Here is a 213,051-nt window from a genome sequence, read left to right as displayed (position 1 = left end):
CGATATGCAAACGTCCGATCCATCGAAACGAACCAAACCGCCCGCATATCCCTTCATACACCAAATTTTCAAAAAGCAGAGGACAAAAATTCCAGCGGCGCTTCCAGAGGTTTCCGGCTGCGCTGCCGTTCTTTGCTGTCCTGTCCGTGTCTTCCGGGTCTGTTTCCAGCGTCCCTTCCGGCGCGTCCCTCAGCGTCTCCGCTTCGGTGAGGCGGTATCTAGGGGTATCCGCCGATAGCCGCAAGAGGAAAAAACGCGCTTCGACAAAAATTCGTCACACCAAACGGCGATCTGTGAATAACCAGTTGAAAGTTAACGTTTCTTTTTCAGAAAGGTCAGAAGCGCCCCCCGTTTTTCAGCGTTTTGTGGTTCTTCCGGCGCCAACCACGACATGCTGAGGGGGTCCTCGCGGACCCCCTCTCTTGCCCTGTTCAGGACCGTATCGCGCGCGCCGAAATGGCCAGGCAAAGCTGTGCAGCAAGGGCCATATCCTGCGCCGAGATCCATTCCAGCGGCCCGTGGATGTTCTGCATGCCCGTGAAGAGATTCGGGCAGGGAATCCCCATCTCCGTGAGTCGAGACCCGTCGGTGCCGCCTCGAATCGGAATCGACACCGGCTCGAGTCCGATATCGCGGGCCGACTCGCGGGCCAGCTCGACCGGGGTCATGTCGTCTTCCAGCCAGTAGCGCATGTTCCGGTACTGGGGCGTGATCTCGCAGGTGATGCTGGCGCGCGGTTCGGTTGCCGCGACCGCTTCGCAGACCTTGCGCAGAATCGCCCCCTTCTGTTCCAGCCCCTCTCGTTCGAAATCGCGGATGATGAGCTTGAGGCGCATCTCGGACGCGCCGCCCTCCATATCCGTGGCATGGATGAAGCCCTCGCGCCCCGCCGTCGTCTCGGGCGTCATCGTCGCCTGCGGCAGCGTTTCGATGATCCGCGCCGCCAGGTGAATCGCGTTCACCAGTTTCCCGGTGGCATAGCCCGGATGAATCGACACCCCCCTGATCGTCACCACCGCCCCGTCGGCCGAAAAGGTCTCGTCCTCGATCTCGCCGACGCGACCGCCATCGAAGGTATAGGCGAAGTCCGCGCCCAGGTCCGCAGGCAGCCGCGCATCCACCCCGCGCCCGATCTCCTCGTCCGGGGTAAAGGCCAGCCGCAGGGTGGGACGGGGAATCGACAGATCGGCCAGCATCCGCCGCGCGGCGCTCATCAGGATCGCCACACCGGCCTTGTCGTCGGCGCCCAGCAGGGTCAGCCCCGAAGCGGTGACGATGTCATGACCTCGCTTCTCGCCCAGGTACGGGAAGGCGTCGGGCGTCAGGCTCAGCGACGGGTCGTCGGGATAGGTGATCGCCCCGCCATTGTAACCCCGGATGACGCGCGGCTTCACGCCGGTCGCGTTGAATTGCGGCGCGGTATCGACATGGGCCAGGAACCCCACCACCGGTCCCTCGGCCGTCCCGGGAATCGTCGCCAGCACCGCGCCGTAATCGGTCAGGGTGACGTCCTGAGCCCCCATCGCCGTCAACTCGTCCACCAGGAGCCGCTGCATGTCGAGCTGGATCGCGGTCGAGGGGGAACTGGGACTGTCGGCATCCGACTGGCTGTCGATCGCGCAATAGCGGACCAGCCGCTCGATCAGTTCCTCGGTGAGATCGGTCATGTCAGCGCCTCCGGTTTGCCGCCGATCAGGCCCGCCGGCGCGAGGCAAGTCAAGGATCCGCCCGACCCGGCACGCGACAGAGCCTCATCTTTGTTCCGGAAATATCCCGGGGGGTCCGGGGGGCAGCGCCCCCCGGCCGGTCGCCCGAGGGGCCGTCTGCCGCAGGCAGGCGGGTCCGAGGGCGAAACCCCCTCCTATACGTCCCAGGCGACCGGCATCCGAAGCGGGCCACGAAAGGCCCAGCCGCCGAACGGCACCGCGCCGTCCAGACGCAGGCCCGGCAGACGGTCGAAGATCATCGGCAGCGCCACCTCGGCAACAAGGCAGCGCGCGCCCCAGGCGCCGGCGCAGAAATGCGGACCGGCCCCGAAGGCGATCGCCGGTCCGCAATCGCGCGACAGGTCGAAACACTCAGGATTGTGGAACACGTGCTCGTCGCGATTGGCCGAGCCGAACATGAAGAACAGCCGGTCCCCGGGCTGCAGCGCAATGCCCTCCACCACATGCGCGCGCGCGACGCGGCGGGGCGACATGCCGATGGGCGAGATCCAGCGGGTATATTCGTCGAAGACCTGCTGCCACGCCACCTCTCCCGTGCGAACGCGGCGAAGCTGGTCGGGATGCGTCAGCAGCGCCCAGACCGCGCCACCGATCACGTCGCGCGGTTCGTTCTGGCCACCCGAGATCGCCAGTTTCACATTGGCGCGGATCTGCGCGTCGGACAGGCCCGCCTGCATCTGTACCGACAGCAAGGACGCGTCGGGCTGCGCCTGCAACGCGGGGATGCGTTCGTCGATATAGCGGTCGATCGCGGCGGTGCAGTCGTGGCAGCGGGCCTCGACCTCAGGGTCGCCGGCGTAATTGGCGATGCCGTCCATCATGCCCTGGCTCACGCGGTCCATCTCGGCCCAGCCGATCTGCGTCAGGCCGGTGATGCATTTGAGCGCCTCGCCCGAGATCGGCATGGCGATATCGGTCACCATATTGGCACGGCCCAGTGGGCGGACGCGGTCGAGCACCGCCTCGGTGGCGCGTTCGAACTGCGCTTTCCAGACATCGCGCACCGTCCGGGGCGAGACGGTGGGAAAGATCGCCGTGCGCTCGGCCTTATGCGCCGCGCCGTCCTTGCGCATCATGTTCTGGCCCATCAGCTGCGTCATCAGCCCGTCGGGCTGATCGGACGAGAAGATGTCGGTCTTCTTTTCATTGACAAAGATGTCGTCACGCCGAGTCATCAGCACGGCGCCCAGCTGCGGCACGAAGGCGACGGGCGCCTCATCCCGCAGGCGCCTGAGAGCGGGGTACGGATCGTGCCAGAAGGCCTCGGGGTCGATCTCGAAAACGGGGGCCGGGCGGGCATCGGCGGTCAAGGTCTGGGACATGGCGGAACGGGCCTCCTCTCCCGCGGGACGGGGTCATGAGAGACGAGCGGCGCTGCGCTGTCAACGACCCGCGGGACGGGGAGTCGGTGCTGCGTCGGCTGAGAACGGGGCGGTGCGTGGAATCACGCACCCTACGCCCGCGCCCATGCGAAAGGGCGCGCCCGGCCGGACGCGCCCTTTCATCGTTCCTTGTGCCGTGGCTCAGGCCAGCGACGAGTCGATGCTCTTGCAGGCTTCAACGAGGCCCTTCACCGCGCTGACCGACTTGTCGAACATTTCCTGCTCGGCATCGTTCAGCTTGATGTCGACCACGCGCTCGATACCGCCGGCGCCGATGATCGTGGGCACACCCACATACATGCCGTCGAGACCCAGCGCGCCGTCCACATAGGCCGCGCAGGGCAGCAGGCGCTTCTGGTCCTTCAGATAGGCTTCGGCCATTTCGATGGCCGAGGTGGCGGGCGCGTAGAAGGCCGAGCCGGTTTTCAGCAGGCCGACGATCTCGGCGCCGCCGTCACGGGTGCGCTGCACGATGGCGTCCAGGCGCTCCTGCGTGGTCCAGCCCATGTCGATCAGGTCGGGCAGCGGGATGCCGGCGACGGTCGAGTACCGGGTCAGCGGCACCATCGTGTCGCCGTGGCCGCCCAGCACGAAGGCGGTCACGTCGCGCATCGAGACGTTGAACTCGGTCGCCAGGAAGTGGCGGAAGCGCGCCGAATCCAGCACGCCGGCCATGCCCACGACTTTCTCGGCCGGCAGGCCCGAGAATTGCTGCAGCGCCCAGACCATCGCGTCGAGCGGGTTGGTGATGCAGATGACGAACGCGTCGGGCGCATGGGCCGCGATGCCCTCGCCCACGGATTTCATGACCTTCAGGTTGATGCCCAGAAGATCGTCGCGCGACATGCCGGGCTTGCGCGGCACACCGGCGGTCACGATGCACACATCGGCGCCGGCAATGTCGGCGTAATCGTTGGTGCCCTTGAAGATGCCGTCGAAGCCTTCGGACGGGCCCGACTCGGCGATGTCGAGCGCCTTGCCCTGCGGGATGCCCTCGGCGATGTCGAACATGACGACGTCGCCAAGTTCCTTGATCGCGGCGAGATGGGCAAGGGTGCCGCCGATCTGGCCCGCGCCGATCAGAGCGATTTTGGGTCTGGCCATGGGTATCTCCGGTCAGGTTGTGTCACTTGGCGACCTGACTAAGACCCTCGGGGCCGCCGCGCAAGCCTCGGCACGGGGCGGGGCCCGGGAATATGGGGCTGTTAACGCTGTCAGCCCCGGAATCGCGTCCTGCGGCCAGGTTTTGTGATCACGTTGGGTTTCCGCGCGCGGGCTGCAACTCGGGCTCGGCCCGGAAATTCCCGCCATTGGCCAGAAGGCAGCTCCGTCCGTCGGGCAGATTGAGCAGGAGCGTCCAGCCACCCCCGGGACCGGCGAACAGCTCGATCGTCGCATTGCCGCGCGCCTCGCCGGTCGCCAGGCGGGTCTCGCCGCGCTGATCCATGACGAATTCCAGCACACGCTCGCGCGGGGCACAGGGAAGCTGCTGCGAGAAGGCCGGAAAGGGCAGCGCGAGCAGGACAGGCAGGAGAAAGCGCATGGTCGGGACCTTTCGATAAGACCCGTCAAGCGTCGCCGAACAGGGAAAAACAGCCGTGAAGGCACCGCGCCCTCTGCGCTGCAGAATTTTAACTCTTGCCTGATGTGTCCGAATCTGGTGGGTTGCGCGCAAGATTGTTTCAAAGAGACCCGGAGACCGCCATGGACAGCCGCCCGTTCCGTTCCGTCCTTTACATCCCCGGCTCGAAAGAGCGGGCGCTGGAAAAGGCGCGCGGTCTTGCCGCCGACGCGATCATCTTCGATCTGGAAGACGCGGTCGCGGTCGAGGAAAAGGCGAAAGCCCGTACCCTGCTGGCCGAAACGCTGGCCGGTACCGATTACGGGCCGCGCGCCAAGCTGGTGCGGGTGAACGGGATGGATACCGAATGGGGGCTCGCCGATCTGGACGCGCTGGCGGCCGCGCGCCCCGAAGCGGTGCTGCTGCCCAAGGTGAACGCGCCCGAGGATGTGGAAGCGGTGGCGACGATCCTCGATGCCCGGGCCGAAACCGCCGACACCACGATCTGGGCGATGATGGAGACGCCCGCGGGCGTGCTGAATGCCGGCGCGATCGCGCGCGCGCCGCGCATGGCGGGCTTCGTCATGGGAACCAACGATCTGGCGAAAGAGTTGGGCTGCCGGTTCCGGGCCGACCGGCTGCCGATGCAATACGCGCTTCAGACTTGCCTGATGGCGGCGCGGGCGGCGGGAATCGTCGCGGTCGACGGCGTCTATAATGCCTTCAAGGACGAGGCGGGGCTGCGCAAGGAATGCGAACAGGGGCGCGATCTGGGCTTTGACGGCAAGACGCTGATCCATCCCGCGCAGCTGGAGATCGCAAATGCGGTCTTCGCCCCCGACGAGGCCGCCATCGAACTGGCCCGCCGCCATATCGCGGCCTTCGACGAGGCCACGGCGCGCGGTGAAGGGGTTGCGGTCGTGGATGGCAAGATCGTCGAGAACCTGCATATTGTTACCGCCCGGCAGGTGCTGTCGCGTGCCGAGGCGATCGAACAATTGCAGAAGGCTATGGGCTGATGGGATATACGCTACTGATACTGGGTCTTCTGGCCTGGTCGGGCAGCCATTTGTGGAAACGGGTGGCCCCAGCGAGCCGCGCGAAGGCCGGGGATGCCGGGCGCGGCATGGTCGCCCTGGTCTCGCTGATCGGCATCGTGCTGATGGTGCTGGGCTATCGCTGGGCGCCCTATGACCAGGTCTGGCCGGAATCGCGCAGCCTGGTGCATCTCAACAACCTGCTGATGCTGCTGTCCTTCTACCTGTTCGCGGCGTCGGGGATGAAGACCAACGCCACCAAGATCGTGCGCCATCCGCAGCTTTGGGGCGTGCGGCTCTGGGCGATCGCGCATCTCATGGTGAATGGCGATCTGGCCAGCCTGATCCTGTTCGGCGGCCTGTTCGTCTGGGCGCAGGTCGAGGTGTCCTTCATCAACCGGCAGGAGCCGGTTTGGGTGAAATCCACCGCCCCCACCAACAAGGGCAAGGAAATCGGCGCCATCGTCGGTGCGGTGCTGCTGACCGGCGTGGTCGGCTATATCCACATCCTGCTGGGCTACCAGCCCTGGGGCTGAGAAAGGCGTGACATGAAGCTTTACCGATTGCTGACCGAGGACGATACCTCGGCCTTCTGCCACAAGGTGACGGCGGCTTTGAACAAGGGGTGGGAGCTGCATGGCTCGCCCTCTTACGCCTTCGACGCTCAGCGCGGCGTGATGCGCTGTGCGCAGGCGGTGGTGAAGGACGCACCGGGGACCTACACGCCCGACACGAAGCTGGGCGAGCAGTGACAAGGGCGGGACCGGGGGTTTCACACCCCCGGACCCCCGTGGAGTATTTGAGGCAAAGTGAAGGGGCGCGGGCGGTGAAGACCAATCCGGGACGGTTTTTCGAGGATTATTCGGTCGGCCAGGTGATCCGCCATGCCGTGCCGCGGACGCTGTCGGGAGGCGAGCGGGCGCTGTACCACGCGCTTTACCCCGCGCGCGGGGCGCTTTATTCCTCGGACGATTTCGCCCGGTCCTGCGGTCTGCCGCAAGGCCCGCTGGATGACCTGATCGTTTTCCACACCGTGTTCGGCAAGTCCGTGCCCGACATCAGCCTGAATGCGGTGGCCAATCTGGGCTATGCCGAGGGACGGTTCCTGAAGCCGGTCTATCCCGGCGACACGCTGTGTTCGTCCTCGGAAGTGATCGGGCTGAAGCAGAATTCCAACGGCAAGTCGGGCGTGGTTTATGTGCGCACGACCGGCACGAACCAGCACGGCGAGCCGGTGCTGGAGTATGTGCGCTGGGTGATGGTGCGAAAGCGCGACTTGGACGCGCCGGCGCCCGAGACATCGGTGCCCGAGCTGGCCGAAGCGGTGGCGCCCGGGGACCTGATCGTGCCCGAAGGGCTGCGCTTTGACGAGTATGACACCGAACTGGCGGGCGAGCCCTATCGGCTGGGCGATTACGCATTGGGCGAGGTGATCGAGCATGTCGACGGCGTTACCGTCGAAGAGGCCGAGCACATGCTGGCCACGCGGCTGTGGCAGAACACCGCGAAGGTGCATTTCGACGCCACCCATCGCGAGGACGGCAAGCGCCTGATCTATGGCGGCCATGTCATCAGCCTGGCGCGGGCTTTGTCCTTCAACGGGCTGGCCAATGCGCAGATGATCGTCGCGATCAACGGGGGCGCGCATGCCAATCCCTGTTTCAGCGGCATGACGGTCCGCGCCTGGTCCGAGGTTCTGGACAAGGCCGAGACCGCCGTGCCGGGGGTGGGCGCGATCCGGCTGCGGCTGGTGGCGAGTGCCGGTCGCGGGACGGAGCTGCGCGGCGCGGATGGCAAATATGCGCCGGATGTGTTGCTGGACCTCGATTACTGGGCGCTCATCCCGGCCTGACGTGATACCGTTATCATGTGATCACAGCATTTCCCCGCGTGATCACAATGCCCGGAATTTTACCCTGAAGGACCGGATTCCTGCGGCATTGCAGCAAATGGCTGCGTGACTTGGGCGAAAAATCCGCTATTGAAGGCGAGAGCCAGCCGGCCCTTGGCGGAGTGCGCCGAGGCCGGGCGCGCCAAGAGAGAGGGATTCCCATGGCTGACGTGAACCGGGGCAACCGGCCGCTTTCCCCGCACCTGCAGATCTATCGTCTTCCGCTGGTGGCAAAGATTTCCATCATGACCCGCATCACCGGCGTCGCCCTTGGCGGTGCGCTGTTGCTGATCGTCTGGTGGTTCGTCGCGGGCGCCTACTCGCCCGAGTATTTCGCAACCGCCGACTGGCTGTTGTCGAGCTGGGTGGGCATCGTGGTGATGGTCGCGGCCTTGTGGACGCTGTGGTTCCACCTCGCCAACGGCATCCGCCACTTCGTCTTCGATCTGGGCAAGGGGTTCGAGCTGAGCAGCGTCGCGCGGTCGAACTGGTACGTGATCGGCGCCTCGGTCGTGCTGACGATCCTGACGCTGCTGATCGTCATTCTGTGAGGGGGTCGGAGATGAGCTACAAGACCGATTACAACCGCGTTCAGGGCCTGGGCCGCGCCGGTGAGGGCGTGGGCCATTTCTGGATCCAGCGCGTCACCGCGATGGCGCTGGTGCCGCTGGCCATCCTGTTCCTGATCCCCTTCGCCAATGCGCTGGGCGGCGGCTACGAAGCGCTGGTCGCGACGTATAGCCAGTTCGGCAACGCGCTGACCGCCGCGCTGTTCATTCTGGTGGCGAGCTGGCACTTCTCGATCGGCATTCAGGTGGTGATCGAAGATTACACCCAAGGTGGCACCCGGCTGGTGCTGATCGTGCTGAGCAAATTCTTCAGCTTCGTGCTGGGCGCCGCGGGCGTTCTGGCCGTCGCGAAAATCCTGTTCAGCGCCTGAGGACGACCCAATGTCTGCATACGAAATCGAACAACATACTTATGACGTGGTGGTCGTGGGCGCCGGCGGGGCCGGTCTGCGCGCGACGCTGGGCATGGCCGAGCAGGGGCTGAAAACGGCCTGCATCACCAAGGTTTTCCCCACCCGCTCGCACACGGTGGCCGCCCAGGGCGGGATCGCCGCCAGCCTTAGCAACATGGGCCCCGACAACTGGCAATGGCACATGTACGACACCGTGAAGGGGTCGGACTGGCTGGGCGACACGGATGCGATGGAGTACCTCGCCCGCTCGGCCCCCGATGCGGTCTATGAGCTGGAACATTACGGCGTGCCCTTCTCGCGCACCGAAGAGGGCAAGATCTATCAGCGCCCGTTCGGCGGCCACACGACCGAGTTCGGCGAAGGCCCGCCCGTGCAGCGCACCTGCGCCGCGGCGGACCGGACGGGCCATGCGATCCTGCACACGCTTTATGGCCGCTCGCTGAAAGAGAAAGCGCAGTTCTACATCGAGTATTTCGCCATCGACCTGCTGATGTCGGAAGACGGCGAATGCACCGGCGTTCTGGCGTGGAAACTGGATGACGGCACGCTGCACCAGTTCAACGCGAAGATGACGGTGCTGGCAACGGGCGGCTATGGCCGGGCCTATTTCAGCGCGACCTCGGCGCATACCTGCACCGGCGACGGCAACGGCATGGTGGCGCGCGCCGGACTGCCGCTGCAGGACATGGAATTCGTGCAGTTCCACCCGACGGGGATCTACGGCTCGGGCTGCCTGATCACCGAAGGCGCGCGCGGCGAGGGGGGCTACCTGACCAACTCGGAAGGCGAGCGCTTCATGGAGCGGTACGCGCCGACCTACAAGGACCTTGCGTCGCGCGATGTGGTGTCGCGCTGCATGACGATGGAGATCCGCGAAGGCCGCGGCGTCGGCCCGAACAAGGATCACATCCACCTGCACCTCAACCACCTGCCGCCCGAGACGCTGGCGCTTCGGCTGCCCGGCATCTCGGAATCGGCGCGGATCTTCGCGGGCGTCGACCTGACGAAAGAGCCGATCCCGGTTCTTCCGACCGTTCACTACAATATGGGCGGCATCCCCACGAATTACTGGGGCGAAGTGCTGAATGCAGATGCCGAGAATCCCAACCGCGTGGCACCCGGCCTGATGGCGGTGGGCGAGGCGGGCTGCGCCTCGGTCCACGGGGCGAACCGGCTCGGGTCGAACTCGCTGATCGACCTCGTGGTCTTCGGCCGCGCGGCGGCGATTCGCGCGGGCGAGATCGTCGACCCGGCCTCGGCCAACCGCGACTCGTCGAAGGCCTCGGTCGACAAGGCACTCGCGCGGTTCGACCGTTTGCGCAACGCCAAGGGCTCGATCCCCACGGCCGAGCTGCGTCTCGAGATGCAGAAGACCATGCAGCAGGACGCCGCCGTCTTCCGGACCGACAAGACGCTGGCCGAAGGCGTCGAGAAGATGAAGGTCGTCGCCGGCAAGATGGCCGACATTCAGGTCACCGACCGCTCGCTCGTGTGGAACAGCGACCTGATGGAAACGCTCGAGCTGGAAAACCTCATGCCCTGCGCGATGGCCACCATCACCGGCGCCGAGGCCCGCAAGGAATCGCGCGGCGCCCATGCGCACGAGGATTATCCCAACCGCGACGACGAGAACTGGCGCAAGCACACGCTGTCCTGGGTCGACGGGGCGGATGTGAAGCTGGATTACCGTCCGGTCGTCGTGGATCCGCTGACCCCGCAGGATCAGGGCGGGATCGAACTCAAGAAAATCGCGCCCAAAGCGCGCGTGTACTGAGAAGGGACGCAGACATGGTACAGCTCACGCTTCCCAAGAATTCGAAAATCCGCACCGGCAAGACCTGGCCGAAGCCCGAAGGCGCGAAGAACCTGCGCACCTTCCGCATCTACCGCTGGTCCCCGGATGATGGCGAAAACCCCCGTGTCGACACCTATTTCGTCGACATGGACAGCTGCGGCCCGATGGTCCTGGACGCGCTGATCAAGATCAAGAACGAGATCGACCCGACCCTGACCTTCCGCCGGTCCTGCCGCGAGGGGATCTGCGGCTCGTGCGCGATGAATATCGACGGGACGAACACGCTGGCCTGCATTTTCGGCATGGACGAGATCAAGGGCGACGTGAAGATCTACCCGCTGCCGCACATGCCGGTGGTCAAGGATCTGGTGCCGGACCTGACGCATTTCTACGCCCAGCACGAATCGATCATGCCGTGGCTGGAAACCAAGTCGAACACCCCGGCAAAGGAATGGCGGCAATCGATCGAGGATCGCGAAAAGCTCGACGGTCTGTATGAATGCGTGATGTGTGCCTGCTGCTCGACCTCGTGCCCCAGCTATTGGTGGAACGGTGACCGGTATCTGGGTCCGGCGGCGCTGCTGCACGCCTATCGCTGGATCATCGATTCGCGCGACGAGGCGACGGGCGAGCGGCTGGACGGGCTGCACGATCCGTTCAAACTGTATCGTTGCCACACGATCATGAACTGCAGCTCGACCTGCCCCAAGCATCTGAACCCGGCCAAGGCGATTGCCGAGATCAAGAAGATGATGGTCGAGCGGGTCGTCTGACCCTTTCGAATCAGCACTCCCAAAGGGCCGCGATCCGTCGCGGCCCTTTTTCTGTCCTCGCCCGGTCCCGGCAGCCCGCCCCAAGCGGCTGTTCGCGCGGCCTGCCTGACAGGATCCGCAGTGTTTGGTCCTGTCCGGCCAGGGGCCCTGTTCCTGCCAGTGTGAATACCCCGGCGGGTGGTTGGATGGACATAGCGCAAAGCGTCGATGAGCCACCCATTCCGATCGCCGCCCGGATGCTCCCGTCTGTCTCCCAGAGCCTTGTTTCGACGTTGTTTCAGAGCGTTGTCATCTCGCAGAGCTGGTATCCGCGGGCTTCGGGCGTCTGGCCTGCCCTTGGGTAACGCCGAATTCATCCCCGTGTGCGCCAAGCACCGGAACGTTCTCTGGCTTGGACGCTCCTCTTTTCCACGGGCAGGGGGAGGGGACTTGCGCGATTCGTGGCTGGCGATTCTGATCAAGGATCACTTGCAGGGGTCGGCTCCTTTGAGCCGCCGCGCCTTGATCGCAACCGGACAGCGTCCATTTGGCAGAACCCGATCTCGCGCCGCGCGTGTTTTATCGGCCAAGCATCGCCCGCAAGCTCGATTGTCCCTGTTGCAAGAGCGTCAAGGCGCCACTGCCCGCGACAGCCGCGGCGTTGATCTGCTGCACCTGTTCGCCCAGGAAAAACCGCCGAATCAGGGTTTCGACGGCCTCAGGATCGGCAAACTGTGCCACCTCGTCCGAACCGGTCAGTTTCTCCGTCCGGGTCTTCAAGATATCGACCTGCCGCTCCAGATCCAGAGTGCCGAAACTGCCGGGCAGCATGAAAGCCGTCTCGAAAACGCGGCGCATCGAGGGCGTGCCAAGGATCGTGTACCAGCGCGTCGCCTCGCTGCTGGGCTGTGCCGCAAGGTCGGCAAGATCGCGTTCAAGCGCCAGCGCGAGCCGCATCGAATCGTTCTGCGCACCGACCGCGATCTCGAACGAGCGGTCCCGATACGTGCTGAGCAGCGCATCGGCGAATCCTTCAAACTGGTTCCGGGGGACAATCGAATCGCCGAATCCAAAAGCCTGGTTCAGCTTGAGATAGCGTTTGTCCGACAGCCTGTTGACGAAACTTCGGTCATCCCGGTGAGAGCTCTCCAGGACCTTTTCAACGAAAGCCCGGTTGGGGAGGTCGTCCTGCAAGCCGAAGGCCGTCAGCGCAACCGACAGCAACCTTCGGTCAGCGACCAGCTCTCGCGCATTGGAAACAGCGGCGATGTTCGCGCGAAAATACGCCTGATCCCGCTGCGACTGGGTAGAAGCGGCGTGTGTTTCCTGCTGCCTGTCCAACGTGCGCTGAAGGAAGCGCCAGCCGACATATCCGTCGAGCGGAAGGATCGGCTGGAAACTCATTGCCGTGTCCCGGCGGCGAAAAGCCGCTCTTCGCGGGGAAGCAAAGCGCGAAGGTGGCGCATCGACGGGTAGAAATCGCGCGCAAGCACCGCTTGGGTCGCCCTCTCCAGCAAGGTGCGGCTGTCCGGATCGGTCAGCACCTGGCTGAGTTGTTCGATGCCGCGCAGCAATTGCGGCGCGGCATCTTCCGGGTCGGCATCGCCCGAAAGGACAAGCTGCGCGATATAGGCAACCCGGCGCACAGGCGTGCTGACTTCGCCGGGATGGATCGCGTCCCGCAGCCGCAGGATATTGGCATTGGGTGTGACGATCGACAGCCGGCTCCGGCGTTCGCCATTCTCGATGACGGCCCCGTTGATGAGGACCCGCTCGCGCGGTGCAAGTTTGAGGATGAGCCCGCTCATGGCTCGCCCCCCTGGCCCTTCAGGCCGCGCATGACCGAGGTGTTGATCTCGGCCAGGATATCGGCCTTGGCCAGGCCCGTCAGCACCTGAGCGGTATGTTTGAGTGTGAACTCCGCAAGGTAGAAAAGCTGCGCGCGCAGCGGTTGGGGGAACGCGTTGCTGGGATGGGCCAAGTCCGCCGCGAAGGCGGCCCAGAGCCGGCGGTTGTCATTCAATGCCAGAGTCAGCCGACCGTTCACCTGGCCAAGGTCGTGCGGAAGCTGAGATTGGATACGCCCGGTAATCTGGGCGAGGACATCGTATTCGATGTCACGGGGGGTTTTCAGCGCGCGGGCGTGGTGCCCGTAATGGGTGCGCGCATGGGCTGCAACGCTCATATCAAGGCCTCATGGTGCGAAATCATGGGTGGGATAGGCCGGGGGGTGACCCCCGGCCCGAGGCCTTAGCGGAACAGTGCCAGGATGTTCTGCGGCGCCTGGTTGGCGATCGACAGAGCCTGGATACCCAGCTGCTGCTGAACCTGAAGCGCCTGCAGACGCGCCGAGGTTTCTTCCATATTGGCGTCGACCAGCGACCCGATCCCCGATTTCAGTGAATCCATCAGGTTGGTGACGTAATCGCTCTGGATCTCGATCCGGCCCTGGACGGAGCCGAAATTGGCCGCGGCTTCGATCGCGGTCTGGGTCAGCCCCTCGATGGCCGAGAGGGCCGCCGCGGCGCCGTCCTTGGTCGAGACGTCGATGCTGGCCAGGATTTCCAGCCCGCCGCCTGCGGTACCGCCGGAATTCACCGTCGTGGTGGTGGTGATGCCGGCGGTGGTGCCGTTGCTGATGGTGATCGCTGCACCCGAGACCGTCGACGAGATGGCGATCCCCGACTTGTTCGCTTGGAAGTTCAGCATGTCGTTCAGCGCCGAGGCGATGTCATTCACCGTGTCACCGTCGCGGGCAACGTAGCGAACGGCGCCGGAAACCCCGGTCAGGCCGCCGATGGTGTAGGAATCGCCAGCCAGAACCCGATTGCCGCCGCGCGCTGCGGTACCGACATCCCCGACGATGGTGATCGTGCCAGTGGCCGCCGCGGCGATGGCGCCTGCGCCGGTCGCTGCCGTGGCCGCCAGATCGGTGCCGGCACCCTGGACCGCGACCTGGGTGCCCAGATCCGCCTTGGATGCCGAGATGGACGATGCCGCCACCGCCCCGCTGCTGCTGCGATCGAGCGAGGACAGGATGCTGACAGAACCCGAGCCGAGGATGCCCGCCCCGGTGCCGGTATTCGCGACGATATTGGCGACGGTCGCGCCGCTTTCGCGGTTCGACAGCAGGTTCAGACCGTTGAACTGCGCGGCCCCGACGATCGTGGAGATCTGGCTGCGCAGCGCGGACAGGTCGGTCTGGATCTTGTCGCGGTCGACATTCTCTTCCTGCGCCGCGACGATCTTGCCCTTGATGTCGGTCAGCAGATCGGTGATCGCCTCGGCGGCAGAGCGTGCCGTGGCGACGGTGGACGAGCCGAGGGCAAGCGAATCGGCGATGCCTTTGAAGCCTTTGACATCCGATTCCATGGTCTTGGAGATTGCCCAGACGGCCGAGTTCTGGCGGGCGGTCGCAACCGATTTGCCCGTCGAGATCTCGTTCTGGGTCTTCGCCATGTTGGCGTTGATGTTCTTCAGGGTCTGAAGAGCCACCATCGCGGTGTTGTTGGTCAGAATCGAGGACATGGATTTTCCCTTGAGTGAGAGGCGTGTTTTCACGCCGGTTCGTGCCGTGGGATCACGGCGACCAAGCCCTTTCTGGACCTGCGGCTGTCCGCTTTACGGATGTCGCGCCACCGCGTCGGAGCCGTCATGTCGGTTCCCGCCGAGTGCGAGGCCAATCTCGGATCATTCCCTTAACAACCTCTTAAGATCCGCCACCGCCACACCGTCTCGACCCATCGTATTACTTTTAATTTTCAAAGACTTGACCTTTACGAAAGTTAACCAGTTTTGCAGATTCTGTCCCCTTCGGAGCCGTTATCCGCCATCCTTTCACGCACGCCGGTGCAGGCTGCCCGCCGGCGGGTTCAGATCGGCCCGGACGCCGTCGCGCGCGTAGGTCTTGCCCGATCCTCCCGTTTTCGCGCGCCTGATCAAAGCGCGCGCGTCCTTGATGCCGGCGATCGCCGCTTCGAACAGGGACGCGTTGCGGTCCGCCGCCCGCTGGACGATCCGCGCGAGACCCGCATCGGCGCGCGCAAGCGCTCCCTGCGATCGCTCGACCCGGTCGAGAATCGCGACCTTGCGCAGGGCCAGGCTTTCCAGCCGGCCGATATCGCCTTGCACGAGCGCCCGTCGCTCCTGCGTGAGAATCGCCGCAAGCCGGCGCAGATCCTTGCGACTCATGCCCGCGTCTCCGTCGTGCCTGACGGTGCTTGCGGCGTCAGCCCCGCCCGCAACCGCAGGCTCGATTCGATGGCGTCGGCCAATCCGATCCCGCCACGCGCGACGATCGCGCGCGCCTGTTCGTCGGCAAGGAACGATGCGAAATGCTGCTCGCCCTCTCCGCCGCCGTCCAAAGCCTCGGTCGGGCGGAAAAGTCCGGCGCTTTTGAACATTTCGGCCAGGAAACTTGCCTCGAGCGCCTCGGCGCTGCGGCGAATCGCCGGATCGGGGCGGGTCGCTTCGGGCTGGGATCGGGGCGGCATCGCCGCGGACGCGACGGGGAGGGGGGTCAGGGGTTGCGTCATAGTCCTCTCCTTTGGATCGGCCCTCAGGATGCGGGCTGGCGGTAAAGAAGCGGTAACCACCGACTGCTATTGCTGGCTTACCCAAACCGGAGGCCAAGAATGCGCCAAGTCCCGTCTTTCGACCCTGTCTTCACCGCGATTCCCACGCCACGCGCCGCGCCGCCCTCTGCCACCGGCCTGCAGGAAACGCTGGGTTTCCGGACGGTTCTGGCCAATCTTCGCGGTTCCGCCTCGGATGTCGCGCCACAGCCCGCGGCGCGGACGGGCCCGGTGATTCGCGGCGGTGATACGGGCGCGGAGGACGGCTCGATCGCTGCCGAGCGCCCCGTTGTCGAGGCGCCTCCTCCCGCTGACGGGGCTGGTGAAGACGAGCGCCAATCGACCGGCATTCCCGCTTCGGGCGAGCTGAGCCCTGTCGACCTGACGGCCATTCCCGACGACATTCCGCCCGCCGCGCGCGAAATGCCGATGCCGGATCCCGACGCCGGGATCCCGATCGCGGCGGATACGACGCGAGCACAGAACGGGGTCGCGGATGCGCCGATCGACGCGCCGCGAGCGCCGGCACAGCCAGCGCCGGGCCTTCCGGCCACGAGCGCCGGCTGGTCCCCCGATCCCGATCCGGTGACCGAAGCCACGCTGCCCGACACGCCCGCGCGTGTCCCCCCTGCCGAGCCGGCGATGCCTTTGCCTACGGCGACCCGTGCCCCCGCAACCCTGATCAGTGCGGAAGCGTCGGCAAGCGCCGCGCTGCTGCGGGCACGATTCGCCTTGCAGGCGGCGCCGTTGGACACTGTTCCGCGCCGCGATGCGCCTCCCGGAATCGCGACGCCGCCCCGACCGATCGACGCGCCGCGGGAGGGCGGGCTGGTCGCGCTTTCCCCGGGCCAGGCCGGTGGCGTGGCCGAGGGGCGCGCCGTCAGCGGGGCCAGCCGCACGCCGGGCGTTCCCGCAACGCCGGGACTGGGTGGCGATGATGAAAGCCCCGCGCATCCAGCGGGGCGCGAACCCTTCAGCGCACCCATCGGCCAAACGGTGATGGGTGCGGCGAACCACGCCGGAATGAACAATCCGGCGGCGACGTCAAGTGATGAGCCCGTTCTCCGCGGAGATAGGGCCACGGCTGACGCCGACACGCCTGTCGCGACGGTGCCGGTGCAGCAGGCGTACATGGGCGCCGGGACAGCACCCCCTTCACCGGAATCCGCCAAGCCCGAGGCCCATGCGGGGATGACACCTGTCCTGCACGCAGGGTCGCACGTGACACCTCAAGCCGCCGAGACCGTTTCCGAAATCACCGCGCCGACCCCAAACCTGTCCGGACCACAGGCCCCCGCGCCGGCGCTGTCGCTTGCCCGGGTCTCAGAGCCCGTCATGCCGGCACGCGCCGTCGCGCGGTCCGAATTGCCATCTTCCGGCAGCACAGCGCCCGCCCTTTCGCGGGAAAGCCCGGCAGCCTTTGTACCCATGACCGACGCAGCGGCCGCGCGGGCAGCGGCTGACCTCCCCTTTACCGCCGAGCTACGGCAGACGGGGGGCGCCGCTCCGGTCATGCCCGCCGCTTCAGCGCCCGAAAGCAAGATGACCTTGCAGCTCTCTGCGTCCGCCGACGCGGCCGGCGCCCTCCCGCGTGCCGGGCAGCCGAACCCGGCGTCCGACATCCTTTATGCGGCTCCGATTGCGCCATCGAATGCGCCGGGACCGAATAAGCCCCGTCGGGACAGCACCCTGCCCGACCCGAGCCTTTCCCTTGCGCCTCTGGCGTCACGATCTTCTCGCCCCCAGCGCGCGCCCGAGCTGGCCGTCGCAATCCCGATGGCTGTTCCGCCGGAATCGCCGCGCGGGACTGGGACCGCCGTGCCCGCCTCGGGTCCCATCGCCGTCACGCCGGATCAGGTGCGCACCCTGACCTCCGCGCGCGTAACCGAAGCGCCGGTGTCGGCAACTTCCGGACCAACGCCCCCGATGGTCGCGACCGCGCATCCTGCATCACCGATCTTGGTCGCGCCAAAGCCCGCTCGCACCCCACATTCGGCGCCAGATCTCGCCCCCCGGCTGACGGCGTCGGAATCGCCTGCCCCCTACGCGCCGGAATCGGTCAAGCCAGAGCCGACCAGGCTTGCGGAGCCGCTCCGAACGATGGCGAACGCCGCGCCTCCTGCCGCCGGACCCTCCACCCCGTCACCAACCCTGTCTTCGCCGCCCGCCGCTTCCTCTTTGCCCGACGCTCCGGTCGATATCCTACCCGACAGGTTCGAGCCGTCCGCGCGTACCGAGACACCCGGTGACAGCCGGGCCGCGATCCCGCATGCGAGCCCTCAGACCGCGCCCTCCCTCGCACCCGTCGCGCAGGCCCAGCGGATCGGCCAGCAGATTGCGGCACAAATCCAGCATCCGGGCCTGTCCGGCCCCGGCGGCTTTTCCCTTACGCTCGACCCCGAAGAACTGGGCCACGTCCGGCTCACCCTCGTGAACCACGAGGCCGCAAGCGTGCTCATGGTGCATGCCGACCGGCCCGAAACGCTGGACCTGATGCGGCGCCACATCGCGCTTCTGGAACAGGATCTGCGATCCCTTGGCCATGACGCCCTGTCGCTGCATTTCTCTGGCGGTGACGCGGGTCACTTCCAGGATCGGCCCCCGCAATCGCAGCCGGACGATGCCGGGCCACGGGCTCTGGCGGAACCCGCGCCACCCGATCGGCCGACAACGGCTGCGGCACCGGCCCGGGCGCTGGATCACCTCGACCTTCGGCTCTGAGAGGACAGGATGGAAATCGATTCGAGCTTTGGAAACTTCGCCGGCAACGCGCAGGGAGGCAGCTCTCCCGGTCAATCCGACTTCGTCACCTTCCTGCAGATGCTGACCACGCAGATGCAGAACCAGGACCCGCTCAACCCGATGGAAGCGTCGGATTTCGCGGTCCAACTCGCCACCTTTGCCGGGGTCGAGCAACAGACCTATACCAACCAGCTTCTGGCGACGATGATCGGCCAGACCGGGTTGTCCGATCTCGGCGGCTGGGTGGGGATGGAAGCGCGGATCTACGGCGGCGCGCATTTCAGCGGCACGCCGATCGAACTTACCCCCGACCCGGCCCTGGGCGCGGACGAGGTGTTGCTGATCGTGCGCAACGACAATGACGAAATCGTCGACAGCCGCAGCATCGGCCCGGAAACACAGAGCTATCTCTGGGACGGACAGGATGCCCAGGGCAATACGCTGCCCGACGGAACCTATCGCTTCGAAATCGAATCGCGGCTCGATGGAGAAGAGCTCGATACCCAGCCCGTCGCCGCCTATATCCCGATTCTCGAAGCGCGTTATCAGGACGGGGTCACCATGCTGGTCTTGCCCGGGGGATTGTTCGTCGAAAGTGCGATGGTCACGGGCCTGCGCCGCCCGGCCGATCCATCTGAGGCCGAAATGCCATAGACCGGGCGCCGTTTGGCGGCACCTGCGCCCGGGCGCCATGTTGGCCGGGTTCAGGATAGGCCCGATCAGGGGTGTAGTCCCGTCCTCTTCAGCCTTTCTGCAGGCGAGGCAGGCGATCCGGTCTGCCGTGGCGATATCCCGATGCGCAACACCCGTGGTTGCTTGCCCCGCCCGAGTATCGGTTGGGGCAGACCTATGGGTGTTTAAGGAAGGTGTCACAACCCGGCCTCATGGCGAAACATCGCGGCCCCGCGGCAACGCCCCGCACGAAGACCCGGGCCACGCGACGGGCGAGACAACAGCGGGCATATCCGCCGGACCGTCGCCTTTCGCCGGATCAAGCCGCCGGCGGTTTCGCGCGCCGGGCGGTGCCGTCCCGATGCGCGCCGCGACAGCGGCGCGCCCGGTCGCGCGAGGGCCAGGTGGCGGAGACACCTTGCACGAGGGCGAAACACCCCCGTTTGCCGCGGCCATTCCCAAGCGGAAGGGCCGGCGCCACAGACCCCGAGGATCTCAGACCAGCAGCACGGTCACCAGAACCGCCCAGGTCACCGCCGCGCCGGCAATGAACCACGCGACAGGCGCGAGCGACAGCCGCGCCGGTGGCGGGGTCTGCGGCTGGCGGACGCGGATCAGCGCCGCTTCGACCGCCCCGGGCAGATGCGGGCCGAAGCGCGACAAGACCATCGCCGCGCGCCCCAGGTCGCGCATCAGCGCGGCCGGGCCCAGCGATTTGCGGATGTAATCCTCGACCACCGGCTGGGCCACGCGCCAGATATTGATCGACGGGTTGAGCGAGCGCGCGACGCCCTCGACCACGACCATGGTGCGCTGCAGGAGAATAAGCTCGGTGCGGGTTTCCATGCCGAAACGCTCGGTCACTTCGAACAGGTAATTGAGCAGCCGCGCCATCGAGATCCGGCTGGCCTCCATGCCGAAAATGGGCTCGCCGACCGAGCGCAGGGCGCGGGCGAATTCCTCGACATCGCGGTCGGCGGGGACATAGCCCGCCTCGAAATGCACCTCGGCGACGCGGCGATAATCCTTGCGGATGAAGCCGTAGAGGATCTCGGCATAGACCCGTCGGGTATACTCGTCGATCTGGCCCATGATACCGAAATCATAGGCGATGATCTCGCCCCCGGCGCCGACCTTCAGGTTGCCCTGATGCATGTCGGCGTGGAAATAGCCGTCGCGCAGCGCGTGTTTGAGGAACAGCTCGAGCACCCGCTCGCCCAGTTCGGTGCGGTCGACGCCCAGCGCGTCGATGGCGTCGTTGTCGCCCAGCGACACGCCCTCGGCCCAGCCCAGCGTCATCACCGAGCGGCCCGACAGGTCCCAGACCGGGCGCGGCACCCGAAAGCCCGCATCGTCTTCGGTATTGGCCGCGAACTCGGCGGCGGCGGCGGTTTCCAGCCGCAGGTCCAGCTCGCCCATGACCACGCCTTCGAAATGCGCGATCACGTCGGTCGGGCGCAGCCGGCGGGTCGAGGGCAGCAGACGCTCGATCATCCCGGCGGCGAAATAGAAGGCGTCGATATCCCGGCGGAAGGCTTTGACGATGCCCGGGCGCAGCACCTTGACCGCGACCTCTTCGCCGGTCTCGCGCACCCGCGCCCGGTGCACCTGCGCGATCGAGGCGGCGGCGACGGGGGCCGAGAATTCCGAGAACAGCGCATCGACCGGCTGTTCCAGCTCGGCCTCGACCGTGGCGCGGGCCTGTTCGGTGGGGAAGGGCGGCAGCTGATCCTGCAGATAGCGCAACTGGTTCGCCATTTCGAAGCCCACGATATCGGGGCGCGTCGACAGGATCTGACCGAACTTGATATAGGCCGGGCCCAGCGCGGTGATCGCGCGCGTCACCGGCGGCAGCGACGGATCGCCCTTGTGCCCCAGCCATGCAAAGGGCCAGCCCATCACGCGGGCGACAAAGCGCAGCCGCGGCGGCACGTTCATCGCTTCCAGCGCGCTGCGCATGGCCCCCGTGCGCTCGAACGTGGCGCCGGTGCGGATCAGGCGCCAGAGATTGTGCGGCCCCCTCACGTCAGATCTTCCACCCCGAATGCAGGGCGGCGATGCCCATCGTCAGGTTGCGGTATTTCACCTGCTCGAAGCCCGCGGCGCGGATCATCGCGGCAAAGGTCTCCTGATCCGGGAATTTGCGGATCGATTCGACAAGATACTGGTAGCTGTCGCGGTCGCCCGCCACCATCTGCCCCATGCGCGGAATCACGTTGAAGGAATAGAGGTCGTAGACCTTCTGCATCATTTCGTTGGGGATCTGACTGAATTCCAGCACCACCAGCCGCCCGCCGGGTTTCAGCACGCGGTGGGCTTCCTTCAGCGCATCGGGAATGCGGGTGACGTTCCGGATGCCGAAGCTGATCGTGTAGACGTCGAAACTGTTGGCTTCGAAGGGCAGCGCCATGGCGTCGCCCACGACCCAGTCGAGCCGGTCGGCCAGGCGTTCGGCCTCGGCGCGTTTGCGGCCCTCTTCGAGCATCGCCGCGGTCATGTCGAGCACGGTCGCCCGCGCGGTATCGCCCGCCCGGCCCAGGAAGCGAAACGCGACGTCGCCGGTGCCGCCCGCCACGTCCAGCAGGTGCTGGCCCGGCCGCGGCGCCAGCCAATCCATCAGCGCATCTTTCCAGACACGGTGGATGCCCATGCTCATCAGGTCGTTCATGACATCGTATTTCGACGCCACCGACGAGAAGACGCCATGCACCATGCCGGCCTTCTGATCCTCGTCCACGGTCTGGAAGCCGAAATGCGTCGTGCGGTTGTCCGGGCTCATGCGGGTCCCCTGATCCTGTGCGCCGATCTTGCGCCTGGCTCTTCCTTAGCCGAGGATGGCGGCCCTCACAATCCAAGCCCCCGCCCCAGCCCTGCGACCCGGAGTCACCATTGCCTGAACTGCCCGAGGTGGAAACCGTGCGTCGCGGCCTTGTTCCCGCGATGGAGAGAAAGCGCATCCTGCAGGCCGATGTGCGCCGGCCCGATCTGCGCTGGCCGCTGCCCGAACGCATGGCCGAGCGTCTGACCGGCGCGCGGGTCGAGCGTCTGCGGCGGCGGTCGAAATACATCCTCGCCGATCTCGACATTGGCGAGACGCTCATCATCCATCTGGGCATGAGCGGACGCATGACCGTGTCGGGACTGGCCGAAGCCTATGTGCCGGGCGAGTTTCACCACGCCCATCCCCTGACGCTGAAACACGATCATGTCGTCTTCGACATGGAGGGCGGCGCGCGGGTGACGTTCAACGATGCCCGGCGTTTCGGCGCGATGGACCTGATCGACACCGCGCGGGCCGAGGAACATCCGCTGCTGGCCGCGCTGGGCCCCGAACCGCTGGGCAACGCCTTCAACGCCGATCTTCTGGCCGCGCGTCTGAAGGGGCGCAAAGGTCCGATCAAGGCGCTGCTTCTGGATCAGAAGCTGGTGGCGGGGCTGGGCAATATCTATGTCTGCGAGGCCCTGCACCGCGCGGGCATTCATCCCGAACGCGCGGGCGGACGGATCGGCCGGGCGCGGATCGAGCTGCTGGCCGTGACAATCCGGCAGGTCCTGCAAGAGGCGATCGAAGCGGGCGGATCCAGCCTGCGCGACTACCGGCAGGCCGATGGCGAGCTGGGCTATTTCCAGCATACGTTCCGCGCCTATGACCGCGAGGGCGCGCCCTGCCCCACCGCCGGCTGCGACGGAACGATCCGGCGCATCGTGCAGGGCGGACGCTCGACATATTTCTGCCCGCGCTGTCAGCGTTAGGCCGGGCAGAGAGTCCTTGATCCCTCCCCAAGGGCTGGTAGACACGTCGGGAATACCGGCCGGGCCCCCCGGCCCCGGGACAATGTCAGGGACACCTCATGGCCTATGAAACGATTGTCGTCGAAGTCGCGCAGCATGTCGCGACGATCAAGCTGAACCGCCCCGAAGCGCTGAACGCCCTGAACTCGCAATTGCTGGGCGAACTGGCCGAGGCGCTGAAAGCCGCCGACAAGAACGAGAAAGTCCGCGCCATCGTGCTGACCGGGTCGGAGAAAGCCTTCGCCGCCGGTGCCGATATCAGCGAGATGGCGTCGAAAAGCTTCGTCGACATGTTCGAAAGCGATTTCTTCACGCCCGAAACCGAGATGCTGCTTTCGGTGCGCAAGCCGATCATCGCTGCGGTCGCGGGCTATGCGCTGGGCGGCGGCTGCGAACTGGCGATGATGTGCGACTTCATCATCGCCGCCGAGAATGCCAAGTTCGGCCAGCCCGAGATCAACCTGGGCGTCGTGGCCGGGATCGGCGGCACCCAGCGCCTGACGCGCTTCGTCGGCAAGTCCAAGGCGATGGACATGCACCTGACCGGCCGCTTCATGGATGCCGAAGAGGCCGAGCGGTCGGGGCTGGTCAGCCGCGTGGTGCCAACCAAGAAGCTTCTGGAGGAAGCGCAGGCGGCGGCGCAGAAGATCGCGTCGAAATCGGGCATTGCCACCAAGGTGGTGAAAGAGGCGGTGAACCGCAGCTACGAAACCACCCTGCGCGAAGGTCTGCTGTACGAACGCCGGGTGTTCCACGCGCTGTTCTCGACCGAGGATCAGAAAGAGGGCATGGATGCCTTCCTGGAAAAACGCGAGCCGCAATTCCGCGACAAGTGATCCGCCGCGTCGGTCAGGCGGGGGCGATTCGGGCTTTTCAACCGGCCGCTTTTGCCGTATGGCCTGCCCCCACATGCGCGTGGGCCCGCTTAAGGCAGGAATCGACCTGATCCCGAGACGATGTCTCAACGGATCGGTGGGTCTGGGCGCAACGATATTGTCACAGACCCGAAAGAGCCCGAACCCATGGCCAATACGCCCCAGTCCAAGAAGCGCGCCCGTCAGTCGGAAGTCCGCTTCGCCGTCAACAAAGCCCGCCGCTCGCGCATCCGCACCTACCTGCGCAAGGTCGAAGAAGCGATCGCCTCGGGCGATGCCGCTGCCGCCAAAGCCGCTCTGGATGCCGCCCAGCCCGAACTGATGCGCGGTGTCACCAAGGGCGTTCTGCACAAGAACACCGCCTCGCGCAAAATGTCGCGCCTGTCGTCGCGCGTGAAGGCCCTGAACGCCTGAGCCGACGCCCGGACCGGATTTAACATTTTGTAAATCCTTGAAAAAGCGCACCGGCCGGTGCGCTTTTTTGGTTCTGCTCCGGCGTGCGACAGACCAAGTGTGGCAGGAAAACTACGCCCAGCGCGATTCCTTCGGACCCGCTGCCTGTCAAGCCCGATCTAGTCCTTGTCCCCGCGCCCCGCGCCTTGCTAGCGTGCCCTTGCGATTCACAAAGCCCTGGGGGGGTTTTTCCTGAGCGCGCGTTCCGATGGCCGGGGCTGCCACCCGGCTGTCCAGACGCGCGTCAAAGGGTCGGGCTGCCACCTGACAGCATGTCCCCTTAGACCACCGACCTGCAGCGCGGGCCGGGCGGGACTTTTGTTTCGCGATCCGTCGACCGGAAATACCGGGCGATACAATAATGAAAAAAACGGCCACGCCCCGGGCGTGGAATGGGTCGGGACAGAATGACAAAGAACGCGTGGGGCAAAGTACGCAGTAAGCTTCGTGAGACGGTCGGCGACCACAATTTCATCACCTGGATCGCGCCGCTCGAGCTGGCCGATATCCGCGACGGCGTCGCCGTCATCGATGCGCCGACGAATTTCATCGCCAACTGGGTCGACCGGAATTTCGCAGATCATATCCAGCGGGCGCTGAACAGCGAAGGCGCCGGCCTGCACCGCGTGCAGATCCGCGTCGTGCCGAAAAGCCAGCGCGCCGCCCAGCCGCAGGCCGCGGACAGCGCCGAGGCGCCGGATACCGCACCGCACCCCGCGGCCAGCGCCGCTGCGAGCGCGGTTCCGGGCGATGAACTGCCCGGCGCGCCGCTCGATCAGCGCTATACCTTCGACAATTTCGTCGTCGGCAAGCCCAACGCGCTGGCCCATGCCGCCGCGCGCCGGGTGGCCGAAGGCGCCTCGGTCACGTTCAACCCGCTGTTCCTGTACGGCGGCGTGGGGCTGGGCAAGACCCACCTCATGCACGCGATCGCCTGGGAATTGCAGCAGCGCAACCCCGAGGCCCGCGTGCTGTATCTCAGCGCCGAGCAATTCATGTACCGCTTCGTGCAGGCCCTGCGCGAAAAGCAGATCATGGACTTCAAGTCGCTGTTCCGCTCGGTCGATATCCTGATGGTCGACGACGTGCAGTTCATCGCCGGCAAGGAATCGACGCAGGAAGAATTCTTCCACACGTTCAACGCGCTGATCGACCAGAACAAGCAGATCGTCATCTCGGCCGACCGCGCGCCGGGCGAGATCAAGGATCTCGAAGACCGCATCAAGAGCCGCCTGCAATCGGGGCTGGTCGTCGATCTGCACCCCACGGATTACGAGCTTCGGCTGGGTATCCTGCAGCAAAAGGCCGACCTGAACCGCGCCAATTACGGCGACGTGTCGATTGCGCCCGACGTGCTGGAATTCCTCGCCCACCGGATCACCACCAATGTGCGCGTGCTCGAAGGCGCGCTGACCCGGCTTTTCGCGCTGGCCTCGCTTCTGGGTCGCGAGATCACGCTCGACATGGCGCAGGACGCGCTGGCCGATATCCTGCGCACCTCGGATCGCAAGGTCACGGTCGAGGAAATCCAGCGCAAGGTGGCGGATCACTACAATATCCGCCTGTCCGACATGATCGGGCCGAAGCGGCTGCGCACCATCGCCCGCCCCCGGCAGATCGCGATGTATCTGGCCAAGCACATGACCACCCGCTCGCTGCCCGAGATCGGGCGCCGTTTTGGCGGTCGCGATCACACGACCATCCTGCACGGTGTGCGCAAGGTCGAGGAACTGCGCGGCACGGATTCGCAGCTGGCCGAGGATCTGGACCTTCTGCGCCGCCTGCTGGAAAGCTGAGCCCACGGGACCCAAGAACAGCGCGTGAACCTTGACCTTGCTGTCAAACCCACGCAAACAAACACACAAAGAGTAAAATGGCCGGACCGGCGCCTGCCGGGACCGGCCTGACGTGTCGGAGGGATCGACGATGAAGATCAGCATCGAACGCGCAACGCTGCTGAAGGCCGTGTCACAGGCCCAGTCGGTGGTCGAGCGTCGCAACACGATCCCGATCCTGGCCAATGTGCTGATCGAGGCCGAGGATGCGACGGTCAGCTTCCGCGCCACCGATCTGGATATCGAGGTGGTCGACCGCACCGCCGCCATGGTCGAGCGCGCGGGCGCGACGACGGTCTCGGCGGTGATGCTGCACGAGATCGTGCGCAAGCTGCCCGATGGCGCGCTGGTCTCGCTGACCGACGATCAGCGCACCGGGCGGCTGACGGTCGAAGCCGGGCGCTCGACCTTCTCGCTGGCGACCCTCCCGCGCGAGGATTTCCCGGTCATGGCCTCGTCGGAATACCAGACGAATTTCTCGGCCAAGGCGGGCGATCTGAAGCGGCTGTTCGAGAAATCGAAATTCGCCATCTCGACCGAAGAGACGCGCTATTACCTGAACGGCGTCTACATGCATGTGGCCGAAACCGAGAATGGCCGCGCCCTGCGCTGCGTGGCGACCGACGGCCACCGGCTGGCCCGTATCGACGCGGCGCTGCCCGAAGACGCGGCCGGCATGCCCGGCGTGATCGTGCCGCGCAAGACGGTGAACGAGCTGCGCAAGCTGCTCGACGACGACGAAGCCGACATCGCCATCTCGGTCAGCGAAACCAAGGTGCGCTTCGCTACGCCGGAAATCGCGCTGACCTCGAAGGTGATCGACGGCACCTTCCCCGATTATTCGCGCGTCATCCCGGCGGGCAACACCAAGCGGCTGGAAGTCGATGCCAGCGATTTCTCGAAAGCCGTGGACCGGGTGGCGACGGTGTCGTCCGAGCGGTCGCGCGCGGTGAAGCTGATCCTCGACGAGGACAAGCTCACGCTCAGCGTCAACGCTCCCGACAGCGGCACCGCCGAGGAAGAACTGGTCGTGGCTTATGGCGACGAGCATCTCGAGATCGGCTTCAACGCGAAATACCTGCTGGAAATCGCCAGCCAGATCGACCGCGAGAACGCGGTCTTCATGTTCAATTCCTCGGGCGAACCGGCGCTGGTGCGCGAGGGATCGGATACCTCGGCGGTCTATGTCGTGATGCCGATGCGCGTCTGACGCGCGCCGCACAGGATGGACGGGTTGAGAGGGGGCTGTCTGCCCCCCTCGGCCATTCGGCCTCACCCCCCGAGGATACTTGGAGAACAAAGACGCGGGCCTTGACCCTTCGTTAACCTCCGCCGTCTTTGTTCCTCAAATATCCCAGGGGGTCCGGGGGAGGATCCCCCGGGTGCCGGGGTTCCTTGCGGCGCCGGGGATTGTTCCGTAACCCTTTCGCATGTCCCTGCGCCTGACCCGCCTCACCCTGTCGCGCTTCCGTTCGCATCCGCGAACCGAGGTGGCGTTCGACGGGCGGCCCGTGGTTCTGTTCGGCGCGAACGGGGCGGGGAAGACCAATCTTCTGGAAGCCGTGTCGTTGTTGTCGCCCGGCCGGGGCCTGCGGCGCGCGTCGGGGGACGAGCTGGGCGCGCAACCTGCCGGTCTGGGCTGGAAGATCGAGGGCGAGATCGGGCGCGACGGCACCGCGCACGAGATCGAGACCGGCGCCGCGCCCGGGCAGCCGCGACAGGTCCGCATCGACGGCAAGGCGGCGCCGCAATCCGGTCTGGGCCGGCTGGTGCCGATGCTGTGGCTCACCCCTGCGATGGACCGGCTTTGGATCGAGGCGGCCGAGGGGCGGCGGCGGTTCCTGGACCGGCTGGTGCTGGGCTTCGTGCCCGATCATGCCGAGGTCGCGCTGGCCTATGAAAAGGCCATGCGGCAGCGCAACCGGCTGCTGCGCGACGGCGTCACCGATCCGCGCTGGTACGGGGCCTTGGAGGCGCGGATGGCCGAAGCGGGTGGCGCGATGCGCGACAATCGTCGCGCCGCGCTGGCGCGGCTGGCGGGCGCCGTGGATACGGACAGCCCCTTTCCGCAACCCGAGCTGACGCTGGCCGATGACAGTCCCGAAGACCTGGCCTCGGCGCTGGCCGAGGGGCGGCGGCGCGATATGGCGGCCGGGCGCAGCCTGATCGGGCCGCATCGCGCCGATCTGTCGGCGATCTGGGCCGCGCGGGGATGGCCCGCCGCGCAATGCTCGACCGGCGAGCAGAAGGCGCTGCTGATCTCGACCGTTCTGGCTCATGCGCGCGCGCTTCATGCCGAGGTCGGCCATGCCCCGCTTCTGCTGCTGGACGAGGTGGCCGCGCATCTCGATGACGCCCGGCGCGCGGCGCTTTACGACGCGATCTGCGCGCTTGGGGCGCAGGCATTCCTGACCGGGACCGGGCCGGAGCTTTTCACGCCGCTGGGCGCCCGCGCGCAGGTGTTCCGCGTGACCGAGGATCAGGGCAATTCCCGTCTGCACGAAGAGGAGCTGGCATGAAGGCGCAGCGCATCACCCTTGTCACGCTGGGCGTGGCGGATCTGGAGAGGGCCAAGGCGTTCTACGCTGCGCTGGGCTGGCAGCCGGAAGAGGACGCGCCGGGCGTGGTGTTCTACGATCTGGGCGGCATGAAGCTGGGATTGTTCGGACTGGAATCGCTGGCCGAGGATCAGGGCCGGCCGGGCGCCGCCCTTGGGACCGGCGCCGTGACACTGGCGCAGAATTTCGACAGCCGCGAGGCCGTGGATGCCGCTTATGCGCGGGCGCTGGATTGCGGCGCGACACCGCTGAAGGCCCCCGAGGCGGTGTTCTGGGGCGGGTATTCGGGCTATTACGCCGATCCCGACGGGCATGTCTGGGAGGTGGCGCATAACCCGTTCTGGCCGCTCGATTCCGACGGGGCGCTTGCCTGAATACCGACCGGATGGTATGGTCACGCCATGCCCCGGCCCACAAGACAATCCCCCGAGCGCGGCGCCGCCCGTCTTCGCATCCTTGAGGCCGCGCGCGACGTGATCCGCGCCAAGGGTTATGCCGCGACCAGCGTTGACGAGATCTGCGTCCGCGCAGGCGTGACCAAAGGCGCGTTCTTTCACCATTTCGCCAGCAAGGAAGCGCTGGGCGTGGCCGCGGCCGAGTTCTGGGGCCGTTCCACGGGCGCGCTGTTTGCCTCGGCGCCGTATCACGCGCCCGAGGATCCGCTGGACCGCGTCTTCGCCTATCTGGCCTTTCGCCGCGCGCTGATCGGTGGCGCGCTCTGGGAATGGACCTGTCTGGCCGGCACCATGGCCGAGGAAGTGCACGCCACCCACCCCGCCATCGCCGACGCCTGCGGCGCCGCGATCTTCGGCCATGCCGCGACGCTGGAGGCCGATATCGCTGCCGCGATGGCCGCGGGCGGGATCAATGCGCCCGATGCGCCCAGCCTTGCGCGGCATACGCAGGCGGTCCTGCAGGGCGCCTTCGTCATGGCCAAGGCCGGCGGCGGCGAGGCGGCGGCGCGCGAGGCGATCGACCATCTGACCCGCTATGTCGCGCTGATTTTCGGGAGAGAGACATGAGCACGATCACCTGCCGCTGCGGCGACACCGCGCTGGAACTGACCGGCGGCCCGATCATGACCGCCACCTGCCATTGCACCTCGTGCCGTACAGCCGGGGCCGAGCTGGCGGCGTTGCCCGGGGCGGTGCCCGTCGCGGATGCCCATGGCGGCACGCCTTACGTGATGTGGCGAAAGGACCGGGTGACGGTTCTTCGCGGGGCCGGGCATCTGCGCGAACACCGGCTCTCACCCAAGGGGTCGCGGCGGGTGGTGGCCGTGTGCTGCAACAGCCCGCTATACCTGAACTTTCCCGGCGGGCACTGGCTGTCGCTTTATGCTGCGCGCTTCGACGCCCCGCCTCCGCCCGAATTGCGGACGATGCTGATGGACGTCGATGGCCCGCTGCCCGATGACGGCATTCCCGGCGCGAAACGGCAGACGGCGCGGTTCATGGGGAAATTGCTGCTGTCCTGGGCAGCGACCGGGTTCCGGCGCTTTCCGCTCGAACCGATGCCCCCCTTGGAGGTTACCCAATGAACGAGAAGATCGAGGTCGAGAACGTCAATTCCCCGGGCCGCACCACGCGGGTCGACCGCGCGAAATACGAGGCTGCGCGCGCGGCGCTGATGGCGGTTCTGCCTGACAGCGCGCCCGGCATGACCCCGCGCGAGGCACAGGCGGCCATGGTCGCGCACCTGCCCGGGGATCTGTTTCCCGGCGGCGAGAAAGTCGGCTGGTGGATGAAATGCGTCCAGCTGGATCTGGAAGCCAAGCGGCTGATCACACGCGCCCCGAAAGCGCCCGTGCGGCTGTGGCGCGCTTGACGCAGACGGGGCCCCGCGTCAGCATGGCGCTCTGATCCCCACCCCCGCCGGAGCCTTTCGATGCGCGCCCTTCTTGCCCTTCTGTTGCTCGCCGCCGCGCCCCTGAGCGCGCAGACCATCCCTACGGACCTGCAGGGACAATGGAGCGGCGAGGGATCGCAACGCGGAGGGACGGCATGGCGGATCGATATCGATCTGGACGCGGACAGCGGCGTAGCCTTCTATCCCGGCGAGGCCCCCTGCACCGCGCGCTGGCGCTTCCAGACGGGGCTTGAACCCTTCGCGTTTTTCTCCGCCGCCGGGCATGAACAGATCGTCACCGGGCACGAGCATTGCATCGACGGGCTGGGGCTGTTTCTGCGCATGGGCACCGACGGCGCGCTGGTGGTGGAGTGGCGCGGCGAGGACGGGGTGCCGATGGCGATCGCGCGGTTGGCGCGCGGATAGGGCAGGACCCGCTCAAACCGCGCTAAATCTTGTGTCCGAAGCGTGACAATACCCCCGGAATCCGCTATCGACGGGGGGCAACAAGGACGGACACACTCCATGACCGCACAAGCCGCTCCGCGCGAGGAATATGGCGCCGATTCCATCAAGGTTCTCAAGGGCCTGGATGCCGTGCGCAAACGCCCGGGGATGTATATCGGTGACACGGACGACGGCTCGGGCCTGCACCACATGGTGTACGAGGTCGTCGATAACGGCATCGACGAAGCGCTGGCAGGGCATGCGACCTCGGTCCATGTGAAGATTCACGCCGATTCCAGCGTCTCGGTGCGCGATAACGGGCGCGGCATTCCCACCGATATCCACGCGGAAGAGGGCGTCTCGGCGGCCGAGGTCATCATGACCCAGCTGCACGCAGGAGGGAAGTTCGACCAAAACAGCTACAAGGTGTCGGGCGGTCTGCACGGCGTCGGCGTGTCGGTGGTGAACGCGCTCAGCGACTGGCTGGAACTGCGCATCTGGCGCGGCGGCAAGGAATGGAAAGCGCGGTTCGAAAACGGCGAAACGGTCGAACACCTGACCGAGATGGGACCGGCGAAAGAGGGCGAGAAGGGCACCGAGGTGCGCTTCCTGGCCTCGGCCAAGACGCACCGCCCGGACGGCACGTTCAGCAATCTGGACTACGTGTTCAAGACGCTGGAAAACCGCCTGCGCGAGCTCGCCTTTCTCAACAGCGGCGTGCATATCGTGCTGGAAGACGAGCGCCCCGCGGAACCGCTGAAAACCGAGTTCTGCTATGAAGGCGGCGTGCGGGAATTCGTGCGTTTCCTCGACCGCTCGAAACAGCCGGTCATGCCCGAGCCGATCTTCATCGACGGCGAGAAGGACGGCATTGGCGTCGAAGTGGCGATGTGGTGGAACGACAGCTACCACGAAAACGTGCTGCCCTTCACCAACAACATCCCGCAGCGCGACGGCGGCACCCACATGGCGGGTTTCCGCGGCGCGCTGACCCGCACGATCACCCGCTACGCGCAGGAAAGCGGCATCGCCAAGAAGGAAAAGATCGCCTTTTCCGGCGACGACGCGCGCGAAGGGCTGACCTGCGTGCTGTCGGTGAAAGTGCCCGATCCGAAATTCAGCTCGCAGACCAAGGACAAGCTGGTCTCGTCCGAGGTGCGTCCGGCAGTCGAGAATCTGGTCAACGAAAAGCTGTCGGAATGGTTTGAAGAAAACCCCGGTCCCGCGCGGCAGATCGTCGGCAAGATCATCGAGGCGGCCTTGGCGCGCGAAGCGGCCCGCAAGGCCCGCGACCTGACGCGGCGCAAGACAGCGCTGGACGTGGCGTCGCTGCCCGGCAAGCTGGCCGATTGCCAGGAACGCGATCCGTCGAAATCCGAGTTGTTCCTTGTCGAGGGTGACTCGGCCGGCGGTTCGGCCAAGCAGGGTCGCTCGCGCCAGAACCAGGCGGTGCTGCCCCTGCGCGGCAAGATCCTGAACGTGGAACGCGCGCGCTTCGACCGGATGCTCAGCAGCCAGGAGATCGGTACGCTGATCACCGCGATGGGCACCGGGATCGGCCGCGACGAGTTCGACCTGAACAAGCTGCGCTACCACAAGATCGTCATCATGACCGACGCCGATGTCGACGGCGCGCATATCCGCACGCTGTTGCTGACGTTCTTCTTCCGGCAGATGCCGCAGCTGATCGAGGCGGGGCACCTCTATATCGCCCAGCCGCCGCTCTACAAAGTGTCGCGCGGCAAGTCCGAGGTCTATCTGAAGGACGTGCCGGCGCTGGAAGATTACCTGATCCAGCAGGGCATCGACGGCGCCGTGCTGCGGCTGAAATCGGGCGAAGAGCTGGCCGGGCAGGACCTGTACCGCGTGGTCGAGGCCGCGCGCGCCTTCAAGCGCGTGCTCGACGCCTTCCCCACGCATTACCCGCGCAACATCCTGGAACAGGCAGCGATTGCCGGCGCCTTCGATCCGGGCAAGGTCGATGCCGACCTGCAGGCCGTGGCCGACAATGTCGCCGCGCGGCTGGACATGGTGGCCAAGGAATACGAACGCGGCTGGACCGGGCGCATCACGCAGGATCACGGCATCAAGCTGTCGCGGATCCTGCGCGGGGTCGAAGAGATCCGCACGCTGGACGGTGCTGTCCTGCGCTCGGGCGAGGCGCGGCGCCTGGCCCGCGTGTCCGAGGACACGCGCGGCGTCTACACCAATGCCTCGTCGCTGGTCCGGCGCGAACGTCACCAGACGATCTATGGCCCGACCGACCTGCTGAACGCGATGCTGGAAGAGGGCGAGCGCGGGCTGTCGCTGCAGCGCTACAAGGGTCTGGGCGAAATGAACCCCAACCAGCTTTGGGAAACCACGCTGGACCCCGAGGCGCGCACGCTGTTGCAGGTCAAGATCGACGATGTGGCCGAAGCCGATGACATCTTCTCGAAGCTGATGGGCGACATCGTCGAACCGCGGCGCGAATTCATCCAGAAAAACGCGCTGAGCGTCGAGAATCTCGACGCCTGATCCGACCTCGACACCTGATCCGAAAAGGGTTCGCGCATAGCACTGCGCGAACCCTTTTTTTCCTGCACGGTCGGAAGCCCCGCGCCAAAACGCGTGCCGCCCCGGATCTGGCCCGGGTAGCCCCGCCCAGAACGAAGTTCAGATTGATCGGCACAAGGGTGCCGAGAGCATAGGGTCGACCGCGACGGGAACAAAGCGAACGAGCTTTTTCGGCGTCTCAAGGTCGACACCGTTCTTCGTGTGAAGCTGACCGGGCGCAGCGGCTACGAGGTTGTCCGATCGTTGCGAAGGCGGGCAGGCGATGCCGGCAACACTTTCAGCGCCGGTTCGCTGATCAGCGACCGGGCCACGAAACGCGCCATGATCGGTGACCGCGAAAGACAGATGTGCACGCGAAGTGCAGTTGCTGGAGATCCTGATCCGCAACATGGGCCGGGTACTGACCAAGGAAGATGTCGCCGCGTCCCGACGGGCGCCCGGAATGCGGATCTGGCGGCCGCGTTCATCGGCTTCCTTCTGTCCCGCGAAGGCCAAGGCATCCTTGCCGATCGGACGCCGTTGCTGCCGCTGATCCCGACACGCGCGCCAGGGACCCAGATCGAGCGTCAGGTCCGCAACCATATCGGAACCTTTCTTCCGGTCCGGCTGACACCCGGCCTGTTGACCTATCTCGACGAGATCAAACGCCGCGATTTCCTCTACGCCTGGGAAACGGCACTTGGCCGATAGGGAAGGGCTTCGGCGCCCCGAAACGGTGGGCGGCGATGCCGTGGCGCCGGGTCGTCGGGTCGCCGGACGGGACTCCCAACGCGGGGGACGGGGAACAGCGACTCACCCGTCGCGCAGCAGGTCCAGAAAGGCGGACGCGGCACGGCTGCGGTGGCGGGCGCGGTGCGTGACCGCGTGGAACAGCCGTCGGGGAAAGGCCAGCGACGCCGCGCGGACATGGCCGCGCTCCAGGTGCGGCGCGGCAGCCAGCGCCGACAGCACGGTCGCGCCATGCCCGGTTTCCACCGCCGCGATGCAGGCCTCGTTCGACGGCAATTCCAGCACCGGAAGGATCGCCACGCCCAGCGCCTGCATCTCGGCGTCGAATTGCGCGCGCGTGCCCGATCCCGGCTCGCGCAGGACCCAGTCGCCCTGCGCCAGATCGGCAGGCCCCGGCGCGCGGTGCTGCCACGGGTGATCGGGCGCCGTCAGCAAGAGCAGCCGGTCCTCGCCGATCACCTCGGTTTCGAATTCGGCGCCGTCGATCCGACCTTCGACCAGCCCCAGATCGGCCTCGCCCGCGCGCAATGCAGCCAGAACCTGCGCCGTATTGCCCTGCCGGAAGCTCAGCGCGATGCCGGGGTGACGGGCACGGAACCGCATCAGGTGGCGCGGCAGGGCGTAGCTGGCGACGGTCTGGCTGGCCTGCAGACGCAGGGTCCCGGTTTCGCCCCCGCGCAGATCGGCAAGCCAGCGCCTCGCCTCTTCGGCGCGGCGCAGAACTTCGGCCGCGCGGGGCAGGAAACCCCGCCCGGCCTCGTTCAGCGCGATACCCCGCCCGACGCGATCGAACAGTGCCACGCCATGCTGCGCTTCCAGCGCGGCAAGCGCCGCGCTGACCGCCGATTGCGTCAGGTTGAGCTGCTTCGCGGCGCGGGTGACATGCTCGTGCCGGGCCACGGCCAGGAAGATGCGCAATTGTTCAAGGGTCACGGGATGGGCCAATTGATCGATCAATCCGATCATTTCATGAAAAACATTCGGTTGGAATGATTTTTCGGTCCGCTCTATCTTCCCTTCGACGCGCCCGACCGAGGAATCCGGATGTCTGCCGCCCTGCCCCATATCCCCCGCAAGAGCCTGCTGCCTCTGGCGCCCGGGCTGGCCCTGGTCGCCGGGGTGACGGCGCTGGCCTTCGCGCTGCGCCTGTTGCCGGGCCTGCACGCCCTGAGCCCGGTGATCGTGGCGATCCTTCTGGGCATGGCGCTGGCCAATCTGCGCGCGCCGTCCGACGCGGCGCAGCCCGGTATCGCCTTTGCGGGCAAAGGGCTGATGCGCGGCGCGGTGGCGCTTCTGGGTGCGCAGATCACGCTTGGGGATCTGGGCGCCTTCGGGATCGGCGGCGGCGTGGCGATCCTGACCGCCGTGGCGCTGACCTTGCCCGCAAGCCATGCCATCGGCCGCCGTCTGGGCGTGGCCCCGGACCTGTCGCTGCTGATCGCCACCGGCAGCGCGGTTTGCGGCGCCTCGGCCATCGCCGGGGCCAATGGCGTGATCCGCGCGCGGGTCGAGGTCGTCAGCTATGCCGTGGCAACGATCACGCTGTGGGGAACGCTGGGCCTGTTCGCGATCCCGCTGGCCGCCGGCCTGCTGGGCCTGACGCCGGTTCAGGCGGGCCTGTGGGCCGGGCTGTCGCTGCACGAGGTCGCGCAGGCCGTCGGCGCGGGCTTTGCAGGGGGCGAGACGTCGGGCCAGGCCGCGCTGGCGATGAAGCTGGGCCGGGTGCTGATGCTGGCAGGGGTGATCGCGGTCCTGGCCCGAAGCCACGGCGCGGTCGCAAAGGGGCCCGCAGGGGAAAAAGGCCCGGGTGTGCCGGGATTCCTGTGGGTCTTCATCGCGCTGGTGCTTCTGAACTCGGCCGGTCTGCTGCCCCTGCCCTTGCGCGAGACCACGGCGCTGATCACCCCGGTTTTGCTGTCGGCGGCGCTGGCCGGGCTGGGACTGACCACCCGCTTCGACCGGCTGCGCTCGCTGGGGCTGGCGCCGCTGGCGCAGGGCGGCGCGGCTTTTGGCCTGATCGCCGCGCTGGGTCTGGCCGCCGCCTTGTGGATCGGCTGACCTGCCCGCTTCCCCGACGCTTGCAAAAGACCAGAGTTCGGGGCAGTTCAGGGGCGCGTTGCGCTGGCGGCGGGGACGAGGCAGGGATCGAGGGATGGACCGGCGAAAGCAGGCAGCACAGGCCGCGCGATGATCGAGCTGCGCGACGTCACCCACCGCTATGGCGAGCGCGTGGTGCTGCAGGATCTGTCCCTGCGGCTGGAAGAACGGCGCGTGGCGGTGATCGGCGGCAACGGGTCAGGCAAATCCTCTTTCGCGCGGCTGCTGAACGGTTTGCAACTGCCCAGCGAGGGACAGGTGCTGATCGACGGTCTGGATACCCGGACCGAGGGCAAGGCCGTGCGGCGCCGCGTGGGATTCGTGTTCCAGAACCCCGACAACCAGATCGTCTTTCCCGTGGTCGAGGAAGACCTCGCCTTCGGGCTGAAAAACCTGCGCCTGCCGCGCGACGAGATCCGCGCGCGGGTCGAGTCGGCACTGGCGCGCTATGACCTGACCGAGCTTCGCGAGCATCCCGCGCATCTGTTGTCGGGCGGGCAGAAGCAGCTTCTGGCGCTTGCCGGGGTGATGGCGATGGCGCCCGCGCATATCGTTTTCGACGAACCCACCACGCTTCTGGACCTGCGCAACAAGCGCCGCGTCGCCCGCGCCATCGCCGAGCTGCCGCAGAACGTGGTGATGATCTCGCACGATCTGGAATTGCTGCGCGATTTCGACCGCGTCATCGTGCTGGACGAAGGCCGCATCGTCGCCGATGACCGGCCCGGTCCGGCGATCGATTTCTATGAAAGGCGCATGGCGTGATCCTGTCGGATTACATCCCCGGCACCGGGCTGTTGTGGCGCCTGCCGCCCGGCAGCAAGCTGCTGGCGCTGGCCGCGCTGGGCACGCTTCTTCTGGCCGTGCCAAGGCTGGATCTGGCCGCTCTCACCTTCGCCGCCGTGATCGCGCTGTATCTGGGCTCGGGTCTTGGCTGGCGGGTGATCTGGCGCATCCTGCGGCCCATGCTTGTGATCCTGGCCGTCATCGCGGGCGCGCAATGGTGGCTGTTCGACGCGCTCTCGGCGGCGATGGTGGCGCTGAGGCTGGCGGCGCTGCTGCTGTTCGCCTCGCTGGTGACCCTGACGACGCGAGCCTCGGACATGATCGCGGCCTTCGAGCGCGCGCTGTTCTGGCTCAGACCGCTGGGCGTGAACCCGGCCAAGGTCAGCCTTGCGCTGTCGCTTGCCCTGCGCTTCATCCCGGTGCTGGGCGCGATCACCGCCGAGGTGCGCGAAGCCCAGCGCGCCCGGGGGCTGGAACGCAGCGTGATCGCCACCGCCGTTCCGGTCATCGTGCGGCTGCTGAAAATGGCCGACGACATTGCCGACGCCATCGAGGCGCGCGGCTATGATCCCGCCCCACAATCCCCCCGTCCGACAGGAGACACCCGTCCATGAGCACCCGTGACATCGTCCATATCGCGCTGTTCGCCGCGCTGACCGCCGCGCTGGGGCTGTTCCCCCCGCTCACCCTGCCCGCGGTGGGCGTCGCCATCACCGCGCAAAGCATGGGGCCGATGCTGGCCGGGGCGCTGGTCGGCGCGAAACGCGGCGGGCTGGCGCTGGCGCTGTTCTATGTGCTGGTCGCGGTGGGCATGCCGCTGCTGGCCGGCGGGCGCGGCGGCATGGGCGTTCTGTTGGGCGCTTCGGGCGGGTTCGTCCTGGCCTGGCCCATCGCGGCCTTCGCCATCGGCTGGGCCTATCAGCGAGCGCGGTTCAATCCCGGTCTGCCCGGCGAACTGGCGATCCTTGCCGTGTTCGGCATCGGGCTGGTCTACCTGATCGGCGTGCCGTGGATCTCGGCCGTGGCGGGGCTGAGCCTGTCGCAGGCCTTCATCGGCTCTCTCGGTTTCATTCCCGGCGACCTGATCAAGATCGCCGTGGTGATCGCCGTGACCCGGACCGTGCGGCGTGCCTATCCCGCCCTGTCGCAGGGCCGGTAAAACAAGCCGGTAACGAAGGGCTGGTTTGCGCCGGGTCGGGCTCTATCTGTAAGGCGGGCGAGGTTTTGTCCCCGCCCTTCCCCTGCCAAACGGGTTCCAGATGAAGCGTCGCACCCTTCTTCGTACCGCTGCCGGACTCGCGGGTGTGACCGCTGCCGGCGGCGCGGCCACCGCCGTTCGGCGCGGGCGCAACCGCTATTACGACGGCCCGGTCAGCGACCATTTCGACGGCGTGCGGTTCTTCAACCCCGGCGGCTCGGCGCCCAAAGGGTTCAGCGACCTGATGCGCTGGCGCTTCGGCCCGAAGCCCACGGAATGGCCCGCCTCGATCCCGATGATCCGCCCGGCCCGTCCAGCCGAACGGGTGCAGGACCTGACCATCACCATGGTCGGCCATGCAACGCTGCTGATCCAGATGCAGGGGCTGAACATCCTGACCGATCCGGTCTGGTCCGAGCGTGTCTCGCCCGTCTCGTTCGCGGGACCACGGCGCGTCATCGCCCCCGGCATCGCCTTTACCGACCTGCCGCCCATCGACCTGATCCTGCTGTCGCATTGCCATTACGACCATCTGGACCTGCCCACGCTGCAGCGCCTGAAAGCGGCGCATGATCCGCAGGTGATCACGCCCCTGGGCAACGATGCGATCATCGCCGGAACCGGGCTGCGGACCGAGGTGATGGATTGGGGGGACGACATCCCTTTCGGCCCCTTGGGCGTGCATTGCCTGCCCTGCCATCACTGGAGCGCGCGCGGCGTGACCGATCGCTCCATGGCGCTGTGGGCGGCCTTCATGCTGACCGCGCCGGGCGGGGCCGTGCATTTCATCGGCGATACCGGCTTCGATCAGGGCCGCCCCTATCAGGGGCTCGGGCGGTTCGGCCCGATCCGCGCCGCGATCCTGCCGATCGGCGCCTATGATCCGCGCTGGTTCATGGCCGATCAACATCAAAACCCGGACGAGGCCGTGCAGGGATTCCTTGCCTCGGGCGCGGCGCATGGGGTGGGGCATCACTGGGGCACGATCCAGCTGACGAACGAGGGCCGCGACGAGCCTCGCGACCGGCTGGCCGAGATGCTGGACCGCCACTCGGTCGACCTGTCCCGCTTCCGCGCGATGGAGCCCGCCGAGGTCTGGCAAATCCCGGCGCTCTGAGCGCGACTTAGGGTAGCCATGCCAACGGTTTTCAGGAACACTCCCTCTGCTGATCGTTGTCCAGAGGGAGGAATGGATGTCGAGACTCACACGAATCGCGGTGGCGTCGCTCGCCGCGCTCGCGGCGCTGCCCGCGCAGGCGCAAGAGACCGAGGCCGAAGCGCGCTGTACCGCCGCCATGGATCTTGCCGTCGAGGGCGTGCGGCTGACCGAAGCCAGTTATAGCCCGGCGGGCGACGATTCGCCCGCCGATCACTGCATCCTGCGCGGCGTGATGGCCGAACGCACCGGGGCCGATGGCCAACCCTATGCGCTGCGCTTCGAATTGCGGCTGCCTGACGACTGGTCGGGACGGTTCCTGCACCAGTTCAACGGCGGCGCGGATGGCGAGGTCGTGCCGGCCCTTGGTGGCGGCGCGGGTATCGGCGACGTTCCGGCGCTGGGACGCGGCTTTGCCGTGGTCAGCTCGGATGCCGGCCATGACGGTGCGGCCCGGCCGGATCGCGGACTGGCGGGCGGCACCGCCTTCGGCCATGATTTCGAAGCCCGGCGGATGTATGGCTATGGCGCGGTTGAGACGCTGCAACCCGCCGCCATGGCGCTGACCGAAGCCTATTACGGCGAGGCGCCGCATCACGTTTATGGCTATGGGCGTTCGAATGGCGGGCGTCACGGTCTGGTTCAGGCCGAGCGGATGCCGGGAGCTTTCGACGGCATTCTGGCAGGCTTTCCCGGCTTCAACCTGCCGCGCACCGGGCTGCAGAGCGCGCTGGACATCCAGCTTTTCCTGTCGCTGGGCGGCACGCTGGCCGACGCCTTCAGCCGCGAGGATCTGACGGTGGTCGCGCAGTCGATCCTGAATGCCTGCGACGCGCTCGACGGGCTGGAAGACGGCGTCGTCAATGCGATGATGGAATGCCAGCAGGAATTCGACCCGCAGGTCATGGTCTGCACCGACGGCCAGAACAGCGACTGTCTGACCGCCGAGCAGGTCGATGTGCTTGTGGCGCGCCATGCCGGGCCCGTGAGCGCCGGCGGCGAGCTGCTTTACAACAGCTGGTACTGGGATCCGGGCATTGCCTCGGGCAACTGGCGGTTCTGGAACCTGGAAAGTCCGATTCCGCCATGGGACCACAACCCGCTGATCGCCACCATGGCGGCGGGCGCCACCGCGCAGATCTTCTCGACGCCGCCGGTCGAGGTGGGCGGCTCTCCGCAAGAGCTGCTCGATTTCATGGCCGGTTTCGATATCGAGGCGGGCAGCCAGGCGATCTTTGCCCGGACCGGCGACTTCCCCGAAAGCGCCATGTCGCTGATCGCCGTGCCGAATGTGGATGACCCTACGCTCGAGGCCTTCGAGGCTGAAGAGGGGCGGCTGATCATCTTCCATGGCGCGGCGGACCCGGTCTTTTCGGTCAAGGACACGATCGATTACGTCGAGCGCGTTCAGGCGAACAATCCCGAGGCCGACGATTTCCTGCGGCTCTACCTGGTGCCCGGGATGCCGCACGGGCCGGGCGGAAACTCGGCCAGCCAGTTCGATCTGCTCGACGCGCTGGTCGCCTGGGTCGAAGACGGCGAGGCGCCCGGCACGGTTGAGGCGGCTTTCCCCGAAGGGGACGCGGAATCGGCGGCGAATGCGGGGCACACCCGGCCGCTCTGCGTCTATCCGCAGGTCGCACAGTATGCGGGCGACGATCCCGCCGTCGCGGCCAGTTTCGACTGCCGCTGAGCGCGTCCGAGGATGACCAGGATCAGGCGCCCCATTGAGGGGCGCCTGCGTCGTTTCAGGACCGCGTCAGGCTACCGAGCCCAGCACATCGCCCCGCCCGTGCGGCGTTTCGAAATCCAGAACCGGCCCGATGGGGACGATCCGGTGCGGATTGATCGTGTCGTGGCTGTAGTGATAGTGGCGGGTGATGTGGTCCATGAAGACCGTGTCCGCCACGCCCGGCACCTGATACAGCGCGCGCGTGTAATCCCACAGATTCGGATAATCGACGATGCGGCGGCGGTTGCACTTGAAGTGGCCGTGATAGACCGCATCGAACCGCACCAGCGTGGTGAACAGACGCCAGTCGGCCTCGGTCACGCGGTCGCCCATCAGGAAGCGCTTGTCCGACAGCCGCTCCTCCAGCCAGTCGAGCGAATCGAACAGCGGGTGGACGGCATCTTCGTAGGCTTCCTGCGAGGTGGCGAAACCGGATTTGTAGACGCCGTTATTCACAGAGTCATACACCCGCGCATTCACGGGCTCGATGGCCTCGCGCAGGTCTTCGGGCCAGAAATCCAGCGTGTTGCCGGTAATTTCGTTGAAAGCCGAATTAAACATCCGGATGATTTCCGAGCTTTCATTCGACACGATGGTCGCGCGTTCCTTGTCCCACAGGACCGGCACCGTGACGCGCCCGGTCATCAGCGGATCGGCGCGGGTATAGACCTGGTGCAGGAAGTCGAAATCGAACAGCCGGTCGCCCGTCGCGCCGGGGAAATCGTCGCGCAGTTCCCAGCCGTTCGACAGCATGTCGGGATGCACGACCGAGACGTCGATGTGATCCTCCAACCCCTTGAGAGACCGGAAAATAAGCGCGCGGTGCGCCCAGGGGCAGGCATAGGACACATACAGGTGGTAGCGCCCGCTTTCAGCCTTGAAACCACCCTCGCCCGAGGGTCCGGCCGAACCGTCCGCCGTGACCCAGTTGCGCCAGCTGGCTTCGCTGCGCTGGAATTTTCCGCCCGTGCTTTCGGTATCGTACCATTCGTCATGCCAGCGGCCGTCGACAAGTCTACCCATCACTCTATCTCCTTTTGCGTAAAGGTGGCTGTCCGGGCCGGATGGTCAATCAAACTTGGGAACTGAGACCTGCGCAGGCTCTGTGCAGGGCCACACAGCCGGAAAAAGATCCGGTCGCGACACAACGGTAACTTGTTTTCGCTAAGGTTGATGACAAGGATGCCCGCCAAGGGGAATCGGGAGGTCCGATCATGTTCGAATTTTTGCCAGAGGACGTGCTGAAGGGCCTGCATGCGGCGCAGGCGCGCGACATGCGCAAGGGGTCGCGGCTGTCGGTTCATGTCGGCGACGACGTCTATCCGATCCTGCGGCTGTGGGAGACGGGCTTTGCCGTCGATGCCACGCGCATTCCCGCGCTGCGGGGCTTCGTCGACATCTATAACGGCCCGCGCCATATCATTCAGGCGCTGATCATCGCGGTCGAGGATGAGCACGGCGAAATGCGCTATGAATTCAAGCGCGAAACCACGATCACCGACGCGCCGATCCGCGATTACGCCATCGACCGGCCGGAAAACAGCGGCTACCTGCCCAGCCCGACGTAACGGACGGCGATGCTGATTCGGACAAATCCGAATTAAAAAGGGCCCGTTTCAGGGCCCTTTCTGCTGCGCATCCGGCCCGCTTACTGCAGGTCGCCAAAGGCCGCGGCCAGACGTGACACGGCTTCCTGCACATGGGCGCGCGGCGTGGCGATGTTGAAGCGCATGAAGGTCTCGCCGCCGGTTCCGAAGGTCGAGCCGTGATTGACCGCGATCCGGGCCTCGGTTTCGATGCGGCGGATCACCTCGGCGCTGTCCATGCCGGTGCCCGAGAAATCGACCCAGGCCAGATAGGTCGCCTCGAGCGGCATCGAGCGCAGGCCGGGGATCCGGTTCACGGCCTCGTCGAACAGCTGCCGGTTGCCATCGAGATAGACCATCAGCTCATCGACCCAGGCCGCGCCCTCGGGGCTGTAAGCGGCGGTCTCCATGCGCAGGCCGAATGAGCCCGGCGACATGCCCAGCGCCATCATCGTCTCGCCGAAGGCTTCGCGCAGCGCGGGATCGGGAATGATGACGTTGCCGTTATGGGCGCCGGCAATGTTGAAGGTCTTGGTCGGCGCGGTCATCATCACCAGCCGGTCCAGCATGTCGGGCAAGGCGTTGATCGCGGGCACATGCGTCTGTCCGGGGAAGACGAGATCGCAGTGAATCTCGTCCGAGATCAGCAGGAGATCATGCGCCTTGCAGAACGCGCCCAGCGCCTTCAGCTCGGCATCGCTCCAGCAACGGCCACCGGGGTTATGCGGCGACGAGATCACCACCATCTTTTCATTGCCGGTGAGACGCTTGGCGGCGTCCTCGAAATCCATCTCGTAGCGGCCGTCGCGGAACGCCAGCGGGCATTCGGTGACGGTCCGGCCGGCGGCTTTGATGATCTTCGCGAAGACGTGGTAAACCGGCGTGAACAGCACCACCCCGTCGCCCTTCTGGCTCCAGGTGTGGATGCACAGGGCGGTGCCGTTCACCAGCCCGTGCGTGGTGAAGATCCATTCGGGTTCGACATGCCAGCCGTGACGCGTGCTCATCCACCAGTCGATCGCCGCCTTGTAAGCCGAATCGTCGCCGAAATAGCCGAAAACGCCGTGATCGATCATCGCCTGCAATTCGCGCGTGACCGATGCCGGCGGGCGGAAATCCATATCTGCAACCCACATCGGGATACCGTCGTCGGGAGAGACGCCGAACATCGGCTCCATCATGTCCCACTTGGCCGAATGCGTTCCGCGCCGGTCGATGAGTTCGTCGAAGTTCATCCGTGTCTCCTTAACATGTGTGGTAGAATGCCGCCGCAAACGGCAGGATCAACCCCACAAATGACAGCGGAACCGCCCAAAGCCCCCGGTTGTCGCGGGTTTGCGCGCTCGGCGCCGTTGCGCGGCGCCAAAGGATCGCCTAGATCAGCGAAATGAGCCTGAGATCCATCCTTCTGCACCCAGATCCCCGCCTGAAAAAGGTTTGCGACCCGATCGACAGCGTCACGCCCGAGATCGGCAAACTGGCCGAGGATATGCTGGAAACCATGTACGACGCGCCGGGCATCGGTCTGGCAGCGCCGCAGATCGGCGTCATGCAGCGCCTGTTCGTCATGGATTGCGTCAAGGACGAGGACACGGCGCAGCAGCCGATGGTTCTGATCAACCCGGAAATCCTGTGGGCCTCGGACGAACGCAAGAGCTACGAGGAAGGCTGCCTGTCGATCCCCGACCAGTTCGCCGAAGTCTCGCGCCCCGCCTCGGTGCGGATGCGCTGGCTGGGGCTCGATGGCAAGACGCATGAGGAAGAGTTCGATAAGCTCTGGGCGACCTGTGCGCAGCACGAGCTCGATCACCTGAACGGCAAGCTGTTCATCGATTATCTGGGCCCTATGAAACGGCAGATGATCACCCGCAAGATGGAAAAGCTGAAGCGCGACCGCGCGCGGGGCTGAACCGCAGCGACAAGACCGAGGACGCGATGATCCGACCCTGCCTGCCCTGGCCCGACCGCCGTCTGCGCAGCCCGGCCGAGCCGGTCGAGGCCATCACCGACGAGATCCGCGCGATCTGGGACGACATGATCGACACGATGGAGGCGATGCCCGGCGTGGGCCTTGCCGCCGTGCAGATCGGCGTGATGAAGCGGCTGGCGGTGGTCGATGCCTCGGAAGCGCGCGGACAGGCGGTGCGGATGGCCAATCCCGAGGTCCTGCATGCCTCGGTCCAGTTGCGCGCGCATGATGAGGCCAGCCCCAACCTGCCCGGCGTCCATGCGCGCATCGAACGGCCCCGCGCGGTGACGGTGCGGTTTCTCAACGCGGAGGGCGAGATCGAGGAGCGCGATTTCGTCGGGCTCTGGGCGACCTCGGTCCAGCATCAGATCGACCATCTGAACGGGCAAATGTATTTCGACCGGCTGAGCAAGGTGAAGCGCGACATGCTTTTGCGCAAGGCAAAGAAGGCGCAGGGCTGACGGCCCCGCCCGTTGCACCCCCGCCCGGTCTTTGTGTAGCTGATCCGCGAACCGGGCAATCCCGGCAAGGCAGCTCAGGAGGCATCGGATGCGCGTCATCTTCATGGGAACCCCGGATTTCTCGGTGCCGGTGCTGGAAGCGCTTCACGCCGAGCACGAGGTGATCTGCGTCTATTCCCAGCCGCCCCGCCGTGCCGGACGCGGCAAGCAGGAGCGCCCGACGCCCGTCCATGCCCGCGCGCTGGAGCTGGGGCTTGAGGTCCGCCACCCGGTCTCGCTGAAAGGCGCCGACGAACAGGCGGGTTTCGCCGCGCTCGGGGCCGATGTCGCGGTGGTCGTGGCCTATGGGCTGATCCTGCCCCAGCCTGTGCTGGATGCACCCAGGCAGGGCTGCCTGAACATCCACGCCTCGCTTCTGCCGCGCTGGCGCGGCGCGGCGCCGATCCACCGGGCGATCATGGCGGGCGATGCCGAGACGGGCGTGTGCATCATGCAGATGGAGGCGGGGCTCGATACCGGGCCCGTGTTGCTGCGTGAAGCGACGCCCATCGGCGCGGGCGAAACCACCGGGCAGCTGCATGACCGGCTCTCGGCGATGGGTGCGCGGCTGATCGGCGAGGCTCTCGCGCGGCTTGAGACCCTGACGCCCGAGCCGCAGCCCGAGGACGGCGTCACCTATGCCGCGAAGATCGACAAGGCCGAGGCGCGGATCGACTGGACCCGGCCCGCCGAGGCCGTGGCACGCAAGATCCGCGGCCTGTCGCCGTTTCCGGGCGCATGGTGCGAGACGCCGGGCGGGCGGCTGAAGCTGCTGGGGGCTGTGGCGGTGGAGGAAACCGGCGCGCCCGGCACATTGCTGCACGATCTGACCGTGGCCTGTGGCGACGGCGCCGTGGCCGTCGACCGCGCCCAGCGCGAGGGCAAGCGGGTGATGGACCCGGACGAGCTGCGGCGCGGGGCGGGCTGGCCGGACGGGGTGACGTTCACCTGAAGGCGGCGCCCGTGGATTCGGGCGCATGAGTATTTTTTGCAGAGTGAAAGCACAGGCGCGGGTCAGCCTGCCTGAGGGCAATTGGCCGGGCGTCAAACGGCATCGGCGGCCTTCGGGAGGCCGCCGGTGCGCGTTGTCGGGCCGGATTATCAAGTTGGGTCACTCGGCCGGGACGGCGGCCACGGCACGGGGGGCGCCGAAATGCCGGCGGTTCAGGGTGAAGACCAGCGCGATCATGGCGGCCTGCACGATCAGGGCGATGGCGATGAAGCCCCAGTAGGCGGGCGAGAACTTGTCCACCAGATGCGTGGCGACCAGCCCCTTGTGGATGAAGAACTGCATCAGCACCACGAAACCGACACCGGGACAGACCAGCGCGTAGCTCATGACCGAAGTTTCGCGGCCCCAGAGAAAGCGCTTGGCGTAATTGTGGCGGGCGAGGATCAGCCAGCCGAACAGCGCGAAGACAAGCTGGATCGAGATCATCCGCGCCAGGAAGGTGAAGGTCTGTGCTGCCGTGCTGTGGTCTTCAAAATGCACGCCCAGACCGTGCGACTGGCGCATCATCAGGATGCCGAGGATCGTCATCAGCGGGATCAGGATCATCAGCGTCGGTGCGGTTTCGGCATTCGTGCCGTGATCCAGCATCGAGCGGATGCCCAGGATCAGGGCCACGCCCGCGATCAACAGGACCGTCACCATCAGGAAGGTCGAGGCGAAGATCGACAGGCCGACCACGGCGGGACTGGTGCTCATCGCGGCAGGGGCGGCCATGCCGACGCCGATCATCGCGAAGGCGAAGGCGGGCAGGATCTGGCCGAAGCTGTTATTGGCGGCATGGTTGAACCCGCCCTCGACCTTGATGCGGGCGATGAAATGACCGTAGGTGCGGAACGCGAAGACGGCGATCGCGGTGAAGGCCGCCAGCGCCAGAGGGAACAGGTATTCGACCACACTCCACAGGCCCGGGACGAAGACGAGCCCGGCAATGAACAGCCCGTTGACGGACATGGCGAGCGCCAGCGGCATTGCCATGAGCTGGCTCTGCGCGTTGGTCTTCAGGAAGGCGCGGTAGGCGTCGGTCTGTGTCCAGGCGCGGAAATGCGTCAGGTTCCAGACCAGCGATTTCAGATTGAGGAAAACAAACAGCGCGATCCCGGCCCAGGCGCCCACGATCATCGCCTGCATCAGCGCGTCGCCGGACCGGAACGCCGCCATGATGTCTTCGAAGACCGGCACGGTCTTTCCAGGATGCGGCACCCAGAACATCAGCCACATGAAGAAGGTCACCGACAACCCCCCCGCGCCGAGCGAGGACAGGAAATACATCGGGGAATAGGTGTCGGAGGGGCGGGAAAGCGGCATGACTCGGCTCCATACATTCATTTTATGGAATTCATATAACATTCACTTTTTAGAATGTGAAGGGCCGGATTGTCGCAGGTGCAACGAAGCTTGATGGTTCAGAGGCGCCGCCGATAGGTGATCGAGGTGGGCCTGTCATAGCCCGGATGCGCCGTGCGGGCGATTTCCGCGAAGCCCATCGCCCGGAAGGCCGCGTGATTCGCCGTCAGCTCGACCCGCGTCTGCAACGTGACCGAGGGACGGCCCAGCGCCCGGGCGCGCGCGACGGCATGGTCGATCATGACGCGCGACACGCCCTGCCCCCGATGCGACGCCGCCACGGCCAGCTTGCCCAGATACAGCGTATCGCCCTTGTCCGTCAGGATCATGCAGGCGACGGGGCCGGGTTCCAGAACCCAGAGCTCGGACGCCTGCGCCTCGGCGGCCAGATCGGCGGGCGTCATCCGGCCCAGCGACGAGGGCGGGTCGATGATCCCGTCCATAGAGGCGAAGGCCGCCGTCAGCAGGGTATGAACGGGCGTCATATCCTCGTCCGGGCCCATCCGGCGCGGAACCGGCCTCACAGCGCAAGCCCCATGAACACCGAGGCGGGGCTTTCGCGGTAGTCGCCGAACGGGCCGCAACGCGTAAAGCCGTGGCCGGCATACAGCGCCAGTGCCTCGGTATTGCGCGGGCCGGTTTCCAGCTTGAGCGCGGGCAGACCCAGCGCGCGGCCTTCGCCGATCAGCCGGGCCATCAATGCCTTGGCGGCGCCATGGCCACGCGCGCCGGGGTCCACATACATCGACTTGATCTCGCCGTATCCCGCCCTGAGCGCCAGCGCCGCCGTGCCCACGGGCTTCCCGGCAAGCCGCGCGGTGAAGAAACGGATATCGGGCGCACAAAGCGCGTCGATGGACAGGAAATGATTATCCTCGGGGTCGTAGAGGCTTTGCAGATAGGCATGCGAGGCCTGCAGAAGCGCGCTTACCGCCGGGTCGCGCGGGGTATCGGGGGAAATCGAGACAGCCATCGGGAACCTCTTTTCGGGGTAGCCTAGATCGCCCGATGTGTGGCGACAATGCCCCAATATCTTGTGGATAACCGCCGGGCGCCAGCAAGATCCGGCGTGGTTTCTTGACACCGCGCCGGGCTGTGCAAAGACTGGCTGCCAGAGCAGAAACAGGACCCCGCCCTTGCATTTCACCCGCCTGCGCCTCAACGGGTTCAAGAGCTTCGTGGATCCCACCGAACTGGTGATCCGCGAGGGGCTGACCGGCGTGGTCGGGCCGAATGGCTGCGGCAAGTCCAACCTGCTGGAAGCGCTGCGCTGGGTGATGGGCGAAAACCGCCCCACGGCGATGCGCGGCTCGGGCATGGAAGACGTGGTTTTCGCCGGCACCAAGTCGCGCGGCGCCCGGGCTTTTGCCGAAGTGGCGCTCAGTCTCGACAATTCCGACCGGCTGGCGCCGGCGGGGTTCAACGATACCGACGCGCTGGAAGTGACGCGGCGGATCACCCGCGATGCGGGGTCGGCCTACAAGGTGAACGGCAAGGATGTGCGCGCGCGCGACGTGCAGATGCTGTTCGCCGATGCCTCGACCGGGGCGCATTCGCCCGCGCTGGTCCGGCAGGGGCAGATTTCGGAACTCATCAACGCCAAGCCCAAGGCGCGCCGGCGGGTCCTCGAAGAGGCCGCCGGCATCTCGGGGCTCTACCAGCGCCGGCACGAGGCCGAGCTGCGGCTCAATGCGACCGAGACCAATCTCGAACGCGTGGGCGATACGGTGGAACAGCTGGCACAGCAGCTGGCGGTGCTGAACCGGCAAGCCCGACAGGCCGCGCGCTATCGCGAGATCGCCACGGCGCTGCGCCGGAACGAAGGGATGATCCTGTACAAGCGCTGGCGCGAGGCCGCACAGGCCCGGGCCGAGGTGCAATCGGCGCTGGCCGAAGCCGTCACGCAGGCCGCCGCCGCCGAACGGGCCGCGCGCGAGGCCCGCGCCGAGCGCGAGGGCCGCGAAGACGCGCTGCCGCCGCTGCGCGAAGAGGAATCGATCGCCGGCGCCATCCTGCAGCGGCTGCATGTCCAGCGCGATACGCTCAGCGATCAGGAAACCCGCGCGCGCGAAGCGGTGCAGACGCTGATGGCGCGGATCGAACAGCTGCGGCTCGACGCCCAGCGCGAAGCCGGGCTGGCGGCGGATGCCGACGAGACCATCGAACGGTTGCAATGGGAAGAGGAACAGCTGGCCCGGGCCTCGGAAGGCTACGACGAGAAGCTGGCCGAGGCCGTCGAGGCCGCGCGCGAAGCCTCCGATGTGCTGGCCGATATCGAAGCGCATCTGACCGAAGCGACCGAGGATGTCGCCCGCCTGTCCGCCCGGCACCAGTCCCTGACCCGGCAGGCTGCCGAGGCCAACGCCGAAGGTGACAAGGCCGCTGCGGGCGCCCAGCGCGCCGCCGACGAAGCCGCGCAGGCCGAGGCCAATCTCGAAGCCGCCGAGGCCGAGCAGGACGCAACGCGCGAAGCGCTGGACGCCGCGCAGGACATGCTGGACGCCGCCGAAGAGGCCCTGGCCGAGGCCGAAGCCGCCCGCGCCGAAGCGCAGGCCGCCGAGGTCGAGGCCCGCGCCGCCCGCGCCGGGGCCGAGGGCGAGGTCTCGGCCCTGTCCGCCGAGCTGACCGCGCTGCAACGGCTCATCGACCGCGACAGGGATCAGGCGGGCGGTATCTTGGACCAGCTTCGCGTTGCGCCGGGATACGAGCACGCGCTGGGCGCCGCCTTGGGCGACGATCTGCGCGCGGCACCGGCCGAGGCGGGCTCGGGCTGGCGCACGCTGCCGGGCTATGACGACACGGCGCCGCTGCCCGCGGGTGTCGAACCGCTCGCCGCATGGGTCACGGCGCCCGCCGAACTGACCCGCCGCCTGTCACAGATCGGCCTTGCCGACGCCGCGCGCGCCGAGGCGCTGCATGCCGAGCTGCGCCCCGGTCAGCGGCTGGTGACCACGGATGGCGACCTGTGGCGCTGGGACGGGCTGATGCAGCGCGGCGAGGATGCGCCCTCGGCCGCCGCGATCCGCCTGACGCAGCGCAACCGGCTCGATGCCCTGCGCGCCGAACTGGACGAAGCCGAGGAACGTCAGGACACCGCGCGCGAGACTCATGAAGCGCTGCAATCCGCGCTGACGCAGCGGACCGAGGCCGACCGCATGGCGCGCGATGCCCGCCGCGCCGCCGAACAGCGCCTGACCGAAGCCACCCGAGCCCAGTCCCGCGCCGAGGCCGCCGCGAGCCTTGCACAATCGAAGCGCGAAAGCGCCGGGCTGACGCTGGACCGGATGCAGGCCGAAGCCGAGGACGCGCAGTCGCGCCGCGCCGAGGCGGAGGAGGCCCTGGCCGAGCTGGACGATATCGACGCCGCGCGCGGGGCGCTGGAAACCATCCGTACCCGGGTCGAGGCCGCGCGCGTGGCAATGCTGTCACGCCGCGCCGCGCAGGAAGAGATCCGTCGCGACGGCGCGGCGCGGCGCACCCGTTCGCAGGAAGTCGCGCGCGATATCCAGAGCTGGACCGCGCGCAAGACCAATGCCGCCGAGCGGATCGCCGATCTGGAGCGCCGCGCCGACGACGCGCAGGACGAACTGTCGGAAGCGAATGCCGCGCCCGAGGAAATCCTCGCCCGCCGGGCCGAGCTGTCCGAGGCGATCACCGAGGCCGAGGAACGCCGCACCGCCGCCGTCGAGGCGCTCTTGTCGGCCGAAAGCGCCCTGCGCGCCGCGCAAGAGACCGAGCGCAACGCCGAACGGGCGGCGGGCGAAGCGCGCGAGGCCCGCGCCCGCGCCGAAGCCCGGGTCGACGCGGCGGGCGAAGCGGTGACGCTGGCCGCCAACCGCATCGCCGACGAGCTGGACACGACGCCGCAGGGGCTGCTGAACCAGTTGGGCATCGCCGCCGACGAGATCCCCGATTCCACCACGCTGGAAACCGAGATCGCCCGCCTGCGCCGGGCCCGCGACGCCTTGGGCGCGGTCAACCTGCGCGCCGAGGAAGACGCGCGGCAGGTCGAAGAGGAACACGGCACGCTGGTAACGGAAAAGGCCGATCTGGAAGCCGCCGTGGCCAAGCTGCGCGGCGGGATCGCGGCGCTGAACCGCGAGGGGCGTGAGCGGCTGCTGGCCGCCTTCGATCAGGTCCACGCCAATTTCGCCACGCTGTTCACCCATCTGTTCAACGGCGGCGAGGCGCGGCTGGTGCTGGTCGAATCCGACGATCCGCTGGAAGCGGGGCTGGAAATCCTGTGCCAGCCGCCGGGCAAAAAGCTGGCCTCGCTGAGCCTCTTGTCGGGGGGCGAGCAGACGCTGACCGCGCTGGCCCTGATCTTTGGCGTGTTCCTGGCCAACCCGGCGCCGATCTGTGTGCTCGACGAGGTGGATGCACCGCTTGACGATGCCAACGTGGTGCGGTTCTGCGAGCTGCTGGACGAGATGACCCGCCGCACCGAGACGCGCTTCCTGATCATCACCCATAACGCGCTGACCATGGCGCGGATGGACCGGCTGTTCGGTGTGACCATGGCGGAACAGGGCGTGAGCCAGCTGGTGAGTGTGAACCTCAAGGACGCCGAATCGCTGGTGGCATAGCAGGTCCCGGGGGGCTGTCTGCCCCCCTCTTGGCCTATGGCCAATTCACCCCCCGAGGATATTTCCGGAACAAAGAGGGCGGGCGGCTCAGTCGCCGTCGGTCGGAATGCCGAGTTCAGAGGCGAGGAAGCGCTCGAAAGCGTCGAGATTGAGCGGCTCGAACTGGCCGAACGCCTGCATCCAGACCGAGGCGGCGCGCATCGCGTCGGGTTCGAGCTTGCACCATTTCACCCGGCCGCGCTTTTCCTGGCTGATGAGCCCGGCCTCGGCGAGGATCGACAGGTGTTTCGAGATCGCGGCGAGCGAGATCGGGAAGGGATCGGCGACATCGGTGACCGCCATGTCGTCTTCGAGCAGCATCGACAGGATCGCCCGGCGCGTGGGATCGGCCAGCGCCATGAAGACCGCGTCGAGGGTTTTGGCGTCGTTGACCGGGAGGCTCATGGCATCGGGCGTATCGGCGCCGCGTGGAGCGGTCAAGACATTCAACGGATCGGTTGAATATGACCGGGCGGCGCGGAGCCCGCTTTTCCGCCTGCGGCAGCGCGGCGCAGGATAATTTTATCATTCTATTTCATAAGCTTAGCTATCACGAATACTTGTTGACTCTGGCATCCCCCGACCCTAGGTTGCGCCCGACCGTCACCCCGACTGTCGCAGGGACCTTCGCCATGTCCGAACCGAACGATCTGGAGCGCCTGAAAGCGCTCGACGCGCGGCTCGCGAGTTTGAAGAAGGCGCAGGCGCCGAAGACGAACGGGGTGGCGCAGGGCCATGACATGGCGAATTACGCCTGGCGCATGGTCACCGAGCTGGTTGCCGGTCTTCTGATCGGTTTCGGCATCGGGTTCGGGCTGGATAAGGTGTTCGACACCATGCCGCTGTTCCTGGTGCTGTTCATATTTCTGGGCCTTGTCGCCGGGATCCGCACGATGATGCGGACCGCGCAGGAAGCCCAACGGAAGAGCACGCAGGCGGGGACAGCCGCCAAGAACGAAGGGGACTGACACGTGGCCGCAGAAGAGCATGGCGAAGGCCTGACCTTCCACCCGATGGATCAATTCATCGTCTCGCCGCTGTTCGGCGACGGTGACGTCGGCGTCTTCACCATCACCAATGCCACGCTCTGGATGGCGCTGAGCGTCCTGGCGGCCGCGCTTCTGTTCATCGCCGGCACCCGGGGCCGCGCCATCGTGCCGACGCGGATCCAGTCGGTTGCCGAGCTGGCCTATGGCTTCATCCACAAGATGGTCGAAGACGTTGCGGGCAAAGAGGCGCTGTCCTTCTTCCCCTATATCTTCACCGTGTTCCTGTTCATCGTCTTTTCGAACTTCCTGGGCCTGCTGCCCATGGCGTTCACGCCCACCTCGCATATCGCCGTGACCGCGATCCTGGCGATCGGCGTGTTCCTGACCGTGACCATCGTCGGTTTCGTCAAGAACGGCGCGGGGTTCCTGGGTCTGTTCTGGGTGTCGTCGGCGCCTCTGGCCCTGCGCCCGGTCCTGGCGCTGATCGAGGTCATCTCGTATTTCGTGCGCCCGGTCAGCCATTCCATTCGTCTTGCGGGCAACATGATGGCCGGTCACGCCGTGATCAAGGTGTTCGCCGCCTTCGCGCCGCTGATCCTGATCTCGGGGATCGGGGTTGCCGTGACGCCTTTGTCCATCATCGCCATCACCGCGATGTACGGGCTCGAAATTCTCGTGGCCTTCATCCAGGCCTACGTGTTCACCATCCTGACCTGCGTGTACCTGAAGGACGCGCTGCACCCGAGCCACTGACGGCCCGGCTGACTGGTCCCCGGATATCTCTCTATAGCCAATTCCAACCGTAAGGAGTGACGAATATGGAAGGCTCGATCGTTCAAATGGGTGCTTACATCGGCGCTGGCCTGGCCTGCATGGGCATGGGCGGGGCTGCTGTCGGTGTGGGCAACGTTGCCGGCAACTTCCTGTCGGGCGCGCTGCGCAACCCCTCGGCCGCTGCCGGCCAGACCGCGACGCTGTTCATCGGCATCGCCTTCGCCGAAGCGCTGGGGATCTTCTCGTTCCTCGTCGCTCTGCTGCTGATGTTCGCCGTCTGATCCTGACCTTCCCGTGATCCTTACGGCCGGGCGGGTCTGACGACCTGCCCGGCGGATACGGTCAATCAGGAGCATCCGATGGAAGAAACAGTTCTCGAGCACGGAGCCGAGCAAGCGGCCGAACACGGGGCTGCCGCCGCACATGGTGCCGAGGCGGCGTCGGGTGGCATGCCGCAGCTCGATTTTGCGACCTTCCCGAACCAGATCTTCTGGCTCGTGGTCGCGCTGGTCGTGCTCTATTTCATTCTCTCGCGCGTGGCGTTGCCGCGGATCGGTTCGGTTCTGGCCGAACGGACCGGGACCATCACCAACGATATCGCCGCCGCCGAGACCTACAAGCAACAGGCCGCCGAGGCCGAGGCCGCCTATCACAAGGCCCTCGACGACGCGCGCGCTGCGGCAGCCAAGGTGGTCGAGGAATCGCGCGCCGAGATCCAGAAGGAACTCGACGTGGCCATCGCCAAGGCGGATGCCGAAATCGCCGCCCGCACCGCGGAATCGGAAGCGCGGATCGCCGAGATCCGGGAAAGCGCCGCCGAAGCCGTGAGCGCGGTGGCCAAGGACACGACGCAGGAAATCCTGACCGCCTTTGGCGTGCAGGCCGATGCTGCCTCCGTCGGTTCGGCGGTCGACAAGCGCCTGAACGGGGGTGCCGCATGAGCCGCTTTCTGACCCTGATCACGGTCTTTGCCGCGTCGCCGGCTCTGGCCGCTACTGGTCCGTTCTTCTCGCTGCGCAACACCGACTTCGTCGTGTTGCTCGCGTTCCTCCTGTTCGTCGGGGTGCTGTTCTACTTCAAGGTTCCGTCGTTGATCGGCGGCCTTCTGGACAAGCGTGCCGCGACGATCCGCGCCGAGCTCGACGAAGCGCGCAAGCTGCGGGAAGAGGCCCAGGAACTGCGGGCGTCCTTCGAGCGCAAGAAGGCCGAGGTCAAGGACCAGGCCGAGCGTATCGTCGCGAAGGCCAAGGCGGATGCCGAGCTTGCCGCGAAACAGGCGCAAGCCGACCTGGAAGCCACGATCGCGCGTCGTCTGCGTGCGGCCGAGGATCAGATCGCGTCGGCCGAGGCGGGGGCGGTGAAAGCCGTGCGCGACCGTGCCATCGCGGTGTCGATCGCTGCCTCGCGCGAGCTGATCGCCAGCAACATGACGGCGGAAGACGCCAACAAGATGATCGAGAACTCGATCGCGACGGTCGACCAGCGTCTGCACTGACGCCTGTCCCCATCGCCCGAAAGGCCCCGCTTGCGCGGGGCCTTTTCGTTTGCGCGCCTCAGCGACGCTTCAGATTATCCTCGACCCGGAAGCCGTCGGGCACGGCGTCGTTTCCGTCCAGCAGCAGATCGGCCGCCAGTTCGCCCAGCTTGGGCGCCATGCCGAAGCCGATCTTGAACCCGCCGTTCAGAACGTAATGGCCGTGCCGCCCCGGCCATGGCCCCAGCATCGGCGCGCGCGACGGGCTGCGCGGGCGAAGGCCGGCCCAACGCTCGATCACCGGCGCCTGCGCCAGATCGGGGGACAGGGCGCGGACGCGGTCGATGATATCCTCAAGCTGGTGATCCACGCTGTCGGGCGCATCGAAGTCGCGCTCGGATGTCGAGCCGATGGCAACGGTTCCGTCAATGTGGGGCACGACATGCAGGCTATCGGCGAAAAGCTGCGGCGCGTCGCGGAAATCGGCCCTCAGCAGCGCGGCCTGACCCTTCACACCCGCGCCCATCGGCTGCCCCAGATCGGCCCCCAAAGCGGCGAGCCCCGCCGCGCCAGTAGCCCAGAGCACCACGCCACCAGGCGGTTCGCTGCCGGTCTCGACGCTCACGCCCTTCCTGGCCAGCGCCGCCACCAGCGCCTCGGCGGCACCGCGCGGGCGCATCCGGGCGCTGAGCGTGTCATGGATCACCAATCCGGTGGGCGAGGGCAGGCGCATCCCCGGAACGCTGCCCGCAGGGACCACGCGCCACTCGGCCCGCCCCTGCCACAGCGCGCGCGCGTTCTCGCCGCGCTCTATCGCCCGGGTGACGGCGGCCTCGTCGGCCAGCGGCTGGACCCGGCCCGTGCGCGCGTAACCCGGATCGCGACCGCCGGCCGCTGCCACGTCGCGCCAGAACGCCTCGGCCATGATCAGGCTGTCGAACTGGAAGGCCTTCTTGGTGTTCCAGTTCTCGGGGACATGCGGCGCCAGAGCGCCGACGATCCCGCCCGACGAGCCCGCACCGACGCGCCGCGCTTCGATCACCCGCACCGAGGCGCCGCGCCTTGCCATCGCCCAGGCCGCGCTCAGGCCCAGGATCCCGGCGCCCATGACGGTGATTTGTGCCATTGCCTTTCCCCCTCAGGCGCGTAAAGGTCGCCCGGTTTTAATTCTTCACACGCGCATGACCCATCCCGACCTGTCCTGGATCGACGGCGATACGCCGGTCGCCACCGCGTTCGACGATCCCTACTTTACCGGCGGGCTCGAGGAAACGCGTCATGTCTTCCTGCAGGGCAACGATCTGCCCGCGCGGCTGAAAGACGGCTTTCGCGTGGCCGAGCTGGGCTTCGGCACCGGGCTGAACCTGCTGGCGCTGGCGCAGGCCTGGGACGGGCCCGGCATCGTGCATTTCACTTCGTTCGAGGCTTTCCCGATGGCGCCCGCCGACATGGCCCGTGCGCTGAAACCCTTCGCGCAGCCGATGGCCGAGGCGCTGGTCGCGGGCTGGGCGGCGGCAGAGGGGTCCGTGCGGCGTTTCAGCCTGGGGCAGGTCGAAGCCGAGATCCGCATCGGCGACGCGCGACAAGTGCTGCCGGAATGGGTGGACAAGGCGGATGCTTGGTTCCTCGACGGCTTCGCGCCGGCCCGCAATCCCGAATTGTGGGACGACGGCCTGATGGCCGAGGTTGCGCGCCACACCCGCCCCGGTGGCACATTTGCCACCTATACCGCTGCCGGCCATGTGCGCCGCGCGCTGGAACAGGCGGGATTCGCCGTCAGCCGCGTGCCGGGCTTCGGGCGCAAGAAACACATGAGCATCGGCAGGATCCCGGCATGAGCGCAAAGCAGAACACCACGCTGGGCATCTGGCTGATGGTCGCCGTGACCTTCATCTTCGCGGTGCAGGACGGCATTTCGCGCTATCTGGCCGACGAATACAACGTCTTCATGATCGTGATGATCCGCTACTGGTTCTTTGCGCTGTTCGTGGTGACGCTGGCCAGCCGCATGGCGGGGGGCGTGCGCAATGCCGCGCGATCGGGGGTGACGAAGACACAGATCTTCCGCGCCGCCCTGCTGGCGCTGGAAATCTACGTCGCCATCATCTCGTTCGTCGTTCTGGGGCTGGTCGAGGCGCATGCCGTCTTCGCCACCTATCCACTGCTGATCGCCGCCCTGTCCGGGCCGGTCCTGGGCGAAAAGGTCGGCTGGCGGCGCTGGGTGGCGATCGGGATCGGTTTCGCGGGGGTCCTGGTGATCCTGGAACCCGGTTTCGGCGTGTTCCGCCCCGAGGCGCTGATCCCCCTGCTGGCGGCCTTCATGTTCGCGCTTTACGGGCTGGTGACGCGCTATGTCGCGCGCTTCGATTCCGCCGCTGTCAGTTTTTTCTGGACCGGCGTCATCGGCGCGCTGGTCACAAGCGCGGTCGGCATCTGGTATTGGGAGCCGATGAGCGGCCCGCACTGGATCTGGATGGGGACGCTGTGCCTGACCTCGGCCAGCAGCCATTTCCTGCTGATCCGCGCCTACGAGGTGGCCGAGGCCAGCGCGATCCAGCCTTTCGCCTATCTGCAGCTGGTATTCGCGGCTACCATCGGCCTGACGATCTTCGGCGAGACGCTGCGCCCCAATGTCGCCGTGGGCGCGGTGATCGTCGTCTGCGCCGGGCTGTTCACGCTGTGGCGCGCACGGCTGGCGGAAACGCGCGACTGATCTAAGGACAGTGGAACACAGCGAAAAAGGGGCGCGGATCCGCACCCCTTTCACGATCTGACTGACCGAAGAGAGCCCGCTTCAGCCGCACATCTGCTCGGCGCGGACGCCAAAGGCGCGGTAGCGCGCCCAGAATTCGTTATCGCGCGCCGTGGGCGACATGCGCACTTCCTGCGCCTCGTCGGGATTGGCGAAGAAACGCGCGGCGCGGCGCTGTTCGCTGCGCGTCAGCGTGTCGTCGGCGGCGGCATCGATGCACCGGCACAGCTGGCGCGAGGCGCCCGGGCGGTCCGAACGGTTGCAGGCGGATTCGATCGGTCCGGCGAAAGCGAGCGTCGGCGCCATGGCCGCGAGGACGAGCACGGACGCAGTGATAAGATGTTTCATTCTTGCCTCTGTCCAGGAAGGTGCGGTCTTTGGCGACCGTCTTAACAATGGTTTATAACCCGTTCGTAATCATAGCAAAAACCTGCCGCTTCGCCAACCGCTACGCTTGGTGTCGACAGGCCCGCCCGGCCCAACATACACGCATCATGACATACCCGTGATGGCCCTGTGAAATCACATCTTGGGGGTGCGGCCGATTGCGCGCGAATCGCCCCGCCGTTATCGTCATCCGCTGGTGGAGGAGACACCGGCATGGCGGACTGGGACTATATCATCGTCGGTGCGGGCAGCGCCGGCTCGCTGCTGGCCAACCGGCTGAGCCGCAAGCACCGGGTGCTGCTGCTCGAGGCGGGGGGTTCGGACAATTACATCTGGACGCATATCCCGGTCGGGTACCTGTATTGCATCGACAATCCGCGCGCCGACTGGCGGCTGCGGACCGCGCCCGAGCCGGGGCTCAACGGCCGCTCGCTGCTGTATCCGCGCGGCAAGATGCTGGGCGGGTGCTCGTCGATCAACGGCATGCTGTACCTGCGCGGGCAGGCGGCGGATTACGACCAGTGGCGGCAGATGGGCAATGCCGGCTGGGGCTGGGACGACGTGCTGCCGCTGTTCAAGAGCCACGAGGATTACGCAGCGGGCGATCCGGGCGACATGCACGGCACGGGCGGCGAATGGCGGGTCGAGAACCAGCGTCTGCGCTGGCAGGTGCTGGACGACTGGGCGCAGGCCGCGGCCGAAACCGGCATCCCCAGGGTCGAGGATTTCAACACCGGCGACAACGAGGGCGTGGCCTATTTCAAGGTGAACCAGCGCGCGGGGTGGCGCTGGAATACCGCCAAGGCCTTCCTGCGCCCCGCCCGCCGGTCCGGTAACCTGGAAATCCATACGCAGGCGCAGGCGACGGGGCTGATCATCGAAGAGGGGCGCTGCACCGGCGTGCGCTATCTGCGCGACGGCCACCCCGCCGAGGCGCGCGCGGCGGCCGAGGTGATCCTGTCCGCGGGCTCGGTCGGCTCGACACAGCTGCTGCAGCTGGCCGGGATCGGCCCGGCGGAGCGGCTGAAGGAGCTGGGTATCGTCCCGCTGCAGGATTGCGACGCGGGCGAGAATTTGCAGGACCATCTGCAATTGCGGCTGTGCTTCAAGATCACCGGCGGCAAGTCCCTGAATACGATGGCCAATTCTCTGATCGGGAAAGCGATGATCGGCGCCGAATACGCGCTGTTCCGGCGCGGGCCGATGTCGATGGCGCCGTCGCAGCTGGGCGCTTTCGCGCGGTCGTCGCAGGATGTCGAGCGCGCGGATCTGGAATACCATGTGCAGCCGCTGAGCCTCGACGCCTTCGGACAGCCTCCCCACCGCTTCCCGGCGATCACCGCCTCGGTCTGCCAGTTGCGCCCCGACAGCCGTGGCTCGATCCGCATCCACAGCGCGGACCCGCGCGAAGCGCCGGTCATCGCGCCCAATTACCTGAGCGCCGAGAGCGACAAACACGTCGCCGCCAACGCGATCCGCCTGACGCGGCGGATCATGCAGGCGCCGTCGATGGCGAAATACAAGCCCGAGGAGTTCAAGCCCGGCCCAGAGGCGCAGAGCGAAGACGCGCTCATTCGCGCCGCGGGCGATATAGGCACGACGATCTTCCATCCCGTCGGCACCTGCCGCATGGGCCCCGACCCGCGCGCGGTGGTGGGGCCCGACCTGCGCGTGAACGGGGTGCGGGGGCTGCGGGTGGCGGATGCCTCGATCATGCCGACCATCACCTCGGGCAACACCAATTCGCCGACGCTCATGATCGCCGAGAAAGCGGCGGCGATGATCCTGGGCGGTTAGCGGGCAGGGGGCTTTGCCCCCTCGGCCTTGCGGCCTCACCCCCAGGATATTTGCGGAACAAAGACACGCGCTCAGCGAAACCAGACCAAGGGGTCAGGGCCGATGATGACCGGATGCAGGCCGATCAGCGCGGCCCAGGCCAGGATCGCGGCGAGCGCGGGGGCGATGCGGGGAAAGCCGGGGCGCCAGCGTCCGGCGACAAGCGCCGAGAGCGGGACGAGCGATGTGTTGCGCGCAAGCGCGGGCCAGTCGCGCAGGGTACGGCGCTTGCGCCGGTCGATGGCCGCCATGCCCGCCAGCGCGAAAAGGCCCAGCGGCGCGAAAAGCGCGACATGGGCAAGATCGCCATTGGCGACCACATGCGCAATGGCCCAGAGCGCCAGTGCCAGCAGCACGGGATGGCGCGAGACGCCGGCGATTCCGGGCCGCGCGGGGTCGAAGGGTTCGGCGCGAGAGCCGAAGCTCAGCGGATTGGTGCCCGCCGCCGCATAGACGATGAGCAGGCAGGACGCGAGCATCAGCACGAGCGCCAGCGCGGCCTGCCAGGGGGCGGGGGCCCAGAGCGGCAGAAAGGGCGCGCGACCGGCAGCGGCGATGAGCCAGACCAGAAGCGCAAGCGACAGGGCGGAATAGAAAAGGGTAAAGCCCCGCGGACCGAGAGCCCGGACCAGCGGAGCCTTCAGCGCCGGGCGCACCGCCAGCACGTGCGAGGCGATGAAGAGGCCCATCGCCAGCGCGAATTCGCTCCATCCGGTCATCGGGTCTTCCTGTCGTTTCTGGTCCGGCATCTCGGGCCCGGCATTTCGTCTTCGGGGATGCATTGACGCCGGTCGGGTTTCGCCGACAATGCCCGGCAGGAAAAGCCGCAGCAACGGCGAAAGGATCAAGAGATGCAGACCGCGCCCGGCCCCGATGGCCTTCTTCGTTGTGGCTGGTGCCTGTCGACGCCGGATTACGTGGCCTATCACGACGAGGATTGGGGCTATCCGGTCACGGGCGACCGGGCGTTGTTCGAGAAACTCACGCTCGAAGCGTTCCAGTCCGGGTTGAGCTGGCGGACCATCCTGCAAAAGCGCGACAATTTCCGCGCGGCCTTTGCCGGGTTCGACCCCGAGCAGGTGGCAGCCTATTCCGAGGACGACGTGGCGCGGTTGCTGGCGGATCCGGGGATCGTGCGTCACCGGGGCAAGATCACGGCGACCATCACCAATGCCCGCGCGTTGCTGGCGATGCAGGCAGCGGGGCAGAGCCTGTCGGGGCTGGTCTGGTCTTACGAGCCCGATAGTCCGCCGGTCTACGGCGACACGACCTCGCCGCAATCGGTGGCCTTGTCGAAGGATCTGAAAAAGCGCGGCTGGGCATTCGTGGGTCCGACCACGATCTATGCCTTCATGCAGGCGGTGGGCCTGATCAACGACCACCACCCGGATTGCGCGCATCACGCAGCCGCCGAAGCGGCGCGGGCCGCGTTCGGGAGGCCCCGCGCGTGAGTCCTCCGGCCTATGAACCGCTGGTCGCGCCCGCCCGGCCAAGACGCCAGCTCTGGCGCACCGTGCTGGGGCTGTGCCTGATCGGCGGGGTGTATTTCCTGTGGATGGTGTTGACCGGCGTGGCGATCTGGCTGGTGCAAGGGCTCGACGGGTTCGAACAAAGCCTGCAGCGTATTTCGACCGGCGCCGATCCGTGGTCGCTGATCCTGCTTCTGTCGACCTTTCTGGGGGGCTGGCTGGGCGTGTGGATCGCGGTGCACCTGCTGCACCGGCGCGGGTTGCGCAGTCTTCTGGGCCGCGCGCCCAAGGTCTTGCGGGATTTCACGCTGGGCGTGGGCGCGATGATCCTGGTGGGCGGCGGCCTGACGCTGGCCGCTGCGCCGCTGTTGCCGCCGCTGGAGATGACACCCGATCCGGGTCGCTGGCTGATTTTCCTGCCGCTGGCCCTGCTGGGGATCCTGATCCAGACCGGGGCCGAGGAACTGGTGTTTCGCGGCTACCTGCAAAGCCAGCTTGCCGCGCGCTTCGGGGCGCCGGTGGTGTACCTGCTCGTGCCGTCGCTGCTGTTCGGCTTCGCGCATTTCAACGCCGCGACGCTGGGCGACACGGTCTGGTACGTCTTTGCCGCGACGGCCCTGTTCGGGCTGATCGCTTCGGACCTGACGCAGCGCAGCGGAGCCCTGGGGCTGGCATGGGGGCTGCATTTCGCCAACAACGTGATCGCCATCCTGATCGTCAGCGTGATGGGCGGGCTTGGCGGGCTGGCGCTGCTGCGCGCGCCGGGTGGCGCGCTGGCGGAGTCGGTGCTGCGGCCGATCCTGCTGGCCGATATGGTGCTCATGGTCATCGTCTGGGCCGTCTGCCGGTTGTGGATCCGGCGTCGGTGATGTTGCATTCCCGCAAAGCCCGGCCTATCTGGACCCAAGCGCAAGGGGAGACCCGATGAACTGGATCACGAACTACGTCCGCCCAACGATCAATTCGCTGTTTTCGCGCCGCGAGGTGCCCGAGAACCTGTGGTCCAAGTGCCCCGAATGCGGCACGATGCTGTTCCACCGCGAGCTGACCGATAACCTGCAGGTCTGCTCGAACTGCAATCACCACATGGCGATTTCGCCGCGCGAGCGGTTCAAGACGCTGTTCGATGCCGGAACCTTCAGCGAGGTCCCGGTCCCCGATCCGGTCGCCGACCCGCTGCAATTCCGCGATCAGAAGAAATATCCCGACCGTCTGAAAGGGGCCCAGAAGGCCACCGGCGAGAAGGAAGCGATGCTGGTCGCAGAGGGCGAGATCGGGCGCATGCCCGTGGTCTGCGCCGGGCAGGATTTCAGCTTCATGGCCGGGTCGATGGGGATGTATGTGGGCAATGCCTTCATCGCCGCCTGCGAGCGCGCGATCCAGCGCCGGGCGCCGCTGGTGGTGTTTGCCGCAGCCGGCGGGGCGCGGATGCAGGAAGGCATCCTGTCGCTGATGCAGATGCCGCGCACCACGGTCGCGATCCAGATGCTCAGGGATGCGGGCCTGCCCTATATCTGCGTGCTGACCCATCCGACGACCGGCGGCGTGACCGCATCCTATGCGATGCTGGGCGACGTTCAGATCGCCGAGCCCAACGCGCTGATCTGCTTCGCCGGCCCGCGCGTGATCGAGCAGACGATCCGCGAGAAACTGCCCGAGGGCTTCCAGCGCGCCGAGTACCTGCTGGATCACGGGATGCTGGACCGGGTGACCAACCGCAAGGACATGCGGACCGAGCTGATCACCATCCTGCGGATGCTGACGGGCCTGCCGCCGGCGACGATGGGCGATCTGCCCGCGCCCGAGGCCGATGTCGAAGCCGGTGCCGCCGCGCTTCCGCAACCGCCCGTGGCCGAACCCGCGCCGGTTCCCGCCAAGCCCGCCACCAAGGCCGCGGCCAAGCCGGCCACCAAGGGCGACGCCAAATCGTGAGCACCCCCTCGCCGAGCGCCCCGCGTTCCGACGTCATCCTTGAACGGATGATGGCGTTGCATCCGAAGATCATCGACCTGACGCTGGACCGCGTCTGGGCGCTGCTGGAAAAGCTGGGCAACCCGCAAAACGACCTGCCGCCGGTGATCCATATCGCCGGAACCAACGGCAAGGGCTCGACCCAGGCGATGATCCGCGCCGGGCTGGAAGCGGCGGGCAAGCGCGTTCATGCCTATACCTCGCCGCATCTGGCGCGGTTCCATGAACGCATCCGCATCGCCGGATCGCTGATCACCGAGGACGCGCTGACCGAGGTGCTCGACGAGTGCTACGCCGTCAATGGCGGCACGCCGATCACCTATTTCGAGATCACCACCGTCGCCGCCATCCTCGCGTTTTCGCGCGTGCCGGCGGATTTCCTGCTGCTCGAAGTGGGGCTGGGCGGGCGGCTCGATGCCACGAACGTGGTGGCGAAACCGGCGCTGACGATCATCACCCCGGTGTCGATCGACCATCAGCAGTTTCTGGGCGAGACGCTGGCGCAGATCGCCGGGGAAAAGGCCGGGATCATCAAGCGCGGCGTGCCCTGCGTGGTCGGCCCGCAGGAGGACGACGCGCTCGACGTGATCGAGGCCCGCGCAGCCGCGCTGGGTGCGCCGGTTCTGGCCTTCGGTCAGCATTGGCATTGCTTCGAAGACGCGGGCTCGCTGGTGTTCCAGGACGAGAACGGGCTTCTCGACCTTGCCCTTCCCAACTTGCCCGGCCCGCACCAGATCCAGAATGCGGGCGCCGCGCTGGCGGCCCTGCGTGCGCTGGGCTTCGATTCGGATGCCTGCGAGGCGGCGGTGACGCAGGCGCAATGGCCCGCGCGGATGCAGCGCCTGCGCGAAGGTCCCCTGCCCGACAGCGCGCCCGAGGCCGAGCTGTGGCTCGATGGCGGGCATAACCCGGCGGCGGGGGCGGCAATCGCGGCGACGCTGGACCGGTTGCCGCCGCGCCCCACATGGCTGATCTGCGGGATGCTCAACACCAAGGATATCGGCGGGTTCATGCGCCCGCTGGCCGGCCATGCCGAGGCGCTTTACGCGGTGTCGATCCCGGGGGAAACGGCAACCCTGCCCGCCGAGGCGACGGCGAAAGCCGCGACCGATGCCGGGCTGACGGCGCATGTGGCGGACAGCGTGCAGGCCGCGCTCGACGCGATCACGCGCGAGACGCCCCATGCCCGCGTGCTGATCTGCGGCTCGCTCTATCTGGCGGGCGGCATCCTGCGCGAGAACGGCTGAGCGTGCTCAGCCGTTCCCCTTTCGCGGCATTCACCGCCCGGTCAGCTTGCGGAACCAGCCCTTGTTCGGGGTGTCCTCGGCCGCCGCCTCCTCGGCGTCGGCCTCTTCCGGTTTCGGGCCTTCCACCGCGTCGGTGAACCGGTCGAAGAAATCGTCCGCCATCTTGCGCGCAAAGCCGTCGATGATCCGGCTGCCCAGCTGCGCCAGCTTGCCGCCGACCTTGGCGTCGACATCGTAGCTCAGCACCGTGCCCTCGGCCCCGCTGTCCAGCGTCACGGGTTCCAGCGTCACATGCGCCTCGCCCTTGGCAAAGCCCGCAGCGCCGCCCTTGCCCTCGCCGACCAGCGTCAGGCTCTGGCCTTCGACCACATCGGCGAAGCTGACCACGCCCTTGAACGTGGCTTTCACCGGGCCGACCTTCTGCACCACGGTCGCCTCGAAGCCGTCTTCGGGGTTGCCGGTCAACTCCTGGCAGCCGGAAACCGCGTCCTTCAGAACCTCGGGGCTCTGCAAGGCCGCCCAGACCACCGGAACCGGCGCTGCGATCGTGCGGGTATCTTTCATCTGCATGGCGTGTGCCTCCCTCTCGGCGCGCAGGATAGGGCAGCGATGCGCGGGACGAAAGCAGGCTTTGGTCTGTGAGACCTTGGTCGCAAGACCCGCGCGGGGCCCGCCACCTTGGTGCCGGTTCCGGCAGGCCGCCGGGCCTGTTATTCTGGGCCAGGAACACGGAGATCGCCATGGCCGCAGCCTCGCCAATCGCCCCGGACAATCCCGATGACCCGAACGGCCAGACCGCCGCGCGCGGCTTTGGCCGGGCGCTGATCGTCGACGACCACCCGCTTTTCTGCGACGCGCTGGCGCTGACCCTGCGCGCGGTGGCGGGCGTGATCGACATCGACACCGCGCATTCCCTGGCCGAGGCGCTTGCCCGGCTGGACACCGCGCCGCTGCCCGACCTGCTGCTGCTCGACCTGGACCTGCCCGATATCGACGGGCTCGGCGGTCTGCTGCGGCTGCGCGCCGCGCATCCCGACCTGCCGGTGCTGGTCGTGTCCTCGATGACCGAACCGCGGCTCGTCCGGGCCAGCGTAGCCGCCGGCGCGCGCGGTTTCGTCCCCAAGCATTCCGGCCGCGAGATTTTCCGCACCGCGCTCGATGCGCTCGCGCGGGGCGAAACCTGGCTGCCCGAAACCGCCCAGCAGGCCGCCGGGGACGAGGCCGACAGCGTCGCGCGCCTTGCCCAGCTTACCCGCCAGCAGGCGCGCATCCTCGACCTTCTGTGCCAGGGCCGGCTGAACAAGCAGATCGCCTTCGAGCTTTCGATCGCCGAGACCACGGTCAAGGCGCATGTCACCGCGATCATGCGCAAGCTGGGCGTGCAAAGCCGCACGCAGGCCGTGCTGATCGCGCAGCAGGCCCGGTTCACCAGCTTCCTCCCCGAAGGCTGACGCCTGCCCTCTTTGTTCCGGAAATATCCTCGGGGGGTGAATTGGCCAAAGGCCAAGAGGGGGGCAGACAGCCCCCCTTCCCTGTTTCAGCGCCGCATCCGTTCGAGCAGCGCGAGCGAGACATAGCCGTCGGGCGCCAGCCCGTTCTGCGCCTGCCAGTCGCGCACGGCGGCCAGCGTGCCCGATCCGACCCGCCCGTCGATATCGCCGTCGTAATGGCCCGCGCGCGCCAGATGCTGCTGCAGCTCCTCGCGCTCGGGGCGGCTGAGCGGCCGGTCGTCGCGCGGCCAGCTGGCCACGAAGCCCGGCCCGTCGCGCAGCCGGTCGGCCAGATGACCGATGGCGATAGCGTAGGCGTCGGCATTGTTGTAGCGCTTGATCACGCGGAAATTCCGGAAGGCCAGGATGGCGGGCCCGCGCGATCCGGCCGGAAACATCAGCGTCGCCTCGCCCGAGCGCGGCAACGACGCGCCGCGTTGCGGGCGCACGCCCAGCCGGGTCCATTCGCCGACATCGCGGCTGGTATTGGCGAGCCGGGGATTGAAGTTCGACGGGATCGTCACCTCGACCCCCCAGGGCTGACCGCGCTGCCAGCCGTGATCCGCCAGATAGGCCGCCGTCGAGGCCAGCGAGTCGGTGGGATCGTCCGACCAGATATCGCGCCGCCCGTCGCCGCGGAAATCGACCGCATAGGCCAGGTAGCTTGTCGGGATGAACTGGGTATGCCCCATCGCCCCCGCCCAGCTTCCGACCATGTGGCTGGCATCGACATCGCCCGCCTGGATGATCCGCAATGCGCCGATCAGCTGCTCTTCGTAGAAATCCGCGCGGCGCGAGGAAATCGCCAGCGTGGCCAGCGCCGGCAGGATCGGCGTGCGGCCGCGCAATTCGCCGAACGAGCTTTCCAGCCCCCAGACCGCGACCACGACCTCGCGCTCGACTCCGTAGCGCGCCTCGATCTCGCCCAGAAGGGTGCGGTAACGGCTCAGCGCGCGGCGGCCATTGTCGATGCGCGCCTGCGACACCGCGCTGTCGAGATAGGCCCAGATCGGGCGGCTGAATTCCGGCTGATGGGCCTCGCGTTGCAGGATCTCGTCATTGGGACGAATCCCCGCCATCGCGGTATCGAAAACCCGCGCGGTGATGCCTTCGCGCAGCGCGCGGGTGCGGAAATCGCGCAGCCAGGCATCGAACCGGGCATTCCCGCTGGCGCCCGGGACCGGCGCCGGGGTGGCGGGCCGCGCGGCCGCCCGCAGGCCTGCGGGCCGGGCATTGGGGCGCAGGCTGCTTGCCGGGGCCAGCAGCGCCAGAGCCGTGGCCCGCGCGCTGACCGTCGTCGCCTGCGGCGTGGCGGCACGGGTCGCAGGCTCGGGCGATTGCGGCGCGGGGGGAACCGCGGCCTGACGTTGGGCGTTCAGTTCAGGACGCGGCATCGGGCGCGGCGACACCTCGACCGAGGCAAGCGCCGTTCCGGCCACCGAGACCGACACAAAGGCCGTGAGCCAGAGGAATCCGGCACGAAAAGACATCTGAAGCCTGCTCTTTGCTTTGTTTTCCCGGATCATACCGCAAACTCGCCTTTTACGGAAGCGACGGGAACGGGTGTGAGCGGAACTACGCGATTCCACTGCTGCCATGTCTGCGCGGCGGGCTGAGCCGAAGCCGCCCTCAGGTCAAAGGCACGACGCAGTCGCAGATCCGCATGTTGACGCGCGTTCCATCGGGATGGTCCTGCCCGGGCCCCGAGATGACGACGAAGCAGGTTTCGTCCTTGCTCACCCAGTAGATCTGATCGTGACCGCGGAATTCGCGGCCGACGATCACCGCCGCCCCGTTCGGATCGGCTTCAAGCATGATCTGTTCGGGCCGCACGGCCAGCGAAACCGAGCCATTGGCCGCCCGCGTCATCGGCAGATCGCCAAAGGGCGTATGCACGTTCATCCCCTCGGCCCGGCCCGACACGATGTTCGATCGCCCGATGAAATTCGCCACGAATTCCGAGACCGGGTTGCGATAAATCTCGTCCGGGGTGCCTAGCTGCACGATGCGCCCGCCATCCATCACCGCGATACGGTCGGCCAGCGCCAGCGCCTCTTCCTGATCGTGGGTCACGAGGATCCCGGCAGAGCCCGTGGATTTCAGCAGTCGCCGGACCTCTTGCCGCGTTTCGATCCGCATTTTCGCGTCGAGATTCGAAAACGGCTCGTCCAGCAGGATCAGCTGCGGCGCCACCGCCAGCGCGCGGGCCAGCGCCACGCGCTGTTGCTGCCCGCCCGACAATTGATGCGGGCGCCGCCGGCCCAGATCGGACAGGCCGACCAGTTTCAGCATCTCCTCGGCCCGGCTTCTGGCCTGCGCGCGCGGCAATTTGCGCAGCCCGAAGCGGACATTGTCCAGCACCGACAGATGCGGGAACAGCGCGTAATCCTGGAACACGAAGCCGATGCCGCGCGCTTCGGGCGGCAGGCCGGTGATGTCGTGGCCGTCGAAGGTGATCGTGCCCTCGTCGGGCGTCTCGAAACCGCCGATCATCCGCAGCGTGGTGGTCTTGCCGCAACCCGACGGCCCCAGCAGCGCCAGCAACTCGCCCTCACCCAGCGCCAGCGAGACGCGCTCGACCGCGGCGGTCGAGGCATGGGGAAAGGATTTGCGCAACCGGTCGACCTCGAGCAACGGCTTGACGGGCCGCTGGCGAAAACCGAGGGGCGAGGCCTCGGCGGGCATTCTGAAATTGCGGGTCGCGGGCAGTTCGGTCATCCGAGCAGGCGCCTTTCAGCCAATTCCAACCGTTGCACTTGGGAATATGGGATTAGGCGCGGGGCGACGGGATGTCAATTTTCTTTGGTGTGAACGCCCGCAAGCGTAACAATCACAAGCGTTGGACCGGTGTCCGCGCAACGACGCCGCGTTTTTTGACCATCCGGTCAAGCCGGGATTGCAGGGGGGCGGGCTGTCGATCATACTTCTGTCTTTCATCGCTGCCGGAAGCCCCTCATGTCGCACGACCGTAACGCCGGACTGCCCCTGACGACCGACTGGTTCGACCGCATCCAGATCAACCGCCCCGCCGCCGAGCGCCGGGCGGCGAGCCTGCTGGCGCGGCGGTCGGTGAAGAAAGAGCATCAGGCGGCGTGGCTGGTGAATGCCATCCGTTGCATGGACCTGACGACGCTGGCCGGCGACGACACCGAGAACCGCGTGGCCCGGCTTTGCGCCAAGGCGCGCCGTCCCATCGCCGACCACATCGCCGAGGGGCTGGGCCTGACCGAGATGCCGAAAACCGGCGCGGTCTGCGTCTATCCGACGATGGTCGGCGCGGCCAAGCGGGCGCTGTCCAACAGCGGGATCCCGGTGGCCTCGGTCGCTACGGGGTTTCCCGCCGGGCTGATGCCCTTGGACCTGCGGCTGGCCGAAATCCGTTACGCGGTCGATCAGGGCGCCGACGAAATCGACATCGTCATCACCCGCGCGCATGTTTTCGACGGCAACTGGCAGGCGCTTTACGATGAGATCGCCACGATGCGCGAAGCCTGCGGCGACGCGCATATGAAGGCGATCCTTGCGACCGGCGATCTGGTCACGCTGTCGAACGTCTACAAGGCGTCGATGGTGGCGATGCAGGCAGGCGCGGATTTCATCAAGACCTCGACCGGGAAAGAAGGCGTCAACGCGACGATCCCCGTTTCGCTGACAATGGTGCGGGCGCTGCGCGACTATGGCGACCGGACGGGCGTAAAGATCGGCTTCAAGCCCGCGGGCGGGATGAAGACCGGCAAGGACGCGCTGTCCTGGCAGATCCTGATGAAGGAAGAGCTGGGCCGCGACTGGCTGGAACCCGACCTGTTCCGCTTCGGCGCTTCGTCCATGCTGGGCGATATCGAGCGTCAGCTCGAGCATTACGTCACCGGGCGCTATGCCGCCTCGCACCGCCACGCCATCGCCTGAGGAACCCATGCCCACTGTCACGGAAGCCCTGCAGATGATGGATTACGGCCCCGCCCCCGAGTCCGCGAGCATCGCGCAAGACTGGTTGAAGGACCGCAGCTTCGGTCACTTCATCAATGGTGCGTTCATCAAGCCTGGTGAGACCTTCGCGGTCACCAACCCCGCCACCGGCGGCGAGCTGGCGCATGTCGCGCAGGGCAGCGCCGAGGACGTGGCCGACGCGGTGAAGGCCGCGCGCGGTGCGGCGAAAGGCTGGGCGAAGCTCTCGGGCGGGCAGCGGGCGCGGCATCTCTACGCTTTGGCCCGGCTGATGCAGAAGCGCGAGCGGCTGTTTGCCGTGCTGGAATCGCTGGATAACGGCAAGCCAATCCGCGAATCGCGCGATATCGATGTGCCGCTGGCGGTGCGCCATTTCTATCACCATGCCGGCTGGGCCGAGCTTCTGGCCGATGAATTCCCGGGGATGCGCCCGCATGGCGTCTGCGGGCAGATCATCCCGTGGAACTTCCCGCTGCTGATGCTGGCGTGGAAGGTTGCGCCCGCGCTGGCCGCCGGCAACACGGTGGTGCTGAAACCCGCCGAATACACCCCGCTGACCGCGCTGCTGTTCGCTGAGCTCTGCATCGAAGCCGGGCTGCCCAAGGGCGTTGTCAACATCGTCACCGGCGACGGGCGCACCGGCGCCGCGCTGGTCGAGGCCGAGGTCGACAAGATCGCCTTCACCGGCTCGACCGAGGTCGGGCGCCTCATCCGGCAGGCGACGGCAGGCACTGGCAAAGCGCTGACGCTGGAGCTGGGTGGCAAGTCCCCGTTCATCGTCTTTGCCGAGGCCGATCTCGACGCCGCGGTCGAAGGCGTGGTCGACGCCATCTGGTTCAACCAGGGCGAAGTCTGCTGCGCAGGCTCGCGGATCCTGGTGCAGGAACAGGTGGCCGAGACCTTCACCAACCGGCTGAAAGCCCGCATGGCCAAGCTGCGCGTCGGCGATCCGCTCGACAAGTCCACGGATATCGGCGCGGTGGTGCACACAACCCAGCTGGAACGCATTCGCGGGCTGGTCGATCAGGCGGTGCAACAGGGCGCGGTACTGCATCAGGCGCCGGTGCCGAACGGGCCGGGCAGTTTCTGCGCGCCCATGCTGCTGACCGATCTGGGGGCCGCCAATATCGCCAATACCGAGGAAATCTTCGGCCCGGTCGTGACGCTGATGACTTTCCGCACGCCGGGCGAGGCGGTGGAACTGGCCAACAACACCCGCTACGGCCTTGCCGCGAGCCTGTGGACCGAGAACCTGACGACCGCGCTGGATATCGCGTCTCAGGTCAAGGCGGGCGTGGTCTGGATCAACGGCACCAACATGTTCGACGCCAATGCCCCGTTCGGCGGGATGCGCGAGTCTGGCTTCGGGCGCGAAGGCGCGCGCGAGGGGATGCTGGCCTACCTCACCTCGGACGAGGCCACGGGCAAGGAGCGCAAGGCGCCTGCCCCGCTGTCGGCCCTGCCCGCCTCGGCCTCGGGCGACGCGGTGGACCGCACGCGCAAGCTCTATATCGGCGGTGCGCAGAAGCGCCCCGATGGCGGCTATTCCTATGCCGTGGATGGCGCGCAGATTCCGCTGGGCGGGCGCAAGGACATCCGCAACGCGGTGGAAGCGGCGCACAAGGCGTCGGGCTGGTCCAGGGTCACTGGACACAACCGCGCGCAGGTGCTGTATTTCCTGGCCGAGAACCTGAACGCCCGCGCCCGCGACTTTGCTCCGAAGGACGAGGTCGCGCAGGCGGTCGAACGCGCCTTCTACTGGGCGGCCTGGGCGGACAAGTATGACGGCAAGGTCCATTCGACGACCGGCCCGAACGTCACGCTGGCGATTAAGGAACCCTTCGGCGTCATGGGCGTGATCTGCCCCGAGGAAGCGCCGCTTCTGGGCTTCGTCTCGACCGTGCTGCCCGCGATCGCCATGGGCAACCGGGTCGTGGCCGTGCCCTCGCAGGCGAACCCGGTGCCCGCGCTGGATCTGTACCAGGTGCTCGACACGTCGGACGTGCCGGGCGGCGTGGTCAACATCGTCACCGGCCCGCGCGCGGAACTGACCGACACGCTGGCCAAGCATGACGACGTCGCCGCGTTGTGGGTCTTTGCCGATGCCGAAACCTGCCTGAGCGCCGAGCGACACTCGGCAGGCAACCTGAAACCCGTCTGGGCCGAGAGCCGCGCGCGCGACTGGTCGGGTCCGGCCGGCCAATCGCGCGACTTCCTGCGCCGCGCGGTTCAGGTCAAGACGGTCTGGGTGCCCTACGGCGCCTGATTTTCCCAGATAACGCACGCGACCACGTGCCAATGATCCCGGTCGGGGGCCAACGCCCCTGTCCGGGCATTCCGGGTTGGGAAACACGGAAGGCAAAAGGGTCGGAGCGCGCGCCTTGACGGGCGGGCGTCCCGACCCTTTTCGCCAATATCCCGGCCATGCAATTTCAAACCCGGCGCCGTTTTCCCCGTCCTTGATTCAGCGCATTGCGCGACGCCCGCCGCGCGGTGATAGTCGTGGCATGCTCAGCGCCCTTGCCAACCCGGTCTATCGTCGCCTGTTCACCGCCCAGATCGTTGCGCTTCTGGGCACGGGCCTGCTGACCGTGGCGCTGGGGCTTCTGGCGCATGACCTTGCCGGGGCCGAGGCCGGGCGCGTTCTGGGCACCGCGCTGGCGATCAAGATGGTGGCCTATGTCGGTCTGTCGCCGCTCATGCAGGCGGTGATTACCCGGCTGCCGCGCAAGGCGGTGCTGGTCGCGCTGGATCTGGTCCGCGCCGCCGTCGCGCTGATGCTGCCCTTCATCGACGCGGTGTGGCAGATCTATGTCCTGATCTTCGTTCTGCAGGCGGCCTCGGCGGGGTTCACGCCGCTGTTCCAGGCCACGATCCCCGAGATCCTGAAGGACGAGGACACCTATACGCGCGCGCTGTCCCTCTCGCGGCTGGCCTATGACCTGGAAAGCCTGCTCTCACCGCTGCTGGCCGCCGCCTTGCTGACGGTGATGCCGTTCTCGTCGCTCTTTGCCGGCACGGCGGCGGGATTCGCTGTCTCGGCTGTTCTGGTGCTGGGCACGCGACTGCCGCCCCCGGCGCAAACCGCCAGGCGCGGGGTCTGGGAACGGACCACGCGCGGTATCCGGCTGTATCTGGCGACGCCCCGCCTGCGCGGCTTGTTGGCTGCCAACCTCTCCATCGCGGCCGCGGGGGCGATGGTGATCGTCAATACCGTGGTCATCGTGCAGACGGGCTTCGGCATGGATCAGAGCGCCGTCGCCATCGCCTTTGCCGCGTTCGGGGGCGGGTCGATGCTGGCCGCCCTGCTGCTGCCGCGCTTTCTGTCCACGCATCGGGACCGCCCGGTGATCCTGACCGGCGCCGCGCTGCTGGCCGTGGGAACAGCGCTGGGGCCCCTGGCGCTGAGTTTCGCTTTGCTCGCGATTCTGTGGCTGGTGATCGGCTTCGGCTACGGGCTGGCGCTGACCCCGGCGGGGCGCTTGCTGAACCGCTCGGCCCATCCCGAGGACCGGCCCGCCATCTTCGCCGCGCAATTCGCCCTGTCCCATGCCTGCTGGCTGATCACCTATCCGGCGGCGGGCTGGCTGGGTCCGGTGCTGGGCATGAACGCCACCTTCCTCGTTCTGGCCGCGATGGCGGCGCTGGGTGCGGTGCTGGCCTGGCGGCTGCTGCCGGTGGATGACGGGCAGGACGTGGTGCATCAGCATCCCGACCTGCCTCCCGATCATCCCCATCTCCGGGCCTATACCGATGCGCGGACCCACAGCCATCATCACCCGATCATCATCGACGACCTGCACCGCGACTGGCCGCGCGCAATGTGACAGCGCTCAGCCGTGGCGGGCGTGCAGCGCCGCGATATGCGCCGCACCGATGCCGCAACAGCCGCCGATCAGCGTGGCCCCGGCGGCAACCCAGCGGTCGGTCCAGCGGGTATAGCTGTCGGGCGTCAGGTCATCGCGGATCGCCGCCAGAACCTCGTTCGCCGCGCCATCCTCGCCGCGCGCGGTGAAGGCATTGGCATAGACGCCGACCGGGATGCGCGCGGGCAGGGCCGCGCGGGCCTCGGTCACGGCTTTTTCCATCACCTCGGGCATCGAGCAGTTGAATAGCACCGCCTCGGCGCCCTGCCCCATCGCCAGCGCGACGGCCTCGGCCACGCTTTCGCCCGAGCGCAGCGCCGGCGCGCGCCGATCATCGCCCGGATCGTCGCGCAGGCTGAACGAGATCCAGAGCGGCTTGTCCGAGCCCGCCACCGCCCGTGCCGTCACCCGCGCCTCGTCGAGGCTGCTCATCGTTTCGGCCAGCCACAGATCGACATGCGGCGTCAGGCCACGGACCAGCACCGACAAAATGCGCGCCCCGGCCACCGGGTCGAAATCGCGCGGCAGGTACGAGCCGCAGGCGGGCGGCAGCGAGCCGGCGACGCGCGCGCCGGAATGCTTGCGGGCCGCGTCGCGGGCAAGACGTCCGGCCAGATCGGCCAGCGCCTGCCCACGCTCGGCGAAACGCGCCGCGCCGATATGGTAGGGCACGACGGCATAGGTGTTGGTGGTGGCGATGCTGGAACCGGCGCGAAAGAACGCCTCGTGCGCGGCCTGCACCGCCTGCGGGTGGTCCATCAGCGCCCCGGCGGACCATTCGGGCTGGCGCAATTGCGCACCATAGGCCAGCAATTCGCGGCTCAGGCCGCCGTCGAGCAGGGTGATCGGGGACATGTCGGCCTTATACAAGCCGCCCTGGCAAAAGAAAACGGACCGGCGGGTTGCCCTGCCGGTCCGTTCGGATGCCCTGAACGCGGGATCAGTCGAGCGTGCGTTCGACCGTCGTGCGTTCGAAGATCTCGATGACGTCACCCTGGCGGATGTCTTCGTAATTCTCGAAGGCCATACCGCATTCCTGGCCGGACTGGACGTCCTTGACCTCGTCCTTGAAGCGCTTGAGCGTCTTCAGCGTGCCTTCGTGGATCACCACGTTGTCGCGCAGCAGGCGCACACCGGCCGAACGGCGGGCGACACCTTCGGTGACCAGACAACCGGCAACCTTGCCGACGCCCGACACCTTGAAGACTTCGCGAATCTCGGCGTAGCCGATGAAGTTCTCGCGCACTTCGTCTTTCAGCAGGCCCGAGGCCGCCGCCTTGATGTCGTCGATCAGGTCGTAGATGATCGAGTAATAGCGGATCTCGACGCCCTTCTGCTGGGCCGAGTTCCGCGCCATCGCATTGGCCCGGACGTTGAAGGCGATGATCGGCGCGCCCGAGGCTTCCGACAACCCGACATCCGAATCCGTGACCGCGCCGACACCGTAATGCAGCACGCGCACGCGGACCTCGTCGTTGCCGACTTTCTCCAGCGCCTGAACGATCGCCTCGGCAGAGCCCTGCACGTCGGCTTTCACCAGAACCGGCAATTCGGCCACGTCCTGATCGGCCTTGGCCTTGGCCATCATCTGTTCGAGCGTCGTCGCGGCACCAGCGGCAGCGCGCTTGTCTTTCGCGGCTTCCTCACGGTACTCGGCGATCTCACGCGCCTGCGCTTCGGTCTCGACCACGTTCAGGACGTCACCGGCTTCGGGCGTGCCGTTCAGGCCCAGCACCTCGACGGGAACCGAAGGCCCGGCTTCGTCGACGCGTTCGCCCTTGTCGTTGATCAGCGCGCGGACCTTGCCCCATTGCTCGCCCACGACGAAGATGTCGCCGCGCTTGAGCGTACCGTTCTGAACCAGAACGGTGGCAACCGGACCGCGACCCACATCGAGCTTGGCCTCGATGACCGCACCCTGCGCGGCACGCGCCGGGTTGGCCTTGAGTTCAAGGATCTCGGCCTGCAGCGCAATGGCTTCCAGCAGGCTGTCCAGACCCTGGCCGGTAATGGCCGAGACTTCGACATCCTGCACGTCGCCGCCCATCTTTTCGACGACGACTTCGTGCTGCAGCAATTCGGTGCGCACGCGGTTGGCATCGGCGGCCGGGCGGTCGATCTTGTTGATCGCCACGATCATCGGCACGCCCGCCGCTTTCGCGTGGTTGAGTGCTTCGATCGTTTGCGGCATGACCGAGTCGTCGGCCGCCACGACCAGAACCACCACGTCCGTCACCTGCGCGCCACGGGCCCGCATCGAGGTGAAGGCCGCGTGACCGGGCGTGTCGAGGAAGGACAGGACCGCCCCCGATTCCGTAGTCACCTGATAGGCGCCGATATGCTGCGTGATGCCGCCGGCTTCGCCGGAAACCACGTTGGTCTGGCGAATGGCGTCCAGAAGCGAGGTCTTGCCGTGGTCGACATGGCCCATGATGGTGATGATCGGCGGACGCGAGACGAGATCCTCGTCCTTGTCCTCGACCGTGTCGATGACCTGTTCGACATCGGCATCCGACACGCGGACCGCGCGGTGGCCGAATTCCTCGATCACCAGCTCGGCGGTATCGGCGTCGATGGGCTGATTCATCGCCACCATCATGCCCATTTTCATCAGCGACTTGACCACGTCGGCGGCGCGCTCGGCCATCCGGTTGGCAAGTTCCTGAACGACGATGGTTTCGGGCAGCTGGACGTCACGCGCCTGCTTTTCGGCGCGCTGACCCTGACCCATCGCCTTGGCGCGGGCCTTTTCCTGCTTGCGCTTCATCGCGGCGAGCGACCGCTGGCGGCCCCCCTCGTTGCCGCTGAGCGCCGCGTTGAGCGTCAGCTTGCCGGCACGACGGCCGCCGGCATCGCCGGCGCCCTTCTTGCCGCGCTGGTCGCGGTCGTCGCGTTCGCGGTCGGTCTTGCGCGGGGTCGGCGCACCGCCACCCCGGACCGGACCCCGGTCGGCCGCACCGCCGGGAGCGGCCCGGTCGGCAGGCTTCTCGGCAGCGGCGGGCGCAGCCTTGGCCGCGGCGGCATCGGCTTTCGCCTGCTCCGCTTCGGCGACCTTGCGCGCCTCTTCCTCTTCCTTGGCCTTGCGGGCCTCTTCGCGCTCGCGTTCCTCACGCTCGCGCTGCTCGGCTTCCTGCCGGCGCCGCTCGCGATCTTCCTCGCGCTGCTTTTCCTCTGCCGCGCGCTGCGCAGCTTCCTCCGACTCGCGGGCCTTGGCCGCGCGCACGGCAGCGAGGCGACGCTCCATTTCCGCGTCCGAGATCCCGGCGGGACGGCGGTTGCCGCCGCCACCCGAAGCCGGCTTGGAAGACGACGCATCGCCAGACGCCGCGGAGCCGGGTTTCGGCACCACCACGCGTTTGCGCTTCGTCTCAACCACAACCGCCTTGGTCCGCCCGTGGCTAAAGCTTTGCTTCACCTGACCGGGGGTCGAGCCGCCGCGCAGCCCAAGGGGTTTCTTGCCGTCTGTATCGCTCATGCGTCTCGTCAATCCTCTCCGGTGGCATCGGCACCACCGACTGTCCCGCGCATTCGCGCGAGTTTCGCCGCTTCCTCTACTACACGTGACGACAGACCGCCATAGGCAAGCGCGGCATGGATCACATGTTCACGGCCAAAAGCCGAACCCAGCTCTTCGGCGGTGAGGCAACCGATATAGCTGCCTCCCTCTGCCGGGGGTCTGAGCTTCGTCTTTCCCCGCTCGGATCCGTCCGAGGCCTGGATCAGCACCTCTGCCGTTTCCGTCGTCAACCAGTCGCGGACCTTTTCATAGCCCGCCACGGCCTGCCCCGCCTTGCGGCCCAGCGCGATCAATTCGATCACGCGCCGGGTCAGCAGGTCATGGACCAGGTCGTCCAGCCCGTCGGGCACCGTCACCGGCGCCCTTGCCGCCCGGGCGAACAGCTTGCGCTTGCCCGCCTGGGCGATGGCCGCCCTGTCGGCCGAGACATAGAGGCCCCGGCCCGGCAGCTTGCCCTCGATATCGGGCACGATCTGCGAGTCCGGGCCGACCACGAAGCGGATCAATCCGCCCCGGGGCTGCGTTTCGCCGGTGGCGATGCAGCGCCGCTCGGGCTCGTCGCGGTCCTTGATGCGCCCGCCCCGCGTCATGGTCAGGGCTCCTTACGCCTCTTCCTCGCCCTCGGCGATCTCTTCCTCGACTTCCTCGGATTCGAGGTCCGCCGGATCGACCCAGCCAAGCTGGATACGGGCCGTCATGATCAGGGTCTGAGCTTCTTCGAGGCTCATCTCGAAGGGCTCGAGAATACCGTCGTCTTTCGTCCGCTGGCCGTCGACCGTGGTCCAGCCACCGGCCAGTTCCCAGTCGGCGCAGGTGGCGAAGTCTTCGAGCGACTTCACGCCATCCTTGGCCAGTGCTTCAATCATCTGGGGTGTCAGACCCTCAAAGTCAATGAGGCTCTGCTCGACACCCAGAGCGCGGGCATTGTCCAGCGCCGCCTGATTGGCCGCTTCGATCTTGTCGCGGGCGCGGGCCTGCAGCTCGGTCGCGGTGTCTTCGTCGAAGCCGTCAATCGCCAGCAGCTCGTCGATTTCGACATAGGCCACTTCTTCCAGGTTGGTGAACCCTTCGGCCACCAGAAGCTGCGCCATCATCTCGTCGATATCCAGCGCTTCCATGAACAGGTTGGTACGCTCGGTGAATTCGGCCTGACGGCGGGCGGATTCGTCCGATTCCGTCATGATGTCGATGTCGAGACCCGTGAGCTGGCTGGCCAAGCGCACGTTCTGACCGCGACGGCCGATGGCCAGCGACAGCTGTTCATCAGGCACGACGACCTCGATGCGCGCGGCATCTTCGTCGATCACGACTTTCGAGACCTCGGCCGGCTGCAGCGCGTTCACAAGGAACGTCGCCTGATCTTCGTTCCACGGAATGATGTCGATCTTCTCGCCCTGCAATTCGTTCACCACGGCCTGCACGCGCGAGCCGCGCATACCGACGCAGGCGCCGACCGGGTCGATCGAACCGTCATAGCTGATCACGGCGATCTTCGCGCGCGAACCCGGATCGCGGGCCACGGCCTTGATCTCGATGATGCCGTCGTAGATTTCCGGCACTTCCATCTTGAACAGCGCGGCCATGAAATCGGGCGCGGTGCGCGACAGGAAGACCTGCGGGCCACGGGCCTCGCGGCGCACATCCTTGATGAAGCACCGGATGCGGTCGTTCGGGCGATAGCTTTCGCGACCGATCTTCTCGTTGCGGCGCAGGATGCCTTCGCCACGGCCGATATCGACGATGATGTTGCCGTATTCCTCGCGCTTGACGGTGCCGTTGATGATCGTGCCGGCGCGGTCCTTGAACTCGTCGTACTGGCGATCGCGCTCGGCCTCGCGGACCTTCTGCAGGATCACCTGCTTGGCCGATTGCGCGGCGATGCGGCCCAGCTCGACGGGGGGCACGTCATCTTTCAGCTCATCGCCGATCTGCGGGTCGGCCATGTATTGCCGGGCCTGCTCGACGGTGAGCTGCGCGTGGTGGTTTTCGAATTCCTCGTCCTCGACCACGGTGCGCACGCGGGTGAACTGCGCGCGGCCGGTCTTGCGGTCGATATGCACGCGGATGTCCATATCGGCGCCGTAACGCGATTTCGCGGCGCGGGCGAGGCTGTCTTCCATCGCCTGAACGACCAGTTCGGGGTCGATCAGTTTCTCGCGCGCGACCGCTTCGGCGGTTTGCAGCAGTTCAAGCTGGTTGGCGCTGGTAATGGCCATCTGTCACTCCTCCTCGGAAGCGCTGTCGGTTTCGATGGTGTCGAAGTCGGATTCGTTGATGACGCCCGCGGATTTCCGCGCGCGCAGGGTTTCCTCGATCAGCTCATCCGTGAGGATCAGCTTGGCATCGCTCAGCCACTCGAATTGCAGGCCGATGATCAGCGGCTCGCCGTGATCCTCGATCTCGATCAGGACCTCGTTGTCCTCGACGCCCTGAAGTGTGCCCTTGAAGCGGCGGCGGCCGTCGATAAGCTCGTTGGTTTCCAGCCGTGCCTCGTATCCCGACCAGGTGTCGAAATCCTTCAGCCGGGTCAGCGGGCGGTCGATGCCGGGGCTGGAGATTTCCAGCACATAAGCGTCTTCCAGCGGATCCTCGACATCCAGGACGGCGCCCACCAGCGTGGTGATCTCGCCCAGTTCGTCGATCTCGATCCCGCCTTCGGGCCGGTCCGCCATGATCTGCAGCGTGCGCGTCTTTCCCGCCATGAGGCGCAGGCGCACCAGTTCGAAACCGGCGGCTTCGATCGCGGGTTTGACGATGGCGGCAAGGCGCCGGTCGACAGCGGCACGGGCCACCAGATCGCCGATGTCTTCGGGTTGTGTCTGCTCGCTCATTGCGGCGAACTCCAGAAATAAAAAAACGGGCCGAAGCGGCCCGCGAATGTGTCCGGTGGGCTGAAGGTTTGGACCCCCCAGCACCGCTGTTGAAGGCGATATACGCCCGGGTCGCGCGAAATTCAAGCGATATATGCGTGTGACGCCCGGTGACGGATTCCCTCGTGCCCCGACGAGCGCTAGGATCGGCGCCGCCATGCGTTATTCCCGCCGCAACGTCTTGACCCTGGGCGCCGCCAGCGCCGCCACCGCTCTGCTGCCGGCAAGGGCGGCGCGCGCGCATATCGTTCAGCCCGACACGCTGCTGCGCTGGTCCGAACCGGGCGAGTTCTTCGGCGGCTTCTCGGGCCTCGAACTGAGCAGCGACCGCACGCGCGCGCTGTTTCTCAGCGACCGGGGCTTCGTGGTCCGCGCGCGGATGATCCGCGACGCGTCGGGCACCCTGACGGGGATCGAGCGGATCGAGCATTTCCGCCTGCGTGGCACTGCCGGTAACGCGCTGCGCGGCGGGCGCGGCGATTCCGAGGGGCTGGACCAGCGTCCCGACGGCACGCTCTATGTCTCGTTCGAGAACCGCCGCGGACGGATCTCGGTCTATGCCGACGAACGCGGACCGGCGACCGCGCTGCCGGTCGCGCAAAGCTGGGCACGCCTGCCGCAGAACGAAAGCCTTGAAAGCATCGCCGTCGACGATCAAGGCGCGGTCTATGTGCTGCCCGAGGCGCAGCTCGACGGCACCTTCCCGCTGTATCGCCTGCGCCAGAACTGGGAGATCCTGGCGCTGATCCCCGACCGCGACGGGTTCAAGCCGGTGGGGCTGGATTTCGGTCCGGACGGCAACCTGTACATGCTGGAGCGGAAATTCCGCCTGGCGTTTTTCGCAAGCCGCATCAGCCGCCTGCGCCCCGGCGCCTGGGGCCGGCCCGAAACGCTGGTCGAAACCGCGATGGGCGCGCTGGACAATCACGAGGGGATCTCGATCACCCGCGATGCGCAGGGGCATCTGTGGGCGACCACGGTGTCCGACGACAACCAGAACGCCCTGCAGCGCACCGAGATCGCCGAATACCGCCTGACCTAGGCGTCCAGAATCCCGGCGCTCTTGATCCCTTCCATCACCGCGACAAGTTCGCGGGTGATGCCGGGTTCGGACAGCGCATGGCCGGCCATCGGCACCAGCGACAGCGTGCTGCCCGACCATGCCCGGTGCAACCGCCAGGCGGTCACGGGCGGGCAGATCATGTCGAATTGGCCCTGCACGATGGTGCCGCGCACGCCGTTCAGCTTCCAGATATCCTCGAGCAACTGGCCGTCGCGCTCGAAGAAGCATTTATGCGTGAAATAGTGATTTTCGAGCCGCGCGAAGGCGCGGGCGTAATCCACCGGGGTCTCGTAGGGAAAGCGTGTCTCGACCGTGGCCAGCGCGTTCTCCCAGTCCGACCACAGGCGGGAATAGCGCGTTTCCTTGGCGAAGACGCCGGAGAACAGCCGCCGGTGATAGGCGGCGATCAGGTCGTGCTGTTCCTCGGGCGGGATCGCATCGGCAAAGCGCGACCACAGCTCGGGATAGAACCGCCCCGCGCCGCCGCCATAAAACCAGTCCAGCTCGGCCTGGGTGCCCATGAACACCCCGCGCAGCACCAGCCAGGCGGCACGGGCGGGATGCGCCTGCGCATAGGCCAGCGCCAACGTCGCGCCCCAGCTGCCGCCGAACACGATCCAGCGCCCGATTCCCAGCGTCTGGCGGATCCGCTCGATATCGGCGATCAGGTGCTGGGTGGTGTTCGCCTCGACACTGGCGTGAGGCCGCGAGCGTCCGCAGCCGCGCTGGTCGAACAGGACGATCCGGTAATGCCGGGGATCGAAAAAGCGCCGCATCATCGGGCTGCACCCGCCACCCGGCCCGCCATGCAGCACCACCACGGGCACACCGTCGGGATTGCCGCATTCCTCGACATACAGGCTGTGTCCGTCGCCCACCTCCAGCATCTGCCGGTTGTTGGGCTCGATCGGCGGATAGAGATGCGCGGCTGCGCTCTTTTGCTCGTGGGACTTGTCCATCATCCGGTCTATATACGGCTCGGCGGTGGCATTCCACGGGATGCGGACACAAAAGGCAAGGCGGAGCGCAGCATGAACAGCACCATCGACCCGGCAGAAGTCGCGAAATTCGAGGCCATGGCCGCCGATTGGTGGAATCCGCATGGCAAGTTCAAGCCGCTGCACATGCTCAATCCCTGCCGTCTGGATTACATCACCAGCCAGATCGCCGCCGAGTTCGACCGCGACCTGTCGCAGCCGCGCCCGTTCGACGGGCTGCGTCTGCTGGATATCGGTTGCGGCGGCGGGCTGTTGTCGGAACCCATGGCGCGTCTGGGCGCCGAGGTGGTCGGCGCCGACGCGGCCGAGCGCAACATTCCCGTAGCGCAGGTCCATGCGCAGCAATCGGGGCTCGACATCGACTATCGCCACACCACGGCCGAGGATCTGGCCGCGGCGGGCGAGCGGTTCGACGTGGTGCTGAACATGGAAGTGGTCGAGCATGTCTCGGACCCGCTGGCCTATCTGACCGCCTGTCACGACCTGCTGAAAACCGGCGGGCTGATGATCTGCTCGACCATCAACCGCAATCCGAAAAGCTATGCGATGGCGATCTTCGGCGCCGAGGTGGTGATGCGCTGGCTGCCGCGCGGCACGCATGAATGGTCGAAATTCATCACCCCCGACGAGCTTTACGCGCTGATCGGGCAGGCCGGGCTGGACCCGGTGGACCGCAAGGGGATGGTGTTCAACCCGATCCTGTGGAGCTGGTCCTTGTCCGAACGCGACCTGTCGGTGAACTATGTCACCGCCTCGATCCGCCGGGATTAGGGCGCGACCGGGCCGCTTGCGCAGAGCGGCGACACCCCGGCCTTGTCCCTTGCCCTGCGGCGGCGGTTCCGGTTTCTGTGAGGGCCGGATCGGAAGGATGCCGCGATGAAGACGGTGAACAAGGCGATGCGGCTGTTGCGCCAGTTCACGCTGGAACAGCCCGAGATCGGTCTCAGCGAGCTTGCGCGGGTGACCGGCGAGGACAAGGCGGTGACGCGCCGCCTGCTGGTCGCCTTGATGGAAAACGGGTTCATCGAGCAGAATCCCGAAACGCGGAAATACTTCCTGGGCTCGGGGTTCCTGTCGCTGGCGCGGCTGCGTGAGGCATCGGTGCCGATGGTCAGGGCGACGCAGATCGTCGCGCGCTGGCTGAGCGGGGTCAGCGACGAAACCGTCCATGTCAATGTGCCGGGACGCACCAGCATGACGACCGTCGCGTATCACCTGCCGCCGCGCGGAAATGTCATCAACCTGAAACCGGCGGAACGCTACCCCTATCACGCGGCGTCCTCGGGCCTGGCCTATCTGGCGCGCACGACCCCTGAGCGGCAGGCCGAGATTCTGGCCCTGCCGCGCGAGCGGCTTACCCCGGCCACCGTGATCGACGAGCCCACGCTGCGCGACCTTGTCGCGCAGGCCCGGGCGCAGGGCTATGCCGTCAGCCGCAACACCGTCGAACAGGGCGTGGCCGGCGTGGCGATGGCCTTTTTCCTCGAAAGCGCCACGGACCCCGCGGGGACGATCTCGATCACCGTTCCCGAGGCGGGCCTCACACCCGACCGCGAGACAGAGCTTGTCGCGCTGCTGCGGCGGGCGGTGCGCAATCTGGAAACCGCCCTGACGGGCCGCAGCCGCTCGTCGGTGCTATAATCGCACCGCTTCGGTGAATTCCTTTCCTGCAAGGCGTCCCGCTGGCAGTGTCCGCCGCAACAAGCCTGCCTGAACGGAACGTGCCCATGCCCCGCACCACGCAAACCCTGATCAGCGACCGCCGCCGGTATCTCGGCCCGAATGTCTCGACCTTTTACGACGAGCCCGTGCACGTCGTCCGGGGCGAGGACGTCTGGCTGTGGGATGCGGACGGGCGGAAATATCTCGATTGCTACAACAACGTGCCGCATGTGGGGCATTGCAACCCGCGCGTGGTCGAGGCGATCTGCCGGCAGGCATCGACGCTCAACACCCATACCCGTTACCTGCATGACGGCATTCTCGATTACGTCGCGCGCCTGACCGGGACGATGGATGACAGTCTGGACAGCGCGATCCTGACCTGCACCGGCTCGGAAGCCAACGACATCGCCCTGCGCATGGCCGAAGCGATGACGGGCAAGCGCGGGATCATCGCGACGGACGCCACCTATCACGGCAACACCGCGCTGGTCAGTCAGCTCAGCACCTCGAACCCGCCGAAAACGGGGTTCGGGCTGGGCCAGTATTTCCGTTTCGTCGAAGCCCCCGACAGCTATCGCCGGCCCGATCCCGACGGCACCCTTTTCGCCGAGGCCGTGGCCGAACAGATCGCCCGGCACGAGGCCGAGGGCACCGGCTTCGCCGCCCTGCTGATCTGTCCCTATTTCCTGAACGAAGGCTTCCCCGATCATCCTGATGGCTGGCTCAGGCCGGTGGCCGACGTCGTGCGCCGGGCCGGGGGTCTTCTGATCTGCGACGAGGTGCAATCCGGTTTCGGCCGCACCGGCACGCATCTGTGGGCGCACGAGAAAATGGGCGTGGTGCCCGATATCCTGACGCTGGGCAAACCGATGGGCAACGGCCATCCCGTCGGCGGCGTGGTCACGCGCTCGGAGATTTTGCAGCGTTTCCGCGAGGGCTATCGCTATTTCAACACTTTCGGCGGCAACCCGGTCTCTTGCGCCGCCGCGATGGCGGTGCTGGACGAGCTTGATGACCGCGATCTGGTCGCGCAGGCCGCGATCGTGGGGAACCACGCGCGTGCCCGCCTGCGCGCCCTCGGCGAACGCCACGCGGTCATCGGCGATGTGCGGGGTTCCGGTCTGGTCTTCGGCGCGGAATTCGTGCTGGACCGCGACAGCCGCGAACCCGCCGTGGCCTATACCGACCGCGTGGTGAATGCCCTGCGGCAGGAAGGGTTCCTGTTGTCGAAACTCGGCCGCCATCGCAATACGCTGAAGATCCGCCCGCCCATGCCTTTTACCACCGCGCATGCCGACAGCCTGATCGACGCGCTGGACGACGTGCTGTCGCGCCTGCCGGTGACGCCATGAGCGCGCCGGACGGGATGCTGGCCCGCTGGGGTCTGGACGGCGCCGCCACGCAATTGGTGGCCCAGCGCGAGAACAAGGTCTGGCGGGTCGAGCAAGGGGGCCGTGTCGTCGCCCTGCGGCTGCATCGCCCGGGCTATCGCACGCAGGCCGAGCTGGCCTCCGAGCTGGACTGGCTGCAGGCGCTGCATGAGGGGGGCCTCGGCGTTCCGCGCCCGGTCCCCGGCCTTGACGGTGCGATGCTTCAACCGCTGGAGAACGGCTATGCCAGCGTTCTGAACTGGCTTCCCGGTCGCCCGATGGGCGTGACGGGCACGCCGCTCGACCTGCCGGACCGCGCGGGATTGTTCCGCCAGCTGGGTCGCGACATGGCGCGGATGCATGACGTCAGCGATGCCTGGGCCCGTCCGGCGGGTTTTGCGCGCGCATCCTGGGACCGGGCGGGGCTGGTGGGCGAGGCGCCGCTCTGGGGGCGGTTCTGGGAGAACCCGATGCTCGACCCCCGGGACCGGGCGCTGTTCGAAGGGTTCCGGGCACGGGCCGATGCGCAGCTGGCCCAGATCGACGCAACCGCGGACAGGGGCCTGATCCATGCGGATCTGGTACGCGAGAACATCCTCATCGACGGCGCGCAGCTGCATTTCGTGGATTTCGATGATGGCGGTTTCGGCTACCGGCTGTTCGACCTTGCCACGACCCTGTTCAAGGCCCGTCCGGAACCGGATTATCCCGTTCTCAGAGATGCCTTGCTGGACGGGTACGGCGCCGTGCGCGCCATCGATACGCGCGCGCTCGACCTGTTCATCGCCTTGCGCGCGAGCAGCTATCTGGGATGGATCGTCCCGCGCCTGAGCGAGCCCGGCGCGTCGGAACGCAGCCAGCGGTTCCTCACCGCCGCGCGCGAGCTTGTCGCGCAGCAGGTAGCCTGAACCGGGCGGTGCAAGACCGCCACGGCAGGGCTTTCCGTCGCACCATCCCGGGTCCCCGTCGCGGCGCGTCCCGCGAGACGCCGGTGATCCGGCGCCCGCGTCACGCCCCCAAGGCTCAGAACGCGACCTTGTCGCCGCCCTTCAGATCGAGGATTTCGCGCGCTTCGTCCGGGGTGGCGACGGCGTGGCCGAGGTCTTCGATCAGCCGGCGGATCTTGGCGACCTGCTGGGCGTTCGATCCGGCCAGCTCGCCGCGGGTAATGAACAGGCTGTCCTCCAGCCCGACACGGACATGCCCGCCCATCTGCGACGCCGTCACCGCCATCGGGATCTGCGCGGCGCCCGCGGCCAGAACAGACCAGCGGTACTGATCGCCGAAGAGCTTGTCGGCAGTGCGTTTCATGAACACCAGGTTTTCCACGTCCGCGCCGATCCCGCCCAGGATCCCCAGCACGAATTGCAGGAAGATCGGCGCCTTGAAGTGTCCCTGATCCAGCATGAATTTCAGGTTATACAGGTGGCCGACATCGTAGATCTCGTGCTCGAACTTGATCTCGTGCGGGGCCAGCGTCTCGGCCGCTTCCTTGATGTCCTTGAAGGTATTGCGGAAAATGTTGCCCTCGGAGCCTTCGACATAGGATTTCTCCCAGTCGAATTTCCATTCGGCATAGCGGCTGGCCAGCCCGTGGAAGCTGAAATTGAGCGAGCCCATATTCATCGAGCACATCTCGGGCGAGAAGGTCTTGGCGGGGGCGATCCGCTCCTGGATCGAGGCCGTCAGCGACCCCCCGGTCGAGATGTTCACCACCGCATCCGTGGCCTGCTTGATGCGCGCGAGGAAGGGCGCGAAATCGCCGGGGTCGATCGAGGGCGCGCCGGTATCCGGGTTACGCGCATGCAGATGCAGGATCGAGGCGCCGGCCTCGGCCGCGGCGATCGCCTGCGTGGCGATCTGATCGTAGGTATAGGGCAGAGCGTCCGACATGGTGGGCGTATGAATCGCCCCCGTTACTGCGCAGGTGATGATGGTCTTCGGTTTGCGGGCCATGTCAGGCCTCCTTCTTGGCAAGGCCGCTCACCCGTCGGCTGAGCGGGAAAAGTTCAAGGCCCCAGCGATCACGCAGGAATCCCCACAGACCGCGCGGCGCGAACAGCATGATGACGATGGCGACGATGCCAAGCGCAATCAGATACAGCGTCCCCAGATCGGCGAGCGTCTCGCGCAGGGCGAAGAAGATCAGCGTTCCCAGGATCGGACCTTCGAGCGTGCCGATTCCACCGATCACGACGATGAAGATGACAAAGGCGGTCCAGTCATTGGCGCTGAAGGCGGCATCGGGCGAGATGCGCAGCTTTTGCAGGAAGATCAGCGCGCCGATGAGGGCCGTCAGGCCCGAAACCACGACATAGACGGTGAACTTGGTGCGCCAGATGTCGATCCCCAGCGACCGCGCCGCCAGTTCGTTGTCGCGGATCGCGGTCAGCGCCACGCCCTGGCGCGAGCGCAGGAGCCAGACCACGGTTCCCAGCACCAGCGCCGCCGCGCCAAGCGCCAGCCACCAGGCCACCGCCTCGCGCGCGTCGCGCCCGTCGGCCAGCGAACGGACGATGTCGGGCGCCAGCGACGTGCCCGAGCCGCCGCCGAGGCTGGAAATCTGGGCGAATGACAACCGGAAAACCTCGGCCACGACCCAGGTGCCGATGGCGAAATAGGCGCCCCGCAGCCGGAAGATCAGCACCGCGACCGGGGCCGAGATCACAAACCCCGCCAGCACGACCAGGGGCAGCGCGGCATAGGGATGCAGCCCGGCCAGCATGGTCAGCGCGAAGAACAGGTAACCGCCGAAGCCGACATAGGCCTGCTGGCCCACCGATACCAGACCGGCATAGCCCGCCAGCAGGTTCCACAGGATGGCCAGCGACATATAGAGCGCGATCTCGCCCATCAGCCGCAGGTCGGCGCGGCCCGCCCACCACGGAGCCGCGATCAGCAGCAGAACGATGGGCACCAGCAGGATCAGCCAGGTGGTCGAAAGGCGGGTGCGGCGTGTGACTGAAAGGGTCATCCGTCGATCCTCGGGAACAGGCCGCGCGGGCGCAGGGCCAGTATGATCAGGAAAACGACATGTCCGGCAAGGATCTGATAGCCCGGGTCGATCTTTGCCCCCACGGTCTGCGCAACACCCAGGATCACGCCGCCTGCCAGCGTCCCCCACAGATTGCCCAGCCCGCCGATGATCACCGCCTCGAAGCCGAAGATCAGCCGCGCGCCACCGGCGGCCGGGTCAAAGGCCGTGCGGATCCCGAGGAACACGCCCGCCAGCGCCGTCACCGCCAGCGACAGGGCCATGGCCAACCCGAAGACATGCGCCCGGTTCAGCCCCATCAGCTGCGCCACGTCCTGCCGGTCCGATGTCGCCCGGAACGCCCGCCCCAGGGCGGTGCGGTAGAACATCCATTGCAGCGCCGCGATGACCGCGACGGCGGTGGCGAAGACCATCACCGGCATCAACCCCACCGCCAGCGGCCCGAGCGTGACCGACGCCGTCTCGATCGCGCCCGCCTGCAGATTCTGCGGATCGGCGGAATAGCCCATGAGCAGCGCGTTCTGCAGGATCACCGACAGGCCGAACGTCACCAGAAGGGGCGGCAGGATATCCTCGCCCATCGTGCGATTCAGGATCAGACGTTGCAGGGCGTAGCCGATCAGCGCCATGGTCGGCACCACCAGCAGCAGCGCCACCAGCGGGTTCAGGCCCAGCGCGACGCCGAAGCTGAGCGCGATATAGGCCGACAGCACGATCAGGTCGCCATGCGCGATGTTGACCAGCCGCATGACCCCGAAGATCAGCGACAGACCCGCCGCGAACAGGGCGTAAAGCCCGCCCAGCAGCACTCCCTGAACAAGGGCGTTGAGCCAGTCCATGCGTCAGACTCCGAAATAGGCGCGGGTGATGTCTTCGCGCGGCACGGTTTGCGATTGGCCTTCCAGCGAGACGCGACCCTCCTGCAGGCAATAGACCCGCTGCGAGACCGACAGCGCCTTGGCGATGTCCTGCTCGACGATCACCGCCGTCAGCCCCTCGCCGACGATGCCGGGCAGGGCCTCGTAGATCTGGCGGATGATGACCGGGGCAAGGCCCAGGCTGATCTCGTCCATGAGCACCAGTTCGGGGTTTGCCATCAGCGCCCGGCCGATGGCGACCATCTGCTGCTGACCCCCCGACAGCGAGGTCGATTGCTGGTGGCGGCGTTCCTTCAGGATCGGGAACAGGTCGTAGACCCGCTGCAGGCTCCACGGCCCCTTGCGGCCGAGCTGCCCGCCGATGACCAGATTTTCCTCGACGCTGAGCGACGGGAACAGAAGCCGCCCCTCGGGCACCAGCGCGATCCCCCGCCCCGCGACCTGATCGGCACGCAGCGCGCCGATGGCCTGCCCTTTCCAGCGGATCGCCCCGGGTGCGTTCTTCAGAAGCCCGGCGATGGAGCGCAGCATCGTCGTCTTGCCCGCGCCGTTCGCGCCGATCACCGCCACAACCTCGCCCGGGTCGACCCGCAGATCGACACCGTAAAGCGCCTGAAAATCCCCGTAATGCGCGTTCAGCGCCTGAAGGGTCAGAAGGGCGTCAGGCATCGGCTTCGATCCCCAGATAGATTTCCTTCACCTCGCGCGACTGCATGATCGCGTTCGGCTCGCCCTCGGCGATCTTGCGGCCGAAATCGATCACCATCAGGCGACTGACCACGGCCAGAAGAGCATGCACCACATGCTCGATCCAGACGATCGACACGCCCGTCGCATGCACGTCGCGGATCGTCTGGATCAGCGACTGGCATTCATGTTCCGTCAGGCCGCCCGCGATCTCGTCTAGCAGGATCACGCGCGGCTTCGCACACAGCGCTCGGCTCAGTTCCAGCCGCTTGCGTTCCAGAAGCGTCAGCCCGCCCGCCTGCACGTTCGACTTGGCGACAAGGCCCGTGCGGTCGAGCACATCGAGACAATGCGTTTCGGCCGCGCGACCCGACAGGCCCGCGCCCTGCGTCGCCGCGACATAGGCATTCTCGAATACCGTCATATGCGCGAAGGGCTGGGGAACCTGGAAACTGCGGGCGATCCCGGCGCGGCAGCGCCTTGCCGCCGACCAGCCGGTGATGTCCTGCCCGTCAAGCCGGATCCTGCCCGCATCCGTCGACAGCGTCCCGGTGACGAGGTTGAACATCGAGGTCTTGCCAGCGCCATTGGGACCCAGCACCCCCAGCGCCTCGCCCGGGGCCAGCGACCAAGACTGATCGTCCGCCACGACAACGGCGCCGAAGGCTTTCTTCACGCCCTGAAGTTCAAGGATCGCAGACATCGTCTCTCCCGCAGGTACGGGACCGCCCCTTTCGGGCGGCCCCCTTCTTGGCTCAGGACAGCAGCATCAGTTCGCCGGTCGTGGGAATCTCGGGCGCCGTGGCATTCGCGACGATCTTCAGGTCGACGCCATCGCCCTCGCGCTGCCACTGACCGGCGACCAGCGGCGTCTTGGTGACATTGGGCACCGGCCCGTTCGCCCAGTTCACCGGGCCGACGATGGTGTTCATGTCGGTCGCAGCGATGGCGGCGATGATCGCCTCGGGATCTTCCAGATCCTCGGCCCGCGCCACGACATCCGCGACCACTTCGAACAGCGCGTGCTTGAAGCCGATGGGCTGGGTCCAGGGGCGACCCGTCGTCTGCATGTAGCCCCCCGCCAGATCGCCCGCAGAGGCCCCGGTCAGCGACGACGAGAACGGATGCGAGGGCGACCACCAAACCTCGGACGACAGGCCAATGCCCCGCTCGCCAAGGCCCTCGATCACCGACGGGAACAGAAGCGCCTTGCCGATGGTGACGATCTTCGGATTGAAGCCCTGTTGCGCGGCCTGGTTCCAGAACGTGCCAAAGTCCGGCGGGATCATGTTGCCCGTGACGATTTCGCAGCCCGCTTCTTTGAAGGCATTGATGTAGTTCGAGAAATCATCCGTCATCGGCTGATAGCGCCCGGGATCCGTCAGCGCGTAGCCGGCCGCGGCCAAGGGTGTCGGCAGCCCCAGTTCGGGATCGCCCCAGGCATTGCCGTCCGCGTCGTTCGGAAACAGGCCGCCCACGGACTTCGCCACGCCCGATCCATCCCACATGGCCAGGAAGGCGCCGATCACGTCCTCGAGCCCCCAGAAGAAATGGTAGGTGCTCAGGAAACCCTCGGCCGGGTTGCCGCCGCGACCGAAGAAATAGGGCTGCCACGGGCAATCGGTGGTGATGCAGGGCACCTCGTTGATCTCGGCCTGATCCGAGACCGGGTTGACCGTGTCGGGCGTCGAGGCGGCGACGATGATGTCGACCTCGTCGGACAGGATCAGCTCGCTCGCCACCTCGGCGGCGCGGTTCGGATTCGACTGGCTGTCCTTCGAGATGATCTCGATCTGCCAGGCGCGGCCGTTATTCTCGACCCCGGCGCCGAAGCGTTCCCCGATTGCCTGCAGGATATAGTCATCGGCCTCGGCAAAGCCCGCCAGCGGCCCGGTGCGCGGGCTCACATGGCCCACCTTGATCGTTGGCGTCTGCGCATAGGCGCGCGTGGCCCGCAAGATCGCGGGCGCCGCCAGAAGCGCCGAGCTTCCGGTCAGAAAATGCCGTCTGTTCAAGGTCTTCATCGTCTCGTCCTCCCCAGTTCGAGATGTTGAAAAGCGTCAGTCGTCCAGAATCGTGTCCAGTTTCTTCAGATGCGTGGTGACCCGGTTGCGGACCTTTGCGGCCTCCTCCGGGGTCCAGCGGCGGAACCCCTCGCCCGACTTCATGCCGAGCTTGCCGTCGGCGACCAGTTGCTGAAGGTAAGGCGAGGGGCCCTGGCGGTTTTCGAGGTCGGCCAAAACCGTTTCATGGATGGCGAGCGTCAGATCCGTGCCCACCAGATCGGCGTTCTCCAACGGGCCCAGCACCGACAACCGCCGCCCGAAGCAGGATTTCACCACGGTATCGACGGATTCCGCGTCGCAGATCCCGCGCTCGACAAGGCTCACGGCCTCGCGCCACAGCGCATGCTGCAACCGGTTGCCGATGAAGCCCGGCACGTCCTTGTCGACGCGCACCGGCGTCTTCCCCGCCTCGGCCAGCAGCGCCATCATCGTGGCCATCGCGGGCTCGGCCGTTCCTTCGGTGCGGATGACCTCGACCAGCGGGATCATGTGCGGCGGGTTCCACCAATGCGTTCCCAGCGCGCGGTCCTTGTGGGCGAGGCCCTGCATGATCTCCGTGATCGGCATGACCGATGTGTTCGAGGCCAGGATGCAATCGCGCGGCGCGTGGGTCTCGATCTCGGCAAAGATCGACTGCTTCAGCGCCATTTTCTCGGGCGCGGCCTCGAACACCGCATGGGCTTCGGCCACGGTCGCGGCGAGCGTGTCGTGCACCGCGATCCGCGACAGGGTGGCCGAGATCGTGGCCTCGTCATGACCCATCAGCGCCATCGAGTCGCGCACCCGGCCGGGCAGCGCCGCCCGCGCCTCGGCCATCGGATCGGTGATGGCGACGCGCAGACCCGAGCGCGCCATGACAAGGGCGATGCCGTGGCCCATGAGCCCTGCGCCGATCACCCCGATGATACGGTCCTGCCTCATCTCTCAGCCCGCCGTATATCCGCCGTCGGCATAGAGGATATGCCCGGTGTAGAAGTCGGACGCCTTCGACGACAGGAACAGCAGCGGCCCGGCCAGGTCCTCGGGCTCGCCCAGCCGGCCCTTCGGCACGCGGGCGAGGAAGCCCGCGCGCACGGTCCTGGCGTTGTCATCCTCGCCGAACATCCACGCCGTCAGCGGCGAGCGGAAGACCGTGGGCGCGATGGCGTTGACGGTGATCCCGGTCGGGCCCAGCTCGCATCCCAGCGCCTTGGTGATCCCGTCCACCGCCGCCTTCGAGGCACAATAGGCGGTGTAGCCCGCCGGATGACCCAGAAGCCCGCGGGCCGAGGACACCAGCACGATCTTGCCCCCCGTGCCCTGCGCCTTCATCTGCCTCGTCGCCGCGCGCGCCATCAGCCAGCTCTGCGTGACATTCGCGTCCATCACCGACAGGAAGGTGTCGGGCGCCATCTCGTCGATCTTGGCGACCGTGTTCATGCCGGACGCCACCACGAGGATGTCGCAGGCCCCGAACGCCTCGACCGCCGAGGCAATCAGCCCTTCGCAGGCGGCCTCGGTATCGGGGCGGACATTGGCCTCGTGCACCTCCGCACCGCCCGCGCGGCATTCCCCGGCGATCTCGGCCAGCGCGGAGGCATTGCCCGCGGCCAGCACCAGCCGGCAGCCGGCGCCCGCCAGCACGCGCGCCGCCACCATGCCGAAGGCACCCGAGGCCCCGGTGATCACCGCGACCTTGCCTTTGACATCGAACATCGACAGGGGATTCATCAGGCTCATGGCCTCACTCGCTTTTCGGCTTGGGCGGATAGGGGATGACGACCAGCATCTTGCAGACATGGTTCGAGCGGTTCTCGATGCGCCGAACCTGCCCCGGCGGGATGGTACAGCTGTCCATCGCCCGCAGCACCTCGGTCCGGCCGTCCCATTCGAGGGTCATCTCGCCCTCGAGCACGACATAGACCTTCTCGAAGGGCGTCGCGTCCGGCCCCGCGCCGCCGCCCGGCAGGAACTGGCTGTAGCCGATCCACTGGTTGGTCGGCCCGCCCTCCTCGAAGCCCTGCAGCCGCAACCCCGAGACGCCCCAATGGTGGGGCGCGTCATAGGGCCGGGCCTCCTCGAAGCGCTTGATCAACATCGGCCAGACCTCCCCTTCCGGCTGTGTTTCATTCTGCGGACAATACTCCGCGGGGGTCCGGGGGGCGCGCAGCCCCCCGGCTGTCCTCAGATCGCGTCGCCGCGCTCGATGCGGAAATTCTGTCCCTTGTCGATCATCGCCACCAGGCGGACGATGCAGCCGTCGCCGCGATCCCAGTTCCACGGGAAGAAGGCGAAGGTGCAGCGCTTGCCGGTCACCGCGTCCAGGTCGCCGCCGACATTCTCGATGCCCATGATCCCGTTCTTGAACAGGATGTTGTGCACGGGCTCCCATTCCGGGAACGCGTCCTTCCAGTCGACGCCGCCGGACCATTCCTTGTATTCCTCGGCCAGATGCGGCAGCAGCGGGCCGTTGCGCTGCGGGCCGATCGCGGTGGCCAGCGGGTGGTCGTTGGCCTGCGTGTCATGGCCCACCACCTTCACGCCCTTCTCGACCATCCATTCGCCGGCGGATTTCACGAAGCCGGGGCAATAGGCGAAATAGTCGCCGTCCTCGTATTGCTTGTGCCAGCCGGTATTGATGATCAGCACGTCGCCCTTGCGGATCGACGTGCCGCACGCGGCTTCCAGATCGTCATAGGTGATCGGCTCCCATTTCTTCTTGGGCATCGACACGACGATCCCCGAGCCGAAGAAATGCGGCAGCGGCACTTCGTCGATGAAGGGCGTGCCCTGCACCACATGCGCGGGCGCATCGATATGGGTGGTGGCATGCATGGTCGTGGTGATGCGCTGCGACAGCACGCCCGATTTCGCCATGTAGTGGATACGCTCGATCTTCGTATCCTCGAAATACGGCCAGTTCGGGTTCTGGAAACCGAAGCGGTGGCTCAGGTTGTAGAATTCCAGACCCATGCTGTTGTCGAGATTCCCCTCGAACTCGATGCCGCGGACCTTGACCATTTCGGCTCCTCCCTTCCGACTCATGCCCCATGCTGCACCGCAATATGGTGCACTATGTTCGATATACGGTACACTTGCCGCTCGCGATCCGTCAACAGGATTCTGGGACACCTGTACCGCATTGCAGATCGTGCCGCTTGTGCTGTATTGCAGAGCGGGAAAGAACGGGGGCAGGCATGAGTGACGGCGAGCAGGGACGCTCGGGCATCCAGGTGATCGCGCGCGCGGCCGCGATCCTGCGCGCGCTGCGCGACAATACCGAGGGAATGAGCCTGGGCCAGATCGCCGACCGGGTCGAACTGCCCCGCTCGACGGTGCAGCGCATCGTCGGCGCCCTGCAGGCCGAAAGGCTGGTCATTGCCACGTCGTCGGGCGGGTCGATCCGGCTGGGCCCCGAGATCACCGCGCTGTCCGAGGCCACGCGCTACAACGTGGTCGAGGAATGCCGTCTGCACCTGTCCGAACTGTCGCGCAGGCTGGGCGAGACGGCGGACCTGTCGGTGCTGCGCGGCGCCGGCATGATCTTTCTCGACCAGGTGCCCGGCACGCACCGGCTGCGCACGATTTCCGCGGTGGGCGATGTCTTTCCGCTGACCACCAGCGCCAATGGCCGCGCCGCGCTGGCCCTGCTGCCCGAGCCCGAAGCCCGCGCCCTGGTCGAGGCCGAGTGGCAGCGGATGCACCAGCAAGGCGACTGGCCCGGTTTCGCGGCCATGCTGGCCGAAGTGCGCCAGCACGGCATCGCCGAGGATGCCGACGAGCACACGCATGGAATCTCGGCCCTGGGCGGCGCCTTCCGCGACCGCAACGGCGAAATCCACGCAATCTCGGTCCCCGTCCCCACCCCCCGCTTCCTGCCCATGCGCCACAAGGTCAAAACCGAACTCCGAGAAACCCTGAACCACCTCCGCCAAAACCTCTCGCCCGCATAAGGGCCAAAGGGGCTTGGATCCCGGCGCGACGCTTTCCCGGCGCTCTTGACCGCGCGGACCGCGGTTACGGCCAGAGCGCCCACAGATAAGCGATATAGCCGGCCAGAAGGACCGCCCCTTCGCGCCGTCCGATCCGCAATCCGGTCGCCGCGAACAGCACCAGAAGCAGCGACACCCCAACCATCACCGGCGCGTCGAACGCGACGATCTCGGAGGGGACATGCGAGGGGGCGATAAGGGCCGTCGCGCCGCCGATGCCGAGGATATTGTAGATGTTCGACCCCACGATATTCCCGAAGGCCACATCGCCTTGCCGTTTCAGCGCGGCAATGACCGAGGTGACAAGCTCGGGCATCGAGGTTCCGACCGCGACGATCGTCAGGCCGATCACGGTCTCGGACACGCCGAATCCCCGGGCAAGCGCCACCGCCCCCGACACCAGGAACGATCCCCCCGCCACGACCAGCACCAGCCCTACCAGCGCGATCAGCAGCGGCATCGCCAGACGCCTGGCGGCATGGGGCGGCGCCAGCCCCGGATCGGCCCCGGCCAGCGCGACGCTCTTGTCATGCAGCGCGCCGCCATCGGCCGCGGCGCGCTCCTGACGAATGACGAAGCCGATATAGCCTATCAGCAGCGCCACCAGCACCGCGCCGCCGATCCGGCCCAACGGAACCGTCCAGGCCAGCAGCGCGAAACCCACCGCGACGGCCAGCATCACGGCAGCGTCCCGGCGCAGGGCCGAACGCGCCACGAGGATCGGACAGATCAGCGCCGAGACACCGGCGATCAGAAGGATATTCGCGATATTCGAGCCGACGACGTTGCCATAGGCGATGCCGGGCGATCCGTTCAGACCCGCCTGCACCGAGGTGACAAGCTCGGGCATCGAGGTCCCGAACCCCACGAGCGTCAGCCCGATCACCAGTGGCGAAATGCCGATCCGCTCGGCGGCCTGCACGGCACCGCGCACCAGCAGCTCGCCGCCCGCGACCAGCAAAAGCAATCCGCCCAGAAGCGGCAATCCCGTATCCATCATCGCTTCGCTCCTCCAGGTGCCGAACGGTCCGATCGCGCTTATCTGGACGGTGGGAGAGCTGCCGTAAGGGGCAGTGCCGGGTTTATTTTTGCCGGGGGCGATCCCCGGCGGGACCATCTGGCCGGCTTGCCCCCGCGATCAGGAGATCAGGCGATCAGCCGCGCGGCGATGGCGGGCAGGGCACTCCAATCGGCGAAAGCCTCGGTGTGGGGAATCGCGTCCAGCCCGGTCTTGCGATACCCCTCGGTGAACAGCGCGAAGGGCACGTCGGCCGCCTGCGCGGTCAGCGCATCGACCTCGCTGTCGCCGACATAGAGTGCGGGCCCGTCGCCCAGCGTCTGCAGCACCGCATGCAGCGGCGCCGGGTCGGGCTTCATCTGTGGCAGGGAATCGCCGCCCAGAACGGTCTCGAACAGGTCCGACCAGCCGAAATGCGCCAGCACGGCGCGGGTCGGCACCATCGGCTTGTTGGTACACAGACCGATGCGCCAGCCCTGCGCCCTGAGCGTGGCAATCGCTGCCTCGACCCCGGGATAGATCGCCGTGTGCCCGTGGGCGCGCTCGTATTCCGTGATGAAGCGGGCGCGCATGCGAGCGGTGCGGTCCGGTGCGTTCCCGCCGGCCGAGGCGCGTTCCAGCCGCTCGACGAAGACGCGCGCGCCGTTACCCACGAAACTGCGGGTCTGTGCCAGCGTCACCGGGGGCAGGCCCTCGGATTGCAGGACCGCGTTCGCGGCATGGGCGATATCGGGCGCGGAATCGATCAGCGTGCCGTCCAGGTCGAAGACGATCCTCATTGTCAGGTCCTCACTGCGCCGCCACCAGCGGGGCGTTGAGCGGCTTCTCTCGGATCGGCAGATGCACCAGCGCCGAGAACGCGCCCACCGCGACGCCGACCCACCAGACCAGCGTGTAATCGCCGTAGACATCATACAGCGCGCCGCCCAGCCAGACGCCCAGGAAACCGCCGATCTGGTGGCTGAGGAACACGAAACCGTACAGCGTGCCCATGTAGCGCAGCCCGTAGATATGCGCGACCAGACCCGAGGTCAGCGGGACCGTGGCCAGCCACAAGGCGCCCATCAAAAGCGAGAAGATCAGCACCGAGGCGGGCGTGATCGGCAGCAGGATGAAGGTCGCGGCCACCACGGTCCGGGCCAGATAGATCCCTGCCAGCAGGTATTTCTTCGACCAGCGCTTGCCCGCCCAGGCGGCGGCGATGGTGCCCGCGATATTGGCCAGCCCGATCACCGCGATGGCCACCGCGCCCAGTGCCGAGGTGGTGGTGATGCCCAGCGCGGCCAGATAGCCGTTCGGGGCAATCGCGCCGCACATCTCGGTCACCATGGCCGGAAAATGCGCGGTGATGAAGGCCAGCTGATAGCCGCAGGAAAAGAAGCCCAGGAAAATCAGCGAGAAGGACGGATCGCGAAAGGCCTGCAGCAGCGCCTGCCCCATGCTTTGTTCCAGCTCGGCCCGCGTCGCCATGGCGGGCGAACGCATCATCGGAAGCACCGCCAGAACGGCAAGGATGGCGACCGCGAAGATCATGAACACGGTCTGCCACGGGAAGGACGCCAGCAACAGCTCGGCCACCGGCGCGCCGAAGACCTGCCCCGCCGAGCCGGCGGCGGTGGCGATGCCCAGCGCCAGCGAGCGGTTCTCGTCCGAGGCGGCGCGGCCCACCACGGCCAGGATCACCCCGAAGCCGGTCCCGGCGATGCCGAAGCCCACGAGGATCTCGAGCAGCTGCATCGTGCCCGGCGTCATCGCAAAGGCCGACAGGACAAGGCCGGCGGCGTAGAACAGCGCGCCCAGCACGATGGCCCGGCGGTCGCCGAACCGCTCGGCTACCGCGCCGAACAGCGGCTGGCCGATGCCCCAGGCCAGGTTCTGAACCGCGATCGCAAGCGAGAACTCCGCCCGCGGCCAGCCGAATTCCTCGGCAATGGGGATCTGGAACACGCCGAACGAGGCGCGGATGGCGAAGCCGATCATGATGACCAGACAGCCGCCGATCAGGACGGGGGTGACAAGCGGGGTTTTCTGTTGCATCGGCGCAATCCGTGGCTGACGGGGACGCGGGGGCCAGCCCCCGCACCCCCGGAGTATTTCGGGCAGAATGAAAAGCCGCCCGACCGGTCTGGTGCGGCAAATCTGATCACGCCGGCGTGAGGGTCAAGCCCGGATCAACGGGCCTGACCATGATATTCCGGATTGGGTTCCATTCCGATCGCTGATGCGACGCGGTTCGACATGTTGTAGAAGCCGACGGTCGAGGCGATGTCGAAGATGTCGCGGTCCGAAAAACCCGCGTCGCGCAGCGCCTGACGGTCGGGTTCGGTGATCTCGGCCGACGCCTTGGTCGCTTTCTCGGCAAAGGTCAGCATCGCCGTCTGGCGCGCGTCGAGCTTGGCGTAGCGCCAGTTCATCACCATCGCCTCGCCCAGTTCCGGCGTGCCCAGCGCGCGCACCGCGGCGCCATGCGCCACCTGGCAATACCAGCAGCGGTTGATCGACGAGACCACGACCGCGATCATCTCGCGTTCCAGCTTCGACAGGCCGGACGGCCCCAGCATCAGGTCGTTATACATCGCCGTGAAAGCATTCAGCTTGGTGATGTCGAAGGCATAGGCCTGCAACACGTTCGGCACCATGCCCAGCTTTTCCTGGCAGATGTCGAAATAGCGCTGCGTTTCGGGCGGCAGCGGGTCCATCTGCGGCAGGTCCAGCGCGCTGATCCGGGTCATGGTGTCGTCTCCCTGTAGTGATAGGCAGCAACCTCGGACATGCCGAGAGCGGTGTAAAGCGCGCGCGCGCCGGTATTGGCCGCGACCACGGCCAGCGCGAAGGTCTGCGCGCCGTTCTGCTGTGCCCACCAGGCCAGCCCGCGCACCATATCGCGCCCGACGCCTTCGCGCCGGAAGGGCGGTTCGACATAGAGCGCGTGCAGCATGGCGATGCCCTCGTGCACCGACACGAAGCCCACGCCCGCGGGCTTGTCGCGGATACGGGCGATGGCGGCGGTCTTGGGATCGGCGGCGCGGTACATCACGGCGATCCGCTCGGGGCCGACCTGCGCCGTTTCCCAGATGCGCCGGTGGATCGCCAGCGGCGGCCAGATTACCGGCAGGGTGATCGGCCTGGGCTTTTCGGCGATCGTTCCGATCGGCGCGGTCATCAGCACGGTCGGATCGACGATGCGGTAGCCGCGCGCCTCAAGCGCGTGGTCCAGCGCTTTCTGGCCCTCGGTGACGCCGGGGCGGATCTGGAACAGCGGATCGGGGCCGAGCGCATCGAGCGCGGCCTCGGAAAAAGCGCCGTCCAGCACGGTCGCGCTGGTCCGCTTGCCGCCCCCCGCACCGTCGCGGCGGCGGAAAGGACCGGCAGAGGCGGAGGAAGCGGGCGGCCAGCTGGCCTCCAGCGCCTCGAACAGCGCGGCGCTCATTGCGCCAGCGCCGCCAGTTCGACCATCGCCCGGTCGAGTTGCCCGCCATCGGTGCCGCGCACGACCAGTTGCGTGCCATAGGCGCCGTTGCGCTGGTAGGGATAGCTGCCGAAGCTCAGGTCGGGGAATTTCTCGGCCAGCGCCTTCAGCTTGCCCGCAATCTCACCTTCGCCCCGGTCGATATCGATCATCTGGCTCAGCAGCGGATCGCCGCCCGTCAGCGTGGGCAGGACGCTGGCCACCATCGCCTCGAAAATCGCGGGGACACCGGCCATCACATGGACATTGCCCAGCGTGAAGCCGGGCGCGGCCGAGACCGGGTTGTCGATCAGCGTGGCGCCTTCGGGGATGCGGGCCATGCGCAGGCGCATCTCATTCAGCTCGAACCCGGTGCGCTGGTAATGCGCCTCGAGGATCGCGCGCGCATCCTCGCGCACATCGATGGGCACGCCGAAGGCGGCGGCGACGGCATCGGCGGTGATGTCGTCATGCGTGGGACCGATCCCGCCCGAGGTGAAAACCGTGTCATAGGCGCCGCGCAGGGCGTTCACCGCCGCGACGATGGCGTCTTGGTCGTCGGCCACAACGCGGGCTTCGCACAGGCGGATACCGCGATTGGCCAGTTCCTTGGCCAGGTGGTTGGTGTTGGTGTCGCGGGTGCGGCCCGACAGGATTTCGTCCCCGATGACGAGCATGGCGGCGGTAGGATTGCCCATGGCGCTGTATTACCTCTTTGGCGTTCGGCCGGAGGTTAGCGCGGTTGGGCGGGCTTTCCAATCGGTGCCGGAACAGGTTCAGCCTGGCTTCAGCGATGCGTGGTGAAGGGGATCTTCACGCCCAGCGACAGCGTCACCGGCTGCATCCCGCCTGACTCCAGACTGGCCAGCTGCCCGATCCCGGCCGAGATGCGCCAGCTTTCGCCGACCCGGTAGTCGATATCCGCCTGCAGCCCGGCGACGATGCCGCCCGCCGTGTTGACGCCGCCGCCCCCGGCCGCGCCCAGCAGGCCCTCGACCGACACGCTCCAGCGCGCGCTCAGTGGCATCTCGTATCCCAGCCCCACCATGCCCAGCGCATAGCCCGCAACACCGCCCTGCAGCGCGGTCATGGCGCTGCCGGTGGCATAGACCCGGTCGGTCAGGAAGTAATCGAACGCGCTGTGCTGCATCAGCACGTAATCGGTGCCCGGACGCGGGGTGATGAAAAAGCCCGTTTCGGCCGATTGCGCCTGAACGCCGCCGGTATAGGCCCAGCGCTGCGCGCCGCCGCCCATGCCGTCGCGGTTGAAATGCCGCATCAGGCCCAGGGTCAGCGTCGCCGCAGAGAAATCGCCGTCGGGCGCGACGGTGGCACCGACCGACAGCTCTACATCCAGCGTGCGGGTGATCGGCATGCTGGCGCCCAGCGCCGCGCCCAGAAGCAGGCCCGCGCCCGTATCGACCAGCCCGCCGCCCGCAAAGCCTGCCGACCCTTCCGCAAAGAAGCTCAGGCCGCCGACCGGGCGGATATAACGGGCCCCGCCCATGATCTGCATATACCCCTGCGCGCCGCGCGCCGCACCGGCGCCGCCGAACCACAGCTGCGTGTTGGGGCCGGTATCGACATGGAAGCGCGCGCCGACCATCGAGATATCGGGCTGCTGGGGCCCGGGCCGGGTCCGCGTGCCCGAAGGCGAGGTGGTCTGCGTGGCAAAGACCGAAATGGCGTCGAATTCCGGCACGCCGCCGGTGCTGAAGCCCATCCCGCCCGCGCCGACACGGTAACGCAGGCCAAGCCCGAAGGTCGGGCCGTCGATGGGCGCGCCGTCAATGCTGAGCCATGCGGCATGGGCCTGCACGTCCCACGACGGCGACAGCTGATAATCCAGCGCGACGCCCGCGCGCAGCATCAGCCCGTCGCCGATCACCTGCGCCGCGCCGCCGCCGCCGCCGACAAAGCCCGACATCGACAGCGACAGGCGCTGGCTGACGGGTAGGGTGGCCACGCCCTCGAACCCCCAGAAGAACGCGCCGCCAGCATCACCCAGCGCGCCCGAATAGATGGATTGCCCCACGCTGAAGGTGGGCGAGATGCGGCGCCCGATATAGAGCCGGTGCAGGCCCTCGATAAGCGTGTTGGGGGATTGCAGCACGTCGAGGCCGGTCTCGATCTCGAAGCCCTGCGCGCCCGATGCGCCGGCAAAGGCCAGGGCAAAGGCGGCGGGCGCCCAGAACGCGGTTTTGTGCTGCATGATCGTCGGTCCCCCGGGGTTGCGCTTCACTCTATGGGACCCGGGGTCAGAGGCAAGAGAGGCTTGGGCAGACTGCCTGAACGCGCGTCGGTCGCGACTTCGGCGCAACACATTGCGGGCCGGCTTTGCCTGAATGGCCTGCTGAACCCCGCCGAAAAGGCGCCCGACTGGTCATTTTCGCCGGGAACGCCTATTTAGGGCCTCAAAGAAAGAGGTCATGCCGTGTACGACAAGAAGGGCACCGTCACCCGCGAAGGGATCAGGCTTCACGATCCGGAAGATTTCGCAGGGATGCACAAGGCGGGGCAGGTTGCCGCGCAGATTCTGGACGATATCGCCGAGCATGTGTTTCCCGGCCAGAAGACCGGCGAAATCGACCGGCTGATCGAAGAGATGATCAAGACGGCGGGGGTGACCTCGGCGACGATCGGCTATCGCGGATACCAGCATGCCAGCTGCATCTCGGTCAACCATGTGGTCTGCCACGGGATTCCCGGCGACAAGGTGCTGCGCAACGGCGATATCCTGAATATCGACGTCACCGTCATCGTCGATGGATGGTTCGGCGATACCTCGCGGATGTATGTCGCGGGCGAGCTGGGTCGCAAGGCCGAGCGGCTGATCCAGGTGACGCATGACGCGCTGATGCTGGGGATCGAGGCGGTAAAGCCGGGTAATACCTTCGGCGATATCGGCTACGCGATTCAGAGCTACGTGGAAGCGCAGCGCATGTCCGTCGTTCGCGATTTCTGCGGCCACGGGCTGGGCCGGGTGTTCCACGCGCCGCCCAACGTGCTGCATTACGGCCGCCCGGGGCGCGAGGCACGGCTGGAAGAGGGCATGTTCTTTACCATTGAACCGATGGTCAATCTGGGCCGCGCGGAAACCAAGGTTCTGGCCGATGAATGGACCGCCGTGACGCGTGACAAGTCCTTGTCGGCACAATTCGAGCATTCGATCGGCGTGACAGCCGATGGTTGCGAAATCTTTACGCTTTCTCCCGTAGGCAAGTTTCATCCGACCTGGAGTTGAATGAAACGTCTTTCTGATCGGCGATAAGTAACCTTAAGTTGAAAAAAACGGCGACCCTTGGGCCGCCGTTTTTTAATGTTCCGAAGAATTGCGATGGCAATTGCCAACAATCGGAATTTCAAACCGCGATTATCACGAAACAGGCTCTCATTCATGAACCTGTTAAAAAAACCGCGTCAGAGCGCCATATCTTCAAGCGACTTCCCGTTGCTGAGGGCCGCTTCGATCCAGCGCGGACGACGGCCGCGGCCGCTCCAGGTCTGCGAGGGATCTTCAGGGTTGGCGTATTTCGCTGCAGCCGGCTTGCGCTTTTTCTTTGCGCCCAACTCGTTAAGATCGGCAACCGTCAACCCGCGCTCGCGCGCGAAAGCCTCGACTTCTTCCAAGGCACGACGGCGTTCCCGTTCGGCATACTCGATAACAGCTGCATCGACCTCTTTCTTGAGTTGCTTCAGCTCTTTTAACGAAAGAGCGTCCAGGTCGATCATGGTTTGATCCTGTCAATGAGTGGTAACACTCTTGCTGTGCACAAGAAGCCTTCTCAGGTCAATAGCATTTTGCAAAACCGGCTCATCCGGTATTACGCGTTTCCCGCCATATCAGATAAATTCCGGCGCCCAGGATCAGCGTGATTCCGATCCATGAAACCAGATCCGGCCATTCCCCGAACACCGCCACGCCCCAGACTATCGCCATCGGCATGGCGACATATTCCAGCGGCGCCACCAGCGCGGCCTCGCATAGGCGATAGGCCTGGGCGATGAGCAACCCGCCCAGTGCGGTACCGATCCCGGCAAGACAGAAAAACGGCACATCGCGCCATTGCGGCCAGATCCAGCCGCGCAAAAGGAAATCCATCGACGGTCCGGCATCGGCAGGCAGGAAATCGCCGCGCCCGGCAATCAGGCCGAAAACGATGCTGAAACCCAGAAAGGTGAATTGCGAATAGGTCGCCATTGTCGCCGCCGTCTCGCGCAGGCCGATATGCCGCGTCATCGTGTGCAGCCCGGCATAGGCGGTCGCGGCCAGAAGCGGCAAAAGCGCGATTGGCGTGAAGGCATCGGTGCCGGGCCGGATCATCACTACGACGCCCGACAGGCCCAGCCCGATCGCCGTCCACCGTCGCGGGCCGACCGTTTCGCCCAGGAACACGATCGAGAACAGGGCAATGACAAGCGGACTGACGAAGAAGATCGCCGTGGCATCGGCAATCGGCATGGCCGCCAGCGCGATGAAATAGGTCATGTTGGCCATGACAATGAAACAGCCGCGCAAGACGTGCTTGCCGGGCATCCGCGTGCGCAGGATGCCGTAGCCGCCCGAAAACGGGATCACCACGGCAAGCATGATCGCCAGCGCGATCACCGAGCGGATCAGCACGACCTGATGCAGGGGATAGGCGCCCGACAGGAACTTGATCGCCATGTCGTTGAGCGAAAAGCCCAGCGAGGCGCCCACCGCGCATAACCCGCCCAGAAGCGCGACGGGCAGGGCGGTTGCTGTCATCGGGCCCTCGTCAGCGCGCGGTCCAGCGCCTGGGCAAAGCGCGCGCGGTCGCGCTGGGTGAAGCTTTTGCCCGAGCCCTGCCGGAACGGATCGGCCGAGCGCAGATCGGCCGCCAGATCGCGCATCGCCAGCGCCTGTCCCACGCTTGACGCGGTCAGCTCGGACCCGTCGGGTTTCAGCACCAGCGCCCCGGCATCGACGCAGCGCGCGGCCAGAGGAATGTCGGCGGTGACGGCGACATCACCCGGCTTGCAGGCCTCGGCGATCCATTTGTCCGCTGCGTCCGCGCCCTGATCGACATAGACCATCCGCACCTTCGGATGATCCACGGGGCGGATCCCGCCATTCGAGACGAACACGATGGCGGCGTCATGCCTGAGCGCGGTGCGCAGGGCTTCGTCACGAACGGGGCAGGCATCGGCATCTATATAGATTGTGGGCATGGGATCCTGTTTGTTAACAGGTGCATCTATGCCCGCCCGCCGGCGAAAGACAAGCGCGCGCTAGTTGCCCAGCATGCAGCAGCCCGACAGGCCCTCGGTGCGCCCCCGCCAATAGACCTGCGCCTCAAGCCCGTAGAGCCGGTCGCTCATCCCGTCGTCACAGACCGCGTTGCGGATTGTCACCATGCCGTTGCGCGGCCCCGTAAACGGCACGGCCAGCGTATAGGGGCCGCGCGTGCGGGGCAGGTCGGGCGCATCGGTGGTAAAGGTCATCGCGCCCTCGGCAAGGCTGTCATAGCTCGCCGCGTTGCCCGGCAGAGACAGATGGAACGTCCAGAACGGCTCGGTTCCCATGCAGGTCAGGCTTTGCCGGCCGTCGATCCAGCTATCGGACCGCTCGGCCTCGAGATAGCGCATCGAGGACCAGCCGACCCTTTCCTCGGTGCGCACCAGGCCCCAGCGGCGGTCTTCGGACAGGCCGATCACCTCGATCCCGGTCTGGGTACGGTCGAACCGGCCGACGATCTCGGCCCTCGCATCGGGTTCGGCGCGGATATTGAGCACATCGCCCGCACGCACATCCACCACGCGGTGAAGCGCCGGAAATTCCTGCGCCAGCGCAGGGTTGGCCGTGAACGGGGCCACGAACAGACAGGTCAGAAGAATAAGGAAACGCAACAGCATGGAAAACTCCTATTGCTTGGCGCCCCAGCTCAGCGATGCACGCCTGCGGGTGTAGAATTCTCCCATCAGGCCAAGAAGCAGAAGCGCGAAGGTCACGACGACCGGGTAAAGCGTGCTGGTGTAATGCGGGTTGTAATTCAGAAACGCGAAACCGCGCGCCTGATCGATGATGTGGAAAAGTGGGTTCCACAGGAAATAGGGCAGCATGATTCCGGGCAGCGAATTGGCCACGAACATCTTGCCCGAGGCGAACATGTTGGTGCGCGAATAGATTTGCGACATCAGGCCGACGGCCTTGGGCGACCACGGTTTCATCGCCAGAAAGATCGTCCCCACCGCGACGCCGGAAAACCACGCCAGCAGCAGCATCAGGATACAGCCCAGCGGATCGTGGATCACCAAGGGCTCCCACGCGGCGTGGTAGATGAACAACACCACCGACACCGACAGGATCTGAACGTAAAGCTCGCCCAGAGCGGCGGCACCGATGGCGACAATGGTGTTCATCGGCGCGTGTTTCATCATCGCCGAGGTCGGACCCTCGGCCCCGACCACCGCGCTCATCGCCTTCACATGGCACATGAACAGGAACACGCCGGTCATCAGATACAGCAGGAAATCGCCCCGGATCCCGCCCGGCTTCCAGCCCACGAAATAATACATGCCGTAGAAAACGCCGACCAGAAGCAGCGTCTGGGCGATGTTCATCAACAGCCCCATCATGGCGTTGCCATGCTGGTTGCGCACCGACCGGACGCCGGCGTGATAGATCAGTTCAAGGATCGTGAAGGCCGAGACGAACCATCCGTCCTGACTGCGATTGCTGAGCATCGGTGATCTTTCCGCCGGTAAGAAACCCCGAACCTTGCATTCGGGGAGCGCCAGAGGATAAGTGCAAAGCCGAATTCGATCAACTCGCGCTCTGACGCGTCCACCCAAGGATATTATTGATGTCGGACGATTTTCATCAACTCATCGAGACCGCATTCCGCAAGATCGCCCTTCAGGCCGGCGCGGTCATCATGGAGGTCTATGGCCGCCCCGATTTCGAAGCCCGCGCGAAGTCGGACAATTCGCCGGTGACCGAGGCCGACGAGGCCGCCGACGAGGTGATCCGCGCCGAGCTGGCCAAGGACTTTCCCGAAATTCCCGTGGTGACCGAGGAAGCCGCCGAAACGCATATGCTGAAAGCCGACCGCTTCATCATCGTCGACCCGCTGGACGGGACCAAGGAATTCGTCCAGCGCCGCGGGGATTTCACCGTGAATATCGCGCTGGTGGAAAACGGCGTGCCGGTGCGCGGGGTGGTCTATGCCCCCGCCAAGGAACGGCTGTTCTATACCCGCGCCGATGGGGCGTCGGTCGAAGAGACCGGGCCGTTCGGCGAGAAGCAGGGCGAGGTGACGCCGATCCGCGTGTCCGAACCCGACAATGACGCGCTCTTGGTCGTGGCGTCGAAATCGCATCGCGACGCGGCGACCGACGCATACATCAACCGCTATGCCGTCAAGGACGCGAAAAGCGCGGGCTCGTCGCTGAAATTCTGTCTGGTCGCGACCGGCGAGGCCGATTTCTATCCCCGCCTGGGCCGGACGATGGAATGGGACACCGCCGCCGGTCATGCCGTGGTTCTGGGCGCGGGCGGCAAAGTGCTGCGATTCGACGACCACACGCCGCTGACCTATGGAAAGCCCGGCTACGAGAACCCGTTCTTCCTGGTTCTCAGCCCGGACGTGACGCTGAAATAAGCAGGTCCGCCCCCTGGCGCGCGTTTTGGCGCATTGCGGCGCGCGCCGGCCCCGCTTTTCTTGATTCATCAACAAAATCCCGGTTTCCGGACACAATCGCGCCCCGATTGGCCGCGATTAACCATCTTGTCGGTGGGCAGAGACCCACGATGTGTTTAGCAAGGTGGAGCGTCCCGATGCGCAAGAATAAAGTCACGAAAGCCGTCTTCCCCGTCGCCGGCCTGGGCACCCGTTTCCTGCCCGCGACGAAAGCCGTCCCGAAAGAAGTTCTGACGCTGGTGGATCGCCCGCTGATCCAATACGCGATCGACGAGGCCCGCGAAGCCGGGATCGAGGAGTTCATCTTCGTCACCTCGCGCGGCAAAAGCGCGCTGGAAGATTACTTCGACCGCTCGCCCGAGCTGGAAATGTCGCTGAAGGCGAAGAACAAGCAATCGCTCCTGGACATCTATAACGACACCTGCATGGAATCGGGCGCGATTTCCTATGTCCGCCAGAACCAGGCGCTGGGTCTGGGCCATGCCGTGTGGTGCGCGCGTCACCTGGTCGGCAACGAACCCTTTGCCGTGATCCTGCCCGACGACGTGATCGCCGCCGAGAAGCCCTGCCTCAAGCAGATGCTGGAAGCCTACGAGGAAACCGGCGGCAACATGGTTGCGGCGATGGAAGTGCCCGCCGACAAGGCCTCGTCCTACGGGATCCTCGACGTTCCCACCGGGATGAGCGCGGTGCTGCCGGTCTCGGGGATGGTCGAGAAACCCGCGCCCGGCACCCAGCCGTCGAACCTGGCGGTGATCGGCCGCTACGTGCTGTCGGCCGACGTGATGCGCGCGCTCGACAGCCATGAAACCGGCGCCGGTGGCGAAATCCAGCTCACCGACGCGATCGCCCGCCAGATCACCGAGAAGAACAACGTCTACGGCTATCGCTTCGAGGGCCAGCGTTTCGATTGCGGCTCGAAAGCCGGGTTCCTGCAGGCCACGATCGCCTTCGGCCTGGCCCGCGAGGACCTGCGCGACGAGCTGCAGGATTACATCTACGACATGATGGCGATGCGCAACGCGGCGCAGTAAGCCGCCCGCATCGGCAGAGAAAAAGAGAGGGGGCTTTCCGCCCCCTCTTCGCTTTCGCGAATTCACCCCCGAGAGTATTTAGGGCACAGTGAAACACGCGAAGGATTCCGATGCCCAGTGCCCGAAGCCTGTGGAGTGCCTATAAGTGGCGCCGGAGACGGCAGCTGCGGATCGCGCGCGCTTTCCTGAAGCGGCGTGAGCTGGCCGCGCTGGCCGACCGCACGGACCAGATCGCGCCGGGGGATGTGCTGGCCTTTACCTGCCTGCGGAACGAGGTTCAGCGGCTTCCGTATTTCCTGTGCCATTACAGAGGTTTGGGTGTCCGCCATTTCCTGGTCGTGGACAATGACAGCGACGATGGCAGCGGCGATTACCTGGCCGCGCAGCCCGACGTTTCGCTGTGGCACACGCGCGCCAGCTACCGCGCGGCGCGGTTCGGGGTCGACTGGATGATGGCGCTGATGCAGCGCCACGGGGTGGGGCATTGGTGTCTGGGCGTCGATGCCGACGAGCTGCTGGTCTATCCCCACCACGACACGCGCCCCTTGCCGGCCCTGTGCGAATTTCTGGAGGCCGAGGGCGAGGTGGCCCTGGGCGCGCTGATGCTGGATCTTTATCCCGAGGGCCCGCTCGACGAAGTGGCCTATCGGCCCGGCCAGAACCCGGTCGAGGCGCTGGGATGGTATGACCGGGGCAATTACACCATCGTCCGCAAGCCCGATACCGGCGCGCTGTGGATACAGGGCGGACCGCGGCCACGGATGTTCTTTGCCGACCGGCCCGAGCGCGGGCCCACGCTGACCAAGATCCCGCTGGTCAAGTGGCACTGGCGCTATGCCTATCTGAACTCGACCCATGTGATGTTGCCGCGCTGGCTGAACGGCTCGGTCTACGAGACGGGGGGTGGCGAGAAGCTTTCGGGCGTGTTGCTGCACACCAAGTTCCTGCCCGGGATCGACGCGAAATCCGCCGAGGAGAAAACCCGCCGCCAGCATTTCGGCGAGCCGGGGGCCTTCGACGATTACTACGATGCGCTGACGCGGTCGCCGGATCTGTGGACCGCGTCGTCCACGCGCTATCGGGACTGGCGCCAGCTGGAGGCCGAGGGGCTGATGTCTCGCGGCGGCTGGGGGTGATCAACCCGGACGGCAGTTAGGGGTTTGCCGGTGATCCGCTTCGGGTTACAGTCCGGCGCAGAAAAACGAGCCGGAACAGGCTTGGGCAGTGGGTGACGCGTGGGCGTTGTATCTTCATACCGTTTGCGGATGCGCCGTCGGCGCTGGCTGTTTCGCGCCCGGCGCAAGGGGCGCGAGTTGCGGGCGGTGAACGACCGGACGGGCGCGATCGACCGGGATGCGATCCTGCTTTTCGCCACGCTGCGCAACGAAAAGCCCCGGCTGCCCTATTTCCTGAAATATTACCGCGATCTGGGCGTGCAGCATTTCCTGATCGTGGATAACGGGTCCGAGGACGGGTCGGGCGAGTATCTGGGCGCGCAGCCCGACGTCTCGCTCTGGCGAACCGGGGCAAGCTACAAGGCGTCGCGCTTCGGCATGGACTGGATGAACGCGCTGTTGCGCCGCCATGGTCACGGTCACTGGTCGCTGGTGGTCGATGTCGACGAGTTCTTTCTCTATCCGTTCTGCGACACGCGGCCCTTGCGCGCACTGACCGACTGGCTGGACGATGCCGGATTGCGCAGTTTCGGGACGCTGTTGCTGGATGTCTATCCGCGCGGGGCGGTGAAGGATCAGCCCTGCATCGAGGGGCGCAACCCGCTGGAAATCGCCTGCTGGTTCGATAGCGCGAATTACACGATCACCCGCAACGCCGCTTTCCGCAATCTGTGGATCCAGGGCGGTCCCCGCGCGCGCGCCTTCTTTGCGGACCAACCGAAAGCCGCGCCGGCGCTCAACAAGGTGCCCTTGGTGAAATGGCACCGCTCCTACGCCTATGTCAGTTCGACCCATATGTTGCTGCCGCGCGGGTTGAACCTGACCTATGACACGCTGGGGGGCGAGAAGGCCTCGGGCTGTCTGCTCCACGCGAAATTCCTCGCCACGCTGGGCGACAAGGCCGAGGAAGAGCTGGCGCGCGGCGAGCATTACATGGGCGGACGCGAGTACCACGCCTATGCGCGCGGGCTGGACGACGAGACGAACCTGTGGACGAAATGGTCCGAGCGTTTCATCAACTGGCGGCAGCTGGAAATCATGGGGCTGATGTCGAAAGGAAGCTGGGCGTGAGCGCGCGGCTGGGCTTCATCATGCTGGTGCATACCGCGCTGGACCGGGCCGCGCAGGTGGCGCGGTTCGTCGCGCAAGCGGGCAGCCCGGTGGTGATCCATGTCGATGCGCGCACCCCGCCGCAGGACCGCGCCGCCCTGGTTCAGGCGCTGGCCGACCTGCCCGATGTGCGGTTCTGCCGGCGCTTTCGCTGCGATTGGGGCAAGTGGTCGCTGGTGGCGGCGATGCAGGCCGCGACCGAACGGCTGCTGGGCGATTTCCCGAAGGTCGAGCGCGTCTATGCGATGTCGGGCGCCTGCCTGCCACTGCGCCCCGTGGCGGATCTGCAGGCGTGGCTTGACCGCCATCCCGATACCGATTTCATCGAATCCGTCAGCGTGGCGGATGTGAACTGGACCAAGGGCGGACTGTCCGAAGAACGCTTCACGCTGCATTTTCCGGTAGGGTTCAAGACCAACAAATGGCTGTTTGACCGGCTGGTCGACGCGCAGCGATTGTTGCACGTGAAACGCGACATCCCCGACGGGATTGTGCCGCATATCGGCAGCCAGTGGTGGTGCTTGACGCGTGACACGCTCGAGGCGATCCTGAAGGACCCGATGCGCCCGGTCTATGACCGCTATTTCAAGCGCGTCTGGATCCCTGACGAGAGCTATTTCCAGACACTGGTGCGGCTTCACACACGCCGGATCGAAAGCCGCTCGCCGACGCTGGGAAAGTTCGACCACCAGGGCAAGCCGCATGTGTTCTACGACGATCACCTGCAACTTCTGCGTCGCTCGGATTGCTTCATGGCGCGCAAGATCTGGCGGGGTTCCGACCGGCTGTACCAGCATTTCCTGTCGCCCGGTTCCGGCGAGGTGAACCATGCCGAGCCGCAGCCCTCGCGCATCGACCGGCATTTCGCCCGCGCCACCGAACAGCGCATCCGGGGCCGCGCCGGGCTTTACATGGCCAGCCGCTTCCCGATGCAGAACCGAGAGAACGGCAAGACCGCCGAGCCGTATTCGGTGTTTCAGGGCTTCACCGAGGTGTTCCGGGATTTCGAGGGCTGGCTGTCCTCGGTCGCGAATTGCCGGGTGCACGGGCATCTCTTCGCCCCCCGCAAGGTCGAGTTCGCCGGGCGCGAGAAGACCTTCGCGGGCGGTTTGTCCTACAGCGCGAGCCTGCGCGACTATAACCCGCGCGCGTTCCTGACCAACCTTTTGTGGTCGGCGCGGGGCGAGCGGCAGTGCTTCCAGTTCGGGCCGGGCGACACGCAGGGGCGGCGCTATGATCTTCTGTGGTTCATGGCCACCGATTCCAACGCGCAGATTTCCGTCATTTCGGGCGCCTGGGCGGTGCCGCTCTATCTGTCGGGCCGCGACGTGGCCGAGATCCGGCGCGAGGCGGCGCGGCTGCAGCGCATCGAATCCGACATGATCGACATCCTGCATTCGCCCCATGTGCGCGCGCGGATTCGCATCTGGACCATGGCCGAGTTCCTGGAGAATCCCGCTGAACCCCTGCATCTGCTGTTCGACGAGATCGCGCCGCATGTGCAGTCGCGGATGATCCGCATTCCCGAACTGGTCGACCTGAACGGTTTCGGCTCGTTCCTGCAGGATCTGCGCAATCAGGGCATGCAGCCGGTGCTGATGGGCGATTTCCCGACCACGCCGCTGCCGCCCGGCCCCTCGCATCGGATGAAATGATGGCCTTCGACTATTTCGTGATCCTCGCCGAGATGCGGACGGGTTCGAACCTGCTGGAATCGAATCTGAACGCCTTCGACGGCATCGAATGCCATGGCGAGCTGTTCAACACGGGCTTCCTCAATACCCCCGGCACCGAAAGCTATCTCGGCGTGACCTTCGCCCAGCGCGAAGCCGATCCGTGGTCGCTGATGATGGCCGCGCGCGCGACGGGCGCGCGGATGCCGGGTTTCCGGCTGTTCCATGACCACGATCCCCGGATCTGGGACCATGTCCTGCGCGATACCGCCTGTGCCAAGATCGTGCTCACCCGCAACCCGCTCGACAGCTATGTCTCGCGCAAGATCGCGGCGGCGACGAACCAGTGGAAGCTGGGCGATGTGAAAAACCGCCGACAAACGCAGGTCAGCTTCGACGCCGGTGAATTCGAAACCCATCTGTCCCGGCTGCAATCCACGCAGATCGAGATTCTCAACACCCTGCAGTCCACGGGTCAGAGCGCGTTCTATATCGGCTACGACGATGCCAATGATCTCGACGTACTCAACGGGCTGGCGCGCTGGCTGGGTCTGGCATCGCGTATCGACCGGCTGCCGCGGGCGTTGAAGAAACAGAACCCCGAGCCGCTGGACCAGAAACTCTCCAATCCCGGCGATGTGGCCAAGGCGCTGGCGCGGATCGACCGTTTCGATCTGGGCCGCACCCCGAATTTCGAGGTCCGGCGCGGGCCCATGCTGGACGCGGCGCAGGGCGGGGCGCAGACGCGGCTCCTGTTTCTGCCCCTGCGCGGGGGGCCGGAAGCCGGGGTGATCCGCTGGATGGCCGCTCTCGATCAGGTGGCGCCCGAAGCGCTGACCACCGGTTTCGACGAGGGGCGGCTGCATCGCTGGCGTCGGGACCGCGCAGGGCTGCGCAGTTTCACGGTTTTGCGCCATCCGCTCGAGCGGGCCTATTCGGTGTTCTGCGCCCGCATCGTCACGGGAGAGGTTGCGCCGGTGCGCGATCACATGATCCGCCTCTTCGATACCGATCCGACGCGCGCCAGTTCATCGGAAGACGGTTTCCGCGATGCGTTCAAAGCTTATCTGAAATTCTGCCGCGCCTCGATCTCGGGGCAGACCGGGCTGCAACCCTGGCCGATCTGGGCCACCCAGGCGGCGCTGCTCGACGGCTATGCCAGGGTGATCTCGCCCGACCTCGTGCTGCGCGAAGAGGATCTGGCCGAGGATCTGCCCCGGCTTGCCCGCCGTCTTGGCCATGACGCTCCTCCGGACTGGACGCCGGAACGGGAAGGCGACAGCTCCCCTACGTCGCGCCCCGCCTTGTCCGAGATCCGGGACAGCTACATCACCCGCCTGGTACGCGAAGCCTATGGCCGGGACTTCGACACGTTCGGGTTTACTGATCTCTGACAGGTCAGCAGGACGGCGGAAAAGGGCCGCCGCGCCATGGCCGGGCAAGGGAACAGGCGCAGCCGGTGGGGGATGGCGCTGCGTGACGGCGGTGCATCGTGCCCGCGCGCGATAACAGCCCATAAGCGTAGGGAACTGCGCCCATGACGCGTTGCGCCACCGAAAGCGGGACCCGCAGTCATCCTGCAAGGGAACACCCCACGAAGCGACGGCATCAACGCCCAGCCGGGCGGTTCGCGGCGTCGCTCTGAAACATCGCGCAGAAAAAGCGATGGGGGTCCGATCGCCCGGAACCCCCATCTTCCCACGTGCCCTTCGCACCACACGTAGATCCGGATATGCCCCGGGCCGTCCTGGCCCTGAACTCACCCTGTCACAGCCGCGCGCTCAAGGCAAAGCGCAAGTACCTGGCATTTCAGTCAAATGCCGCGCATCGCGGTCCCGCGCTCAGGCGTAGACCGCTTCCTTGCCGAAATGCTTGCACAGCATGTAATAGACGACCGCGCGGTACTTGTTGCGCTCGGACTTGCCATAGGTCTCGATCACGCTGTTGATGGCCTCGTCCAGCGCCGGCCCGTCCGGAAGGCCCAGCTTCTTCATCAGGTACTTGGTCTTGACCGTCTCGATCTCGCCGGGCTGGCTGGCCGCCACGGTCGCAGAATCGGCGTCGTAGATCGACGGCCCGCAACCGATGGTGACCTTGGTCAGCAGGTCCATATCCGGCTCCATGCCGCATTTGGTGCGCAAATCCTCGGCGTATTTCGCAATCAGCTCGTCGCGGCGTCCCATCGTGGTCTCCCCATTGGTTTCTTTGACTTCCCGCCCGAGCTTACGAAGACGCCGCGCTTTCGGGCAAGCCAAAAGCGCGGCGTCGCGGGTCCCGGAAACCCGGTCAGGCCGAAATCACAACCGGCGCAGCAGATCCGGCGTCGGCCAGCCATCGGCCGGCAGGCCCAGCTGCGCCTGCACGTCCTGCACGGCGGCACGCGTCCCGGCACCCAGGATGCCGTCGGCACCGCCCACGTCGAAGCCCCGCGCCTGCAGGCGGCGCTGCAGATCCACCATCTGGTTCTGGTTCAACCCCGGCTGCGGGTTGCCCGCGTCATAGACCGGCGCACCTTCGATCCGGGTGGCGAAATAGGCCGCGGTCACGACATAGGTAAACGACTGGTTCCACTCGAACAGCACGCGGAAATTGTCGAAGATCATGAAGGCCGGCCCGCCCCGCCCCTGCGGCAGGATCACCGAGGCCGGCAACCCGCCCGAGGGCAACGAGGTTCCCCGCGCCTGCACGCCCAGCCGCGCCCAGTCGCTCACGCTCATGCGCGTGCGCAGACCGGTCTGGCGCAGGTCCAGCCCCTGCGGCACCGAGACCTCGACCAGCCAGGGCTCGTTCGGGCGCCAGCCATGATGACGCAGCAGCGCGGCCCCGGTCAGCACCGCATCGGCCATCGAACCCCGCACATCGACATGACCGTTGCCATCGGCATCGACGCCCAGCTCCAGAATGTCGCGCGGCAGCATCTGCACCATGCCGATTTCGCCCGCCCAGGCGCCCTGCGTTGTCCGCGGATCCAGATCGCCGCGGCGATACAGTTCGGCCATGGCCAGAAGCTGCGGGCGGAACAGCTCGGGCCGGCGGCAATCATGCGACAGCGTCGCCAGCGCATCGGCGGTGTTGATATCGCCCTGCACCGCGCCGAAATCCGTCTCGAAGGCCAGGAAGGCCAGCATCACGCCCGGGCTGATCCCGTATTGCGATTGCAGGCGCTGGAACAGGCCCGATTGCTGCGACAGAAGCTGGCGCGCGCGATCCAGCCGGTTCTGGCTGATCAAAGCGCGCGAGAATTCGATGAAGGGTCGCTGGAAAAACCCCTGCGCACGGTCGCGGCTCAGCACCGTCTGGTTCTGGCGCAACCCGCCGAAGAACGCATCCGCCACGTTCTGCGGAATGCCATTGCGCACCGCCTGCCCGCGCATGTCGTTGACAAAGGCCTGCCAGTTGCCGCCGCAGGCCTGCGCCTGCGCGATGGCCGGGGCCACCATGAAAGCGGCCAAGGCCGCGGCTCTAAAGAAACGCATGAAAACTCCTGTCGATGATGTCTCAGCCTAGCAACAATCGCGTCCAGCGGCCAAGGTATCGCGCCGCCGCGCCGCGTCTATCGCCCGGGCGACATTGGCGCCCCGTCTCTTTGTTCCGGAAATATCCTCGGGGGTGAATTTGCCGGATGGCAAAGAGGGGGCAGACAGCCCCCTCTCTCCCGTTTCCAAAGACTCGGCCTTCAGGCCGTCAGATGCGCCGCATGCCAGTCGAGATGCGCGCCCATGAAGCTGGAAATGAAGTAATACGAATGATCGTAACCTTCATGCAGACCCAGCTCCAGCGGCTGACCCGCAGCCTTGCAGGCCGCGTCCAGCTTTCCGGGCATCAGCTGATTGTCCAGAAACCCGTCCGCCGCACCCTGATCGACCTTCAGCGCGGCCACCCGCGCGCCGCCTTCGATCAGGCGGCAGGCGTCGTACTCGGCCCAGGTCTCCTGGTCCGGACCCAGATACTGGCCCAGCGCCTTCTGGCCCCACGGGCATTCGGTCGGTGCGCAGATCGGCGCGAAGGCCGAAACCGAGCGGAACCGCGCCGCGTTGCGCAGCCCGATCGTCAGCGCGCCATGCCCGCCCATCGAATGGCCCATGATCGCCTGACGGTCCATATCCATCGGGAAATGCTGGCGCAGAAGCGTCGGCAGTTCCGTCTCGACATAGGACCGCATGCGGTAATTCGTGGCCCAGGGCGCGCGCGTGCTGTCGACATAGAACCCCGCGCCCAGACCGAAATCATAGGCGCCTTCGGGATCGTCGGGCACTGCCTCACCGCGCGGCGAGGTATCGGGCGCCACGAAGATCAGGCCGTGTTTCGCGCAGGCCGCGCGAAACTCGCCTTTCTCGGTGACGTTCGACCAGTTGCAGGTCAGCCCGGACAGGTACCAGACGACGGGCATCGGCCCTTCGCCATCAGGCAGGAAGATCGAGAACTCCATCGGCGTTCCCGTCTCGGCGCTGTCATGACGCCAGACTTCCTGCCAGCCGCCATGCGACCGCCAGCGGTTGATCCGCTCCATCAGAACACCACGACCGAGCGGATCGACTTGCCCTCGTGCATCAGGTCGAAGCCCTTGTTGATCTCTTCCAGCGTCAGCGTGTGGGTGATCATCGGGTCGATCTCGATCTTCTTGTTCATGTACCAGTCGACGATCTTCGGAACGTCGGTCCGGCCCCGCGCACCGCCGAAGGCCGAGCCTTTCCAGACGCGCCCGGTCACCAGCTGGAACGGACGGGTCGAGATCTCCTTGCCCGCCTCGGCCACGCCGATCACCGTCGACACGCCCCAGCCGCGGTGGCAGGCTTCCAGCGCCTGGCGCATGACCATCGTGTTGCCGGTGCAGTCGAAGGTGTAATCCGCGCCGCCATCGGTCATCTCGACCAGCTTGGCGACGATGTCGCCGTCGATCCTGGTCGGGTTCACGAAGTCGGTCATGCCGAACATCTTGCCCCATTGCGCCTTGTCGTCGTTGATATCGACGCCGATGATCTTGTCGGCGCCGACCATGCGCGCGCCCTGGATCACGTTCAGGCCGATCCCGCCCAGACCGAAGACCACGACATTCGCGCCCGGCTCGACCTTGGCCGAGTTGATCACCGCGCCCACGCCGGTGGTCACGCCGCAGCCGATATAGCAGGCCTTGTCGAAGGGCGCGTCCTCGCGGATCTTCGCCACGGCGATTTCCGGCAGGACGGTGAAGTTCGAGAAGGTCGAGCAGCCCATGTAGTGATAGACCGGCGCGCCCTTGTAGCTGAAGCGCGAGGTCCCGTCGGGCATCACGCCCTTGCCCTGCGTGGCGCGGATCGCGGTACACAGGTTGGTCTTGCCCGACAGGCAGCTTTTGCACTGGCGGCATTCGGGGGTGTAGAGCGGGATCACGTGGTCGCCCGGCTTGACCGAGGTCACGCCCGCGCCCACTTCGCGCACGATACCCGCGCCTTCATGGCCCAGAACCGACGGGAACAGCCCTTCGCTGTCCAGCCCGTCCAGCGTGTAGGCGTCGGTATGGCAGATGCCGGTCGCCATGATTTCGACCAGCACTTCGCCCGCTTTCGGGCCTTCAAGGTCAAGCTCGACAATCTCGAGCGGTTTCTTCGCCTCAAAGGCGACGGCGGCGCGGGTTTTCATCAGAAGTCTCCCGGGTAAGTGGTTCGCGAAAATGCCCGGCGACCTTGCCGGAATCGGGCCGGAACATCCAGCCCGGACTTGCCGTCGGAAGCCCGCGAAAATCGCCTTTCCGACCGCTTACCGCTGCCGCCACGCGCGCAGCGCCTGACCCGGCAGGATCACGATACAGTCGAAATACCGCTTCGCCAGCCGCCGGGGATTCGACATCATCCGCCAGACCCATTCCATGGCAATCGCGCGCACCCATTCCGGCGCCCGCTGCTGACGTCCGGCCAGGAAATCCAGCCCCGCCCCGATCGAGGCAAAGCCGACCTGCGGGGCGATCTCGCGGCCGAAAGCGGCGAATTGCTCCTGCTTGGGCGCGCCCAGCGCGACGAAGCACAGCCTTGCGCCGGACGCCGCGATGTCGTGCAGGATGCGCCGGGCGTCGGGACCGGTGGGATCGAACCCCATCGGCGGCGCGATGCGCGACACGATCCGCAAGCCCGGCACCCGTCCCTCCAGCGCGGCGCCCGCCTCGGACAATGCCTCGTCCGTCGAGCCCATCAGCGCCACGGGGACCTCTTCGCGCGCCGCAAGGCTGGCCAGCGGCACCACCATGTCCGAGCCGGGCACCAGCGAGACGGGCTTGCCCGCCAGTTTCGACAGCCAGACGATCGGGTTGCCGTCGGCGCAGACCAGATCCTGCGCGGCATAGACGCGGCGGAAATCCGGGTCGCGCGACAGTTTCACCAGATGATCCAGGTTGATCGTCGCCAGCGCGAAGCCTTCCTGCGCGCGAAACCGGCGCCGCACCTCGGCCAGCAGCGCGCCGGAATCGGGCATGTTGACCGCGATCCGGTGCGGCGGGAATGAAAACTCCACGAATCCCCCATACTCTGGACGCAATTCGCCACCATGCTCCCAGGCTGAGGGCAGACAGCGCGTCCGGAGACGGTTATAGATACCCCCGCCGCGCCATGAAAGCCCGCAAGCGTGCAGTCAGGGGCGAGTAGGGCGGTTTGGGCAAAGAGCGGGCAATGAAACGGCGGAGACCCCTTGATCGGGGACCGTCGCGCGCAGGGGATGCGCAGGCATGATCCAGATCGGCAACATTTTCGCGCTGTTGGCGCTGGTCGGCTATCCGGTCGTGGTCATCGTCATGTTCCGCAAGATGTCGCAACAGCGGGCGCTGATCTGGTCGATCCTGGGCGCCTACATGTTCCTGCCGCAGATCAGCGCCATCAACTTCCCGCTGATCCCGCCTTTGAACAAGGAAAGCATCCCCAACCTTACCGCCTTTGCCGTTTGCATGTCCTATTGGGGCCGGATGCCGAACCTGGTGCCGCAGGCCTGGGTCGGGCGGGCGCTGGTGGCGATGTTCCTCATCAGTCCGGCTATCACCGTTTTCAACAACATGGACGCGATCCAGTTCGGCGTGGACCGCTTCGGCTCGATGCGGCTCGTTGATCCCAACGCGCTGGAACTGTGGGGCCTGCCGGGGCTCAGATTCTACGATTCCGGCTCGGCGCTGGTGCAGCAGATCTTCTTCATGCTGCCGTTCTTCCTGGCTCGCGAGGCCCTGCGCGGCCCCGACGGCATGCGCGAGATCCTTCTGGCCCTGGTCGTCGCGGGAATGATCTATGCCCTGCCGATGCTCTACGAAGTGCGCATGTCGCCGCAGCTGCACACCCGCCTCTACGGTTTTTTCCAGCACGATTTTGCTCAGGCGATGCGGCAGGGCGGGTTCCGGCCCTTCGTCTTCATGCCGCACGGGCTGTGGGTCGCCTTCTTCGCCTTCATGGTCACGATGGCCGCCGCCGGACGGTTCCGTATCGCCGACAAGGATCAGGCGGGCAAACGGCTGCTCATGGTGGGTTTCGGCCTGTTCCTGGTGGTGCTGACCAAATCCATGGGGCCGCTTCTGTACACGCTGGCCTTCGTGCCGGTCATCCTCTTGCTGAAACCCCGCATCCACCTGACCATCGCCACGATGCTGGTCACGCTGGTCATCGCCTATCCGCTGCTGCGCGGGCTGGAACTGGTGCCGACGCAGGCGATCCTCGATCAGGTGGCCGAGATCAGCGAAGAGCGCGAGCAATCGCTGGAATACCGCTTCAACAACGAACAGCGCATTCTCGATCATGTCGAGGAACGGCCGCTTTTCGGCTGGGGCGGATGGGGCCGGTTCATGGTCTACGACACCGCCACTGGCGAGACCGAGACCATCGTCGACGGTCAGTGGATCATCACCATCGGCCATTACGGCTGGCTGGGCTATATCGCCGCGTTCGGGATGCTGGCGCTACCGCTCTATGCCCTGGCCTTTCAGGCCGCGCGCCGCCATGCCGCCGCCGTGCCCATCGAAGTCAGCACCGTCGCGCTGATCCTTGCCGTGAACATGTTCGACCTGCTGCCCAATGCCACGCTCATTCCCTTCACATGGCTGATGGCCGGCGCGCTGCTGGGCTATGCCGAGGATATGAAACGCGCCACCAACGCCACCCGGGACGAGCGGTTGCGGCGCGCGCATCGCGGCGTCATGCTGGGCCTCAAGCGCGGCGGCCGGGGCAGGGATCCGAGGCGCGATCCGGGGCGCGATCCGGCCACGGGCGGGCCCAGAACCCTGATCTGACGCCCGATTTCAGCCCGATTGGGGCGCCACTCTCGCCCCAAAGATCAGGGACTTTCCCTTCGACTTCTGTTGCATCAAAGGTACGCCATGTCCGCCGATATCTCCGAGACCGACATCGCCATCGTGGGCATGGCCGCCCATCTGCCCGGCGCGCCGTCGGTCGATGCCTATTGGCAGATGTTGCGCTCGGGCACCCGCGCGATCCGGCAACTGACCGAGGATGAACTGATCGCCGCGGGCGAGGACCCGGCGAATATCCGTCAGCCCAACTACGTCCCCTTCGCGGCTCCACTCGACAAATTCGCCGAGTTCGACGCCGAGTTCTTCGGCTTCTCGCCCAAGGAGGCCGCGATCCTGGACCCGCAGCACCGCCAGTTTCTGGAAGTGGCATGGGAAGCAATGGAAAACGCCGGCACCACGCCCGAAGGCTTCGACGGCACGATCGGCGTCTATGCGGGCTGCGGCATGGGCAGCTATTTCTATTTCAACATCTGCTCGAACCGCGACATGGTGCGCGATGTCGGCATGTTCCTGTTGCGCCATACCGGCAACGACAAGGATTTCCTGTCCACCCGCGTCAGCCATATCTTCGATTTGCGCGGGCCGTCGATCAACATCCAGACCGCCTGTTCCACCTCGCTGGTGGCGCTGCATTATGCCTCGCAGGCGCTGTTGAACGGCGAATGCGACATGGCGCTGGCGGGTGGCGTGACCATCGAGCTGCCGCAGATGCGCGGCTATTTCTACAAGGAAAACGAGATCCTCAGCCCAGATGGCGAATGCCACGCCTTCGACCACCGCGCGCAGGGCACGGTGTTCGGCTCGGGGGCGGGTTGCGTGGCGCTGAAACGTCTGGACGATGCGATCCGCGACGGCGACCATATCTGGGCCGTCGTCAAGGGATCGGCCATCAACAACGACGGGGCGCAGAAGGCGGGCTATCTGGCACCCTCGGTCGAGGGTCAGGCGCGCTGCGTGGCCGAGGCACAGGCATTGTCCGACGTTCCCGCCGAGACGGTCGATTACATTGAATGCCACGGTACCGGCACCTATCTGGGCGACCCGATCGAGGTCGCGGCGATGACGCAGGCCTTTCAGCAAACCACCGACAAGACGCAATTCTGCAAGATCGGCTCGGTCAAGACGAATATCGGCCATCTGGACACGGCGGCGGGCGTGGCCTCGCTCATCAAGGTGGCCTTGTCGCTGCACCACAAGGAAATGCCCCCCTCGCTGGGTTTCGAGGCGCCGAACCCGACGATCGACTTCGAAACCTCGCCCTTTGCCGTCAACGCCGCGCTGACGCCGTGGGAAAACCGCGGCCATCCGCGCCGCGCGGGTGTCAATTCGCTGGGCGTGGGTGGCACCAATGCCCATGCGATCCTGCAGGAAGCGCCCGAGCGCGCCCCGTCCGAGGAAAGCGACTGGCCGTTTCAGCTTTTCACCCTCTCGGCGCGATCGAAAGCCGCGCTGGACGGGCAAGCGGCCAATCTGGCCGCCCATCTGCGCGCGAATCCCGATCAGAACCTTGCCGATATCGCCTGGACGCTGAAGCAGGGCCGCCGCGCCTTTGACAAGCGCCGCGCGGTGGTGGCCGAAACGGCCAAGGAAGCCGCCTCGCTACTGGAAACCGACAATCCGCGCCGGGTTTTCAGCCATACCGCGCTGGACAATCCCGACGTGGTTTTCCTGTTCCCCGGCGGCGGTGCGCAATACGCGGGCATGGCTCGCGATCTCTATGAGACCGAGCCGGTCTTTGCCGAATGGATGGATCGCGGGCTGGAGATCCTGCAGCCGCGCCTGTCCTACGATCTGCGCGCGCTCTGGCTGCCCGAACCGGGGACCGAGGATGCCGCGAACGAGACGCTGAAAAAGCCCTCGGTCCAGCTGCCGCTGATCATGATCACCGAATATGCGCTGGCGCAGATGCTGATGGCGTGGGGCGTGCAGCCCTCGGCCCTGGTCGGGCATTCGATGGGCGAGAACACCGCCGCCTGTCTGGCCGGCGTCCTCAGCTTCGAAGATTGCATCGGTCTGGTGCATCTGCGTGGCCAGTTGTTCGACACGGTGCCTGCGGGCGGGATGCTGTCGGTGCCGCTGGGTCTGGACGCGCTGACGCCCTATCTGGGCGATCTGGATATCGCCTCGGTCAACGCGCCCGAGCTAACAGTGGTCAGCGGCCCAGATGCGGGGCTTGAGGATCTGGCGAAACGGCTCGAGGCCGACGGCATCGAAACCCAGCGCATCGCCATCGACATCGCCGCGCATTCCAAGATGCTCGAACCGATCCTCGGTCAGTTCCGCGCCTATCTGGCGTCGATCCGCCTTAACCCGCCGCAACTGCCGATCATTTCCAACCGCACCGGCCAGCCTCTGACGCCCGAGCAGGCCACCAGCCCCGATTACTGGACCCAGCACCTGCGCGGCACGGTGATGTTCGCCGATTGCGTGACCCATCTGGCCGAAGTTCCGAACCGCATCTGGATCGAGGTCGGGCCGGGCAAGGCCCTGTCCTCGCTCACCCGGATGCACCGGGCGGTGCCACCGCAACAGGTTCTGGCCGCGCTGCGCCATCCCGACGAAGACATCGCCGACGATCTGTATCACATGGGCCTTCTGGGCCGGATCTGGGCACTGGGCGGCGCGTTCGACTGGGCGCAGATCTGGGGCGAGGCACGGCGGGTGAAGCTGCCGTTGCCGGGTTATGCCTTTGACCGGCGCGAATATTTCATCGCCCCGGCCAAACCCGCCACGATCACCGAAACCGCCCTTCCCGCGCGGATCGAAGACGTGGCCGATATGGGCACGCGGCTGGCCTGGGTCGCGCGCTCGGCCGAGGTGGATGTCGATGTCGAGAGCGAGCTGGATCAGGCCCCGGTGGAAAGCTGGTTGATCTTCGCCGATCAGGACGGCATCGCCGCCCCCGTCATCGCCCGCCTGCGCGAGGCCGGGCAAAAGGTGATCGAGGTGCAGACCGGCGACACGTTCCGCCGCCGGGGCGAGAATGCCTATTCCCTGCCGCCCGAGCGCGGGCGCGAAGGCTATGATCTGCTTATTCAGGACCTGGTCCATCGCGGCACTGTCCCCACCCGGATCGCGCATTTCTGGCTCGCCTCGGGCGAAGAGCGGTTCCGCCCCGGCTCGAACGCGTTTCAGGCGCATGTGGAACAGGGGTTCTATTCGCTGCTGTTCCTCGGTCAGGCCATCGCGGATGAAGGCCTCGCCGGGCCGCTCCATATGAGCGTCATCACCGCCGGCGCCCAGCAGGTCCGGGACGAAGCGCTGCGCTGGCCGGAAAAGGCGCTGATCGCCGGGCCCGCCCGCGTCATGCCGCATGAGGTCGCCGGGATCACCATCGGCACGCTGGATATCGACCCCCGCACCCGCAAGCGCGGCTCGGCGCCGGATCAAACGATCCCGATCCTTGAGGAATTACTCGCCCAACCCGGCAACCCTGTCGCCGCCCTGCGCGGGACCAAGCGTTATATCCAGAAACTGCGCCCGCAACCGCTGACCGACACCCCCGACCTGCCGCAGGGCGCGGCCTGGGTCATCACCGGCGGTTTCGGCGGCATCGGGCAATCCGTGGCCGAGGCGCTGATCCAACGCTCGGACGCGAAGATCGTGCTGATCGCCCGCACCGCCCTGCCACCGCGCGAGGACTGGGAATCCGCGAAGGCCCGGGGCGACGCCGCGACCCGCCGGATCCTGCAGGTCGAGCGGCTGGAAGCCATGGGCGGCGAGGTGATGATCGCCGCCGCCGATGTCTGCAATATTGACGAGATGCGCGCGGCTTTCGACGCCGCGCGCGCGCGCTTCGGCAAGATCCACGGCGTGATCCACGCCGCGGGCACCATCGACGATGCCCCGCTGGCCGCGAAATCGGTCAGCAGCGTGGAAAACGTCTTTGCCCCCAAGGTCCACGGCACGCGGGTTCTCGACAGCCTGCTGCCCGACGGCGCGGTCGAGCGGATCGTCGTGTTCTCGTCCACCTCGACCCTGACGGCCCCGGCCGGTCAGGTGGATTACGTCGCCGCCAACGAATACCTGAACGCATGGGCCATGGCGCGGTCGGGCAAGACCCGCGTCACCGCCATCGACTGGGGCATCTGGGCCGAGGTCGGCATGGCCGCCGATGCTATGGCCTCGCGCCTGGGCCACGGCCCGGCGATGCCCGAAACCCCCGTCGCGCTGCCTTTGCTGGAAACGGCGGGCTTTGACGCGGGAATGAACCGGCGCTTCAGCGCGACCTATTCCACCGATATGTGGCTGCTGGACGAACACCGCACCAAGGACAACCGCGCGCTGGTGCCCGGCACCGGGATGCTGGAAATCGCCGCGCAATCGCTGCACGGGCAGGGCGAGGTCGAACCTTTCGAAATCGCCGATCTGACCTTCTTCCGCGCGCTCGAGGTCGACGATCCCCGTGCGATCCGCGTGACGCTGACGCGCAACGACGCGGGCTATGACTTCGCGCTGCGCTCGGGCGTGACGTTGCGCGGGCGGGACGGCTTCGTGCTGAATGCAGCTGCGCAGATCAACATGCGCAACATCGCCCGCCCCGCGCCGCTGGACATCACCGCCGTCGAGGCGCGCTGCCAGACCGGGATCAAGGAAGACCCCTGCGGCATCGCCACGGGGCAGGAGACCCATCTCAATTTCGGCCCGCGCTGGCGGGTGCTGAACCGCGTGGCCTATGGCACGGGCGAAGGCATCGCCCGTCTGGCCCTGCCCGACGCGTTCCGCGCCGATCTGGATCAGGGCTATGTGCTGCACCCGGCCCTGATGGACCTTGCCACAGGCTGGGCGATGGACCTGATCGCGGGCTATGGCGGTCGCGCGCTCTGGGTGCCGGTGAGCTATGGCAGCGTGAAGGTCTTCCGCGCCCTGCCTGCCGAGATCGTCAGCCATGTCCGCATCGCCCCCGCCGAACCGGGCGTGGCCAGTTTCGACATCACCCTTGCCACGCCCGAGGGCGAGGTCTGCGCCGAGATTGCCCGCTTCACCATCAAGCGGCTGGAAGGAGGCTTTGGCGCACCCGCACCGCTTTTACCGTCCGAGGTCGAATTCGACGCCGGGACCGAGGACCGCGCGCTCAATCCCGGCGAGGAACGGCTGGCGCGCAATCTTGCGCAGGGCCTGACCGCAGCCGAGGGCGCCGAAGGCTTCCTGCGCGCGCTCGCCACGGATCGGCGGCAAGTGGTTGTCTCGTCGCTGACGCTGCCCGAACTGATCGCCGAGGCCGCGCAGCCCATCGAGATCGAAACCGGCGAGGGCCAGAAATTCGAGCGCCCCAACCTCGACAGCGCCTATGTCGCGCCGCGCAACGATGTCGAACGGATGCTGGTCGCGATGTTCGAGGAATTGCTGGGCGTGCAGGGCGTCGGCGTGCAGGACAGTTTCTTTGACCTGGGCGGCCATTCGCTGATCGCCGTTCGGCTGTTCGCGCGCGTGAAGAAAACATGGTCGGTCGATTTCCCGATCTCGATCCTGTTCGAAGCGCCAACCGTCGAAAAGGTCGCCGCCATGGTGGCCGAGCGTGCCGGAATTACCGAGACGGGCGATGCCCCCGCCGTGGCCGTGCCGCAGAAACGCTACGAGTTCCTCGTGCCGATGCACGAGGGCGAGCCGGGCGCGAAAACGCCGTTCTTCCTGTGCGCGGGCATGTTCGGCAACGTGCTGAACCTGCGCAACCTCGCCCAGCTTCTGGGCCGCGACCGACCGTTCTATGGCCTTCAGGCGCGCGGGCTTCTGGGCGGCGCCGAACCGCATCGCCGTCTGGACGAGGCCGCACGCGATTACCTGGCCGAGGTCCGGCAGGTGCAACCGCACGGCCCCTATCTGATCGGCGGTTTCTCGGGCGGCGGGCTGACGGCTTTGGAAATGGCGCGGCAATTGCGCACCGAGGGCGAGGAGGTCGCGCTGCTGACGCTGCTGGACACGCCGCTGCCCGAACGCCCGGCGCTGAACCGGGCGGACAAGGCGCTGATCAAGCTGGCCGAATTCCGCCGCAAGGGTCCGGGCTATTTCGCCGAATGGATGGCCGACCGCAAAGCGTGGAAGGAAGAGCTGGACCGCATGGCGCAAGAGGCCCAGGCCGAAGCCGATAGCGGCTTCCACAACCGCGCCATCGAAACCGCCTTCCGCAATGCCCTGCCGCATGTGGGCCTTGACCCCTATGACGGCCGGGTCGCGCTGTTCCGTCCGCCGCTGGACCGGCATTGGAAAGTCTCGGGCGGGCGCTGGGTGAGCAGTGCCAAGGAATACGTCCATGACGATAACGACTGGTCGCGCTACATGGCCCGGCTCAGCGTGCACGAGGTTCCCGGCGATCACGATTCCATGGTGCTGGAACCCAATGTCCGTGTCATGGCGTCCAAGCTGAAGACCCTGATCGCTGAGGTCGAGACATGAGCCGCGTTCTGTGTGTGATCCTGAACTGGCGCACCGCCGAGATGACGGCGCGCGCCGCCGAGGCCGCCATCACCGCGATGGAGGGGATCGAGGGCGCGATCACCATCGTTGACAATGACAGCCAGGACGGCAGCTTCGAAACCCTGACCGCCCGCGCCGAAAGCTGGCCGCGCGTGCGGGTGATCGCGTCGGACCGCAATGGCGGCTTCGGGGCGGGGAACAACGTGGGCATCCGCGCGGGCCTGCCGGACGGAACGCGGCCCGATTACGTGTTCATCCTGAATTCCGACGCCTTCCCCGAACCCGATGCGATCCGCGTGTTGCTCGATTACCTCGAGTCCCATCCGCAGACCGGATTCGCGGGCAGCGCGATCCGGGGGGAGGACGATGTGCCGCATGTCACCGCCTTCCGCTTCCCCTCGATCGCCAGCGAGTTCGAAGGCGCGGCAAAGACCGGGCCGGTGTCGAAGCTGCTCAGACACGCCATCGTCGCCCCGCCGCTGCCCACCGAGACCACGCAAGTCGACTGGGTCGCCGGGGCCAGCGTGCTGATGCGGCAGGACATGCTGGATGAGATCGGTCTCTTCGATGAAACATTTTTCCTGTATTTCGAAGAGGTTGATCTGTTTCTGCGCGGGCGGCGGGCGGGCTGGCGTGCGGCTTATGTCGTCGAAAGCCGGGTCGTGCATATCGGCTCGGTCAGCACCGGGATGAAGCAATGGTCCCGCGTGCCGGATTATTGGTTTCAGTCGCGGCGGCATTACTTTGAAAAGAACCACGGTCGTCTCTACACGCTGACCGCGACCGCGGCGCATATGGCGGGGCTGGGCCTGTACGGGCTGCGGGTGTTGCTGCAGCGCAAACAACCCCATACCCCGCCACATTTTGTCCGCGATCTTTTGCGACACAGTCTGGGAACGCGCCGACCGCAGGAGAGTTAAGAATGACGTCTTTTTCGAGTGTCCTGGTTGGGAATGAATCCCTGCTGGTGGAATGCGCCAAGATCCTTCTGGGACGCGGCCACCGGATCGTCACCGTCGCCAGCCGCAATGCCGAGGTGATCGCCTGGGCCGAGGCCGCCGGTCTGCCGGTCGTCGCCCCCGGCAAGGGGCTGGAAGACCGCGTCTCCGCCGATTTCGACTGGCTGTTGTCCATTGCCAACCTGTCCGTTCTGCCCGACGCGCTGATCGCCCGCGCCGTGAAAGGCGCGGTCAATTTCCATGACGGCCCGCTGCCGCGCTATGCCGGGCTGAACGCGCCGCTCTGGGCGATGCTGAAAGGTGAGACGCGCCACGGCGTGACATGGCACCGGATCGAAGGCGGGATCGACGAAGGCCGTGTTTTGCAACAGGCCGGTTTCGACATCCAGCCCGATGACACCGCCTTTTCCCTCAATGCCCGCTGCTATGCGGCGGCCATCGAAAGCTTCCCCGCCGTCGTGACGGCCCTGGAAACCGATGCGCCGGGCACCGCGCAGGATCTGAGCCAGCGGACGCTTTATCGCCGCGACGACCGCCCGGCCCACGCGGCGCGGATCGATTTCACCCGCCCGGGGGCCGAGATTGTCCGCCTGGTGCGCGCGCTCGATCATAGCGGCTACTGGAACCCTCTGGCGCTGCCCAAGGTGGAAACCGCCAAGGGCGTCTTCGCCGTGACCGGGTCGGAGATCGTCCCCGGCTCGGGCGTGCCGGGCACCGTCTTGGACACGGGCGACGCGCTGACCGTTGCCTGCGCCGATGGCGCGGTAAGGCTGACGGGCCTGACCTGTCTCGGTGGCCTGCCCGAAAGCGACATCGCCGAAACCGGCGACCTGCTGCCCGCCCCATCCGAGTCCCTGACCGGTGCCATGGCCCGCGTCACCCCGGGCGAAGCCCGCTGGCGCAAGGCGCTTTCCGCCTTTGCCCCGTCCGAACTGTCCGCCAAAGGCGCCGGCACGGGCCGGGCCGAGCGTGCGCTGGACAATGTCACCGCCCTGCGCGCGGCGGCGATCCTGTCGTCCTTTACCCCCGGCAGCTGGGCCTATCGCGGCCCGATGACCGACGACGCGCATCGCGCCGCCCCGGCCTATATCGCGTCCTGGGTGCCGATGAACGTCACGGGTGACAGCCTCGGCGCACTGGAAGCCGCGATGGCGGACACCACGGCCTTCACAGAAACGCATCCCTCGTACGCGCGCGACCTCATCGGCCGCGACCCGGCGCTGATGCCGCTTTCCGCCCCGGCGCTGGGCCTGTCGGAAACCGACGCGCCCATCGACGGCGTGGCGCTGTGCCTTGTGTCAGGGCCTGCGGGTCTGACGCTGAGCGCCGATCTGTCGTTGACGGACGAGGCCACGCTGGATCTCGCCGTTGCGCGCATCGCGCATCTGGCGCAGGCCGATGCGGCGACGCCGCTGAACAAGCTCGACCGCCTCAGCGCGCCCGAGCGCGCGATCCTCGACCGGCTCAACGACACCGCCGCGCCCTTCGACAACCAGCCTATCAGCCGCCTGTTCGAAGCTCAGGTCGCCCGGACCCCCGACGCGACCGCGCTGGTCTTTGAGGGCCGGTCGCTGACCTATGCCCAACTGAACGCGCGGGCCAACAAGGTCGCGCATGTCCTGCAAGGAATGGGCATCAATCCCGACACGCCTGTCGCGCTGTGTGCCCGCCGCTCGCCCGATCTCTTGATCGGCGCGCTGGGGATCCTGAAGGCCGGCGGCGCTTATGTGCCGATGGATCCGTCCTATCCCGCCGACCGGCTGAAGCATTTCGTCACCGATAGCGGCGCGCCGGTCATCGTGACGCAATCGGGCCTGATCGACAGTCTGCCGGACCACGCCGCGCAGCTGCTGGTTCTGGACACGGATACCCGCCTTGCCGCCGCCCCGGACACCAATCCAGAAACCGGCGCGTCGCCCGAAAACCTGGCCTATCTGATCTATACCTCGGGCTCGACCGGGCTGCCCAAGGGCGTGATGGTCGAACACCGCAACGTCGCCAATTTCTTCGCCGGGATGGATCAGCGCATCCAGCACGATCCCGCCGGCGTCTGGCTGGCCGTGACCTCGCTGTCGTTCGACATCTCGGTGCTCGAACTCTTCTGGACGCTGGCGCGCGGCTTCAAGCTGGTGCTGACCTCGGACGAAGACCGCATGATGGTCTCGGGCGGGTCGATGGCGATTTCCGACAAGAAGATGGATTTCAGCCTGTTCTACTGGGGCAATGATGACGGCCCCGGCCCGAAGAAATACGAGCTGCTGCTGGAAGGCGCGAAATTCGCCGATACCCACGGCTTCCGCGCCGTCTGGACGCCGGAACGCCATTTCCACGCCTTCGGTGGCCCCTATCCGAACCCCGCCGTGACCGGCGCGGCGGTGGCGGCGGTGACAAAGAATATCGACGTGCGCGCGGGCTCCTGCGTGGCGCCGCTGCACCACCCGCTAAGGATCGCCGAGGAATGGGCGGTGATCGACAACCTGACCAACGGGCGCGTGGGCCTTGGCATGGCCTCGGGCTGGCACCCGGTCGATTTCGTGCTGCGGCCGGAAAACTCGGTGCCCCACAACAAGGCCGCCCTGTTCGACACGATCGAGAAGGTGCGCAAGCTGTGGCGTGGCGAGGATGTCGCGTTTGACCATAATGGCGAGGAACGCATCGTTCAGTCGCTGCCGCGTCCTGTGTCCAAGGAATTGCCGATCTGGCTGACCACGGCGGGCAATCCCGAAACCTGGCGCGAGGCCGGGCGCATCGGTGCGAACGTGCTGACCCACCTTCTGGGCCAGTCGATCGACGAGGTCGCCGAAAAGATCCGCATCTATCACGACGCCCTGCGCGAGGTGGGCCGTGACCCGGCGGATCACACGGTCACGATGATGCTGCACACCTATGTCGCCCGCACCCGAGAGATCGCGCGCGAAACCGCCAGCGGCCCGATGAAAAGCTATCTTCTGTCGGCGGCCGCTTTGCTGAAGCAGTATGCCTGGGCGTTCCCCGCCTTCAAGAAGCCCAAAGGCACGTCGAACCCGATGGAGATCGACCTTGCCACGCTCAGCCAGGACGAGGTGGACGGGATCCTCGATTATGCGTTCAATCGCTATTTCGAAGACAGCGGCCTGTTCGGCACGGTCGACGATTGCATCCGCCGCGTCGAGCAACTCAAGGCCATCGGCGTGGCCGAGATCGGCTGCCTGATCGATTACGGCATCCCTACCCAGCAGGTGCTCGAGGGGCTTTATCCGCTGGCCGAGGTGCTGCGCCGGTCGAACGCGCCGGCCGAGCTGGACGCGAACGACTTCTCGCTCGCCGCGCAGATCCAGCGCCACAAGGTCACGCATCTGCAATGCACGCCCTCGATGGCACGAATGCTGGTCACCAATGACGAGGCCCGCGCGGCTTTGGGGCAGGTCAAGCACATGATGGTCGGCGGCGAGGCGCTGCCGGGGGCTCTGGCGTCGCAGCTAACGGAGATCACGGGGTCCCCGGTGCAGAACATGTACGGACCCACCGAGACCACGATCTGGTCCACCACCGCCTATTCCAAGGGTGGCGAGGGCGTGGTCGGCATCGGCTCGGCCATCGCCAACACGACGCTGCATGTGCTGGACGACGATCAGCGCCCGGTCCCGGTGGGGCAGGAGGGCGAGCTGTGGATCGGCGGGGCAGGCGTTACGCGCGGCTATTGGCAGCGTCCGCAACTGACCGCCGAGCGGTTCGTCACCATTGACGGCGCGCGGCTCTATCGCACCGGCGATCTGGTGCGGCTGCGGCCGGACGGGACGGTCGATTTCCTGGGCCGCGCGGATCATCAGGTGAAGATCCGCGGCTACCGGATCGAACTGGGCGAGATCGAGACGCAGCTCGACGCGCAACCCGGCGTCACGCAATCGGTGGTCATCGCGCGCGAGGATCAGCCGGGCGACGTGCGGCTGGTGGCCTATGTGCTGGGCCATGCCGATACGGGCGCTTTGAAAACGGCGCTGGCGGGGGTGTTGCCCGCGCATATGGTGCCCTCGGCTCTGGTGCGGCTGGACAGCTTCCCGCTGACGCCCAACAAGAAGATCGACCGCAAGGCCCTGCCCGCGCCGGGCGTCGTGCGGCCTGCGGTGATCGCCGCGCCGGTCGCGGCGAATGGCGGCGATACGCAGGCACGGATCGCGGGGATCTGGCAGAAGGTGCTTGGCGTGCCTGACATCAAGCCCGCCGACAACTTCTTCCAGCTGGGCGGGCATTCGCTGCTGGCCGTGCAGGCGCATCGCGAAATCCGCGAGGCGCTGGCACTGCCCGGTCTGTCGATCACCGACGTGTTCCGCTTCCCGGTCCTGCAGGCTCTGGCGGCGCATATCGACGCCAAGCTGAAGCCTGCGGGCAGCACCGCGCCGCAAACGCCCGAACCCGCCAAGGAAGTCGAGCAAGAGGCCGCGCGCGGACGCATGGACGCGATGTCACGGCGCCGCGCCATGCGGGCCGAACGGTTGAGCAAACTGGGATGATCCCTTCGTGAGCAACCTCGACACCGACACGACGCGCCGCCAGCTTGAAACGCTGGCGGCGCAGGTCTTCCGGCCTCCCTTGCGGGTCGCCGTGGTGGCCATCGGTTCTATTTCGCTTAAACCCGAAGAAGAACCCGCGGTCGAGCGTGCGGTCGAGCGTCGAAGGGCCGAGTTCTCGGCTGGGCGGCAGGCGGCGCGGCAGGCGATGGGTCGCGATGTCGCCATCCCGATGGCCATAGACCGCAGCCCGGACTGGCCCGAGGGCGTCACCGGTTCGATCTCGCATGCCGGAGGCTGGGCGATGGCGGCGGTGGGCAAGGGAATGATCGGGCTGGATCTGGAAGTCGATGCCGACCTGCCCGAGGATATCCGCGACACCGTGCTTTTACCGCAGGAGCGCGACCTCGATCCCCGTCTGGCCCGCGTTGTCTTCAGCGCGAAAGAGGCGGCTTACAAAGCGCAATATCCCCGCAGTGGCGCATTGTTCGGGTTCGAGACGCTCGCGATCACGCTGGGCGACGACAGTTTTCGTGCGGTGTTCCAGCGCGATGTCGGCCCGTTCACCGCCGGTCACGTCATTGACGGGCGCTTTGCCATTGGCGCGGGTTTCATCCTGACCGGGACGCAATGAACCGCACGGCGCCGTCGCCCGCCCAGCGGCCCGTGGCAAGACAGGCCGTCAGCAGATAGCCGCCGGTCGGGGCCTCCCAATCCAGCATTTCGCCCGCGGCGAAGGTGCCGGGCAGGGCACGCAGCATCAGCTCGTCGGTCAGGTCCGCGCGCCGGATCCCCCCGGCGGTCGAGATCGCCTCGTCCATCGGGCGCGGGCCGGATAGCGGGACAGGCAGCCTTTTCAGCGCCTGCGCAGCATCCCGGGGATCGGCGGGCAGGGGGCGCAGGAATTCCTGAACCAGCGCCAGACGCCCGCCGGCCAGCCCCAGCTTCCGCAAACGGTTCGCCGCAGATTCCCGGGCGGGACGCCGGGCGATCCGGTCGGTCAGCGCCTCGGCGCTCAGATCGGGGAACAGATCGACGAACAGCCCGGCGCCGTCGCGCAAGCTGCGGCTCAAGGCATAGATCCCGCCGCCTTCCAGACCACGCGCGGAAATCACCGCCTCGGCCCGCAGGCTCCGGTCGCCCGCGATCAGCGCCACGCCCTTCAGCGGCTCGCCGAAATACCGCGCCATCGGTTCGGACCAGTCGACGCGGAACCCCATATTCGCGGGTCTGAACGGCGCCGGCTCGACGCCCACCTCGCGCAGGATACCCGCCCAGGCGCCGTCCGATCCCAGCCGCGCCCAGCTTGCACCGCCCATGGCCAGCACCGTGGCTTCTGGCGTGACCGTCATCGGCCCGTCAGGCGTGTCGAAGTGACCGCCACCGCGCCAGCGCCAGCGCGTGCGCAGATCGAGCCCGCGCGCGCGCAGATCGGCCAGCCAGTGACGTAACAGGGGCGAGGCTTTCATCGATTTCGGGAAAACCCGGCCCGACGATCCGGTAAAGACCTTTTGCCCCTGCGCGCGCATCCAGTCCTGCACGTGAGCTGGGCCGAAAGCCTCCAGCATGGGCCGCAGCCAGTCGCTTGCTTCGTAATAATTCGAAATAAAGGCGTCGAGCGTCTCGTCCTTGGTGACGTTCAGCCCGGATTTCCCCGCCATCAGCAGCTTGCGCGCGGGCGAAGGCTTGGCCTCGGCCAACAGCACGGAGCATCCGGCGGCCAGCAGGCGGTCAGCGGCCATGAGCCCGGCAGGACCGGCGCCCACGACCAGCGCGTCAGGAGCCATAGCGCGCCCAGATCGCCGCTTCGCCCATCTTTTCGACCAGCTTGGCATGGGCCGCGGCCTCGTCCGCCGTCAGGCGGGAAGGCAGCGGCACCGGACGGGCGCGCGGGCGCCACTGGCTGTCGACCGAACCGCCGCCGCGCGACGACCCGGCCCCACCGAGCACCAGATCCGGCTGACGCCCGCCCATCAGTTCCAGATAGACCTCGGCCAGGATCTCCGAGTCGAGCAGAGCGCCGTGCAACGTCCGCGACGAGTTGTCGATGCCGAACCGCCGGCACAGCGCATCCAGCGAGGCGGGCGAGCCCGGGAAACGCCGCCGGGCGATGGCCAGCGTGTCGACGACCTTGTTCTGAAGCTTTGGGCGGCCGGATTTCTCCAGCTCGAAATTCAGGAACTTCATGTCGAAGGCGGCGTTGTGGATCACCAGCGTCGCGCCGGTGAAGAACGCGACGAAATCGTCCGCGATCTCGTTGAATTTCGGCTGCGGGCGCAGGAAATCCGCCGACAACCCGTGCACGTTGAACGCCTCTTCCGGCATGTCGCGCTCGGGGTTGATGTATTGGTGATAGGTCCGTCCGGTCGGCATGTGGTTGACCAGCTCGACACCGCCGATCTCCACCAGCCGGTGTCCCTCGGACGGCTCGAAGCCGGTGGTTTCCGTGTCCATGACGATTTCACGCATTGCGCGTTTCTCCGCTCAGCCCTGCCACCAAGTCGAACACGGCGCGGCGGGTCTGTTCAAGACCCAGCGTCTGGATCACGTGATCGGCGCGCGCGCGTTTCTCGGCATCGGGCATCTGTTTCGACAATATGGTCCTAAAATGCGCCTCGGTCATGCCGGGACGCGCCAGAACCCGCTCGCGCTGGACCTCGGGCGGGGCGGAGACGACCAGCACCCGATCGACGCCCTTCTCGCCGCCGGTTTCAAACAGCAGCGGCACATCGACGACGACCAGCGGCTTGTCGGCATGGGCGGCGATGAAATCGGCGCGCGACTGGCCGACCAGCGGGTGAACCACCGCTTCGATCTGCGCAAGCGCGCTCTTGTCCGTAGCGATCCAGTCGCGCAGCGCGGCGCGGTCGATGGCCCCGTCGACAACCGCCGCCGGGTGCAGCGCGGCCAGCGGCGCGACGGCGTCGCCGCCTTTGGCGTAAAGCGCATGCACGGCGGCATCGGCGTCCCAGACCGGCACGCCGGCCTCGCGGAAGAACCCCGCCGTGGTCGATTTTCCCATGCCGATCGAGCCGGTCAGCCCCAGAACCAAGGTCATCCGAGCACCGCCTTGCGCAAAGCCTCGTCAACGCGGGGGCGATGGCCGAACCAGCGCTCGAATCCCGGCACCGCCTGATGCAGAAGCATGCCCAGACCGTCGACTACCGGATTTCCCCGCGCGCGCGCGGTGGCCAGAAGCGGCGTTTCCATCGGTGTATAGACCAGATCGGTTACCAGCGCCGTGGCGGGCAGATCGTCCAGCGGCAGATCCAGAGGCGGATTGCCCGACATCCCCATCGCCGTGCCGTTGACCAGCGTGTCGCAGCCCGCCAGCATCGCCGCCCGCTCGTCCCAGGGGATGACGGTGATGCCGTCGCCCAGCTCACCGGCCAGTTCCTCGGCCCGGGCGCCGGTGCGGTTGGTCAGGCGGATTTCCTCGGCCCCGGCATCCTGAAGCGCCGCGATCACTGCCCGGCTGGCCCCGCCGGCCCCGATCAGGGACACGACGCGCGGAGCCCAGTCGGGATGCGCGTCACGGATATTCTGCGCAAAGCCATGGGCATCGGTGTTGTCGGCTTCGATCCCCGATCTGGTGAAGGTCAGCGTATTCGCGGCCCCGATCCGGTCGGCGAGCCGGGTCACTGTGTCGGCCAGCCCCAGCGCGTCGTGCTTGTGCGGGATGGTGACATTGACGCCGACGAACCCCATGCGCGGCAGGATGCGCAGCGCCTCGGCGAAATCGTCCGGCTTGATATGCAGGGGAACATAGTGCCCTTCGAGCCCGTAGCGCTGCAACCAGTGACGGAACAGGCGGGGCGAGCGGCTATGGGCAACCGGATCGCCGATTACCCCGGCGAGGCGAAGCTGGGTCATCCGTCGATATCCTTTCGACGCGTGAGGATCTGCAAAAGCTCGATCAGCGGCAGGCCCTGGATGCTGAAGAGATCGCCCTCGATGGCGGAAAACAGGCGCAGGCCCTCGGCCTCGATCTGATAGCCACCGACGCAATGCCGGATTTCGTCCCAGTTCCGGGCGATATAGGCGTCGCGATACGCGTCCGAAAAGTCCCGCATTGTCAGACGGGGCGTGGCGAAGTGACGCCAGACCGGCTCGCCCTGGGCGAACAGGACGGCGGCGGTGTGCAGACGGTGAGTCTTGCCGCGCAGCGTATCGAGCTGTGCGCGCGCCTCGTCGGGATCGCGCGGTTTGGCAAAGATCCGGCCGTCGCATTCGAGGATCTGGTCGCAGCCCAAGACCAGCCCCTGCGGATTCCGGCGCGCGACTTTCAGCGCCTTATGCTCGGCCAGGGCATCGGCCAGATCATGCGCGCCGGCGCCCTCGGCCAGAAGCGACTCGCGCAGCATCTCCTCATCGATTCGCGCCGGTTGGACCGCGATCTGCAATCCTGCGTTGCGCAAAAGCGTCGCCCGGATCGCGGAGCCAGAAGCGAGGGTGAGGACAGTCATGTGGATAAGTCTGCTCGAAATCTCTGGGTGGATTGGGGGCCACTGGGGGTGCTGGCGAGAGATCGCCGGTTACACCCAGAAAAGTCAAGCCGCCGGGCCGGTTTCTCCACACGGGAAAACCTCAATGCACAGGGTGTGAAAGATCTGAAAAGGGTCGGCGCCCCGGTGGGGAGAAAGGCAGATTCAGCGCTGAATCCCAAGGGTTTGTCGCGCGTTGTTACCGAAAGGCCCGCGTCGCCAGCCTGTGGACAAAGCTGGGGGCAGAGCCAGAATTCCGGTTATCCCCATGACAATCATCATCATCTATCCTTTCTCTCTTTTCTTATTTTTTAAGAAAGATGGGGACCTGAACGCGCCCGGCATGGATCCGGGGCGCAATTGACTCGGGCTGTGCATTCGCTTAGAGAAACGCCAAAGCGGACCCGTCCGGGACCCCGTGTTTTCCGAAGACTTTATGATTGATCCGATGCTGGCCCCGATCCGGGCGCATCGTGGAGGGCTATGCATGGCCGAGAACCGACTGAACCTGTCCGAGCTGAAAGCCCAGACACCCGCCGAGCTGCTGGCGCTGGCCGAAGAGCTGGAAATCGAGAACGCGCCGTCCATGCGCAAGGGCGAGATGATGTTCTCGATCCTGAAAGAGCGCGCCGAGGATGGCTGGGAAGTCGGCGGCGATGGCGTGCTGGAGGTTCTGCAGGACGGTTTCGGCTTTCTGCGCTCGACTGAAGCCAACTATCTTCCAGGTCCGGACGATATCTACGTCTCGCCCGAGATGATCCGTCAGTTCAGCCTGCGCACCGGCGACACGATCGAAGGCGTGATCGTCGCACCGGGCGAGAACGAGAAGTATTTCGCGCTGACCAAGGTGACGTCGATCAATTTCGACGATCCCGAGCGCGCGCGCCACAAGGTCCATTTCGACAACCTGACGCCGCTCTATCCCGATGAGCGGCTGAACATGGAAATCGAGGATCCGACGATCAAGGATCGCTCGGCGCGGATCATCGATATCGTTGTCCCGCTGGGCAAGGGCCAGCGCGCGCTGATCGTGGCGCCGCCGCGCACGGGTAAGACCGTGCTGATGCAGAACATCGCCCATTCGATCGCGTCGAACCACCCGGAATGCTACCTGATCGTGCTTCTGATCGACGAGCGACCCGAGGAAGTCACGGACATGCAGCGCTCGGTGAAGGGCGAGGTCGTGTCTTCGACCTTCGACGAGCCGGCGACGCGTCACGTGGCGGTGGCCGAGATGGTGATCGAAAAGGCCAAGCGGCTGGTCGAGCACAAGCGCGACGTGGTGATCCTGCTCGACTCGATCACCCGCCTGGGCCGGGCCTTCAACACCGTTGTTCCGTCCTCGGGCAAGGTGCTGACCGGCGGTGTCGATGCCAACGCGCTGCAGCGGCCGAAGCGGTTCTTCGGGGCGGCGCGGAACATCGAAGAAGGCGGGTCGCTGACCATCATCGCCACCGCGCTGATCGATACCGGCTCGCGCATGGACGAGGTGATCTTCGAAGAATTCAAGGGAACGGGCAACTCGGAGATCGTGCTGGACCGCAAGGTGGCCGACAAGCGCGTGTTCCCGGCCATGGATATTCTCAAGTCCGGGACGCGGAAAGAAGACCTGCTGGTCGACAAGTCGAACCTGCAGAAAACCTTCGTTCTGCGCCGCATCCTGAACCCGATGGGCACGACGGATGCGATCGAATTCCTGATCTCGAAGCTGAAACAGACCAAGACGAACAGCGAGTTCTTCGATTCCATGAACTCGTGATCGGGTCGTTCATCCGGAGGGACAGATGGACACGATTGTCGCCCTTGCCACCGCGCAGGGCCGAGCGGGCGTGGCAATCATCCGCGCCTCGGGCGAGCGGGCGTTCGAGCTTTGCGAAGCAATTGCCGGATTTGCGCCTGCCGGGCGCGATTTCCGCTGGGCGCGGTTCCGCGATGCGTCAGGATCGGTCATCGATACCGGGCTGGTCCTGACCTTCGAGCAGGGTCACAGCTTTACCGGTGAGCGGATCTGCGAGTTTCAGGTGCATGGCAGTGTCGCGGTCGTGGCGGCCATGCTGCGCGCCTGTCTTGCCGTCGAAGGCGTGCGAGCGGCGGAAGCGGGTGAGTTCACGCGGCGCGCCTTCCTGAACGGGCGCATGGACCTGACCGAGGTCGAGGCGCTGGCGGATCTGATAGACGCCGAAACCGATGCCCAAAGGCGCCAGGCGCTGGACGTCATGGACGGGTCGGCGCGGGCGATGGTCGAACGCTGGCGCGAGGACCTGTTGCAATCGCTGGCGATGATGGAAGCGGCGCTGGATTTCGCAGATGAGGAATTGCCCGACGATCTGACCGTACAAGTGGTGACCCCGCTGAAGGCGGTCCAGACAAGCTTGCAACATCAAATGGCCGGCCGCCGTGCCTCGGAATCTGTGCGCGGCGGCTTCGAGGTGGCGATCGTGGGGCGGGTGAATGCCGGAAAATCCACGCTTCTCAATGCTTTGGCGGGAAGGGAAGCGGCGATCACCTCGTCGCGCGAGGGGACCACACGGGACGTGATCGAAGTCCGGATGGAGCTGGACGGGTTGTCAGTGACCTTGATCGACACCGCCGGATTGCGGCAGTCGGACGATGAGATCGAGCAGACAGGCATCGAACGCGGGCAAGCGCGGGCCGCGCGCGCGGATTTGCGGGTGTTTCTGCAAAGCGCGCCCGACGAGGTGCCGATGAATGTGACCGAGGGCGATATCATTATCCTGTCGAAGGCTGACCTTTGGGGTCTGGAGGGGCTGTCGGTGCGCAATGGGCAGGGCGTCACCGAGCTTGTGGACCGGATTACGGCTGAGTTGCGGGAGCGGTCACGCGAGAGTTCCGTCTTCACCCGGGAGCGCCATTTCGACAAGCTGAGCCGGGCACTGGAGGGGATCGATACGGCCCTTACGGCATTGGAGCGCGGTCTTGACTGGGACCTCGTTGCGGAAGATGTGAAGGCGGCAATCCGGGCTTTGGATGGCATTATCGGGCGCGTAGATGTAGAAGACGTCCTTGGACGGATCTTTGCGTCGTTCTGTATCGGCAAGTAGGGCTGTTTCACGTGAAACAATATGATGTCATCGTCGTTGGTGCCGGGCATGCCGGTGTCGAAGCTGCCTTGGCCGCAGCGCGCCGGAATGCGCGCACTGCATTGATTACGTTTCGGAAAAGCGACTTGGGTGTGATGTCCTGCAATCCCGCGATCGGTGGGATCGGCAAGGGCCATCTTGTGCGCGAGATCGATGCACTGGACGGAATGATGGGCTGTGCCGGGGACTATGCTGCTATCCAGTACAGGCTGCTCAACCGGTCCCGCGGGCCGGCAGTGCAGGGACCGCGCGTTCAGGCGGATCGGGAACGTTACGCTGCGTTCGTTCAGCGCTATGTGGCGGCGCAGCAAGGCCTTGATGTCATTGAAGCCGAGGTAGTCGATATACGCGTCGATTCCGGTGAGGCAAAGGCGATCGTTCTGGCCGATGGCAGTGAAATCCTCGCCCGCGCGATCGTTCTGGCGACTGGCACTTTCCTGCGTGGGGAAATCCATGTTGGGACCGAGAGGATTGCGGCGGGTCGTCGGGGAGCTCCGGCGGCGGAACGGCTCGGAGATCGCCTCCGTGAAGCGGCGGACGGGATAGGGCGATTGAAGACCGGAACACCTGCGCGGCTGGTTGCGTCAAGCATTGATTGGGGCGTCATTGGCGAACAGCCGGGCGACGAGTATCCCGAATTTCTGTCCTTTCAGACAAGCACTGTCCAGGCGAGGCAAGTTCCTTGCGGTGTCACGGAGACGAACGCGCGGACGCATGAGATCATTGCCAAGAATCTGCATCTTTCCGCGATGCACGTTGGGAATATTTCCGGCGTCGGCCCGCGCTACTGCCCGTCAATTGAAGACAAGGTCGTTCGATTCGCCGAGAAATCGGGGCATAATGTCTTTCTTGAACCCGAGGGCCTGAGCAGCGAGCTTGTTTATCCGAACGGCATCTCGACCTCCCTTCCCGGGGATGTTCAGATTGAGTTTCTTCGGTCTATCAAAGGCTTGGAGAATGTTGAGGTTCGCCATATCGGCTACGCAATCGAATACGATTACCTAGATCCACGCGGATTGCGCGCGACCTTGGAGCATCGCCATATAGCGGGGCTTTTTCTGGCTGGTCAGATCAATGGCACAACGGGGTATGAAGAGGCGGGCGCGCAAGGTCTTCTTGCGGGCGCGAACGCTGCGGCCCGCGCGACGGGCGCTGAGGAGCTCGTCTTGTCCCGCTTCGACAGCTATATAGGGGTCATGATCGACGACCTGATCCATCGCGGTGTGAGCGAACCTTATAGAATGTTCACGTCACGGGCGGAGTATCGTTTGAGCATTCGTGCTGACAATGCCGATCAACGACTGACGCCGATTGGGGTCGATACCAATCTTGTTTCTGAAGATCGCAAGCAAGCCTTTGATGAGAAGATGAATCGCTTGCAAGCGTCGTCGAAAAAGATGAGTGCGGATTTTGTCGATCCCGACGTCGCTTTGGCGCTCAATCTGCTGGTTTCGAAGACCGGGAAGAAGCGTAGTTGGCGGGACGCCGCCGGCCAACTCGTTGCCGAAAAGCGCTCTTGTGCGGACTTGCTGCCCTATCTTCCCGGGATTGACCTGTCTGATCTTGAGCAAGTCGGGCGCGATGCTTTCTACGAACCTTATCTCGAAAGACAATTGCGCGAAGCTGAGCGTCTGAAGCGAGAGAATGCTGTGATGATCCCGCAGGAGATCGATTACACTCTGATTGCCTCGCTTTCGAATGAGTTGAAGACAAAGCTGTCCAATCACCGGCCCAACACGCTCGGTGAAGCTGAGCGGATCGAAGGCATGACACCTGCCGCCATGTCGGCGGTGCTGGCGCATATTCGTCTGCAGGAAAAGCGTCACCGTGTCGCGCGCTGAAGAGGCAGCTGAGGCACTCGGCTTCCCTGTTTCACGTGAAACATTGGAGCAGCTCGACAGGTTTTCAGAAGCCCTCGTCGCGTGGTCGAGAAGGATCAACCTGATCGCGCCAAACACATATGCTGATGTCTGGTCTCGGCATGTTATCGATTCCCTTCAGATTGTTCGCTACGTTCCGGCCGGTTTCCCCGACAGGTGGTGCGATATCGGATCGGGAGGAGGCTTGCCCGGAATCGTTGTCGCAATCGTCGCTTCTGAGAGAGCGCCGGAGACCACGGTGCTCCTCGTGGAAGCGGACAAACGAAAATCAGCTTTCCTGAAGATCATATCGCGAGAGCTCGGATTGAACACGGAGGTCGTCACTCAACGGATTGAAACCGCAGACGACGTAAAGGCTGGCATCGTCTCCGCGCGCGCTCTGGCACCAATGCCCGAACTCCTGGGCTATTGCGCGCGTCACCTTGCGCCGGGCGGTGCCTGTATCCTTGCAAAAGGGCGGAATTGGCGCCAAGAGCTTGAAGCGGCGCAGCAATCGTGGCACTTCGAATGTGACCGCCACGACAGCATCGTCGACCGTGACAGCGTTGTTCTTGTTCTCAGAAATCTTCGCCGATTGGGCAGCCTCACATGAAAATCATTGCGATCGCGAACCAGAAAGGTGGAGTCGCGAAAACGACGACAGCAATAAATCTCGCAGCCGGGCTTGCCGAAAAGGGACGAAAGGTTCTTGTCGTGGACATGGATCCGCAAGGGAACGCCTCCACAGGCCTCGGCGTGTTGCTCGATCAACGACAGGAAACGGTGTATGATCTGCTCTTGGCGGAAGCGACGCCGGAATCCACCATCGTCAAGACCGAAACGCCCGGGATCAGCCTCATTCCCTCAACGACCGAGCTGTCTTCGTCCGACGTTCAGCTCTACAATGTCAACAAGCGCAGCTACTTGTTGAAGGATGCCTTGGCCAGTCCGGCGCTTGCCGCGATGGGTTTCGACTATGTCCTGATAGACTGCCCACCGTCTCTGAACCTTCTGACCGTCAATGCGCTCGTTGCGGCGCATTCGGTGCTGATTCCACTCCAGAGCGAATTTTTTGCCTTGGAGGGCCTGTCACAGCTCATGCTCACCATCCGTGAGATCCGCCAGACGGCGAATAACGCGTTGCGGGTCGAGGGCATTCTGCTGACCATGCACGATCAGCGGAACAACCTTTCACAACAGGTGGAGCGCGACGCGCGCGATACGCTGGGGGACCTTGTCTATCAGACCGTGATCCCCAGAAATGTCCGCTTGAGTGAAGCACCGTCCTTTTCGATTCCGGCGATCAGCTACGATCCGAGCTCGAAAGGCGCCCAGGCGTATCGCGCCTTCTCGCAGGAATTTTTGAGGAATAACAATGATCTACGGGGAGAGTCCTGATGAATGAGCGAAAGCAGCCACGTCGGGGCCTGGGGCGTGGATTGTCGGCGCTGATGGCCGATGTCGGGATTGATGCGCAGGAAACGAACCGGGAGGTTCCGCAGACCCTGAGCGGTTCGCGGGTGGAACAGCTGCCGATCGAATCCATTGAACCGAATCCTGATCAGCCGCGGCGCAAGTTCGATGAGCGCGCTTTGGGTGAATTGACGGAATCGATCCGGTCCAAGGGCATTGTGCAACCGCTGGTCGTACGGCCTTCGCCCCGCCAGGCGGATCGTTATGAAATCGTCGCTGGCGAGCGGCGGTGGCGGGCGGCGCAGCTGGCCCAGCTGGCGACTTTGCCGGTTGTGGTTCGTCAGTTCGATGATCAGGAAGTTCTGGAAGTCGCGATCATCGAGAACATCCAGCGCGAAGGTCTCAACGCGATCGAAGAAGCCACGGGCTATCGTCAGCTGATCGACAAGTTCGGGCACACACAGGAAAAGATCGCCGAGGCACTCGGCAAGAGCCGGAGCCATATCGCGAACCTTCTCAGGTTGCTCAATCTTCCGGTCGACGTTCAGAACATGGTTGTCGCCGGGACCATTTCGGCGGGACACGCACGGGCCCTGGTCACAGCAGAGGATCCGGTGAAGCTAGCGATGAAAGTGGCGGGGGAAGGGCTGTCCGTTCGCGAAACCGAAGACCTGGCTCGGCGCATGACCATTCCGCCGGTCAGTCCGTCGGTCCGTCGAAGCCCGCAAAAGGACACCGATACCCGCGCGCTGGAAGAGGATCTTTCGGCCAATCTGGGCATGGGTGTGGCGATCGATCACAGGGCCGGTGGGGAAGGGCAGGTTACCATCCGCTACAAGACTCTCGAACAGCTCGATCAGCTTTGCCAGTTGTTGTCGTCCGTTCGGTGAACGGTTCTATATCAGCTCTCTGAGGAGTGAGTTCAGCAGGGGGCGTCCGGTTTCCGTGGCGCCCATGCGGGCACCCTCTGTCCAGATGAGCCCCAGTTCGCCCAGATCACGCAGCGCTTCCTCACGTAGGGGGCGTCCCTTGAGAGCTTGGTAGCGGTTCATGTCGATCCCCTCGGACAGCCGCAGGCCCATCATCAGCATTTCATCTGCCTGCTCGTCTGCGGATAGCGGCGACACTGTCTCGGCTGATCCTTTGCCATCGACATGCGAGAGCCATTTACCGGGCTGCCGCTCGGCCACTGTGGCCAAGCGGCCAGCAGGCGTCGTGACGCGCCCATGGGCGCCGGGGCCGATCCCGACATAATCGCCGTAGCGCCAGTAGACGAGATTGTGCTGCGATTCCAATCCATTGACCGCATGGTTGGAGGTTTCGTAGGCGTTCAGGCCAGCGGCCTCGCATTGATCTTGCGTGATCTGCCACAGATCGGCACCCAGATCCTCGGATGGCAATCCGCCCAGTCTGCCCCGCGCGTGGCGGTCCCCAAAGGCAGTGCCCGGTTCAATCGTCAGCTGGTAAAGAGACAGATGGCTGGGCTTGAGGGCGAGGGCGGTGCGCAGCTCTGCGTTCCAGTCATCGGCCGTCTGGTGTTGCCGCGCATAGATCAGATCGAGGCTCGTACGGGGAAAGACGGAATTGGCGATGTCCCAGGCTTTCATCGCCTCTTTGACGCTATGCAGACGCCCCAACCGGGTGAGATCTGCGTCGTTCAGGGCCTGGACTCCAAGCGAAAGCCGGTTCACGCCGGCGCGTGCGAAACCCTCGAACCGCTCGAAATCCACGGATGTCGGGTTTGCTTCCAGCGTGATTTCCAGTGAGTTGGATGCATGCCAAGCGGACTTCGCAGCGTCGACAACCGCGCTTACCGTCTCGGGCTCCATGAGCGACGGTGTTCCGCCGCCGAAAAAGATCGAGGTCAGCACGCGGCCTTGGGTTTGCCGTGCGCAGCGAGCGATTTCACGCAGGTAGGCGTCGCGCCAGTCGTCGTGGGAAATGCGGGACACGACATGGCTGTTGAAATCGCAATACGGGCATTTGGCCGCGCAGAAGGGCCAGTGCACGTAGAGCGCAAACCCTCCGTTCCGCCAATCCTCAGCGATGGAGTGTTTCACGTGAAACGCTCGAGCAACGCGGTCAGCGCCTGCGCGCGGTGGGACAAGGCATTCTTCTCTGCTGAAGTCATCTCGGCAAAGGTCCGTTCCTCGCCATCCGGCACGAACATCGGATCGTATCCATGACCAAGCGTCCCCCGAACCGGCCAGACAAGTTGCCCGCTGACCGAGCCTTCGAATACTTCGTCGCGCCCGTCGGGCCAGGCCATGACCAGCGTGCAGCGAAATTCGGCAGTCCACGGGGCGTCCTTGCCCTGCAACTCTGCATAGGTCCGCGTCATCGCCCGCATGAAATCACGCCCGCCGGGTCCCTCCGCCCAATCCGCCGTGTAAACGCCGGGCGCACCGTCCAGCGCATCGACGCAAAGCCCGGAATCGTCTGCCAGTGCAGGGAGACCGGTAGCCTTCGCCGCGGCATGCGCCTTGATGCACGCATTGCCGACAAAGGTCGTTTCGGTTTCCTCCGGCTCGGGCAGCCCCTTCTCGGCGGCCGAGACAATCGTCACACCATATGGGGCCAGCAATTGCCGCAGTTCTTCGACCTTGCCCGCATTATGCGTGGCAAAGAGCAGGGTTTCGCCGCGCAGGGTCACAGCGCCGCCTTCTGCGCCGCGACCAGCTCGTCCACGCCTTTCGCGGCCAGCGCCAGCATCGCATCCATATCGGTCCGCGAGAAAACGCTGCCTTCCCCCGACATCTGCACTTCGATCATGCGACCGTCATCCAGAAGAATGAAGTTTCCGTCAACGCCCGCGGCGCTGTCCTCGTCGTAATCCAGATCCAGAACCGGCTGACCGGCGTACAGCCCGCAGGACACCGCCGCAACATTGCCCACGATCGGGTTGGTAGCGATGGCGCCCGACTTCATCAGGGTGCGGATCGCCAGTTCCAGCGCCACCCAGCCGCCGGTGATCGAGGCACACCGCGTCCCGCCATCGGCCTGGATCACGTCGCAATCGACGGTGATCTGACGCTCTCCCAGGGCAGAGCGGTCGATCCCCGCCCGCAGCGACCGCCCGATCAGGCGCTGGATCTCGATCGTCCGGCCGCCCTGTTTGCCGGTCGCGGCCTCGCGCCGGTTGCGCTTGTTCGTGGCGCGCGGCAGCATCCCGTACTCCGCCGTCACCCAGCCCAACCCCGTATTCTTCAGAAAGGGCGGCGTGCGATCCTCGACCGAGGCGGTGCACAGCACATGCGTGTTGCCCATCTTGATCAGACAGGACCCTTCTGCATGCCGCATCACTCCGGTTTCGATTGAAACCACTCGCATTTCATCTAGATTTCTTCCCGAAGGGCGCATGTCCGGATCCTCTTGTCGATGTGACTCCAGATACATCCCGCGCGCCCGGGGTTGCAACCTGAATAGACACCGCGACACTAGCGGTCAAAGAAGCGATGAGCGCAGAGAACAAGGCCTTCAGCGACATGAACGACCGCGCCCGCGAAGTGTTTCGCCGCGTCGTCGACAGCTACCTGCAGACCGGCGCCCCGGTCGGTTCGCGCACGCTTACCCGGGATTTCAGCGAAAAGCTCTCTCCCGCCACGATCCGCAATGTTATGCAAGATCTTGAATACATGGGACTCCTGGAAAGCCCGCATGTCTCGGCCGGTCGGGTCCCCACGCAGCAGGGGCTGCGGCTTTTCGTCGATGCCCTGCTCGAGGTCGATCCCGTGACCAGCGCCGACCGCGAACGGCTGGAAGCGACGCGGCACTCCAATGAACGCGACGTGACCGCGCTGCTCGACAGGGTGGGGCGGGCGCTCTCGGGCGTGACACGGGGGGCTTCCCTGGTGCTGGCGCCCAAGCACGAAGCGCCCATCCGGCATATCGAATTCGTGCCGATCTCGAACGACCGCGCGCTGGTGGTGCTGGTCTTCGATGATGGCCATGTCGAGAACCGGGTCTTCGCCACACCCCCGGGGCTGGTCCCCTCGGCCATCCGCGAGGCAGTGAACTTCATCAACGCGATCGCCTCGGGCCTGACGCTCAGCGAGCTGCGCGGCAGGATGCGGACCGAGATCAGGGCCCGGCGCCAGGAAATCGACACGCTCGCCTCGGACCTGATCGAACGCGGCATGGCCCTGTGGGAAAACGAGGGCGAGCGGCACGAACGCCTGATTGTCAGCGGCCGTGCCAACCTCTTGGAACAGACCGATACCGACAGCCTGCAACGCATCCGCGAGCTGTTCGACGATCTGGAACGCAAGCGCGACATTGCCGAGGTGCTCGAACATACCGAACAGGGCGACGGCGTGCGCATTTTCATCGGCGCCGAGAACAAACTCTTTTCACTGACGGGTTCCACTCTGGTGGTTTCTCCATATATGAACGCCGACAGCAAGATCGTCGGTGCGGTTGGGGTCATCGGCCCGACCCGGCTGAACTATGGCCGCATCGTCCCGATCGTGGATTATACCGCCCAGCTGGTTGGCAAGATGCTGACCGAGCTGGGTTCCGACTGATACGAGGACCCTATGGCTGACCCGCAGCAAAACCCGGCTGAAGAACCCGTCGAAACCGAAGATCTCGCCACGCCCGAAGAGGAACAGCTCGATCCCGTCGCCGCATTGGAAGCGGCACAGGCGCGGATGGAGGCCGAGCGCAACGAAATGCGCGACCGGCTGATGCGCGCGCTGGCGGATCTGGAAAATACCCGCAAACGGGCCGAAAAGGACCGGCGCGAGGCGGCGATCTATGGCGGTCAGAAACTGGCGCGCGACATGCTGTCGGTCTTCGACAACCTGAACCGGGCGCTGTCGCTGATGGATGACAGCCTGCGCGAACAGCAAAAGGGCCTGGCCGAAGGGCTGGATCTGACGTTGCGCGATCTGATGAACATCTATGCCCGCCACGGCATCGAGCGGGTGGCGCCCGAGGTGGGCGATACTTTCGATCCGCATTTCCATGAAGCGATGTTCGAAGCCCCGGTGCCCGGCACCAAGGCGGGCCAGATCATTCAGGTCGTGTCCGAAGGCTTCCGGCTGAACGATCATCTGCTGCGCCCGGCTCAGGTGGGCGTGTCGTCGACCCCGGGCTGAGCGGCGCAGGGGCTGTAGGGTGCGTGCTTCGCACGCACCGGCCCCGCATTGGTGCGTGCGAAGCACGCACCCTACACCCCATCGCCCAGCATATCCCTCAGCTCGTACAACATCGCCAAAGCCTCGCGCGGCGTCATCGAATCCGGATGAACGCCGCGCAACTTTTCCTCGACCACGGACACTTTGGGCGTCGCGGCACGGACAGGGACCGGCGGCGGTGCCGCCGCAAAGAGCGGCAGCTCGTCGATCAGGGCCTTCGCGCCCTTCTGCCCCTGATCGCCCGCTTCCAGCATCTCCAGCACTTCGCGCGCCCGGGCGATCACCGCGTCGGGCAGCCCGGCCAGCCGCGCCACCTGCACCCCGTAGGACCGGTCGGCCGCGCCCTTGATCACCTCGTGCAGGAAGACGACCTCGCCCTCCCACTCCCGCACGCTCACCGTTGCGTTCTCGATCCCCGGCAACCGTTCGGCCATCGCCACCATCTCGTGGTAATGCGTGGCAAACAGCGCGCGGCAGCCATTGACCTCGTGCAGATGTTCCAGGACCGCCCAGGCGATGGACAGCCCGTCATAGGTCGCCGTCCCGCGTCCGATCTCGTCGAGGATGACGAAGGCCCGCTTGCCCGCCTGATTGACGATCGCCGCCGTCTCGACCATCTCGACCATGAAGGTCGAGCGCCCGCGTGCCAGGTCGTCCGATGCGCCCACGCGGCTGAAGACCTGGTCCACCAGCCCTATCCGCGCCTCTCGCGCCGGCACGTAGCCCCCGGCCTGCGCCAGGATGGCAATCAGCGCGTTCTGGCGCAGGAAGGTCGATTTACCGGCCATGTTCGGCCCCGTGACCAGCCAGATCGCCGCCGCGTCCTGCCCCTTGGGATCCAGGGCCAGATCGTTGGCGACAAAGGGCTGACCCTGCCGCGCCAGCGCCGCCTCGACCACCGGGTGCCGCCCGGCCACGACGTCGAAGTCGCGGCTGTCATCGACCTCGGGCCGGGTCCAGTCGCGCAGCCGCGCCAGCTCGGCGAAGCCCGCCGTGACATCGATCTCGGCCAGCGCGCGGGCGGCGCCATGCACCTCGGCCGCGCGCTCGAGGATCGCCGCGCGCAGCTCCTCGAAGATCCGCCGCTCGATATCCAGGGCCCGGGCGCCCGCGTTCAGGATCTTGGTCTCCATCTCGGAGAGCGGCACGGTGGTAAAGCGCACCTGGTTGGCCGTGGTCTGCCGATGCTTGAACACCTCGTTCAACGGGGCGGACAGCATCTTCTCGGCATGGGTGGCGGTCGTCTCGATGAAATAGCCCAGCACATTGTTGTGCTTGATCTTCAGCGAGTTGATTCCGGTCTCCTGAATGTACTCCGCCTGCATCCGCGCGATCACGCCGCGCCCCTCGTCGCGCAGTTCGCGCGCGGCGTCCAGCTCTTCGTCCACGCCCGCGGCGATGAAGCCCCCGTCGCGGGCCAGAAGCGGCGGCTCGGCCACCAGAGAGCGCTCCAGAAGCTCCGCCAGCGCCTCGTGGCCCGTCAGGGCCTCGCGGGCCGCTATCAGCACGTCAGGCCCGTCAGCGGGCAACTGAGCGGCCAGCACGCCGGCTTGCGCCAGTCCCGAGCGGATCATCGCCAGATCGCGCGGCCCGCCCCGTTCCAGCGCCAGCCGCGACAGCGCGCGGTCGATATCGGGCACCGCTTTCAGGCAGGCGCGCAGATCGCCCCGCAGCAGGTCGTCGCCCACCAGCAGATCCACCGCCGCCAACCGCGCGCGGATCACCCCCAGATCGCAGGATGGCGCGGAAATGCGCCGCTCGAGCAGCCGCGCGCCGCCCGCCGTCACGCTGGTATCGATCGCGCTCAGCAGCGAACCCTCGCGCCCACCCTGCAGGGACGACGTCAGTTCCAGGTTCCGCCGCGTCGGCCCATCGATCTGCATCGCCGCGCCCGCGCTTTCTTTCACCGGCGGTCGCATCAGCGGCATCCGGCCTTTCTGCGTCAGGTCGAGGTAATCGACCAAGGCCCCCAGCGCCGAGATCTCTTCGCGCGTGAAGGTGCCGAACCCGTCCAGCGTCTGCACCCCGAACAGCGCGCAAAGCCGCTTCGTCCCGGCGGCGCTGTCGAAGGACGCGCGCCCCCGTTCGGCCAGCGTCAGGGCCATGTCGTCGGCCAGGTCGCGCAGGCTGGCGGCGTGCTCGTCGGCCACGATCAGCTCGCGCGCGCCCAGCCGCGCCAGTTCGGGCGCGAGCCGCACGCGCGGGCAGGGCATCACCCGCAGCTCGCCGGTGGAAATATCCGCCCAGGCCAGCGCCGCCTCGCCGCGTATGTCGCTCCAGGCGGCAAGGTAATTGTGCCGCCGGGGTTCCAGCAGCGCGTCCTCGGTCAGCGTGCCGGGCGTGACCAGCCGCACCACGTCGCGCTTGACCACCGATTTCGAGCCGCGCTTCTTGGCCTCGGCCGGGTCTTCCATCTGCTCGGCGATGGCGACGCGAAACCCTTTGCGGATCAGCGTCAGCAAGTAGCCGTCGGCCGCGTGGACCGGGACGCCGCACATCGGGATATCCTCGCCCAGATGCTGGCCGCGCTTGGTCAGCGAAATGTCCAGCGCCGCCGCCGCCGCGACGGCGTCGTCGAAGAACATCTCGTAGAAATCGCCCATGCGATAGAACAGCAGCGCATCTGGATTTTGCTCCTTGATCTCAAGGAACTGCGCCATCATCGGCGTGACTTGCTGGTTCATTCCGCCCCCGGTTTGCATCCGCCCGCGACTGTAATGCAGCCGGATTCCCGGCGAAAGAGCGATCCCGGCGAGCGCCCGCGCGCAAGCTCCCGAACAAGTTCCCGAACAGGCCCCTCACGAGGCAGCCATGTCCGGCCTGCGTTCGCCGGCCAAATCCCGCGTTGTTCCACGCGCGCCGGGACGCTAAGGAAAACGAGTTCCCCGGAGGAGGCCCCATGTCCCGCAAGTCCCGTATCACGCCCGACGAGGCGCTTCGCTACCATTTCGAACCCACGCCCGGCAAATACGAGATCACCGCCTCGAAGCCGATGGCGACCCAGCGCGACCTTTCGCTGGCCTATTCGCCCGGTGTCGCGGTCCCGGTGGAGGCGATCGCGCAGGATCCGGGGCTGGCCTATGACTATACCACCAAGGGCAACATGGTCGCCGTGGTGTCGAACGGGACGGCCATTCTGGGGCTGGGCAATCTGGGCGCGCTGGCCTCAAAGCCGGTGATGGAGGGCAAGGCGGTGCTGTTCAAGCGCTTCGCCGATGTCAACGCCATCGATATCGAGCTGGCGACCGAGGACGCGGACGAGATCATCAAGGCCGTGCACCTGATGTCGCCCACTTTCGGCGGCATCAACCTTGAGGACATCAAGGCGCCCGAATGCTTCATCATCGAAAGCCGCCTGAAAGAGCTGTGCGACATCCCGGTGTTTCACGACGATCAGCACGGCACGGCGGTGATCTGCGCGGCGGGTCTGATCAACGCGCTGGAAATCAGCGGCAAGAAGATCGAGGATTGCAAGGTCGTGCTGAACGGGGCAGGGGCCGCTGGGATCGCCTGTCTGGAACTGATCAAGTCGATGGGCGCGAAGCACGAGAACTGCCTCATGTGCGACACCAAGGGCGTGATCTGGCAGGGCCGTACAGAGGGCATGAACCAGTGGAAATCGGCCCATGCGGTCAATACCGAGGCCCGCACGCTGGAAGAGGCCATGGTCGGCGCCGACGTGTTCCTCGGCGTGTCGGCCAAGGGCGCGGTGACGCCGGAAATGGTGGCCAGCATGGCCGAGAACCCGGTCATCTTCGCCATGGCCAACCCCGATCCGGAAATCACCCCCGAAGAAGCCCATGCCGTGCGTCCCGATGCCATCGTGGCCACCGGGCGTTCGGATTACCCCAACCAGGTCAACAACGTGCTGGGCTTCCCCTACCTGTTCCGCGGCGCGCTCGACATTCATGCCCGCGCGATCAACGACGAGATGAAGATCGCCTGCGCCGAGGCCCTTGCCGCGCTGGCGCGTGAGGACGTGCCCGACGAGGTCGCCATGGCCTATGGCCGCAAGCTGTCCTTCGGGCGCGACTACATCATCCCCACGCCCTTCGATCCGCGCCTGATCTACACGATTCCGCCGGCGGTGGCGAAGGCGGGCATGGATACCGGCGTCGCCCGCCGTCCGATCATCGACATGGATGCCTATACGCTGAACCTGCAGCGACGGATGGATCCGACCGCCTCGATCCAGCAAAGCCTGTTCGCCCGCGCACGCCAGAGCCAGAGCCGCATGATCTTTGCCGAGGGCGATGACGAGCGCGTGCTGCGCGCTGCCGTGGCCTATCAGCGCGCCGGTCTGGGCAAATCGCTGGTCGTGGGACAGGACGACGACGTGAAGCGCCGGCTGGAAGCGGCCGGTCTGGGCGACGCGGTGCGCGAATTGCAGGTGGTGAACGCCGCCAATACCCGCCACCTGGAGACCTACAAGGAATTTCTCTACGGTCGCCTGCAGCGCAAGGGGTTCGATCAGCGCGACGTGCACCGCATGACCACCCGCGACCGGCATATCTTCTCGGCGCTGATGCTGCAGCACGGGCATGGCGACGGGCTGGTGACCGGGGCCACGCGGAAATCGGCTTTGGTCATGGACATGATCAACCACGTCTTCGACGCCCGCGCGCAGGACGGCGCGGTCGGGGTTTCGGCCCTGCTGCACAAGGGCAAGATCGTGCTGATCGCCGACACTCTGGTGCATGAATGGCCCGACGAGGAGGATCTTGCCGATATCGCGATCCGCGCCGCCTCGGTCGCGCGGACGCTGGGGCTTGAGCCGCGCGTGGCCTTCGTCAGCTTCTCGACCTTCGGCTATCCGATTTCCGAACGCGCGCAGAAGATGCACCTGGCCCCCGACGTGCTGGAAGCGCGCGGCGTCGATTTCGAATACGAGGGCGAGATGACGGTGGACGTGGCGCTGAACCCGCAGGCTGCCGCGCATTACCCCTTCTCGCGCCTGACGAAGCCCGCCAATATCCTCGTCGTGCCGGCGCGGCACTCGGCCTCGATCTCGGTCAAGCTGATGCAGGAAATGGCCGGCGCGACGGTGATCGGCCCGATCCTGACGGGCGTGCCGAAGCCGATCCAGATCCTGCCCACCAATGCTACCGTCAACGACATCATGAACATGGCGGTGATGGCGGCCTGCCGGGTGGGGATCACGTCGCGATGAGCGTCTATTGCCTGGGCTCGATCAATATCGACCACGTCTACCGGCTGAAGACGCTGCCTTTGGCGGGCGAGACGCTGTCGGCCACAGGCTACCAGCCGGGGCTGGGCGGCAAGGGCGTGAACCAGAGCATCGCGGCGCTCAGGGCCGGGGCGGCGGTCACCCATATCGGCGCAGTCGGGCAGGGCGACGCCTGGATCGCCCGGGCGCTGGCCGAGCATGGCGTGGCGATGGATTGCATCGCTGCCGTGGATCGGCCCACCGGGCACGCCATCGTCGCCGTCGACGATGCGGGTGAAAACCAGATCATCATCTATTCCGGCGCCAATCTGGCGCAGGATCCGGCGCTGATCGAGGCGGTGCTCGCCAAGGCGCACCCGGGTGATATCCTGTTGTTGCAGAACGAAACCTCGCACCAGCTCGAGGCCGCGAAAGCCGCCCGCGCGCGGGGGATGAAGGTGTTCTATTCCGCCGCCCCCTTCGCGCTTGATCCGCTCAGGGCCGTGCTGCCGCATGTCACGCATCTGCTGGTCAATGCGGGCGAGGCGCGCGCGCTGACCGAGGCCACCGGCACCCCGCTTCACGCCCAGCCGGTCGAGGCGATCATCGTCACCCACGGCGCCGAGGGGGCGGAATGGGTGACGCCGGGCGGCGAGCCGCTTTTCGTCCCGGCGTTCAAGGTGACGCCCGTCGATACCACCGGCGCCGGCGATTGTTTCGCGGGCTCTCTCGCCGCGGCGCTCGACTATGGGGCGAGCAAGTCCGAGGCGTTGCGCTATGCCGCGGCAGCGGCGGCGTTGCAGGTCACACGCCCCGGCGCGGCCCCGGCAATGCCCCTGAAATCCGAGGTTCAGGCCTTGCTTCACAGGGCCTGACGCATAGAATCACCACAACCCTGCCTTTTTTTCGCCTTTGTTAAGAGTTGATTCAGGAGTCGAGTTCAACCTGTTCCCATTCAGCCGGAAGGTGATCATGACCGCTCAGACCAACACCGCGCTTCATGTGGCAGCCACGAAGCCGGGTTCCTCGCTCCCTGCCGGGGCCGGTATCGCACTGGCCATGGTTCTTGGCGGGGCGATCTGGGTGGGCATCTTCGCGCTCTTCCTCTGAATCCTCCACCGTCGCGCAGCTCCTCCCCCAGGCAAGGCGACATCCGGACGTCACGTCCAAACGCAAACGGGCCGCGATCTTCGCGGCCCGTTTCGTTTTGCGTCCCCGGCGGTCTCGGCCAACGAAAACGGGCCACCCGAAAGGCGGCCCGCTAAAATTAAATCAAAACAGAGGCTTAGCCTTTATCGGCAACCCGCGCATTCCGCGTCGCGATCAGTTTCAGGCGCAGCGCGTTCAGGCGGATGAAGCCGGCGGCGTCTTTCTGATCGTAAGCGCCCGCATCCTCTTCGAAGGTCACGTGCTTTTCGGAATAGAGCGAGTAATCCGACCAGCGCGCCACGGTCCGCGCCACGCCCTTGTAGAGCTTCAGCCTGACCGTGCCGGTGACGTATTCCTGCGTCTTGTCGATCAGCGCCTGCAGCGCCTCGCGCTCAGGGCTGAACCAGAAGCCGTTATAGATCAGCTCGGCATAGCGCGGCATGATCGAATCCTTCAGGTGGCCCGCGCCGCTGTCCAGCGTGATCTGCTCGATCCCGCGATGCGCTTCCAGCAGGATCGTGCCGCCCGGCGTTTCGTACACGCCGCGCGATTTCATGCCGACGAAGCGGTTTTCCACGAAGTCCAGCATGCCGATGCCGTGCTTCGCGCCGTATTCGTTCAGCTTCGTCAGGATCGTCGCGGGCGACATCGCCTCGCCGTTGATCGCCACCGCATCGCCCTTCTCGAAGGTCACTTCGATGAATTCGGGCGTATCGGGCGCGTCTTCGACCTGGACGATGCGCTGGGCCACGTAATCGGGGGCCTCGACGCCCGGATCTTCCAGCACCGTGCCCTCGGACGAAGTATGCAGCAGGTTCGCATCGACCGAGAACGGCGCTTCGCCGCGCTTGTTCTTGGCGATCGGAATCTGGTTCGCCTCGGCGAATTCCAGAAGCTTCGTGCGCGAGGTCAGGTCCCATTCCCGCCACGGCGCGATCACCCGGATCGACGGATCCAGCGCCAGCGCCGACAATTCGAACCGGACCTGATCGTTGCCCTTGCCGGTCGCGCCATGCGCCACGGCATCGGCGCCGTGCTTGTGGGCGATCTCGACCAGATGCTTCGAAATCAGCGGCCGCGCGATCGAGGTGCCCAGCAGATACAGGCCCTCATAGAGCGCGTTGGCGCGGAACATCGGGAAGACGAAATCCTTCACGAATTCCTCGCGCACGTCGAGGATGTGGATATTCTCTTCCTTGATGCCCAGCATCAGCGCCTTGGCACGCGCCGGCTCCAGCTCTTCACCCTGGCCCAGATCGGCCGTGTAGGTGATCACTTCGCAGCCATATTCGGTCTGCAGCCATTTCAGGATGATCGAGGTATCGAGACCGCCGGAATAGGCCAGCACGACTTTCTTGGGCGCGGACATGAGCATCTCCCATGGAGTGGAACGCGCTTCGACTATCCGCTTTACCCTTGCTGCGCAACACCTCGCCGCGATTGACAGCCCGCGACCAGCGGGGAACACTCGGTTCCGGACAGGGAAATGGCGGTTGGTATGGGTATCAGGATCTTCGTGCACGCGATGCGCATGGTTTTCGGCAATCTTCGCGCGGCGCTGCGGATCGGCGGCGTCGCCCTGGTCGTGCTTCTCGCGCTGGGGATCAGCGCGGGGCTGACCCCGCCGCCCGGCGCTCTCCACGGTCCTTCCACCGCGGGGATGGCCACGAACCTGTTGCTGACGATCGCGCGCGTCATCGTCGGCCTCTGGGTCGCCGTCGCCTGGCACCGCTTCATCCTGCTCGAGGAAACCCCCGGCGCCCTTCTGCCGCGCTGGAACGGCGCGGCGATCTGGGCCTATGTCAAGGCAGGCGTCGTGCTGGCGCTGATCGTCCTGCTGATTATTCTGCCCATCGCCTTCGTCGGGGGATTGCTGATGGTCCCGATGACCGCGTCCATGGCGACCTCGGCCTCGCCGCGGCTGCTCATGGCGCTGATCGGGTTGATCATCACCTTCCTGCCCGCCTGCTACATCTTCTACCGCCTGTCGCCGGTCCTGCCCGCCGCCGCCGTGGGGTCAAGACTGTCGCTGCGCGAAGCGTGGTTCCAGACCTCGCCGGGCGCCGGCGCCCTGGCGATGCTGACCCTGGTGTCCATCGTGGCCAGCTGGCTTGTTCAGTATCCCGGATTGCTGATCGCGGGCGTCACCCCCGCCATGGCACTGATCTGGATCACGGTGGTGCAATGGCTGGTGCTCATGGTCGGCGTCAGCATCGTGACCACGATTTACGGCCATTACGTCGAGAAACGAGACCTGAATGCCTGAGACAGACACCAAACCCCGTCCCGAACTTCTGCGCGGGGTGGTTCATCCCTGGCACCACGACATTTTCGGCCATATGAACGTGCGCCATTACGCGCCGTTCTTCGACGATGCCTCGTTTTTTCTCTACACCACGCTGAACATCCCGATCTCGTGGATGATGGAGGAACACGGCGTGCATATCGTCTCGGCCAAGGCCGAGACAAATTTCATCCGGGAACTCAAGGCCGGCGACAGCTTCATCATCGACGGCGCCGCGCGGCGTCTGGGCGGCAAGTCGATGACCTTCCACCTGCGGATGATCCATGCCGAAACCGGCGTGCTGCACGCGACCTATGACCTGACCGAGGTCTTCTTCGACCCCAGGACGCGGAAATCCGCCCCCATGCCCGAGGCCGTGCGCGAACGGCTCACACCGCACCTGATCGCCGATTGACGAAAGGGGCCGCCTCGCCGGCCGCCCCATCTTTGTTCCATAAATATCCCGGGGGGTGAGGCCGCAGGCCGAGGGGGGCAGCGCCCCCCTCCCTGGATCACAGCACGTAACGGCTCAGATCCGCCGAGCGCGACAATTCGCCGATATTCGCCTCGACATAGGCCGCGTCCACCGTCACCGTCTCGCCGCCCTTGTCCGGTGCCACGAAGCTCAGCTCCTCGAACACCCGCTCCATCACCGTGTAAAGCCGGCGCGCGCCGATATTCTCGACGCTCTCGTTCACCTCGGCGGCGATCCGTGCCAGCGCGCGGATGCCGTCTTCGGTGAAGCTGACGCCGACCGCCTCGGTCTCCATCAGAGCCGCGTATTGCCGCGTCAGCGCGTTGTCGGTCTCGGTGAGGATGCGGACGAAATCGTCCTCGCTCAGCGCCCGCAGCTCGACCCGGATCGGCAGCCGGCCCTGAAGCTCGGGCAGCAGATCCGAGGGTTTGGCGACGTGGAACGCGCCCGAGGCGATGAACAGGATGTGGTCCGTTTTCACCGGCCCGTGCTTTGTCGACACCGTCGTGCCCTCGATCAGCGGCAGCAGGTCACGCTGAACGCCCTCGCGGCTGACATCGGCGCCGCGCGTCTCGGCGCGGGCGCAGACCTTGTCGATCTCGTCGAGGAAGACGATGCCGTTTTGCTCGACCGCTTCCAGCGCGGCGGCTTTCACGGTCTCTTCGTCCAGCAGTTTGTCGGCCTCTTCGCTCAGCAGGATCTCGTGGCTTTCCTCGACCGTCATGCGCTTCTTGACCTTGCGCTGACCGAAGGCCTTGCCGAAGATATCGCCCAGGTTCATCCCCTGCGCCTGCATGCCCGGAAGCTCGAGCATCGGCATCGCGGGCGGCGCGTCCGAGACTTCCAGCTCGATCACGGTATCGTCCAGCTCGCCCGCGCGCAGCTTCTTGCGGAACAGGTCCCGCGTGCCCGAGCGCGCCTCCTTGCCCGCGATCGCGTCCAGAACCCGCTCTTCGGCATTCTGTTGCGCGCGGGCGGCGACCTCGCCGCGCATCGCTTCGCGGGTCATCACCATGGCGCTGTCCACCAGATCGCGGATGATCTGCTCCACGTCGCGGCCAACATAGCCCACCTCGGTGAATTTCGTCGCCTCGACCTTCAGGAAGGGTGCCTTGGCCAGCTTGGCCAGACGGCGGCTGATCTCGGTCTTGCCGACGCCGGTGGGGCCGATCATCAGGATATTCTTGGGATAGACCTCGTCGCGCAGATCGGCGCCCAGCCGCTTGCGGCGCCAGCGGTTGCGCAGGGCCACGGCGACGGCGCGCTTGGCGTCGGCCTGGCCGATGATGAAGCGATCCAGCTCGCTGACGATTTCGCGGGGGGTCAGGTCGGTCATGGGAACTCCTTCGTGCGTTTCCCACTTGGGCGCTCACCGCCCGGATGGCAAGAGGCGGGGCGGTTTCCCGCCGCCGCCTCGCACCGGCGCGGGCACGCTCAGTCCTTCAGGAAATCCAAGAGCGCCTTGTTGAACGCCTCGGGATGGCTGGTATTGCAGCCATGCGGCGCGTCGGGGATCGTCACCAGTTCGGCATGGGTCACCATGCGGTGCGTGCGCTGACCCGAGCCTTCGAACGGCACGATCCCGTCGGCCAGCCCGTGCAGCACCAGAGCGGGGATCTCGATCTTGATCAGGTCGTCGCGGAAATCGGTGGTCGCCCAGGCCTGCATGCAGCCAAGCGCGGCATCGGGCGAGCTTTGCTTGCACAATTCCAGCGCCTCGTCCCGCTCTTCCCCGGTGACTTTCAGCGTATCGCCCGCGGTGAAGAAATCCTTGGTGAACTGCTCGAAGAACGCCTGCCGGTCGGCGCGCAGGTTCGTTTCGAAGTCTTCGGCGGTGGCGTCGTCCAGCGGGCCTTCGGGATTGTCGTCGCTCTTTTTCAGATAGGGCGGCACGGCCGAGGCGAAGACGACGCTGCGCAACCGGTCCTCGCCATGCGTGGCGACATAGCGCGCCACCTCGCCACCGCCCATCGAGAACCCGACCAGCGTGGCATCGCGCAGGTCCAGATCGGTCATCAGCCGGTCCAGATCCTGCGTCAGCGTGTCGTAATCGTAGCCCGTCGCGGGCTTGTCCGACCGACCGAAGCCGCGCCGGTCATAGGCGATGACGCGGTAACCGGCCTGGGTCAGGGCGGGGATCTGCTTGGACCAGGCGGCCGACGACAGCGGCCAGCCATGGATCAGCACGACGGGACGGCCCGTCCCGCCGGTATCCTGATAATAAAGGGGCATGCGGTTTTCTCCTGTTCATTGTCAGAGAGAAAACCGGCAGGCCCGGGTCAGGGTTCCTTGCGGATCGTTTCGACCGTCAGGTTGCCGTTGGTATAGACGCAGATCGACGCGGCGATCTCCATCGCCTTGCGCGCGATTGTCTCGCCGTCCCAGTCGGTCTCCATCAGGCCCCGCGCGGCGGCGGCGGCGAAATTGCCGCCCGAGCCGATCGCGGCGATGTCATGCTCGGGTTCCAGCACGTCGCCCGCGCCGGTCAGCACGAACAGCTCGGCCCCGTCGGTGACGATCAGCATCGCTTCCAGATTGCGCAGATACTTGTCGGTGCGCCAGTCCTTGGCCAGTTCGACACAGGCGCGTGCCAGCTGGCCGGGGGTCGATTCCAGCTTTTTCTCCAGCCGCTCGAGCAGCGTGAAGGCATCGGCGGTCGAGCCCGCGAAGCCCACGACGATCTCGCGCCCCGCCGGACCGACGCGCCGTACCTTGCGGGCGGTGCCCTTGATCACGGTCTGGCCCAGGCTCACCTGCCCGTCGCCCGCGACCACGACCTGTCCGCCGCGGCGAACCGCCAGAATCGTCGTGCCGTGCCAGCCGGGAAACTTGTCGTCTGCCATTGCGCATCCCTTTCCTGTTCCGGCCCTATATGGCTTCGGGGTCGCGCCGTCGCAAGGCACGGCCCCTCTGGCAGCGCCCGTCGCGCGCGGCTAGTCTGCGCGCATGAACGCCGTGCACCCCCCCGTTTTTCTGCCCGATCCCGACGCCACCGATGCGCTGGCCGCGCGGCTGGCCGCCCGTTTAGGCGCAGGCGACGTGCTGTTGCTGGAAGGACAGATCGGCGCGGGCAAGACGCATCTGGCCCGGGCGCTGATCCGCGCGCGGGGCGTGGCCGAGGACGTGCCGTCGCCCACCTTCACGCTGGTTCAGGTCTATGACAGCGACGCGGGCGAGATCTGGCACGCCGATCTTTACCGGCTGGGCGATCCCGACGAAGTGATCGAGCTGGGCCTTGCCGAGGCTTTCGACACCGCGCTCTGCCTTGTCGAATGGCCCGGCAAGCTGGGCCTCGACCGGCCCCGGGGCGCGCTGGAACTGCGCTTGTCGCTGAGCGGCGAGGGGCGCTGCGTGGCCTTTCTGTCCGACGATCCGGCATGGGAGACACGGCTTGCAGATCTTTGACCCCAGCCCCGCGCCCCGCGTCTTCGGCATCCCCCCCGGCGCCGATTTTCCCGCCGAACTGGCGCGGGGGCTTCGCGCACGCTTTGCCGGACACCCGCCCGAGGCCCTGGCCCGGTGCGAGGTGCTGGTCAACACCGCGCGGATGCAGACCCGGCTGAGGGACGCGCTGATGACCCACGGTCCGGGCTTTCTGCCCCGGATCCGACTTCTGACCGAGATCGCGGGCGGCGAGGTCGATCCGCCCCTGCGCACCCGGTTCGAGCTGTCCCGGCTGATCCGCCAACTGCTGCAGGCCGAGCCCGATCTGGGTCCGACCTCGGCGGCCTTCTCGCTGGCCGAAAGCCTGTTTCGTCTGCTCGACGAGATGCAGGGCGAGGGCGTGTCGATGGATATCCTCGACGATCTCGACGTCTCGCAGCATTCGCTGCACTGGGACCGCTCGCTGCGGTTCATCCGGCTGATCGCGCGCTTTCTGGGCCCGGCTTCGGGCGGGCAGGCGCGGCTGCGCGCCGCGGTGACGCAGCTGGTCGCCGACTGGCAGGACGCGCCGCCCGCGCATCCGCTGATCGTCGCCGGTTCCACCGGCTCGCGCGGGCCGAACGCGATGCTGATGCAGGCGGTCAGCCGTTTGCCGCAGGGTGCGCTGGTCCTGCCGGGCTTCGATTTCGACCTGCCGGGCGCGGTCTGGCGGCAGCTCAACGAACCGCTGGAATCCGAAGATCACCCGCAATTCCGCTATGCGCATCTGATGGCCGCGCTGGACCTGCCGCCGCGCGCGGTGCAGGGCTGGAGCGCGGCCCCGGCGCCCGATGCCGCGCGCAACGCGCTGATCTCGCTGGCGCTTCGGCCCGCGCCCGTGACCGACCAATGGCTGCGCGACGGCCCGGCCTTGGGCGATCTGCACGAAGCGACCGCGCATCTGTCGCTGATCGAGGCGCCCAGCCCCCGCGCCGAGGCGCAGGCAATCGCGCTCTGTCTGCGCGACGCTGCCGTGCAGGGCCGGCGCGCCGCCCTCATCACCCCCGACCGGAAGCTTGCGCGCCGCGTCACCGCCGCGCTCGACCGCTGGCATCTGGTCCCCGATGACAGCGCCGGGCGGCCGCTGGGCCTGTCCGCGCCGGGCCGCTTCCTGCGCCAGACGGCCGAGCTGATGACCGGGACCGTCACGGCCGAGGCGCTTATTGCCCTGCTCAAGCATCCGCTGGCCCACAGCGCCGGCGGGCGCGGCGATCACCTGCGCCACCTGCGCGATCTGGAGCTGTACCTGCGCCGTTACGCGGTGCCTTTCCCCGACGCCGACGCGCTGGCCGATTTCGCCGCCAAGGGGCCCGAGCGCGGCGATTGGGCCGCGTGCCTGTCCGGGGCGCTGGGCACGAAGCCCGACGAAGGCGAGCGCCCGCTGGAAGACTGGGTCGCGGCGCACGAGGCGTTCGCCGCGCGCCTTGCCGGAGGCACGCAGGAAGGCACGGGCGAGCTGTGGCTGAAAGAGGCGGGCCGCGCCGCCCGCGCGCTGTTCGACGAGCTGACGCTTCACGCCGAACATGGCGGCGACGTGACCGGGCGCGACTACCTGGCCATTCTGGACGCGCTGTTCGTCGGCAAGGAGGTGCGCGAGATTACCCAGAGCCACCCCGAGGTGATGATCTGGGGCACGCTGGAAGCGCGCGCTCAGGGGGCGGATCTGGTGATCCTGGGCGGGCTGACCGAAGGGACATGGCCCTCGGCGCCCAGCCCGGACCCGTGGTTCAACCGCCAGATGCGGCGCGATGCCGGGCTGTTGCTGCCCGAACGCCAGATCGGCCTGTCCGCGCACGATTTCCAGCAGGCCGCGGGCGCGCCCGAGGTGGTGCTGTCGCGCGCCGCGCGCAATGCCGAGGCGCAGACCGTGCCGTCGCGCTGGCTCAACCGGCTGACCAACCTGATTGCCGGGCTGCCGGGGCAGGGGGGTGACGCCGCGCTGGCGGCGATGCGCGAACGGGGGCGTCACTGGCTGCAGCAGGCGCAGATCCTCGACGCCGATCTGCGCGCGGTGCCCGAGCCCAGCAAGCGGCGCAATCCGCGCCCGGCGCCCGCCCCGCCGGTCTCGGCGCGGCTGAAGGGTCTGCCGGTGACGCGGGTCGAGATGCTGATCCGCGACCCCTATCACATCTATGCCGAGCGGATCCTGAAACTGTCGCCGCTCGACCCGCTGTCGCCGCAGGCCGATGCGCGGCTGCGCGGGACGGTGCTGCACCGGGTGCCCGAGGAATATCTGAAGACCCATCCGCCCGGCACGCCGCCCGACCGCGAGGCCTTTCTGCGGATCGCGGAACAGGTGCTGGACGCGTCTTGCCCCTGGCCCGCGACCCGCCAGCACTGGCGCGCGCGGCTCGATCCGGTGGCGCAGGATTTCGTCACCTGGAACGCGGCGCTTCCCGGCACACCGGTGCTGAGCGAACAGAAAGGCGCGATGACACTGGCCGAGCCGCCCTTCACGCTGACCGGGAAACCCGACCGCATCGACCGGCTGCCCGACGGGCGGCTGCAGATCTACGATTACAAGACCGGCGCGCTGCCCGGTGCGAAAGAGGTCGTGCATTTCAACATCCAGCTGAAACTGCTGGCGCTGATGGCGATGCAGGACGCGTTCGGCATCGGCGCGGGCGACGTGGCGCTGGCCGAGTTCGTCTCGCTCGGGTCGAAATTCGCGCGGCGCGATGGCGGCGCCGATCCTGACAGCGTGGCCGATACCCGCGCGCGGCTGTTGCGGTTCATCGCCACCTATCGCCGGCCGGATCAGGGCTTCACCGCCCTGCGCGCACCGAAATTCGAAGACCGCGCAGGCGATTACGATGCGTTGTCGCGGCGCGGCGAATGGGAGATCACCGACCGTCCCGAAACCCAGCGCGTCGGAGACCACGATGAATGAAGCCTCGCTGAACCAGATCCGCGCGGCCGATCCGCGGGCCTCGACCTGGCTGTCGGCCAATGCCGGGTCGGGCAAGACCAAGGTGCTGATCGACCGGGTGGCGCGGCTTTTGCTGAACGGCACGCCGCCGCAGCGCATCCTGTGCCTGACCTATACCAAGGCCGCCGCCAGCGAGATGCAGAACCGGCTGTTCGCGCGGCTGGGCGGCTGGGCCATGCTGGACGACGCGGCGCTGATCGCCCAGCTGCGCGAGATGGGTGAAGAGCATCTTGACCCTGACATCCTGCCCCGCGCGCGGCGCCTGTTCGCCCGCGCGATCGAAACGCCGGGCGGGCTGAAGATCCAGACCATCCACGCCTTCTGTTCGGCCCTGTTGCGTCGGTTCCCGCTGGAAGCGGCGGTTTCGCCCGATTTCACCGAGATCGAGGAACGCAGCCTGCAGCAATTGCGTATGGAGCTTCTCGACCGGTTGGCCAGCGGCGCCGAGGCGACGATCCTGCGCGCGGTCCTGACGCTCTTGGGGGAAGAGGCGTTCGCCCGGCTGCTTTCGGATCTGGGCCGCCACCGCGACGCTTTCACCGGCGATGCGCCCGATCTGGACCGGCTGTTCGACTTGCCCAAGGGCGCGACGCTGGACGGGGTGCTGGCCAGCGTGTTCGACGGGGACGAGGGGGATCTCTTCGCCCGCCTCATCCCCAAGCTGCGGCAGGGCGGGCCCAACGACAACAAGCTGGCCGATGCGCTGTTCGGTCTGGTGCCGGGGCTCGACGCGCTGCCGGTGCTGGAGGAAAAGCTGCTGACCGGCGCGGGCGCGAAAGAGCCCTTCGTCGCCAAGACCGGCAAACACGCGACGAAGCCCACGCAAAAGCTGATCGGCCCCGACGATCTGGATGCGCTCGACCGGCTGGGCGAGCGGGTCGAGGCCGCGCGCCTGTTGCGCCTTGCCCTGGCCTCGCGCGATGCCGCTGCCGCTTTGCATGCCTTCGCGCGCGCATGGTTGCCCGCGCTCGATGCTGCGAAGGCCGCGCGCGGCTGGCTGGATTTCGACGACCTGATCCGCCTTGCGCGCGACTTGCTGTCGAAAAGCGAAGTCGCTCAATGGGTTCTGTTCAAGCTCGATGGCGGGATCGACCATATCCTTGTCGACGAGGCGCAGGATACCTCGCCCGGACAATGGCAGGTGATCGACCTTCTGACGCAGGAATTCACCGTCGGCGAAGGCGCGCGCGAAACCGAACGCACGATCTTCGTCGTCGGCGACCGCAAGCAGTCGATCTATTCCTTTCAGGGCGCCGACCTGCAGGGGTTCGAGACCACGCGCGACCGTTTCGATGCCCGCATGGCCGCGTCGCAGCAGCATCTCAACCGGATGGAGCTGAAGCATTCGTTCCGCTCGTCCGACGCGGTGTTGCGGCTTGTCGATCAGTGTTTCGCGCAGGATGCCGGCGGGCTGGGCGGCACGCCCGAGCATCTGGCGTTTCATCCCGCGATGCCCGGTCGGGTCGATCTGTGGCCCGCGATTCCCAAGCCCGACAAGGCCGAGGAAACCGATTGGGAAGACCCGATCGACCGCCCGTCCCCCGACAATGCCGAAGCCGAGCTTGCCCGCCGTCTGGCCGCCGAGATCCGCGCGATGCTGGAGCGCGGCGAGCAGATCCAGACCCGCGACGGTCCGCGCCCGGTCCATGAAGGCGACGTGCTGATCCTTGTCCGCCGCCGCCGCCTGCTGTTTCACGCCATCATCCGCGCCTGCAAGGCCGAAGGGCTGGAAATCGCCGGGGCCGACCGGCTGGCGCTGGGTGAGGTGCTGGCGGTCAAGGACCTGATCGCGCTGTTGCGGTTCCTTGCCTTGCCCGAAGACGATCTGTCGCTGGCCACGGTTTTGCGCTCGCCGCTGTTCGGGCTGGACGAAGACGCGCTGTTCCGGCTGGCGCATGGGCGGCCGGGCTATCTGTGGGAAAAGCTGCGCAAGGACGAGGCGGCTTATGCCCCGATCCTGAGCGTGCTGAACGACCTGCGCGACCAGGTCGATTTTTTGCGCCCTTACGAGTTGATCGAACGCGTGCTCATCCGCCATGACGGGCGGCGGCGCATCCGCGCCCGCTTCGGCGCCGAGGCCGAGGATGCGCTCGAAGCCTTCGTCGATCTGGCGATGGCCTATGAACAGGGGCATGTGCCCTCGCTCGACGGGTTCCTCGGTTGGCTCGATGCCTCGGATGCCGAGGTTCAGCGACAGGCCGAAGGGAAGGGGCGCTGCATCCGGGTGATGACGGTGCATGGTTCCAAGGGGCTGGAATCGCCCATCGTCATCCTGCCCGACACCGCCTATCGGCAGGACCCGCGCGGCGGGGCCGTGACCGCGGCTGCGGGCGTGCCGATCCTGCGCGCGACGAAGGACAACGCGACCGAGTTGCAGCGCGAGGCCGATCAGCACGATCAGGACCTGCGCAGCGAAGAGGGCGATCGCCTGCTTTACGTCGCGCTGACGCGGGCGGAAAGCTGGCTCATCGTCTGCGGCGCGGGCGAGGTCGACAAGCCCTGCTGGTATCAGAGCGTCGCCATGGCCCTGCCGGCGCTGGGCACCGTACCTCTGGACTCGCCCACCGGGCCGGGCCTGCGGCACGCGCATGGCGACTGGCCGGCGGCGCAGCCCGGCACCGCGCGGCAGAAGACCGAGGCGGCGCCGTCTCTCGACCTGCCGCCGCTGCCCGTCCTGCCGCATCGCCCGCCCGCGCTGACCCCCTCGGCGCTGGGCGGGGCCAAGGCGCTGCCGCTTCTGGATGGCGGCCCGCCCGAGGACAGCGAACAGGCGATGGCGCGCGGCACGCTGATCCACCTTCTGCTGGAACATCTGGCCCCCCTTGCGCCCGAGACCCGCGCCGCGCGGGGCCAGATCCTGACCGCCGGGCGCGTGGGCGGGCCCGACGCGCTGGCGCAAGCGCTTGCCGTGTTGGAGAATCCCGACCTTGCCCCTGTCATGGGCCCCGACGCGCTGGTCGAGGTGGCTTTGTCGGGCATCTGGAACGGACAGCCGATCTGGGGCGTGATCGACCGGCTGATCGTAACGCCCGACCGGGTGCTGGCGGTCGATTTCAAATCCAACCGGCAGGTTCCCGCCCGTGCCGATGCGGTGCCCGAGGGGCTGTTGCGGCAAATGGGCGCCTATGCGCATCTGCTGCGTGGGGTCTATCCTGATCGCCGGGTCGAGTGCGCGCTGTTGTGGACCGCGACCGCGACGCTGATGCCGCTATCGGCCGAGGCCGTCGCGGCGGCGCTCGCACAGGCCGCCCTTGACCCCGATCCGGGGGGTTCCTAGTTAGAGACAGACCCTAAGTTCAGCCCCCCACAGCATCCGATTCCGTCAGGAGATTCCGACATGGCTACTTTTCCCGTGACCGACGCCACCTTCGATGACGAAGTGCGCAACAGCGACCTGCCCGTCGTCATCGATTTCTGGGCCGAATGGTGCGGCCCGTGCAAGCAGATCGGCCCGGCGCTGGAAGAGCTGTCGGAACAGTTCGAAGGCCGCGTGAAGATCGCCAAGGTCAATGTCGACGAGAATCCGCAAGTGACCGCGGCGATGGGCATCCGTGGCATCCCGGCGCTGTTCCTCGTGAAGGACGGCCAGATTGTCGCCAACAAGGTCGGCGCGGCGCCCAAGGCCGCGCTGCAAAGCTGGATCGAAGGCTCTATCTGAGCCCTTCATCCGTGTTGGCAGGGAAACGCCGGGTCGGAGGACCCGGCGTTTCTCGTTCCAGCGGGCGGTCGCCTGTCTTCAGGCGCTGGCCCGAAAGCCCTGCGCGGCGTTGCTTTCGGGATGCGCTCCTGCGCCCGGCGCGAAGCGGATCATGATCGCCCCGGTCGAAGTGCGGCGGGCATCGACTTGCAACGTTTCGCCATCGGCCAGCTGCATCGGGCCCCGGATCGTCGTCGCTTCGGCCCGGTTGACGCGGGCAAGGGCTGCGATCCTGTCCCATAATCCGGGGTCGTCGCCCGCCTCGCGCCAGTTGTCCAGCGCTTCGTTCAGCGTCACGGCGGTGAGCGTCTCTTCCCCGTCGAGCGTCCACAGCTCGGAAAAGGCGGCGTTCGTCAACACCAATTCGCCATTCGGCGCGAAGACCGCGATGGCTTCGTCAAGCTGGTTCAGCACCGACTGGCTGGTTTCCATCTCGGCGCGGACATTGCGGGTCAGATGCGTTTCCGAGGTGATATCCTCGATCAGGAAGGCCAGCGCGCCGTCGGGATGGGGACTGGCGGTGACGCGAAACGTCTGGCCCGAGGCCAGGCTCCAGGTTTCTTCGAAACCGCCGGTGGGCGCGCTCATCTCGATATCCAGCAACCGCTTGGCCCAGCTGCGATAATCGCGCGGTTCGGGCAGGACATGCTTGTCGCGCATCCGGTTCAGGAACCCCTCGATCCCCGGTTTGGACAGCAGGAATTCAGGCTCCAGCCCGGTCAGATCGGTCAGCGCCGGGTTGAACATCTGCAGCCGCCGCGACCGGTCGAAAACGGCCAGCCCGATCGGCAACGTGGCAAAGGTTTTCGTCAGGGTCTGCACGAAATCATGCTTCGCCCGCTCGGCCCGGTGCGCGGCATCGGCGGAGACGGCGAAATTCAGCGTGCCGCTCTCGTGTCCGACCCGCGAGATGTCGAACCACCGGTCGCGCAGGCCCCGGGGCGTGGCCCGGCAGGGCGCGCCGCCCGGCTCGCCCGTCGTGTTGAACAGCGCGGGCATCGGCCAGCGCAGCGCGCCGCCGGGATCGGCGTCGGTCAGGCATCGCAGATAGGCGGCATTGGCCCAGGTCACGCGCGCGCCGCCGTCTTCGCGCCACAACAGCAGCGGGGCGTGTTCCGTCACATCGCGCAAGAGCGTCAGTTCGTCATGCAGCGCGCGATAGCTCAGGCGGTCCAGAACCACGCTCGCATCTTCGGCGCGCGGGTCTATGACCACGATCCGGATCGCCCCCGCCACCCAGTCGAGCGCCAGCTCCAGCCCGGCGTCGGACTGCCCGGCAAGCCGCGCGTGCTGCGTCACCGGCAGATCGTCAAGCCGGGCCTGGAAATCGGCGAATTCGGCCATCAGGAAGCGCGACAGCCGGGGCCAGTCTTCGGCCGAGCCTTCATCGGCGTGGCGCAGCGAATCCAGCAAGGCGGCGCCCCGCGGATTGACATCGACCAGCGTGCCGGAATCGAGCAGAAAGGCCGCATCGCCCCCCGGCCCCAAAGCCTGGATTTCCGACCGGCGCGGGCCGCGCAGGGCCGCGGCAAAAAGCAGGATCGCGACCACGGTCAGGGCCGATGTCCCCGTGAGAACGAGCGCAAAGGTCAATGACGCGGCCATAATCCCCCCAAATCCACAGATCGGAAGCGATCCCGCACACAGCACTCGTTACGCGGAACGGCGATTCCCGGTATCGCTCAAGCCTTTGCCGGATTGGTTAAATCACCGTTAATGCCGGGACCGGGCGGTTTAGTGGATCGGCGCATTGTCCCCCAGCGCCCGGCGCGGATCTGCCTGGATGGCGGTGAGCGGCCAGCGGACCTCGGCCAGCGCGCCGCAGCGTGCCTCCGGCGCCTTGCGCGGATGCCCGTTGCCCGCACAGTTGCGAAACCGCACCTCGGCCCCGGTCCGTGCCAGCAGCGTCTTGGCAATGAACAGGCCCAGTCCCATCCCTTCGTATTCGGGCCGGGATTCGTCACGCGGGGCGGCACCGTGGCGGTCGCGCAGATAAGGGTCGCCGATCCGGGTCAACAGATGCGGCGGAAAGCCCGGCCCGTCATCGATCACCCGCACGGACAAATGGGTCTGCGTCAGGTCGGCCTCGATCCAGACGCTGGACTGCGCGAAATCGACCGCGTTCTGGATCAGGTTGCGCAGCCCGTGGATGATCTCGGGGCGGCGCTGGATCTCGGTGGTGCGGGCCTCGTCGCCGACGATATCGAGGATCAGAGCCTTGCCCCGGTCGGCATGGGGCGCGGCGGCCTCGTCCAGCACCGTCTCGATGGGCGCGTGATGCACGTGCAGGTCGGTCTTTCCCGCCTGTCCCATCGAGCGCAGGATCGCCCGGCAGCGGTCGGCCTGTTCGCGCAACAGCCGCGCATCCTCTTTCAGCTCGGGATCGTCCAGCGCGTCGATCAGCTCGGACGAGACCAGCTTGATCGTCGCCAGCGGCGTGCCCAGCTCATGCGCCGCGGCGGCCACCACGCCGCCCAGATCGGTCAGCTTCTGTTCCCGCGCCAGCGCCAGCGAGGTCGCCAGCAGCGCCTCGGTCAGCGCGTGTTTCTCGGCCGCGACCGAGCGCGAATAGAGCCCGATAAAGGCGATGCCGATCACCAGCGCGATCCAGAACCCGAAGCGGAACAGGTCGGGCAGGACCAGGATATCGCCGTTCACCGTGCGCAAAGGCTCGAACGAAAACGCCAGCAACGACGCCAGCGCCACCGCCAGCCCGCCGAGGATCAACACCGAGCGCAGGGTCAGCGCCGTCGCGGCGATGGTCACGGGCGCGATCAGCAACAGCCCGAACGGGTTGTTCATGCCCCCGGTAAGAAACAGCAACAGCGCAAGCTGGGTCGTGTCGAAGACCAGCGTGAGCAGCGCCTCGGTTTCCGACAGCCGGCGCGAGCGGGGAAACACCACCGTCGACAACAGGTTCGAGGCCGCCGACACCGCCACAACGGCCAGACACAGGCTCAGCGCGAAGTACAGGTCGAAGACGTAATGCGCGATCAACAGCGCAAAGACCTGACCGCTTGCGGCCAGCCAGCGTACGCGCGTCAGGGTCTGCAGGCGTACCCACTGGCCCTGAACATCGCGGTTCATCAATCCCCGGGCTTGTCTGTCCATCGGCGTCCTGTTGTCGCGGAGAGGGATTTGCGCCTTGTTACGCGCGCAGGGCTAAGGCATCAAGCGCGGGAAAGTCACATGAGGAATGCGGGAATGACACGCAGCTATGCCATCGGGGCCGCCGCCTTTGTAACGCTTATGCTTGTGACGCTGGCGGTGCTGGCCTTTCTGCAGCCGCCGTGGATGCGCCAGCTTCTGGGCATGTCCGACGATCCCTTCGCGCCCTGCCGCACCTCGGTGGCGATGGGCGGGCTCGATCAGATCGGCGGCCCGTTCGAGCTGATCAACGCGCAGGGCGAGACGGTCACCGATGCCGATGTGATCACGCAACCATCGATCCTGTATTTCGGCTATACCTTCTGCCCCGATGTCTGCCCGCTCGACAGCGCCCGTAACGCGCTGGCGACCGAGATCCTTGAAGCCGAGGGCGAGACCGTGCAGCCCGTCTTCATCTCGGTCGATCCCGCGCGCGACACGCCCGAGGTGGTGGGCGAATTCGCCTCGATCTTCCACCCGCGCATGGTGGGCCTGACCGGCAGCGACGAACAGGTCCGCGCCGCTTCGCGCGCCTACCGCACCTATTTCAGCCGCAACGACGGCGACGGGTCGGACGAATTCTACCTCGTCGATCACTCGACCTTCAGCTATCTCGTGCTGCCCGGTCACGGCACGGTCGAGATCTTCCGCCATGACGAAAGCGCCGAAGCGGTCGCGGAAAAGACCCAGTGTTTCCTGTCCAACGCCTGAGAGGATCGGGCTGTCGCGCGAACACGAAGGCGGCAAATCGCATCCGAATTTGATTTCCGCGCGTAAGCTGACTAGATCGTTAAAGGAAACCCGAGGACCTGCGCATGAGCGATGACACCCAGCTCGATCTTGGCGACGACCCGTCCCTTCTTCTGGTCGATGATGACGAGGTGTTCCTCAAGCGGCTCGCCCGCGCGATGGAACGGCGCGGATTCGTGGTCGATACCGCCGGTTCGGTTGCCGCCGGCAAGGCTCTGGCCGTCTCCCGCCCGCCCGCTTACGCGGTGATCGACCTGCGGCTTGAAGACGGCAACGGGCTCGACGTGGTCGAGGCCCTGCGCGCCAAGCGCCCCGATGCGCGTATCGTCGTGCTGACCGGCTACGGCGCCATCGCCACCGCCGTCGCGGCGGTCAAGATCGGCGCCACAGACTACCTGTCGAAGCCCGCCGATGCCGGCGAGGTGGTCAACGCCCTGCTTCAGCGCGAAGGCGACGTTCTGCCCGAGCCGCCGGAAAACCCGATGTCCGCCGATCGCGTCCGGTGGGAACATATTCAGCGCGTCTACGAGCAATGCGACCGCAATGTCAGCGAGACCGCGCGCCGGCTGTCGATGCATCGCCGCACCCTGCAACGCATCCTCGCCAAACGCTCCCCGCGTTAGGGCGGGCTGCGCCGGGGGCTGTGGCCGGATCTCTTCCGACTGATGGGGGTACGGGAAGTACCCGTGACGCGCTTTGCGCGGCCTCCGGCGCCTCCCTGCCGCGCGGATCGAGGGGTGTCGGGGGCCATCCCGCCGTGGTGTCCCATCTCATGGTTTCCCCCGGCAAAGTCGCGTCCCCGGACGCGACATGTCGGCGTCGCATCGCGCGGACAGAAATGCGAGGGACCTTGCGCTCAGAGTATCCCTCCGGGGGAATCGGCCCTGTCTCCGTGTTATCACGAACCGTGCGCCTCGCTCCGACAGGCGCTCGTTTCCTCAATCGTGTGGACGCCAGCGTTCCGGCACAACCCGCCGCAAGCTGCGCGATAGCCGCTCCGTCAGATCGATGGCCCGTCTCTGTAAGCGGCTCACCCGTCAGGCTTTTCCGTCGATCTCAGCCATGAGCGCGGCGTGGCGGGCGATGTAGTCGGCGCGGACTTCGGCGGGCGGGCGCGGGGTGATCCGGATGCCCTCGACCGCGTCGCCGGGGCGACCGAAAATGCGGTTGGCTTCGTCTTGCGAGAATCCCGCGATCTGCGTCGCTTCCAGCCAGGCGCTCAGTGTATCCGCGCGCTTGATCCGCGCCTTGATCGTCTTCGGCAGCGCCGAGGGCAGGCCGAAGCGCAGGTGGATCGCCGTCGTCAGCCGCGCATCCAGCGTCCCGTAACCCGGCCCCACGGCGGCTTTCACCGGCGAGATCATGTCGCCGATCACGTATTCCGGTGCGTCGTGCAGCAGCGCGGCCAGCCGCCAGCGCGCGGGCCAGCCGGGGTTGAGCCGGCCGACCAGCGTTTCCACCAGCAGCGAATGCTCGGCCACCGAATAGGGCCAGTCGCCGGTGGTCTGCCCGTTCCATCGCGCGACGAAGGCAAGGCCATGCGCGATGTCCTCAAGCTCGATATCCATCGGCGTCGGGTCCAGCAGGTCGAGCCTGCGGCCCGACAGCATCCGTTGCCACGCGCGCGGCTGTTTCATGGGCGGGTCTTCATGGGCGTCTCCGGGGGCGCGGTGCCCCGCGCCGGACGGCGGTGCGGGGGCCGTTTCCCGGTCGATACCCAATCCGATGGCGTCGCTCAACCCGTTCGGCTGGTCGGCTGAACGCCGTCCCCGGCGAAACCCGCGCGCTGTCCTACCCGCCGAACCGCGCGAACAGTCCCAGAACGACGGGACTCCCCGCCGCAGCCGCCAGCACCAGCACCGCGAGACCCAGCCACAGGGGGCCCCGGCGCGGCGCGGGCGGCGCAGGTTCCGGGGGGGCGGGCGTGTCGCCCTGCGGCCAGGGGGTGCCATCTGTCAGCGCGGCGCCGAAGGCCCGGCCCAGCGGGTCGTCGTCTTCCTCCTCGTCCTCGTCGAGCCAGGCGGCGGCGGTCAGGATTGCCGGTTTGCGGTCGGGCGCAGGCCTTTCGTCGTCGCCTCCATCGCCCAGCGCGAGGGCGGAATAGGGCGCGCGCACCCGCTCGGGCTTTCCGATCCCCGCGACCGAGGCCATGAGGCTTTCGATATCGATCGACGGCGCGTCTTTGGGACGCGTGCCGGAAGCGCGCGCCGGGCGCGCAGCCGTCCCGTCGGGATTGGCGACGGAAGCCGTCCGGTCAGCGGCCTGCGGATCAGGCGGTTCGGACGCGCCCTTGCCGCCCGCTTTCCCCCGTTTTCCCGAGGGTCGGCGCAGGCTGCGCAACGAAGGCCAGCGCCCCGTCAGCGCGGCCCGGCGCGGCGGCGGCGCGGGCGGCGCGTTGGGGTTGCGCAAGATCCCCACCCGGGCCTGCAAGTCCTTCCCATGCCGGATACCCCGCGCGGGCGGCGCACCGATGGCGGCGTCTGGGTCGGTCAGATCGGAATCGGCATGCTCCATGCGCCCAAGACTGCGCCGAAGATATTAACAAGATCCGAAGAGCGGAGGATGAAAAACGGCCGGGCACAAAGCCCGGCCGTCGGAAATGCGTCGCGCAAGGCGCGGTTCAGGAGATCTTCGTCCCCGCCGGCGCACCGGCCTGGGCTTGCCGCGCCAGTTGCTGGCGGTACATGCCCATGAAATCGATCATGTCGAGGTTCAGCGGCGGGAAGCCGCCGTCGCGGGTCACGTCCGAGATGATGCGGCGCGCGAAGGGGAAGACGATGCGCGGGCATTCGATCAGCAGGAACGGGTGCATCTGGTCCTGCGGCAGGCCGTCGATCAGGAAGATGCCGCCATATTCCAGCTCGACCAGATACAGGACCTTGCCGGTTTCCTTGTGCTTCGACTCGATCTTGTATTTCGAGATGACCTCGTAATGGCCGTCGGTGTCGCGCTTTTTCGCGTCCAGGCTGACCTGCACCTGAATGTCCGGCTGGCCCGGGGGCAGCACGCCGTCGCCGCGGACGACCGCGTTCTCGAACGACAGGTCGCGCACGAATTGCGCCAGAACCTGGAACTTCACCTGCGGTTGCCCGCCGGGCTGCGCGCCCGCCGGGGCGTCAGGCTGAGGCGTCGCGCCGTTGCCACTTTCGGCCATGAAACTCTCCTGCATCGGTCATGTGTCGCGGCGGTTCTAGCAGGTGCTTTGCGCTGCCTCAATGGCGCTGGGCCATACCCCCGCGCCATTCCCGGCCATCCGGGACGGCTTTCAGGGGCGCCGGTCGTCGATCCTGTGATCGGGGTCGATGGGGTCGGGGCGCGGCTCGTGCACGGTGAACTCGCCGTCGACCACGTCGCCGCGCCGATAGGTCGAGGTGGTCACCACCGTGGTCCGCGCGCCGATGCCGCGCACGATGGCGCGTTGCAGCGGCGGGATCAGCAGGACCAAGCCCAGGGCGTCGGTCAGAAAGCCCGGAAGGATCAGCAGGATCCCCGACAGCACGCTGAACGCCCCCTGCGCGACGAAGGTACCCGGCGCGACCCGCAGGCCGCCCTGCATCATCGCCACCGCGCGGCTTCGCTGGCCGCGCAGGATCGCGGCGCCCAGAAGCGCGCTGAGCACGATCAGCGCAAGGGTGGCGCCCACGCCGATCTCGCCGCCGATGGCGATGAACAGCGCGATCTCGATGAGCGGCATCAGGACGAAGACCAACAAGGCGGGCAAGACGATTCCTTTCGACAATGCGTGCCCCGCCTGCGGTAGACACGGGGCGTCACGCACCCTACATAGTCAACGATTGAATGAAACCAAGCCCGAGCCACGCCCCGAGGACATGATGGATTCCGCAGTGATACAACTTCTCGTTCTGGCCGGTATTGCGGTTTTCCTGATCCTGAAGCTGCGCAGCGTGCTGGGAACCCGCGACGGGTACGAGCGTCCGCCCGAGCCGATGACCGGCCCCGCGCCGCAGGGTCAGGCGCCCCAGCGCGGCTTCGAAGTGATCGAGGGTGGGGAAGATCACGACATTACCGATCACGTTCCCGCCAGTTCGGACGCCGCCGTTGCCCTGGCGGCGATGAAACGCGCCGAGCCGTCGTTCAGCGTGTCGGAATTCCTGGGCGGGGCGCGCGGCGCCTACGAGATGATCCTCATGGGGTTCGAGCGCGGCGAGCTGGACGACCTGGTCCCGTTCCTGTCGCGCGACGTGTTCGAAAGCTTCGACGAGGTCGTGCAGCTGCGCGATCGCGAGGGCCTGAAGGTCGAGGCCAATTTCGTCGGCCTGCGCGAGATCGGCATTTCCTCGGCCCGGTTCGATCCGACCAGCCGCGAGGCCGAGATCACCATCCGCTTCGTGGGCGAATTGACGCAGGTGGTCTATGACCGCGACGGCAACGCTGTCGAAGGCGACCCGAACCAGATCAAGCAACAGCGCGACAACTGGACCTTTGCCCGCGTGATGGGGTCGGACAATCCGAACTGGCGACTGGTCGCAACGGGCGACTGATCCGCAACCGGAGGGTATCTCATGCCCCGCCGGCGTCTGACCGAAGACGAGCGCGACTTGTGGCAAAGGGTGGCGCGCAGCGCCAACCGGCTGCATGCTTCGTCCGACCCGGCGAAACCCGATCTGCGCGACGGCCCGGTCCCCGATCCGCGCGCGCCGTCCGCCCCGCAGGGTGCGGCCCCGGCACCCGCGCCTGTTCCGGGCCGCATGACCTTTCCAAAGCCGCAGCCCCATAGCCATCCCAAGACGCGCGTCGATCTGGCCGAAAGCGTCGGCGACCGGCTGGCGCGCGAGCCCGTGCGCATGGATCGCAACCTTCATCGCTCGATGACGCGCGGCAAGCTCGAACCCGAGGCGCGGATCGACCTGCACGGCATGACCGTCGCGCAGGCGCATACCGCTCTTCTGGGTTTCGTGATGAGCGCCCATGCGCGCGGATTGCGGCTGGTGCTGGTGATCACCGGGAAGGGGCGCAAGGCGGGGCCCGATCACGCGGCGCCGATGCCCGTGCGGCAGGGCGTTCTGAAGCATGAGGTTCCGCAATGGCTGCGCGCCGCGCCGCTGGGGCCGCTGGTGCTGGAAACCCGCGAGGCGCATCGCAGCCATGGCGGCACCGGCGCCTATTACGTCTATCTGCGGCGGCGGCGTTAGCGGTCGTCTGACGCCGCGCCCTCGGACGTGGCCTGCGTCGCGTCGGGCTCGTCGTCGATCACCATCCGCCGCAACCACCAGGGCAGCACGGCGGGACGCCCGGTCGAGCCGCCGGAGCCGGTCAGATCCTCTTGTATCTCGTTGAACGGCGTCAGGATCACCTGCCCGGTATTCTGCAAGGTCAGGAACGCCGCCGGCAGCAGTGGCACCCGGCCCGAGACTTCGTCCTCGAGCGAGGCATTCATCTGCGCCAGCAGGCGGTTCAGCTCGGGCGAGGACCCCATGGTGAAATGCCCCGCGCCGCGCGCGAAGGCGCTCACGTCGATCACCGTCAGGTCCAGATCGGCGACCGCGCTGGGATCGGTCATATTGCCCAGCCGCGCGGCCTCGCCGGTCATGCTGGCCGACAGCGTCAGGATCCGGTCGCGCTGCGATGTGACGATGACGAACAGGTCGGGCAGGTCCCCCATCGCCCGCACCTGCTGGCGGAACAGCTCGACATCGATATCGGGGGACAGCAGGATCACGCCCTCGACATTGCGCAGGACCGGATCGTTCATCAGCGCCATCTGCCGCAGCGTCTCCATCGTCAGCTGCGACCCCATCGAATGCGCCAGAATGGTGATCCGCGTCACGCCCGCGGCACGGATCTGCCGCAGCATCTGCATCAGCCCGTCGCGCGCGAACAGCGCGCTGTCGCGGTCATGCGCATAGGCCAGCGGCGCGCCCAGCGAGGGCCAGGAATAATGCAGCATCACGCCGGGCATCTGCAGGTCGTAATCCAGCTGCGCGGTGCGATAGACGCCCTCGATAAAGGCGTTGTTGAAGCCATGGACGAAAACCACCGCCTCGCGTTCCGAGCGCGGCTCCTGCGCGATCTCGGCCCGCAGGGCGTCGCGGAACGCCTCGGCGCTCAGCGGCTCGTCCCCGGCCAGCATGAAATGTTCGCGCGGATCGGCCTGCTGGCGCGTCCGCTGGCGCGGGATCTCGCCCGAGTCGCGGTCATCGGGGATCGACACGACATACCGGCCATAGCGGATCTCTTCGGCCCGATCGGTCCCCGGTACGTCCTGTTCGGGATCGGGGCCGCGCGTCGTCCCCACCAGGATCGTGCGCAGGGTCGCTCCCGGAACGCTGCCGCCCGGCGCATCGACGTAGTCGACCTGTGCCCTTACCGCGCAGGCGGCAAGAATGGTCAGTGAAAGAAGCAAGATCGCGCGCATCATGCGGTCCCCGAACCCGGTCAGCGCCGTGATACATCACCCTTCCCCAAGCGTCATGCAAACAATGTCGCCCTGCGCGATTCTGTCCTCCCAATACGGTGCCATCCGCAGTATGGACGCGGTATGCGCGATATCCTGACCTCTGCCCGCCAAGCCGCCGACAGCCTCCGGTCCCTGTTCGACCCGACGCCGCTGCAGCGCAACGACCATCTCTCGAAGCGCTTCGGTGCCGATATCTGGCTCAAGCGCGAGGATCTGACGCCGGTGCGCAGCTACAAGATCCGGGGCGCGGTCAATGCCATGCGGCGGGTGCTGGAACAGGATCCCGCGCATGAAACCTTCGTCTGCGCCTCGGCCGGGAACCATGCGCAGGGCGTGGCCTTTGCCTGCCGCCATTTCGGCAAGCGCGGCGTGATCTTCATGCCCGTGACCACGCCGAAACAGAAGATCGACAAAACCCGCACCTTCGGCGGCGACCAGGTCGAGATCCGGCTGACCGGCGATTATTTCGACCAGTCGCTTTCCGCCGCGCAGGCTTTCTGCACCGAGGTGAACGGCCATTTCCTGTCGCCCTTCGACGATGACGACGTGATCGAGGGTCAGGCCAGCGTCGGGGTCGAGATCATGGACCAGATGGGCCAGGCGCCCGACATGATCGTCCTGCCGGTGGGCGGTGGCGGTCTGTCCTCGGGCGTGCGGCGCTATTTCGACGCGCTGGGCAACCCGCCCGAGTTCCGCTTCATCGAGCCCGCGGGCGGTGCCAGCCTGACGGCGGCGTTGCAGGCGGGTGCGCCGGTCACGCTGCCGCGCGTCGACAGTTTCGTCGACGGCGCCGCCGTCGCCCGCATCGGCGCGCGTCCCTTCGCCGCTCTGGCCGATATCGACCCCGCCCATGTGTTGTTGGCGCCCGAGGACCGGATCTGCGTCACCATGCTGGAAATGCTGAATGTCGAGGGGATCGTGCTGGAACCGGCGGGCGCGCTGTCCGTCGATTGCCTGCCCGCTCTGGCCGATCAGATCGCCGGCAAGACCGTGGTATGCCTGACTTCGGGCGGAAATTTCGATTTCGAGCGCCTGCCCGAGGTCCGCGAACGCGCCATGCGCTATGCCGGAACGAAGAAATACTTCATCCTGCGGCTGCCGCAGCGTCCGGGCGCGCTGCGCGACTTTCTCGAGATCCTCGGCCCCGAGGACGACATCGCCCGTTTCGAATACCTGAAGAAATCCGCGCGCAATTTCGGCTCGGTGCTGATCGGGATCGAAACCGCGCGGGCAGAGAATATCGACGCACTGTTCCGGCGGATGGATGTCGCCGGCTTCGATTACCGCGATGTCACCGTGGATGAGACGCTGGCGAACTTCCTCGTGTGAACCAGTCCATGCCGCGGCTCACGCCGCGCGCTGGGCCAGTCCGACCTGGAATTCCTTCAGCGAACCGGCATAAAGCGCGCGGATCGCGTCCAGGTCGATCGTCTCGGTCTGGCCCGCATGGGCGTCGTTCTCGGCCGTGGCGCAGGCGTCGGCGAACTGGCTGAAGCCCAGGTTCAGCGCGGCGCCCTTGAGGAAATGCAGCGTTTCGGCAAGCGTCGTGGCATCGGCGGTGGCGGTCAGGCTGGCCAGCGCTTCCTCGACTTCCTGGATGAAGACCTTGACGACATCGGGAAAGGCATCGCCCATATCCGCGCGCAATTCGTCGACCTGGGCCCAGTCAATGACGGTATCGACCATGACGGTCCCTCCTTCCTGCCAAAAAGAACATCAAGGCAACGTCTGCGTGAAAGCCTAATGCCAGACGCCGGATGAAAACAATGCAACCTTTCAACACTTGTTAGGTATTACATTCCACCGTGGCGGCAACCGAAACCTTGGGTGCCGTTTGTCCGCATTTGCCACACCATCGAACCAGACGCGCCCGTCCGGACCGGATGCCGCGTCCTCTTCCGCCGGTCTGCCCGGGGCCGGGCGTGCGATTCGCAACGTGCTGATCGTCGATGATTCGCGCGCGCAGCGCCTGGTGCTGGAAGCCGGGCTCAGGGATCAGGACCTGACCATCTTCCATGCCTCGTCCGGGGCCGAGGCGCTGGATCTCTGCGCGCAGGTCGATATCGACCTTGTGCTGTCGGACTGGATGATGCCCGGCATGACCGGGATCGAGTTCTGCCGCGCCCTGCGCGCGATGCCCTCGGACCGCTATGTCTATTTCATCCTTCTGACGTCGAAATCGGACAAGGGCGCGGTGGCCGAAGGGCTGGATGTCGGTGCCGACGACTTCCTGACCAAGCCGCCGGCCGCCGACGAGTTGCGCGCGCGGATCAACGCGGGCGACCGGGTGCTGGCCATGGAGCGGGCGCTGCGGGGAAACAACGCGCTGCTGACCGAAGCGCTCGACCGGCTTCGCGCGGTCCACGATTCCCTCAACCGCGATCTGAACGAAGCGCGCGCCTTGCAGCAATCGTTGCTGCGCGACAGCGAGCATGTCTATGACGAGGGCCGCATCAACCTGTTGTTGCGCTCGTCGGGGCATGTCGGCGGCGACATGGTGGGGTTCTTCGACATCTCGCCCGGCGTGACGGGGCTATACGCCTTCGACGTGTCGGGGCACGGCGTTGCGTCCGCGCTGTTGACCGCGCGGTTGTCGGGGTCCTTGTCCAGCAATCAGCCCGGCCAGAACATCGCCATCGTCGCCACGCCGCACGGCCCGATCGGCCGGCCCCCGGCCCAGGTCGCCGTCGTGCTGAACCGGATGTTGCTGACGCAGATCGACACCGAACGCTACCTGACGCTGGCCTATGCCGAGATCGACCGCGCGAATGGCCGCGTGCGGCTGGTGCAGGCGGGCCATCCGCATCCGCTGATCCTGCATGAGGACGGCAGTTTCACCGCGCTGGGCGACGGGGGACTGCCCATCGGGCTTCTGGACAGCGCGCATTGGTCGGGGATCGAAACCACGCTCAGACCGGGCGAGCGGTTGCTTCTGGTGTCGGACGGGGTCACGGAATGCCCCGATCCGCAGGGCATCGAACTGGGACAGGCGGGGCTGGAACGCATCCTGCGCGGGCTGGCCGGGCTGCAGGGTGCCGACCTGCTGACCGCGCTGATCTGGGAACTGGGCCGCTGGCACGGCAACGACGATTTCCCCGACGACATCAGCCTTGCGCTGTTCGATTACGGCTTCGGGCTGTGATCGGTCCGCTCGCGCGCCTCGAGCCGCGCTTCGATCGCCTTCAGCCGCAACAGCACCTCGTCGCGGTATTCGTCCGTGCGCGCGCTGCTTTCCTCGTTATGGGCATCCTGCATCGAGTTGACGATCAGGCCCACCAGCAGGTTCACCACTGCGAAGGTGGTGATCAGGATGAAGGGCACGAAGAATGCCCAGGCATAGGGATAGACCGCCATCACCGGGCGAACGATGCCCATCGACCAGCTTTCCAGCGTCATGATCTGGAACAGCGAATAGGTCGAGGCGCCCAGATCCCCGAACCATTCGGGAAAGCCCGGACCGAACAATTGCGTGGCCAGCACCGCCGAGATGTAGAAAATCATCCCCATCAGCACGATGACCGAGCCCATGCCCGGGATCGCCCGCACGAAGCCCTCGACCACCCGGCGCAGGGCCGGCGCGACCGAGATCACGCGCAGCAGACGCAGGACCCTGAGCGCGCGCAGAACGCTGAGCGTGTGCCCACCCGGGACCAGCGAAATCCCGACGATGACGAAATCGAACAGGTTCCAGCCGTTGCGGAAGAAAGCCAGCCGCTGGACATACATCTTGGCCAGCAGCTCGACCACGAAGATCGCAAGACAGGCGGTGTCGATGGCCACGATCAGCGGGCCGAACTTCGCCATCAGCGGCGCGGACGTCTCCATCCCCAGCACAACGGCATTGATCAGGATGACGACGATGATAGCATTGCTCACCATCGGGCGGGCAAGGATGGATTGAAGGCGGTCGCGAAGGCTCATACAGGGATCCGGCGGTGTTTCAGCCCATATGGGGCCGCGAAAACCGCGCCGCAAGCTCGACATGCGCAGACCAGCGGAACTGGTCCACCACCTGCACCCAATCCAGCCGGTAGCCCGCCGCGATGAGCGTTTTCGCGTCGCGCGCAAAGGTCACCGGGTTGCAGGACACATGCGCGATGACCGGCACCGCGGCTTTCGCCAGCTCGGCCACCTGCGCCTCGGCCCCCGCGCGCGGCGGGTCGATCACCACCGCGTCGAAGCGTTTCAGCTCATCGGGCATCAGGGGGCGACGGAACAGGTCGCGCGTCTCGCTCGTGACCCGTTTCAGCCCCTGCGCATTGCGCCAGCCCCGGTCCATCGCGGCCAGCATCGGCGCGTAACCCTCGACGGCGTGTATCTCGGCCCGTTCGGCCAGCGGCAGCGTGAAGGTGCCCGCGCCCGCGAACAGGTCGACCACCTGCTTCGCGTCGCCCACCGCCTCGGTCACGCAATCCAGAAGCGCAGCCTCGCCCTGCGGCGTGGCCTGCAGGAACGCGCCCGGCGGCGGCGAGACGCGGGCGCGCCCCATGCGCAGCACCGGCGGCTCTTCCTGCAGCAGCACCTCGCCGTTCCAGGCCAGCCGGGCCAGCCCGAACTGCCCGGCGATCTGCGGCAACGACAGCGACAGCGCCTTGTCCAAGGGCTTGCCCTCGGTGACCGACACCTCGATCCCCTGTTCGAACAGCGTCACTGCCAGCCGCATCTCGCCCTTGCGCGAGCCGCCCTCGGCCACCAGGGCCTCCAGCGCCGGAATCGCCGCGATCAGTGCGGGGTCCAGCAGCAGGCAATCGGGGATCGCCGTCACGCTGTCCGAGGCGCGCGCATGGAACCCGACCAGCGCGCCGGATTTCAACCGCCGCCCGCCCAGCACCGCCCGCCGGCGCGAGCGCGGCGGCGAGGTATGGATTCCCCGGATCGGCGCGTCGATCCCCTGCGCGGCCATCGCCTGCCGCACGACATCCGTCTTCCAGGTCTCGACGAACGCGTCCGAAGCATGCTGTAACGCGCAGCCGCCGCAGGCCTTGTAATGCCGGCAGGGCGCGGCGACGCGCTCGGGCGCGGGGGTCAGGATCTTCGGCTGCGCGATGCGCCCGCCCTCGGGCGTGCCCTCGACCACCTCGCCGGGCAAGGCGCGCGCCACGCTGACACCGCCGCCCACGCCCTCGGCGCGGGTATTCAGACGTTCGACGGTGATCATGCGCTGGGCCTCGCCGGGGAAAAGGCATAGCCCTCGGGCGACAGGATCACCGCCTCGCGCAGGCCATGCGGCTTGTCGCGCGGCTCTTCGATCACCGTGCCGCCAAAGCCATCGGCCCGCGCGCAGCACGCGTCCGGGTCCAGCCCGAACAGATACAGCTGCACCCCGGCCCCGCGCGGCGGGCTTTCGGGCAACAGGCCCAGAAGCGGATGCGCGCCGAACGTGCCGTCGGAATGCAGCTGGATCAGCACCTCGCCATGCCGGATCAGCGCGAAATCCTTGGACAGCCGGTGCGCCGACAGCCCGAAGACGCCCGACAGGAACCCCGCCAGCCCGCGAACGTCACGGGTCAGCAGGTTCACGCCCAGCCCCGTCAGGCTGCGCCCGAAGGTGGCTGCGTCGACCGTCTCCAGATCCATCATGCGTCTTCGTCCATTCCCAGGAACCCGCCCGACTGGCGTTGCCAGAACCGGGCATATTGCCCCTCGCGCGCCAGCAATTCGTCATGCGTGCCTTCCTCGACCACGCGGCCCGCGTCAAGCACGATGATCCGGTCCATCCGCGCGATGGTCGACAGCCGGTGCGCGATGGCCAGCACCGTCTTGCCCGCCATGATCTGATCAAGCGTCTCCTGAATCGCCGCCTCGACCTCGCTGTCGAGCGCCGATGTCGCCTCGTCCAGCACGAGGATCGGCGCGTCCTTCAGAAACGCGCGCGCCAGCGCGATCCGCTGCCGCTGCCCGCCAGACAACCGCACCCCGCGCTCGCCCAGCTGCGCGTCGTAGCCCTTGCGCCCGGCATTGTCGCGCAGCGTGGCGATGAATTCATGCGCCTCGGCGGCCTGGGCGGCGGCGATCACTTCGGCCTCGCTGGCATCGGGGCGCCCGTAGCGGATGTTGTCGCGCGCCGACCGGTTGAACATCGCCGTGTCCTGCGTGACCATGCCAATCTGGCGCCGCAGGCTTTCCTGCGTGACATCGCGCACGTCGATCCCGTCGATCCGCACCGCGCCGCGCTCGGTGTCGTAGAGCCGCAACAGGAGCGACACCAGCGTCGATTTCCCCGCGCCCGAGGCGCCCACGATGCCGATCCGCTCGCCCGGGCGGATCGTCAGGTCCAGCTTTTCCACCCCGCCGGTGCGACGCCCATAGGCAAAGCTCACGTCGTCGAACGCAATTTCGCCCAGAACCGGCGGCATCTCGGTCGCGTCCTCGGCATCGGTCAGCGCGTGTTCGACGGCCAGCGTGCGCATCCCGTCCTCGACCTCGCCGATATTGGCATAGATCGCCATCAGCGTGAAACTGACCCAGCCGGTCATCTGCGCCAGCCGGATCGCCACCGAGCCCGCCGCGACGATATCCCCGGTCGAGGCAATGCCGCCCGACCACAGCCACAGCGTGCCGCCCACCAGCCCCACGGGCAACAGCCCGGCGAACAGCATCAGCGAGACGCGGAACATCGCTGACAGCTTGCCGAAAGCCAGCACCTTCTCGCGGTAATGGCCCATCGCATCCAGCGCGTTGCTGTCTTCGAACCGTGCATGGGCGAACAGCTTCACGGTGCGGATATTGGTGATCGTGTCGACGACCTGCCCCGTCACCTGCGCCCGCGCCCCCGCCCGCGCGGCGGCGCGCTTGCGGATATGCGGAATGAAGGACCGGATCAGGAACAGATAGCCCGCGGCCCAGATCGCCAGGCCCAGACCCAGCCGCCAGTCGATCGCCGCCATCAGCGCCACCGACCCCGCGACCGAGGACAGGGCGAACGCCACGGTGTTGATCGATTCGCTCACCACTTCGGTCAGTGCGCGGGCGGTCTGCACCTGTTTCTGCGCGATCCGCCCGGCGAAATCGTTGTCGAAGAAGTTGATGTCCTGCCCCATCGACCAGCGATTGAGCCGCGACAGGATCAGCGGGTCGATATTGGGCGCGATGATCATGAAATTCGCCGCGCTGTTCAGCCCGAAGGCCAAGGGCCGCACCGCCAGGAAAAACACCACGAAGATCGTCAGCAGGGCCCAGTTCTCGGCGAAAAAGCCCAGCGCGTCGCCCGAGGTCGCGGCATCGACCACCGCGCCCAGCACCCAGGCGGTCATCACCTCGGTCGCGCCGCCCAGCGCCGAGATCACCGTGGCCAGGCTGATCCCCGGCCACGCGCCCTTCAGCGCCCAACGGATGAACGCCCAAAGCGTGCGGGGCGGGGCGCCCTCGGCGGGGCGGAAGGGCTGGATCAGGGTCGAAATCGCCATGCCTGTCGCGCGGCCGATCCCGCGCCCTTTCATTCTGCCTCAAATACTCCGGGGGTCCGGGGGCAGCGCCCCCGGTCCTCCCTCATTCCGCTGCGTCGTCCTCGGTGCCGATGAACCCGCCCGATTGCCGCGCCCAGAACCCGGCATAAAGCCCGCCCTGCGCCAGAAGCGCGGCATGCGTTCCCTCTTCGACGATCTTGCCGTCATCCATCACCACAATCCGGTCCATCTGCGCGATGGTCGACAGCCGGTGCGCGATGGCGATCACCGTCTTGCCGGTCATCATCCCGTAAAGCGTCTCCTGGATCGAGGCCTCGACCTCGCTGTCGAGCGCCGAGGTCGCCTCGTCCAGCACGAGGATCGGCGCGTCCTTCAGGATCACCCGCGCGATGGCGATCCGCTGGCGCTGACCGCCCGACAGCTTCACCCCGCGCTCGCCGACGCGGGCGTCGAAACCCTGCCGCCCCTCGGCATCGGCAAGGCTGGCGATGAAGCCGGACGCCTCGGCGCGGTCGCAGGCGGCGATCATCTCGGCCTCGGTCGCGCCGGGGCGGCCATAGAGGATGTTCTCGCGCACCGAGCGGTGCAGCAGCGCGGTATCCTGCTGCACCATACCGATCCGCGCGCGCAGGCTGTCCTGCGTCACCCGCGTGATGTCCTGCCCGTCGATGCGGATCGTCCCGCCCTCGGGGTCGTAGAACCGCAACAGCAGCTTCACCAGCGTCGATTTCCCCGAACCAGAGCGCCCGACCAGCCCGATCTTTTCACCCGGCGCGATGGTCAGGCTCAGATGATCCAGCCCGCCCTGTCCGCGCCCGTAATGGTGGCTGACGCCCTTAATCTCGATCCGCCCTTCGCGGAAATCGAGCGGCCTGGCATCCGGCGCGTCGGTCAGGGTGATCGGCTGGGCGATGGTCTCCATCCCCTCGGCCACGACGCCCAGATTGCGGAAGAAAGACGACACCGCCCACATGATCCAGCCGGTCATCGCGTTCAGACGCAGCACCAGCGCCGAGGCGGCGGCGACGATCCCCACGCTGGCCGAGCCCACCGACCACAGCCAGATCGACCAGCCGACCACGGCGACGATCAGGAAGCCGTTCAGCGCCACGAGGCACAGGTCCATCACCGTGAAGATACGCATTTCCTTCTGGAAGGTCTCGCGCGCGTACTCGATCGCCTCGCGGGCGTAATCGGTTTCCAGGTCCTGCTGCGCGAACAGCTTGACGGAGTGGATATTGGTATAGGCATCGACCACCCGCCCGGTGACCGCGCTGCGCGCATCCGATGCCTCCTTGGAGGCCGGGCCCACCCGCGTGATCGTCCAGCGCAGCAAGGCCATGTACAGAAGCAGCCACAGGATCATCGGCAGCACCAGCCGCAGATCCGCGCCCATCAGCAGCACGCCCGCGCCGACGATATAGGCGATCGAGAAGGTCAGCGCGTCGAAGATCTGGAACACCGCCTCGCCCGCCGCGGGCGGGGTCTGCATGATGCGGTTGGCGATCCGCCCGGCGAAATCGTTTTCGTACCAGCCCACCGATTGCCGCAGCACATGGCGATGCGCGCGCCAGCGGATCAGCGTGCCGAAATTGGGCATGATCGCGTTGTTGATCAGCCCGACATCGAGAAACTGCAGCACCGGCCGCAGCACCAGCAGAAACAGGGCCGCCGCCGCCATTTCGTGCCAGTGCTCGGCCCAGAAGCTCTGCATCCCGGTCTCGTCCAGCAGATCGACCAGCCGGCCCAGGTACCACAGCAGCCCGATCTCGATGAAGGCGATGGTGACCGAAAAGAACGTCGTGACGGCAAAGACCTTGCGGAAGGGCCGCGCGTAGCCCGCCATGAAGGGCCACAGCCGCCGGGGCGGGGTGTCGGTCTCGGTATAGGCGACATAGGGGTCGACCAGGTTTTCAAAGAATCTGAACACGGTGCGCGCCCCGGTTGTCTTGGCTTCTGTCGGAATGAAAGCGCGTGTGTTGCTTCACACGCGAAGGGCAATCTAGGCCGCGAAGCGGGGTCAGGCCAGCCCCAGAAGCGCCAACAGCTCGTCGCGCGTGGGTTGAAGATCGTGTTCCAGCCAGTGCTTTTGCGCCCGCGACAGCGCCAGTCCCAGCGCCGGACCCAACAGCATCGGCATCAGATCCTTGGGTTTCAACGGAAAATCCGCCTGCGCCCCGCGCATCACCCCGGCGCGCCAATCGGGCGCGGGCGGCGTTTCCAGCAGCGCGGCGCGGCCCAGCAGTGCATCCGTTCCCAGCCGCAGGCCCAGCGTCCAGCCCAGGGCGGCAGGGCTGTCCATGCCGGAAAATGCCGCGCGCAGCTTGTCGAAATCGCGCGCCTCGGCCTTGGACAGCCGCAATGTGCCGATATCCGGGGTCAGAACCGCCAGCCGCCGCAGGAATCCGCCGGGCTTGTCGCCTTCCAGATGCACCAGAACCGGCAGGGCCTGCGCCTGCGCACCGGGCAGCACCTGCCGCAAAACCCCCGCCTGCGCCATCGCCGCGACAGCAGGCGCGGGATCGGGCGCGGCCAGCAGCTTTTTCAGCTCGGCGGTGATCCGCTCGGCCGACAGCGTGCCCAGCTGGTCGGCATGGTCTGCGCAGGCCGCCAGCGCATCGGGATCAAGGCCCTGTTCGGGGTCGCCGTATTGCGCGTGGAAGCGAAAGAAGCGCAGGATCCGCAGGTAATCCTCGCGGATGCGGGCATCGGCATCACGGATGAAGCGCAGGCGCCGCGCCTGCAGGTCGGGCAATCCGCCCAAAGGATCGACAACGGCGCCCGAAGCATCGGCATAAAGCGCGTTCATGGTGAAATCGCGCCGCGCCGCATCCTGTTCCAGCGTCGCGCCGAAACTCACGCGGGCATGGCGGCCGAAGCTTTCCTCGTCATGGCGAAAGGTCGTGACCTCGTAGCCCTCGCCGTCCGAGACCACCGTCACCGTGCCATGGGCGATGCCCGTCGGCACAGGTTTCAGCCCCGCCGCGCGGGCCAGCTCCATCACCCTCTCGGGCAGGGCATCGGTGGCGATGTCCACATCCGTGACCGGCACGCCCAGCAGCGCGTTGCGAACGCAACCGCCGACCGCCAGCGCATGGTGCCCCGCCCCCGTCAGCATGGACAGCACCGCCTGCGTGCCGGGTTTCTCCAGCCACTCGCCCGAAACCCTCATGCCATCCGCGCCGCCAGCGCACGTAGCATCCGGGCGGTTGCGCCCCAGATGTAATAGGGACCCCATGGCACGGTGAAGTAGCTGCGCCACTGGCCCAGCCATTGGCGGCGCTGGATGGAATAGGCGCCTTCGTCCAGCAGATGCGACAGCGGCACGAAGAATGCCTCGGCCACTTCGCCCTCTTCGCAGACGGGGGTGAAATCGCCCTCGACCACGGCCAGGAAGGGAATGACGGTAAAGCCGGTGACGGTTTCATGCGGCGGCATCGTGCCCAGCACCGTCACCTGCGCGGGATCGAGCCCCACCTCTTCCTGCGCCTCGCGCAGGGCGGCGGCTTCGGGGCCGGCATCGCCCGGATCGACCTTGCCGCCCGGAAAAGCAATCTGGCCCGGATGATGCTTCAGCGTCGAGGCGCGCATCGTCAGGATCACGCACCAGCCCTCGGGCCGCTCGACCAGCGCGATCAGCACCGCAGCGGGGCGCAGCTTCAGACCCTTGGGCCGGAATTGCGGGTTCAGGTCGAAATCGCTCGATTGCGGGCCGTCGCCATCAAGCGCGGCCCGCAACCTGCGGATCAGCTCATTGCGCGTCACCATCATCGGTCCCGGACTTTTCCGCCTCGAAGCCCACGGTCTTCGGGTCCAGAACGTAATGCGCGCCGCAGAACTGGCAATCGGCGGTTACCGTGCCCTCGTCCGTGGTCATGTGCGCGATGTCCTTGGCCGAATAGATCGACAGCGACTGGCGCACCTTGTCCTCGGAGCACGAGCAGCCGAATTCGATCCGCTGCGGATCGAAGACGCGCGGATCTTCCTCGTTGAACAGCCGGATCAGCAGGTCGGTCGGGTGCACCGACGGTCCGATCAGCTCCAGCTCTTCCACCGTGTCCAGAAGCACGTTGGCGCGGTTCCAGTTCTCGGCATCTTCACCCTCGACCAGATCGCGCGCGTGCAGAAGACCGTCATCGCCGGTCGCCCCGCCCTGCGCATGAGGGCTGGCCTTGGGCATGTGCTGCAGCATCACGCCGCCCGCGCGCCAGCGCTCATCCTGCCCGGTCAGGATCGACCGCCCGAACGCGGTGGAAAACCGCGTCGGCAGCTGCTCGGACTGGGCGAAATAGGCTTCGGCGCAATCCGACAGCGATTTGCCGGCGATGGGCGTGATCCCCTGATAGGGCTGCATCCCCTCGCCCTGGTCGATGATGATCGCCAGGTAGCCTTCGCCGATCTGCCCGAACCCGTCCTGATCCAGCTCCAGCCGCTCGGCATCGTAGCTGGCCCAGGCGCGGATCCGCGCGGGCGCGCCCTCATGGGCGGGGGCGTAGTAATCGGTCGCGATCAGCCGGGCCGCGCCCTTGCCCCGCACCTGCAGCGACAGCCGCCAGCGCAGTTTCAGCGTCTGGCCGATCATCGCGGTCAGCAGGGCGGCCTCGGCCACCAGATCTTCGATCGGAGCCGGATAATTGTGCTGCGACAGCACGGTATCCAGAACGCCATCCACGCGCGCGACCCGTCCGCGCACGTCGGCCTTGTCCAGCTGGAAAGGCAGGATCGTATCGTCCCAGGCGATTTGCGCACCGAGGGTCATGTTGGAACCTTCACGTAAGGGGCTTGGTTTTGAGGCCGTCATATAGGAATCCTTGGCGCAGGGCCAAGGGGCAATACTGATTCGCCTCTTGCGAGCAACGAACAGGAGACGGGTATGAACCCGCGATTTGGACCGGCGCCCGAGGCCGGGCGCCGCTATACCCGCCGGGCGGGCGCCTATGGCGTCCTGTGGCGCGGGGGGCAGGTACTTCTGACCCATCAGCTTGAACCCTGGCCGGAATTTCAACTTCCGGGCGGCGGAATCGACCCCGGTGAAAGCCCGGTTCAGGCCCTTCACCGCGAGGTGTACGAGGAAACCGGCTGGCGCATCGCCGCCCCGCGCCGGATGGGCACCTTCCGCCGCTTCACCTATATGCCCGAATACGATCTGTGGGCCGAAAAGGTCTGCATGATCTACCTGGCCTTCCCCGTGCGCCCGCTGGGCCCGCCGACGGAGCCGGGCCATTCCGCGCATTGGGTCGATCCGTCCGAGGCTGCCGAGATCGTCGGCAATGACGGCGACGCCGCCTTCGTGGCCCGTGCGATCCGGTGGCTGGCGTGATCGCCCGCCGCAACCTGCTGCTGAGTGCCGCCGCCCTGCCGCTCGCCGCCTGCGCGGGCGGATCGCGCTTTCGCAGCTATGACGGCCCGCCCGTGACAGAGATCCGCGTGCACAAGGCCGAGCGCCGGATGGAGCTGTGGTCCGCCGCCACACGGCTTGAAACCTACGATATCGCGCTGGGTGCCAACCCGGTGGGGCACAAGCAGTTCGAGGGCGACATGCGCACGCCTGAAGGCGTCTACACCATCGACCGGCGCAACCCCAACAGCGCCTTCCACCTGTCGCTGGGTCTGGATTACCCCAATGCCGAAGACCGGGCGCGGGCGCAGGCAGCAGGGCAGGATCCGGGCGGGGACATCTTCATCCACGGCACCGGCACGCGCTCGCGGTTCAGCCGCTACCGGCGCGGGGACTGGACGAATGGCTGCATCGCCGTGACCAACCGCCAGATCGAAGAGATCTACGCCATGGTCGAGAACGGCACGCGGATTGTCCTGACAGCATAAGGGTTTAGCGGTTGGGCCTTGTATCGGCCACCGGCGCCTGCTGCTCGATCGTCTGCGCCGCGCCTGCCGGGACGGTCCGCGCGCCCAGCGCGATCACCCACCACAGCTTGCCGTTCGGATCCTGATGCCACGCGAAACCCAGATCGGTCGCACGCGGGTCCAACAGGATCTGCCGCGTGTCTTCCTGCGACAGCCAGGCGGTCAGCGTCTCGATCTCGGTTTCATAGGTCTCCGACACCGCCTCGCCGATGAAATAGCCGCCATAGCCCAGCCTGCGCACCCGGTCGATCGGCGACGACCCGTCCGAGCCGAAATGCCAGGCCCGCGCCTGCACCGACATGTCGCGCGCATGGGTCGCCGCGGCCGAGGTCAGGTTGACGTCGAACTCGACCGGCATCCGCCCCTGCTGCTGGCGCACGGTGTTCAGCGCGTCGCGCAGGCGGGCCTGGATCTCGGGGATATCGGCGGAATTGATGGCATAGATCGTCTGCACAGGACGCCCGTCCGGCCCCAGCGTGGCGGCGGGCGGCGGCGGCGCGCCACAGGCGGCCAGCGCCAGAAGAGCGACAACAGCGATAAGGGCGCGTCCGGTCATCGGGGTCCTGCCATAATGCGAGCCGGTCTTGGCATAGCCAATTCCCCCCGCGAACTCAAACCCCAAGGCGATCAACACCGCGCGCGATGGAAGCCGGGCGGCGCCGTGAGCGTTGCGAACAAGGGCGATTCGCGGTATATATTCAAAAAAATATAAGAGCAGTCGAGGCTTATCCCATGTCAGAAAATCCCCTCGCGCGGGTCTCCCGTCGCGGTCTTCTTCTGGGTTCCGCTATGCTGGGGGCCGGGTTTGGTGCCTCCCGTGCCGATGCCCAGAGCGCGCTGGACAATTCCACCGAGATGGAATCCGACATCCGGCAGGAAACCCCGCGCAATATCTCGAGCTTCCGCACGCTGGAATGGCGCGATCACTTCTCGTCGCTGCAAGGGGGGGCGATTCTGGCCGATACGATCAGCCGCTGCGTGCATTTCTGGTCCGAGGACGGCGGCACCTACCGCATTTATCCGTCGTCCGTGCCGATGACGGACGAGCTGACCCGCCGTGGCCGCACCGAGGTCGTGCGCAAGGTGCTGGGCCCCGACTGGCGCCCGACGCCGTCGATGCTGGAACGCTATCCGGAATGGCCGCCCTATGTGCCGCCCGGGCCCGACAACCCGCTGGGGACCCATGCGCTGTATCTCAGCTGGCAGTTCTACCGCATCCATGGCACCCATGACACGCGCAAGATCGGACGCCGTTCGTCAAGCGGCTGTATCGGCCTCTACAATGAGCATATTGCAGAGCTTTATTCCTTCGCACGGGTCGGAACGCAGGTGTTGCTAATTTGACGACATCGCCGCGAACCGCGCGAAAAGCCTCACGTGCCCCGTTGCAATTGAGCGCGCAAACTGCTTTCAGATCGGGTACGAGGTATCGTCTTGGGTGCATGTTCCTGTCCTCAAACAAAAACAGGGGCATGCGAATACTGGAGGTTAACATGAAGAAACTCGCTCTCGCTGGCCTGATGGCCGTCGCCGGCACCGCTGCTATGGCCACCGGCTACGTTGAGCCGGCGCCCTACGTCGAGCCGGAAGTCGTTGTGGCCCACTCGTCGTCGTCGGTTGGCGGCATCGTGGTTCCGCTGCTGCTGCTGATCGTCGTCGCCGCTCTGGCGAGCTGATCCGCTCACGCGATCCAAACCAAAGGGGTCAGGCTTGCCTGACCCCTTTCGGTTTTCCGGGGCGCCGCAATGGTGGTTCCGGACCCAGAACTTGCGTCAGGCCCGGCGGGTAATCCCCAGCCGGGCCTCGCTTTTTTCTGCACTGCAGAATGAGGCGCGCCTCAGCCGGTCCAGCCCGACAGGTTCTCGGCCGCCAGATGCGCCAGCACGTCCATGTGCAGCGGGTCGTCGTTCAGGCAGGGAATATAGGTGAAGCTTTCACCGCCCGCGTGTTCGAACGCCTCGCGGATTTCGCCCTCGATCTCCTCCAGCGTCTCGATGCAATCGGCGCTGAAGGCGGGCGCCACGACCGCGATCCGCTTCACGCCGGACTTCGCCAGCTCGGCCACATGCTCGACCGTGTAGGGCCTGAGCCATTCCTCGCGCCCGAAGACCGACTGGAAGGTCGTGTGGATCGAATCAGCCCCCCAGCCCAGCCGCTCGCGCAACAGGCGCGTCGTTTTCTGGCACTGGCAGTGATAGGGATCGCCCTCCATCAGGTAGCGCCTGGGCATGCCGTGATAGCTGGCGATCAGCAGCTCGGGGCGCTCGGGGGCGGCGTCATAGGCCCGCTCGACCGACTGCGCCAGCGCCTCGATGTAATGCGGGCTGTCGAAATAGGCGGGCACGGTGCGCGCGGCGGGCTGGCGCTTCTGCTTCATCAGCGCGCGGAAGAATTCATCATTCGCAGTCGCGGTCGTTGCGCCCGCATATTGCGGGTAAAGCGGGAAGAACAGGATCTTCTCGCAACCCGCCTTCACCATCCGGTCGACCACGCTTCGGGTCGAGGGATTGCCGTAGCGCATGCAGAAATCGACCATGACCTGATCGCCGAACATGCCCTCCATCCGTTGCGCCAGCGCCTCGGTCTGGGCCTTGGTGATCGTCATCAGCGGGCTTTCGCCCTTGTCGTGATTCCAGATCGATTTGTAGTTCTTGCCCGAGGTGAAAGGCCGCTTGGTCAGGATGATCAGCTGCAGCAAGGGCTGCCATTTCCAGTTCGGAATATCGATCACCCGCTTGTCCGACAGGAATTCCCCCAGATAGCGCCGCATCGACCAGTAATCGTAATGGTCGGGCGTGCCCAGATTGGCGATCAGCACGCCCAGCTTCGGCGCCGGAATGCGCGGATGATCGGCGGGCGCATGGTCGGGGCGGGTGCCTGCGGAAAGGGAGCCTTGGCTGTCGTTCATGCGGAATCCTCTGGCGATGCGCTTGTGACCTAGCGGGTCGGTCGCGCCGGTCAATGGCGGTCAGTCGTCTGAAGGCCGGGGTGCGGCAATGGGCGCAGGTTCCAGTCCGGTCTCCTGCGTGCCCAGCGCATCCGCCAATCTCTGCGCGGCCGAGCCGGGGCGCAAGGGCTGCTGCTGGCCCTCGGCGGGTTTCCACCCCGTCAGCATCAGCGTTTCGACCGTGGCGGACAGCCGTCCGTCGGCATCGGCGAAACCCTCGTGGTAAAGCTGCGCGGCGCGGATGAGCAGGGCGCGCGGCATCATCCGCCGGTGACGGCCCGCCATCGCGTTGACCTCGCCCATCGCGCGCAGATCGCGCACCAGATGCAGCAGGTCGCGGTACAGCACCTGCCGGGAGAAGCTGTCGGCCACCGGCAGCGCCAGCCCCGCGCGCTGCAACAGCGCGCCCAGATCGCGGATTTCGCCCATCGGCAGCACGCGCGGCGACAGCCCGCCCGTCACCTCGCTTTCCGCCTGCGCCATCACCGCGCGCAATTCGTGCAGTGACTGGCCCCCGAACAGCGCACCGATGAACAGCCCGTCGGGCTTCAGCGCATGGGCGCTCTGGATGATCTGGCCCAGCGGGTCGTCGGCCCAGTGCAGCGCCAGCGCGTGGATCACCACGTCATGCGCGCCGGGCTCCAGCGCCAGCACGGGCGCGTCGGGCACGATCACCGCACCGGGCAGACGGGTGCGCCACAGCTCGGGGAAGGGGGTCACGACGGCGGGCGCCGTAAACGTTCTGTTAACCTCGGCGAGTCTTTCCTGAATCTCGTCGGCGATATCCTCGTGCAGGAACAGCGCGGGGTCGCGAAGGGCGCGGGCGCGGAATCGCGCCAGCGCCGCTCGGTCGGTCAGGGCAGGGGGGGCAGAGGTCGTCATGTCGGATGTGTTTGGCCTGCGGGGCGGCGAAGTCAAGCGCGGGATGCGCGCGCTGCTCGACGTGCTCTACCCGCCGCGTTGCCTGACCTGCGACGCGGCGGTGACCGAACCCGGCACGCTTTGCCCCGCCTGCTGGGCCGAGACGCCCTTCATCACCGGGCTGGCCTGCGATCTGTGCGCCGTTCCCCTGCCGGGCGCGCGGGACGAGGCGCCGGTGCAGTGCGACGATTGCCGCCACATCGCCCGGCCGTGGAGCCATGGGCGCGCGCCGCTGGTCTACGGCGCGGTGGCGCGCAAGATGGTGCTGGCGCTGAAATACGGCGACCGGCACGATATCGCCCGTCCCGCCGGGCACTGGATGGCCCGTGCCGCCGCGCCGCTGATCCGGCCCGACACGCTGATCGCCCCCGTGCCTCTGCATCGCTACCGCCTGTTCCGCCGCCGCTACAACCAGTCCGCGCTGCTGGCCGCCCGGCTGGCCCAGGCACTGGAGCGCCCGCATTGCCCCGACCTGCTGATCCGAACCCGCGCCACGGCGATTCAGGACGGACGCAGCCGCGCCGCGCGGTTCGACAATCTGCGGCAGGCCATCGCCGCCCGTCCTTCGCGCGCGGCGCGGATCGCCGGGCGGCATATCCTGCTGGTCGATGACGTGATGACCTCGGGGGCGACGCTGGCGGCGGCGTCCGAGGCGTGCTTCGCGGCGGGCGCGGACGATGTCGATGTGGTCGTTCTGGCCCGCGTCGTGCATGAGGATGGTCTCAATACCGCGACCTGAGCGCCTTCGCGGTTCACATCACCCCCCCGGCGCATTACATCCTGTGCAAACGCGAAAGGATGTATCATGGCCAAGGTCGAAATCTACACCTCGCCCTTCTGCGGCTATTGCCACGCGGCAAAGCGGCTTCTGACCAAGAAAGGCGTCGAGTTCACCGAATACGACGTGATGAGCGACGCCTCGATCAAGCCCGCGATGATCGAGCGCGCCAAGGGCAGCCGCACGGTGCCGCAGATCTTCATCGATGACCGCCATATCGGCGGCAGCGACGAGCTGCACGCGCTCGACCGGCAGGGCGGGCTCGATCCGCTTCTGGCGGGCTGATCCGGTGCGCGCGGGTCTGCTGCAGCTGAGCGTGGGCGACCGGCCCGCCGACAACGTGGGCCCGGTGCGCGAAGCCGTGCGCGCGGCGGTGACGGGGGGCGCGGGCTTCGTTCTGACGCCCGAATGCACCAATTGCATCTCGGCCGACCGCAAGCATCAGCAACAGGTCCTCGGGCTTGAAGACGAGGATCCGGTGCTGGCCATGCTGCGCGACGAGGCCGCGCGCGCCAGGATCTGGCTGCTGGCGGGGTCGGTCATCGTCAAGACCGGCGACGATAGCGACCCACGCTTTGCCAACCGCTCGGTCCTGATCGGCCCCGACGGTTCCGTCACCGCGCGCTATGACAAGATCCACCTGTTCGACGTGCAGGTCTCGGAAACCGAAACCTACCGCGAATCGAACGGGATCCGTCCCGGCGACCGGGCCGTGACCGCCCAAACGGATTTCGCCACGCTGGGCCTGAGCGTCTGCTACGACATCCGCTTCCCGCATCTCTACCGCGCGCTGGCCAAGGCCGGGGCGCAGGTGCTGACCGTGCCTGCCGCCTTCAGCCCGGTGACGGGCGAGGCGCATTGGGAAACGCTGCTGCGCGCCCGCGCCATCGAAACCGGCTGCTACGTGCTGGCCCCCGCCCAGACCGGGGAGCATCCGCAGACCACCGGCCGAAAGCGCGCCACTTATGGTCATGCACTGGCCGTGGCACCCTGGGGCGAGGTTCTGGCCGATGCGGGCACCGCGCCGGGCGTGATCTTCGCCGATCTTGACATGGCCGAGGTCGAGAAAGCCCGCGCCCGCGTCCCCTCGCTGACCCATGACCGGCCCTATGCCGCACCGGAGACCCCCGCGTGAAGCCCGCCGACGAGCTTGCGGTCCCGCTGTTCGCGGAACTCTTCATGACCGACCAGCTGGCGCGCGCGCGGCTGTCCAAGGTGCTGCCGAAGGGCATGGAACTGTCGCATTTCAGCGTGCTCAACCACCTGGCCCGCAAACAGGAAGAGCGCACTCCCGCGCAATTGGCAAAATCGTTCCACGTCACCCGCGGGGCGATGACCAACACGCTGTCCAAGCTGGAAGCGGCCGGGCATATCCATATCCGCCCCGACTGGGACGATGCGCGGCGGAAATTCGTGTCGATCTCGCCCTCGGGGCGTCAGGCGCGCGATGCGGCCCTTCAGGCCATCGCGCCGGTGATCGGCAAGCTGGCCAACAAGATCGGCATCGAGAAACTGCGGGCCACGCTGCCGGTCCTGCGCGACCTGCGGCTTGAACTGGAACGCGACGACTGAGCGCGCGCTACTTGTATTCGATCAGCTTTGCCGGTCCGCCGCGCCAGCGCCGGGAATAGAATCGCAGCGCGCCCAAGGCCTCGGGGAATTTGCCCAGCACGTTGAACGCAGCCCCGGCCCAGCCCAGCCGCCGCTGCAGCCGCAGGACCTGCAGCGGATAGATCAGCGCCAGCAGCAAGGCCGCGGGATGGATCAGCGCACCCACGACGATCAGCGCGGGCAGCCACAGGCCCCAGATCCAGATCCGCCGCGCCTCGGCCCGCCAATGCGGCTGCTGGCGGGTCGAGAACCGCGCCGCGCCTTCGGCAAAGGCATGGCCCGCGCGCTCGGTCCGTTTCCACCACTGGCCGAAGCGGGTGATATCGGCATCGTGCCATGTCATCTCGGCATCGATGCGCCAGATCGTCCAGCCCCGCGCCCGCAGCCGCAGGCACAGCTCGGGTTCTTCGCCCGCGATCAGGTCGTCGCGGTAGCCGCCCACCGCGCTGACGGCCTGATAGCGCATCATCGCATCCCCGCCACAGGCCAGCGCCTGACCCACGGGCGTGTTCCATTCCGCGTCGATCAGCCGGTTGAAAACGCTCGCCTCGGGCTTCTGCTCGCGCCGCCGCCCGCAGACCACCGCCGCGCGCAGGTTCTCGGACAGGAAGCTGACCGCCCGTCCGATCCAGCCGTCGCGCAGGATGCAGTCGCCATCGACGAACTGCACGTAATCGGGCGGCTCCTGCGCCAGCCGCTTCAGCCCGGCATTGCGCGCCCGCGCCGCCGTGAAGGGCTTCGACAGGTCCAGCTCGACCAGCTCGGCGCCGCGTTCGAGAGCCCGCTCGCGCGATCCGTCGGTCGAGCCGGAATCGACATAGACCACCCGCCGGACATGACCCGCCAGCGAATCGAGACAGGCGACAAGCCGCGCGCCTTCGTTCCGGCCGATGACCACGGCATCGATCTTGGGCAAAGCTCTGGCGCGTTTCATCGGGGGCCCCTCGTTCCCTATGGGATTACGAAAGCGCGGGGTTGGGTGTCCAGTACGCAAGATTGTTGCACGTTCCCTCTGTGCAAGGCGCCGGGGATGTGTTGCATTCTTGCCGAGGAACAGGAGGATCCCCCATGCCCCGCGCACAGATCGTCGGCTGGAGCCACAGCCCGTTCGGCAAGGCCGACGCCCCCGATACCGAAAGCCTGATCGCCGGTATCCTTGCCCCCGCACTGGACCACGCGGGCGTCGAGGCCAGCGCCGTCGACGGCATCTTCGTGGGCGTCTTCAACGGCGGCTTCTCGCGGCAGGATTTCCAGGGCGCCCTGGTCGCGCTGGCCGACGAGGCGCTGCGCTACACCCCGGCGATCCGCTACGAGAATGCCTGCGCCACGGGCTCGGCCGCGCTGTACGGCGCGATGGATTTCATCGAATCCGGCCGGGGCCGCATCGCGCTGGTGGTCGGCGCGGAAAAGATGACCGCCACCCCCACGCCGCAGGTGGGCGACATCCTGCTGGGCGCGTCCTATGTCAAGGAAGAGGCCGATGTGCCCGCCGGTTTCGCCGGTCTCTTCGGCCAGATCGCCCAGAGCTATTTCCAGCGCTACGGCGATCAGTCCGACGCGCTGGCGATGATCGCGGCCAAGAACCACAAGAACGGCATGGCCAATCCCTACGCGCATATGCGCAAGGATTTCGGCTTCGACTTCTGCAACACGCCGTCCGACAAGAACCCCCATGTCGCGGGCCCGCTGCGCCGTACCGATTGCTCGCTGGTCTCGGACGGGGCCGCGATCCTTGTCCTGGCGGATGAGGAAACGGCAAAGGACCTCAAACGCGCCATCGCCTTCCGGAGCCGGGTGCAGGCCAATGATTACCTGCCGATGTCGAAACGCGACGTGCTGGAATTCGCGGGCGCCCGCAAGGCGTGGTCCGGCGCCCTGGATCAGGCGGGTCTGACGCTGGACGACCTGTCACTGGTGGAAACGCATGACTGTTTCACCGTGGCCGAGATGCTGGAATACGAGGCGATGGGCCTGGCCGAACGCGGACAGGGCCACCGCGTGATCCGCGAGGGGCTGACCGCCAAGGACGGCAAACTGCCCGTGAACCCTTCGGGCGGGCTGAAATCCAAGGGCCACCCGATCGGCGCGACCGGCGTGTCGATGCATGTCATGGCGGCGATGCAATTGGCGGGCGAGGCGGGAGAGATGGCGGTGCCCGACGCGCAGGTCGCGGGCGTGTTCAACATGGGCGGCGTCGCCGTCGCGAATTACTGCTCGATCCTGGAGCGCGTCAGGTGAGGCTGGACCTGTCCCAAGGCATCGCCCCGGTCTCGACCCGGGTGATGAACCTGTCGCATTTCCTGACCGATGTGGCCCGCCGTCATCCCGACAGGCCGGGCTTCATCTGGGGCGAGCAAAGCTGGACATGGGCGCAGATGGAACAGCGCGCGGCGGCCTTTGCCGAGGCGCTGATCGACCGTTTCGGCGTGCAAAAGGGCGACCGTATCCTCGTCCAGTCGGCCAACAACAACCAGATGTTCGAAGCGATGTTCGGCTGCTGGCGCGCGGGTTGTGTCTGGGTCCCCGCCAATTTCCGCCAGACGCCCGAGGATGTGGCCTTCCTTGCCCAGTCCTCGCAGGCGCGCGGCATGCTGGTCGGGGCCGAGTTCGCGGCCCATGCCCGGGCCTGCGCCCCGCATCTCGATTTCACCATCGCCATCGGTGAAAGCGATGTCGCCGAGGATTACGAAACGCTGATCGCCCCCTATCTCGGCGCGGCCCGATCCGCTGCCGCCGTGCAGCGCGACGATCCCTGCTGGTTCTTTTTCACCTCGGGCACGACGGGCCGCCCCAAGGCCGCCGTGCTGACGCATGGCCAGATGGGGTTTGTCGTGACGAACCACCTGTGCGACTTGATGCCCGGAACCGGCCCCGACTGGGGCACCGAGGATGCGTCGCTGGTCGTGGCGCCGCTGAGCCACGGCGCGGGTATCCACCAGTTGGCTCAGGTCGCGCATGGCGTGCCCTCGATCCTGCCCACGGGCGCGAAGCTGGACCCGGCCGAGATCTGGGCGTTGGTGGAAAAGCACCACGTGACCAACATGTTTACCGTGCCCACGATCGTGAAACTGCTGGTCGAACACCCGGCGGTCGATCAGCACGACCATTCCAGCCTGCGTTACGTGATCTACGCGGGCGCGCCGATGTACCGCGCCGATCAAATCACCGCGCTTGAAAAGCTGGGACCGGTCCTGGTGCAATATTTCGGGCTGGGCGAGGTGACGGGCAATATCACCGTCCTGCCCCCCGTGCACCATTCCACGGGCGAGATGAAGCTGGGCACCTGCGGTTTCGCGCGCACGGGCATGCAGGTGACGATCCGGCGCGAGGACGGCAGCGAATGCGCGCCCTTCGAGACCGGCGAGATCTGCGCCACCGGTCCCGCCGTCTTCGCGGGCTATTTCAACAACCCCGACGCCAACGCCAAAAGCTTCAAGGACGGCTGGTTCCTGACCGGCGATCTCGGCCATATGGATGACGAGGGCTTCGTTTACCTGACCGGGCGGGCCTCGGACATGTATATCTCGGGTGGCTCGAACATCTATCCGCGCGAGATCGAGGAAAAGATCCTGCTGCACCCGTCCATCGGCGAGGTCGCCGTGCTGGGCGTGCCGAACCGCAAATGGGGCGAGGTGGGCATGGCGGTCTGTGTATGCAGCGATCCCGTTGAGGCGGCCGAGCTGCTGTCATGGCTGGGAGACAAGCTCGCGCGCTACAAGCTGCCGCAGCACGTCGTGTTCTGGGACGAGATGCCGAAATCCGCCTATGGCAAGATCACCAAGAAGATGATCCGCGAAACGCTTCAGGCGCGCGGCGAGATCCCGCCCGAATGATCGCCACCCTGACCCATCCCGGACCCGCCGCCCCCGACCGCTACGCGCTGGTCCCGTGCCATGCCGAGCCGGTCACCGTGACCCTGCCGCCCGCCGATACGCTGGCACAATCGGCGGCGCTGGCGCTGGCCGATTACGATGGCGGGTGGCTGGAGATCGCGGTGGCCCCGCTGGCCAATCTCGACTTCGTCATCCCGGGCGAGGACCCGACGGGCACCCATGCCGCCTGGTATGCCGGCCCTTTCCGGATGGGCGCAGGGACGATCCGGCATCTGGGGATGCATGTCGGCCGGAAAGAGGGCGGGCCATGGATCCACGGCCATGGCCGCTTTGCCGCGCCGGGCTGGAGCGGCCCGGATTTCGGCCATGTCCTGCCGTTCGAGAGCCACCTGTCGCGGCCGGCAACGGCGCAGGGCTGGGGCATCCGGGGCGCAAGGCTCGACGTGGAACCCGACCCGGAAACCGCCTTCCCGCTCTTCCAGCCGCGCGCGGTCGGGCCCCGCCCGGATCCCAACGCGGCACTGGTCACGCTGCGGCCCAATCAGGACCTGTTGAGCGCGCTCGAAACTGCCGCCACCGCTGCGGGGCTTGGCGAGGCGCGGATCCTGGGACTTGGCTCGCTCGTTCATCCCAAGCTTCAGGGGCAGACCCGCATCGACAGCCACGCCACCGAATTTCTGGTGACCGAGGGTCGCCTTTCGGGCGGTGTGGCCGAGATCGAGATCGACCTCGTCACGCTTGGATCCCTGCGCCATCGTGGCCGGGTCGAGCGGGGGGTTAACGGGATCTGCATCACCGCCGAATTTCTGCTTGTCGGGCGGTGAGCCGAAAGGCGGGGGCGCTGCCCCCGGACCCCCGGGATATTTAGAGAACAAAGACGCACGGAACGGTGCGCCCCTGATACGGATCGCGCCGCCGCCGTCTTCGATCGGGGTCAGAATGACCCCTGGTTGTCAACGCGGAGCAAAAGCGCGAATCTTTGTTCCACAAATATCCTGGGGGGTGAGGCCGCAGGCCGAGGGGGGCAAAGCCCCCCTGCTTCCTCTCGCTTACAGCCCGGCGAGCGCGAGGTCGGCATGCTCGGACAGGTAGACCCGCAGCCAGGGGGTGAAACGCCCGGGGAAGGCGGCGATCTCGGAGCGCAGATCCCTGGGGTCGATCCAGCGGACGGCGTTCACCTCGGCGGGGTCGGGATTCAGGGCGGGCTGCGTGTCGCATTGGCCCAGGAACAGGTCGACGACCTCGTGCTCGATCATCCCGTTGCCCACCTGTGCGCGGTATTCGACCACGCCGCGATGCTCGAGCGCGACGCCGTCGAGCCCCAGCTCCTGCGCCAGCCGGCGCGTGGCGCAATCGGCGGGGGATTCGTCCCAGAAGGGATGGGTGCAGCAGGTATTCGCCCACAGGCCCGGCGTATGGTATTTCTCGAGCGCGCGCTGCTGGATCAGCAGCTTGCCCCCGGCCACCACGAAGACCGACACCGCCGGGTGCTTCAGCCCGCGGCGATGGACTTCGAGCTTGTCCATCGGTTGCAGCTGCGCGTCGATCCAGACGGGAATGTCCTGCGCCATCGTGATCCTTCCAAGGCCCTGCGCGCTTCTATCGTCAAGGCGGGGGTCAGTGGAAGAGGTCTGTGACAGACGGGGCGCGACATCCAGGGGTCAGATCGCCCCCGACAGGGTCAGCGCCACGCCCAGCCCGGCGAGGATCAGCGCCAGCGTGCCGAAGCCCCAAATCGCCTGCCGGCGCCGCCGCTCGCGCACGGGCATCGAATAGGGGATCGACACGACGGGCCGCAGTTGCAGGTCGCGCTCCATCCGCTGCGCGGTGCGCATCACCGGCTGCAGCCATTCCATCGCATAGGCCAGCATCACGCCCAGACCGATCCCGGCAATGAGACCCAGCGCGGCAATCATCTTGCGGCTGCGCGAGACGGGGAATTCCGGAACCAGCGCGCGTTCGAGCAATTCGAACCGCTCGGCCTGCTGGTCGTCTTCAATCCGCGCGCTCAGCTCGGCCTCGCGGCGGCGGTCCGAAGCGGCGGTCAGCTGCGCCTGCAGCTGTTCCATCCGTCGGTTCATCGCCGTGACCTGCTGTTCGTAGACCGGGGCGCGGGTCAGGATGTCCTGAATCTCGGCGATCCGGGCGCGCATCTCGGTTTCCTGCTGTTCCAGCTGCTCGATCTCGATCTGCAGCGCCTCGACCTGTCGCTGCACGACGATCCGCGTCGAATCCACATCAAGCGAGTCGAGCTCGCTGCGGCGCGCGCTCAGATCGGCCTGCAGGTCGCGCAGGGCGCTGGTCAGGCTGCTGCGCTCGGTCCGGCGCAGCGCCACGGAATCGGCGAGGAAGGCTTCGTTTTCCGAGCGATAATCGGCGATGTCGTCTTCCAGCGACGAGATCGCCTCTTCCAGCCGCGCCTCTTCGGCTTCGAAGAAGACCAGCGCCTGCTGGGCGTTCGACTGGCGCGCGCTGACCGATTGTTCGACCAGCTGGTCGGCCAGCTCATTGGCGATCGCGGCGGCGGTTTCGGGATCGGCATCCGAGGCCGAGACGATCAGCGCCGACAGCGAACCGTCGCGCGAAAAGCCCTGTTGCGCGGCGGCGATCGAGGTGATCGAGAAGCTCTGACGCATCAGCGCGACCTGTTCGACCGGGCTGAGAGGCGCGCCGTCGAACAGGTTGTAGCGCTGGGCGAGGTCGAGAAGCGCCTCGCGCGACATCAGCCGCTGTTCGATCATCTGCACCCGGCGGGTGACATCGGGGGCGGCGGCGGTGTCGTCCTCGCTGCTGGCGACGATCACCGGGTTGATCACCTGGATCACCGCGCTGGCGGAATAGATCCGTTCGGATTGCAGCGCCATGATGATGCCGCCCAGCGCGCCGATCACCGTCAGCAGCACCATGATGCGCCAGCGGCGGCGCAGCCAGCTTGTGAATTCGTGGAAGTTCTGGATCGGTCCCATCCGGCGGCCCCCCTCTCAGTGGCGGCCGCGCGTGCGGCGCGGATCGCGGTCTTCGGACTTGTTCAGCACGACGCCCAGCAGCGGCACCTGACCTTCCAGCACGCGCTCGCATTCCAGCACGTCCTGCGCGGTCGAGCGTTTGCCGTCGGCCACCAGCAGCACCGCATCCAGCTGCGACAGCAACGCCGGGGCGACGGGATCGTTCAGAAGCGGCGGCAGGTCGTGGATCACCACGTCGGGCGCCACGCAGTCGATCATCGCGCGCAGGGCAAGGATTGCCTCGGGCATCATCATCCGCTCGGCCGCCTGAACCACAGGGGCCGAATTCAGCGCCAGCGCCAGCCCGCCGTGATCGTCGCCGCCGACGCGGCGCAGTTGTTCCTCAGGGGAAACCTGTTCGGACAGCACCGCTTCCAGCGGGCCGGGCGCGTCCAGGTCCAGAAGATCGGCAAGGCCCGGATATTCCAGATCGGAATCGATCAGCATGACGCGCATGGCGTCGAGCCGGGCGATGCTGGCCGCCAGTCCGGCAGCGACGAAGCTGCGCCCGGCGCCGCGCGAGGGAGAGGTGATGCCGATCCGGCGCAGCCCCTTGTCGTCGATCACCCGTAGGATCTGCGTGCGCAGCTGGTCCATCGCCGCCGCCGCCGCCGAACCGCGCGCGATCGACGGCGCGTGGCCGCGCGCGGCCAGCCGGTCGGGATCGTCCAGAATGACGGGGATCGTGGCCCAGGCTTCCTCGGCCTCGGTCTTGCGGTTCAGGCGGCTGGGGCCCACGCGGCGCCCGCGTCCGCGCGTGGCGCTGTCGACCCGGCCCTGCAGCATCGGCTGGTGGCCGATGGCGCGGCTTGGCGGTGTCGGCGCCTCGCCGTCCTCGGTGGCGCGCCAGCCAAGGCGCTCTTCCAGAATACGCGTGTTGACCATACCTGACCCTCTGGCGCGCGGCCGGTCGGAACCGGCGCTGCGTGCTCTCTATACCATTTCTTCGAAAAGGTGACGGGGAAGCCTGTCACAAATTGGGCAGAAGCAAGGTGATTGTTGCCGCTCGCGTCAGCCGCGGCGCTTCGTCAGCCGGCAAAGATCGCGGCCAGCCGCTCGCCGTGCAGCATCAGCATTGCCGTCAGCAGCGCGGCCGCCGCGCTGGCCATGATGACATCGTGCAGCGGGTCCCAGGCGCCGTATTTGCGCGCCAGCCGGACCTGCAGCGGGTAGCTGATCAGCGCCGTCGCCGCCATCGAGATCGGCGCGCCGGGGATGCCCAGCATCGGCACCAGCACCAGAAGCAGCACCACCAGCACCACCGCCCGCGTCGCGTTCAGCGTGAAGAAACCGCGCGAATCGCCCGAGGCCAGCGTCACCTGATCATAGGTCAGGCCCAGCATCTGCGGCAGCAGCGCCATCGAGACCAGCATCGTCACCGCGCCCGACTGCGCATAGCGCGCGTCATAGAGCAGATCGACGATATACACCCCGCCCAGCGCCAGCGGCGCCACGCCGAGGAACAGCATCACCGACAGCATGAAGCGGATGCGGCGCAGATGCAGGAAGTTCTCGTGCGATTCAGACGGCGGCGAGGAGCGGTAGATCGGGATCATCAGCCGCTGCACCAGAAGCTGTCCCAGCATCAGCGGGAACCCGGCCAGAAAGAAGCCGATATTGTAGAGGCCCAGCTCTTCCATCGACAGGAAGCGACCCAGGATCAGCTTGTCCGATTGCAGCACCAGAAAGCCCGCCATGGTCGAGAAGAAGATCCAGCGCCCGAAATGCACCAGCTCGTGCGCGGCTTCCTTTTCGATGCGCGGACGGTTCACGATCCCCGGCAGAATCACCCAGGCCAGCGTGGCGCGGGCACCCGCGTTGACCAGGTTGCCCACGACCAGCGCCCAGATCGACTGCGTCCACCATGCCAGAAGCAGCATCGCCGCGATCGAGATCACCTGCGCCGAGATTTCAAGGATCGTCACCCGGCCCAGAAGCATGTGGCGCGAGGCGGTTTCGGCCCGCGTCGGCTCCAGCGCCAGCAGCAACATGCTGATGGCGGCGACCGGGATCAGCTGCAGAAGCATCGGTTCGTCGTAGAACCACGCCATCGGCCAGGCCAGCGCGCAGGCGGCAGCGAACAGCACCACCGCGCGGATCATGTTAAGTGTCCAGGCGGTATTGAGAAAATCGGGCTCGTCACCGCGTTTCGACGACTGGATCGCGGGCTGGATACCCAGATCCGACAGCATCGTCAGACCGATCAGCAGCACCGTCACCAGGGCCATGGTCCCGAAGGCCTCGGGGAACAGCAGCCGCGCCAGGATCAGGTTCGAGCCGAAGCGGATCGCCTGCTGGAAACCGAAGCCCGCGATGGTGAACATCGACGAACGCATGATGCGTCCGGTCAGGCTGGCTTTTTCCGGTTCACTGGGCATCGCGGCGGCATGGGACACTGAAGCGTACTCCGCTGAATAGTTAAAACACCCCGCGCCGAAAAACAGGGTGGGGTCGGCACGCCGAGTGTCTGAAGGTTAATTGAGGCGCCAATATGACGCGGGCGATGCCAGGCGGTTCGCCGCGCCAATACCCTCAGGCTTTCTTGAATTCGCCTTGTTTCACCCCTAGCCCGGTTCTGACCACAGACAGGTGCCGGTGTGAAAGTAGCCTATATCCTCAATACCTACCCCTCGCCGTCGCAAAGCTTCATCCGCCGCGAGATGCGCGCGCTCGAACGGCGCGGCGTTACCGTCAAGCGCTTCGCGATGCGGCCCTTCGACGGCGACCTGCCCGACCCGTCCGACCGCGAGGAAAAGCGCGCGACGGAATACGTGCTGGCCAAGGGCATGGCGGCGATGGTGTTCGCCGTGTTCGTCATGGGGCTGCGCGGGCCCGTGCGGATCTACAAGGCGCTGTTCCTGGCGCTGCAGGCCAGCCGCAATTCCGAGGCAGGGCTTTTCAAGCATCTGATCTATTTCTTCGAAGCCGCCTATGTTGCGCGCCGCATCGAGGAACTGCGCATCGACCGGATGCACGCGCATTTCGGCACCAATTCGGCCACTGTGGCGATGCTGGTTTCGGAAATCAGTGGCAAGCCGTTCAGTTTCACCGTGCACGGCCCCGAGGAATTCGACAAACCCGCCGCCATCGCGCTGCCGCTGAAGCTGCGCAAGGCGGATTTCGCGGTCGCGATCTCGTCCTTCGGGCGCTCTCAGCTTTGCCGTCTGGTGGAATACCGGTACTGGCCGCGCATCAAGGTCGTGCATTGCGGGATCGAGCCGCATCATTACGAATCCGCGCGTCCGATGCCCTCGACCCGGCCCATTCAGCTGGTGAATATCGGCCGCTTCGTCGAACAGAAGGGCCAGCTGATCCTGATCGAGGCAATGGCGCTCGTTACCAAGCGCGGTGTCGATGCAAGGCTGGTGCTGGTGGGCGACGGGCCGATGCGCCTGCCGCTCGAACGCGCGATCGCGCGGTCGGGTCTGGGCGACCGGATCACGCTGACCGGCTGGCTGGATGAAGCCGGCGTCCGGCGCGAGATCGAGGCGTCGCACGCGCTTGCCCTGCCGTCTTTCGCCGAAGGTCTGCCCATGGTGGTGATGGAGGCCATGGTCACCGGCCGGCCCGCCATCGCCACCTGGATCGCGGGCGTGCCCGAACTGGTGCAGGACGGGCGCACCGGCTGGCTGGTCCCCGCCGGCAACCCCGAGGAACTGGCCGAGGCCATCACCCAGCTTGCCACCTGCGCCGACGACAAGCTGCGGCGCATGGGATCCACCGCGCGCGCCCGGGTGCTGATGCGTCACAATATCGATATCGAGGCCGCGAAGCTGGCCGAGCATTTCGCTCAGCGCCCGCGCACCCAGCCGTCCTGACGGGCCCAACCCAGCCTGACCGCCAGCTTGACCGCCGCGTAGACCGCGAACGCCGCCGGATCGGCCAGCGCCCGGCGCATCAGCCAGCCGGACGAGGGCGCATCCTTGCCCTCGTTCGTCATCTTGTCGGGGATCAGGCGCTCAAGCTCGGCCACGCCCTGATCCTGCCGCCGCCGCACCCGCACCAGCGTGTCGAACCCCTCGACCAGCGGCCAATCGTAGCTGGCCGGCACCTTGATCCGCTCATCGGGCGAGAAATGCACCCGCACATAGGTATCGTCCGAGATGATGTCGGGGAAGCTGTCCCACCGCGCCCGCCCGGCGCCGTTGACCGCGAACAGGCCGAAACCCGGCACGCCGTCGGCGACGAAAGGCACCTGTATCCAGAACCGCGCGAACGCCCGCGACAGCCAGCCCTGCGCGGTCACATGCGGCTGGCCCGAGGCGTAGCGCGGCCGCTCGTCATCCAGCGCCTCGGCCAGCTGCGCCAGCAGCAGCGGCGACACGACGACATCGGCATCCAGATAGACCCGTGCGGGATAGGTCGCCGCCGCGTCGCCCGCGTTCAGCGCGCCCATCTTGCCCAGCGCGGGCAGATCCAGCACGTCAAGCCGCCATCCGCGCCCAGAGAAAGCCGCCCCGCGCGCCATGGCCAGTGACACGGTCTGATCGGTACAGCCATTCGCCGCCACGATCACCTGCAGCGCCCCGGGCCCTTCGCTGGCCAGAAGCGCCGAAAGGCAGGCATGAATATACCGTTCTTCGTTATTTGCAGGGATGATGACGCTGAGGTCGGCGGTCACGGTGCGGTTGCTTCCATCAAGGCGCGCCAGCGGGACGTGTCATCGTCCAGATGCCGCAAATGTCCCCAGCTTCCCCAGATGGAGGGCTGGCCGATATCCATATACGCCACGAAGGGCGACGGCGTCAGGCGCTGCCAGCCCTCCAGCAGCACCGCATAGACAACGCCCATCGCCTCGGAATAGTTCAACGCCTCGAAGAATTCGACGAGATCCTCGTTCGAATGATCCGCGGGCGGCACCACCACATGCGTCCCGCCTTCGTACATCACCAGCGCCATGCCGTACTCCCGGGCCACCTGCGCGTGATGGGTGAGCGTGCGGTCGATCAGGTCACGCACCGAATGCTCGGCATCGCCCGAGACCGAACCGTCGGTCAGTTCCTGAGCGGCCAGCCCGATCGCCCGGTCGAAGCGATGCGCGGCGACGTAATCGTCGAAGGCGCCGCCCGAAAGCCCCTGCGCCCGCGCGGCCTCTTCCGCCCCGGCCCGGCTGTCGCGCAGCCAGTCGCGGATCATCGGGGCCTTGTCCTCGGAATGCAGCTCGGCGCTGAAATAGCCGGTGACCGCCAGCGCGTCGAAGGCTTCGTGCGGCGGGCGATGGGCCGGGTCCTCGGCCAGGTAATCGGGCGCTTCCAGCATGTCGTGTTCTAGCCCCAGCCACGCGGTGAACAGGCCCAGAACGCGGACGCGCCTGTCCTCGTCACCCGCGTAGACCCTGTCGATCACGCGCATCACCTCGGCCGCGCGCACCGCGCCGAACTGCACCCAGGCCCAGTCGCGATTCCAGCGCGCGCGGGCGTTCTGCTCGGCCCAGTCGGCCTGCGTGAAGCCCCAGTTCCAGATCTCGTTGGAAAACTCGTACCATGCGCGCAGATCGGGGTTCAGCCCGTCCTTTACCAGCTGCGCGAACTGGCGGGCATAATCGTCATCGGCCAGGTGGGGCAGGGTGAACCACGGCTCGGCCCCGGTCTGGTTGGCCAGCGCCAGCATGATCTCGACCGGCACGCCGCGCCGTGCATAGGTGTAATCGCCGGTCCGCGGACGGTCGCGCCAATGCGCCAGCGTGGAATTGTTGGTCAGCATCCAGTCCATGAAGCGCAGGATCTCCATATCGCCGATCCGCGCCAGCCAGTCGGGGTTGAAGATCTCGCCCGCCGCGTGACGCTCGAGATTGCGCTCATGCACGATCGACAGGTTGCGCAGGCTGCCCCGGTTGAACTCGATCAGCACCGAACCCTGTCCGGGCGTGAATTCGAAGGTCGCCGAATTGTCGCCGTAGCGCACGTTGCGCGCCGCGCCGGTGAAACCCAGATAGGCGGTGCCCTCCCAGGTCGCGTGCCATGTCCCGGCGGCCGAGGTCATCTCTGCGGGCAGGTCCACCAGAACGAAGGTCGACAGCCGCCGCACCGAACGCGGGAACTCGGGCACCCAGCCATCGGCATCCAGCGCGCCCGAGGCCTCCAGCGCATCCGCATCCATCCCGCCCCAGCCGCTGCCGGTATGCCCGGTCCAGCGCGCGGCACTGTGCATCACGTCGATGAAGGGCAGCTCGGTCGACCAGCCGACCACCTCGGCCAAGTTCATGCCCAGCGCACGGCGTCCGTCGCGGGCGGTGGTTTCAATCTGGGCGTGGGCCATTGCGCCCGCCGCAACCGTGATGACGAAGACCAGCGCCCGGAGCGCTGCGATAAGAGGCTTCAGGGGCATGCTGCCGGGTCTCCTGTGCTGCGCCGGATGCAATTTAGGATGGACTTTTCCTGACTTTCCAGCGTTTTCTGCCAGCGTACAGGTAGCCAAGGATTTTGTCGGCGGTATGGCGTCACTGGTCATGCTTTCGCCCGCTCCGATGATCGAATTGCCGGGCGGAGAAGTCGTCCTCGACGTGAAATTCGTCGAGGGGATGAAGCTGCATTGCCAATTGTGGCCCGGTACCGTGCGCTGCGTGATGCGTCGGGGCGCCACCCATATCGACAACCCGATGCGCTATTCGGTGGCGCAGCTTGGCTTCGAGCTGCTGGCGCTCGACCCGGATGCGCCGGTGCCCGAAACCCTGCTCGACGAGGCCGCGCTGCTGTATGTCGCGGCTGACGACATGCAGTATCTCGATCTGCCCGGCGCGATGAAGGGGCGGGTCGGCAAGCTGGTCTATACCGTCGAGGATGCGCTGTTGGGCCGTATCCGGCATGCCTGCGCCGCCACCCAATCCATCCGCCGCCGGATCGGCGCGACCTGGTGGAACCTGCGCCACGAGGGCGCGCTCAGGCGGGCGCTGCGGGCCGCCGACGGCGTGCATTTCGACGGCTACCCCGCCGAAAGCGCCTATCGCCGGATTTCCGCCCGCGCGCTGCGCTACCACGACAACCGGATGCGCGTGCCGATGACCGCCCGCCCGGGCGAGCAATCGGACCGCGCCACCCGGCTGCATCTGGGCGAGCCGCTGCAGCTGGCATGGTTCGGCCATGTCGAGCCGATGTCTGGCGCCGCCGACCTGTTGCAGGTGGCATTTCTGCTGCGCCAGCGCGGCGTCGATTTCCGGCTCGAGATGTTCGGCACCGGCCCCCTGACCCCGCGCATCCATGACGGCATCGCCGCGCTGGGGCTGAGTGATGTGATGACGCTGCAGGAACCCGGCCCCTTCGACCCGGTGCTGGTGCCTCACCTGCGCAAGCGGGCCGATCTGTTCATCGCCCCGCGCCGCCTGTCGTCGCCGCAGAGCTTCTATATCGAGGCGCTGGGCTGCGGCCTGCCGATCGTGGGTTATGCCAACCGCACGTGGAAACGGATGCACGCGGAATCGCGGGCGGGCTGGGTCTGCCGCCCCGCGCGCCCCGGCGCGCTGGCCGCGCGCATCGCCCGGCTGGACCGCGACCGCGTGCAGATCATCGAAGCCAGCCGCCGCGCC

202 protein-coding genes (1 of these 202 cut by a window edge) are annotated in these 213,051 nt (G+C 66.5%); 105 read left to right on the top strand and 97 right to left on the bottom strand.

The window, feature by feature from the left end:
- On the top strand, window positions 1-398 hold a 398-nt coding region (locus tag C4N9_RS22055), incomplete at its 5' end, for a hypothetical protein (protein ID WP_210403955.1).
- Between the two features lie 33 nt (window positions 399-431).
- Here the strand turns inward: C4N9_RS22055 and pepT are convergent.
- The 4 genes from pepT to C4N9_RS02645 all read right to left on the bottom strand — a co-directional run bounded on the left by pepT (window position 432) and on the right by C4N9_RS02645 (window position 4,652).
- Complete coding sequence (pepT, locus tag C4N9_RS02660; RefSeq protein ID WP_109531720.1) at window positions 432-1,667, bottom strand: peptidase T; 1,236 nt, start codon at window positions 1,665-1,667, stop codon at window positions 432-434.
- A 194-nt stretch (window positions 1,668-1,861) separates the two neighbouring features.
- A complete protein-coding gene (locus C4N9_RS02655) occupies window positions 1,862-3,049 on the bottom strand; it encodes a cytochrome P450 (protein ID WP_109531719.1) in 1,188 nt (395 codons plus the stop codon).
- Between the two features lie 201 nt (window positions 3,050-3,250).
- Window positions 3,251-4,213, bottom strand: coding sequence for a malate dehydrogenase (gene mdh / locus C4N9_RS02650; protein ID WP_109531718.1), 963 nt, complete (start codon window positions 4,211-4,213; stop codon window positions 3,251-3,253).
- 148 nt (window positions 4,214-4,361) lie between these two features.
- Window positions 4,362-4,652: a hypothetical protein gene (locus tag C4N9_RS02645; RefSeq protein WP_109531717.1), complete on the bottom strand. Its 291-nt coding sequence runs from the start codon at window positions 4,650-4,652 to the stop codon at window positions 4,362-4,364.
- A 161-nt stretch (window positions 4,653-4,813) separates the two neighbouring features.
- On the opposite strand from C4N9_RS02645, the gene C4N9_RS02640 reads away from it, so the two are divergent.
- The 8 genes from C4N9_RS02640 to C4N9_RS02605 all read left to right on the top strand — a co-directional run bounded on the left by C4N9_RS02640 (window position 4,814) and on the right by C4N9_RS02605 (window position 11,148).
- On the top strand, window positions 4,814-5,689 hold the full coding sequence (locus C4N9_RS02640) for an HpcH/HpaI aldolase/citrate lyase family protein (protein WP_109531716.1): 876 nt from the start codon (window positions 4,814-4,816) through the stop codon (window positions 5,687-5,689).
- Window positions 5,689-6,243 carry an NnrU family protein gene (locus C4N9_RS02635; protein ID WP_109531715.1) on the top strand — a complete coding sequence of 185 codons (555 nt, stop codon included), beginning with the start codon at window positions 5,689-5,691 and terminating at the stop codon, window positions 6,241-6,243. Before C4N9_RS02640 ends, C4N9_RS02635 begins: the two co-directional genes overlap by 1 nt.
- Window positions 6,244-6,255: 12 nt before the next feature.
- The gene (locus C4N9_RS02630) at window positions 6,256-6,459 is read left to right on the top strand and encodes a DUF1737 domain-containing protein (protein WP_109531714.1); all 204 of its coding nucleotides are present in this window, start codon (window positions 6,256-6,258) and stop codon (window positions 6,457-6,459) included.
- 74 nt (window positions 6,460-6,533) lie between these two features.
- Complete coding sequence (locus tag C4N9_RS02625; protein WP_109531713.1) at window positions 6,534-7,559, top strand: MaoC family dehydratase; 1,026 nt, start codon at window positions 6,534-6,536, stop codon at window positions 7,557-7,559.
- A gap of 200 nt (window positions 7,560-7,759) precedes the next feature.
- Window positions 7,760-8,149 (top strand): succinate dehydrogenase, cytochrome b556 subunit, encoded by a 390-nt coding sequence (sdhC, locus tag C4N9_RS02620; RefSeq protein WP_109531712.1) that lies wholly within the window; start codon window positions 7,760-7,762, stop codon window positions 8,147-8,149.
- 11 nt (window positions 8,150-8,160) lie between these two features.
- Window positions 8,161-8,538: a succinate dehydrogenase, hydrophobic membrane anchor protein gene (sdhD, locus tag C4N9_RS02615; protein WP_109531711.1), complete on the top strand. Its 378-nt coding sequence runs from the start codon at window positions 8,161-8,163 to the stop codon at window positions 8,536-8,538.
- 10 nt (window positions 8,539-8,548) lie between these two features.
- Window positions 8,549-10,354, top strand: coding sequence for a succinate dehydrogenase flavoprotein subunit (gene sdhA / locus C4N9_RS02610; protein WP_109531710.1), 1,806 nt, complete (start codon window positions 8,549-8,551; stop codon window positions 10,352-10,354).
- A 14-nt stretch (window positions 10,355-10,368) separates the two neighbouring features.
- Window positions 10,369-11,148 (top strand): succinate dehydrogenase iron-sulfur subunit, encoded by a 780-nt coding sequence (locus tag C4N9_RS02605; protein WP_109531709.1) that lies wholly within the window; start codon window positions 10,369-10,371, stop codon window positions 11,146-11,148.
- 558 nt (window positions 11,149-11,706) lie between these two features.
- On the opposite strand, the gene C4N9_RS02600 is transcribed toward C4N9_RS02605, so the two are convergent.
- From C4N9_RS02600 to C4N9_RS02575, 6 genes are all read right to left on the bottom strand, one after another.
- Window positions 11,707-12,531 carry a DUF1217 domain-containing protein gene (locus C4N9_RS02600; protein ID WP_109531708.1) on the bottom strand — a complete coding sequence of 275 codons (825 nt, stop codon included), beginning with the start codon at window positions 12,529-12,531 and terminating at the stop codon, window positions 11,707-11,709.
- Entirely contained in the window at window positions 12,528-12,935 is a 408-nt protein-coding gene (gene flbT / locus C4N9_RS02595) for a flagellar biosynthesis repressor FlbT (protein WP_109531707.1), read from the bottom strand. The genes C4N9_RS02600 and flbT overlap by 4 nt, the downstream gene beginning before the upstream one ends.
- Complete coding sequence (gene flaF, locus C4N9_RS02590; RefSeq protein WP_109531706.1) at window positions 12,932-13,312, bottom strand: flagellar biosynthesis regulator FlaF; 381 nt, start codon at window positions 13,310-13,312, stop codon at window positions 12,932-12,934. The genes flbT and flaF overlap by 4 nt, the downstream gene beginning before the upstream one ends.
- Before the next feature lie 65 nt (window positions 13,313-13,377).
- A complete protein-coding gene (locus tag C4N9_RS02585) occupies window positions 13,378-14,655 on the bottom strand; it encodes a flagellin N-terminal helical domain-containing protein (RefSeq protein WP_109531705.1) in 1,278 nt (425 codons plus the stop codon).
- A gap of 309 nt (window positions 14,656-14,964) precedes the next feature.
- On the bottom strand, window positions 14,965-15,318 hold the full coding sequence (locus C4N9_RS02580; RefSeq protein WP_109531704.1) for a hypothetical protein: 354 nt from the start codon (window positions 15,316-15,318) through the stop codon (window positions 14,965-14,967).
- Window positions 15,315-15,662, bottom strand: coding sequence for a rod-binding protein (locus C4N9_RS02575; protein WP_210403954.1), 348 nt, complete (start codon window positions 15,660-15,662; stop codon window positions 15,315-15,317). Before C4N9_RS02575 ends, C4N9_RS02580 begins: the two co-directional genes overlap by 4 nt.
- A 99-nt stretch (window positions 15,663-15,761) precedes the next feature.
- On the opposite strand from C4N9_RS02575, the gene C4N9_RS02570 reads away from it, so the two are divergent.
- Together C4N9_RS02570 and C4N9_RS02565 are read left to right on the top strand one after the other, a co-directional pair.
- Window positions 15,762-18,422, top strand: coding sequence for a flagellar hook-length control protein FliK (locus tag C4N9_RS02570; protein WP_109531703.1), 2,661 nt, complete (start codon window positions 15,762-15,764; stop codon window positions 18,420-18,422).
- A 9-nt stretch (window positions 18,423-18,431) separates the two neighbouring features.
- Entirely contained in the window at window positions 18,432-19,097 is a 666-nt protein-coding gene (locus C4N9_RS02565) for a flagellar hook capping FlgD N-terminal domain-containing protein (RefSeq protein WP_109531702.1), read from the top strand.
- Window positions 19,098-19,610: 513 nt separating this feature from the next.
- On the opposite strand, the gene ubiB is transcribed toward C4N9_RS02565, so the two are convergent.
- On the bottom strand, window positions 19,611-21,140 hold the full coding sequence (ubiB, locus tag C4N9_RS02560) for a 2-polyprenylphenol 6-hydroxylase (protein WP_109531701.1): 1,530 nt from the start codon (window positions 21,138-21,140) through the stop codon (window positions 19,611-19,613).
- 1 nt (window position 21,141) lies between these two features.
- Window positions 21,142-21,894 carry a bifunctional demethylmenaquinone methyltransferase/2-methoxy-6-polyprenyl-1,4-benzoquinol methylase UbiE gene (gene ubiE / locus C4N9_RS02555; RefSeq protein WP_109531700.1) on the bottom strand — a complete coding sequence of 251 codons (753 nt, stop codon included), beginning with the start codon at window positions 21,892-21,894 and terminating at the stop codon, window positions 21,142-21,144.
- A 110-nt stretch (window positions 21,895-22,004) separates the two neighbouring features.
- On the opposite strand from ubiE, the gene mutM reads away from it, so the two are divergent.
- The 13 genes from mutM (at window position 22,005) to C4N9_RS02490 (ending at window position 34,169) form a co-directional block, all read left to right on the top strand.
- Complete coding sequence (gene mutM / locus C4N9_RS02550; protein ID WP_109531699.1) at window positions 22,005-22,868, top strand: bifunctional DNA-formamidopyrimidine glycosylase/DNA-(apurinic or apyrimidinic site) lyase; 864 nt, start codon at window positions 22,005-22,007, stop codon at window positions 22,866-22,868.
- 98 nt (window positions 22,869-22,966) lie between these two features.
- Complete coding sequence (locus C4N9_RS02545) at window positions 22,967-23,743, top strand: enoyl-CoA hydratase (protein WP_109531698.1); 777 nt, start codon at window positions 22,967-22,969, stop codon at window positions 23,741-23,743.
- Window positions 23,744-23,929: 186 nt separating this feature from the next.
- Complete coding sequence (gene rpsT, locus C4N9_RS02540; RefSeq protein ID WP_109531697.1) at window positions 23,930-24,196, top strand: 30S ribosomal protein S20; 267 nt, start codon at window positions 23,930-23,932, stop codon at window positions 24,194-24,196.
- Window positions 24,197-24,642: 446 nt separating this feature from the next.
- A complete protein-coding gene (gene dnaA / locus C4N9_RS02535; RefSeq protein ID WP_109531696.1) occupies window positions 24,643-26,031 on the top strand; it encodes a chromosomal replication initiator protein DnaA in 1,389 nt (462 codons plus the stop codon).
- 130 nt (window positions 26,032-26,161) lie between these two features.
- Window positions 26,162-27,280, top strand: coding sequence for a DNA polymerase III subunit beta (gene dnaN, locus C4N9_RS02530; protein ID WP_109531695.1), 1,119 nt, complete (start codon window positions 26,162-26,164; stop codon window positions 27,278-27,280).
- A gap of 220 nt (window positions 27,281-27,500) precedes the next feature.
- The gene (gene recF / locus C4N9_RS02525) at window positions 27,501-28,589 is read left to right on the top strand and encodes a DNA replication/repair protein RecF (RefSeq protein WP_109531694.1); all 1,089 of its coding nucleotides are present in this window, start codon (window positions 27,501-27,503) and stop codon (window positions 28,587-28,589) included.
- Window positions 28,586-29,002, top strand: a complete 417-nt coding sequence (locus C4N9_RS02520) for a VOC family protein (protein WP_109531693.1) — start codon at window positions 28,586-28,588, stop codon at window positions 29,000-29,002. Before recF ends, C4N9_RS02520 begins: the two co-directional genes overlap by 4 nt.
- A 27-nt stretch (window positions 29,003-29,029) precedes the next feature.
- The gene (locus C4N9_RS02515) at window positions 29,030-29,650 is read left to right on the top strand and encodes a TetR/AcrR family transcriptional regulator (RefSeq protein WP_109531692.1); all 621 of its coding nucleotides are present in this window, start codon (window positions 29,030-29,032) and stop codon (window positions 29,648-29,650) included.
- Window positions 29,647-30,168 (top strand): GFA family protein, encoded by a 522-nt coding sequence (locus tag C4N9_RS02510; protein WP_109531691.1) that lies wholly within the window; start codon window positions 29,647-29,649, stop codon window positions 30,166-30,168. The genes C4N9_RS02515 and C4N9_RS02510 overlap by 4 nt, the downstream gene beginning before the upstream one ends.
- Complete coding sequence (locus C4N9_RS02505; RefSeq protein WP_109531690.1) at window positions 30,165-30,455, top strand: DUF6958 family protein; 291 nt, start codon at window positions 30,165-30,167, stop codon at window positions 30,453-30,455. The genes C4N9_RS02510 and C4N9_RS02505 overlap by 4 nt, the downstream gene beginning before the upstream one ends.
- A gap of 60 nt (window positions 30,456-30,515) precedes the next feature.
- Complete coding sequence (locus C4N9_RS02500) at window positions 30,516-30,902, top strand: hypothetical protein (RefSeq protein ID WP_109531689.1); 387 nt, start codon at window positions 30,516-30,518, stop codon at window positions 30,900-30,902.
- Between the two features lie 99 nt (window positions 30,903-31,001).
- Window positions 31,002-33,440 carry a DNA topoisomerase (ATP-hydrolyzing) subunit B gene (gene gyrB, locus C4N9_RS02495; protein ID WP_109531688.1) on the top strand — a complete coding sequence of 813 codons (2,439 nt, stop codon included), beginning with the start codon at window positions 31,002-31,004 and terminating at the stop codon, window positions 33,438-33,440.
- 240 nt (window positions 33,441-33,680) lie between these two features.
- Entirely contained in the window at window positions 33,681-34,169 is a 489-nt protein-coding gene (locus C4N9_RS02490; RefSeq protein ID WP_109531687.1) for a hypothetical protein, read from the top strand.
- 102 nt (window positions 34,170-34,271) lie between these two features.
- Here the strand turns inward: C4N9_RS02490 and C4N9_RS02485 are convergent, their stop codons facing one another.
- Window positions 34,272-35,165 (bottom strand): LysR family transcriptional regulator, encoded by an 894-nt coding sequence (locus C4N9_RS02485; RefSeq protein WP_245902427.1) that lies wholly within the window; start codon window positions 35,163-35,165, stop codon window positions 34,272-34,274.
- An 87-nt stretch (window positions 35,166-35,252) separates the two neighbouring features.
- On the opposite strand from C4N9_RS02485, the gene C4N9_RS02480 reads away from it, so the two are divergent.
- The 6 genes from C4N9_RS02480 (at window position 35,253) to C4N9_RS02455 (ending at window position 41,138) form a co-directional block, all read left to right on the top strand.
- Window positions 35,253-36,266, top strand: coding sequence for a YeiH family protein (locus C4N9_RS02480; RefSeq protein ID WP_109531686.1), 1,014 nt, complete (start codon window positions 35,253-35,255; stop codon window positions 36,264-36,266).
- Window positions 36,267-36,395: 129 nt separating this feature from the next.
- Window positions 36,396-37,070: an energy-coupling factor ABC transporter ATP-binding protein gene (locus C4N9_RS02475; RefSeq protein ID WP_109531685.1), complete on the top strand. Its 675-nt coding sequence runs from the start codon at window positions 36,396-36,398 to the stop codon at window positions 37,068-37,070.
- Window positions 37,067-37,705 (top strand): energy-coupling factor transporter transmembrane component T family protein, encoded by a 639-nt coding sequence (locus tag C4N9_RS02470; protein ID WP_109531684.1) that lies wholly within the window; start codon window positions 37,067-37,069, stop codon window positions 37,703-37,705. Before C4N9_RS02475 ends, C4N9_RS02470 begins: the two co-directional genes overlap by 4 nt.
- Window positions 37,702-38,250, top strand: coding sequence for a biotin transporter BioY (locus tag C4N9_RS02465; protein WP_109531683.1), 549 nt, complete (start codon window positions 37,702-37,704; stop codon window positions 38,248-38,250). The genes C4N9_RS02470 and C4N9_RS02465 overlap by 4 nt, the downstream gene beginning before the upstream one ends.
- Window positions 38,251-38,395: 145 nt before the next feature.
- Window positions 38,396-39,406, top strand: coding sequence for an MBL fold metallo-hydrolase (locus tag C4N9_RS02460; protein WP_245902426.1), 1,011 nt, complete (start codon window positions 38,396-38,398; stop codon window positions 39,404-39,406).
- Between the two features lie 76 nt (window positions 39,407-39,482).
- Complete coding sequence (locus C4N9_RS02455; protein ID WP_109531681.1) at window positions 39,483-41,138, top strand: tannase/feruloyl esterase family alpha/beta hydrolase; 1,656 nt, start codon at window positions 39,483-39,485, stop codon at window positions 41,136-41,138.
- Between the two features lie 66 nt (window positions 41,139-41,204).
- Here C4N9_RS02455 and C4N9_RS02450 read toward each other — a convergent pair whose 3' ends face one another.
- Complete coding sequence (locus C4N9_RS02450) at window positions 41,205-42,200, bottom strand: glutathione S-transferase family protein (protein ID WP_109531680.1); 996 nt, start codon at window positions 42,198-42,200, stop codon at window positions 41,205-41,207.
- Between the two features lie 191 nt (window positions 42,201-42,391).
- On the opposite strand from C4N9_RS02450, the gene C4N9_RS02445 reads away from it, so the two are divergent.
- Window positions 42,392-42,745: a hypothetical protein gene (locus C4N9_RS02445; RefSeq protein WP_109531679.1), complete on the top strand. Its 354-nt coding sequence runs from the start codon at window positions 42,392-42,394 to the stop codon at window positions 42,743-42,745.
- Window positions 42,746-42,825: 80 nt separating this feature from the next.
- On the opposite strand, the gene C4N9_RS02440 is transcribed toward C4N9_RS02445, so the two are convergent.
- Window positions 42,826-43,998 carry a MalY/PatB family protein gene (locus C4N9_RS02440; protein WP_109531678.1) on the bottom strand — a complete coding sequence of 391 codons (1,173 nt, stop codon included), beginning with the start codon at window positions 43,996-43,998 and terminating at the stop codon, window positions 42,826-42,828.
- A 152-nt stretch (window positions 43,999-44,150) separates the two neighbouring features.
- On the opposite strand from C4N9_RS02440, the gene def (C4N9_RS02435) reads away from it, so the two are divergent.
- The 3 genes from def (C4N9_RS02435) to fmt all read left to right on the top strand — a co-directional run bounded on the left by def (C4N9_RS02435) (window position 44,151) and on the right by fmt (window position 46,184).
- On the top strand, window positions 44,151-44,672 hold the full coding sequence (gene def / locus C4N9_RS02435) for a peptide deformylase (RefSeq protein WP_109531677.1): 522 nt from the start codon (window positions 44,151-44,153) through the stop codon (window positions 44,670-44,672).
- A 26-nt stretch (window positions 44,673-44,698) separates the two neighbouring features.
- Window positions 44,699-45,193 carry a peptide deformylase gene (gene def, locus C4N9_RS02430; protein ID WP_109531676.1) on the top strand — a complete coding sequence of 165 codons (495 nt, stop codon included), beginning with the start codon at window positions 44,699-44,701 and terminating at the stop codon, window positions 45,191-45,193.
- 88 nt (window positions 45,194-45,281) lie between these two features.
- A complete protein-coding gene (fmt, locus tag C4N9_RS02425; RefSeq protein WP_109531675.1) occupies window positions 45,282-46,184 on the top strand; it encodes a methionyl-tRNA formyltransferase in 903 nt (300 codons plus the stop codon).
- 159 nt (window positions 46,185-46,343) lie between these two features.
- Here the strand turns inward: fmt and C4N9_RS02420 are convergent, their stop codons facing one another.
- The 3 genes from C4N9_RS02420 to C4N9_RS02410 form a co-directional block, all read right to left on the bottom strand.
- Entirely contained in the window at window positions 46,344-47,549 is a 1,206-nt protein-coding gene (locus C4N9_RS02420; protein ID WP_109531674.1) for a TsoY family (seleno)protein, read from the bottom strand.
- 98 nt (window positions 47,550-47,647) lie between these two features.
- Window positions 47,648-48,073 (bottom strand): GNAT family N-acetyltransferase, encoded by a 426-nt coding sequence (locus C4N9_RS02415; RefSeq protein ID WP_245902425.1) that lies wholly within the window; start codon window positions 48,071-48,073, stop codon window positions 47,648-47,650.
- 35 nt (window positions 48,074-48,108) lie between these two features.
- Window positions 48,109-48,561 carry a GNAT family N-acetyltransferase gene (locus C4N9_RS02410; protein ID WP_109531672.1) on the bottom strand — a complete coding sequence of 151 codons (453 nt, stop codon included), beginning with the start codon at window positions 48,559-48,561 and terminating at the stop codon, window positions 48,109-48,111.
- A 163-nt stretch (window positions 48,562-48,724) separates the two neighbouring features.
- Between C4N9_RS02410 and C4N9_RS02405 the strand changes: the two genes are divergently transcribed.
- Window positions 48,725-52,174 (top strand): chromosome segregation SMC family protein, encoded by a 3,450-nt coding sequence (locus C4N9_RS02405; RefSeq protein WP_109531671.1) that lies wholly within the window; start codon window positions 48,725-48,727, stop codon window positions 52,172-52,174.
- Between the two features lie 87 nt (window positions 52,175-52,261).
- On the opposite strand, the gene C4N9_RS02400 is transcribed toward C4N9_RS02405, so the two are convergent.
- Window positions 52,262-52,618, bottom strand: coding sequence for an ArsR/SmtB family transcription factor (locus C4N9_RS02400; protein WP_109531670.1), 357 nt, complete (start codon window positions 52,616-52,618; stop codon window positions 52,262-52,264).
- Between the two features lie 227 nt (window positions 52,619-52,845).
- Here C4N9_RS02400 and C4N9_RS02395 point away from each other — a divergent pair, with 227 nt between their 5' ends.
- The 5 genes from C4N9_RS02395 to C4N9_RS02375 all read left to right on the top strand — a co-directional run bounded on the left by C4N9_RS02395 (window position 52,846) and on the right by C4N9_RS02375 (window position 55,471).
- A complete protein-coding gene (locus C4N9_RS02395) occupies window positions 52,846-53,181 on the top strand; it encodes an AtpZ/AtpI family protein (RefSeq protein WP_109531669.1) in 336 nt (111 codons plus the stop codon).
- 3 nt (window positions 53,182-53,184) lie between these two features.
- Complete coding sequence (locus C4N9_RS02390) at window positions 53,185-53,955, top strand: F0F1 ATP synthase subunit A (protein ID WP_281260102.1); 771 nt, start codon at window positions 53,185-53,187, stop codon at window positions 53,953-53,955.
- Between the two features lie 65 nt (window positions 53,956-54,020).
- The gene (locus C4N9_RS02385) at window positions 54,021-54,257 is read left to right on the top strand and encodes a F0F1 ATP synthase subunit C (RefSeq protein WP_107751530.1); all 237 of its coding nucleotides are present in this window, start codon (window positions 54,021-54,023) and stop codon (window positions 54,255-54,257) included.
- 78 nt (window positions 54,258-54,335) lie between these two features.
- Entirely contained in the window at window positions 54,336-54,917 is a 582-nt protein-coding gene (locus tag C4N9_RS02380; RefSeq protein WP_109531668.1) for a F0F1 ATP synthase subunit B', read from the top strand.
- The gene (locus C4N9_RS02375; RefSeq protein WP_109531667.1) at window positions 54,914-55,471 is read left to right on the top strand and encodes a F0F1 ATP synthase subunit B; all 558 of its coding nucleotides are present in this window, start codon (window positions 54,914-54,916) and stop codon (window positions 55,469-55,471) included. The genes C4N9_RS02380 and C4N9_RS02375 overlap by 4 nt, the downstream gene beginning before the upstream one ends.
- A 58-nt stretch (window positions 55,472-55,529) precedes the next feature.
- Here C4N9_RS02375 and C4N9_RS02370 read toward each other — a convergent pair whose 3' ends face one another.
- Complete coding sequence (locus tag C4N9_RS02370) at window positions 55,530-56,576, bottom strand: NAD(P)/FAD-dependent oxidoreductase (protein ID WP_109531666.1); 1,047 nt, start codon at window positions 56,574-56,576, stop codon at window positions 55,530-55,532.
- 55 nt (window positions 56,577-56,631) lie between these two features.
- On the opposite strand from C4N9_RS02370, the gene mnmC2 reads away from it, so the two are divergent.
- Together mnmC2 and C4N9_RS02360 are read left to right on the top strand one after the other, a co-directional pair.
- Window positions 56,632-57,288 (top strand): tRNA (5-methylaminomethyl-2-thiouridine)(34)-methyltransferase MnmC2, encoded by a 657-nt coding sequence (gene mnmC2, locus C4N9_RS02365; RefSeq protein WP_109531665.1) that lies wholly within the window; start codon window positions 56,632-56,634, stop codon window positions 57,286-57,288.
- A complete protein-coding gene (locus tag C4N9_RS02360) occupies window positions 57,285-58,163 on the top strand; it encodes a DMT family transporter (RefSeq protein ID WP_109531664.1) in 879 nt (292 codons plus the stop codon). The genes mnmC2 and C4N9_RS02360 overlap by 4 nt, the downstream gene beginning before the upstream one ends.
- An 81-nt stretch (window positions 58,164-58,244) precedes the next feature.
- On the opposite strand, the gene C4N9_RS02355 is transcribed toward C4N9_RS02360, so the two are convergent.
- Complete coding sequence (locus tag C4N9_RS02355) at window positions 58,245-58,550, bottom strand: hypothetical protein (RefSeq protein ID WP_109531663.1); 306 nt, start codon at window positions 58,548-58,550, stop codon at window positions 58,245-58,247.
- 252 nt (window positions 58,551-58,802) lie between these two features.
- Here C4N9_RS02355 and C4N9_RS02350 point away from each other — a divergent pair, with 252 nt between their 5' ends.
- Window positions 58,803-60,386 (top strand): GMC family oxidoreductase, encoded by a 1,584-nt coding sequence (locus C4N9_RS02350; protein WP_109531662.1) that lies wholly within the window; start codon window positions 58,803-58,805, stop codon window positions 60,384-60,386.
- Between the two features lie 71 nt (window positions 60,387-60,457).
- Here C4N9_RS02350 and C4N9_RS02345 read toward each other — a convergent pair whose 3' ends face one another.
- On the bottom strand, window positions 60,458-61,144 hold the full coding sequence (locus C4N9_RS02345; RefSeq protein ID WP_109531661.1) for an NnrU family protein: 687 nt from the start codon (window positions 61,142-61,144) through the stop codon (window positions 60,458-60,460).
- A gap of 132 nt (window positions 61,145-61,276) precedes the next feature.
- Between C4N9_RS02345 and C4N9_RS02340 the strand changes: the two genes are divergently transcribed.
- The 4 genes from C4N9_RS02340 to C4N9_RS02325 are packed head-to-tail and all read left to right on the top strand — an operon-like array spanning window position 61,277 to window position 65,112.
- Entirely contained in the window at window positions 61,277-61,876 is a 600-nt protein-coding gene (locus C4N9_RS02340) for a DNA-3-methyladenine glycosylase I (RefSeq protein WP_109531660.1), read from the top strand.
- Window positions 61,873-62,763: a CPBP family intramembrane glutamic endopeptidase gene (locus C4N9_RS02335; protein WP_146195106.1), complete on the top strand. Its 891-nt coding sequence runs from the start codon at window positions 61,873-61,875 to the stop codon at window positions 62,761-62,763. The genes C4N9_RS02340 and C4N9_RS02335 overlap by 4 nt, the downstream gene beginning before the upstream one ends.
- A gap of 55 nt (window positions 62,764-62,818) precedes the next feature.
- Window positions 62,819-63,826: an acetyl-CoA carboxylase, carboxyltransferase subunit beta gene (gene accD, locus C4N9_RS02330; protein WP_109531658.1), complete on the top strand. Its 1,008-nt coding sequence runs from the start codon at window positions 62,819-62,821 to the stop codon at window positions 63,824-63,826.
- Window positions 63,827-63,873: 47 nt separating this feature from the next.
- Window positions 63,874-65,112: a bifunctional folylpolyglutamate synthase/dihydrofolate synthase gene (locus C4N9_RS02325; protein ID WP_109531766.1), complete on the top strand. Its 1,239-nt coding sequence runs from the start codon at window positions 63,874-63,876 to the stop codon at window positions 65,110-65,112.
- A 30-nt stretch (window positions 65,113-65,142) separates the two neighbouring features.
- Here the strand turns inward: C4N9_RS02325 and C4N9_RS02320 are convergent, their stop codons facing one another.
- On the bottom strand, window positions 65,143-65,682 hold the full coding sequence (locus C4N9_RS02320; RefSeq protein ID WP_109531657.1) for an SRPBCC family protein: 540 nt from the start codon (window positions 65,680-65,682) through the stop codon (window positions 65,143-65,145).
- Between the two features lie 170 nt (window positions 65,683-65,852).
- Between C4N9_RS02320 and C4N9_RS02315 the strand changes: the two genes are divergently transcribed.
- Window positions 65,853-66,563: a response regulator transcription factor gene (locus tag C4N9_RS02315; protein WP_109531656.1), complete on the top strand. Its 711-nt coding sequence runs from the start codon at window positions 65,853-65,855 to the stop codon at window positions 66,561-66,563.
- Between the two features lie 86 nt (window positions 66,564-66,649).
- Here C4N9_RS02315 and C4N9_RS02310 read toward each other — a convergent pair whose 3' ends face one another.
- Together C4N9_RS02310 and C4N9_RS02305 are read right to left on the bottom strand one after the other, a co-directional pair.
- Window positions 66,650-68,092: a lytic murein transglycosylase gene (locus C4N9_RS02310; protein ID WP_245902424.1), complete on the bottom strand. Its 1,443-nt coding sequence runs from the start codon at window positions 68,090-68,092 to the stop codon at window positions 66,650-66,652.
- Window positions 68,093-68,231: 139 nt separating this feature from the next.
- The gene (locus tag C4N9_RS02305) at window positions 68,232-69,320 is read right to left on the bottom strand and encodes an ABC transporter ATP-binding protein (protein ID WP_245902423.1); all 1,089 of its coding nucleotides are present in this window, start codon (window positions 69,318-69,320) and stop codon (window positions 68,232-68,234) included.
- A 237-nt stretch (window positions 69,321-69,557) separates the two neighbouring features.
- Here C4N9_RS02305 and deoC point away from each other — a divergent pair, with 237 nt between their 5' ends.
- From deoC to C4N9_RS02290, 3 genes are all read left to right on the top strand, one after another.
- On the top strand, window positions 69,558-70,508 hold the full coding sequence (deoC, locus tag C4N9_RS02300) for a deoxyribose-phosphate aldolase (protein ID WP_109531655.1): 951 nt from the start codon (window positions 69,558-69,560) through the stop codon (window positions 70,506-70,508).
- 7 nt (window positions 70,509-70,515) lie between these two features.
- Window positions 70,516-72,813: an aldehyde dehydrogenase family protein gene (locus tag C4N9_RS02295; RefSeq protein ID WP_109531654.1), complete on the top strand. Its 2,298-nt coding sequence runs from the start codon at window positions 70,516-70,518 to the stop codon at window positions 72,811-72,813.
- Window positions 72,814-73,054: 241 nt separating this feature from the next.
- Window positions 73,055-74,374 carry an MFS transporter gene (locus tag C4N9_RS02290; RefSeq protein WP_109531653.1) on the top strand — a complete coding sequence of 440 codons (1,320 nt, stop codon included), beginning with the start codon at window positions 73,055-73,057 and terminating at the stop codon, window positions 74,372-74,374.
- Window positions 74,375-74,380: 6 nt separating this feature from the next.
- On the opposite strand, the gene C4N9_RS02285 is transcribed toward C4N9_RS02290, so the two are convergent.
- From C4N9_RS02285 to rimP, 5 genes are all read right to left on the bottom strand, one after another.
- Complete coding sequence (locus C4N9_RS02285; protein ID WP_109531763.1) at window positions 74,381-75,268, bottom strand: homocysteine S-methyltransferase family protein; 888 nt, start codon at window positions 75,266-75,268, stop codon at window positions 74,381-74,383.
- An 85-nt stretch (window positions 75,269-75,353) separates the two neighbouring features.
- Entirely contained in the window at window positions 75,354-77,888 is a 2,535-nt protein-coding gene (infB, locus tag C4N9_RS02280; RefSeq protein ID WP_109531652.1) for a translation initiation factor IF-2, read from the bottom strand.
- Window positions 77,889-77,896: 8 nt separating this feature from the next.
- Window positions 77,897-78,520, bottom strand: coding sequence for an RNA-binding protein (locus C4N9_RS02275; RefSeq protein WP_109531651.1), 624 nt, complete (start codon window positions 78,518-78,520; stop codon window positions 77,897-77,899).
- 12 nt (window positions 78,521-78,532) lie between these two features.
- The gene (nusA, locus tag C4N9_RS02270) at window positions 78,533-80,146 is read right to left on the bottom strand and encodes a transcription termination factor NusA (RefSeq protein ID WP_109531650.1); all 1,614 of its coding nucleotides are present in this window, start codon (window positions 80,144-80,146) and stop codon (window positions 78,533-78,535) included.
- A gap of 3 nt (window positions 80,147-80,149) precedes the next feature.
- Window positions 80,150-80,761, bottom strand: coding sequence for a ribosome maturation factor RimP (gene rimP / locus C4N9_RS02265; protein ID WP_109531649.1), 612 nt, complete (start codon window positions 80,759-80,761; stop codon window positions 80,150-80,152).
- A gap of 196 nt (window positions 80,762-80,957) precedes the next feature.
- Between rimP and C4N9_RS02260 the strand changes: the two genes are divergently transcribed.
- A complete protein-coding gene (locus C4N9_RS02260; RefSeq protein WP_168192092.1) occupies window positions 80,958-81,842 on the top strand; it encodes an esterase-like activity of phytase family protein in 885 nt (294 codons plus the stop codon).
- Here the strand turns inward: C4N9_RS02260 and pip are convergent.
- The gene (gene pip / locus C4N9_RS02255; RefSeq protein ID WP_109531647.1) at window positions 81,839-82,822 is read right to left on the bottom strand and encodes a prolyl aminopeptidase; all 984 of its coding nucleotides are present in this window, start codon (window positions 82,820-82,822) and stop codon (window positions 81,839-81,841) included. The genes C4N9_RS02260 and pip overlap by 4 nt on opposite strands.
- A gap of 72 nt (window positions 82,823-82,894) precedes the next feature.
- On the opposite strand from pip, the gene ubiG reads away from it, so the two are divergent.
- From ubiG to C4N9_RS02235, 4 genes are all read left to right on the top strand, one after another.
- Complete coding sequence (ubiG, locus tag C4N9_RS02250; protein ID WP_109531646.1) at window positions 82,895-83,632, top strand: bifunctional 2-polyprenyl-6-hydroxyphenol methylase/3-demethylubiquinol 3-O-methyltransferase UbiG; 738 nt, start codon at window positions 82,895-82,897, stop codon at window positions 83,630-83,632.
- 105 nt (window positions 83,633-83,737) lie between these two features.
- Window positions 83,738-84,502, top strand: coding sequence for an IclR family transcriptional regulator (locus C4N9_RS02245; RefSeq protein WP_109531645.1), 765 nt, complete (start codon window positions 83,738-83,740; stop codon window positions 84,500-84,502).
- 86 nt (window positions 84,503-84,588) lie between these two features.
- Window positions 84,589-85,878 (top strand): aspartate aminotransferase family protein, encoded by a 1,290-nt coding sequence (locus C4N9_RS02240; protein ID WP_109531644.1) that lies wholly within the window; start codon window positions 84,589-84,591, stop codon window positions 85,876-85,878.
- Window positions 85,875-86,804: a phosphotransferase enzyme family protein gene (locus C4N9_RS02235; RefSeq protein ID WP_109531643.1), complete on the top strand. Its 930-nt coding sequence runs from the start codon at window positions 85,875-85,877 to the stop codon at window positions 86,802-86,804. Before C4N9_RS02240 ends, C4N9_RS02235 begins: the two co-directional genes overlap by 4 nt.
- 115 nt (window positions 86,805-86,919) lie before the next feature.
- Here C4N9_RS02235 and kce read toward each other — a convergent pair whose 3' ends face one another.
- From kce to C4N9_RS02185, 10 genes are all read right to left on the bottom strand, one after another.
- Complete coding sequence (gene kce / locus C4N9_RS02230; protein ID WP_109531642.1) at window positions 86,920-87,852, bottom strand: 3,5-dioxohexanoate:acetyl-CoA acetone transferase; 933 nt, start codon at window positions 87,850-87,852, stop codon at window positions 86,920-86,922.
- Between the two features lies 1 nt (window position 87,853).
- The gene (locus tag C4N9_RS02225) at window positions 87,854-88,870 is read right to left on the bottom strand and encodes a branched-chain amino acid ABC transporter permease (RefSeq protein WP_109531641.1); all 1,017 of its coding nucleotides are present in this window, start codon (window positions 88,868-88,870) and stop codon (window positions 87,854-87,856) included.
- Window positions 88,867-89,730, bottom strand: coding sequence for a branched-chain amino acid ABC transporter permease (locus tag C4N9_RS02220; RefSeq protein ID WP_109531640.1), 864 nt, complete (start codon window positions 89,728-89,730; stop codon window positions 88,867-88,869). The genes C4N9_RS02225 and C4N9_RS02220 overlap by 4 nt, the downstream gene beginning before the upstream one ends.
- Window positions 89,731-89,733: 3 nt before the next feature.
- Window positions 89,734-90,438 (bottom strand): ABC transporter ATP-binding protein, encoded by a 705-nt coding sequence (locus tag C4N9_RS02215; protein ID WP_109531639.1) that lies wholly within the window; start codon window positions 90,436-90,438, stop codon window positions 89,734-89,736.
- The gene (locus C4N9_RS02210; protein ID WP_109531638.1) at window positions 90,431-91,159 is read right to left on the bottom strand and encodes an ABC transporter ATP-binding protein; all 729 of its coding nucleotides are present in this window, start codon (window positions 91,157-91,159) and stop codon (window positions 90,431-90,433) included. The genes C4N9_RS02215 and C4N9_RS02210 overlap by 8 nt, the downstream gene beginning before the upstream one ends.
- Window positions 91,160-91,211: 52 nt before the next feature.
- Complete coding sequence (locus C4N9_RS02205) at window positions 91,212-92,480, bottom strand: ABC transporter substrate-binding protein (protein WP_109531637.1); 1,269 nt, start codon at window positions 92,478-92,480, stop codon at window positions 91,212-91,214.
- A 36-nt stretch (window positions 92,481-92,516) separates the two neighbouring features.
- Complete coding sequence (locus tag C4N9_RS02200) at window positions 92,517-93,443, bottom strand: 3-hydroxyacyl-CoA dehydrogenase family protein (protein WP_109531636.1); 927 nt, start codon at window positions 93,441-93,443, stop codon at window positions 92,517-92,519.
- 3 nt (window positions 93,444-93,446) lie between these two features.
- Complete coding sequence (locus C4N9_RS02195) at window positions 93,447-94,241, bottom strand: SDR family NAD(P)-dependent oxidoreductase (RefSeq protein ID WP_109531635.1); 795 nt, start codon at window positions 94,239-94,241, stop codon at window positions 93,447-93,449.
- 4 nt (window positions 94,242-94,245) lie between these two features.
- A complete protein-coding gene (locus tag C4N9_RS02190; RefSeq protein WP_109531634.1) occupies window positions 94,246-94,599 on the bottom strand; it encodes a cupin domain-containing protein in 354 nt (117 codons plus the stop codon).
- Between the two features lie 86 nt (window positions 94,600-94,685).
- On the bottom strand, window positions 94,686-95,522 hold the full coding sequence (locus tag C4N9_RS02185; RefSeq protein ID WP_210403953.1) for a cyclase family protein: 837 nt from the start codon (window positions 95,520-95,522) through the stop codon (window positions 94,686-94,688).
- A 176-nt stretch (window positions 95,523-95,698) separates the two neighbouring features.
- On the opposite strand from C4N9_RS02185, the gene C4N9_RS02180 reads away from it, so the two are divergent.
- Entirely contained in the window at window positions 95,699-96,454 is a 756-nt protein-coding gene (locus C4N9_RS02180) for an IclR family transcriptional regulator (RefSeq protein WP_168192090.1), read from the top strand.
- A gap of 64 nt (window positions 96,455-96,518) precedes the next feature.
- On the opposite strand, the gene C4N9_RS02175 is transcribed toward C4N9_RS02180, so the two are convergent.
- The 7 genes from C4N9_RS02175 to C4N9_RS02145 form a co-directional block, all read right to left on the bottom strand.
- Window positions 96,519-97,493, bottom strand: coding sequence for a calcium/sodium antiporter (locus C4N9_RS02175; RefSeq protein ID WP_109531632.1), 975 nt, complete (start codon window positions 97,491-97,493; stop codon window positions 96,519-96,521).
- 146 nt (window positions 97,494-97,639) lie between these two features.
- A complete protein-coding gene (gene gph, locus C4N9_RS02170; RefSeq protein WP_109531631.1) occupies window positions 97,640-98,290 on the bottom strand; it encodes a phosphoglycolate phosphatase in 651 nt (216 codons plus the stop codon).
- A 10-nt stretch (window positions 98,291-98,300) separates the two neighbouring features.
- The gene (locus tag C4N9_RS02165; protein WP_109531630.1) at window positions 98,301-99,548 is read right to left on the bottom strand and encodes an MFS transporter; all 1,248 of its coding nucleotides are present in this window, start codon (window positions 99,546-99,548) and stop codon (window positions 98,301-98,303) included.
- A gap of 134 nt (window positions 99,549-99,682) precedes the next feature.
- Window positions 99,683-100,243 (bottom strand): peroxidase-related enzyme, encoded by a 561-nt coding sequence (locus C4N9_RS02160; RefSeq protein ID WP_109531629.1) that lies wholly within the window; start codon window positions 100,241-100,243, stop codon window positions 99,683-99,685.
- Window positions 100,240-100,941, bottom strand: a complete 702-nt coding sequence (locus tag C4N9_RS02155) for a GNAT family N-acetyltransferase (protein ID WP_109531628.1) — start codon at window positions 100,939-100,941, stop codon at window positions 100,240-100,242. Before C4N9_RS02155 ends, C4N9_RS02160 begins: the two co-directional genes overlap by 4 nt.
- A complete protein-coding gene (locus C4N9_RS02150) occupies window positions 100,938-101,657 on the bottom strand; it encodes a competence/damage-inducible protein A (protein WP_109531627.1) in 720 nt (239 codons plus the stop codon). Before C4N9_RS02150 ends, C4N9_RS02155 begins: the two co-directional genes overlap by 4 nt.
- A gap of 89 nt (window positions 101,658-101,746) precedes the next feature.
- Window positions 101,747-103,171, bottom strand: coding sequence for a hypothetical protein (locus C4N9_RS02145; protein WP_109531626.1), 1,425 nt, complete (start codon window positions 103,169-103,171; stop codon window positions 101,747-101,749).
- Window positions 103,172-103,393: 222 nt separating this feature from the next.
- On the opposite strand from C4N9_RS02145, the gene map reads away from it, so the two are divergent.
- On the top strand, window positions 103,394-104,203 hold the full coding sequence (map, locus tag C4N9_RS02140) for a type I methionyl aminopeptidase (protein WP_109531625.1): 810 nt from the start codon (window positions 103,394-103,396) through the stop codon (window positions 104,201-104,203).
- 176 nt (window positions 104,204-104,379) lie between these two features.
- On the opposite strand, the gene C4N9_RS02135 is transcribed toward map, so the two are convergent.
- From C4N9_RS02135 to C4N9_RS02115, 5 genes are all read right to left on the bottom strand, one after another.
- A complete protein-coding gene (locus tag C4N9_RS02135) occupies window positions 104,380-104,691 on the bottom strand; it encodes an H-NS histone family protein (protein ID WP_109531624.1) in 312 nt (103 codons plus the stop codon).
- A gap of 82 nt (window positions 104,692-104,773) precedes the next feature.
- Window positions 104,774-105,709, bottom strand: a complete 936-nt coding sequence (locus C4N9_RS02130) for a DMT family transporter (protein WP_109531623.1) — start codon at window positions 105,707-105,709, stop codon at window positions 104,774-104,776.
- Window positions 105,706-106,152 (bottom strand): YaiI/YqxD family protein, encoded by a 447-nt coding sequence (locus C4N9_RS02125; RefSeq protein WP_109531622.1) that lies wholly within the window; start codon window positions 106,150-106,152, stop codon window positions 105,706-105,708. The genes C4N9_RS02130 and C4N9_RS02125 overlap by 4 nt, the downstream gene beginning before the upstream one ends.
- 60 nt (window positions 106,153-106,212) lie before the next feature.
- Entirely contained in the window at window positions 106,213-106,836 is a 624-nt protein-coding gene (locus C4N9_RS02120) for a hypothetical protein (protein ID WP_109531621.1), read from the bottom strand.
- 9 nt (window positions 106,837-106,845) lie between these two features.
- The gene (locus tag C4N9_RS02115; RefSeq protein WP_109531620.1) at window positions 106,846-107,667 is read right to left on the bottom strand and encodes an ABC transporter permease; all 822 of its coding nucleotides are present in this window, start codon (window positions 107,665-107,667) and stop codon (window positions 106,846-106,848) included.
- Between the two features lie 119 nt (window positions 107,668-107,786).
- On the opposite strand from C4N9_RS02115, the gene cysQ reads away from it, so the two are divergent.
- The 6 genes from cysQ to C4N9_RS02085 all read left to right on the top strand — a co-directional run bounded on the left by cysQ (window position 107,787) and on the right by C4N9_RS02085 (window position 115,009).
- Window positions 107,787-108,584 (top strand): 3'(2'),5'-bisphosphate nucleotidase CysQ, encoded by a 798-nt coding sequence (gene cysQ, locus C4N9_RS02110; RefSeq protein WP_109531619.1) that lies wholly within the window; start codon window positions 107,787-107,789, stop codon window positions 108,582-108,584.
- A gap of 176 nt (window positions 108,585-108,760) precedes the next feature.
- Window positions 108,761-109,657, top strand: coding sequence for a UTP--glucose-1-phosphate uridylyltransferase GalU (galU, locus tag C4N9_RS02105; protein WP_109531618.1), 897 nt, complete (start codon window positions 108,761-108,763; stop codon window positions 109,655-109,657).
- Window positions 109,658-109,767: 110 nt separating this feature from the next.
- Window positions 109,768-110,793, top strand: a complete 1,026-nt coding sequence (locus tag C4N9_RS02100; RefSeq protein WP_109531617.1) for a glycosyltransferase family 2 protein — start codon at window positions 109,768-109,770, stop codon at window positions 110,791-110,793.
- Between the two features lie 129 nt (window positions 110,794-110,922).
- Entirely contained in the window at window positions 110,923-111,903 is a 981-nt protein-coding gene (locus tag C4N9_RS02095; RefSeq protein WP_210403952.1) for a glycosyltransferase family 2 protein, read from the top strand.
- 20 nt (window positions 111,904-111,923) lie between these two features.
- On the top strand, window positions 111,924-113,597 hold the full coding sequence (locus C4N9_RS02090) for a DUF5927 domain-containing protein (protein WP_109531761.1): 1,674 nt from the start codon (window positions 111,924-111,926) through the stop codon (window positions 113,595-113,597).
- Window positions 113,597-115,009 (top strand): sulfotransferase family 2 domain-containing protein, encoded by a 1,413-nt coding sequence (locus C4N9_RS02085; RefSeq protein ID WP_109531615.1) that lies wholly within the window; start codon window positions 113,597-113,599, stop codon window positions 115,007-115,009. The genes C4N9_RS02090 and C4N9_RS02085 overlap by 1 nt, the downstream gene beginning before the upstream one ends.
- A 447-nt stretch (window positions 115,010-115,456) precedes the next feature.
- Here C4N9_RS02085 and C4N9_RS02080 read toward each other — a convergent pair whose 3' ends face one another.
- The 5 genes from C4N9_RS02080 to C4N9_RS02060 all read right to left on the bottom strand — a co-directional run bounded on the left by C4N9_RS02080 (window position 115,457) and on the right by C4N9_RS02060 (window position 120,098).
- Entirely contained in the window at window positions 115,457-115,798 is a 342-nt protein-coding gene (locus tag C4N9_RS02080; protein WP_109531614.1) for a DUF2853 family protein, read from the bottom strand.
- A gap of 114 nt (window positions 115,799-115,912) precedes the next feature.
- Window positions 115,913-117,091: a lytic murein transglycosylase gene (locus tag C4N9_RS02075; RefSeq protein WP_109531613.1), complete on the bottom strand. Its 1,179-nt coding sequence runs from the start codon at window positions 117,089-117,091 to the stop codon at window positions 115,913-115,915.
- 200 nt (window positions 117,092-117,291) lie between these two features.
- Window positions 117,292-118,125 (bottom strand): S-formylglutathione hydrolase, encoded by an 834-nt coding sequence (gene fghA, locus C4N9_RS02070; protein WP_109531612.1) that lies wholly within the window; start codon window positions 118,123-118,125, stop codon window positions 117,292-117,294.
- Complete coding sequence (locus C4N9_RS02065; RefSeq protein WP_109531611.1) at window positions 118,125-119,234, bottom strand: S-(hydroxymethyl)glutathione dehydrogenase/class III alcohol dehydrogenase; 1,110 nt, start codon at window positions 119,232-119,234, stop codon at window positions 118,125-118,127. Before C4N9_RS02065 ends, fghA begins: the two co-directional genes overlap by 1 nt.
- Before the next feature lie 117 nt (window positions 119,235-119,351).
- On the bottom strand, window positions 119,352-120,098 hold the full coding sequence (locus tag C4N9_RS02060) for a WecB/TagA/CpsF family glycosyltransferase (protein ID WP_245902422.1): 747 nt from the start codon (window positions 120,096-120,098) through the stop codon (window positions 119,352-119,354).
- Between the two features lie 211 nt (window positions 120,099-120,309).
- Between C4N9_RS02060 and C4N9_RS02055 the strand changes: the two genes are divergently transcribed.
- From C4N9_RS02055 to C4N9_RS02035, 5 genes are all read left to right on the top strand, one after another.
- Complete coding sequence (locus tag C4N9_RS02055) at window positions 120,310-121,848, top strand: O-antigen ligase family protein (RefSeq protein WP_109531609.1); 1,539 nt, start codon at window positions 120,310-120,312, stop codon at window positions 121,846-121,848.
- A gap of 87 nt (window positions 121,849-121,935) precedes the next feature.
- Window positions 121,936-128,262: a type I polyketide synthase gene (locus C4N9_RS02050; RefSeq protein WP_109531608.1), complete on the top strand. Its 6,327-nt coding sequence runs from the start codon at window positions 121,936-121,938 to the stop codon at window positions 128,260-128,262.
- Window positions 128,259-129,203 carry a glycosyltransferase family 2 protein gene (locus tag C4N9_RS02045; protein WP_109531607.1) on the top strand — a complete coding sequence of 315 codons (945 nt, stop codon included), beginning with the start codon at window positions 128,259-128,261 and terminating at the stop codon, window positions 129,201-129,203. The genes C4N9_RS02050 and C4N9_RS02045 overlap by 4 nt, the downstream gene beginning before the upstream one ends.
- A 2-nt stretch (window positions 129,204-129,205) precedes the next feature.
- Complete coding sequence (locus tag C4N9_RS02040) at window positions 129,206-133,732, top strand: MupA/Atu3671 family FMN-dependent luciferase-like monooxygenase (protein ID WP_109531606.1); 4,527 nt, start codon at window positions 129,206-129,208, stop codon at window positions 133,730-133,732.
- A 7-nt stretch (window positions 133,733-133,739) separates the two neighbouring features.
- Window positions 133,740-134,363 carry a 4'-phosphopantetheinyl transferase family protein gene (locus C4N9_RS02035; protein WP_109531605.1) on the top strand — a complete coding sequence of 208 codons (624 nt, stop codon included), beginning with the start codon at window positions 133,740-133,742 and terminating at the stop codon, window positions 134,361-134,363.
- Here the strand turns inward: C4N9_RS02035 and C4N9_RS02030 are convergent.
- From C4N9_RS02030 to C4N9_RS02010, 5 genes are read right to left on the bottom strand one after another with little or no spacing between them, the layout of a single operon-like run.
- Window positions 134,341-135,516, bottom strand: a complete 1,176-nt coding sequence (locus tag C4N9_RS02030) for a TIGR03862 family flavoprotein (protein WP_109531604.1) — start codon at window positions 135,514-135,516, stop codon at window positions 134,341-134,343. The two genes, C4N9_RS02035 and C4N9_RS02030, sit on opposite strands and share 23 nt — an antisense overlap.
- Entirely contained in the window at window positions 135,506-136,198 is a 693-nt protein-coding gene (gene dnaQ, locus C4N9_RS02025) for a DNA polymerase III subunit epsilon (protein WP_109531603.1), read from the bottom strand. The genes C4N9_RS02030 and dnaQ overlap by 11 nt, the downstream gene beginning before the upstream one ends.
- Window positions 136,191-136,787, bottom strand: a complete 597-nt coding sequence (gene coaE / locus C4N9_RS02020; RefSeq protein ID WP_109531602.1) for a dephospho-CoA kinase — start codon at window positions 136,785-136,787, stop codon at window positions 136,191-136,193. Before coaE ends, dnaQ begins: the two co-directional genes overlap by 8 nt.
- Window positions 136,784-137,602 (bottom strand): shikimate dehydrogenase, encoded by an 819-nt coding sequence (locus C4N9_RS02015; RefSeq protein ID WP_109531601.1) that lies wholly within the window; start codon window positions 137,600-137,602, stop codon window positions 136,784-136,786. The genes coaE and C4N9_RS02015 overlap by 4 nt, the downstream gene beginning before the upstream one ends.
- Window positions 137,599-138,195 carry a Maf family protein gene (locus tag C4N9_RS02010; protein WP_109531600.1) on the bottom strand — a complete coding sequence of 199 codons (597 nt, stop codon included), beginning with the start codon at window positions 138,193-138,195 and terminating at the stop codon, window positions 137,599-137,601. Before C4N9_RS02010 ends, C4N9_RS02015 begins: the two co-directional genes overlap by 4 nt.
- Before the next feature lie 505 nt (window positions 138,196-138,700).
- Here C4N9_RS02010 and rho point away from each other — a divergent pair.
- From rho to C4N9_RS01980, 6 genes are read left to right on the top strand one after another with little or no spacing between them, the layout of a single operon-like run.
- The gene (gene rho, locus C4N9_RS02005) at window positions 138,701-139,972 is read left to right on the top strand and encodes a transcription termination factor Rho (RefSeq protein ID WP_109531599.1); all 1,272 of its coding nucleotides are present in this window, start codon (window positions 138,701-138,703) and stop codon (window positions 139,970-139,972) included.
- Window positions 139,973-139,997: 25 nt separating this feature from the next.
- A complete protein-coding gene (mnmE, locus tag C4N9_RS02000; RefSeq protein ID WP_109531598.1) occupies window positions 139,998-141,275 on the top strand; it encodes a tRNA uridine-5-carboxymethylaminomethyl(34) synthesis GTPase MnmE in 1,278 nt (425 codons plus the stop codon).
- Between the two features lie 2 nt (window positions 141,276-141,277).
- A complete protein-coding gene (gene mnmG / locus C4N9_RS01995; protein WP_109531597.1) occupies window positions 141,278-143,155 on the top strand; it encodes a tRNA uridine-5-carboxymethylaminomethyl(34) synthesis enzyme MnmG in 1,878 nt (625 codons plus the stop codon).
- Window positions 143,142-143,786: a 16S rRNA (guanine(527)-N(7))-methyltransferase RsmG gene (gene rsmG / locus C4N9_RS01990; protein ID WP_168192089.1), complete on the top strand. Its 645-nt coding sequence runs from the start codon at window positions 143,142-143,144 to the stop codon at window positions 143,784-143,786. The genes mnmG and rsmG overlap by 14 nt, the downstream gene beginning before the upstream one ends.
- The gene (locus C4N9_RS01985; RefSeq protein WP_109531595.1) at window positions 143,783-144,571 is read left to right on the top strand and encodes a ParA family protein; all 789 of its coding nucleotides are present in this window, start codon (window positions 143,783-143,785) and stop codon (window positions 144,569-144,571) included. The genes rsmG and C4N9_RS01985 overlap by 4 nt, the downstream gene beginning before the upstream one ends.
- On the top strand, window positions 144,571-145,476 hold the full coding sequence (locus C4N9_RS01980) for a ParB/RepB/Spo0J family partition protein (RefSeq protein WP_109531594.1): 906 nt from the start codon (window positions 144,571-144,573) through the stop codon (window positions 145,474-145,476). Before C4N9_RS01985 ends, C4N9_RS01980 begins: the two co-directional genes overlap by 1 nt.
- Window positions 145,477-145,482: 6 nt before the next feature.
- Here C4N9_RS01980 and hemW read toward each other — a convergent pair whose 3' ends face one another.
- The 3 genes from hemW to rph are packed head-to-tail and all read right to left on the bottom strand — an operon-like array spanning window position 145,483 to window position 147,946.
- Window positions 145,483-146,646: a radical SAM family heme chaperone HemW gene (hemW, locus tag C4N9_RS01975; protein WP_245902421.1), complete on the bottom strand. Its 1,164-nt coding sequence runs from the start codon at window positions 146,644-146,646 to the stop codon at window positions 145,483-145,485.
- Window positions 146,643-147,239: an RdgB/HAM1 family non-canonical purine NTP pyrophosphatase gene (rdgB, locus tag C4N9_RS01970; RefSeq protein ID WP_109531593.1), complete on the bottom strand. Its 597-nt coding sequence runs from the start codon at window positions 147,237-147,239 to the stop codon at window positions 146,643-146,645. Before rdgB ends, hemW begins: the two co-directional genes overlap by 4 nt.
- Complete coding sequence (gene rph / locus C4N9_RS01965; RefSeq protein WP_109531592.1) at window positions 147,236-147,946, bottom strand: ribonuclease PH; 711 nt, start codon at window positions 147,944-147,946, stop codon at window positions 147,236-147,238. Before rph ends, rdgB begins: the two co-directional genes overlap by 4 nt.
- Window positions 147,947-148,041: 95 nt before the next feature.
- Between rph and hrcA the strand changes: the two genes are divergently transcribed.
- Together hrcA and C4N9_RS01955 are read left to right on the top strand one after the other, a co-directional pair.
- Window positions 148,042-149,109 carry a heat-inducible transcriptional repressor HrcA gene (gene hrcA, locus C4N9_RS01960; protein ID WP_109531591.1) on the top strand — a complete coding sequence of 356 codons (1,068 nt, stop codon included), beginning with the start codon at window positions 148,042-148,044 and terminating at the stop codon, window positions 149,107-149,109.
- A gap of 12 nt (window positions 149,110-149,121) precedes the next feature.
- Window positions 149,122-149,685 (top strand): nucleotide exchange factor GrpE, encoded by a 564-nt coding sequence (locus C4N9_RS01955; protein WP_109531590.1) that lies wholly within the window; start codon window positions 149,122-149,124, stop codon window positions 149,683-149,685.
- Window positions 149,686-149,756: 71 nt separating this feature from the next.
- Here C4N9_RS01955 and mutS read toward each other — a convergent pair whose 3' ends face one another.
- Entirely contained in the window at window positions 149,757-152,408 is a 2,652-nt protein-coding gene (gene mutS, locus C4N9_RS01950) for a DNA mismatch repair protein MutS (RefSeq protein ID WP_109531589.1), read from the bottom strand.
- Window positions 152,409-152,623: 215 nt separating this feature from the next.
- On the opposite strand from mutS, the gene C4N9_RS01945 reads away from it, so the two are divergent.
- The 3 genes from C4N9_RS01945 (at window position 152,624) to C4N9_RS21765 (ending at window position 156,001) form a co-directional block, all read left to right on the top strand.
- A complete protein-coding gene (locus C4N9_RS01945; RefSeq protein ID WP_109531588.1) occupies window positions 152,624-154,894 on the top strand; it encodes an NADP-dependent malic enzyme in 2,271 nt (756 codons plus the stop codon).
- Window positions 154,891-155,766 (top strand): ribokinase, encoded by an 876-nt coding sequence (locus C4N9_RS01940; RefSeq protein WP_109531587.1) that lies wholly within the window; start codon window positions 154,891-154,893, stop codon window positions 155,764-155,766. Before C4N9_RS01945 ends, C4N9_RS01940 begins: the two co-directional genes overlap by 4 nt.
- Before the next feature lie 97 nt (window positions 155,767-155,863).
- Window positions 155,864-156,001: a hypothetical protein gene (locus C4N9_RS21765; RefSeq protein ID WP_168192088.1), complete on the top strand. Its 138-nt coding sequence runs from the start codon at window positions 155,864-155,866 to the stop codon at window positions 155,999-156,001.
- 175 nt (window positions 156,002-156,176) lie between these two features.
- On the opposite strand, the gene C4N9_RS01935 is transcribed toward C4N9_RS21765, so the two are convergent.
- On the bottom strand, window positions 156,177-157,409 hold the full coding sequence (locus tag C4N9_RS01935; protein ID WP_109531759.1) for an argininosuccinate synthase: 1,233 nt from the start codon (window positions 157,407-157,409) through the stop codon (window positions 156,177-156,179).
- 129 nt (window positions 157,410-157,538) lie between these two features.
- Here C4N9_RS01935 and C4N9_RS01930 point away from each other — a divergent pair, with 129 nt between their 5' ends.
- Together C4N9_RS01930 and C4N9_RS01925 are read left to right on the top strand one after the other, a co-directional pair.
- On the top strand, window positions 157,539-158,306 hold the full coding sequence (locus C4N9_RS01930) for a hypothetical protein (protein WP_109531586.1): 768 nt from the start codon (window positions 157,539-157,541) through the stop codon (window positions 158,304-158,306).
- A complete protein-coding gene (locus C4N9_RS01925) occupies window positions 158,299-158,739 on the top strand; it encodes an acyl-CoA thioesterase (RefSeq protein ID WP_109531585.1) in 441 nt (146 codons plus the stop codon). Before C4N9_RS01930 ends, C4N9_RS01925 begins: the two co-directional genes overlap by 8 nt.
- A gap of 97 nt (window positions 158,740-158,836) precedes the next feature.
- Here C4N9_RS01925 and hslU read toward each other — a convergent pair whose 3' ends face one another.
- The 3 genes from hslU to hslV form a co-directional block, all read right to left on the bottom strand.
- A complete protein-coding gene (gene hslU / locus C4N9_RS01920) occupies window positions 158,837-160,135 on the bottom strand; it encodes an ATP-dependent protease ATPase subunit HslU (RefSeq protein WP_109531584.1) in 1,299 nt (432 codons plus the stop codon).
- 98 nt (window positions 160,136-160,233) lie between these two features.
- Entirely contained in the window at window positions 160,234-161,031 is a 798-nt protein-coding gene (locus C4N9_RS01915) for an alpha/beta fold hydrolase (RefSeq protein ID WP_109531583.1), read from the bottom strand.
- Window positions 161,032-161,078: 47 nt separating this feature from the next.
- Window positions 161,079-161,642: an ATP-dependent protease subunit HslV gene (hslV, locus tag C4N9_RS01910; protein ID WP_109531582.1), complete on the bottom strand. Its 564-nt coding sequence runs from the start codon at window positions 161,640-161,642 to the stop codon at window positions 161,079-161,081.
- 103 nt (window positions 161,643-161,745) lie between these two features.
- On the opposite strand from hslV, the gene tsaE reads away from it, so the two are divergent.
- Genes tsaE through trxA form a run of 4 tightly spaced genes read left to right on the top strand, consistent with a single transcriptional unit; the run spans window position 161,746 to window position 168,809 of the window.
- Entirely contained in the window at window positions 161,746-162,204 is a 459-nt protein-coding gene (gene tsaE / locus C4N9_RS01905) for a tRNA (adenosine(37)-N6)-threonylcarbamoyltransferase complex ATPase subunit type 1 TsaE (protein WP_109531581.1), read from the top strand.
- Window positions 162,191-165,112 carry a double-strand break repair protein AddB gene (gene addB, locus C4N9_RS01900; RefSeq protein WP_342748760.1) on the top strand — a complete coding sequence of 974 codons (2,922 nt, stop codon included), beginning with the start codon at window positions 162,191-162,193 and terminating at the stop codon, window positions 165,110-165,112. Before tsaE ends, addB begins: the two co-directional genes overlap by 14 nt.
- Window positions 165,105-168,428, top strand: coding sequence for a double-strand break repair helicase AddA (gene addA, locus C4N9_RS01895; protein ID WP_109531580.1), 3,324 nt, complete (start codon window positions 165,105-165,107; stop codon window positions 168,426-168,428). The genes addB and addA overlap by 8 nt, the downstream gene beginning before the upstream one ends.
- A 60-nt stretch (window positions 168,429-168,488) precedes the next feature.
- Complete coding sequence (gene trxA, locus C4N9_RS01890; RefSeq protein ID WP_109531579.1) at window positions 168,489-168,809, top strand: thioredoxin; 321 nt, start codon at window positions 168,489-168,491, stop codon at window positions 168,807-168,809.
- A gap of 78 nt (window positions 168,810-168,887) precedes the next feature.
- Here trxA and C4N9_RS01885 read toward each other — a convergent pair whose 3' ends face one another.
- Entirely contained in the window at window positions 168,888-170,453 is a 1,566-nt protein-coding gene (locus tag C4N9_RS01885; protein ID WP_109531578.1) for a PAS-domain containing protein, read from the bottom strand.
- 129 nt (window positions 170,454-170,582) lie between these two features.
- Window positions 170,583-171,959: a sensor histidine kinase RegB gene (gene regB, locus C4N9_RS01880; RefSeq protein WP_109531577.1), complete on the bottom strand. Its 1,377-nt coding sequence runs from the start codon at window positions 171,957-171,959 to the stop codon at window positions 170,583-170,585.
- A gap of 93 nt (window positions 171,960-172,052) precedes the next feature.
- Between regB and C4N9_RS01875 the strand changes: the two genes are divergently transcribed.
- Together C4N9_RS01875 and C4N9_RS01870 are read left to right on the top strand one after the other, a co-directional pair.
- The gene (locus tag C4N9_RS01875; RefSeq protein ID WP_109531576.1) at window positions 172,053-172,706 is read left to right on the top strand and encodes an SCO family protein; all 654 of its coding nucleotides are present in this window, start codon (window positions 172,053-172,055) and stop codon (window positions 172,704-172,706) included.
- Window positions 172,707-172,810: 104 nt separating this feature from the next.
- The gene (locus C4N9_RS01870; RefSeq protein ID WP_109531575.1) at window positions 172,811-173,368 is read left to right on the top strand and encodes an ActR/PrrA/RegA family redox response regulator transcription factor; all 558 of its coding nucleotides are present in this window, start codon (window positions 172,811-172,813) and stop codon (window positions 173,366-173,368) included.
- 414 nt (window positions 173,369-173,782) lie between these two features.
- Here the strand turns inward: C4N9_RS01870 and C4N9_RS01865 are convergent, their stop codons facing one another.
- The 4 genes from C4N9_RS01865 to C4N9_RS01850 all read right to left on the bottom strand — a co-directional run bounded on the left by C4N9_RS01865 (window position 173,783) and on the right by C4N9_RS01850 (window position 176,466).
- Window positions 173,783-174,382, bottom strand: a complete 600-nt coding sequence (locus tag C4N9_RS01865; protein WP_109531574.1) for an HD domain-containing protein — start codon at window positions 174,380-174,382, stop codon at window positions 173,783-173,785.
- A gap of 154 nt (window positions 174,383-174,536) precedes the next feature.
- On the bottom strand, window positions 174,537-175,259 hold the full coding sequence (locus C4N9_RS01860) for a hypothetical protein (protein ID WP_109531573.1): 723 nt from the start codon (window positions 175,257-175,259) through the stop codon (window positions 174,537-174,539).
- A 106-nt stretch (window positions 175,260-175,365) separates the two neighbouring features.
- Window positions 175,366-175,899: a protein-export chaperone SecB gene (secB, locus tag C4N9_RS01855; RefSeq protein WP_109531572.1), complete on the bottom strand. Its 534-nt coding sequence runs from the start codon at window positions 175,897-175,899 to the stop codon at window positions 175,366-175,368.
- A gap of 111 nt (window positions 175,900-176,010) precedes the next feature.
- Window positions 176,011-176,466, bottom strand: a complete 456-nt coding sequence (locus C4N9_RS01850; protein ID WP_109531571.1) for an FxsA family protein — start codon at window positions 176,464-176,466, stop codon at window positions 176,011-176,013.
- A 112-nt stretch (window positions 176,467-176,578) separates the two neighbouring features.
- On the opposite strand from C4N9_RS01850, the gene C4N9_RS01845 reads away from it, so the two are divergent.
- Together C4N9_RS01845 and C4N9_RS01840 are read left to right on the top strand one after the other, a co-directional pair.
- Window positions 176,579-177,247: a Tim44/TimA family putative adaptor protein gene (locus C4N9_RS01845; protein WP_109531757.1), complete on the top strand. Its 669-nt coding sequence runs from the start codon at window positions 176,579-176,581 to the stop codon at window positions 177,245-177,247.
- 21 nt (window positions 177,248-177,268) lie between these two features.
- The gene (locus C4N9_RS01840) at window positions 177,269-177,898 is read left to right on the top strand and encodes a Smr/MutS family protein (protein ID WP_109531570.1); all 630 of its coding nucleotides are present in this window, start codon (window positions 177,269-177,271) and stop codon (window positions 177,896-177,898) included.
- On the opposite strand, the gene C4N9_RS01835 is transcribed toward C4N9_RS01840, so the two are convergent.
- Window positions 177,895-179,121 (bottom strand): alpha/beta hydrolase, encoded by a 1,227-nt coding sequence (locus C4N9_RS01835; RefSeq protein WP_168192087.1) that lies wholly within the window; start codon window positions 179,119-179,121, stop codon window positions 177,895-177,897. The genes C4N9_RS01840 and C4N9_RS01835 overlap by 4 nt on opposite strands.
- A 123-nt stretch (window positions 179,122-179,244) precedes the next feature.
- On the opposite strand from C4N9_RS01835, the gene ilvA reads away from it, so the two are divergent.
- A complete protein-coding gene (ilvA, locus tag C4N9_RS01830; RefSeq protein ID WP_109531568.1) occupies window positions 179,245-180,492 on the top strand; it encodes a threonine ammonia-lyase IlvA in 1,248 nt (415 codons plus the stop codon).
- An 18-nt stretch (window positions 180,493-180,510) separates the two neighbouring features.
- On the opposite strand, the gene C4N9_RS01825 is transcribed toward ilvA, so the two are convergent.
- Entirely contained in the window at window positions 180,511-180,849 is a 339-nt protein-coding gene (locus C4N9_RS01825) for an Hpt domain-containing protein (RefSeq protein WP_109531567.1), read from the bottom strand.
- A gap of 250 nt (window positions 180,850-181,099) precedes the next feature.
- Here C4N9_RS01825 and C4N9_RS01820 point away from each other — a divergent pair, with 250 nt between their 5' ends.
- Window positions 181,100-182,305, top strand: coding sequence for a PP2C family protein-serine/threonine phosphatase (locus C4N9_RS01820; RefSeq protein WP_109531566.1), 1,206 nt, complete (start codon window positions 181,100-181,102; stop codon window positions 182,303-182,305).
- Here the strand turns inward: C4N9_RS01820 and C4N9_RS01815 are convergent.
- From C4N9_RS01815 to hslO, 8 genes are all read right to left on the bottom strand, one after another.
- Window positions 182,287-183,084, bottom strand: a complete 798-nt coding sequence (locus C4N9_RS01815) for an ion transporter (RefSeq protein WP_109531565.1) — start codon at window positions 183,082-183,084, stop codon at window positions 182,287-182,289. The two genes, C4N9_RS01820 and C4N9_RS01815, sit on opposite strands and share 19 nt — an antisense overlap.
- Window positions 183,085-183,103: 19 nt before the next feature.
- A complete protein-coding gene (locus C4N9_RS01810) occupies window positions 183,104-184,321 on the bottom strand; it encodes a class I SAM-dependent RNA methyltransferase (RefSeq protein WP_109531564.1) in 1,218 nt (405 codons plus the stop codon).
- Complete coding sequence (locus C4N9_RS01805) at window positions 184,318-184,740, bottom strand: VOC family protein (protein WP_109531563.1); 423 nt, start codon at window positions 184,738-184,740, stop codon at window positions 184,318-184,320. The genes C4N9_RS01810 and C4N9_RS01805 overlap by 4 nt, the downstream gene beginning before the upstream one ends.
- Window positions 184,740-186,569: an ABC transporter ATP-binding protein gene (locus C4N9_RS01800; protein ID WP_109531756.1), complete on the bottom strand. Its 1,830-nt coding sequence runs from the start codon at window positions 186,567-186,569 to the stop codon at window positions 184,740-184,742. The genes C4N9_RS01805 and C4N9_RS01800 overlap by 1 nt, the downstream gene beginning before the upstream one ends.
- Before the next feature lie 82 nt (window positions 186,570-186,651).
- Window positions 186,652-188,499 carry an ABC transporter ATP-binding protein gene (locus C4N9_RS01795; RefSeq protein WP_109531562.1) on the bottom strand — a complete coding sequence of 616 codons (1,848 nt, stop codon included), beginning with the start codon at window positions 188,497-188,499 and terminating at the stop codon, window positions 186,652-186,654.
- Between the two features lie 90 nt (window positions 188,500-188,589).
- Complete coding sequence (locus C4N9_RS01790) at window positions 188,590-189,741, bottom strand: CCA tRNA nucleotidyltransferase (RefSeq protein WP_109531561.1); 1,152 nt, start codon at window positions 189,739-189,741, stop codon at window positions 188,590-188,592.
- Window positions 189,738-190,337: a CoA pyrophosphatase gene (locus C4N9_RS01785; protein ID WP_109531755.1), complete on the bottom strand. Its 600-nt coding sequence runs from the start codon at window positions 190,335-190,337 to the stop codon at window positions 189,738-189,740. Before C4N9_RS01785 ends, C4N9_RS01790 begins: the two co-directional genes overlap by 4 nt.
- Window positions 190,321-191,328: an Hsp33 family molecular chaperone HslO gene (hslO, locus tag C4N9_RS01780; RefSeq protein ID WP_109531560.1), complete on the bottom strand. Its 1,008-nt coding sequence runs from the start codon at window positions 191,326-191,328 to the stop codon at window positions 190,321-190,323. The genes C4N9_RS01785 and hslO overlap by 17 nt, the downstream gene beginning before the upstream one ends.
- A gap of 114 nt (window positions 191,329-191,442) precedes the next feature.
- Here hslO and C4N9_RS01775 point away from each other — a divergent pair, with 114 nt between their 5' ends.
- Together C4N9_RS01775 and C4N9_RS01770 are read left to right on the top strand one after the other, a co-directional pair.
- A complete protein-coding gene (locus tag C4N9_RS01775) occupies window positions 191,443-191,889 on the top strand; it encodes an NUDIX hydrolase (RefSeq protein WP_109531559.1) in 447 nt (148 codons plus the stop codon).
- Entirely contained in the window at window positions 191,889-192,395 is a 507-nt protein-coding gene (locus tag C4N9_RS01770; protein ID WP_109531754.1) for a L,D-transpeptidase family protein, read from the top strand. Before C4N9_RS01775 ends, C4N9_RS01770 begins: the two co-directional genes overlap by 1 nt.
- A 4-nt stretch (window positions 192,396-192,399) precedes the next feature.
- Here C4N9_RS01770 and dalA read toward each other — a convergent pair whose 3' ends face one another.
- The gene (gene dalA, locus C4N9_RS01765) at window positions 192,400-192,990 is read right to left on the bottom strand and encodes a divisome-associated lipoprotein DalA (protein ID WP_109531558.1); all 591 of its coding nucleotides are present in this window, start codon (window positions 192,988-192,990) and stop codon (window positions 192,400-192,402) included.
- Between the two features lie 176 nt (window positions 192,991-193,166).
- Between dalA and C4N9_RS01760 the strand changes: the two genes are divergently transcribed.
- Window positions 193,167-193,778, top strand: a complete 612-nt coding sequence (locus C4N9_RS01760) for a L,D-transpeptidase (RefSeq protein WP_109531557.1) — start codon at window positions 193,167-193,169, stop codon at window positions 193,776-193,778.
- Between the two features lie 149 nt (window positions 193,779-193,927).
- Entirely contained in the window at window positions 193,928-194,110 is a 183-nt protein-coding gene (locus C4N9_RS01755; RefSeq protein WP_109531753.1) for a hypothetical protein, read from the top strand.
- Window positions 194,111-194,271: 161 nt separating this feature from the next.
- Here C4N9_RS01755 and hemH read toward each other — a convergent pair whose 3' ends face one another.
- Entirely contained in the window at window positions 194,272-195,342 is a 1,071-nt protein-coding gene (gene hemH / locus C4N9_RS01750) for a ferrochelatase (RefSeq protein WP_109531556.1), read from the bottom strand.
- Between the two features lie 60 nt (window positions 195,343-195,402).
- Window positions 195,403-196,263, bottom strand: coding sequence for a methyltransferase domain-containing protein (locus C4N9_RS01745; protein WP_109531555.1), 861 nt, complete (start codon window positions 196,261-196,263; stop codon window positions 195,403-195,405).
- Here C4N9_RS01745 and C4N9_RS01740 point away from each other — a divergent pair.
- The 4 genes from C4N9_RS01740 to C4N9_RS01725 all read left to right on the top strand — a co-directional run bounded on the left by C4N9_RS01740 (window position 196,262) and on the right by C4N9_RS01725 (window position 198,652).
- Window positions 196,262-197,041, top strand: a complete 780-nt coding sequence (locus C4N9_RS01740) for a ComF family protein (protein ID WP_245902420.1) — start codon at window positions 196,262-196,264, stop codon at window positions 197,039-197,041. The genes C4N9_RS01745 and C4N9_RS01740 overlap by 2 nt on opposite strands.
- Window positions 197,042-197,107: 66 nt before the next feature.
- Window positions 197,108-197,365 (top strand): glutaredoxin 3, encoded by a 258-nt coding sequence (grxC, locus tag C4N9_RS01735; protein ID WP_109531554.1) that lies wholly within the window; start codon window positions 197,108-197,110, stop codon window positions 197,363-197,365.
- Window positions 197,366-197,369: 4 nt separating this feature from the next.
- Window positions 197,370-198,215, top strand: coding sequence for a carbon-nitrogen hydrolase family protein (locus C4N9_RS01730; protein WP_109531553.1), 846 nt, complete (start codon window positions 197,370-197,372; stop codon window positions 198,213-198,215).
- 44 nt (window positions 198,216-198,259) lie between these two features.
- Entirely contained in the window at window positions 198,260-198,652 is a 393-nt protein-coding gene (locus C4N9_RS01725) for a MarR family winged helix-turn-helix transcriptional regulator (RefSeq protein ID WP_109531751.1), read from the top strand.
- Between the two features lie 7 nt (window positions 198,653-198,659).
- On the opposite strand, the gene C4N9_RS01720 is transcribed toward C4N9_RS01725, so the two are convergent.
- On the bottom strand, window positions 198,660-199,625 hold the full coding sequence (locus tag C4N9_RS01720; RefSeq protein ID WP_109531552.1) for a glycosyltransferase family 2 protein: 966 nt from the start codon (window positions 199,623-199,625) through the stop codon (window positions 198,660-198,662).
- Window positions 199,626-199,759: 134 nt separating this feature from the next.
- On the opposite strand from C4N9_RS01720, the gene C4N9_RS01715 reads away from it, so the two are divergent.
- From C4N9_RS01715 to C4N9_RS01705, 3 genes are read left to right on the top strand one after another with little or no spacing between them, the layout of a single operon-like run.
- A complete protein-coding gene (locus tag C4N9_RS01715; protein ID WP_109531551.1) occupies window positions 199,760-200,929 on the top strand; it encodes an acetyl-CoA acetyltransferase in 1,170 nt (389 codons plus the stop codon).
- A 2-nt stretch (window positions 200,930-200,931) separates the two neighbouring features.
- Complete coding sequence (locus C4N9_RS01710; protein WP_109531750.1) at window positions 200,932-202,524, top strand: acyl-CoA synthetase; 1,593 nt, start codon at window positions 200,932-200,934, stop codon at window positions 202,522-202,524.
- A complete protein-coding gene (locus C4N9_RS01705) occupies window positions 202,521-203,348 on the top strand; it encodes a hypothetical protein (protein WP_109531550.1) in 828 nt (275 codons plus the stop codon). Before C4N9_RS01710 ends, C4N9_RS01705 begins: the two co-directional genes overlap by 4 nt.
- Window positions 203,349-203,573: 225 nt before the next feature.
- Here C4N9_RS01705 and idi read toward each other — a convergent pair whose 3' ends face one another.
- From idi to C4N9_RS01685, 4 genes are all read right to left on the bottom strand, one after another.
- A complete protein-coding gene (idi, locus tag C4N9_RS01700; RefSeq protein ID WP_109531549.1) occupies window positions 203,574-204,095 on the bottom strand; it encodes an isopentenyl-diphosphate Delta-isomerase in 522 nt (173 codons plus the stop codon).
- A 90-nt stretch (window positions 204,096-204,185) separates the two neighbouring features.
- Window positions 204,186-205,490, bottom strand: a complete 1,305-nt coding sequence (locus C4N9_RS01695) for a GumC family protein (RefSeq protein ID WP_109531548.1) — start codon at window positions 205,488-205,490, stop codon at window positions 204,186-204,188.
- Between the two features lie 15 nt (window positions 205,491-205,505).
- Window positions 205,506-206,414, bottom strand: coding sequence for a CpsD/CapB family tyrosine-protein kinase (locus tag C4N9_RS01690; RefSeq protein WP_109531547.1), 909 nt, complete (start codon window positions 206,412-206,414; stop codon window positions 205,506-205,508).
- Window positions 206,415-206,557: 143 nt separating this feature from the next.
- Complete coding sequence (locus C4N9_RS01685; RefSeq protein ID WP_146195105.1) at window positions 206,558-207,925, bottom strand: oligosaccharide flippase family protein; 1,368 nt, start codon at window positions 207,923-207,925, stop codon at window positions 206,558-206,560.
- 201 nt (window positions 207,926-208,126) lie between these two features.
- Between C4N9_RS01685 and C4N9_RS01680 the strand changes: the two genes are divergently transcribed.
- Entirely contained in the window at window positions 208,127-209,347 is a 1,221-nt protein-coding gene (locus C4N9_RS01680; protein ID WP_109531545.1) for a glycosyltransferase, read from the top strand.
- On the opposite strand, the gene C4N9_RS01675 is transcribed toward C4N9_RS01680, so the two are convergent.
- Together C4N9_RS01675 and C4N9_RS01670 are read right to left on the bottom strand one after the other, a co-directional pair.
- Entirely contained in the window at window positions 209,320-210,150 is an 831-nt protein-coding gene (locus C4N9_RS01675) for a glycosyltransferase family 2 protein (protein ID WP_245902419.1), read from the bottom strand. The genes C4N9_RS01680 and C4N9_RS01675 overlap by 28 nt on opposite strands.
- Window positions 210,147-211,856, bottom strand: a complete 1,710-nt coding sequence (locus C4N9_RS01670) for a hypothetical protein (RefSeq protein ID WP_109531544.1) — start codon at window positions 211,854-211,856, stop codon at window positions 210,147-210,149. Before C4N9_RS01670 ends, C4N9_RS01675 begins: the two co-directional genes overlap by 4 nt.
- Window positions 211,857-211,962: 106 nt before the next feature.
- Here C4N9_RS01670 and C4N9_RS01665 point away from each other — a divergent pair, with 106 nt between their 5' ends.
- Window positions 211,963-213,051, top strand: partial view of a glycosyltransferase gene (locus tag C4N9_RS01665; RefSeq protein ID WP_109531543.1) — the 5' portion only. 84 nt of this gene lie beyond the right edge of the window; the window shows 1,089 of its 1,173 coding nt (coding positions 1-1,089); it begins with the start codon at window positions 211,963-211,965; its stop codon lies beyond the right edge, outside the window.

This window comes from Pararhodobacter marinus, from assembly GCF_003122215.1.
GTDB lineage: Bacteria > Pseudomonadota > Alphaproteobacteria > Rhodobacterales > Rhodobacteraceae > Pararhodobacter > Pararhodobacter marinus.
Note: the sequence above shows the minus strand (reverse complement) of the source record. Positions and strands in the feature narration are given on the sequence as shown.

Excerpts from the sequence above, each read along its gene's own strand:
- C4N9_RS02385 (WP_107751530.1), top strand. The coding sequence starts at position 54,021 with ATGGAAGGCTCGATCGTTCAAATGGGTGCTTACATCGGCGCTGGCCTG.
- C4N9_RS02545 (WP_109531698.1), top strand. The coding sequence starts at position 22,967 with ATGGCCTATGAAACGATTGTCGTCGAAGTCGCGCAGCATGTCGCGACG.
- C4N9_RS02030 (WP_109531604.1), bottom strand. The coding sequence starts at position 135,516 with ATGGCTCCTGACGCGCTGGTCGTGGGCGCCGGTCCTGCCGGGCTCATG.
- sdhC (WP_109531712.1), top strand. The coding sequence starts at position 7,760 with ATGGCTGACGTGAACCGGGGCAACCGGCCGCTTTCCCCGCACCTGCAG.
- C4N9_RS01810 (WP_109531564.1), bottom strand. The coding sequence starts at position 184,321 with ATGATCACCGTCGAACGTCTGAATACCCGCGCCGAGGGCGTGGGCGGC.
- C4N9_RS01745 (WP_109531555.1), bottom strand. The coding sequence starts at position 196,263 with ATGACGACCTCTGCCCCCCCTGCCCTGACCGACCGAGCGGCGCTGGCG.
- C4N9_RS02635 (WP_109531715.1), top strand. The coding sequence starts at position 5,689 with ATGGGATATACGCTACTGATACTGGGTCTTCTGGCCTGGTCGGGCAGC.
- fghA (WP_109531612.1), bottom strand. The coding sequence starts at position 118,125 with ATGGAGCGGATCAACCGCTGGCGGTCGCATGGCGGCTGGCAGGAAGTC.
- C4N9_RS02420 (WP_109531674.1), bottom strand. The coding sequence starts at position 47,549 with ATGCCGCTTTCCCGCCCCTCCGACACCTATTCCCCGATGTATTTCCTG.
- idi (WP_109531549.1), bottom strand. The coding sequence starts at position 204,095 with ATGGCGCAGGACATTCCCGTCTGGATCGACGCGCAGCTGCAACCGATG.
- C4N9_RS01825 (WP_109531567.1), bottom strand. The coding sequence starts at position 180,849 with ATGGTCGATACCGTCATTGACTGGGCCCAGGTCGACGAATTGCGCGCG.
- C4N9_RS02130 (WP_109531623.1), bottom strand. The coding sequence starts at position 105,709 with ATGACAGCAACCGCCCTGCCCGTCGCGCTTCTGGGCGGGTTATGCGCG.
- C4N9_RS01870 (WP_109531575.1), top strand. The coding sequence starts at position 172,811 with ATGAGCGATGACACCCAGCTCGATCTTGGCGACGACCCGTCCCTTCTT.
- recF (WP_109531694.1), top strand. The coding sequence starts at position 27,501 with ATGTCCCTGCGCCTGACCCGCCTCACCCTGTCGCGCTTCCGTTCGCAT.
- C4N9_RS01715 (WP_109531551.1), top strand. The coding sequence starts at position 199,760 with ATGCCCCGCGCACAGATCGTCGGCTGGAGCCACAGCCCGTTCGGCAAG.
- C4N9_RS02360 (WP_109531664.1), top strand. The coding sequence starts at position 57,285 with ATGAGCGCAAAGCAGAACACCACGCTGGGCATCTGGCTGATGGTCGCC.
- C4N9_RS02450 (WP_109531680.1), bottom strand. The coding sequence starts at position 42,200 with ATGGGTAGACTTGTCGACGGCCGCTGGCATGACGAATGGTACGATACC.
- C4N9_RS02510 (WP_109531691.1), top strand. The coding sequence starts at position 29,647 with ATGAGCACGATCACCTGCCGCTGCGGCGACACCGCGCTGGAACTGACC.
- C4N9_RS01835 (WP_168192087.1), bottom strand. The coding sequence starts at position 179,121 with ATGCGCGCGATCTTGCTTCTTTCACTGACCATTCTTGCCGCCTGCGCG.
- hslO (WP_109531560.1), bottom strand. The coding sequence starts at position 191,328 with ATGACCCTCGGTGCGCAAATCGCCTGGGACGATACGATCCTGCCTTTC.
- C4N9_RS01985 (WP_109531595.1), top strand. The coding sequence starts at position 143,783 with ATGAAAATCATTGCGATCGCGAACCAGAAAGGTGGAGTCGCGAAAACG.
- C4N9_RS01720 (WP_109531552.1), bottom strand. The coding sequence starts at position 199,625 with ATGAAACGCGCCAGAGCTTTGCCCAAGATCGATGCCGTGGTCATCGGC.
- C4N9_RS02275 (WP_109531651.1), bottom strand. The coding sequence starts at position 78,520 with ATGACGCGGGGCGGGCGCATCAAGGACCGCGACGAGCCCGAGCGGCGC.
- C4N9_RS02080 (WP_109531614.1), bottom strand. The coding sequence starts at position 115,798 with ATGGGACGCCGCGACGAGCTGATTGCGAAATACGCCGAGGATTTGCGC.
- C4N9_RS01915 (WP_109531583.1), bottom strand. The coding sequence starts at position 161,031 with ATGCCCCTTTATTATCAGGATACCGGCGGGACGGGCCGTCCCGTCGTG.
- C4N9_RS02645 (WP_109531717.1), bottom strand. The coding sequence starts at position 4,652 with ATGCGCTTTCTCCTGCCTGTCCTGCTCGCGCTGCCCTTTCCGGCCTTC.
- mdh (WP_109531718.1), bottom strand. The coding sequence starts at position 4,213 with ATGGCCAGACCCAAAATCGCTCTGATCGGCGCGGGCCAGATCGGCGGC.
- dalA (WP_109531558.1), bottom strand. The coding sequence starts at position 192,990 with ATGACCGGACGCGCCCTTATCGCTGTTGTCGCTCTTCTGGCGCTGGCC.
- C4N9_RS02640 (WP_109531716.1), top strand. The coding sequence starts at position 4,814 with ATGGACAGCCGCCCGTTCCGTTCCGTCCTTTACATCCCCGGCTCGAAA.
- C4N9_RS02100 (WP_109531617.1), top strand. The coding sequence starts at position 109,768 with ATGCCCAGTGCCCGAAGCCTGTGGAGTGCCTATAAGTGGCGCCGGAGA.
- C4N9_RS02350 (WP_109531662.1), top strand. The coding sequence starts at position 58,803 with ATGGCGGACTGGGACTATATCATCGTCGGTGCGGGCAGCGCCGGCTCG.
- C4N9_RS01865 (WP_109531574.1), bottom strand. The coding sequence starts at position 174,382 with ATGAAACAGCCGCGCGCGTGGCAACGGATGCTGTCGGGCCGCAGGCTC.
- C4N9_RS02400 (WP_109531670.1), bottom strand. The coding sequence starts at position 52,618 with ATGAGCCTCCCGGTCAACGACGCCAAAACCCTCGACGCGGTCTTCATG.
- C4N9_RS01805 (WP_109531563.1), bottom strand. The coding sequence starts at position 184,740 with ATGGATCTGGAGACGGTCGACGCAGCCACCTTCGGGCGCAGCCTGACG.
- hemH (WP_109531556.1), bottom strand. The coding sequence starts at position 195,342 with ATGAACGACAGCCAAGGCTCCCTTTCCGCAGGCACCCGCCCCGACCAT.
- C4N9_RS02570 (WP_109531703.1), top strand. The coding sequence starts at position 15,762 with ATGCGCCAAGTCCCGTCTTTCGACCCTGTCTTCACCGCGATTCCCACG.
- galU (WP_109531618.1), top strand. The coding sequence starts at position 108,761 with ATGCGCAAGAATAAAGTCACGAAAGCCGTCTTCCCCGTCGCCGGCCTG.
- dnaN (WP_109531695.1), top strand. The coding sequence starts at position 26,162 with ATGAAGATCAGCATCGAACGCGCAACGCTGCTGAAGGCCGTGTCACAG.
- C4N9_RS21765 (WP_168192088.1), top strand. The coding sequence starts at position 155,864 with ATGACCGCTCAGACCAACACCGCGCTTCATGTGGCAGCCACGAAGCCG.
- kce (WP_109531642.1), bottom strand. The coding sequence starts at position 87,852 with ATGGCCCGCAAACCGAAGACCATCATCACCTGCGCAGTAACGGGGGCG.
- C4N9_RS01670 (WP_109531544.1), bottom strand. The coding sequence starts at position 211,856 with ATGCCCCTGAAGCCTCTTATCGCAGCGCTCCGGGCGCTGGTCTTCGTC.
- coaE (WP_109531602.1), bottom strand. The coding sequence starts at position 136,787 with ATGACCTTGGTTCTGGGGCTGACCGGCTCGATCGGCATGGGAAAATCG.
- C4N9_RS02050 (WP_109531608.1), top strand. The coding sequence starts at position 121,936 with ATGTCCGCCGATATCTCCGAGACCGACATCGCCATCGTGGGCATGGCC.
- C4N9_RS02410 (WP_109531672.1), bottom strand. The coding sequence starts at position 48,561 with ATGGCTGTCTCGATTTCCCCCGATACCCCGCGCGACCCGGCGGTAAGC.
- deoC (WP_109531655.1), top strand. The coding sequence starts at position 69,558 with ATGTCGCACGACCGTAACGCCGGACTGCCCCTGACGACCGACTGGTTC.
- C4N9_RS01755 (WP_109531753.1), top strand. The coding sequence starts at position 193,928 with ATGAAGAAACTCGCTCTCGCTGGCCTGATGGCCGTCGCCGGCACCGCT.
- C4N9_RS02375 (WP_109531667.1), top strand. The coding sequence starts at position 54,914 with ATGAGCCGCTTTCTGACCCTGATCACGGTCTTTGCCGCGTCGCCGGCT.
- C4N9_RS01760 (WP_109531557.1), top strand. The coding sequence starts at position 193,167 with ATGTCAGAAAATCCCCTCGCGCGGGTCTCCCGTCGCGGTCTTCTTCTG.
- C4N9_RS02290 (WP_109531653.1), top strand. The coding sequence starts at position 73,055 with ATGCTCAGCGCCCTTGCCAACCCGGTCTATCGTCGCCTGTTCACCGCC.
- mnmE (WP_109531598.1), top strand. The coding sequence starts at position 139,998 with ATGGACACGATTGTCGCCCTTGCCACCGCGCAGGGCCGAGCGGGCGTG.
- C4N9_RS01945 (WP_109531588.1), top strand. The coding sequence starts at position 152,624 with ATGTCCCGCAAGTCCCGTATCACGCCCGACGAGGCGCTTCGCTACCAT.
- C4N9_RS02220 (WP_109531640.1), bottom strand. The coding sequence starts at position 89,730 with ATGGACTGGCTCAACGCCCTTGTTCAGGGAGTGCTGCTGGGCGGGCTT.
- C4N9_RS02260 (WP_168192092.1), top strand. The coding sequence starts at position 80,958 with ATGCGTTATTCCCGCCGCAACGTCTTGACCCTGGGCGCCGCCAGCGCC.
- tsaE (WP_109531581.1), top strand. The coding sequence starts at position 161,746 with ATGAACGCCGTGCACCCCCCCGTTTTTCTGCCCGATCCCGACGCCACC.
- rho (WP_109531599.1), top strand. The coding sequence starts at position 138,701 with ATGGCCGAGAACCGACTGAACCTGTCCGAGCTGAAAGCCCAGACACCC.
- C4N9_RS02315 (WP_109531656.1), top strand. The coding sequence starts at position 65,853 with ATGGCCGCAGCCTCGCCAATCGCCCCGGACAATCCCGATGACCCGAAC.
- C4N9_RS02125 (WP_109531622.1), bottom strand. The coding sequence starts at position 106,152 with ATGCCCACAATCTATATAGATGCCGATGCCTGCCCCGTTCGTGACGAA.
- C4N9_RS02190 (WP_109531634.1), bottom strand. The coding sequence starts at position 94,599 with ATGTTGATCAAGCGCTTCGAGGAGGCCCGGCCCTATGACGCGCCCCAC.
- def (WP_109531676.1), top strand. The coding sequence starts at position 44,699 with ATGATCCGACCCTGCCTGCCCTGGCCCGACCGCCGTCTGCGCAGCCCG.
- rph (WP_109531592.1), bottom strand. The coding sequence starts at position 147,946 with ATGCGCCCTTCGGGAAGAAATCTAGATGAAATGCGAGTGGTTTCAATC.
- C4N9_RS02515 (WP_109531692.1), top strand. The coding sequence starts at position 29,030 with ATGCCCCGGCCCACAAGACAATCCCCCGAGCGCGGCGCCGCCCGTCTT.
- C4N9_RS02200 (WP_109531636.1), bottom strand. The coding sequence starts at position 93,443 with ATGAGGCAGGACCGTATCATCGGGGTGATCGGCGCAGGGCTCATGGGC.
- C4N9_RS02175 (WP_109531632.1), bottom strand. The coding sequence starts at position 97,493 with ATGATGGATACGGGATTGCCGCTTCTGGGCGGATTGCTTTTGCTGGTC.
- C4N9_RS02655 (WP_109531719.1), bottom strand. The coding sequence starts at position 3,049 with ATGTCCCAGACCTTGACCGCCGATGCCCGCCCGGCCCCCGTTTTCGAG.
- C4N9_RS01940 (WP_109531587.1), top strand. The coding sequence starts at position 154,891 with ATGAGCGTCTATTGCCTGGGCTCGATCAATATCGACCACGTCTACCGG.
- C4N9_RS02575 (WP_210403954.1), bottom strand. The coding sequence starts at position 15,662 with ATGACGCAACCCCTGACCCCCCTCCCCGTCGCGTCCGCGGCGATGCCG.
- C4N9_RS01785 (WP_109531755.1), bottom strand. The coding sequence starts at position 190,337 with ATGGTGACGCGCAATGAGCTGATCCGCAGGTTGCGGGCCGCGCTTGAT.
- C4N9_RS01930 (WP_109531586.1), top strand. The coding sequence starts at position 157,539 with ATGGGTATCAGGATCTTCGTGCACGCGATGCGCATGGTTTTCGGCAAT.
- hrcA (WP_109531591.1), top strand. The coding sequence starts at position 148,042 with ATGAGCGCAGAGAACAAGGCCTTCAGCGACATGAACGACCGCGCCCGC.
- C4N9_RS02055 (WP_109531609.1), top strand. The coding sequence starts at position 120,310 with ATGATCCAGATCGGCAACATTTTCGCGCTGTTGGCGCTGGTCGGCTAT.
- C4N9_RS02445 (WP_109531679.1), top strand. The coding sequence starts at position 42,392 with ATGTTCGAATTTTTGCCAGAGGACGTGCTGAAGGGCCTGCATGCGGCG.
- C4N9_RS02370 (WP_109531666.1), bottom strand. The coding sequence starts at position 56,576 with ATGGCACAAATCACCGTCATGGGCGCCGGGATCCTGGGCCTGAGCGCG.
- C4N9_RS01885 (WP_109531578.1), bottom strand. The coding sequence starts at position 170,453 with ATGGCCGCGTCATTGACCTTTGCGCTCGTTCTCACGGGGACATCGGCC.
- C4N9_RS02455 (WP_109531681.1), top strand. The coding sequence starts at position 39,483 with ATGTCGAGACTCACACGAATCGCGGTGGCGTCGCTCGCCGCGCTCGCG.
- mnmC2 (WP_109531665.1), top strand. The coding sequence starts at position 56,632 with ATGACCCATCCCGACCTGTCCTGGATCGACGGCGATACGCCGGTCGCC.
- grxC (WP_109531554.1), top strand. The coding sequence starts at position 197,108 with ATGGCCAAGGTCGAAATCTACACCTCGCCCTTCTGCGGCTATTGCCAC.
- C4N9_RS02580 (WP_109531704.1), bottom strand. The coding sequence starts at position 15,318 with ATGAGTCGCAAGGATCTGCGCCGGCTTGCGGCGATTCTCACGCAGGAG.
- infB (WP_109531652.1), bottom strand. The coding sequence starts at position 77,888 with ATGAGCGATACAGACGGCAAGAAACCCCTTGGGCTGCGCGGCGGCTCG.
- C4N9_RS02215 (WP_109531639.1), bottom strand. The coding sequence starts at position 90,438 with ATGCCTGACGCCCTTCTGACCCTTCAGGCGCTGAACGCGCATTACGGG.
- C4N9_RS02320 (WP_109531657.1), bottom strand. The coding sequence starts at position 65,682 with ATGCAGATGAAAGATACCCGCACGATCGCAGCGCCGGTTCCGGTGGTC.
- C4N9_RS02015 (WP_109531601.1), bottom strand. The coding sequence starts at position 137,602 with ATGACCCAGCTTCGCCTCGCCGGGGTAATCGGCGATCCGGTTGCCCAT.
- C4N9_RS02500 (WP_109531689.1), top strand. The coding sequence starts at position 30,516 with ATGCGCGCCCTTCTTGCCCTTCTGTTGCTCGCCGCCGCGCCCCTGAGC.
- C4N9_RS02090 (WP_109531761.1), top strand. The coding sequence starts at position 111,924 with ATGCTGGTGCATACCGCGCTGGACCGGGCCGCGCAGGTGGCGCGGTTC.
- C4N9_RS01775 (WP_109531559.1), top strand. The coding sequence starts at position 191,443 with ATGAACCCGCGATTTGGACCGGCGCCCGAGGCCGGGCGCCGCTATACC.
- flaF (WP_109531706.1), bottom strand. The coding sequence starts at position 13,312 with ATGAGCGTTGCAGCCCATGCGCGCACCCATTACGGGCACCACGCCCGC.
- C4N9_RS01695 (WP_109531548.1), bottom strand. The coding sequence starts at position 205,490 with ATGGGACCGATCCAGAACTTCCACGAATTCACAAGCTGGCTGCGCCGC.
- C4N9_RS01875 (WP_109531576.1), top strand. The coding sequence starts at position 172,053 with ATGACACGCAGCTATGCCATCGGGGCCGCCGCCTTTGTAACGCTTATG.
- pip (WP_109531647.1), bottom strand. The coding sequence starts at position 82,822 with ATGGACAAGTCCCACGAGCAAAAGAGCGCAGCCGCGCATCTCTATCCG.
- regB (WP_109531577.1), bottom strand. The coding sequence starts at position 171,959 with ATGGACAGACAAGCCCGGGGATTGATGAACCGCGATGTTCAGGGCCAG.
- hslU (WP_109531584.1), bottom strand. The coding sequence starts at position 160,135 with ATGACCGACCTGACCCCCCGCGAAATCGTCAGCGAGCTGGATCGCTTC.
- C4N9_RS02480 (WP_109531686.1), top strand. The coding sequence starts at position 35,253 with ATGTCTGCCGCCCTGCCCCATATCCCCCGCAAGAGCCTGCTGCCTCTG.
- C4N9_RS02160 (WP_109531629.1), bottom strand. The coding sequence starts at position 100,243 with ATGACCCGGATCAGCGCGCTGGACCTGCCGCAGATGGACCCGCTGCCG.
- sdhA (WP_109531710.1), top strand. The coding sequence starts at position 8,549 with ATGTCTGCATACGAAATCGAACAACATACTTATGACGTGGTGGTCGTG.
- gyrB (WP_109531688.1), top strand. The coding sequence starts at position 31,002 with ATGACCGCACAAGCCGCTCCGCGCGAGGAATATGGCGCCGATTCCATC.
- C4N9_RS02340 (WP_109531660.1), top strand. The coding sequence starts at position 61,277 with ATGCAGACCGCGCCCGGCCCCGATGGCCTTCTTCGTTGTGGCTGGTGC.
- ubiE (WP_109531700.1), bottom strand. The coding sequence starts at position 21,894 with ATGAGCCCGGACAACCGCACGACGCATTTCGGCTTCCAGACCGTGGAC.
- C4N9_RS02240 (WP_109531644.1), top strand. The coding sequence starts at position 84,589 with ATGCCCCGCACCACGCAAACCCTGATCAGCGACCGCCGCCGGTATCTC.
- C4N9_RS01845 (WP_109531757.1), top strand. The coding sequence starts at position 176,579 with ATGGATTCCGCAGTGATACAACTTCTCGTTCTGGCCGGTATTGCGGTT.
- C4N9_RS02305 (WP_245902423.1), bottom strand. The coding sequence starts at position 69,320 with ATGACCGAACTGCCCGCGACCCGCAATTTCAGAATGCCCGCCGAGGCC.
- dnaA (WP_109531696.1), top strand. The coding sequence starts at position 24,643 with ATGACAAAGAACGCGTGGGGCAAAGTACGCAGTAAGCTTCGTGAGACG.
- C4N9_RS02585 (WP_109531705.1), bottom strand. The coding sequence starts at position 14,655 with ATGTCCTCGATTCTGACCAACAACACCGCGATGGTGGCTCTTCAGACC.
- C4N9_RS02440 (WP_109531678.1), bottom strand. The coding sequence starts at position 43,998 with ATGAACTTCGACGAACTCATCGACCGGCGCGGAACGCATTCGGCCAAG.
- C4N9_RS01840 (WP_109531570.1), top strand. The coding sequence starts at position 177,269 with ATGCCCCGCCGGCGTCTGACCGAAGACGAGCGCGACTTGTGGCAAAGG.
- hslV (WP_109531582.1), bottom strand. The coding sequence starts at position 161,642 with ATGGCAGACGACAAGTTTCCCGGCTGGCACGGCACGACGATTCTGGCG.
- C4N9_RS02245 (WP_109531645.1), top strand. The coding sequence starts at position 83,738 with ATGAAGACGGTGAACAAGGCGATGCGGCTGTTGCGCCAGTTCACGCTG.
- C4N9_RS02205 (WP_109531637.1), bottom strand. The coding sequence starts at position 92,480 with ATGAAGACCTTGAACAGACGGCATTTTCTGACCGGAAGCTCGGCGCTT.
- C4N9_RS02075 (WP_109531613.1), bottom strand. The coding sequence starts at position 117,091 with ATGCGTTTCTTTAGAGCCGCGGCCTTGGCCGCTTTCATGGTGGCCCCG.
- C4N9_RS02040 (WP_109531606.1), top strand. The coding sequence starts at position 129,206 with ATGACGTCTTTTTCGAGTGTCCTGGTTGGGAATGAATCCCTGCTGGTG.
- addA (WP_109531580.1), top strand. The coding sequence starts at position 165,105 with ATGAATGAAGCCTCGCTGAACCAGATCCGCGCGGCCGATCCGCGGGCC.
- fmt (WP_109531675.1), top strand. The coding sequence starts at position 45,282 with ATGCGCGTCATCTTCATGGGAACCCCGGATTTCTCGGTGCCGGTGCTG.
- secB (WP_109531572.1), bottom strand. The coding sequence starts at position 175,899 with ATGGCCGAAAGTGGCAACGGCGCGACGCCTCAGCCTGACGCCCCGGCG.
- C4N9_RS02285 (WP_109531763.1), bottom strand. The coding sequence starts at position 75,268 with ATGTCCCCGATCACCCTGCTCGACGGCGGCCTGAGCCGCGAATTGCTG.
- C4N9_RS01815 (WP_109531565.1), bottom strand. The coding sequence starts at position 183,084 with ATGAGCCTTCGCGACCGCCTTCAATCCATCCTTGCCCGCCCGATGGTG.
- C4N9_RS01740 (WP_245902420.1), top strand. The coding sequence starts at position 196,262 with ATGTCGGATGTGTTTGGCCTGCGGGGCGGCGAAGTCAAGCGCGGGATG.
- C4N9_RS02505 (WP_109531690.1), top strand. The coding sequence starts at position 30,165 with ATGAACGAGAAGATCGAGGTCGAGAACGTCAATTCCCCGGGCCGCACC.
- C4N9_RS02600 (WP_109531708.1), bottom strand. The coding sequence starts at position 12,531 with ATGAGTTTCCAGCCGATCCTTCCGCTCGACGGATATGTCGGCTGGCGC.
- C4N9_RS02085 (WP_109531615.1), top strand. The coding sequence starts at position 113,597 with ATGGCCTTCGACTATTTCGTGATCCTCGCCGAGATGCGGACGGGTTCG.
- C4N9_RS01790 (WP_109531561.1), bottom strand. The coding sequence starts at position 189,741 with ATGAGGGTTTCGGGCGAGTGGCTGGAGAAACCCGGCACGCAGGCGGTG.
- C4N9_RS02065 (WP_109531611.1), bottom strand. The coding sequence starts at position 119,234 with ATGAAAACCCGCGCCGCCGTCGCCTTTGAGGCGAAGAAACCGCTCGAG.
- C4N9_RS02115 (WP_109531620.1), bottom strand. The coding sequence starts at position 107,667 with ATGCTCAGCAATCGCAGTCAGGACGGATGGTTCGTCTCGGCCTTCACG.
- C4N9_RS02195 (WP_109531635.1), bottom strand. The coding sequence starts at position 94,241 with ATGAGCCTGATGAATCCCCTGTCGATGTTCGATGTCAAAGGCAAGGTC.
- C4N9_RS02135 (WP_109531624.1), bottom strand. The coding sequence starts at position 104,691 with ATGATCGACCTGGACGCTCTTTCGTTAAAAGAGCTGAAGCAACTCAAG.
- rpsT (WP_109531697.1), top strand. The coding sequence starts at position 23,930 with ATGGCCAATACGCCCCAGTCCAAGAAGCGCGCCCGTCAGTCGGAAGTC.
- C4N9_RS02210 (WP_109531638.1), bottom strand. The coding sequence starts at position 91,159 with ATGTCTGCGATCCTTGAACTTCAGGGCGTGAAGAAAGCCTTCGGCGCC.
- C4N9_RS01980 (WP_109531594.1), top strand. The coding sequence starts at position 144,571 with ATGAATGAGCGAAAGCAGCCACGTCGGGGCCTGGGGCGTGGATTGTCG.
- rimP (WP_109531649.1), bottom strand. The coding sequence starts at position 80,761 with ATGAGCGAGCAGACACAACCCGAAGACATCGGCGATCTGGTGGCCCGT.
- C4N9_RS02415 (WP_245902425.1), bottom strand. The coding sequence starts at position 48,073 with ATGACGCCCGTTCATACCCTGCTGACGGCGGCCTTCGCCTCTATGGAC.
- C4N9_RS02630 (WP_109531714.1), top strand. The coding sequence starts at position 6,256 with ATGAAGCTTTACCGATTGCTGACCGAGGACGATACCTCGGCCTTCTGC.
- C4N9_RS02185 (WP_210403953.1), bottom strand. The coding sequence starts at position 95,522 with ATGGTCAAGGTCCGCGGCATCGAGTTCGAGGGGAATCTCGACAACAGC.
- C4N9_RS02155 (WP_109531628.1), bottom strand. The coding sequence starts at position 100,941 with ATGAGCGCCGCGCTGTTCGAGGCGCTGGAGGCCAGCTGGCCGCCCGCT.
- C4N9_RS02150 (WP_109531627.1), bottom strand. The coding sequence starts at position 101,657 with ATGGGCAATCCTACCGCCGCCATGCTCGTCATCGGGGACGAAATCCTG.
- C4N9_RS02355 (WP_109531663.1), bottom strand. The coding sequence starts at position 58,550 with ATGAAACATCTTATCACTGCGTCCGTGCTCGTCCTCGCGGCCATGGCG.
- C4N9_RS02010 (WP_109531600.1), bottom strand. The coding sequence starts at position 138,195 with ATGACTGTCCTCACCCTCGCTTCTGGCTCCGCGATCCGGGCGACGCTT.
- mutS (WP_109531589.1), bottom strand. The coding sequence starts at position 152,408 with ATGAACCAGCAAGTCACGCCGATGATGGCGCAGTTCCTTGAGATCAAG.
- gph (WP_109531631.1), bottom strand. The coding sequence starts at position 98,290 with ATGAGGATCGTCTTCGACCTGGACGGCACGCTGATCGATTCCGCGCCC.
- C4N9_RS02165 (WP_109531630.1), bottom strand. The coding sequence starts at position 99,548 with ATGCAACAGAAAACCCCGCTTGTCACCCCCGTCCTGATCGGCGGCTGT.
- C4N9_RS02145 (WP_109531626.1), bottom strand. The coding sequence starts at position 103,171 with ATGCAGCACAAAACCGCGTTCTGGGCGCCCGCCGCCTTTGCCCTGGCC.
- C4N9_RS02565 (WP_109531702.1), top strand. The coding sequence starts at position 18,432 with ATGGAAATCGATTCGAGCTTTGGAAACTTCGCCGGCAACGCGCAGGGA.
- nusA (WP_109531650.1), bottom strand. The coding sequence starts at position 80,146 with ATGGCCATTACCAGCGCCAACCAGCTTGAACTGCTGCAAACCGCCGAA.
- C4N9_RS01925 (WP_109531585.1), top strand. The coding sequence starts at position 158,299 with ATGCCTGAGACAGACACCAAACCCCGTCCCGAACTTCTGCGCGGGGTG.
- C4N9_RS02180 (WP_168192090.1), top strand. The coding sequence starts at position 95,699 with ATGAGTGACGGCGAGCAGGGACGCTCGGGCATCCAGGTGATCGCGCGC.
- ubiG (WP_109531646.1), top strand. The coding sequence starts at position 82,895 with ATGAACAGCACCATCGACCCGGCAGAAGTCGCGAAATTCGAGGCCATG.
- C4N9_RS01705 (WP_109531550.1), top strand. The coding sequence starts at position 202,521 with ATGATCGCCACCCTGACCCATCCCGGACCCGCCGCCCCCGACCGCTAC.
- C4N9_RS02325 (WP_109531766.1), top strand. The coding sequence starts at position 63,874 with ATGATGGCGTTGCATCCGAAGATCATCGACCTGACGCTGGACCGCGTC.
- trxA (WP_109531579.1), top strand. The coding sequence starts at position 168,489 with ATGGCTACTTTTCCCGTGACCGACGCCACCTTCGATGACGAAGTGCGC.
- C4N9_RS02310 (WP_245902424.1), bottom strand. The coding sequence starts at position 68,092 with ATGTCTTTTCGTGCCGGATTCCTCTGGCTCACGGCCTTTGTGTCGGTC.
- flbT (WP_109531707.1), bottom strand. The coding sequence starts at position 12,935 with ATGAGCGGGCTCATCCTCAAACTTGCACCGCGCGAGCGGGTCCTCATC.
- C4N9_RS01860 (WP_109531573.1), bottom strand. The coding sequence starts at position 175,259 with ATGGAGCATGCCGATTCCGATCTGACCGACCCAGACGCCGCCATCGGT.
- C4N9_RS01800 (WP_109531756.1), bottom strand. The coding sequence starts at position 186,569 with ATGGCGATTTCGACCCTGATCCAGCCCTTCCGCCCCGCCGAGGGCGCC.
- C4N9_RS02235 (WP_109531643.1), top strand. The coding sequence starts at position 85,875 with ATGAGCGCGCCGGACGGGATGCTGGCCCGCTGGGGTCTGGACGGCGCC.
- C4N9_RS02045 (WP_109531607.1), top strand. The coding sequence starts at position 128,259 with ATGAGCCGCGTTCTGTGTGTGATCCTGAACTGGCGCACCGCCGAGATG.
- ilvA (WP_109531568.1), top strand. The coding sequence starts at position 179,245 with ATGCGCGATATCCTGACCTCTGCCCGCCAAGCCGCCGACAGCCTCCGG.
- accD (WP_109531658.1), top strand. The coding sequence starts at position 62,819 with ATGAACTGGATCACGAACTACGTCCGCCCAACGATCAATTCGCTGTTT.
- C4N9_RS02095 (WP_210403952.1), top strand. The coding sequence starts at position 110,923 with ATGCGCCGTCGGCGCTGGCTGTTTCGCGCCCGGCGCAAGGGGCGCGAG.
- C4N9_RS02345 (WP_109531661.1), bottom strand. The coding sequence starts at position 61,144 with ATGACCGGATGGAGCGAATTCGCGCTGGCGATGGGCCTCTTCATCGCC.
- C4N9_RS02520 (WP_109531693.1), top strand. The coding sequence starts at position 28,586 with ATGAAGGCGCAGCGCATCACCCTTGTCACGCTGGGCGTGGCGGATCTG.
- pepT (WP_109531720.1), bottom strand. The coding sequence starts at position 1,667 with ATGACCGATCTCACCGAGGAACTGATCGAGCGGCTGGTCCGCTATTGC.
- C4N9_RS02120 (WP_109531621.1), bottom strand. The coding sequence starts at position 106,836 with ATGCTGTTGCGTTTCCTTATTCTTCTGACCTGTCTGTTCGTGGCCCCG.
- C4N9_RS02295 (WP_109531654.1), top strand. The coding sequence starts at position 70,516 with ATGCCCACTGTCACGGAAGCCCTGCAGATGATGGATTACGGCCCCGCC.
- C4N9_RS02605 (WP_109531709.1), top strand. The coding sequence starts at position 10,369 with ATGGTACAGCTCACGCTTCCCAAGAATTCGAAAATCCGCACCGGCAAG.
- def (WP_109531677.1), top strand. The coding sequence starts at position 44,151 with ATGAGCCTGAGATCCATCCTTCTGCACCCAGATCCCCGCCTGAAAAAG.
- C4N9_RS01935 (WP_109531759.1), bottom strand. The coding sequence starts at position 157,409 with ATGTCCGCGCCCAAGAAAGTCGTGCTGGCCTATTCCGGCGGTCTCGAT.
- C4N9_RS02465 (WP_109531683.1), top strand. The coding sequence starts at position 37,702 with ATGAGCACCCGTGACATCGTCCATATCGCGCTGTTCGCCGCGCTGACC.
- C4N9_RS02475 (WP_109531685.1), top strand. The coding sequence starts at position 36,396 with ATGATCGAGCTGCGCGACGTCACCCACCGCTATGGCGAGCGCGTGGTG.
- C4N9_RS02225 (WP_109531641.1), bottom strand. The coding sequence starts at position 88,870 with ATGACCCTTTCAGTCACACGCCGCACCCGCCTTTCGACCACCTGGCTG.
- C4N9_RS02395 (WP_109531669.1), top strand. The coding sequence starts at position 52,846 with ATGTCCGAACCGAACGATCTGGAGCGCCTGAAAGCGCTCGACGCGCGG.
- cysQ (WP_109531619.1), top strand. The coding sequence starts at position 107,787 with ATGTCGGACGATTTTCATCAACTCATCGAGACCGCATTCCGCAAGATC.
- C4N9_RS02380 (WP_109531668.1), top strand. The coding sequence starts at position 54,336 with ATGGAAGAAACAGTTCTCGAGCACGGAGCCGAGCAAGCGGCCGAACAC.
- C4N9_RS01955 (WP_109531590.1), top strand. The coding sequence starts at position 149,122 with ATGGCTGACCCGCAGCAAAACCCGGCTGAAGAACCCGTCGAAACCGAA.
- C4N9_RS01690 (WP_109531547.1), bottom strand. The coding sequence starts at position 206,414 with ATGGTCAACACGCGTATTCTGGAAGAGCGCCTTGGCTGGCGCGCCACC.
- C4N9_RS01725 (WP_109531751.1), top strand. The coding sequence starts at position 198,260 with ATGACCGACCAGCTGGCGCGCGCGCGGCTGTCCAAGGTGCTGCCGAAG.
- sdhD (WP_109531711.1), top strand. The coding sequence starts at position 8,161 with ATGAGCTACAAGACCGATTACAACCGCGTTCAGGGCCTGGGCCGCGCC.
- dnaQ (WP_109531603.1), bottom strand. The coding sequence starts at position 136,198 with ATGCGTGAAATCGTCATGGACACGGAAACCACCGGCTTCGAGCCGTCC.